Source organism: Oceanobacillus sp. FSL K6-0127 (assembly GCF_037983385.1).
GTDB lineage: Bacteria > Bacillota > Bacilli > Bacillales > Amphibacillaceae > Oceanobacillus > Oceanobacillus profundus.
Window position 1 is genome coordinate 57,672 of record NZ_CP150287.1, and the last position, 230,686, is coordinate 288,357.

At 39.3% G+C, this 230,686-nt stretch carries 222 protein-coding genes, 2 pseudogenes and 2 riboswitches (1 of these 226 running past the window's edge); of the genes and pseudogenes, 71 read left to right on the plus strand and 153 right to left on the minus strand.

Annotation, left to right across the window (positions count from 1 at the left end):
* Positions 1 to 65 precede the first annotated feature (65 nt).
* The 4 genes from MHH64_RS00275 to MHH64_RS00290 form a co-directional block, all read right to left on the minus strand.
* The gene (locus tag MHH64_RS00275) at positions 66 to 503 is read right to left on the minus strand and encodes a general stress protein (protein WP_095307671.1); all 438 of its coding nucleotides are present in this window, start codon (positions 501 to 503) and stop codon (positions 66 to 68) included.
* A gap of 124 nt (positions 504 to 627) precedes the next feature.
* The gene (locus MHH64_RS00280) at positions 628 to 1,686 is read right to left on the minus strand and encodes a MerR family transcriptional regulator (protein WP_303448402.1); all 1,059 of its coding nucleotides are present in this window, start codon (positions 1,684 to 1,686) and stop codon (positions 628 to 630) included.
* 262 nt (positions 1,687 to 1,948) lie between these two features.
* Entirely contained in the window at positions 1,949 to 3,409 is a 1,461-nt protein-coding gene (locus MHH64_RS00285; RefSeq protein WP_340002454.1) for an aldehyde dehydrogenase family protein, read from the minus strand.
* 15 nt (positions 3,410 to 3,424) lie between these two features.
* Entirely contained in the window at positions 3,425 to 4,285 is an 861-nt protein-coding gene (locus MHH64_RS00290) for a methyl-accepting chemotaxis protein (protein ID WP_118888459.1), read from the minus strand.
* A 285-nt stretch (positions 4,286 to 4,570) separates the two neighbouring features.
* Here MHH64_RS00290 and MHH64_RS00295 point away from each other — a divergent pair, with 285 nt between their 5' ends.
* Entirely contained in the window at positions 4,571 to 5,836 is a 1,266-nt protein-coding gene (locus tag MHH64_RS00295; protein WP_340002455.1) for a hypothetical protein, read from the plus strand.
* 74 nt (positions 5,837 to 5,910) lie between these two features.
* On the opposite strand, the gene MHH64_RS00300 is transcribed toward MHH64_RS00295, so the two are convergent.
* From MHH64_RS00300 to MHH64_RS00315, 4 genes are all read right to left on the minus strand, one after another.
* Positions 5,911 to 6,954, minus strand: coding sequence for a ribonucleotide-diphosphate reductase subunit beta (locus tag MHH64_RS00300; protein ID WP_118888457.1), 1,044 nt, complete (start codon positions 6,952 to 6,954; stop codon positions 5,911 to 5,913).
* The gene (locus tag MHH64_RS00305; RefSeq protein ID WP_262366377.1) at positions 6,935 to 7,369 is read right to left on the minus strand and encodes a flavodoxin; all 435 of its coding nucleotides are present in this window, start codon (positions 7,367 to 7,369) and stop codon (positions 6,935 to 6,937) included. The genes MHH64_RS00300 and MHH64_RS00305 overlap by 20 nt, the downstream gene beginning before the upstream one ends.
* A complete protein-coding gene (locus MHH64_RS00310) occupies positions 7,366 to 9,600 on the minus strand; it encodes a ribonucleoside-diphosphate reductase subunit alpha (RefSeq protein ID WP_095307662.1) in 2,235 nt (744 codons plus the stop codon). Before MHH64_RS00310 ends, MHH64_RS00305 begins: the two co-directional genes overlap by 4 nt.
* Positions 9,601 to 9,945: 345 nt before the next feature.
* On the minus strand, positions 9,946 to 10,851 hold the full coding sequence (locus MHH64_RS00315) for a LysR family transcriptional regulator (protein WP_340002456.1): 906 nt from the start codon (positions 10,849 to 10,851) through the stop codon (positions 9,946 to 9,948).
* Positions 10,852 to 11,002: 151 nt separating this feature from the next.
* Between MHH64_RS00315 and gdhA the strand changes: the two genes are divergently transcribed.
* The gene (gdhA, locus tag MHH64_RS00320; protein WP_095307659.1) at positions 11,003 to 12,391 is read left to right on the plus strand and encodes an NADP-specific glutamate dehydrogenase; all 1,389 of its coding nucleotides are present in this window, start codon (positions 11,003 to 11,005) and stop codon (positions 12,389 to 12,391) included.
* A 568-nt stretch (positions 12,392 to 12,959) separates the two neighbouring features.
* Here the strand turns inward: gdhA and MHH64_RS00325 are convergent.
* From MHH64_RS00325 to MHH64_RS00365, 9 genes are all read right to left on the minus strand, one after another.
* Positions 12,960 to 13,754 (minus strand): ABC transporter ATP-binding protein, encoded by a 795-nt coding sequence (locus MHH64_RS00325; protein WP_340002457.1) that lies wholly within the window; start codon positions 13,752 to 13,754, stop codon positions 12,960 to 12,962.
* The gene (locus MHH64_RS00330) at positions 13,747 to 14,727 is read right to left on the minus strand and encodes an ABC transporter permease (protein WP_340002458.1); all 981 of its coding nucleotides are present in this window, start codon (positions 14,725 to 14,727) and stop codon (positions 13,747 to 13,749) included. Before MHH64_RS00330 ends, MHH64_RS00325 begins: the two co-directional genes overlap by 8 nt.
* Before the next feature lie 127 nt (positions 14,728 to 14,854).
* Positions 14,855 to 15,844, minus strand: a complete 990-nt coding sequence (locus tag MHH64_RS00335; RefSeq protein ID WP_095307649.1) for an ABC transporter substrate-binding protein — start codon at positions 15,842 to 15,844, stop codon at positions 14,855 to 14,857.
* A gap of 486 nt (positions 15,845 to 16,330) precedes the next feature.
* Positions 16,331 to 16,579 (minus strand): hypothetical protein, encoded by a 249-nt coding sequence (locus MHH64_RS00340; RefSeq protein ID WP_340002459.1) that lies wholly within the window; start codon positions 16,577 to 16,579, stop codon positions 16,331 to 16,333.
* The gene (locus MHH64_RS00345; protein ID WP_340002460.1) at positions 16,515 to 16,694 is read right to left on the minus strand and encodes a hypothetical protein; all 180 of its coding nucleotides are present in this window, start codon (positions 16,692 to 16,694) and stop codon (positions 16,515 to 16,517) included. The genes MHH64_RS00340 and MHH64_RS00345 overlap by 65 nt, the downstream gene beginning before the upstream one ends.
* On the minus strand, positions 16,695 to 17,492 hold the full coding sequence (locus tag MHH64_RS00350; protein ID WP_340002461.1) for a hypothetical protein: 798 nt from the start codon (positions 17,490 to 17,492) through the stop codon (positions 16,695 to 16,697).
* Positions 17,485 to 18,018: an RNA polymerase sigma factor gene (locus MHH64_RS00355; protein WP_118888452.1), complete on the minus strand. Its 534-nt coding sequence runs from the start codon at positions 18,016 to 18,018 to the stop codon at positions 17,485 to 17,487. The genes MHH64_RS00350 and MHH64_RS00355 overlap by 8 nt, the downstream gene beginning before the upstream one ends.
* A gap of 130 nt (positions 18,019 to 18,148) precedes the next feature.
* Positions 18,149 to 18,670 (minus strand): hypothetical protein, encoded by a 522-nt coding sequence (locus MHH64_RS00360; protein WP_340002462.1) that lies wholly within the window; start codon positions 18,668 to 18,670, stop codon positions 18,149 to 18,151.
* A gap of 13 nt (positions 18,671 to 18,683) precedes the next feature.
* Complete coding sequence (locus MHH64_RS00365) at positions 18,684 to 19,853, minus strand: ParM/StbA family protein (RefSeq protein WP_095307643.1); 1,170 nt, start codon at positions 19,851 to 19,853, stop codon at positions 18,684 to 18,686.
* A gap of 502 nt (positions 19,854 to 20,355) precedes the next feature.
* Between MHH64_RS00365 and MHH64_RS00370 the strand changes: the two genes are divergently transcribed.
* A complete protein-coding gene (locus MHH64_RS00370) occupies positions 20,356 to 21,630 on the plus strand; it encodes a GGDEF domain-containing protein (protein WP_340002463.1) in 1,275 nt (424 codons plus the stop codon).
* 39 nt (positions 21,631 to 21,669) lie between these two features.
* On the opposite strand, the gene rlmN is transcribed toward MHH64_RS00370, so the two are convergent.
* From rlmN to gltB, 3 genes are all read right to left on the minus strand, one after another.
* Complete coding sequence (gene rlmN, locus MHH64_RS00375; RefSeq protein ID WP_095314144.1) at positions 21,670 to 22,737, minus strand: 23S rRNA (adenine(2503)-C(2))-methyltransferase RlmN; 1,068 nt, start codon at positions 22,735 to 22,737, stop codon at positions 21,670 to 21,672.
* Between the two features lie 309 nt (positions 22,738 to 23,046).
* Positions 23,047 to 24,531, minus strand: coding sequence for a glutamate synthase subunit beta (locus MHH64_RS00380; RefSeq protein ID WP_340002464.1), 1,485 nt, complete (start codon positions 24,529 to 24,531; stop codon positions 23,047 to 23,049).
* 46 nt (positions 24,532 to 24,577) lie between these two features.
* Entirely contained in the window at positions 24,578 to 29,182 is a 4,605-nt protein-coding gene (gltB, locus tag MHH64_RS00385; RefSeq protein ID WP_340003240.1) for a glutamate synthase large subunit, read from the minus strand.
* Positions 29,183 to 29,829: 647 nt separating this feature from the next.
* Between gltB and MHH64_RS00390 the strand changes: the two genes are divergently transcribed.
* Complete coding sequence (locus MHH64_RS00390) at positions 29,830 to 30,855, plus strand: SEC-C metal-binding domain-containing protein (protein ID WP_095314139.1); 1,026 nt, start codon at positions 29,830 to 29,832, stop codon at positions 30,853 to 30,855.
* A 216-nt stretch (positions 30,856 to 31,071) separates the two neighbouring features.
* Complete coding sequence (locus MHH64_RS00395; protein WP_340003241.1) at positions 31,072 to 32,094, plus strand: LLM class flavin-dependent oxidoreductase; 1,023 nt, start codon at positions 31,072 to 31,074, stop codon at positions 32,092 to 32,094.
* Positions 32,095 to 32,157: 63 nt separating this feature from the next.
* On the opposite strand, the gene MHH64_RS00400 is transcribed toward MHH64_RS00395, so the two are convergent.
* From MHH64_RS00400 to MHH64_RS00440, 9 genes are all read right to left on the minus strand, one after another.
* Positions 32,158 to 32,946 (minus strand): ion transporter, encoded by a 789-nt coding sequence (locus MHH64_RS00400; RefSeq protein ID WP_095314137.1) that lies wholly within the window; start codon positions 32,944 to 32,946, stop codon positions 32,158 to 32,160.
* A 31-nt stretch (positions 32,947 to 32,977) separates the two neighbouring features.
* Positions 32,978 to 33,616 (minus strand): pentapeptide repeat-containing protein, encoded by a 639-nt coding sequence (locus MHH64_RS00405; protein WP_095314135.1) that lies wholly within the window; start codon positions 33,614 to 33,616, stop codon positions 32,978 to 32,980.
* 266 nt (positions 33,617 to 33,882) lie between these two features.
* The gene (locus tag MHH64_RS00410; protein ID WP_095314133.1) at positions 33,883 to 34,266 is read right to left on the minus strand and encodes a Na+/H+ antiporter subunit G; all 384 of its coding nucleotides are present in this window, start codon (positions 34,264 to 34,266) and stop codon (positions 33,883 to 33,885) included.
* Entirely contained in the window at positions 34,244 to 34,528 is a 285-nt protein-coding gene (locus tag MHH64_RS00415) for a Na(+)/H(+) antiporter subunit F1 (RefSeq protein ID WP_095314131.1), read from the minus strand. The genes MHH64_RS00410 and MHH64_RS00415 overlap by 23 nt, the downstream gene beginning before the upstream one ends.
* Positions 34,528 to 35,010, minus strand: a complete 483-nt coding sequence (locus tag MHH64_RS00420) for a Na+/H+ antiporter subunit E (protein WP_095314129.1) — start codon at positions 35,008 to 35,010, stop codon at positions 34,528 to 34,530. The genes MHH64_RS00415 and MHH64_RS00420 overlap by 1 nt, the downstream gene beginning before the upstream one ends.
* Before the next feature lie 47 nt (positions 35,011 to 35,057).
* Entirely contained in the window at positions 35,058 to 36,536 is a 1,479-nt protein-coding gene (locus MHH64_RS00425) for a Na+/H+ antiporter subunit D (RefSeq protein ID WP_095314128.1), read from the minus strand.
* Positions 36,529 to 36,870 carry a Na(+)/H(+) antiporter subunit C gene (locus MHH64_RS00430; protein WP_095314126.1) on the minus strand — a complete coding sequence of 114 codons (342 nt, stop codon included), beginning with the start codon at positions 36,868 to 36,870 and terminating at the stop codon, positions 36,529 to 36,531. The genes MHH64_RS00425 and MHH64_RS00430 overlap by 8 nt, the downstream gene beginning before the upstream one ends.
* 3 nt (positions 36,871 to 36,873) lie before the next feature.
* Positions 36,874 to 37,296 carry a Na(+)/H(+) antiporter subunit B gene (locus MHH64_RS00435; protein ID WP_095314124.1) on the minus strand — a complete coding sequence of 141 codons (423 nt, stop codon included), beginning with the start codon at positions 37,294 to 37,296 and terminating at the stop codon, positions 36,874 to 36,876.
* Entirely contained in the window at positions 37,283 to 39,694 is a 2,412-nt protein-coding gene (locus tag MHH64_RS00440) for a Na+/H+ antiporter subunit A (RefSeq protein ID WP_340002465.1), read from the minus strand. Before MHH64_RS00440 ends, MHH64_RS00435 begins: the two co-directional genes overlap by 14 nt.
* A gap of 766 nt (positions 39,695 to 40,460) precedes the next feature.
* Here MHH64_RS00440 and MHH64_RS00445 point away from each other — a divergent pair.
* Positions 40,461 to 41,141, plus strand: a complete 681-nt coding sequence (locus MHH64_RS00445) for a histidine kinase (RefSeq protein WP_095314120.1) — start codon at positions 40,461 to 40,463, stop codon at positions 41,139 to 41,141.
* Positions 41,142 to 41,300: 159 nt separating this feature from the next.
* Here the strand turns inward: MHH64_RS00445 and MHH64_RS00450 are convergent, their stop codons facing one another.
* From MHH64_RS00450 to MHH64_RS00470, 5 genes are all read right to left on the minus strand, one after another.
* A complete protein-coding gene (locus MHH64_RS00450) occupies positions 41,301 to 42,092 on the minus strand; it encodes a carbon-nitrogen family hydrolase (RefSeq protein WP_303448438.1) in 792 nt (263 codons plus the stop codon).
* Positions 42,093 to 42,115: 23 nt separating this feature from the next.
* Complete coding sequence (locus tag MHH64_RS00455) at positions 42,116 to 42,715, minus strand: response regulator transcription factor (RefSeq protein WP_303448440.1); 600 nt, start codon at positions 42,713 to 42,715, stop codon at positions 42,116 to 42,118.
* Positions 42,712 to 43,848, minus strand: coding sequence for a sensor histidine kinase (locus MHH64_RS00460; protein WP_095314114.1), 1,137 nt, complete (start codon positions 43,846 to 43,848; stop codon positions 42,712 to 42,714). Before MHH64_RS00460 ends, MHH64_RS00455 begins: the two co-directional genes overlap by 4 nt.
* Positions 43,849 to 43,938: 90 nt before the next feature.
* Complete coding sequence (locus tag MHH64_RS00465; RefSeq protein ID WP_118888446.1) at positions 43,939 to 44,988, minus strand: fatty acid desaturase; 1,050 nt, start codon at positions 44,986 to 44,988, stop codon at positions 43,939 to 43,941.
* 474 nt (positions 44,989 to 45,462) lie between these two features.
* Positions 45,463 to 46,146, minus strand: a complete 684-nt coding sequence (locus MHH64_RS00470; RefSeq protein ID WP_095314108.1) for a phosphoribosylaminoimidazolesuccinocarboxamide synthase — start codon at positions 46,144 to 46,146, stop codon at positions 45,463 to 45,465.
* Between the two features lie 287 nt (positions 46,147 to 46,433).
* Here MHH64_RS00470 and MHH64_RS00475 point away from each other — a divergent pair, with 287 nt between their 5' ends.
* Entirely contained in the window at positions 46,434 to 47,066 is a 633-nt protein-coding gene (locus MHH64_RS00475) for a CoA pyrophosphatase (protein WP_303446896.1), read from the plus strand.
* 76 nt (positions 47,067 to 47,142) lie between these two features.
* Here MHH64_RS00475 and MHH64_RS00480 read toward each other — a convergent pair whose 3' ends face one another.
* From MHH64_RS00480 to MHH64_RS00500, 5 genes are all read right to left on the minus strand, one after another.
* Positions 47,143 to 47,715: a hypothetical protein gene (locus MHH64_RS00480; RefSeq protein WP_303446898.1), complete on the minus strand. Its 573-nt coding sequence runs from the start codon at positions 47,713 to 47,715 to the stop codon at positions 47,143 to 47,145.
* A gap of 41 nt (positions 47,716 to 47,756) precedes the next feature.
* The gene (locus MHH64_RS00485) at positions 47,757 to 48,668 is read right to left on the minus strand and encodes a phosphotransferase (protein ID WP_303446899.1); all 912 of its coding nucleotides are present in this window, start codon (positions 48,666 to 48,668) and stop codon (positions 47,757 to 47,759) included.
* A gap of 202 nt (positions 48,669 to 48,870) precedes the next feature.
* Positions 48,871 to 50,061: an MFS transporter gene (locus MHH64_RS00490; protein WP_340002466.1), complete on the minus strand. Its 1,191-nt coding sequence runs from the start codon at positions 50,059 to 50,061 to the stop codon at positions 48,871 to 48,873.
* Between the two features lie 30 nt (positions 50,062 to 50,091).
* Positions 50,092 to 51,138, minus strand: coding sequence for a winged helix-turn-helix domain-containing protein (locus MHH64_RS00495; RefSeq protein WP_340002467.1), 1,047 nt, complete (start codon positions 51,136 to 51,138; stop codon positions 50,092 to 50,094).
* A 328-nt stretch (positions 51,139 to 51,466) separates the two neighbouring features.
* A complete protein-coding gene (locus MHH64_RS00500; protein ID WP_340002468.1) occupies positions 51,467 to 53,395 on the minus strand; it encodes an ATP-dependent DNA helicase in 1,929 nt (642 codons plus the stop codon).
* Positions 53,396 to 53,658: 263 nt separating this feature from the next.
* Here MHH64_RS00500 and MHH64_RS00505 point away from each other — a divergent pair, with 263 nt between their 5' ends.
* Positions 53,659 to 54,888 (plus strand): MFS transporter, encoded by a 1,230-nt coding sequence (locus MHH64_RS00505; RefSeq protein ID WP_118888439.1) that lies wholly within the window; start codon positions 53,659 to 53,661, stop codon positions 54,886 to 54,888.
* A 142-nt stretch (positions 54,889 to 55,030) separates the two neighbouring features.
* Here the strand turns inward: MHH64_RS00505 and MHH64_RS00510 are convergent, their stop codons facing one another.
* The 3 genes from MHH64_RS00510 to MHH64_RS00520 all read right to left on the minus strand — a co-directional run bounded on the left by MHH64_RS00510 (position 55,031) and on the right by MHH64_RS00520 (position 57,822).
* Entirely contained in the window at positions 55,031 to 56,545 is a 1,515-nt protein-coding gene (locus MHH64_RS00510) for an acetyl-CoA hydrolase/transferase family protein (protein WP_340002469.1), read from the minus strand.
* Between the two features lie 131 nt (positions 56,546 to 56,676).
* Positions 56,677 to 57,321, minus strand: coding sequence for a LytTR family DNA-binding domain-containing protein (locus MHH64_RS00515; protein ID WP_095314091.1), 645 nt, complete (start codon positions 57,319 to 57,321; stop codon positions 56,677 to 56,679).
* Between the two features lie 21 nt (positions 57,322 to 57,342).
* Positions 57,343 to 57,822, minus strand: coding sequence for a PaaI family thioesterase (locus MHH64_RS00520; RefSeq protein ID WP_340002470.1), 480 nt, complete (start codon positions 57,820 to 57,822; stop codon positions 57,343 to 57,345).
* A gap of 164 nt (positions 57,823 to 57,986) precedes the next feature.
* Between MHH64_RS00520 and MHH64_RS00525 the strand changes: the two genes are divergently transcribed.
* On the plus strand, positions 57,987 to 59,048 hold the full coding sequence (locus tag MHH64_RS00525; RefSeq protein WP_303446905.1) for an NAD(P)/FAD-dependent oxidoreductase: 1,062 nt from the start codon (positions 57,987 to 57,989) through the stop codon (positions 59,046 to 59,048).
* A gap of 355 nt (positions 59,049 to 59,403) precedes the next feature.
* On the opposite strand, the gene MHH64_RS00530 is transcribed toward MHH64_RS00525, so the two are convergent.
* A complete protein-coding gene (locus MHH64_RS00530; protein WP_340003242.1) occupies positions 59,404 to 60,447 on the minus strand; it encodes a lactonase family protein in 1,044 nt (347 codons plus the stop codon).
* A 448-nt stretch (positions 60,448 to 60,895) separates the two neighbouring features.
* Between MHH64_RS00530 and MHH64_RS00535 the strand changes: the two genes are divergently transcribed.
* Together MHH64_RS00535 and MHH64_RS00540 are read left to right on the plus strand one after the other, a co-directional pair.
* Positions 60,896 to 61,147 carry a hypothetical protein gene (locus MHH64_RS00535; protein WP_340002471.1) on the plus strand — a complete coding sequence of 84 codons (252 nt, stop codon included), beginning with the start codon at positions 60,896 to 60,898 and terminating at the stop codon, positions 61,145 to 61,147.
* 104 nt (positions 61,148 to 61,251) lie between these two features.
* A complete protein-coding gene (locus MHH64_RS00540) occupies positions 61,252 to 61,728 on the plus strand; it encodes a GNAT family N-acetyltransferase (RefSeq protein WP_303446907.1) in 477 nt (158 codons plus the stop codon).
* Positions 61,729 to 61,861: 133 nt separating this feature from the next.
* On the opposite strand, the gene MHH64_RS00545 is transcribed toward MHH64_RS00540, so the two are convergent.
* The 3 genes from MHH64_RS00545 to MHH64_RS00555 all read right to left on the minus strand — a co-directional run bounded on the left by MHH64_RS00545 (position 61,862) and on the right by MHH64_RS00555 (position 65,500).
* Positions 61,862 to 62,728 carry a Cof-type HAD-IIB family hydrolase gene (locus tag MHH64_RS00545; protein WP_340002472.1) on the minus strand — a complete coding sequence of 289 codons (867 nt, stop codon included), beginning with the start codon at positions 62,726 to 62,728 and terminating at the stop codon, positions 61,862 to 61,864.
* 130 nt (positions 62,729 to 62,858) lie between these two features.
* Positions 62,859 to 64,247: an argininosuccinate lyase gene (argH, locus tag MHH64_RS00550; RefSeq protein ID WP_340002473.1), complete on the minus strand. Its 1,389-nt coding sequence runs from the start codon at positions 64,245 to 64,247 to the stop codon at positions 62,859 to 62,861.
* A complete protein-coding gene (locus MHH64_RS00555; protein WP_340002474.1) occupies positions 64,244 to 65,500 on the minus strand; it encodes an argininosuccinate synthase in 1,257 nt (418 codons plus the stop codon). Before MHH64_RS00555 ends, argH begins: the two co-directional genes overlap by 4 nt.
* A 323-nt stretch (positions 65,501 to 65,823) precedes the next feature.
* Here MHH64_RS00555 and MHH64_RS00560 point away from each other — a divergent pair, with 323 nt between their 5' ends.
* Positions 65,824 to 66,279: a GNAT family N-acetyltransferase gene (locus tag MHH64_RS00560; protein WP_340002475.1), complete on the plus strand. Its 456-nt coding sequence runs from the start codon at positions 65,824 to 65,826 to the stop codon at positions 66,277 to 66,279.
* Between the two features lie 183 nt (positions 66,280 to 66,462).
* Here the strand turns inward: MHH64_RS00560 and MHH64_RS00565 are convergent, their stop codons facing one another.
* The 8 genes from MHH64_RS00565 to MHH64_RS00600 form a co-directional block, all read right to left on the minus strand.
* A complete protein-coding gene (locus MHH64_RS00565; RefSeq protein ID WP_340002476.1) occupies positions 66,463 to 69,114 on the minus strand; it encodes a cation-translocating P-type ATPase in 2,652 nt (883 codons plus the stop codon).
* A gap of 249 nt (positions 69,115 to 69,363) precedes the next feature.
* A riboswitch (yybP-ykoY riboswitch) is annotated at positions 69,364 to 69,501 on the minus strand.
* Between the two features lie 56 nt (positions 69,502 to 69,557).
* Positions 69,558 to 70,211 carry an SDR family oxidoreductase gene (locus tag MHH64_RS00570; protein WP_118888426.1) on the minus strand — a complete coding sequence of 218 codons (654 nt, stop codon included), beginning with the start codon at positions 70,209 to 70,211 and terminating at the stop codon, positions 69,558 to 69,560.
* Positions 70,212 to 70,296: 85 nt separating this feature from the next.
* Positions 70,297 to 70,986, minus strand: a complete 690-nt coding sequence (locus MHH64_RS00575) for an LrgB family protein (protein ID WP_340002477.1) — start codon at positions 70,984 to 70,986, stop codon at positions 70,297 to 70,299.
* Positions 70,979 to 71,350 (minus strand): CidA/LrgA family protein, encoded by a 372-nt coding sequence (locus MHH64_RS00580; RefSeq protein ID WP_316246649.1) that lies wholly within the window; start codon positions 71,348 to 71,350, stop codon positions 70,979 to 70,981. Before MHH64_RS00580 ends, MHH64_RS00575 begins: the two co-directional genes overlap by 8 nt.
* A gap of 247 nt (positions 71,351 to 71,597) precedes the next feature.
* Complete coding sequence (locus MHH64_RS00585; protein WP_303446913.1) at positions 71,598 to 72,866, minus strand: cytosine deaminase; 1,269 nt, start codon at positions 72,864 to 72,866, stop codon at positions 71,598 to 71,600.
* Positions 72,856 to 74,133 carry a cytosine permease gene (gene codB / locus MHH64_RS00590; protein WP_340002478.1) on the minus strand — a complete coding sequence of 426 codons (1,278 nt, stop codon included), beginning with the start codon at positions 74,131 to 74,133 and terminating at the stop codon, positions 72,856 to 72,858. Before codB ends, MHH64_RS00585 begins: the two co-directional genes overlap by 11 nt.
* Positions 74,134 to 74,441: 308 nt before the next feature.
* The gene (locus MHH64_RS00595; RefSeq protein WP_340002479.1) at positions 74,442 to 74,888 is read right to left on the minus strand and encodes an SgcJ/EcaC family oxidoreductase; all 447 of its coding nucleotides are present in this window, start codon (positions 74,886 to 74,888) and stop codon (positions 74,442 to 74,444) included.
* Positions 74,889 to 74,994: 106 nt separating this feature from the next.
* Positions 74,995 to 75,552, minus strand: coding sequence for a TetR/AcrR family transcriptional regulator (locus MHH64_RS00600; protein WP_095314055.1), 558 nt, complete (start codon positions 75,550 to 75,552; stop codon positions 74,995 to 74,997).
* Between the two features lie 169 nt (positions 75,553 to 75,721).
* Here MHH64_RS00600 and MHH64_RS00605 point away from each other — a divergent pair, with 169 nt between their 5' ends.
* From MHH64_RS00605 to MHH64_RS00615, 3 genes are all read left to right on the plus strand, one after another.
* On the plus strand, positions 75,722 to 76,282 hold the full coding sequence (locus MHH64_RS00605) for an NAD(P)H-dependent oxidoreductase (protein WP_095314054.1): 561 nt from the start codon (positions 75,722 to 75,724) through the stop codon (positions 76,280 to 76,282).
* 104 nt (positions 76,283 to 76,386) lie between these two features.
* Positions 76,387 to 77,298 (plus strand): DsbA family protein, encoded by a 912-nt coding sequence (locus MHH64_RS00610; RefSeq protein ID WP_187393122.1) that lies wholly within the window; start codon positions 76,387 to 76,389, stop codon positions 77,296 to 77,298.
* A 16-nt stretch (positions 77,299 to 77,314) separates the two neighbouring features.
* On the plus strand, positions 77,315 to 77,620 hold the full coding sequence (locus MHH64_RS00615; protein WP_118888419.1) for a monooxygenase: 306 nt from the start codon (positions 77,315 to 77,317) through the stop codon (positions 77,618 to 77,620).
* Positions 77,621 to 77,768: 148 nt separating this feature from the next.
* On the opposite strand, the gene MHH64_RS00620 is transcribed toward MHH64_RS00615, so the two are convergent.
* The 27 genes from MHH64_RS00620 to MHH64_RS00750 all read right to left on the minus strand — a co-directional run bounded on the left by MHH64_RS00620 (position 77,769) and on the right by MHH64_RS00750 (position 103,971).
* Entirely contained in the window at positions 77,769 to 78,263 is a 495-nt protein-coding gene (locus MHH64_RS00620) for a LysM peptidoglycan-binding domain-containing protein (RefSeq protein ID WP_095314148.1), read from the minus strand.
* A gap of 320 nt (positions 78,264 to 78,583) precedes the next feature.
* Positions 78,584 to 79,060, minus strand: coding sequence for a thioesterase family protein (locus MHH64_RS00625; protein WP_340002481.1), 477 nt, complete (start codon positions 79,058 to 79,060; stop codon positions 78,584 to 78,586).
* Between the two features lie 35 nt (positions 79,061 to 79,095).
* Entirely contained in the window at positions 79,096 to 80,064 is a 969-nt protein-coding gene (locus MHH64_RS00630) for a 3-hydroxyacyl-CoA dehydrogenase NAD-binding domain-containing protein (protein WP_340002482.1), read from the minus strand.
* 4 nt (positions 80,065 to 80,068) lie between these two features.
* On the minus strand, positions 80,069 to 80,962 hold the full coding sequence (locus tag MHH64_RS00635; RefSeq protein WP_303446918.1) for a 3-keto-5-aminohexanoate cleavage protein: 894 nt from the start codon (positions 80,960 to 80,962) through the stop codon (positions 80,069 to 80,071).
* Complete coding sequence (locus MHH64_RS00640) at positions 80,959 to 81,510, minus strand: GbsR/MarR family transcriptional regulator (RefSeq protein ID WP_303446919.1); 552 nt, start codon at positions 81,508 to 81,510, stop codon at positions 80,959 to 80,961. Before MHH64_RS00640 ends, MHH64_RS00635 begins: the two co-directional genes overlap by 4 nt.
* 139 nt (positions 81,511 to 81,649) lie before the next feature.
* Entirely contained in the window at positions 81,650 to 83,326 is a 1,677-nt protein-coding gene (locus MHH64_RS00645; protein ID WP_340002483.1) for a CocE/NonD family hydrolase, read from the minus strand.
* 51 nt (positions 83,327 to 83,377) lie between these two features.
* Positions 83,378 to 84,040 (minus strand): ABC transporter permease, encoded by a 663-nt coding sequence (locus tag MHH64_RS00650; protein WP_340002484.1) that lies wholly within the window; start codon positions 84,038 to 84,040, stop codon positions 83,378 to 83,380.
* A 1-nt stretch (position 84,041) separates the two neighbouring features.
* Positions 84,042 to 84,974 (minus strand): osmoprotectant ABC transporter substrate-binding protein, encoded by a 933-nt coding sequence (locus MHH64_RS00655; protein WP_118888415.1) that lies wholly within the window; start codon positions 84,972 to 84,974, stop codon positions 84,042 to 84,044.
* A 14-nt stretch (positions 84,975 to 84,988) separates the two neighbouring features.
* Positions 84,989 to 85,633, minus strand: a complete 645-nt coding sequence (locus tag MHH64_RS00660; protein WP_303446923.1) for an ABC transporter permease — start codon at positions 85,631 to 85,633, stop codon at positions 84,989 to 84,991.
* Between the two features lie 13 nt (positions 85,634 to 85,646).
* Positions 85,647 to 86,801 carry a betaine/proline/choline family ABC transporter ATP-binding protein gene (locus tag MHH64_RS00665; protein WP_340002485.1) on the minus strand — a complete coding sequence of 385 codons (1,155 nt, stop codon included), beginning with the start codon at positions 86,799 to 86,801 and terminating at the stop codon, positions 85,647 to 85,649.
* A gap of 317 nt (positions 86,802 to 87,118) precedes the next feature.
* Complete coding sequence (gene pstB, locus MHH64_RS00670) at positions 87,119 to 87,955, minus strand: phosphate ABC transporter ATP-binding protein PstB (protein WP_303446924.1); 837 nt, start codon at positions 87,953 to 87,955, stop codon at positions 87,119 to 87,121.
* 55 nt (positions 87,956 to 88,010) lie between these two features.
* Complete coding sequence (pstA, locus tag MHH64_RS00675) at positions 88,011 to 88,895, minus strand: phosphate ABC transporter permease PstA (RefSeq protein WP_095314032.1); 885 nt, start codon at positions 88,893 to 88,895, stop codon at positions 88,011 to 88,013.
* A gap of 2 nt (positions 88,896 to 88,897) precedes the next feature.
* Positions 88,898 to 89,854, minus strand: coding sequence for a phosphate ABC transporter permease subunit PstC (gene pstC, locus MHH64_RS00680; protein WP_095314030.1), 957 nt, complete (start codon positions 89,852 to 89,854; stop codon positions 88,898 to 88,900).
* A 137-nt stretch (positions 89,855 to 89,991) separates the two neighbouring features.
* A complete protein-coding gene (locus MHH64_RS00685) occupies positions 89,992 to 90,981 on the minus strand; it encodes a PstS family phosphate ABC transporter substrate-binding protein (RefSeq protein WP_095314029.1) in 990 nt (329 codons plus the stop codon).
* A 285-nt stretch (positions 90,982 to 91,266) separates the two neighbouring features.
* On the minus strand, positions 91,267 to 91,413 hold the full coding sequence (locus tag MHH64_RS00690; RefSeq protein WP_340002486.1) for a hypothetical protein: 147 nt from the start codon (positions 91,411 to 91,413) through the stop codon (positions 91,267 to 91,269).
* A gap of 163 nt (positions 91,414 to 91,576) precedes the next feature.
* A complete protein-coding gene (locus MHH64_RS00695; protein ID WP_340002487.1) occupies positions 91,577 to 92,479 on the minus strand; it encodes a fumarylacetoacetate hydrolase family protein in 903 nt (300 codons plus the stop codon).
* Between the two features lie 21 nt (positions 92,480 to 92,500).
* Positions 92,501 to 93,706 carry a hydroxyacid-oxoacid transhydrogenase gene (locus tag MHH64_RS00700; RefSeq protein WP_303446928.1) on the minus strand — a complete coding sequence of 402 codons (1,206 nt, stop codon included), beginning with the start codon at positions 93,704 to 93,706 and terminating at the stop codon, positions 92,501 to 92,503.
* 18 nt (positions 93,707 to 93,724) lie between these two features.
* Positions 93,725 to 95,161, minus strand: a complete 1,437-nt coding sequence (locus MHH64_RS00705; RefSeq protein WP_340002488.1) for an aldehyde dehydrogenase family protein — start codon at positions 95,159 to 95,161, stop codon at positions 93,725 to 93,727.
* Between the two features lie 12 nt (positions 95,162 to 95,173).
* Complete coding sequence (locus MHH64_RS00710) at positions 95,174 to 96,436, minus strand: lactate racemase domain-containing protein (protein WP_340002489.1); 1,263 nt, start codon at positions 96,434 to 96,436, stop codon at positions 95,174 to 95,176.
* A 23-nt stretch (positions 96,437 to 96,459) separates the two neighbouring features.
* Positions 96,460 to 97,395, minus strand: a complete 936-nt coding sequence (locus tag MHH64_RS00715; protein ID WP_303446931.1) for a dihydrodipicolinate synthase family protein — start codon at positions 97,393 to 97,395, stop codon at positions 96,460 to 96,462.
* 26 nt (positions 97,396 to 97,421) lie between these two features.
* Positions 97,422 to 98,708, minus strand: coding sequence for a TRAP transporter large permease (locus MHH64_RS00720; protein WP_303446932.1), 1,287 nt, complete (start codon positions 98,706 to 98,708; stop codon positions 97,422 to 97,424).
* Positions 98,705 to 99,202 carry a TRAP transporter small permease gene (locus MHH64_RS00725; RefSeq protein WP_303446934.1) on the minus strand — a complete coding sequence of 166 codons (498 nt, stop codon included), beginning with the start codon at positions 99,200 to 99,202 and terminating at the stop codon, positions 98,705 to 98,707. Before MHH64_RS00725 ends, MHH64_RS00720 begins: the two co-directional genes overlap by 4 nt.
* Positions 99,203 to 99,307: 105 nt before the next feature.
* On the minus strand, positions 99,308 to 100,324 hold the full coding sequence (locus MHH64_RS00730) for a TRAP transporter substrate-binding protein (RefSeq protein ID WP_303446935.1): 1,017 nt from the start codon (positions 100,322 to 100,324) through the stop codon (positions 99,308 to 99,310).
* Positions 100,325 to 100,369: 45 nt separating this feature from the next.
* On the minus strand, positions 100,370 to 101,344 hold the full coding sequence (locus MHH64_RS00735; RefSeq protein WP_303446936.1) for a C-terminal binding protein: 975 nt from the start codon (positions 101,342 to 101,344) through the stop codon (positions 100,370 to 100,372).
* Between the two features lie 52 nt (positions 101,345 to 101,396).
* Positions 101,397 to 102,404 (minus strand): 4-hydroxy-2-oxovalerate aldolase, encoded by a 1,008-nt coding sequence (dmpG, locus tag MHH64_RS00740; RefSeq protein ID WP_303446937.1) that lies wholly within the window; start codon positions 102,402 to 102,404, stop codon positions 101,397 to 101,399.
* Positions 102,404 to 103,306, minus strand: a complete 903-nt coding sequence (locus MHH64_RS00745; protein ID WP_303446938.1) for an acetaldehyde dehydrogenase (acetylating) — start codon at positions 103,304 to 103,306, stop codon at positions 102,404 to 102,406. Before MHH64_RS00745 ends, dmpG begins: the two co-directional genes overlap by 1 nt.
* Positions 103,303 to 103,971 carry a GntR family transcriptional regulator gene (locus MHH64_RS00750; RefSeq protein WP_303446939.1) on the minus strand — a complete coding sequence of 223 codons (669 nt, stop codon included), beginning with the start codon at positions 103,969 to 103,971 and terminating at the stop codon, positions 103,303 to 103,305. Before MHH64_RS00750 ends, MHH64_RS00745 begins: the two co-directional genes overlap by 4 nt.
* A gap of 332 nt (positions 103,972 to 104,303) precedes the next feature.
* On the opposite strand from MHH64_RS00750, the gene MHH64_RS00755 reads away from it, so the two are divergent.
* The 3 genes from MHH64_RS00755 (at position 104,304) to MHH64_RS00765 (ending at position 107,335) form a co-directional block, all read left to right on the plus strand.
* Complete coding sequence (locus tag MHH64_RS00755; RefSeq protein ID WP_095310616.1) at positions 104,304 to 105,101, plus strand: N-acetylmuramoyl-L-alanine amidase; 798 nt, start codon at positions 104,304 to 104,306, stop codon at positions 105,099 to 105,101.
* 90 nt (positions 105,102 to 105,191) lie between these two features.
* Positions 105,192 to 105,311: riboswitch (SAM riboswitch) on the plus strand.
* 85 nt (positions 105,312 to 105,396) lie between these two features.
* Positions 105,397 to 106,497 (plus strand): iron-containing alcohol dehydrogenase family protein, encoded by a 1,101-nt coding sequence (locus tag MHH64_RS00760; protein WP_340002490.1) that lies wholly within the window; start codon positions 105,397 to 105,399, stop codon positions 106,495 to 106,497.
* A 25-nt stretch (positions 106,498 to 106,522) separates the two neighbouring features.
* Positions 106,523 to 107,335: a MetQ/NlpA family ABC transporter substrate-binding protein gene (locus tag MHH64_RS00765; protein ID WP_095310612.1), complete on the plus strand. Its 813-nt coding sequence runs from the start codon at positions 106,523 to 106,525 to the stop codon at positions 107,333 to 107,335.
* A 177-nt stretch (positions 107,336 to 107,512) separates the two neighbouring features.
* Here the strand turns inward: MHH64_RS00765 and MHH64_RS00770 are convergent, their stop codons facing one another.
* From MHH64_RS00770 to MHH64_RS00780, 3 genes are all read right to left on the minus strand, one after another.
* Positions 107,513 to 107,935, minus strand: coding sequence for a pyridoxamine 5'-phosphate oxidase family protein (locus MHH64_RS00770; protein WP_340002491.1), 423 nt, complete (start codon positions 107,933 to 107,935; stop codon positions 107,513 to 107,515).
* Between the two features lie 70 nt (positions 107,936 to 108,005).
* Entirely contained in the window at positions 108,006 to 110,282 is a 2,277-nt protein-coding gene (locus MHH64_RS00775) for an ATP-dependent DNA helicase (RefSeq protein ID WP_340002492.1), read from the minus strand.
* 149 nt (positions 110,283 to 110,431) lie between these two features.
* Positions 110,432 to 111,925 carry a peptide MFS transporter gene (locus tag MHH64_RS00780; RefSeq protein ID WP_095310608.1) on the minus strand — a complete coding sequence of 498 codons (1,494 nt, stop codon included), beginning with the start codon at positions 111,923 to 111,925 and terminating at the stop codon, positions 110,432 to 110,434.
* A gap of 266 nt (positions 111,926 to 112,191) precedes the next feature.
* Here MHH64_RS00780 and MHH64_RS00785 point away from each other — a divergent pair, with 266 nt between their 5' ends.
* The 3 genes from MHH64_RS00785 to MHH64_RS00795 all read left to right on the plus strand — a co-directional run bounded on the left by MHH64_RS00785 (position 112,192) and on the right by MHH64_RS00795 (position 114,415).
* Positions 112,192 to 112,845, plus strand: coding sequence for a lysoplasmalogenase (locus MHH64_RS00785; RefSeq protein WP_340002493.1), 654 nt, complete (start codon positions 112,192 to 112,194; stop codon positions 112,843 to 112,845).
* A 48-nt stretch (positions 112,846 to 112,893) separates the two neighbouring features.
* Positions 112,894 to 113,172, plus strand: coding sequence for a hypothetical protein (locus tag MHH64_RS00790; RefSeq protein ID WP_118888396.1), 279 nt, complete (start codon positions 112,894 to 112,896; stop codon positions 113,170 to 113,172).
* Positions 113,173 to 113,365: 193 nt separating this feature from the next.
* Positions 113,366 to 114,415: a 2,3-butanediol dehydrogenase gene (locus MHH64_RS00795; RefSeq protein ID WP_095310601.1), complete on the plus strand. Its 1,050-nt coding sequence runs from the start codon at positions 113,366 to 113,368 to the stop codon at positions 114,413 to 114,415.
* Positions 114,416 to 114,503: 88 nt separating this feature from the next.
* Here the strand turns inward: MHH64_RS00795 and MHH64_RS00800 are convergent, their stop codons facing one another.
* The 9 genes from MHH64_RS00800 to MHH64_RS00840 all read right to left on the minus strand — a co-directional run bounded on the left by MHH64_RS00800 (position 114,504) and on the right by MHH64_RS00840 (position 121,067).
* Complete coding sequence (locus MHH64_RS00800) at positions 114,504 to 114,872, minus strand: hypothetical protein (protein WP_251660068.1); 369 nt, start codon at positions 114,870 to 114,872, stop codon at positions 114,504 to 114,506.
* 25 nt (positions 114,873 to 114,897) lie between these two features.
* Positions 114,898 to 115,413 (minus strand): acyl-CoA thioesterase, encoded by a 516-nt coding sequence (locus MHH64_RS00805; protein WP_251660070.1) that lies wholly within the window; start codon positions 115,411 to 115,413, stop codon positions 114,898 to 114,900.
* A 194-nt stretch (positions 115,414 to 115,607) separates the two neighbouring features.
* Positions 115,608 to 116,492: a LysR family transcriptional regulator gene (locus tag MHH64_RS00810; RefSeq protein ID WP_168927268.1), complete on the minus strand. Its 885-nt coding sequence runs from the start codon at positions 116,490 to 116,492 to the stop codon at positions 115,608 to 115,610.
* A gap of 154 nt (positions 116,493 to 116,646) precedes the next feature.
* Positions 116,647 to 117,270: an NAD(P)H-dependent oxidoreductase gene (locus MHH64_RS00815; RefSeq protein ID WP_095310594.1), complete on the minus strand. Its 624-nt coding sequence runs from the start codon at positions 117,268 to 117,270 to the stop codon at positions 116,647 to 116,649.
* Between the two features lie 193 nt (positions 117,271 to 117,463).
* The gene (locus MHH64_RS00820) at positions 117,464 to 118,024 is read right to left on the minus strand and encodes an NADPH-dependent FMN reductase (RefSeq protein ID WP_095310592.1); all 561 of its coding nucleotides are present in this window, start codon (positions 118,022 to 118,024) and stop codon (positions 117,464 to 117,466) included.
* Between the two features lie 211 nt (positions 118,025 to 118,235).
* Entirely contained in the window at positions 118,236 to 118,802 is a 567-nt protein-coding gene (locus MHH64_RS00825) for an NADPH-dependent FMN reductase (protein ID WP_095310590.1), read from the minus strand.
* A 273-nt stretch (positions 118,803 to 119,075) separates the two neighbouring features.
* Entirely contained in the window at positions 119,076 to 120,158 is a 1,083-nt protein-coding gene (ytvI, locus tag MHH64_RS00830; protein WP_240033696.1) for a sporulation integral membrane protein YtvI, read from the minus strand.
* Positions 120,159 to 120,205: 47 nt separating this feature from the next.
* Positions 120,206 to 120,589, minus strand: coding sequence for an OsmC family protein (locus tag MHH64_RS00835; RefSeq protein WP_095310588.1), 384 nt, complete (start codon positions 120,587 to 120,589; stop codon positions 120,206 to 120,208).
* 151 nt (positions 120,590 to 120,740) lie between these two features.
* Positions 120,741 to 121,067 (minus strand): MGMT family protein, encoded by a 327-nt coding sequence (locus MHH64_RS00840; protein ID WP_340002494.1) that lies wholly within the window; start codon positions 121,065 to 121,067, stop codon positions 120,741 to 120,743.
* A gap of 259 nt (positions 121,068 to 121,326) precedes the next feature.
* Here MHH64_RS00840 and MHH64_RS00845 point away from each other — a divergent pair, with 259 nt between their 5' ends.
* On the plus strand, positions 121,327 to 121,518 hold the full coding sequence (locus MHH64_RS00845; RefSeq protein ID WP_095310584.1) for an H-type small acid-soluble spore protein: 192 nt from the start codon (positions 121,327 to 121,329) through the stop codon (positions 121,516 to 121,518).
* A gap of 43 nt (positions 121,519 to 121,561) precedes the next feature.
* Here the strand turns inward: MHH64_RS00845 and alr are convergent, their stop codons facing one another.
* Positions 121,562 to 122,698, minus strand: coding sequence for an alanine racemase (alr, locus tag MHH64_RS00850; protein ID WP_340002495.1), 1,137 nt, complete (start codon positions 122,696 to 122,698; stop codon positions 121,562 to 121,564).
* Positions 122,699 to 122,965: 267 nt separating this feature from the next.
* On the opposite strand from alr, the gene MHH64_RS00855 reads away from it, so the two are divergent.
* Positions 122,966 to 124,033 (plus strand): hypothetical protein, encoded by a 1,068-nt coding sequence (locus MHH64_RS00855; protein WP_095310580.1) that lies wholly within the window; start codon positions 122,966 to 122,968, stop codon positions 124,031 to 124,033.
* A gap of 98 nt (positions 124,034 to 124,131) precedes the next feature.
* Here the strand turns inward: MHH64_RS00855 and MHH64_RS00860 are convergent, their stop codons facing one another.
* The 5 genes from MHH64_RS00860 to MHH64_RS00880 all read right to left on the minus strand — a co-directional run bounded on the left by MHH64_RS00860 (position 124,132) and on the right by MHH64_RS00880 (position 129,167).
* The gene (locus tag MHH64_RS00860; protein WP_340003243.1) at positions 124,132 to 125,040 is read right to left on the minus strand and encodes a HAMP domain-containing sensor histidine kinase; all 909 of its coding nucleotides are present in this window, start codon (positions 125,038 to 125,040) and stop codon (positions 124,132 to 124,134) included.
* 19 nt (positions 125,041 to 125,059) lie between these two features.
* The gene (locus tag MHH64_RS00865; protein WP_095310576.1) at positions 125,060 to 125,731 is read right to left on the minus strand and encodes a response regulator transcription factor; all 672 of its coding nucleotides are present in this window, start codon (positions 125,729 to 125,731) and stop codon (positions 125,060 to 125,062) included.
* Positions 125,732 to 125,854: 123 nt separating this feature from the next.
* Entirely contained in the window at positions 125,855 to 126,634 is a 780-nt protein-coding gene (locus MHH64_RS00870; protein WP_095310574.1) for an ABC transporter permease, read from the minus strand.
* Entirely contained in the window at positions 126,627 to 127,544 is a 918-nt protein-coding gene (locus MHH64_RS00875; RefSeq protein ID WP_303446946.1) for an ATP-binding cassette domain-containing protein, read from the minus strand. The genes MHH64_RS00870 and MHH64_RS00875 overlap by 8 nt, the downstream gene beginning before the upstream one ends.
* A gap of 153 nt (positions 127,545 to 127,697) precedes the next feature.
* Positions 127,698 to 129,167, minus strand: coding sequence for a hypothetical protein (locus MHH64_RS00880; protein ID WP_340002496.1), 1,470 nt, complete (start codon positions 129,165 to 129,167; stop codon positions 127,698 to 127,700).
* 253 nt (positions 129,168 to 129,420) lie between these two features.
* Here MHH64_RS00880 and MHH64_RS00885 point away from each other — a divergent pair, with 253 nt between their 5' ends.
* Positions 129,421 to 129,831, plus strand: a complete 411-nt coding sequence (locus tag MHH64_RS00885) for a GNAT family N-acetyltransferase (protein ID WP_340002497.1) — start codon at positions 129,421 to 129,423, stop codon at positions 129,829 to 129,831.
* Between the two features lie 180 nt (positions 129,832 to 130,011).
* Here MHH64_RS00885 and MHH64_RS00890 read toward each other — a convergent pair whose 3' ends face one another.
* The 3 genes from MHH64_RS00890 to MHH64_RS00900 are packed head-to-tail and all read right to left on the minus strand — an operon-like array spanning position 130,012 to position 131,415.
* On the minus strand, positions 130,012 to 130,299 hold the full coding sequence (locus tag MHH64_RS00890) for a hypothetical protein (protein WP_095310567.1): 288 nt from the start codon (positions 130,297 to 130,299) through the stop codon (positions 130,012 to 130,014).
* Between the two features lie 31 nt (positions 130,300 to 130,330).
* On the minus strand, positions 130,331 to 130,741 hold the full coding sequence (locus tag MHH64_RS00895; RefSeq protein ID WP_095310565.1) for a Spx/MgsR family RNA polymerase-binding regulatory protein: 411 nt from the start codon (positions 130,739 to 130,741) through the stop codon (positions 130,331 to 130,333).
* 59 nt (positions 130,742 to 130,800) lie between these two features.
* A complete protein-coding gene (locus tag MHH64_RS00900) occupies positions 130,801 to 131,415 on the minus strand; it encodes a TetR/AcrR family transcriptional regulator (RefSeq protein WP_095310562.1) in 615 nt (204 codons plus the stop codon).
* Positions 131,416 to 131,834: 419 nt separating this feature from the next.
* On the opposite strand from MHH64_RS00900, the gene MHH64_RS00905 reads away from it, so the two are divergent.
* Genes MHH64_RS00905 through MHH64_RS00920 form a run of 4 tightly spaced genes read left to right on the plus strand, consistent with a single transcriptional unit; the run spans position 131,835 to position 135,621 of the window.
* The gene (locus tag MHH64_RS00905; protein WP_095310559.1) at positions 131,835 to 132,944 is read left to right on the plus strand and encodes an ABC transporter ATP-binding protein; all 1,110 of its coding nucleotides are present in this window, start codon (positions 131,835 to 131,837) and stop codon (positions 132,942 to 132,944) included.
* Positions 132,934 to 133,737, plus strand: a complete 804-nt coding sequence (locus MHH64_RS00910) for an ABC transporter permease (protein ID WP_340002498.1) — start codon at positions 132,934 to 132,936, stop codon at positions 133,735 to 133,737. Before MHH64_RS00905 ends, MHH64_RS00910 begins: the two co-directional genes overlap by 11 nt.
* 1 nt (position 133,738) lies before the next feature.
* A complete protein-coding gene (locus tag MHH64_RS00915) occupies positions 133,739 to 134,548 on the plus strand; it encodes an ABC transporter permease (protein WP_095310555.1) in 810 nt (269 codons plus the stop codon).
* On the plus strand, positions 134,545 to 135,621 hold the full coding sequence (locus MHH64_RS00920) for an ABC transporter substrate-binding protein (protein ID WP_340002499.1): 1,077 nt from the start codon (positions 134,545 to 134,547) through the stop codon (positions 135,619 to 135,621). Before MHH64_RS00915 ends, MHH64_RS00920 begins: the two co-directional genes overlap by 4 nt.
* Before the next feature lie 326 nt (positions 135,622 to 135,947).
* Here MHH64_RS00920 and htpG read toward each other — a convergent pair whose 3' ends face one another.
* The gene (gene htpG / locus MHH64_RS00925) at positions 135,948 to 137,825 is read right to left on the minus strand and encodes a molecular chaperone HtpG (RefSeq protein ID WP_340002500.1); all 1,878 of its coding nucleotides are present in this window, start codon (positions 137,823 to 137,825) and stop codon (positions 135,948 to 135,950) included.
* 153 nt (positions 137,826 to 137,978) lie between these two features.
* Between htpG and MHH64_RS00930 the strand changes: the two genes are divergently transcribed.
* Entirely contained in the window at positions 137,979 to 138,692 is a 714-nt protein-coding gene (locus MHH64_RS00930) for an NAD-dependent protein deacylase (protein WP_340002501.1), read from the plus strand.
* Positions 138,693 to 138,755: 63 nt separating this feature from the next.
* On the opposite strand, the gene MHH64_RS00935 is transcribed toward MHH64_RS00930, so the two are convergent.
* Positions 138,756 to 139,370: a YpjP family protein gene (locus MHH64_RS00935; RefSeq protein WP_340002502.1), complete on the minus strand. Its 615-nt coding sequence runs from the start codon at positions 139,368 to 139,370 to the stop codon at positions 138,756 to 138,758.
* Positions 139,371 to 139,534: 164 nt separating this feature from the next.
* Between MHH64_RS00935 and MHH64_RS00940 the strand changes: the two are divergent.
* The 5 genes and pseudogenes from MHH64_RS00940 to MHH64_RS00960 form a co-directional block, all read left to right on the plus strand.
* Positions 139,535 to 139,749, plus strand: a pseudogene (locus tag MHH64_RS00940) (GyrI-like domain-containing protein); the annotation flags it as partial.
* A 533-nt stretch (positions 139,750 to 140,282) separates the two neighbouring features.
* Positions 140,283 to 140,699, plus strand: a pseudogene (locus MHH64_RS00945) (VOC family protein); the annotation flags it as partial.
* A gap of 6 nt (positions 140,700 to 140,705) precedes the next feature.
* Positions 140,706 to 141,068, plus strand: coding sequence for a VOC family protein (locus MHH64_RS00950; protein ID WP_240033712.1), 363 nt, complete (start codon positions 140,706 to 140,708; stop codon positions 141,066 to 141,068).
* A 42-nt stretch (positions 141,069 to 141,110) separates the two neighbouring features.
* Positions 141,111 to 142,151, plus strand: coding sequence for a S66 peptidase family protein (locus tag MHH64_RS00955; RefSeq protein ID WP_340002503.1), 1,041 nt, complete (start codon positions 141,111 to 141,113; stop codon positions 142,149 to 142,151).
* Positions 142,152 to 142,163: 12 nt separating this feature from the next.
* Positions 142,164 to 142,607 (plus strand): VOC family protein, encoded by a 444-nt coding sequence (locus MHH64_RS00960; protein ID WP_340002504.1) that lies wholly within the window; start codon positions 142,164 to 142,166, stop codon positions 142,605 to 142,607.
* Between the two features lie 365 nt (positions 142,608 to 142,972).
* Here the strand turns inward: MHH64_RS00960 and MHH64_RS00965 are convergent, their stop codons facing one another.
* The 13 genes from MHH64_RS00965 to MHH64_RS01025 all read right to left on the minus strand — a co-directional run bounded on the left by MHH64_RS00965 (position 142,973) and on the right by MHH64_RS01025 (position 154,516).
* Positions 142,973 to 143,845 (minus strand): ABC transporter permease subunit, encoded by an 873-nt coding sequence (locus tag MHH64_RS00965; protein ID WP_095310528.1) that lies wholly within the window; start codon positions 143,843 to 143,845, stop codon positions 142,973 to 142,975.
* The gene (locus tag MHH64_RS00970; RefSeq protein ID WP_095310526.1) at positions 143,845 to 144,630 is read right to left on the minus strand and encodes a phosphate/phosphonate ABC transporter permease; all 786 of its coding nucleotides are present in this window, start codon (positions 144,628 to 144,630) and stop codon (positions 143,845 to 143,847) included. Before MHH64_RS00970 ends, MHH64_RS00965 begins: the two co-directional genes overlap by 1 nt.
* 13 nt (positions 144,631 to 144,643) lie before the next feature.
* Positions 144,644 to 145,408, minus strand: a complete 765-nt coding sequence (phnC, locus tag MHH64_RS00975; RefSeq protein WP_095310525.1) for a phosphonate ABC transporter ATP-binding protein — start codon at positions 145,406 to 145,408, stop codon at positions 144,644 to 144,646.
* An 84-nt stretch (positions 145,409 to 145,492) separates the two neighbouring features.
* On the minus strand, positions 145,493 to 146,533 hold the full coding sequence (locus tag MHH64_RS00980; protein ID WP_095310523.1) for a PhnD/SsuA/transferrin family substrate-binding protein: 1,041 nt from the start codon (positions 146,531 to 146,533) through the stop codon (positions 145,493 to 145,495).
* Between the two features lie 169 nt (positions 146,534 to 146,702).
* Positions 146,703 to 147,509, minus strand: coding sequence for a PHP domain-containing protein (locus MHH64_RS00985; protein WP_340002505.1), 807 nt, complete (start codon positions 147,507 to 147,509; stop codon positions 146,703 to 146,705).
* Positions 147,499 to 148,218 (minus strand): phosphonate C-P lyase system protein PhnL, encoded by a 720-nt coding sequence (phnL, locus tag MHH64_RS00990; RefSeq protein WP_340002506.1) that lies wholly within the window; start codon positions 148,216 to 148,218, stop codon positions 147,499 to 147,501. Before phnL ends, MHH64_RS00985 begins: the two co-directional genes overlap by 11 nt.
* 16 nt (positions 148,219 to 148,234) lie before the next feature.
* Positions 148,235 to 149,419, minus strand: coding sequence for a phosphonate metabolism protein PhnM (gene phnM, locus MHH64_RS00995; protein WP_095310518.1), 1,185 nt, complete (start codon positions 149,417 to 149,419; stop codon positions 148,235 to 148,237).
* Between the two features lie 57 nt (positions 149,420 to 149,476).
* Positions 149,477 to 150,313, minus strand: a complete 837-nt coding sequence (locus tag MHH64_RS01000; protein ID WP_251660090.1) for an ATP-binding cassette domain-containing protein — start codon at positions 150,311 to 150,313, stop codon at positions 149,477 to 149,479.
* Entirely contained in the window at positions 150,306 to 151,172 is an 867-nt protein-coding gene (locus MHH64_RS01005) for an alpha-D-ribose 1-methylphosphonate 5-phosphate C-P-lyase PhnJ (protein WP_095310514.1), read from the minus strand. The genes MHH64_RS01000 and MHH64_RS01005 overlap by 8 nt, the downstream gene beginning before the upstream one ends.
* Positions 151,162 to 152,277: a carbon-phosphorus lyase complex subunit PhnI gene (locus tag MHH64_RS01010; RefSeq protein ID WP_095310512.1), complete on the minus strand. Its 1,116-nt coding sequence runs from the start codon at positions 152,275 to 152,277 to the stop codon at positions 151,162 to 151,164. Before MHH64_RS01010 ends, MHH64_RS01005 begins: the two co-directional genes overlap by 11 nt.
* A complete protein-coding gene (gene phnH, locus MHH64_RS01015) occupies positions 152,278 to 152,877 on the minus strand; it encodes a phosphonate C-P lyase system protein PhnH (protein WP_303446963.1) in 600 nt (199 codons plus the stop codon).
* A gap of 337 nt (positions 152,878 to 153,214) precedes the next feature.
* Positions 153,215 to 153,637: a phosphonate C-P lyase system protein PhnG gene (gene phnG / locus MHH64_RS01020; RefSeq protein ID WP_303446964.1), complete on the minus strand. Its 423-nt coding sequence runs from the start codon at positions 153,635 to 153,637 to the stop codon at positions 153,215 to 153,217.
* Positions 153,638 to 153,772: 135 nt separating this feature from the next.
* On the minus strand, positions 153,773 to 154,516 hold the full coding sequence (locus MHH64_RS01025; RefSeq protein ID WP_303446966.1) for a GntR family transcriptional regulator: 744 nt from the start codon (positions 154,514 to 154,516) through the stop codon (positions 153,773 to 153,775).
* A gap of 154 nt (positions 154,517 to 154,670) precedes the next feature.
* Here MHH64_RS01025 and MHH64_RS01030 point away from each other — a divergent pair, with 154 nt between their 5' ends.
* Together MHH64_RS01030 and MHH64_RS01035 are read left to right on the plus strand one after the other, a co-directional pair.
* Positions 154,671 to 155,006 carry a L,D-transpeptidase gene (locus tag MHH64_RS01030; protein WP_118888370.1) on the plus strand — a complete coding sequence of 112 codons (336 nt, stop codon included), beginning with the start codon at positions 154,671 to 154,673 and terminating at the stop codon, positions 155,004 to 155,006.
* Between the two features lie 307 nt (positions 155,007 to 155,313).
* Complete coding sequence (locus MHH64_RS01035) at positions 155,314 to 155,511, plus strand: hypothetical protein (protein ID WP_095310504.1); 198 nt, start codon at positions 155,314 to 155,316, stop codon at positions 155,509 to 155,511.
* 311 nt (positions 155,512 to 155,822) lie between these two features.
* On the opposite strand, the gene MHH64_RS01040 is transcribed toward MHH64_RS01035, so the two are convergent.
* A complete protein-coding gene (locus tag MHH64_RS01040) occupies positions 155,823 to 156,872 on the minus strand; it encodes an NAD(P)/FAD-dependent oxidoreductase (protein ID WP_118888369.1) in 1,050 nt (349 codons plus the stop codon).
* Positions 156,873 to 157,115: 243 nt separating this feature from the next.
* On the opposite strand from MHH64_RS01040, the gene MHH64_RS01045 reads away from it, so the two are divergent.
* The 6 genes from MHH64_RS01045 (at position 157,116) to MHH64_RS01070 (ending at position 163,188) form a co-directional block, all read left to right on the plus strand.
* Positions 157,116 to 157,916 carry an ABC transporter ATP-binding protein gene (locus MHH64_RS01045; RefSeq protein WP_095310500.1) on the plus strand — a complete coding sequence of 267 codons (801 nt, stop codon included), beginning with the start codon at positions 157,116 to 157,118 and terminating at the stop codon, positions 157,914 to 157,916.
* Positions 157,913 to 158,821, plus strand: a complete 909-nt coding sequence (locus MHH64_RS01050; protein WP_303446968.1) for an iron-hydroxamate ABC transporter substrate-binding protein — start codon at positions 157,913 to 157,915, stop codon at positions 158,819 to 158,821. The genes MHH64_RS01045 and MHH64_RS01050 overlap by 4 nt, the downstream gene beginning before the upstream one ends.
* A gap of 25 nt (positions 158,822 to 158,846) precedes the next feature.
* Entirely contained in the window at positions 158,847 to 159,857 is a 1,011-nt protein-coding gene (locus MHH64_RS01055; protein ID WP_303446970.1) for an iron ABC transporter permease, read from the plus strand.
* On the plus strand, positions 159,854 to 160,861 hold the full coding sequence (locus MHH64_RS01060; RefSeq protein ID WP_118888366.1) for an iron ABC transporter permease: 1,008 nt from the start codon (positions 159,854 to 159,856) through the stop codon (positions 160,859 to 160,861). The genes MHH64_RS01055 and MHH64_RS01060 overlap by 4 nt, the downstream gene beginning before the upstream one ends.
* Positions 160,862 to 161,098: 237 nt before the next feature.
* Positions 161,099 to 162,292 carry an MFS transporter gene (locus tag MHH64_RS01065; protein WP_340002508.1) on the plus strand — a complete coding sequence of 398 codons (1,194 nt, stop codon included), beginning with the start codon at positions 161,099 to 161,101 and terminating at the stop codon, positions 162,290 to 162,292.
* Positions 162,293 to 162,468: 176 nt separating this feature from the next.
* The gene (locus MHH64_RS01070) at positions 162,469 to 163,188 is read left to right on the plus strand and encodes a YebC/PmpR family DNA-binding transcriptional regulator (protein ID WP_340002509.1); all 720 of its coding nucleotides are present in this window, start codon (positions 162,469 to 162,471) and stop codon (positions 163,186 to 163,188) included.
* 58 nt (positions 163,189 to 163,246) lie between these two features.
* On the opposite strand, the gene MHH64_RS01075 is transcribed toward MHH64_RS01070, so the two are convergent.
* From MHH64_RS01075 to MHH64_RS01085, 3 genes are all read right to left on the minus strand, one after another.
* Positions 163,247 to 163,534, minus strand: coding sequence for an RNA polymerase alpha subunit C-terminal domain-containing protein (locus MHH64_RS01075; RefSeq protein WP_095310489.1), 288 nt, complete (start codon positions 163,532 to 163,534; stop codon positions 163,247 to 163,249).
* A 76-nt stretch (positions 163,535 to 163,610) separates the two neighbouring features.
* Positions 163,611 to 164,327 (minus strand): AAA family ATPase, encoded by a 717-nt coding sequence (locus tag MHH64_RS01080; RefSeq protein WP_340002510.1) that lies wholly within the window; start codon positions 164,325 to 164,327, stop codon positions 163,611 to 163,613.
* A 25-nt stretch (positions 164,328 to 164,352) separates the two neighbouring features.
* Entirely contained in the window at positions 164,353 to 164,832 is a 480-nt protein-coding gene (locus MHH64_RS01085) for a GNAT family N-acetyltransferase (protein WP_118888362.1), read from the minus strand.
* Between the two features lie 199 nt (positions 164,833 to 165,031).
* Between MHH64_RS01085 and MHH64_RS01090 the strand changes: the two genes are divergently transcribed.
* From MHH64_RS01090 to MHH64_RS01110, 5 genes are all read left to right on the plus strand, one after another.
* Positions 165,032 to 165,256: a DUF1659 domain-containing protein gene (locus MHH64_RS01090; RefSeq protein ID WP_118888361.1), complete on the plus strand. Its 225-nt coding sequence runs from the start codon at positions 165,032 to 165,034 to the stop codon at positions 165,254 to 165,256.
* A gap of 36 nt (positions 165,257 to 165,292) precedes the next feature.
* A complete protein-coding gene (locus tag MHH64_RS01095) occupies positions 165,293 to 165,511 on the plus strand; it encodes a DUF2922 domain-containing protein (protein WP_118888360.1) in 219 nt (72 codons plus the stop codon).
* Between the two features lie 74 nt (positions 165,512 to 165,585).
* The gene (locus MHH64_RS01100) at positions 165,586 to 165,750 is read left to right on the plus strand and encodes a YvrJ family protein (protein WP_095310480.1); all 165 of its coding nucleotides are present in this window, start codon (positions 165,586 to 165,588) and stop codon (positions 165,748 to 165,750) included.
* 212 nt (positions 165,751 to 165,962) lie between these two features.
* Positions 165,963 to 167,315: a branched-chain amino acid transport system II carrier protein gene (brnQ, locus tag MHH64_RS01105; protein WP_095310478.1), complete on the plus strand. Its 1,353-nt coding sequence runs from the start codon at positions 165,963 to 165,965 to the stop codon at positions 167,313 to 167,315.
* A gap of 248 nt (positions 167,316 to 167,563) precedes the next feature.
* Entirely contained in the window at positions 167,564 to 168,208 is a 645-nt protein-coding gene (locus tag MHH64_RS01110; RefSeq protein ID WP_340002511.1) for a hypothetical protein, read from the plus strand.
* A 61-nt stretch (positions 168,209 to 168,269) separates the two neighbouring features.
* Here MHH64_RS01110 and MHH64_RS01115 read toward each other — a convergent pair whose 3' ends face one another.
* Both MHH64_RS01115 and ggt read right to left on the minus strand, forming a co-directional pair.
* The gene (locus MHH64_RS01115) at positions 168,270 to 169,880 is read right to left on the minus strand and encodes an L-lactate permease (RefSeq protein WP_340002512.1); all 1,611 of its coding nucleotides are present in this window, start codon (positions 169,878 to 169,880) and stop codon (positions 168,270 to 168,272) included.
* Positions 169,881 to 169,913: 33 nt separating this feature from the next.
* Complete coding sequence (gene ggt, locus MHH64_RS01120; protein WP_339315933.1) at positions 169,914 to 171,563, minus strand: gamma-glutamyltransferase; 1,650 nt, start codon at positions 171,561 to 171,563, stop codon at positions 169,914 to 169,916.
* Positions 171,564 to 172,083: 520 nt separating this feature from the next.
* Between ggt and MHH64_RS01125 the strand changes: the two genes are divergently transcribed.
* From MHH64_RS01125 to MHH64_RS01145, 5 genes are all read left to right on the plus strand, one after another.
* Positions 172,084 to 174,444, plus strand: coding sequence for a polyprenyl synthetase family protein (locus MHH64_RS01125; protein WP_340002513.1), 2,361 nt, complete (start codon positions 172,084 to 172,086; stop codon positions 174,442 to 174,444).
* Between the two features lie 105 nt (positions 174,445 to 174,549).
* Positions 174,550 to 175,401 carry a GNAT family N-acetyltransferase gene (locus MHH64_RS01130; protein ID WP_095310468.1) on the plus strand — a complete coding sequence of 284 codons (852 nt, stop codon included), beginning with the start codon at positions 174,550 to 174,552 and terminating at the stop codon, positions 175,399 to 175,401.
* Positions 175,402 to 175,467: 66 nt separating this feature from the next.
* Positions 175,468 to 176,067 carry a class I SAM-dependent methyltransferase gene (locus tag MHH64_RS01135; RefSeq protein WP_340002514.1) on the plus strand — a complete coding sequence of 200 codons (600 nt, stop codon included), beginning with the start codon at positions 175,468 to 175,470 and terminating at the stop codon, positions 176,065 to 176,067.
* Positions 176,068 to 176,073: 6 nt separating this feature from the next.
* Positions 176,074 to 176,613, plus strand: a complete 540-nt coding sequence (locus MHH64_RS01140; RefSeq protein ID WP_340002515.1) for a helicase — start codon at positions 176,074 to 176,076, stop codon at positions 176,611 to 176,613.
* A 220-nt stretch (positions 176,614 to 176,833) separates the two neighbouring features.
* Positions 176,834 to 177,046 carry a hypothetical protein gene (locus tag MHH64_RS01145; RefSeq protein WP_095310462.1) on the plus strand — a complete coding sequence of 71 codons (213 nt, stop codon included), beginning with the start codon at positions 176,834 to 176,836 and terminating at the stop codon, positions 177,044 to 177,046.
* A gap of 177 nt (positions 177,047 to 177,223) precedes the next feature.
* On the opposite strand, the gene MHH64_RS01150 is transcribed toward MHH64_RS01145, so the two are convergent.
* Entirely contained in the window at positions 177,224 to 177,958 is a 735-nt protein-coding gene (locus MHH64_RS01150) for a YqcI/YcgG family protein (protein ID WP_251660114.1), read from the minus strand.
* 181 nt (positions 177,959 to 178,139) lie between these two features.
* Here MHH64_RS01150 and MHH64_RS01155 point away from each other — a divergent pair, with 181 nt between their 5' ends.
* From MHH64_RS01155 to MHH64_RS01170, 4 genes are all read left to right on the plus strand, one after another.
* A complete protein-coding gene (locus MHH64_RS01155; RefSeq protein WP_251660115.1) occupies positions 178,140 to 178,835 on the plus strand; it encodes a response regulator transcription factor in 696 nt (231 codons plus the stop codon).
* Entirely contained in the window at positions 178,828 to 179,832 is a 1,005-nt protein-coding gene (locus MHH64_RS01160; RefSeq protein WP_118888353.1) for a sensor histidine kinase, read from the plus strand. The genes MHH64_RS01155 and MHH64_RS01160 overlap by 8 nt, the downstream gene beginning before the upstream one ends.
* 100 nt (positions 179,833 to 179,932) lie before the next feature.
* Positions 179,933 to 180,694: an ABC transporter ATP-binding protein gene (locus MHH64_RS01165; protein WP_095310454.1), complete on the plus strand. Its 762-nt coding sequence runs from the start codon at positions 179,933 to 179,935 to the stop codon at positions 180,692 to 180,694.
* Positions 180,684 to 182,636 carry an ABC transporter permease gene (locus tag MHH64_RS01170; RefSeq protein ID WP_340002516.1) on the plus strand — a complete coding sequence of 651 codons (1,953 nt, stop codon included), beginning with the start codon at positions 180,684 to 180,686 and terminating at the stop codon, positions 182,634 to 182,636. The genes MHH64_RS01165 and MHH64_RS01170 overlap by 11 nt, the downstream gene beginning before the upstream one ends.
* Positions 182,637 to 182,975: 339 nt before the next feature.
* On the opposite strand, the gene MHH64_RS01175 is transcribed toward MHH64_RS01170, so the two are convergent.
* Together MHH64_RS01175 and MHH64_RS01180 are read right to left on the minus strand one after the other, a co-directional pair.
* Positions 182,976 to 183,230 (minus strand): YesK family protein, encoded by a 255-nt coding sequence (locus MHH64_RS01175; protein ID WP_095310450.1) that lies wholly within the window; start codon positions 183,228 to 183,230, stop codon positions 182,976 to 182,978.
* A 38-nt stretch (positions 183,231 to 183,268) separates the two neighbouring features.
* On the minus strand, positions 183,269 to 183,814 hold the full coding sequence (locus MHH64_RS01180) for a hypothetical protein (protein ID WP_340003244.1): 546 nt from the start codon (positions 183,812 to 183,814) through the stop codon (positions 183,269 to 183,271).
* 228 nt (positions 183,815 to 184,042) lie between these two features.
* On the opposite strand from MHH64_RS01180, the gene MHH64_RS01185 reads away from it, so the two are divergent.
* The 6 genes from MHH64_RS01185 (at position 184,043) to MHH64_RS01210 (ending at position 190,171) form a co-directional block, all read left to right on the plus strand.
* Positions 184,043 to 184,852 (plus strand): YitT family protein, encoded by an 810-nt coding sequence (locus MHH64_RS01185; RefSeq protein WP_095310445.1) that lies wholly within the window; start codon positions 184,043 to 184,045, stop codon positions 184,850 to 184,852.
* Between the two features lie 420 nt (positions 184,853 to 185,272).
* Positions 185,273 to 187,024: a sensor histidine kinase gene (locus MHH64_RS01190; protein ID WP_251660119.1), complete on the plus strand. Its 1,752-nt coding sequence runs from the start codon at positions 185,273 to 185,275 to the stop codon at positions 187,022 to 187,024.
* Positions 187,012 to 187,743: a LytTR family DNA-binding domain-containing protein gene (locus tag MHH64_RS01195; RefSeq protein ID WP_340002517.1), complete on the plus strand. Its 732-nt coding sequence runs from the start codon at positions 187,012 to 187,014 to the stop codon at positions 187,741 to 187,743. Before MHH64_RS01190 ends, MHH64_RS01195 begins: the two co-directional genes overlap by 13 nt.
* A gap of 133 nt (positions 187,744 to 187,876) precedes the next feature.
* Positions 187,877 to 189,328, plus strand: a complete 1,452-nt coding sequence (locus MHH64_RS01200; protein WP_095310439.1) for a carbon starvation CstA family protein — start codon at positions 187,877 to 187,879, stop codon at positions 189,326 to 189,328.
* A gap of 121 nt (positions 189,329 to 189,449) precedes the next feature.
* Entirely contained in the window at positions 189,450 to 189,896 is a 447-nt protein-coding gene (locus MHH64_RS01205; RefSeq protein ID WP_095310437.1) for a hypothetical protein, read from the plus strand.
* Entirely contained in the window at positions 189,884 to 190,171 is a 288-nt protein-coding gene (locus tag MHH64_RS01210) for a YxcD family protein (RefSeq protein WP_095310420.1), read from the plus strand. The genes MHH64_RS01205 and MHH64_RS01210 overlap by 13 nt, the downstream gene beginning before the upstream one ends.
* Before the next feature lie 106 nt (positions 190,172 to 190,277).
* Here the strand turns inward: MHH64_RS01210 and MHH64_RS01215 are convergent, their stop codons facing one another.
* The gene (locus MHH64_RS01215; RefSeq protein WP_340002518.1) at positions 190,278 to 190,985 is read right to left on the minus strand and encodes an N-acetylmuramoyl-L-alanine amidase; all 708 of its coding nucleotides are present in this window, start codon (positions 190,983 to 190,985) and stop codon (positions 190,278 to 190,280) included.
* Positions 190,986 to 191,302: 317 nt separating this feature from the next.
* On the opposite strand from MHH64_RS01215, the gene MHH64_RS01220 reads away from it, so the two are divergent.
* From MHH64_RS01220 to MHH64_RS01230, 3 genes are all read left to right on the plus strand, one after another.
* Positions 191,303 to 192,703: a cytosine permease gene (locus tag MHH64_RS01220; RefSeq protein WP_095310418.1), complete on the plus strand. Its 1,401-nt coding sequence runs from the start codon at positions 191,303 to 191,305 to the stop codon at positions 192,701 to 192,703.
* A gap of 281 nt (positions 192,704 to 192,984) precedes the next feature.
* Positions 192,985 to 193,527 carry a PadR family transcriptional regulator gene (locus MHH64_RS01225; protein ID WP_340002519.1) on the plus strand — a complete coding sequence of 181 codons (543 nt, stop codon included), beginning with the start codon at positions 192,985 to 192,987 and terminating at the stop codon, positions 193,525 to 193,527.
* A gap of 14 nt (positions 193,528 to 193,541) precedes the next feature.
* A complete protein-coding gene (locus tag MHH64_RS01230; protein ID WP_340002520.1) occupies positions 193,542 to 194,036 on the plus strand; it encodes a DUF4188 domain-containing protein in 495 nt (164 codons plus the stop codon).
* A 49-nt stretch (positions 194,037 to 194,085) separates the two neighbouring features.
* Here the strand turns inward: MHH64_RS01230 and dacB are convergent, their stop codons facing one another.
* Entirely contained in the window at positions 194,086 to 195,621 is a 1,536-nt protein-coding gene (dacB, locus tag MHH64_RS01235) for a D-alanyl-D-alanine carboxypeptidase/D-alanyl-D-alanine-endopeptidase (RefSeq protein WP_340003245.1), read from the minus strand.
* A gap of 486 nt (positions 195,622 to 196,107) precedes the next feature.
* Between dacB and MHH64_RS01240 the strand changes: the two genes are divergently transcribed.
* Positions 196,108 to 196,764 (plus strand): TerC family protein, encoded by a 657-nt coding sequence (locus MHH64_RS01240; protein WP_095310410.1) that lies wholly within the window; start codon positions 196,108 to 196,110, stop codon positions 196,762 to 196,764.
* A 74-nt stretch (positions 196,765 to 196,838) separates the two neighbouring features.
* On the opposite strand, the gene hprK is transcribed toward MHH64_RS01240, so the two are convergent.
* The 6 genes from hprK to MHH64_RS01270 all read right to left on the minus strand — a co-directional run bounded on the left by hprK (position 196,839) and on the right by MHH64_RS01270 (position 201,696).
* Positions 196,839 to 197,762, minus strand: coding sequence for an HPr(Ser) kinase/phosphatase (hprK, locus tag MHH64_RS01245; protein WP_095310407.1), 924 nt, complete (start codon positions 197,760 to 197,762; stop codon positions 196,839 to 196,841).
* Positions 197,763 to 197,947: 185 nt separating this feature from the next.
* On the minus strand, positions 197,948 to 198,262 hold the full coding sequence (locus MHH64_RS01250; protein WP_095310405.1) for an SMR family transporter: 315 nt from the start codon (positions 198,260 to 198,262) through the stop codon (positions 197,948 to 197,950).
* Entirely contained in the window at positions 198,262 to 198,609 is a 348-nt protein-coding gene (locus tag MHH64_RS01255) for an SMR family transporter (protein ID WP_095310403.1), read from the minus strand. Before MHH64_RS01255 ends, MHH64_RS01250 begins: the two co-directional genes overlap by 1 nt.
* 72 nt (positions 198,610 to 198,681) lie before the next feature.
* On the minus strand, positions 198,682 to 199,260 hold the full coding sequence (locus MHH64_RS01260; protein WP_251660130.1) for a TetR family transcriptional regulator: 579 nt from the start codon (positions 199,258 to 199,260) through the stop codon (positions 198,682 to 198,684).
* A 587-nt stretch (positions 199,261 to 199,847) separates the two neighbouring features.
* Entirely contained in the window at positions 199,848 to 201,068 is a 1,221-nt protein-coding gene (locus MHH64_RS01265) for a CNNM domain-containing protein (protein WP_340002521.1), read from the minus strand.
* A gap of 403 nt (positions 201,069 to 201,471) precedes the next feature.
* Positions 201,472 to 201,696 (minus strand): hypothetical protein, encoded by a 225-nt coding sequence (locus MHH64_RS01270; RefSeq protein WP_340002522.1) that lies wholly within the window; start codon positions 201,694 to 201,696, stop codon positions 201,472 to 201,474.
* 279 nt (positions 201,697 to 201,975) lie between these two features.
* Between MHH64_RS01270 and MHH64_RS01275 the strand changes: the two genes are divergently transcribed.
* Complete coding sequence (locus MHH64_RS01275) at positions 201,976 to 202,746, plus strand: hypothetical protein (protein ID WP_340002523.1); 771 nt, start codon at positions 201,976 to 201,978, stop codon at positions 202,744 to 202,746.
* 801 nt (positions 202,747 to 203,547) lie between these two features.
* Here the strand turns inward: MHH64_RS01275 and MHH64_RS01280 are convergent.
* Positions 203,548 to 206,757 (minus strand): SNF2 helicase associated domain-containing protein, encoded by a 3,210-nt coding sequence (locus MHH64_RS01280; protein WP_340002524.1) that lies wholly within the window; start codon positions 206,755 to 206,757, stop codon positions 203,548 to 203,550.
* Between the two features lie 324 nt (positions 206,758 to 207,081).
* On the opposite strand from MHH64_RS01280, the gene ahpC reads away from it, so the two are divergent.
* Positions 207,082 to 207,651: an alkyl hydroperoxide reductase subunit C gene (gene ahpC, locus MHH64_RS01285; RefSeq protein WP_095310391.1), complete on the plus strand. Its 570-nt coding sequence runs from the start codon at positions 207,082 to 207,084 to the stop codon at positions 207,649 to 207,651.
* An 86-nt stretch (positions 207,652 to 207,737) separates the two neighbouring features.
* Positions 207,738 to 209,267: an alkyl hydroperoxide reductase subunit F gene (gene ahpF / locus MHH64_RS01290; RefSeq protein WP_303446997.1), complete on the plus strand. Its 1,530-nt coding sequence runs from the start codon at positions 207,738 to 207,740 to the stop codon at positions 209,265 to 209,267.
* A 214-nt stretch (positions 209,268 to 209,481) separates the two neighbouring features.
* Here ahpF and MHH64_RS01295 read toward each other — a convergent pair whose 3' ends face one another.
* Positions 209,482 to 210,279, minus strand: coding sequence for an HAD family hydrolase (locus MHH64_RS01295; RefSeq protein ID WP_340002525.1), 798 nt, complete (start codon positions 210,277 to 210,279; stop codon positions 209,482 to 209,484).
* A 132-nt stretch (positions 210,280 to 210,411) separates the two neighbouring features.
* Positions 210,412 to 211,746, minus strand: a complete 1,335-nt coding sequence (locus tag MHH64_RS01300; RefSeq protein WP_340002526.1) for a 6-phospho-beta-glucosidase — start codon at positions 211,744 to 211,746, stop codon at positions 210,412 to 210,414.
* Between the two features lie 220 nt (positions 211,747 to 211,966).
* Between MHH64_RS01300 and MHH64_RS01305 the strand changes: the two genes are divergently transcribed.
* On the plus strand, positions 211,967 to 212,692 hold the full coding sequence (locus tag MHH64_RS01305; RefSeq protein WP_340002527.1) for a MurR/RpiR family transcriptional regulator: 726 nt from the start codon (positions 211,967 to 211,969) through the stop codon (positions 212,690 to 212,692).
* Between the two features lie 50 nt (positions 212,693 to 212,742).
* On the opposite strand, the gene MHH64_RS01310 is transcribed toward MHH64_RS01305, so the two are convergent.
* The 8 genes from MHH64_RS01310 to MHH64_RS01345 form a co-directional block, all read right to left on the minus strand.
* Entirely contained in the window at positions 212,743 to 212,967 is a 225-nt protein-coding gene (locus MHH64_RS01310; RefSeq protein ID WP_095310383.1) for a hexameric tyrosine-coordinated heme protein, read from the minus strand.
* A 131-nt stretch (positions 212,968 to 213,098) separates the two neighbouring features.
* Positions 213,099 to 214,541, minus strand: a complete 1,443-nt coding sequence (locus MHH64_RS01315; RefSeq protein ID WP_340002528.1) for a 6-phospho-beta-glucosidase — start codon at positions 214,539 to 214,541, stop codon at positions 213,099 to 213,101.
* A gap of 161 nt (positions 214,542 to 214,702) precedes the next feature.
* On the minus strand, positions 214,703 to 216,133 hold the full coding sequence (locus MHH64_RS01320) for a 6-phospho-beta-glucosidase (protein ID WP_340002529.1): 1,431 nt from the start codon (positions 216,131 to 216,133) through the stop codon (positions 214,703 to 214,705).
* Between the two features lie 99 nt (positions 216,134 to 216,232).
* Complete coding sequence (locus tag MHH64_RS01325) at positions 216,233 to 218,152, minus strand: beta-glucoside-specific PTS transporter subunit IIABC (RefSeq protein ID WP_340003246.1); 1,920 nt, start codon at positions 218,150 to 218,152, stop codon at positions 216,233 to 216,235.
* Positions 218,153 to 218,377: 225 nt separating this feature from the next.
* Positions 218,378 to 219,235: a PRD domain-containing protein gene (locus MHH64_RS01330; protein ID WP_340002530.1), complete on the minus strand. Its 858-nt coding sequence runs from the start codon at positions 219,233 to 219,235 to the stop codon at positions 218,378 to 218,380.
* 357 nt (positions 219,236 to 219,592) lie between these two features.
* Entirely contained in the window at positions 219,593 to 219,748 is a 156-nt protein-coding gene (locus tag MHH64_RS01335; RefSeq protein ID WP_168927265.1) for a hypothetical protein, read from the minus strand.
* A gap of 121 nt (positions 219,749 to 219,869) precedes the next feature.
* Positions 219,870 to 220,619 carry a hypothetical protein gene (locus MHH64_RS01340; protein WP_340002531.1) on the minus strand — a complete coding sequence of 250 codons (750 nt, stop codon included), beginning with the start codon at positions 220,617 to 220,619 and terminating at the stop codon, positions 219,870 to 219,872.
* A gap of 107 nt (positions 220,620 to 220,726) precedes the next feature.
* Positions 220,727 to 221,233, minus strand: coding sequence for a type 1 glutamine amidotransferase domain-containing protein (locus tag MHH64_RS01345; protein WP_251660144.1), 507 nt, complete (start codon positions 221,231 to 221,233; stop codon positions 220,727 to 220,729).
* A gap of 250 nt (positions 221,234 to 221,483) precedes the next feature.
* On the opposite strand from MHH64_RS01345, the gene MHH64_RS01350 reads away from it, so the two are divergent.
* Positions 221,484 to 221,750 carry a hypothetical protein gene (locus MHH64_RS01350; protein ID WP_340002532.1) on the plus strand — a complete coding sequence of 89 codons (267 nt, stop codon included), beginning with the start codon at positions 221,484 to 221,486 and terminating at the stop codon, positions 221,748 to 221,750.
* Positions 221,751 to 222,223: 473 nt separating this feature from the next.
* Here MHH64_RS01350 and MHH64_RS01355 read toward each other — a convergent pair whose 3' ends face one another.
* The 8 genes from MHH64_RS01355 to dcd form a co-directional block, all read right to left on the minus strand.
* The gene (locus MHH64_RS01355; RefSeq protein WP_340002533.1) at positions 222,224 to 223,264 is read right to left on the minus strand and encodes an ABC transporter ATP-binding protein; all 1,041 of its coding nucleotides are present in this window, start codon (positions 223,262 to 223,264) and stop codon (positions 222,224 to 222,226) included.
* A complete protein-coding gene (locus MHH64_RS01360) occupies positions 223,261 to 224,943 on the minus strand; it encodes an iron ABC transporter permease (protein ID WP_340002534.1) in 1,683 nt (560 codons plus the stop codon). The genes MHH64_RS01355 and MHH64_RS01360 overlap by 4 nt, the downstream gene beginning before the upstream one ends.
* Before the next feature lie 76 nt (positions 224,944 to 225,019).
* On the minus strand, positions 225,020 to 226,048 hold the full coding sequence (locus MHH64_RS01365; RefSeq protein ID WP_340003247.1) for an ABC transporter substrate-binding protein: 1,029 nt from the start codon (positions 226,046 to 226,048) through the stop codon (positions 225,020 to 225,022).
* Positions 226,049 to 226,050: 2 nt separating this feature from the next.
* Positions 226,051 to 226,827 carry a 5'/3'-nucleotidase SurE gene (gene surE / locus MHH64_RS01370; RefSeq protein ID WP_240033711.1) on the minus strand — a complete coding sequence of 259 codons (777 nt, stop codon included), beginning with the start codon at positions 226,825 to 226,827 and terminating at the stop codon, positions 226,051 to 226,053.
* A 5-nt stretch (positions 226,828 to 226,832) separates the two neighbouring features.
* Positions 226,833 to 227,624 carry a sugar phosphate isomerase/epimerase family protein gene (locus tag MHH64_RS01375; RefSeq protein WP_340002535.1) on the minus strand — a complete coding sequence of 264 codons (792 nt, stop codon included), beginning with the start codon at positions 227,622 to 227,624 and terminating at the stop codon, positions 226,833 to 226,835.
* Entirely contained in the window at positions 227,621 to 228,448 is an 828-nt protein-coding gene (locus tag MHH64_RS01380) for a PHP domain-containing protein (protein WP_340002536.1), read from the minus strand. The genes MHH64_RS01375 and MHH64_RS01380 overlap by 4 nt, the downstream gene beginning before the upstream one ends.
* Before the next feature lie 661 nt (positions 228,449 to 229,109).
* Positions 229,110 to 230,291 (minus strand): GTP-binding protein, encoded by a 1,182-nt coding sequence (locus MHH64_RS01385; protein ID WP_340002537.1) that lies wholly within the window; start codon positions 230,289 to 230,291, stop codon positions 229,110 to 229,112.
* A 31-nt stretch (positions 230,292 to 230,322) separates the two neighbouring features.
* Positions 230,323 to 230,686, minus strand: partial view of a dCTP deaminase gene (gene dcd, locus MHH64_RS01390; RefSeq protein ID WP_095310363.1) — the 3' portion only. The gene runs 185 nt beyond the window's last position; 364 of the gene's 549 nt are visible here — the last part of the coding sequence; its start codon lies beyond the right edge, outside the window — the gene reads right to left on this strand; the stop codon is at positions 230,323 to 230,325.

Here is a 230,686-nt window from a genome sequence, read left to right on the forward strand (position 1 = left end):
AGGTATGTTATCAACTTGATACATACCTCTTTTTCACACTATGATTGTCCTTTAAGTGTCGATAATCACGCTTTAGGATGTAAAAACACAAGTATTTTCCCGTCTTTCACATCATTCGAATAGTGCTCTGCTTCATCATTCGAAACACCTAATTCCATTAAAGCATGTTTCAATCCACCTGCTCCAGAGGCGGCACCAGCAGCCGCACCTCCGAGTGTTGTTATAATCGGACCTGCAGCGATGACTGGGCCGATTCCGGGAATTGCCAGTGCGCTTAATCCGATAAAAAAACCAGTTATCCCGATGGCACCGCCGGCTGCTGCACCGGCAACGGCTCCATCCGTAGTGGAAGGATCGACTTCTTCAGCTGTTTCTTTCAGCTTTTTTGTATTTTTGGCCATCATCGATATTTCATCAATTGAGTAGCCTTTGCTTTTTAATTGTTCAACAGCTTTCACTGCTTGTTCTTCTGTATCGTATATTCCAACAATATGATTATTCATTAATATGCCCCCTTAAAAGAGTAAACTACTTATTCTTTACCCTTTCTAAATAATAATAGTCATAACCTATTGAATTGGGTTTAATTGGGATCATATTAATGGTGCATTATCACATTGAAATTACTTACGAACCAGCTTTATCAACTTTTTTTGCATAAATCATACTTAAAATATCGTTAAACATAACGGTTTCCACTTTATATTGATTTTCTTCTAACCATTTCACTAGTAACGATCGATCTGCATAATATTCATCCTCAATCGCTTCAATTGCCTCAGTATTCCCTTCCATACGAAGCGCATCCATGACCTCAGCTTGATGTGTCTCATCCAGAAACATTAAGTCCGCTATGCAAATTTGACCATTTGGCTTTAGCACACGTGTCATTTCTGATAAAGCTAACAGCTTTTCTGAATCAGGTAAGTGGTGTAGGGCGTAGCTTGAAACCACAGTATCGACTTGACTATCCAATAGAGGCAACGCTAGAAAATGTCCATGACGCACTTCAATCTCTGGATGCTTTTTATTACAAATTTCTAGCATTTTTTTCGATTGATCAATCCCAATGACATTGATTCCTTTTGCCAAAAATTTCGCTCCAAGGTTTCCAGTGCCAACCCCAATATCAGCACAGACCGCATGTTCATCCAGGTGAACTGTCCCTGCAATCCTCTCAAGTGCCTCATCATAGCCTTGATGCACATTGAATCCATGTCCCTCTTGTTTGATATGGTTGTCAAAGTCCTCCGCCCAGCTATCAAAACCCCATTTATCCTCCCAGCCCTTTCGAAGATGCTTCAACTTCTTCAAATGCTGTGCCAGGTCATAGAAATCACGATCAGTACATTCCACCATTCTATCAATTGTATCGATCATATCTTTAATTTCCAGCCATTGCTCAACAAGTGCCGAACGCTGAACATGCAAATATCCCTTGATCGTCATGTCTGGATCTTCCAGTACTTTTTTTATCCCCTTTACAGGTAGACCAATCTCTCGCAATGCTAAAATTGTACTTAATCGCGACACATCTGTATCAGAAAAATAACGATACTCATTTTCTGCATCTTTTTTTGGTGCAATTAACCCCTTTTCTTCATAGAAACGGATTGCCCGAGGGGTGGTGTTCAACTGTTTTGCCACTTCTTTAATTTGCATGAAGCTCTCTCCCTTCTTCATCATAGTAAACCCTCCCGTAACGGAAAGGTAAAGGGGAATTTCTAATTTCTTTTGTTAGTGGAAAGAAATATACGGCTAGTCGCTGGACACGGGAGCTGAACATGACTATCCGTGTAGCCAAGGTACTATCCAAAGCATTCAAACTCGATATTTTTCTGCATTGAAAAAAATTAGCCTGACAAGAAGATCAGGCTAATTCGAAAACGGTTCAATCCGTTCCAAGGCCATTTTATAAGCCTTTATTTTGTATTTTTTTAGTAATTGATTAACTATATGGGTATGAGCGTTTTTCATGCTGGATGGAAATCCATTTGAAAGTTGTAAATGCGTCGAGGCTCCATTCGCCATTCAGACGGCCAACTCCGGAGTTTTTCACACCACCAAAAGCTACGTTTGGTTCATCATTTATCGTGCCATCGTTAATGTGAATCATTCCTGTATCCATCAATTTAGCAAGTTCTGCACCGCGTTCAATGTCTTCTGTATGGATAGCGCCGCTTAAGCCATATGGACTTTGATTTGCATACTCGATAACTTCTTCATCACTTGAAACCCTTAGGATCGAAACTACCGGAGCAAAGAACTCTTCATTTGCAATCGCCATATCTGGTGTAACATTTGTAAATACAACCGGTTCTACGATATTTCCATTTACATTTCCTTTTATAACCGGTGTCGCACCTTCAGCGATCCCTTTTTGGATAAGATCAACTGTATTTTTTACTTGTCGTTCATTTATTAATGGTCCAATGATTGTACTTGGATCTTTAGGATCCCCACAAGTTAATGTTTTAACTTTAGCAATATACTTTTCTACAAATTCATCATAGCAGGATTCATGTACAATAAGTCTATTTGCTGACATACAAATTTGCCCTTGATGCGTGAATCGACTAAACACTGCAGCACTGACTGCCAGGTCAATGTCGGCGTCATCCAGAACAACAAGTGCACTGTTACCACCGAGTTCCAGATGCACTTCTTTCAGATTTCTTCCAGCAACTTCCCCAATATGCTTACCAGTAGCTGTAGAACCCGTGAAGGAAATAGCACGTGGCACCGGATGTTCAACAAAATTATCGCCGATTTCAGAGATTTCTGTAGTGACGACGTTCAATAACCCTTTAGGAAGGCCAGCCTCTTCAAACATTTTGGCAATCATGGTTCCCCCAGTAATCGGAGTGTGCTCATGCGGTTTTAATACTACACCGTTTCCAGTAGCGAGTGCTGGAGCAACGGATTTCATCGATAGAAAGAATGGGAAATTAAACGGGCTAATTACGCCAACAACACCAACTGGCACACGGTAAACTCGATTTTCTTTTCCATCAATAGGAGAAGGTAAAATCGAACCATTCATTCTCATCGGGAATGTGGACGCTTCTTTAAGCATGTTTTTAACCAGCCCAATTTCAAATTCAGCTTTTAATCTGGTTCCTCCAATTTCATCGATAATTACATCAACGAATGCTTCATGATTTGCTTCTAAATAAGCAACAGCCTTGTCAAAAACATCCCGCTGAGAAACAGGATTTGTTTTTGCCCACTCTTTCTGAACTTGCTGTGCAGCTGCGTAAGCATGATTCAGGTCATCGTTGCTTCCAGCTTTATATGTAGCAAGGATCTCCCCATTAAAAGGATTCTTATTTTCAATCTGGAGATTGCTGCTTCCTTCTCTCCATTCACCATTTATGTATTGACTTTTCAGTGATTTTAAATCAATCATTCTATTCAACTCCTATCAATATTTTAGCTGTAAATTCTCTTTGGCCAATTGAGCCAAGTCAGAGACATTTCTGTTGATTTCTTCCATCGTTGCCGTGAGTTCTTCGATTGCGGCTGATTGTGAATCAGATTCAAGATTTGTCTTCTGAATGTCCTCATCCAGACTGGAAATGATCTGTTCAATTTTTGTAGTGATGGTGTGAATCTCTTCTACCTGATTTTTGGATCCTGCTGCCATTTTTCTAATTTCGTCGGCAACTACAGAGAAACCTCTACCGTGTTCCCCTGCTCTAGCAGATTCTATAGCTGCATTTAACCCAAGCAGATTGCTTTGATCTGCAATTCCTTTTACTACATTTGATACGTCTTCAATAAGTTTGATACTGTCATTTACCTTATTAGATTTTTCTGAAATAACTCCCATATTTTCAGAAAGCTGGGATATGGATACTGCCATTTCTGTAATCGTGCTTGTTACATCTTCGACGACTGTAGAGAGACCATTTGCAACCTCAGACAGTTTATTGGCTTTTTCAGTGTTTTGACCAACACCGACTCCTCCAACAACTTGCCCATTTTCATCACGAAGCGGAACTGCCATTGAAACAAGGTTTACCCCCAAGATATGTGCCGGTACAATCATTGCTTGATTTTTGTTTTCTCGAATGGCCTTCGTTATAATATCCCCTTCCAACAATGGATCTCCAGGCGATACATTCAACGCAAATGTAGTAGCGGGGAAATTAACAATCAGTTTTTCAGTGTCATAAACACCTATTGTGATATCATCATTAATCAGTTGCTGAAAGTATGGGGCTGTACTAATAATTGCCTGCAATAAAGGATGTAGATTCTCATTTACATTTGTTTGCTTCATTAACCATTTCTCCTCTTCACATAATGGATAACATAGATCGGACAATATAATTCCGATTACTCTCAATAATTTATATCGGTAAGATTTTCCAGTTTTCAAGTGAAATGATAAAAAAATAAAATCAATCTATACACGTACCATTTTTTATTGTTACTGATTTATAACGCCTCTCGCTATTTTCATATCAGATTATTTAATCAAAATGCACAACAAACAAAGCTTGCATGATATAATAACTCCCGGAATGTTATACTATAGGCAAACACAAAAAGTGAGGTTTTACATGTGGACGTACGAATTCAAGAAATTGTTGATTTCACAGCAGATAAATTTAAGCTTGAAGCTTTTCATTTAAAAAGACATGCGATCTACCGCGAGAAGATCGACCAAAATGGCGAATCTTTTGTTTTAAATATGGAATGGTTTCCAAATGACGCCATTATTTCAGATGATGACTTAAATCCAGCTGGAACGATTAGCATCGATATCGATATTCACTCGAAATTAATACGCCGGCTGATTTTCGTTGAGGGTGAGAACAAGCTAGAAACTGATTTACCGAAAGCTGGTAATACAGAACTTGCAATTGAATGGATCGAGCAAGAAACTGGATTGGAGTTTGGCAGACAGTTTAAATTAGTGCAGGAGGAAGATAAAGAACTATTTTTCCAAGCAGCTGTGGATAATATTTCAGTATTTCCATCTGGATCGATTCAAGTAAGATTTAATGATGTGCATAAGCTAACGTTATTCTCAATTGACGGTCATTTCCCAAATGAGGATCAATTAAATTGGGAGCCGTTTGCATTAACACCGGAAAAAATTGAGCCTATTGCCAAAGCACAGACAAAGCTGTTAGAGATTCCATTAGAAGACGAAGAAAAGTGGAAGGCAGTATATGGAATAACAACCGTATTCGTAACAAATGATGGGAATAAAACGATTTCCTATGAACAAGTGGAAAGTTCTGAATCCTATACACAGCATGATCTTGTCTTACAATGGGAGAAAACAATCGAAGAGCCCTTAGCAAGAAAAGATATTGATCTTTCACAAGAAGTTACAGTAGAAGAGGCATTCGCTAGTAAAGATGCGCTAGTGGATATACCGCTGAATGATGACGAGCAAAAACAAGTAATCAAAACGGTACAAAACTTTATGCAACGCGAATATCCACAGGCCAGCGGTGATTGGAAGCTTGCTGCATTATGGCGTGAGAAAGCGTATATCATCGCAGAGTTACGACCAACCAAGCCAGATGCACGTGTCATTGACCGGAAAATCAAGCTTTTAATGAATGGTGCAGATTACAAAGCGCTCAACTATGTGGATAATCAAGCACTTGTGGATATGTTTAAACATTTCGAGCATGCAGACGAGCCTAAGTTTTCTGAAGAAGAGGCATTTGAAAAGCTTGCTAAGCATATTGATATCACGCCTGTCTACGTTTTTGATAAGACACAAAACCGCTACATTTTATGTGGTAAAGTAGACTGTGGATATGGTGTGGATAGTTTTAGTGGAGAAATAATTTTATTGGACGAGTTATAGACAGCAAAAATCCCCTTTAGTTTATAAAAGGGGATTTTTGTTTACTCAGAAAGCCTATGATAGCGCCTTCTTCCTTATAGATCATCAAATCCATTCAGATCACTTGTCTTCGTATATTGTCTTGATTTCTGTTCAAAGAAATCTGTTTTCGTCCCATCAAAGTTATCCACATATGCACGGATCCACTTCATTGGGTTATCAACATGTTGTGGATATATTTCACTTAATCCCATCAAACGCAGCATTTTGTTTGCACGATATTTAATATATCCTGCCATTTCCTCTAAATCAATACCTTCTACTTCTGCCAATACATAGTTTGACCATTCGATTTCTAAATCAACCGATTCACGGAAATGATCATAAACCCAGTCCGTAAATTCTGCCGTATTGTATTCAGGATTCTCTGCCAATGTCGCACGGAATAGTTCACCAATAAAACGGCCATGCTCCAGTTCATCACGATTAATGTAGCTAATCATCGTTGATGTACCCACCATTTTATTTTGACGTGCCAGATTGTAAAAGAATGCAAAACCAGAATAGAAGAACATGCCTTCTAATAAGGATGTGTAGACTAAAGTTTTTAAGATGTTTTCCACAGTTGGTTCTTCCACAAATTCATTGTACTGCTTCGTTAAGTTTTCATTTCGTTTAAGCAGAACTTCATCCACTCGTCCAAGCTGGAATGCTTTGTTTTGTTCATCTAATGAGACAACAGATGATAACACGTACGAATAGCTCTCATTATGCACTGCTTCCTGCTGTGCAATCACAGCCATGATAGATTGCACAGAAGGGTCTGTTGCATACAACGAAATTAAGAGTGCTGTTCTTGTTTGTGGTGCATCCAATGTGGATAACAATCCGATTATTTTTAAATAGGCGTCGCGCTCTTCCTCTGTTAATGTTGGGAATTGCTTCACATCACTGGACATATTCACTTCGTCCGCTTGCCAGTAATTACCCACAAGTCGCTTGTACATTTTGTACCAATGTGGATAAGCAATATCGTTCCAGTTTAAAATCCCACTTGATTTTCCACCGAATAATCCGGTCGATTTATTTGGATGCAATGGTTCCAATGTTTTAGCCTTTTCAAGCATAGCTCTTGGCATGATGCAACACTCCTTCCAACCATAATTCCACTTTTTCTTCTTGACTTCCCCTAGGGGACTGCTCAATTTTCAGAGCCGTCCATTTACTATCATAAAATCTCACTAACTTATCCACAGCTTTACAGAATAAGTCATCCCCACCAAATTGGGTATCACCTGTTCCAAAAACTGCAATATTATTTGGTTTATAGCCGATCTCAAGTATAAGGTCTTTCACTTCGTCTGGTGTACTCCCCATTTCCCAAGTAAACGTTCCAAGGAAAACAAAGTCATAGCTTTCCGGGTCAAATGGTGCATCGATTCCGATTCGATGCATGTCCACAGAAATACCTTCTCGCTTTAATTTGCTTTCCATCAATTCCGCTACTTCTTCTGTGTTTCCACTGTACGATAAATATGCGATGATAGCCCTCAACTTTGACACCACTCACATTCTTCGACATCATTCGACGTTGAACGAACATAATAAGTTGTTTTAAGTCCTTCACGCCATGCTTGTAAATGAAGATCTAATAAAATCGATGCACGGATGGTATTTGGCACATAGAAGTTAAATGAAATACTTTGATCAATATGCTTCTGTCTAACTGCATTTTGTTTAACAGACCAGCGCTGATCAACGATATATGCAGACCTGCGATAAATATTGTACGTGTTATGATCGAGTTCCGGTGCAGTGACAGGAATCTTAAAGTCTTTCTTCTCTTCGCTGTAGAACACATTGAAAATTGGATCGATACTTGCTGTAGAGCCTGCAATCATTGCCGTAGTCGAGTTAGGTGCTACTGCCATTAAATAACCATTACGCATGCCGTGCTCCCCAACTTCTTCCTGTAATGCTGTCCATTCGTCTGTCACATAGCCTTTCTGTTTAAAGTAAGCCCCAGTGCTCCACGTACTTCCTTCAAAGGCTGGGTAACTTCCTTTTTCCTTACTAAGCTCCATACTATTTTTAATTGTTAAGTAGGCAATTTTCTCATACAATTCATCTGCATAGCTTACAGCCTGATCAGATTCCCATGCAATATCTTCTTTTGCCAATAGATGATGCCATCCAAATGTACCTAACCCAATTGCACGATACTTTTTATTGGTAATTTCCGCTTGCATAATTGGTAATGTATTAATATCAATAACGTTATCCAGCATCCGAACTTGGATTTTAATCAAACGCTCTAAAACATTATCCGGTACAGCTTTCCCTAAGTTAATCGAGCTTAAGTTACAAACAACATAATCACCAGGCTGGTATTTCTTTACGATCGTGTTTTCTTTTTCCAGGTATTCTTCCACAAACTGTGTTGGTGACTGGTTTTGCGTAATTTCTGTACATAAGTTAGAGCAGTAAATCATTCCTTGATGGTTATTGGCATTTTGACGATTTACTTCATCACGGTAAAACATAAATGGTGTACCCGTCTCAAGCTGGGATACCATCACACGTTTCATAATATCAATAGCATTTACTGTTTTACGTGATAAGCTTTCATTTGCCACACACTCTAGATATTTTTCTCTCCATGTTCCATTCCCTTTTTCTTCATCATAAAAATCTTCTAAAGAATAGCCCATCACTTGGCGTACTTCATGTGGATCGAATAGATGCCACTCACCGCGCTGTTCAACCTGCTCCATGAAATAATCCGGCAAGCAAACTCCCGTGAAAATGTCATGGGCACGCATGCGGTCATCCCCATTATTCAGTTTCAAGTCAAGGAAAGACTCAATATCTTGATGCCAGACATCCAGATAAATAGCAATCGCACCTTTTCTTGTTCCGAGCTGGTCAACACTTACCGCCGTATTATTCAGCTGCTTAATCCATGGCACAACACCACTGGACATTCCTTTAAATCCTTTAATAGAGCTTCCTCTTGCACGGATTTTTCCCATATAAACACCAATTCCGCCGCCGTTTTTAGAAAGCTTCGCAATATCTGTGTTACTGTCATAAATTGACTGCAGGCTATCATCAACCGTATCAATAAAGCAGCTTGATAATTGGCCATGCGTTTTTCCAGCATTCGTTAAAGTTGGAGTCGCTACAGTCATATAAAGATTACTTAATGCCCAGTACGCTTCTTCTACAAGCTTCGTTCTGTGAGACGGATCTTCGTCCTGCATCAAATACATTGCGATAACCATCCAGCGTTCCTGCGGCAGCTCGTAAATGTTTTTATCATGATCGGTAGCCAAGTAACGTGTAGCGACCGTATATATGCCAAGATAGTTAAACAGGAAATCTCTATTGGGATCAATCATATTGCCGAAATGATCGATTTCAGCTTTCGTATATTTCGAAATAATATTCGGCGCATATGCTCCTTCGTCTGTTAACACCTGAATTAATTCGTAAAGAGATCCATAGCGTGCTTCTCTGTCATACTTACGATTTTCTCCAGCTTTACGGTAAAGTTCCTGTAAATAGATGCGTGCTGCAACATAAGTCCATTCTGGATTTGCCTCGTCTATATTTTCTAATGCAATTTTAATTAATCGGTCTGAAATTTTCTCAATTTCCATTTCTGGCTTTATTGTGCGTAATGCTTTCTCCATAAATTGATCAATTTCGACAGAGATCCCCTTTGTTGCTACCTGAACAATTTCTTCGATTGTGCTAGGAACTTGTTTCGTTTCTGTTACCATGTTAACTGCCTCCCTATATATAAAACTATGTAAATATCAATTATATCTCGCTCTCTTACTGGATGAGCAATGATGAATACACTAAAAAAACGAATCCACCCAAAAAATGAGGGCAGATTTTCTGATCTTATTTCCTTTACAAACTATCCTTCTATCGTTATGCTATATTAGTTGATAAAAAATCAACCACTCTTCCGATAGCCTCAGATTGTAATAGACTCCTTTTACAAGATCACGATTACCTTACCCATTATACAATATATAGTATTAAACATCGTTTTCACTATCCATATCTTGTATTCAACGATAGCATATAACAAAAATTTAAGCAACTTAATTCTACGTTTAAATTTGAAATTTCTCCAATCGCATATAGAAACTCTTTAAAAACTCATAGAATCGTTTTTCAGTAGGAAGCAACGAACGTTCTGCTGAAATCATGACTCCAACCGTACGAGAAACATTCGGATTTATAATTGGGACTTTTACCGTTCCATGTGGTAAATGGTCGATTAATGTAATTTCTGGAATAAGCGTTACACCCAGCCCAGCAGATACAAGCCCTTTTATTGCTTCGATATCCTCTCCTTCAAAGGACACTCGAGGCTGGAAGCCAAGCTGGTTACAAGCTTCAACAACAACATTTCTTAGTATAAATCCTTCACGAAACAAAACAAAGGAATCTTTACGTAATTGATTTAGCTTTATGCCAGGTTCGTTTGCAAGCGGATGGCGCACTGGCAATAAGGCAACCATGTTTTCAGAAAACAAAATGGTCCCCTTTAATTTCGGCTCATTTTGTGGAATTGGACCTAATAGCGCCATATTGATTTCACTTTTCTTAACCGCTTCAACCAATTCATAATAAGTACCCTGCTTCAATTTAAATTTCACATTCGGATGCTGGTCTCGAAAAGCGGAAATGGATGTTGGTAGCATATTGCTAGCTAAGCTGCTTGGAAAACCGATATGGACTGTCCCTCTTTCTGGATCCGTATATTCTTTAATAACCTGTTCTGCTTCATCAATCACATGGACTGCCTTTTCCATATGCTCCATAAATATTTTTCCTATTGGTGTTAGCCGTACATTTCGACCTTCTCGAATAAACAAATTGACTCCGAGTTCTTCCTCGAGTTTGAACAGCTGGCGACTAACAGCAGACTGCGCAATATGTAATGCATCTGCGGCTTCCGTAACATGTTCCCTTTTTGCGACTTCGATAAAATACTTAATTTGTTTTAGCTCCAAATTTACCGCCTCCCCCGTTATTATCTCACACTGGCATTGATTATATCTATTTTTTATATTGTTTCGATTAATTAATTTTTGTAAAATATATAGTATATTGTATTTTTTGTTGGCGTGCGAAGGAAAGAAATGAAGGAGGGCATGATGCCATATGACAAATTCTTATATACTAAACAAAAAAAATAACATTGATGAACAGGTACAACATTATTTAGATGAGGTATATGAAACTGTTGTTTCGCGCAACCCAAATGAGACGGAGTTTCATCAGGCTGTAGCTTTAATCTTCAAATCCCTTTCCCCTATTCTTGAAAAATATCCACATTATATGGAAAAAGGAATTCTCGAGCAACTGGTTGAACCAGAACGTGTTATTACATTCCGTGTACCTTGGATTGATGACAACGGAAAGGTAAATGTAAACCGTGGATTCCGCGTCCAATTCAATAGTGCGCTCGGACCTTATAAAGGCGGCTTACGTTTTCATCCATCTGTAAATGTAAGTATTGTTAAATTCTTAGGACTTGAGCAAATCATTAAAAATGCACTAACTGGACAGCCAATCGGCGGCGGTAAAGGTGGTGCTGACTTTGATCCAAAAGGAAAATCAGATAATGAAATCATGCGTTTTTGCCAAAGTTACATGAGCGAGCTTGCTAGACATATTGGTCCAGACACCGATATTCCTGCTGGAGATATCGGTGTAGGAGCAACCGAAATTGGCTATATGTTTGGTCAATACAAGAAAATCCGTGGTAATTTTGAAGCAGGTGTCCTGACCGGAAAAGGTTTAGGCTATGGTGGAAGCCTAGCCCGTAAAGAAGCAACTGGATACGGTGCAATCTATTTTGTTGAGGAAATGCTAAAAAGCAAGGGCTTGAGTATTCTTGGTAGTACAACCGTTGTATCCGGATCTGGTAATGTTGCAATTTATGCAATGGAAAAAGCAATTTCTCTCGGGGCAAAGGTTGTCGCTTGCAGTGATTCGGATGGATTTATTTACGATGAAAATGGAATTGATTTAGATACGATAAAAGAAATTAAAGAAGTGAAGAAGGCCAGAATTGAGACCTATCTTATTAAGCACCCATCTGCAGCTTATTTTTCTGGTTGTAATGGAATATGGGGGATCCCTTGCGATGTTGCTCTACCATGCGCGACACAAAATGAGCTTGATTCAGAGTCTGCAAAAAAACTAATCTCCCATGGAGTAAAAGCAGTTGCTGAAGGGGCAAACATGCCTTGTACACCTGAAGCAATTGATATGTTTTTAGAGAATGACGTTTTATTCGGTCCCGCTAAAGCGGCCAATGCTGGTGGTGTAGCAGTATCCGCTTTAGAAATGGCACAGAATAGCATGCGTATGTCATGGACATTTGAAGAAGTGGATGAAAAGCTGCAACAAATTATGAAAGGTACGTATGAAAGTTGTTTAGCAGCTTCTATAGAGTTTGAAGCAGAAGGCAACCTAGAAATCGGATCAAATATTGCAGGATTTAAACGTGTGGCCGATGCAATGGTCGCACAGGGCGTAATTTAAACTAAAAAAGCATGCAGCACTCTTTTTGAAAGTTGCATGCTTTTTTAGTTTATTTAGATTTAGTAAACTTTAGGGTAATGAGGATGACAGGAATTATTTTTCTGGTTTCAGCCCGGTTATCCAATTAATAAGAGTCTCAGTCGGCGGTCACTATATCGATGGGTATTGGTGACCGAATGGCGAGAATCCCTCTTCTTTCGAGCTGTCATGCTGATAATGAGTAACCCTAAAGCGAGGATCCTACTTTTTTCGGGCTCTCATACCTTTAATGAGTGACCTTAAAGCGAGGATCCCACTCTTTTCGGGCTCTCATACCTTTAATGAGTGACCTTAAAGCGAGGATCCCACTCTTTTCGGGCTTTCACACCTTTAATGAGTGACCCTAAAGCAGGGATTCTCTTCTTTTCGGGCTTCATATCACCAATAGCGACCTAATCAACTGATGTGTAAATCTTGGTAACGATAATTCAAATTTTTTGAAACCATATCCTGTCACAGAAATAAAAATACACACGACGTACTCCCATTGGAATTGTTCGTGTGTATTCATCAATGCTTTAAACATTATTCAGCCTAAAACAGCACGGTCATCTTCAAATTGTTCACCGCGGATCCGCTGGAATTCCTGTAATAGATCTTTAACAGTCAACCTTTCTTTATCTTCACCATTTGCTTCAAATATGATTTGCCCTTTATCCATCATAATAAGCCTATTCCCAAGATCTAATGCCTGCTGCATGTTATGGGTAACCATTAAGGTCGTTAATCCCGACTCCCTTACTACTTTTTCGGTAAGTGAGGTGATTAGTTCTGCTCGAGATGGATCGAGTGCTGCTGTGTGCTCATCAAGAAGCAGGATATTTGGATTTGTAAAAGTCGCCATCAATAAAGAAAGCGCCTGCCTCTCCCCACCTGACAGTAAACCAACCTTAGCAGATAGGCGATCCTCCAAGCCTAAATTTAATGTTTTCAAATAATCACGGAACATATCCTTCCGTTTCTTCGTTACACCAAACTTCAATCTTCTTTTCTTATCGCGTGAATAGGCCATTGCAAGGTTTTCCTCTATTGTCATGGATGGTGCAGTGCCTGCCATTGGATCCTGGAAAACCCGGCCAATAAAGGCAGACCGCTTATATTCTGGCAGATGGACAACTTGTTTCCCACCAATAATGACATCTCCTACATCTGGAAGGATATTACCTGAGACGACATTCATTAATGTCGATTTCCCTGCTCCATTACTGCCGATAACCGTTACAAAGTCTCCAGCAGCCATTTCGAGTTCAATGCCATTCAATGCTTTCTTTTCATCTAATGTTCCTTCATTAAAGGTAACAGATATATTCGTGACATTAAGCATGCGAATCTCCTCCTAGCTGCTTGCGTTTTTGAATGCGCCGTTTCTTTTCTCTCTGCACCTGGAGAACTTTTGGTGCTACTAATGCAATAATAACGATCGCGGCCGTAATGAACTTCATATCCCCTGTTTCGAGGAAATCAACGCGTAGTGCCAGCGTTACAATAATCCGGTAAATAATTGCGCCACCAATCACAGCGAGTGTCGCACGCGCAATTGTTTTTGTGCCAAATAGTGCTTCCCCGATAATAACAGATGCAAGCCCTATAACAATCATTCCAATTCCCATATTCACATCTGCAAAGCCACCAAGCTGCCCTATCAGAGCACCCGATAATGCAACAAGACCATTCGACAACCCAACACCAACAATAGTCAGATTGTCTGTATTTGCTGATAAGCTGCGAATCATTCGCTTATTGTCTCCAATGGCACGTAGCGCTAACCCTACTTCTGTTTTTAAGTAGAAGTCTGTAACCAGCTTAATAATAACCGTCACAACTGCCATTACGATTAAGATTGCCCATGTAGAAGGAAGTCGATCTAACCCAAAGACAACAAGGAGGCTATTCAACGCATTATCGATTCCTGTCACAGACCAGAACGAGCCAAGCTGCTTGAAGATGGTTGTTTCATGAAGCATGGATAAAGTAGGTTGACCTAAAATACGTAGATTGATAGAATATAAAGCCGTCATCATGAGAATTCCGGAAAGCAACGCATTTACCTTTCCTTTTGTATGCAGTAAGCCTGTAATACATCCTGCTAGAAAACCAGCAAGCAACGCGAATAAGGTTGCCAGAATAGGAGGAACTCCATTTACAATTGAGAGCGCTGCTACCGATGCACCCGTTACAAAGCTGCCATCTACTGTTAAATCTGGGAAATCCAATACACGGAAGGTTAAATAAACACCTAATGCCATAATGGCATAAATAACACCTGATTCAACAGCTCCAAACATGGATATAAACATAATTCTTTTCCTCCCGCTACTTTTGTGCCTGTTCATCCCCTGTACAAAATTTTAAATATGGGGCTTTCAATGATGAAGGGAGCCAGACAATAATCTGGCTCCAAAAAAGGTTACCTTTTGATTAGAATTATTCTATGAATTGCGCGGTATCATCCCAGTCACTATTCCACTCGACACCTTGCTCTTCAGCGCCTTGCTTATTAATAAACAATTGAATTTCAGGAGGATACTCCGCCGGAATATCACTCGGTGACTTCTCCCCAGTCAAAATTTCCGCAGCCATTTCTCCTGTACGATATCCGATTGTATGGTAATCAATTCCAAATGTAGCAAACCCACCTTTTGCTAAAGAATCAGGCTCGCCTACAATCAGCGGAATATCTTGGTCGTTCGCCACTCCTATAACACTCTCTAAAGCTGAAACGACTGTGTTATCCGTAATAATATAAAAAATGTCCGCTTCTCCTACAAGCGTATTTGCTGCTTGCTGTACTTCAGAAGAGTTCGCAACTGTTCGCTCAATAATTTCAAGTCCTGTACCTTCAGCCGCTTCTTTAACGGTTTCAACCTGTTTAACTGAATTTTGCTCACCAGCATTGTAAAGCATCCCTATCTTTGCGCCGTCGAAATAGGTGCTAATAAATTCAACCGTTGCATCAATTTGATCAGGATGCAAGTCAACAACGCCTGTAATATTTTCACCTGCTTCATCCATAGATGGCACGAGTCCAGCATCAACCGCATCCGTAACTGATGTAAAGAGAATTGGAATATCACTTGTTGCTTGTAGAGCTCCAAGTGCACTAGGTGTTGAATTAGCGAAGATCAAATCAACTCCATCTGCTACAAAACCATCTGAAATCGGTTTGACATTATTTTGGTCACTTTGCGCACTTTGAAAATCATACTCTACCTCAAGCCCAGCATCTTTCAAAGCTTCCTGAAACCCTTCATACGCTGCATCAAGCGATGGATGCTCGACGATTTGTGTCGCACCAATTGTATATGTATCTCCACCTTCAGAAGCCGTGTCATCTGAACCAGATGTATCGTCAGATCCACAAGCTGCTAATATAACCAACCCAATAATTGCAAGTAGCATCATTACCTTTTTCACGTTCGTTCCCCCCATTTGCCTTTATTATTTTCTAAATATTTAAACGTGATTATAGCACACTATTAACTAATTTGCGATAACTTTTTAAAACTTCTTAAAAGCCTTTCTTATCAGCTTTTAGTGGTAGATCTACAAAACTTAATTACCAGTGCTTTATAACCTTTTATTACCAAATACTTCCACTAAGTATGATTTTCTTATCAAATATATAAATAACTTGCAGTTTGACCCTTTGTTCTTATTTCTTTTATACTACAGGACTATTTTCTGTTTAGAGCACATGAAAATTGAGCCAGTTGTATCAAGTGTTTATCTTTATTTTCCCTTATAACCCTTTCTAATCTTCCCAATAATTAATACTTAAATTAAATTCCGCAGTGGTCTATTGAATATCATTAAGTATATAGCAAGCTCTTTGATTACATTAGGACTGCCAATTAGTACCTTTCCCTAGCCTCTTCATTGCTTTTTATATGATAATAACCTTTAACAGGTTGAAAAATTCTGTACCCTCTTCCATAAACAAATGAGCGACAACTCCAGTATCAGAGTCAGTATGAATATTTCAACCAACTCCTCCCTCAACTGCACATAATTATAGATTTCCCCATTAAACACCATCCGGTACCTGTCATCTCCAAAAAGAAAGGGCTGCTGGCCTCTCTCTAGATCAATAATGCTTAACCTGTGAAAACACAAGTGCAATATGATCAACACGATAAAAACCAGCTTCATCCGGGCCACGGTGATTAATTAATTGATTTGCTTGTTGACAACCTACTAAAAGCTCTTCAGAATATGGAACCTTCTCATTTAGCAATACACCTACAAATCCACCACCTCCCACCAATTATTCAACTACTTTAAAGCTTTCCAGCATGTAATGAAATCTTGCTCCATGCCCTTCCGCTGCTTCTAGGAAGTATACTTGCTTAATCACAAACACTTGCCCTTCATCTTCATCTGTAACATAATACCGGTGGATTGGCGTATCCCATTGATGTCCTGTTTTGCCTGCATCGTTTGTATACTCAAGCCCAACCCCTTGAACCATTTCTGCTTCGATTGGCTCTGTTACACGCTCTTCTTTTTGCAATTCCATCTCTTCGTCATTTTCAATCTCGGCTTTAATCGAAGCTACAACTTCTTCCGTTGACGTTCCATCAAAACGCATTATTTCCATATAAACATCTGGATATCTATCTTCTAATGGTTCTATCAATTCAATACGATCACTTTCTTCTCCCTCAACCATCTTATAACGCTCTTCATCAACGTAAATGATATAGCGTAATTCCTCATTGGTTTCAAGCTGGACATTTGTCTTTTCTTTTTGCCCTTCAAGTTCAATTTCTTCCTGCTTTTCCTCAACAAACAGTTCCTTTAAGTTTTGGAACATTGCTTGCCCATGATCTGTCAGTGCTCCGAATAACAGTAGCATTATTACTGCTGCTGTACTCAAGCCCACAATAACTAATCCTCTCCATTTCTTTTCAGGGTTGCTTCTTGCCCTGCGGCCGGATGCGGATGAGTTCTGAAATAACTCGTCACTGATTTTATTCCATGTTTCCTCTTTTAAATGGGTGGCGTCATTTGTCTGTTGTTGTAATAATAATTTAATTTTTTTGTTTAAGTTGTCTCTACTCATCTTGGGCACCCCCTATAACTGCCTTTAATTTTTGTCTAGCTTTGTACAGTCTAGACTTAACGGTGTTAATGTTTAATTGCAGCATGTCGGCTAATTCCTTCTCTGAGAAGCCATTGATATACTTTAAAACTAAAATCGTTCGATGGTGCTCATCCAGCTGCTCCATCGCAATTTCCAGCTGTTTATCATCCTCTAGTTCCGTTTTATCTTGATTCAAATGGTCTAATAATTGTTCCGAATCAATACTGATTGCTTCCTGCGATTTCTTTTTCATATATCTTCTTGATTCATTGACTAAAATTTGATAAAACCATGGCTTAAATGGCTTTTTACTATCATAGGAATCAATGTTTCGGAATACCTTGATAAACGTTTCCTGGACGATGTCTGACGCGTCACTCGCATTATTTGTTATGGCGTAGGCTGTTCGCAATGAATAATCAGCATAGATGTCATAGAGCTTCTTAAAGGCTTGTTGATTTCCCTTTTTTATTTTCTTGATGAGTCTTGCTTCCTGATCCCCCAACAGCGTAACCCCCTTCTTCAATCTGTCTTTACTATATATACCTTTTCTATAAACAAAAAGTTTTCAGGTATAAAAAAATATCGAATAAGATTTTCATCCTATCCGATATCATAATTACTGTTTTTTTCCATTATTTGTTCATACTCGCAAAGAAATCACCTAATGGGTCTTCATCCTCTTTCTCTTCCGGAATTACTTCTTCATGTATATCCAGACCGTCGAGATTCAGGTCATCCAAATCGATTTCCGCTTCAATGCTTCGCTTTGGCTTTTCAGTAGGGGCCTCTTGAACGAATGATGCTTCATCTAAGTTCGCAGCATTATGATTCAGTCCAGCTAACAATGTCGTTGCACGGAGTGGATCACTTAATAATTGATGAAGCAAACTGCCGATGAGCGCCTCTGAATGCTCGTGCTTGAGCCAACTTCTCTGCTCTTTTGTTAGTTGCTTCGGCAGGGGAATCGTGATTGTTTCCCTTTCCCTTTTAAAGGTTTCACCTACCCCCTCAAGCACAAAACCCGCAATCGTACTGGAAAAGTTTCTGCGCTCTTTTTCTTTCAAATGCTGTAATTGTTTTAATAGATAATCAGGTGTATCAGAGGGAACTCGAAATGTGATCGATTGTCCACGCTCTATACTATTTTTCGACATGATCTCACCCTATTTATTTTGCCTTTTCGGTCGTTTTTTCTTCCTTTGTATCTTTTTCTGCTTTACGACTAAAATCGGTGATTAACTTATAATACGCATTTGCCATCATCCAGATGCTTTCATTCTCATCCTCAAAGAATTCGATATTATAGCCATCTAGTTTATTATTTAATGCTTTAATGTAATCTTTCAATACGGCAGAACCGCCACCTACAAAATAGCAAATTTCAGATTGTGAATTTTTCGCCCAGACATTTCTTAAGAAGCGATATTCTTTTTTCGCCAAATCAAGCAGGATGTGATCGGTAATATCATGGACATTCGTTCTGCTACCTCTAACCATGATGTGGTGGCGATCATTCTTTCGAGTTATAATATCAACCACATCGCGACGGCTGTCCAATTCCACCCCATGCCGTGATCTGATTTCTTCACGAATTGCTTCTAGTGATTCAGATACACCGAGATTAAATCCTTGTGCCTTATCATCATCCACATTTCGATTTCGGATGACAGCAATATCTGTTGATAAGCCACCAATATCCTGAATTAAAATTTGCTTATCAATTAGTTCCTTGTTAATAACTTTTAAGTCATTGTCCATAATTAAATTGACATATGCCGCAAATCCTTCTGGATAGACTTTTACTTCCTCAAATTTAATGTTTACTTTTTTGCCTTGGTGCTTCGGTGTAACTAGAAATTCTACTTGGTGTACAGAGCCTAATAATTGGGAACGGTAGCCGACATCTTTCCCCTCTTTTACTTCTCTTAATGGAAGGCCTGTCCCTAATGTATACGTAGCATCAATTACATCATTTTTTTCTTTAAAGTCATTTGTAGACACTGCATCTAATGCCAATGCAGCAAAAAGCATGATCAACGTTTGATCTTCTTCCGATTTGCTGCTGCCTGGATCGAGCTCTTGAGAATTGTTCGTTTTCGTTGCAAGGTTCCCTACACGATATACAATATTATTTTCATCTAAAGCAGGGGAGTGTACACGGATATGGATATTATCCAATACCTCTTTCTCATCTAATTCTTCAATCCCAATTACAGGACGATCTTCTAGATCAGGTGCAATCACATTCGGAATGTATAATTCATTTTCTAATTTACCAAAGTTCCCTTTCAGTGCATCGTTTCCAACATCCACTGCTGCAATTCTTGATTTCACCATTTTTGTAAAACCCCTCTCTTATTTCCATACAGTTATAGAATACTCTTTTTTCATACTATAAACAACAAGACTATTTATGCATACTTTTTTGTATACTTGTTTACATTTTGCATTCGTTAATACATCAACGTGTAAACGTGTTTGCAAACATGTATACTTAATTGTAAACAAGTTTACTTTTAAAGTATACATGTTTACACTTTTGTAATCAAGGGGTGATTTTACATATTTAGGTATTACTATGATATTTTGGAATTTAAATTTAGACCCCTTCCCTCCCCCTAAACTTGTTTTTACAATGTAAATTTCCCTTTAATGTATTGTTTGATTCTGAAGTGAATAATTAACATTACAACTATTGGAAAAAATAACTAAAAAACCTAAGTTTTTTCACAATATTTTGCTAGCTTATGGTATGATAGTTTTAGTAGGATTATATACCTATTACTATTTTATCAGTTGTAAACATCTATGTTTCTTTCGTTGGAGGGTAGTACTACTAATGAACAGACTTAAAGGTTATATCATTACTATATTTATGATTTCGTTAGCTGTTTCTATTATATCTGGTCCAATCAACATAGATTTATCACGATATACCAAAATATTTCTCGTATATCTACTTTTCACCACTCTATATTCCCATTTAAAAACCGTTATTCGAACAGGAAATGTCAATGTTGATTACAGTATTTCTTACAGTTTCTCCTTTGTTTTAATAACCGGACCTTTAGGATTGTTTCTATTTGAAATTATGAATCGCTTTTATATTTATTTTTACCGAAAGCGAACAGGGACAGCGGATGAAGATGAATTCTTACATACCTTCTATAACATCGGAGGACCCGCCCTCCTTCACACGATTGGGTATTACTTATTCTACGAACTTTATCCATTTGTTGGGGGAATACCATTCGGCTTTTGGGGGTTATTTATTGCAATTGTAGCATTCACGGATTTTTTATCCTCCCTTTTATTGCTGTCTGTATTTAAGTTAACAGGGAATATAGGAACAAGACAGAATGCGATTAATTTTATCAAAGGAAGAAGTATTTTTGATACGCTAAAAATGGCTTTATCCAATGGATTATTGTTTATTTTCCTTGCAGAGCAACATTGGGAAGCAGTCATTGCTTTGTTTGTCCTCAACTATCTTGTTAGCCGATCGGCTGCAATTAAAAATCAAAGCATACAGCATAAAATTGAGCGAGATCGCTTTGAACAGATGGCTTATACTGACTTCTTGACAAAAACACATAACCGTAGCTACATGAATAAGATTATGAATGAATTGAACAAAACAGATGAAAATATTGCACTTATTGTCTCAGATATTGATACGTTTAAAAATATTAATGATACCTTTAATCACGCTGTCGGAGATTCTGTTATCCAACACTTCGCAAAAACATTAAAAAACAATCTTGATGAAGCAGATTATTTGTTCCGAAGCGGTGGTGAGGAATTTACGATTATCCTGAAAAATCGAGATTTTCCTTCTTGTGTTGCACTTTTAAAGCAGATAAATCATGAAGTGGAGACAAATCCAGTACATGCTGAATACAAAGGTGAGGATACAACAATCTATTATACAGCTTCATTTGGTATGTATTATTTCAAAACAAATGACAAGCTAAATATAAAGCAAGCATACATTCATGCTGATGATCTGCTGCTCGAATCCAAAAGACTAGGAAGAAACCAAGTCACGGTGATGGAGGATAAAGGAGTTTCTGCTGAACGAACTACTGAAGCTATGAAAGGTTATAAAATATAAACAGCGCCAAGCTAAACTGGCGCTGTTTATTTATATTATTTACATTGCTTTTGATTTTTTTATTTGTTTACTTCTTAATTGTCCACAAGCTGCATCAATGTCGGCACCATTTTCCCAACGGACACCACAATGGATCCCTCTTGCTTTCAGTGTTTCAAAAAATTGCTGGATTGAACTAGACTCACTTCGCTGGTATTCACTATGCTCGTCAACCGTATTGTACGGTATCAGATTTACATATGCTAGGTGTCGATGGTCTTTAATTAGATTAGCAAGCTGAATTGCTTCTTCTTTATGGTCATTGATGTCTTTAAGCATGATATATTCGTACGTGATTCTTCGATTTTTCTTTTCTAAATAATAGTCAACAGCCTTCATAAGCTTTTCAATCGGGAATGCCTTATTGATTTTCATTATTCGGGAACGAAGCTCGTTGTTTGGTGCATGTAAAGATAAGGCAAGGTTTACTTGGATGTCTGTATCTGCAAACTCATACATTTTGTGAGCAAGCCCACTAGTTGATACCGTAATATGTCTTGCTCCAATGTTCAGACCAGCATCATCATTAACAACATACAGGAAGTCCATCAAGTTCTTATAGTTATCGAGTGGCTCACCGATTCCCATTACAACGATATGACTCACACGATCCCCTTCACCTTTCGTGTCCAAATGCTTTTGCACGTTCATAATTTGTTCCACGATTTCTCCACTCGTTAAGTCACGACTTTTTGGAAGCAGTCCACTTGCACAGAATGTACAACCGATATTACAGCCTACTTGCGTCGTTACACAAACAGATAAACCATATGGGAAACGCATGAGAACCGTTTCGATTAAATTACCATCAGCTAGTTTAAACAAAAATTTGATGGTACCGTCCTTCGATTCTTGTCTGATTTCCTCACCAAGTGTATGCAGGACAAAGTTCTCTTCCAGCAATTCAATGGTGTCTTTGTTTACATTTCGCATCTCACTGAAGTTTGAAACGCGCTTTTTATACAACCAATTCCAAACTTGATCAGCGCGGAAACGTTTCTCGCCACGCTCAACAAGCCATTCCGTAAGTTGCTTATATGTTAGTCCATAAATGGATGTTTTACTCATTGTATACCCTCATTTCGCTTCATTGCTACTACTATAGTACATATTACTCTATCTCTCCTTTCGTAGCAAATGGTTTTTGTTGAAGGCACCTCTTGTTATTGCTCCATAGGCGCGTGTGCAAAAGGAGAATAAAAGGACTGCGAACTACAGGCGTAGCTCCCCGCAGCGGAACATATCGATTTAAAGGTTCCAATGCGCAACATCTCAGCTCGAAAACGATTTAAGCACACGTTTCGTACCAATTCACAGCACAATGCTATAAGCATTAAAAGACATGCTGCATAAGTACAGCATGTCTTTTAATGCCAATTATGGCAGTATCGTTTCACCCATTAGGTATCGGTCGCATTCTCTTGCGGCTGCTCTTCCTTCATTAATTGCCCATACAATAAGACTCTGACCACGTCGCATGTCACCGGCTGCAAATATACCTTCCACATTCGTTGTAAACTTGCCGTAGGTTGCTTTTACAGTCGTGCTTTTTGTTGTTTCTATCTTTAGCTGCTTAATTAAATCTTGATCAGGTCCTTTGAATCCGATGGCAATTAATACAAGGTCTGCTGGCCATACTTTTTCAGTCCCCGGAATTGCCTCACGAATCTTTTTACCGCGTTCGTAGCGTGTTTTTACGTTTATCGTGTGCACTTCTTTTACGTGACCATTTTCATCACCAACAAATCTCGTTGTTTGCACAGCATATGCCCTTGGGTCCTCACCTTGAAACGCTTCTGCTTCTGTATGTCCATACTCGACACGGTGAATTTTTGGGTATTGCGGCCATGGATTGGTCTCTTCCTCACGCAGCAAATTTTTCTTTTCGTAAATATCAAACTGTGTAAGGCTCCTGCAATTATGTCTGACAGAGGTTGCTAAGCAATCGGTTCCTGTATCTCCCCCACCAATCACAATAACATCCCTATCCGCTGCAGAAATATAATTACCATCTTCTAGATTGGAATCAAGCAAGCTTTCCACATTGGCATGTAAAAAGTCCATTGCAGGGTAAATCCCCTTTAAATCACTGCCTTCAACTGGCATATCACGATGCAGAGTAGCACCGCCGCACAAGATGGTTGCATCAAAATCAGCACTTAAATCATCAATTGTTACATCTTTTCCTACTTCTGTATTCGTAATAAATTCGATGCCCTCTTGCTCCAAAATTACCACACGTCTCATTACAATCTCATATGCAAGCTTCATTTCTGGAATTCCATAGGTTAGGAGCCCGCCAACACGCTTATCACGCTCAAATACGGTTACGGAATGTCCTGCTTTATTTAATTGATCTGCAGCTGCAAGCCCTGCTGGTCCAGAGCCAATAACGGCAACACGTTTTCCCGTCCGGGTTTTGGGAGGTTTAGGAACGACCCACCCCTCAGCAAATCCCTTTTCAATGATAGAACGTTCCACGCTTCGAATTGCCACAGCAGGTTCATTAATTCCAAGGACACATGCCCCCTCACATGGTGCCGGACATGCAATCCCTGTAAATTCGGGAAAATTATTCATCTGATGCTCACGGTCAAGCGCTTCTTTCCATTTCCCTTCGTAAACAAGCTGATTCCATTCTGGGATAAGATGGTAAACTGGACAACCTGATGTTACCCCGTTAATTTCCATCCCAGAATGGCAGGTAGGCACACCACAATCCATGCAACGCGCCCCCTGTTGCTGTACCACTTTGTCCGTCATCGGTATTGTATAATCATCCCAGTCCTGTATTCGCTCTCTGGGATTTCTTACCGAACGAGTTTCCCGTTCATATTCCATAAATCCGGTTACTTTCCCCATTTAATGCCCCCTCCTTTTTGAACACACACTTTTTAAACATTTTCATCTAGATGATTTCTAGTTTACGATTCTTCTTTTCTGCAACGTTACCTTTGCTTTCCTTAAAAGCTGTCATTTCTGCTTCAAATTTATCTAAGCCACTATCCAACAAGTAGTTAATTCGTTCCCTCATTTTCACATAAGCTTTCGGAATGATTCTGACAAATTGCTTCGAGTAATTTTCCCAATAAGCAAGTATTCTTGTAGCGTGAGCGCTGTCTGTGTAGCTAATATGCTTTTCGATTTGTTGATAAATAGCATCCAATTCCTCAGGATCATCAACCCTGCCGACATTTACCATGGCAGGATTCATCCGATCACGGAATGTATTATCTTCATCAAAGACATAAGCGACGCCACCAGACATTCCTGCCGCAAAGTTTCTTCCGGTTCCACCAAGGATAATAACTTTTCCACCTGTCATATATTCACAGCCATGATCACCAATACCTTCTACCACTATCGTTGCACCGCTGTTCCTTACCGCAAAACGCTCTCCGGCAATTCCACGGATATAAGCTTCTCCGCTTGATGCGCCGTAAAATGCAACATTTCCAATTATCGTATTTTTCTCTGGTCGGAAGGTTACAGACGGAGCTGTTTTGACAACTATCTTACCTCCAGATAAACCTTTACCAACAAAATCATTCGCATCACCAATAAGGTTAAGCGTCATTCCTTTCGGGATAAATGCACCAAAGCTTTGACCAGCGGACCCATTGAAATTCAATTTAATTGTATCCTCGGGCAAGCCCATTTCACCGTACCGTTTTGTTATTTCACTACCGAGGAGTGTTCCCGTAACCCGATTGATATTACGAATAGCAACGGTAAATTCAATTGGGTTCCCTTCCTCAATTGCTGTTTCGCAAATCGGAATAAGCTCTTGATAATCCAACGTCTTCTCAATACCATGATCCTGACTTTTGGTTGCATAATGGTCAATTTCAAATGGCAGCTCTGGACGATAAAGTAATGCCGATAAGTCTAAGTCCTTTGCTTTCCAATGATCTAGTTTGTTTGTCTCGAGCACATCCGATCTTCCAACCATTTCATTTATAGTTCGAAAACCAAGCTCTGCCATTAATTCTCTTGTTTCTTCAGCAATGAATCGCATAAAGTTTACAACATGTTCTGGGTCACCATTAAATTTCTTTCTTAATTCCGGATTTTGCGTTGCAATTCCTACCGGACATGTATCTAAATGACAGACTCGCATCATGACACAGCCTAATGCAACGAGTGGTGCTGTTGAAAATCCATATTCTTCTGCGCCTAATAAGGAAGCAACGACTACATCCCTGCCCGTCATCATTTTCCCGTCTGTCTCCACTGTAATCCGGTCACGCAATCCATTTAAAAGCAGCGTTTGATGTGTTTCAGCTAGACCAATTTCCCACGGCAGTCCGGTATGCTTTAAGCTTGTGCGCGGCGCGGCGCCAGTCCCACCATCATAACCACTGATCACAACATGATCCGCACGGCCTTTTGCAACACCTGCTGCAATTGTTCCGACACCAACTGCTGCAACGAGTTTTACACTAATACGAGCATTTGGATTAGCATTTTTCAAATTGAAAATCAGCTCAGCAAGGTCTTCAATCGAATAAATATCATGGTGTGGCGGAGGTGAGATTAGTTCAACACCCGGAGTGGAACCACGAACCTCTGCTACCCAAGGGTATACCTTCTCTCCAGGCAGCTGACCACCTTCACCTGGCTTTGCCCCTTGAGCAACTTTAATTTGAATCTCATCGGCATTGACTAAATAATTGCTCGTTACCCCAAAACGTCCGGAGGCAACTTGTTTTATTGCACTTCTCCTTAAATCTCCATTCTCATCAGGCAGAAAACGATTCGAATCTTCTCCACCTTCTCCGGTATTACTTCTGCCTCCAAGCCGGTTCATTGCGATTGCTAAGGCTTCATGCGACTCTTTACTAATTGAACCAAAGGACATCGCCCCTGTTTTAAAACGCTTCACAATCGCTTCAATTGGTTCCACTTCTTCGATTGGTACAGGTGTACGTTTTTTAAAACGTACCAAACCACGAAGGGATTGCAGATTATTCGAATCATCCGTGAGCATGCTTGAATATGTTTTAAATAGCTCATAGTTATTGCTGCGGACAGCATGCTGCAATGTTTGTATCGTCCTCGGATTATATTGGTGGTCTTCACCATTCTCACGGTACTGGAATTCATCTCCCGCTGGCAGGTTGTTATTTCCCCCACGGTTCGTTTGAAAAGCAATATCATGTCTTATTAGCGTTTCTTTTTCAATTATCTCTAGGCCAATCCCGCCAAGTCGAGAAGCAGTTCCTGTAAAAAACCTGTCAATTACATCATCACGAATACCGACCGCTTCAAATATTTGTGCACCCCGATAGCTTTGAATTGTTGAAATACCCATTTTCGATAAGATTTTAATTATCCCGTCTGTAACGGATGATACATATCTTTTATGTGCTTGTTTTTCCGTAACAGCTTCCAACTCACCTTTTTCGATTAATTCAGTAAAGGTGTTCAATGCTAGATACGGATTAATCCCTTCCGCCCCATATCCGATTAGCGCAGCAAAATGGTGCACTTCTCGGGGTTCACCAGACTCTACAAGCAGGCTTACTTGTGTACGAACTCCTTTACGAATTAAATGATGATGCAAACCGGATACAGCTAGTAATGCAGGAATCGCTGCTTTATCTTTTGAAACTCCCCGATCAGAGAGGATGAGTATTGTAACTCCTGCATCGATAGCCGCATCCGCTTTGTCAAATAACGCTTCTAGGGCTGATTCCATATTACCTTGGCCTTCTGCTGCATCAAAAAGACAGGACAATGTTATGGTCCGAAATGCCTTCAACTGCTGCTGTCGTATCTTCTCAAGCTCCTCATTTCGTAAAATAGGTGTGTTCAATCGAATATGCCGGCAATTTTCTGCTGTTGGCTGTACGAGATTCCCTTCCGCTCCAATCGTTGTTTCTGCCATCGTGATAATTTTTTCCCGAATCGCATCCAGTGGTGGGTTCGTAACTTGTGCAAAGAGCTGTTTAAAATAGTTATACAGAAGCTGTGGTTTTCTAGATAAGACAGCTAACGGAGAGTCATACCCCATAGAACCAATCGGATCTTTTCCTTCTGATACGAGAGGCTTCATTATTTTAGTTAGTTCTTCACGTGTATAGCCAAACGCCAATTGCTGCTTGAGTATTTCCTCCCCATGATACAGCGGAGCTTTCTGATGCCCATCTGGCAAATCCTCCAGTTTGATTTTGTTTTCTAACCAGCTCTTATATGGCTGTTCGGATGCGATTTGCATTTTAATCGTTTCATCAGGAATAATGACACCCTTTTCCAAGTCAACGAGCAGCATTTTCCCAGGTGTCAATCGATCTTTGTACAAAATATCGTCTGCAAAGATATCCAATGCCCCTACTTCAGAACCAAGGACAATCATGCCGTCCTTTGTTACATAGTACCTTGCAGGTCGGAGCCCATTACGATCGAGACATGCTCCGATTTGATTGCCATCTGTGAATACAAGTGCTGCTGGCCCATCCCAGGGTTCCATTAAGGTACTATGGTATTCATAGAAATCACGCTTTTCTTCGCGAATCATCGCATCATTCGACCATGGTTCTGGTACCATCATCATGGCGCTGTGTGCGAGTGATCTTCCTGATAGATGCAGAAACTCAAAAGTATTGTCAAAAATGGATGAATCACTGCCATCAACATCGAGTACCGGCAAGATTTTCTCTAGCTCTTCTTCGGTGAAATATTCAGACTGACAAAGCTTTTCACGAGCCTGCATCCAATTTACATTTCCGCGTAACGTATTAAATTCTCCATTGTGTATGGTGTATCGATTCGGGTGAGACCTTTTCCAGCTTGGAAAAGTGTTTGTACTAAAGCGTGAATGCACGAGTGCTAAAGCAGATTTAAACTCCGGATGATTCAAGTCAATATAAAAGGCATCCAATTGTTCTGGAATAAGCATTCCTTTATACACAATCGTACGTGTCGATAAACTGCAAACATAAACATCTTCGTATTTCGGTTCTTCTGCAACGACTTTCTCGATATATTTCCGGATAACATACAGTTTACGTTCGAAGGCCATTTGATCTTTTATAGCATCCGACTTTTGGATGAAAAATTGACGGACTGTGGGCATACTTTTCGCCGCGACAATACCGATGAAGGATTCATTTGTAGGAACAGGACGCCACCCTAAAAAGGTTTGCCCTTCTTCTTGCACAATACGTTCAATTATCTTTCTGCATATCATACGAAGTTGCCGGTCACGGGGTAAAAATACCATCCCTACCCCATAATCTCCTTCACGAGGAAGGTCGATGTTTTCCTTCGCGCACTGCTTTTGAAAAAAACGGTCAGGTATTTGTGTCATTATTCCTGCGCCATCTCCAGTACTTGTATCTGCAGACTGTCCTCCACGATGCTCTAAATTGCATAGAATATTAATCGCGTTTTGGACAATATTGTGGGTTTTCTTGCCATTAATATTCGCAATCATGCCTATACCACATGCCTCATGCTCGAAATCAGGTCGATATAGGCCCTGTTGTTTTGGGAATCCATTCCTTGTCATCACAACAGCTCTCCTCCCTCTTATTTGTCATACATCATAAAGAAACTGGCACTATAAACAGGTTCTTCATCTGTGTTCGATATTATATCACAAAAAATCTGTTAACATAAAATTCAGATTACATTTTTTGTTAATGTAAACGATTACATTTTGGTTTTTTGTAATTTTTTTTTGGTAAAAACCCATGCGTACCAAGGGTTTTGGAATTCAATCACTTTTTTTACATTTTCTTAGATAATTAATGCCATTTTGTTATGAATCATATTTTCTAAAGAGATTAATTAGGAATATATTCCTTTTTCTCGCGCTCGAAACACACCTATATTAACGTTAGAAAATTTTATCTTTTAATACGTTAACGTCATCAACAGCAAATGATGGTATAATAGCCTTGTTAGCGTTCCAGAATGTATCTGTTTGTTGATTCTGCATCAAAAGCAATACTATACACCGAATTCAAAGCAAGAAGAAAATATAAATTGCATCAAGATGAATAGGTTATTCTTCATTCTTGCAGATAGAAAAGTTTTAAGCTTTTCTATCTGCTTTCGCTTTTTATTAAATACCATTGATTCGTCTTTCGATGGAATTAAATTATAATAAGTGTGCGTACCTAAAAGAGATTACTATAAGAAGGGGTTGTTACTTTGAACAAGCCAAAAAGAAATGATCCATGTACATGTGGCAGTGGCAAAAAATACAAAAAATGCTGCGGATCTTCAAATGTTACTACAATAAGTCCTGAAGTTTACAATTCGGAATTAGAGAATTTCCATATAAAACTAATTTCCTTCGCCATGCAACAATACGAATCAGAACTAGAGGAGCTAACTCTACGATATCCTCAGCCATTCATTGGAGAAAATGAGGAACTATCCAAGATTTACATGGCAGGCCTAACGTTTTGGGCGATACCGAATCTTCCATTTTTGAAGAATGACCAAACGATTTTTGCAACATTTTATCAAAAACAGGAATCAAAAATGAGATACACAAATACAAAAAATACATTCGCAGCCTGGGCAAACACGGTTCCAAGTATATTCGACATTCTTACCATTGATAAAGAAGCACAGCAGGCTCATTTGCGTGATGTCTTAACAGATGAAAACTATATCATTCCGTTTACGGAAGAGGATGACTTTAAAGCAGGAAATCTAGCTATTGGCGTTACCGTTCCATATGTCGGTTATCACAACTTCCTGTTTACAATGGTGGAATTATTCGATAAAGACAGGGAGAAAATTATAGCGATGACCAAATCTTACGCTCGTATGGAAGGCGGTCTAGCAGAAAACTTCCCAGCCCTTTTAGCTGATATCCTAGTATATGAAGACCCTAAATTTGAGTGGCCAAATCCAGCACAGGAAAAGGTTGCAGAACTATTCGAAAAGCAGATGCAGGAAAAAGGAATGGATGAACAAATTATCTCAATTGGTGTTAAGCTCTGGAACATTTACTGCTCCAAGGAGAATCCAACATTTAAAAAACTCGGTTCCTACGCCGCGGCACTCGACTACTTTGTACAGGATAAGTTTCAGGAAGAGCCCGCTACCCAAAGTCGGCTCGCCAAGGAGTATGAGACAACTGCTACAACCGTTTCTTCCAATTATCGAAAGCTTACAAAAGTGTTGGATAGCGAATGGAAGCAGCTAATGAACAAAAGTGAATGACGAATCAACAATGGTGTACATAGCATGCAACTGCTAATACAAGATGAACCGCAGGATTGATTTAAGAACAAAACAGATATTTTACGATTCCCAACATCTGTTTTGTTCTTTTTGTTTTTCGCATTCGATAAATTATCCATAACAAGCTAATTATTGGACTATCCTCCTAAAAACACTTATCATTTCTTACTAATAACCATATATCTAGGAGGGAAAATTTTGACTGCGCATCCTACAAATACGTTTAATAATATTCCTTTGTCTGTACTTGATTTAGCACCAATAACAGAAGGAAGTGATGCTACTGCGTCCTTTAAAGAGAGTGTCGAACTTGCTCAGCATGTGGAAAAGTGGGGATTTAACCGCTTCTGGCTAGCAGAGCACCATAATATGCCGGGCATTGCTAGCTCAGCAACGTCCGTGCTCATCGGCCATATCGCTGGAAATACAAAGCATATTCGCGTAGGTGCAGGTGGTGTCATGCTTCCGAACCATGCAACCCTCGTCATCGCGGAGCAATTCGGCACGCTAGAATCTTTATTCCCCGGGCGAATCGATCTTGGACTAGGTCGTGCACCCGGAAGCGATCAAGCAACAGCTTACGCATTGCGCCGGACCTTGAATATGGGACCAGAGGACTTCCCAATGCAAGTGAACGAGCTGCAGGATTATTTTTCAGAAGAACCAGTATCACGTGTTCGAGCGGTTCCTGGACAAGGGCTCTCGATTCCAATTTGGTTGCTTGGTTCCAGTGATTTTAGTGCACGACTTGCTGCCCAAAAGGGATTGCCCTTCTCTTTTGCCAGTCATTTTGCACCAGCATATACCATCCCAGCTTTACAGCTGTATCGTGATCGTTTCCAACCTTCGGATGTGATGCAAAGGCCGTATGCAATGGTTGGTGTAAATGTCATTGCAGCTGAAACAGATGAAAAGGCTCAGTATCTAGCTAGTTCGCATCGTATGCAGTTTCTAAACCTGAGACGTGGTGAGCAAAAGAAACTGCAGCCGCCAATTGATAATATCGATGAAATTTGGTCACCAATGGAAAAAGCAGCGGTAGAAGAATCACTCGATCCTCGTACAACAATTGTCGGTAGTCCCGACACAGTAAAGAAAGGATTAATTGCTTTCCAAGAAGCAACTGGAGCTGATGAAATGATTATCAGCTCACAGATTTACCATCTAGAAGATCGCCTGCGCTCTTATGAAATTGTCGCTGAGCTAATGGATAAATAAACAACAAGCCTGCATCCTTTTTTATAGGATCAGGCTTGCTTTACATTGTAAGACCACAACCACTTACCCAGACTTCTTTTCCAGTAGCTTTTTAATATCCTGCAGCTCCTTTTGCATCTCGGCTAGCTTTTCATCAGTCGGTGAAGGTGTCTCCTCCCGGTTTGCCTCCTCAACGTTATTAACAACCACTCCAACGAAGAGGTTAATGATTACAAACGCACCAATGATAACAAAGGAGAAAAAGTATACCCATGCAAACGGCTCTGCTGTTAATAGCGGTCGCATGACACCACTTGACCAGGAATCAAGTGTTAACAGTTGAAAAAGCGTTAGCAACGTGTCATGCAGGGTTCCAAAATATTCTGGAGCAGTTGTTTGAAATAGCATTGTGCCAATAACAGCATAAATATAAAAGAAAATACCCAGCAATAGCAAGATCGTCCCCATTGATGGGATCGTAAGGAGCAGCGCATTTACCATCTTTCGAAGGGATGGAATAACCGAAATGGCTCTCAAAACACGCAATACGCGTAAAATCCTTAATACCGTAACATAATGTGCCCCAATTAATACATGTCCCCCTAGAATAATGACAAAATCAAATAGATTCCATGGCTCTCGAAAAAATGATCGAATGGAATTACTCCCAGTTAATCGAATGAGAATTTCTACCGTAAAAACCCAAAGCAATACTTGATCAGCTATGTATAAGATTGTTGCATAGTTTACTATAAAGTATGGATATGTCTCAAGACCAACTAATATCGCATTCAAAATAATTAATCCGATAATGCTATTTCGAAATAATCGATGCTTCGCAATAACTGCACATCGCTTTCTCACTTGATTCATGAAGGTTGTGTCCACCCTTCTTTTCCTAATGTTATACCTTTATTTCTAGTCCAATCACACGCGCAAAGGCTAATGCTTGTTCTTCTGTAACGATACATCCAGGCAAGCTATCCCATGTCACTTGAAGCCCTTCAAAGGTGCATGTACTTAGGTCAACTCCCTTTAACGATGTATTCGCAAAGTTTACTTCATCCAAATTACATTCCGTAAATGCCACACGCTGAAAATTGCATTCATAAAAATCAGCACTGTTTAACGAACTGCTTTGAAACGCTACCTGTTTCAAATTCGCAAAACCAAATGTACTCAGTTTTGTTAGACAAGAGACAAACAATACATTTTCCAACGAAGCGTCAGCAAAGTTACTCCCTATTAGCTTAGAATCCTTGAATTCTACTCGATGAATACTTCCTTCACTGAAGTCAGCGTTCGCTAAATCACAATGGTCAAAAACACAGTCTAGTAAATCTGCTTTACGAAAAGACAGCGCATCAAAGGTAACATTTTTAAAAATAACTTCGTCACATCGAATGCTTTCAATCCCTTCTCCATCAATGTGACAATCTTTAATGATACACCGGTTATAATATATTTCTTCATCATACTGAAATACCTTTTCCTGTAATGCTCCCGATAGCTTTGGACGTTGAATTTTGAAACGTTCACCCATACAAATCATTCTCCAATCTGTTTCTCTTCTTATGGACTAGTATACTATAATCACTATTCTTTTTTTACCAAATAGTGATTCACAAATGTTTTTTCAAGGTGCTGAATCAAAGGCTCTAACCAAATAAACCTCTAGATTATCCTAGAACGTGTTTTAAGCCACTTTATAGCCTATTTTCTAATAAAACAAAGAAAAGGCACCCGAAGCACACACAAGTGCATCAGACGCCTTATTTTAAATGATTTATGCATAAAGGTCTCGAACAGTTAACGCAAATGGGACTGATCCTTCTCTTCTTCTTTTTGCGAAATAACTTCCTTCAACTCATCTTCTATCGTAATGTCTGCCATTTCAACATGCGCTCGGTAAGCAGCTCTAATGATTAAGTGACCCGCTACCGGGGCTGTCAGGAATACAAAAAGAATCCCCAATAAAAGCCTGACACTTACAAACGCTTCAGCTATCGCAAAGTATAGAAATGCACCGAGTAATGTTAATAGCACAGCTAACGTTGAACTTTTTGTCCCAGCATGTGAACGTGTATAGACGTCAGGAAAACGAATAATTCCAACAGCACTTATGACAGCCATTATTGATCCCGCCAGCATTAATACAGCAGCAATAAATTCACTTATCTCGTTTACGTTCAATGATAACACCCCTCTCGATATATTTGGAGAAGGCAATCGTACTAATAAACGCTAAAATCGCTAAAATAAGAATTACCTCTAAAAAAGCCGTGGTCCCTAGCAATACGGATATAACCGCGATACTGGATACGAGCATTACTCCAATCATATCCAGAGCAACAACACGATCTGGCAGACTTGGACCGATGACGATTCGATAAGCACTTATCGCAATTGCGATTCCGTAAAGTGATAAAGCCGTGATAAGCATCACTTCAATCATTACCTCGTCACCTCCATAATCGCTTTCTCAAATTTACCTAAGGATGTAATCAGCATATCTTTCGATTCTTCCACATCCATTCCATGAATATAAAAAGTATCTCCTTCCGGGTTCACTTCCATTACGACCGACCCTGGTGTTAATGTCAATAATAGGGCGAGAGCAGTTACTTCCCATTCCCCTTTTAAGACTGTTTCGTATTTGAATATCCCGGGCTTAATTTTAATTTTTGGACTTAGAATATGTCTAATAACAAGTATTGTTGAATGGAATAATTCACGATTAAAAATTAGGATTAGCTTAACCAATGCAAAAAACCGAGTGAGGTAGAAGCGTTGTCCAAAGAAACGGTGCATCAGAAAAACGATAACAATCCCAACCAAATACCCTGTCACTAACGTTGTAAATTTCAATTCTGTTTCATCACTAATTAATGTCCAAAGCACTGCGATAAACACGTTTAATAAAAATTGGGCGGGCATTCTAAATCCACCTCCTCTTGTAGTATGAACGACTTCTTAGTAATTGGTTAATCATTTAAAACCGCATCAATATAAATTTGGGGATTCATCAATGTATTCGCTGCATCTTGCACATAAATTGCAAGTGGTTCAGCGGCCAATCCTAAAATAACGGTTCCCGCAGTCAGCAGAACACATGGGATAAGCCAGCCTTTTTTCATTGGAATTTCATCTTCCTCACTAATAATCGTCTCTCCCCAAAAGCAGTTTAAGAAGACGCGCAGCAAGGAATAGAGAACAAAAATACTGGATATAAACGCTAAAGCAAGCAAAATATACGATCCACTATTAACCGCACCTTGTCCTACTAGCACTTTTCCGATAAATCCACTTAACGGAGGAACTCCAGCAAGAGAAAGCATAACAATAAAGAAAATCCAACCGAATAGTGGATAATTGCGAATTAGACCACTCATATAATCAATTCGCGTTTCACCAGTTACAATAATCATCGTTCCTGCAAGCAAGAACAATAATGCTTTAACAATCATGTCATGCATTAAATAATAAATCGATCCTTCCAACGCCTCTGGAGTCGCTACTGCAAGTCCGACCAGAATAAAACCAACCGCAATGATAACGTTATATGCAACAATTTGCCGAATATCTTTATACGCTATCGCTCCAATACTACCACCAATCAAGGTTAATCCTGCCAAGATACCAATTAACAAATGGGTAATTTGTTGTTCATGATAAAACAATAAGGTAAACGTCCGAATCATGACATAAATACCTACTTTTGTAAGCAATGCTCCGAACAATGCCGAAACAGCAGTCGCCGGCACACTATATGATCCAGGTAGCCAGAAATAAAGCAAGAGCCCTGATTTCAAAGCAAATACCGTTAAAAAGACAATACTGATTACGGTTAAGAGAGGCGTTTGCCCACTCTCAGCAATTCTTTCGGACAAATGCGCCATATTGAGCGTTCCAAGCGTACCGTATAAATAAGCAATCGCAATTAAGAAGAACCAGGAAGATAGAATATTAATCACAAGGTATTTCATCGATTCTCTCAATTGTACCTTTCTACCTCCAAGGGCAATCAGCACATATGAAGCTAAAAGCATAACCTCGAAGCAGACATATAAGTTAAACAAATCGCCTGTTAAGAATGAACCGTTCACACCCGCAACTAAAAAGTTTACAAACGAATAGAAAAACATATTTTCATAAGACTTTTCCACTGACGAAAAAGCATATAGTAAGCAGATGGCTGTGACGATACTTGTGGTTAATACTAAGATAACGGAAAACGAATCAGCAACAAACAAGATTCCAAACGGTGGCTGCCAGCCTCCAAAATCAAGTCGCTGTACGCCATCTGTCTGAATCCAATTTAACAAATAAATAGATATCCCGATATTCGCAATCATGACAAAGAAACTAATCCACCGCTGCGCCTTTACATAAGGCCTTAGGAAGATCAAAAGAATACCCGCCAGGACAGGGATAGCCATTGGCATGACAAGCAAATTATTCATGTTTTATCCCTCGCATTTCATTCAATTTATCTGTCCCTGTCGCCTGGTAAGTACGGTAAGCTAAAACAAGTGACATTGCAGTTACTGCAAAGCTAATAACAATAGACGTTAGAATAAGCGCCTGTGGGAGCGCGTCAACATAGGCTTCACCATCTTCTCCTCCTAGGATTGGCACACCTCCGGTTTTTAAACCACCCATTGTCATAATCAATAAATGAGCTGCATGGGAAAGAACAGCAGTACCCAAAACAACCCGTATTAAACTTCTAGATAAAATCAAATAGGTAGCAACTGATACTAACACACCTGTTAGGATGGTTATTAATGTCTCCATAGATTACACATCCTCACTAATACTTAGAATAATCGTTACAACTACCCCTACTACGACAAGTGCTACCCCAGCCTCAAAAATAGTTACAGTTGTAAGTTCTGTTTCCCCAAAGAAAGGGAGATTAAAATAGGCAAAAGACTGTGATAAAAATGGCACGTCAAAAATCAAAGCACCAAACCCAGTTCCTACGGAAAGAAAGGCACCAAAAGCTGCAACCTTCTTAAAGTCAACAGGAATTGCTTTCTGAACCGTTTCGATATCGTACACAATAAAAAGCAATACGAGTGCCGAGGCGAGGACAAGTCCGCCGATAAATCCCCCACCAGGACTATTATGACCTGCTAAAAACAGGTACGTTGCCAATGTAAGGATAATGAAAACAACAATTTTAGCCACTGTTCGTAAAATGACATTATTGATCTTCAAAGTGTTCATCCTCCTTTTTGGCTTTTAATTTGATGAATGTGTATACACCAATCCCAGCTATGAGGAGAACAACAACTTCAAGCATTGTATCAAACGCACGGAAATCACCAAGAATTGCATTTACAATGTTTTTCCCGCCTGCTAATTCATAGGAGTTTTCAAAATAACCTGAGATTGTTTCAAATAATCTTCCATTTTGTACTGCAAGCGCGATAACGGTAAAGACAACACCAACTAAAATCGAAATCACGATATTTACATTTCTTGACCTGCGAGGCACATCCTCTTTCTGCCATTCAGGCAGGAAATAATAAGCAACAAGGAAAAGCACCGTCGTTACAGTCTCCACGATAAGCTGCGTTAATGCCAGATCCGGAGCCCGGAAAAGGACGAAGAAAGCAGCTACCCCAAAACCAAGAATACTATTGATCAAAATCGCAGTCAGTCTCGATTTAGCAAATAAAATCGAAATAGCAGCTATCATCATGACGATAGCGATAATTGCTTCAAATGTCGTAATCGGCGCATTACCAGAAATATCAAAGCTATACGCGCCAGTGTAAAGGATTGTTCCCCCAATTGCGACAATGAAGAAAAGGTAAATATATACTAGATAATCACGAAGATATCCAGTCATGTAGTTGTTTGTAATAGCTGTCGATCGTTCCTCCATCCAATCAAGGATAAAGCTATAGAACACGTTAAACGACCATTTTTCCGGAAACAGGCGATATACACCAGTCCAATACTTGCGGTAGATATAAAGCAATGCTCCGATGATAACTACCCCAACTGTCATCCATAACTCTGGACTCTCCCAGCCATGCCATGCGTATATAGGCACACCTAATTCTTCACCAGAAAGCGTCGGGAAGATACTAGCCATCGCTGGGTGCAGCAAATAATCTCCAAGCAGATTTGGAACAAAGAATAGCCCAACTACAAGCAGTGCCAAGATCCCAGGCGCAACCAGCATACCAATTGGAGGTTCATGTGCAGGATGTTCCAGCTTCTCTTCCTGGTACGGCCCAAGGAATGTTTGAAAAACGATAATCATCGAATAGACAAAAGTAAAGATACTCGCTACCCACGCAATTATCGGTATTAAAACACCCCATGTATCTAGTGAGAAAAAACCAGCTTCACTTATATTTAAAGCAGCAGTAAAAAACATTTCTTTACTTAGGAAGCCATTGAAAAGCGGTAACCCAGCCATCGAGAAACTTCCAATTGTAGCAAAAGTAAATGTAATCGGCATTAAGGTGATTAACCCACCAAGCCTACGGATATCACGTGTTCCCACTTCATGGTCGACAATCCCTACGACCATGAATAGCGCCCCTTTAAATGTTGAGTGATTCACTAAGTGAAACAGCGCTGCGAAAGTTGCTTGTGTATAGAAAGTCGATTCCACAGTATAGCCAAAATGCAGCGCTGCAGAACCCATCCCAAACATACTCATAATCATACCAAGCTGACTAATTGTTGAATATGCAAGCAATGCCTTAAGATCTGTTTGGCGAACCGCATTAAAGGAACCCCAAAACAGTGTGAAGATACCGACACCTGTTACAAGCCAGAACCAGCTCACCTCTCCACCAAATATCGGAGTAAAGCGTGCAACTAAATAAATCCCCGCCTTAACCATTGTCGCTGAGTGCAAATAAGCACTGACTGGCGTTGGAGCTTCCATTGCATCTGGAAGCCAAATATGGAATGGAAACTGCGCCGACTTTGTAAATGCTCCTAATAATACCAAAATCATTGCTGGAATAAACAAAGCGTGGTTGGAAAACTCACTTACAAGCCCAATCACCTCACGAATACTCCATGTGCCTGTCATTGAATAAATCATAATAAATCCTACAAGCATCGCAAATCCACCCGCGACGGTAATGAGCAAGGATTTTCTCGCACCATCCCTCGACCGCTTGCGTTGATACCAGAATGCAATGAGTAAGAAAGAAGAAATACTAGTCAGTTCCCAGAAAACATATAAAACCATCATATTATCGGAAAGCACAACCCCAAGCATCGCTCCCATGAAAAGCATAAGATACGTATAGAAATGTCCAAGAGACTCTTTGGACGATAAATAGAAGATGGAATACAATATCACAAGTGACCCTACACCTGTAATTAACAGAGCTAGAATCAAGCTTAGCCCATCTAAATACGCAGTAAAGTTAATACCATATGCAGGAATCCAATGAACAGTATTCTCAATTACGTTTCCATTGGCAATGGAAGGAATGTAACGGGCAAGATAAATAAATAAGACCACTGATACGATAATAGCAAACCAACCAATATGGAATTTGGGGATTTTTTTGTAAATTAAAGGAATTAGTGCAGCTGCAATAAAAGGAATAATTATTGCGATGTTCAACGTCAACAAATGATAACCTCCATTCAAAATTGTTCCGGTCCCCACTCCTTAAAAAAGTGAAATTTCATTCATAGGCGATTCCCTTTCCGCCGATGAATTAGGGATTTACGGGGTGTTTATCCCCTACCTCCACGTTTTGCTTTTTTATCACGTTAATGCGTGAAAAGTTTTGGGCATAGTGAACTGGAGTTTACAAATAACATACGTTATATTCTACATCTTCAATTAAATTAATACAGAATATTTAAATACAATGATAAGAGCTCCTATCCTTAGATGGATGAAAGCAATCGTGAATTGAATTTTCGCAAACTCGCTTAAATTTCAGTGGAATGATAAGAGTGAATAAACTAAAAAAATATATAATGCGTAGAATACTACAGAAAATTGTAGTAATAATATAAACGGGATTTAAAAGGGAACTGTGATTTCCTCTGTTTATTATACAGGAAAATAATATGCTACGCACTTTTTAAAGTTTATAGAGTGAACAAATTACCAGTTAACTCTGGAATTAATAATCCAAATCACGTATGCTATAAGTGATTCATACAATTTTTATATTTTTAGGGCTTCACGAATTGATTATTCCATGTTAGAATGATACAGTTTCAAAAATAAATACACGATAATTAGTGAGTTTTTCCACTTAAAATAATTTCAACGGTAATCCGGGTCTAGCCCTTAGAAATCCAGGATCTGCTAAGACTTATCTTGGTATAGTCAGAACGGGATTATTCGTTAAATGAATAGGTCAAGAGGTGAAGGTACCGTTATGAAAAAAATAAGAGGTCGGATGGACGAAAGCATTTTAGTTTGTGTTTATTATGGTCCTAATGGAGAAAGGTTAATTAAGCGGGGCCATAAGTTGGCTCAGATTATGGATTGCCCATTATATGTTTTGACTGTGGATGCATTGCCATATGACGAATTTGATGCCGATAAATCAGGTTACGTAGAACGATGGAAGGAACTTTGCGATGAGTTAGACGTAGAAGAATTCATGATTCGCGATGATGAAAGACGTCCATTCGTGAAAGTTATTGCAGAGGTCGCACACAATCAAAATATTACACAAATCATTATTGGGCAAAGCCCGCAAAATCGCTGGGAAGAAATCACAAAAGGTTCCATCATAAACGCATTACTTCGAGAAATGACCTTTATTGATATTCATATTGTTTCCATTGATCGTACGCTTAAAAGCATCGAAGACACTACCTATGAAAAAGGAGTGCGCGCATTCTTGCAAAAAGATGAAAATGAAACGTACAGATTGAGTTTTGCCAGGTCTAAATATAATTTATACGAAGGTATCTTCTACAAAGAAATTGGAACAGACTTTAATAATGGCGTTTTTAAATTTGTGAATAGCAAAGGAAAAACGTGTCAGGTTCACGTAACAGAGGATATTATTACAGGAGCAATGAAAGAACCACCAAATGTGAAGAAATAATAAACCGCATCTTTATCTGTTGCAAAAGATGAAGTATTCCTTTTGCAGAGGATACTTCATTCATTTATGCAATAAGGTGATTCAAATGCTTACCTATTATGAAAAGCTACGACATTTCAACTTGAATGGCGTAGCTTTTTTGTAATGTTTTCTCGATGTCTAGAGTTCGTACATTTCCGGAACTCTACTTGTGAAAATAGGTACATCGCTACGAAAGCTATTTACATTTTCTAAGGCAATTGATTCTACAATCGTCTCTTCTTTCTGTTCACTACCGAGTTTTAATGTATTACCCCAAGGATCGACTACCATCGAGTTACCTGAGAATTCCACACCATCATGTGTACCTACACAATTACATGAAACAACATAAAACTGATTTTCAATCGCTCGAGCAATCTGAAGCGCCTTCCAATGCTCTCCTCTGGCTTTTGGCCATTCTGCTACAATATAGAGAACTTCTGCTCCTTTAAGCGCAAGACTCCTTGCTAATTCCGGGAAGCGGAGATCATAGCAGATAATCAGCCCCATTTTCACTCCATCAAGCTCAAATAATTGAACCTTCTCTGTTCCCCCTGTTAAGTATGCTGGCTCATTCAGCATCGGCACAAGATGGATTTTATCATATTGATAGACAAGTTTTCCTGCTTTATTCACAACAAAGCTAGTATTATAGATGTCTCCGTTTTTCATATTCGGAATCGAACCGCCAATGATATGTACATCATTTGCTTTTGCTACATCTTTTAAAAAGGAAAGGCTCGGCTCCCCATCATGGTCTGATAATGTTTCTAGCTCATCTAAGGTATAAGATGTAGTCCACATTTCCGGTAGGACAATGATGTCTGGTTTTTCCGTTCGCACGGTCTCTTCTGCCCATTGCTTAATTTTTCTTCGATTTCCCTCTGGATCACCTGGAATAATTTTCATTTGATAGATTGCATGTTTCATTATCTTTGTCACTCCTCAAATTGTTATTTAAACCAGCCTTTTTCTTTTAATCTGGAAATGGCTTCAATACGATTGCTGACATTCAGTTTATCCATAATGGATGATACATAATTACGAACGGTACCATTTGTCAGATAAAGCTGACTCGCAATTTCCTTTGTCGTCTTCCCATCTGCAATGAGTTTCATTACTTGCTCCTCACGCTCTGTCAATGGATTTCCTTCCTCATAGGCCATGTCAATCAATTCCGGCGCATAAACCTTGCGCCCGGCCATAATCGCACGAATTGAATTTGCTAATTCCTCACTTGGGCTGTCTTTTAGCAAATAGCCACTAACATTTGCTTTACGGGCTCGTGCAAAATATCCAGAACGAGCAAAAGTAGTCAGAACAATTACCTTACAGGTATCATCTTTTAAAGATTCAGCGGCATCCAAGCCGGTCTTAACAGGCATTTCTATGTCCATTATACAAACATCTGGATTTAGTTTCTCTACTAATTCCAATACCTCTTCACCGTTTTTCACCTGTCCGACCACTTCCATATCTTCCTCCATATCAAGTAGAGCACCCAATGCTCCAAGTAACAATTGTTGATCTTCAGCAATCACGATTCGAATCACGACGATTCCCCCTGTTCCGTCTGTTGAATTACACGCGGGACCTGAATGATAAGGCTTGTTTCATTTTCTGAGTCAAACGTTAAGCCCCCATTAACAAATTCTAGTCGCTCCCTCATTCCGAGAATCCCATTCCCCTTAAACGTATATACCTCGTCTTGGATACCTACCCCATTATCCATAACACAGATGGACCATTTATCCGGTGTTTGCTTCAGAACTATTGTACACTTCGTTGCCTCACTATGTTTTACCACATTTGTTATAGCCTCTTTCAAACACATACTTAATACATTTTCGACAAGTAATGGAGCATCTATTACATCTGGATCCCCCACTACGTCACAGCTTATTTGGGCAGCGTCAAGAAGTTGACGTACACGAAGCATTTCATCTTTTAATTTGGTCCCCTTCATCCCGGAAACTAATTCACGAACTTCTTTCAAAGCTGTTCTTGCCGTTTGGTGAATATCCGTAAGCTCTCTTTTTGCTGATTCTGGGTTTACCCCGATTAGTTTTCCAGCGAGTTCACTCTTTAAACCGATTAGCGAAAGCTTTTGCCCTAATGTATCGTGCAAGTCTCGGCCAATGCGCTCTCGTTCTTCAAGTACAATTAATTGGGCAATTTTTTGGTTTGCATCCTCTAGCTGGTTTTCTAATTTTTCACGCTTATTTCGATTATACATATTAAAAGGAAGTAAAATAACTCCAATGACACAAATAATAATAAACGGCAATTGCGTAAAGAAAGTTTCGGTCTGTATGGAGAACCCAATACTTACAGCTACAATTGTCGTTACAAGGTGAACAATATACAACGAAATAAAACCAGCTTTATTTTGGATATTCCCAATAAAGAAGGCAAGAAATAATGAAAAATAGACATATCCGAAATATAGTGTGACTCCAACACTAATTATTATTTCAATACCTACTGATACATATACAGTCCAGCCTCGCTTTATAAACGCCAGCCGATATGTAACAAAAAATAATACAATCATCACAATACCAATAGCGATCTCAGCTGGCGAAGAGGAACGAAGAATAAAGTAAAACGGAAGCAGACAAAATGCAATCCATGCAAAAAGACTAAGACCAGTATTTTTCGGAAAAATATGATACCAATGCTGCATTTCAACCGCTCCTTTGTTCATTGCCTGTTTTGTCTTAGTATACCAAAAACCCTTCACATGTGATATATGAAGGGTTTTATACATGTTCTATTATTTCTGCAAGCTTGTTCTTCTAGCTTCCAATCGAAGTGACAATTTTGCATCGCGCTCAAGTTTCTTAAATTCTCTAAAAGAAACAAACGATCTGCTTCTCTGATCATAAAGTCGAAAGCGAAGCGATTGTAAGCTTGTAGCTAACGTAATCGTTGTTGCTTGGTGTAATGGTGGTGTTGATTCATGGGCCTTTTCCAAGTGGTAGTTTGGAACTCTTGGACTTAAATGATGCACATGATGATAACCAATACTTCCCGTCATCCATTCGATTACCTTTGGAAGTTTATAATAAGAGCTTCCATCAACCGCAGCTTTTACATAATCCCATTCGTCCTCATTTTCAAAATAAGAGTCCTCAAACTGATGCTGTACATAGAACAACCAGATTCCTGCAGCTCCAGCAATAAACAAAATTGGTAATTGCACAAGCAAAAATGCCTGCCAGCCAACAGCCCAAATTAGTAATGCGTAAATAATCGCAATGGAGACGTTAATCAAATACGTATTCCATCGTTCTTTACGCTTTGCACCTTTTCGATTAAAACGGTTTGAAATTAAGAAAAGATATACCGGTCCTAGCCCAAACATAATAATTGGATTACGGTAAAGCCTGTACGCTAATTTCCCCCAAAACGAAGCTTCAGCATACTCGGCCACTGTCATTACCCATACATCACCAGTTCCTCGTTTATCTAGATTACCACTTGTCGCATGGTGAATGGAGTGATCCCGTTTCCACTTTTCAAAAGCAAAATGGGTGATGATGCCTGTAATTGTACCAACAACCCGATTCGCTTTTCCGTTTTTGAAAAAGGACATATGTGTACAGTCATGGAAAATAATAAAGATTCGAACGACAAATCCTGCTGCAATAATCGAGATTGGCAAGGACAACCAAAACGATATGGATAGGCTCTGGTATGCCAGAAACCATAACAGGAAGAATGGAAGTATTGAATTAATTAGTTGAATGATGCTCGCTCTTGTATCTGACTTAGCAAAGATAGAAACGCTTTTTCGTAATTGTGCTTGTTTTTGTTTACTCATTTTTTTCCTCCTTAGAAAAGGATGTGTCTTTATACTATTTTAATGTGCATCTAGATCTTTCATAAGTCATAAACGTCATGGATTGGGATGACATTTGTCATGTTCAGGAACTTATTTTGATAGTTGAGGACTGTAGGAGAGCGGGTTAATTTGGCGCTAGATGAGCGCGGGATGGTGTTTGTTTTGGTGTCATAGGAGCGCGGAATGGTGCTTTATTTTTCTTTTTGGTGTCATAGGAGAGCTATATGGTGCTTTATTTTTGTTTTTGGTGTCATACGAGCGCGGGATGGTGCTTTATTTTTCTTTTTGGTGTCATACGAGCGCGGGATGGTGCTTTATTTTTCTTTTTGGTGTCATACGAGCGCGGAATGGTGCTTTATTTTTGTTTTTGGTGCGTTCTATTCTATGTAATGCTAAAAATCCTGCTCGTTTTCAGATAAAAAAAGAGCAGGATTTTTTTGACTATACATGTGATTAGTTGTTTAGCATCATTTTTTCTAAGGCTAGTGGTTCAATGTATTCTCCGTTTTTGTAAGCTCTCATGTTTCCACCGGAAATTTCGTCGATAAGTAAGATTTGATTATTAGCGTCTCTACCGAACTCCAGTTTTATATCATATAACTCAATAGCTTTCTTCGCTAATTCGTCTTTCACGACTTGAGAGATTTCCCGGGTCAATTCTTTCAATGTTTCATATTCTTCATTTGTTAAAATTCCAAGCATAGCCAGTCCATCCTTGGAAATTGGAGGATCCTGGCGCTCATCGTCCTTTAACGTCACTTCAACAAAACCATTCAGAGCTTGAGCTTCGTCTGCATATTTTCCATAACGGCGTAAAAAGCTGCCTACCGCACGATATCGGCAAATCACTTCAAGTCCTTCTCCGAATACCGTTGCCGGCACAACTGTCATCGTTGTGTTTTCCACATCTGCTGAAATATAATGTGTTGGAATGCCTTTTTCCTTTAATTTTTCAAAAAATAATTGTGTAAGTTTTAGTCCTGCCTTCCCAGCACCTTCAATTGATAGCCCTACTGTATTTGCTCCAGGGTCAAAAATGCCATCTTCACCTGTTACATCGTCTTTGAATTTTAGTAAGTAATTACCATTTTCTAGCTCGAATACATCCTTTGTTTTACCTGCGTATAACTGCTTCACTGCTGGGCACCTCACTCGATCATTTTTAGAAAACTTGGTATTCGCGGAGTCATTAAGCGAATTCCTTAATTGCACTTTTGCAAGTAGGGAATTTTTATACAATCCTACCTGGTAAATTGACTTTACATTCGTTATTTTATCATAAAATTAGGAATGTAACCTCTGAATCTTTAGAACAGATAGCTATACTTTTCTCTAAGGTTCTTCATATAATAGGGATATAGTTATTTTTAATTGACTATAGTAGACTTTGCTAATAGAGCTTTTGCCTTTATGGAGGTGATATTTTGGATTCAGCAACCGTCATAGCTAAATTAAAAGGAAGAACACCGAGCATTCTTGGTCATCATCAACTTCGCAAATCTGCCGTTTTACTTCCGCTTGTAGAGGTAGAAGGTGAGACTCATATTTTATTTGAAGTACGATCCATGCATATGCGCAGTCAGCCTGGAGATATTTGCTTTCCAGGTGGCAGAATCGATAAAACAGATTCAGATCCAAGACACTGTGCGATTCGAGAAACTACAGAGGAGCTCGGAATATCTGATGCATGTATTGATGACGTTATTCCACTTGATTATATTGTGAATGATTTGAGCAGAATTATTTATCCTTTTGTTGGGAGAATTTCAAATTTAGAACAGATTACCCCAAACCCTTCCGAGGTTGGCGAGGTTTTCACGGTTCCGCTCGCTTTCTTTTTGGAAAGCGAACCGAAGTGCTATAAAGTAAATCTGCAAGTCTCACCCGAGACAGATTTCCCGTATCATTTAATTGTTGGGGGCGAAGATTATAACTGGAGAGTCCGCCAAATTGACGAGCTTTTCTATGAATATAATGGAAAGGTCATTTGGGGACTTACAGCAAGAATACTCACGCACTTTATTCAATTAGTAAAAACTGAAGAAAAACCATCCTGATAGTCGGGATGGTAATCAGCTACGAAAGATATAAGCAAATTAGGGAGCAAATGCATGTTCCATTTGCTCCCCTCTGTTATTTATTATTATGAATTATCTCTTTGGCAAACGCGATTGCGTCCTCCTCCGTTTCGTCCTCTAGCAGAAAATATTGAATCGTATAACCATAGCCATTGAAATCCATTCCCATAATAACGACATCCAGTTCTTCATTTACTACCTGATACTGAACCTCATGTCCGTCAACCTCAATACTTTCAGCACCTGCAAGTTCTCCGACTCTGCCTTTAGATATTGTCATCTGTATGGCTGTATTATCTAAATACATGTCACCGTAAATTAATTGTTTCCGATCGTCTCCCCATGCTTTCTTCATTTCTTCATCCAATGGTTCATCCTTTGAAAAATAATAGATGACCTCCGCTTGCATCGGGTCACCTGTTTTAACTTCTCCTTCCTCCGTTTCCATTTCATAGCCAATTAGTAAAGAGCCAAACGGGAAGTCGGTTTGCGGAATATATGGATTTATCCCTAATACATCATTTATTTTTTCTTGTACAACATCTGTTTCAGAATCACTTGTCCCCTGGCTGCAGCTAATAAGCAGCACAAACAGAGACAAAGCAACAATGACACGGTATTTTTTCATACATAACCTCCTGTCCTGGGCAATTTCAACGTCCTTTACCCTTAACCAAGCCTATAAGCAGATTTATCTTCAAGCAATGCTAGCAAACTTGCAAACAGCTTTCGTTGTGAGTCTTTTTCCCAGTCCTCTTCTACTTCTGCCATCAGCCACATAACCTCATCTAAAAATACATGTTCTATTGCTCTTTCCCAATATCTTACCTCCAACGCTGACAGGCTTACATATTCTTTATATCCTTTCAGAAAAAGTTCCCATTGTTTTGGTGTAAACACTTGATCTGGTGCTGTTTCCATCTCATTATGAAAAAGCAGCAATGCCAAGGCTAAATCAAAAATCCTTGGAATGCACACAGCATTATCCGGGTCAATTAAATATGGATCTGGCGTATAAATTAAGTTATTGGCTTTATAATCGTGCGGTGTCATAACCATCGGAAGACTAGCACGCTGTAATTCCTCTTGTCGAGAAACGATGTGTGTGAGCCTTTCCTGCAGCAATTCAGCGTTCAGCTCAAAGTTGTTTTGCTTTGCATGTTTCTCGATATTTTCAACACTTTCAACAACTTCATCAATTGTAAAGTCATACACATCGTACTCTCCTAATTGAAATACGTTTTCTTCTGGAGATAGATGATGTATTTTTCCTAATAGCTTTCCAGCCTCGTAGACTTCATGATCTTTTCCAGCATAGACTGTTCCAGTGATGAAGGGATAAACGACAAATGTTTCATTTCCGATGGTTTGCGGGTTATCCATTTCCAACTGTACAGGTATGACAACGTTTATGCCTTCTTTATATAAATACGTTGTATAGCCCACTAAAGGTTGCGGTCGTTTTTGAGTTCGTTTCACAACAACATCGTCTATTCGGTACACTGGTGAAAATGGATAAATGCTTACTGGCTCGTTTTCCATGTAAATTCCAAACTTCTTTAAAATTTCTTTTCCTGTCATCATAAACGCCCCTTATGTTTTATTACGAAACTAGTTTCCTATCTTCAACTTTTTTATCAATAAAGTGAAACTTCACTCAGTAGGGGGTTCCCTTCCCCACTGAATGTTAGTTAAACAGAATCAAGAATTTACGGGTTGTTTATCCCCCGCTTTCACAAGTTTTTGGTTCCCTCATGCTTATAGGCGGGGGTATTACAGTCCGTTAATGCGTGATAAATCTGAAATACGGCAGTAATAGACCAAACAGAGAAATCGCGCATATGAGAGAACCAATCCCTAGATACAGCGATCTAATTCCCCAAATCTCGCTGAAAACGCCTCCTATTAATACGCCAATCGGCATCATCCCTCTAATGATTAACAGACGAACAGAGAAGACCTTTCCCATAAGATGATTTGGAATAATTTGCTGGCATATCGTGAGGTTATGTACATTAAAAATTGCCATCGCTATACCTGCAACGATTTCTGTTGTGATTGCCAAATAAATCGATGTTGTTATTCCTAAATTAATATAGGTCATACCCCCAATAACGAGTGCTCCCAGCATTAGGAAACGACGGTCACGAAACTTAATTTTCCCTACGAGCAGTGTACCGATAACATAACCAAGTGGAAAACCAGCCATAAAATATCCATACACTGCATAGCTTTCGTTTAATTCCCCGGTTATATAAGGAAGCGCAATGACCAGGGTTACCCCAACACCAAACTGGACAACTGCAAGGAAAACGCCTAGCCAAACAATAATTTTTTGCCTGAAAAAATATCCGACTCCTTCAGTAAATTGTTCCAGCCAGGTTTGTCTTGTCGTCTGTGGGCGACTCCCTTCACGAATACCTAGCAGCATACTTCCGCTTGCAGCTAGTAAAAGACAGACAAGCAGTAAGGTAATATGAATTCCGATGTACTCGATGACAATTCCAGCTAATACAGGAGCGAGTAACATCATTAAACGAACCATGCCATCAACATACGCATTTGCTGTTGACAGCTGCTCCTTGGCAACAAGAGTCGGAAGTATTGCTTGATTTGCCGGAACATACAAAGGTGTAATTAAACCAACGGCGAGCTGAACGGCGTATATATGCCAAGGTGCTAATGTACCTGTCATATAGCCTATGAGCGGGATTAGGAAAATAGCTGCCCTACTCCATAACGCAATAATCATGATCCATTTTCGGCTCCAGCGATCAATATAGGGACCGATAAATAATTGGAGTAGGAGGGATGGTAAAAAATAGAGCAGCCACATGCTTCCTAAAGCCATAGGGGACCCTGTCAATTCAAAGACGAGTAAAGAATTACAAAATGTTCCGAATGCGCCGCCTAATTCAGAGGATGCATTTCCTGCCCAAATACGTGTAAAGGATTTGTTTTTATATAAGTTCATAACTCACCAGTTTCTTTTAGAATTATCGGTCTATTCTTGGTGAAGGTATAGTGCTAATTCCTTTGTTAACGAATCAATTGCTTTTGTTTTGAGCGCATACTTGGTGTCCTTCATTTCAACTAATTGTGCTGCACGCAATATTTTAAGATGGTGATGTATGGTGGATTTGCCCATTCCCATTCTTTCTGTAATTTCTTGAAGTGTACGATTTCTTTCGAACAATAATTTAATTATCCGCAGTCTTGCTTCATCTCCAAGTGCTTTGTACTTTAGCAATAAAAAGTCATTTGGCAAATACCTGTCATCGGGTGAAATGCTTTCGTTTGCGACTGGATAGTAAAACACCTTCGTGTCTTCCAAATCGGCAACAATATTCCATGGCCGATACGTAACATGTGGAATTAAAAGCACATGGTGGACGCTCGGCTCTGGAAGATATGTGATTCCAGCAGTTGCCCATTCAACAAATTCCTCTGGATCCATTTTTACTTCCATTTTCTTTTTGGCTGCTACATCTGCTTGCAGGATTTTTTCCAGTTGCTCGGGGTCATTTTCAATAACTTGTTTATACCAGTCTGTCATAACCTCAACCAGATGCTTTTTCAATTGCATTTGTTCCATGTTACTAATAAAAGCAATGTATTCCGGAAAAAATGGATTTGCAGCAGTAAGTGACTGTAACGCTTCTATTGCTTCTTTCTCTCGACATGCAGCACGTTCTCTTAGCTCTTGATACGCATCTCCAACAAATGGCAGGCAAATAAATTTTAATCTCTTTTCTGAAAGCATTTCGATATAGGAGGTAAACTCTTGAAGTGTTGTGAAATCTTTTTGATGTAATAGCTGAAGTAATGCCTTCCATGTGTTATTTTTTTCAACATATTCGAGATGCTCACGTAACCGATGTGATAAAGATTCCCGCATTTCCTTCCAGTAGCTAATCGACTTTTCCAACGAATCAATAAGGGCTGTATTTGTAATAGCCGCTATGCCCAATGCACATTCCCAAAGTGACGAATATTTAATGTGAACGCTGTACGTTTCTCGTTTTTTCACAGTTGCACTAATAACGTCCATGCAATTCCTCCTTTTTAGACTTTTCTTTATTCTATACTTATAGAACTAATAATTCAACTATTTTAGAACAGAAATCGGTTTTAAGGTATGGAGGAATTGATGGCGGAACATGATGGTGCTTTATTTTTGCTTTTGGTGTCATAGTGCGGCGGGGTGGGTGCTTTATTTTTGTTTTTGGTGTCATGGCGCGGTGGGTGGGTGCTTTATTTTTGTTTTTGGTGTCATAGTGCGGCAGATAGGTGCTTTATTTTTGCTTTTGGTGTCATGGCACGATGGGAAAGCTAAAAAGAGAAGAGGCAGTTATCAATAACTGCCTCTTCTATATATCTTACCAATTCATCTCAACCGGTAAAATGTCATCTATTTTTTTCTGATATAATATTTTATCTTCTTCTGTCATCCATAATTGAATAACGCCGTGGTCGTCTGTTGTTCGTATCAAGCGGCCAATCCCTTGACGGAGACGAAGCAGCATATAAGGCAGATCAACCTCAATGATTGGGTCGCTGACATGCTTGCGTTTTGCTTGGAATACGGGATCCTTCGGCGGAAATGGCAAGGACGAAATAATCACTTGTGTTAATGCTTCTCCAGGGACATCGAGTCCTTCCCATAAATTATGGGTGCATAGGACCGCAGACGCTTCCTTTTGAAATTTCCTTACTGTCGCACTAATCTCATACTCTCCTTCATAGAGCATCCTAAAATCCCACTCTTGCGTGTCTGCCCACTTCCGAAATTGATTCATTTCTTTCTCAGAAGAAAACAGGACAAGTGTATGGCCATGGTTACCTTTTAACTGGGCTCCGATTTGTTCCCACTTCATCGTCTGTTCTTGTTCTATATGACCGTTTAGCTTCATATTTTCTTCATAATCAAATGGAGAAGCTACCGTAAACGAGTCAAAGTCACTAATTCCTAAGCTCTCTGCTAAATAGGTGAAATCTCCACCTTGTGAAAGTGTTGCCGACGAGAAGACGAATGGGATATTTTGTGAAAATACTTCCTTCTCCAAAACATCTTCTACTAAGCGCGGCATAACAACTAGACTTGTTGTCGTATCATTTTCTTCCAGCCAATAGATGCCTTGGTCGTCCTTCAATAAGTTCATTAAACCATAACTGAAGAACTCCAAGTATTCCTCAATAATCTTCGTATGGTATTCATCCATGGAAAATAATTCTGCATCAAAGACCAACTGTTCCAGTAATTGCTGAACCATTCCATTCAACCTCTTAGCCATGTCCACCATGGTGTCCGTTCGAGGAATGTCCTGACGGTTCGATCCTTCTACAGGTACAGCTGTCTCACCTAATAATTCAAACCATTCGTCATTTAATGCTAAAATATCTTCTACTAAAAGCAATGATTCTTCACGAACATCCTGACCCATATAACCTGTCAACACATTGGTCAAGTTTTCAAAGTTAAATCGATAGGTCAGCCCTTTTTGTGCGGCAACTTCTAAAAGATGCCCCTCATCGAATACAACAGAACTTGCTTCTGGGAGCAATGGTAATTGTCCTTCCCGCTTACGAGATTCCTTTGTCCACACATGCTCCATATAAAAATCATGCGAACAAATAATAATATCTTTGGCATGGCGGTAGTATTCTCGATTCAGTGTTTGGCCACTGCGGTGTCTCCAGTCACAGGTAGCACATTGCTGGAGCGGGTCCCAAGCGATCTTCTCCCATTTCTCATCAGAAACCCACGGGTATTCTTTACGATCACCATAGCGTTCAAACGATTTCATTACTGCACTCGTGTCAAAAACAAATTCCGGAATCTCGTCATGCACACTTAAGATATCCTCATCGTCTGTTATTTCAGCAAGCGGGTTTAACTTTTTAATACACACATAGTTTTCTCTCGCCTTTGCTAGTCGTACATCAACCTCAAGTCCGAGCGATTTTTCTAGCTTTTCAATATCTCCGCCCTTTTTCACGAGCTGTTCAATCAATGTTTCGTCTGCGCACGTTATAATCGCAGGCTTTCCTTTATAACGTGCATAGCAAATCGCATACAATAAATAGACAAGCGTTTTCCCTGTACCTACACCTGCTTCAGCAAATATCGTATGTTTATTTTTAAATGCCTGCTCAAGCTGGAAGGCCATATAAATTTGTTCATCACGTAATTCAAATCCTTGTTCTGGCAAAATATCATAAAATACATCACCAATATAATCTCCTAATCGATCAAAGAAATTATCATCTTTCGAAACCGTAAATGGAATGGAAGTATTTCTTGTCATCGTAAACCCCTCTACTAATTGTCATAAGTTTATATGATACCATATATCTATTAAAATTTCTGCAATTTTACAGGCATACTAGAGCTCATTCTGCTGTGAATCATTTGAATCTGTTTAAAGTACAGGATGTCTGTCAGGCAGTATGAACCTCTTTAACTATTTTTATTCAGGGCAAAAACCATTGCTATTTTTAGCATCAGTTGTACAATAGCAATAAGGTTAATCACATTGTTCGTTTTTCTATTATGAGAAAGAAGGGAAATATGTTGGAAAAGGCACTAAAGAAGAAGGTAAGCTCCACATTTAGTAACAAGCCAGTCTATTCAATTTTATTTATCATTGGAACATGTCATCTATTAAATGACTCGCTTCAGGCTGTTATCCCAGCGATGTTCCCTATTTTAGAACAATCATTAGGTCTGACATTTACACAGCTTGGACTCATTGCGTTTACATTAAATATGGTTTCGTCCGTGATGCAACCATTGGTCGGTATGTACACGGATAAGCATCCAATCCCATACGCTTTACCAATCGGGCTAACGAGTAGCATGTTTGGGATGCTGGGTTTAGCTTTGGCTCCTAACTTCTGGATGATCCTCATAAGCGTTGTCTTTATTGGTTTAGGGTCTGCCGTTTTCCATCCAGAAGGTTCACGTGTTGCCTATCTTGCTGCCGGGACAAAGCGAGGGCTCGCTCAATCAATTTATCAAGTAGGCGGAAATTCCGGGCAAGCATTGGCACCCGTCATTACAGCATTAGTGCTCGTTCCGTTAGGACAATTTGGAGCCATTTGGTTTACATTAATCGCTGCGCTCGCTGTCTTTTTTCTTATGCATATCGCAAAATGGTATGCTGCCAGGGTTAAAGAATTTTCCCGGTCGAAGGGAGCTCAAAAAGCAGTAAAACCGAATAAAAATATGTCCCGGGCAATTAAAAGTGCACTTATCGTGTTAATTTTTCTTGTTTTTTCCCGCTCGTGGTATCAGGCTGCTATTTCGAACTTCTATGCATTTTACGCAATTGACAACTACGACCTTACAATTGCTAAATCTCAAGTCTATATCTTTACGTTTCTAGCGATGGGGGCTGTTGGAACATTTTTAGGCGGACCACTGGCAGACCGATTTGGAAAGCGAACCGTCATCCTATTTTCACTAATCGCTTCTGCACCACTTGCATTATTGCTGCCACATGTTGGTCCAGTTCTTGCAATTATTTTACTTGCTGTCATTGGAGTTATTTTAATGTCCAGCTTCTCCGTTACCGTCGTCTATGCACAAGAGCTTGTTCCAGGGAAAATCGGCACGATGTCTGGTTTAATTGTTGGATTAGCATTTGGGATGGGGGCAATTGGCTCGGTTGCTCTCGGAACGCTAATTGACTTTATCGGGCTGACACCGACCATGATTATGATTTCCCTTCTTCCTTTATTAGGATTTCTAACATACTTGCTGCCAACAGATGAAAAGATTCGAGAATGGTATGCTTAAGTGAAAAATTGTTATGCGAATGAAATCAGGAAATGCAGCATATGTCGTATGCTGCATTTCGCTTTCCGCTAAAAAACACATGAGAAGTCTGCCCTCTTCCCATGTGTTTTTCTATACTATATTTAACCCCAATTGTTTCATCTTACTTTTGTTCAACTAGCTTTCGCATCGTACCTGATTCTTTAAAACTAGCATGCCATGAGAATGCTTTTTCCAGCACATGAGGGGTCTGCCCTCCACGCTCAAGTGCTTCCTTGTAGTAATCCCATAGCTGCTCGCGGTACATTGGATGTGCACAGTTTTCGATAATAAGTGGTACACGCTCCCTTGGAGCTAATCCACGTAAATCCGCATAACCTTGCTCCGTAACCACCACATCAACATCATGTTCGGTATGATCGACATGTGACACGAATGGAACAATGCTCGAAATGTCTCCGTCTTTTGCAATTGACTTTGTAACGAAAATCCCAAGCCGTGCATTTCGTGCAAAATCTCCAGAGCCGCCAATTCCATTCATCATTTTCGTACCACTAACGTGCGTTGAGTTCACATTACCGTAAATATCAAACTCTAATGCAGTATTAATTGAAATTAGCCCAAGTCTGCGAATAATCTCTGGCTGGTTGGAAATTTCCTGTGGTCGCAAAATTAATTTATCTCGGTATTTGTAAAACTCACCAAAAACCTGCTGCATCTTTTCCTCTGACAAGGTTAGGGAACATGCCGAAGCAAATGTGACTTTACCAGCATCGATTAAATCAAATACCGCATCCTGCAATACTTCCGAATAGACTACCAGATTTTCAAACTCTGAATCAAGCATACCATGTAATACCGCATTTGCAACCGAGCCAATTCCCGATTGAAGCGGCATAAGTGATTCCGTTAAGCGACCTGCTTGAATCTCGGATCGTAAAAATCCTAGGAGATGCTTTGCCATCATTTTTGTTTCCTCATCAGGCGGAACGATTGTTGATGGGGAATCTTCTTGATGGGTGAATACAATCCCCTTCACTTTATCGAAATCAAGTGGTATCCCAAGCGTCCCAATCCGCCCGTCGACCTTTGTTAATGGAATCGGATCCCGTTCACCTTGCTTGTTCGGGCTATAAATATCATGCAATCCCACTAACGCTTCTGGTTGTGCTGTATTCAGTTCAATTATGATGTTTTCCGCTGTCTCAGCAAACGAAAGTGAATTCCCAACAGAAGTAGTTGGAATGAGCATTCCATCTTCCGTAATCGAAATCCCTTCCAAGATAGCGTAATCTACACGATCAATAACATCCGCACGCAGCATTTCAGACGTATGTGATAAATGCTGGTCTACAAATAGATGCTCCCCTGTATTAATCGCCTTTCGCATCAAAGGTTCTGCTTGGAATGGCAATCTTTTTGCAACAATTCCTGCTTCTGCAAACATTTTATCAATGTTCGAACCGAGTGAAGCCCCTGTATACACATTTACTTTGAAAGCTTCACCTTTTTTCGCACGTTCCACCAATGCTGTCGGAACCGCTTTCGCATCACCAGCACGAGTAAACCCACTTAGCCCCAATGTCATTCCATCGTTTATCCATGATGCCGCTTCTTCTGCGGACACTAGCCGCTCGTGAAGCACTCGGGGATGTATGCGCTTTAATTTTCCTCCCATAAAAGCATCCCTCTTTTATTCAATGATTATATTTATTTTAACGTAATAATCAAACGTTTCGGAAAAACAAGAGGGAGATAGTTATTTTTTGATTAAAGTACTTAAATATGCGGATAAAACAGCAATAACTGTTAAAATCCTAACAACTTTCGAAAGTAGCTTGCATAGGATTGGCTTACAGGAATCTTTACATCATTGGTCATCGCCAGCAAAAATGTGGAATGCGTGTCAGGAAAAATTTCTTTGATATGATGAACATTCACAATGTATGACCTGTGACAGCGAATAAATGACTCAACGGGGAGCATATATTCAAATTGCTGCAAAGTATTGGAATGTATCCCAGAGTAGTGATCCGAAAAAACATGCGTTTTCCGGTCTTTTGCCTCTAAATAAATCACATCGGAAAACGATATCGGCTTCCATCCATCATCGTTTTTCACCGTAACAACCGATTTCCCTTCCGTCCACGCTGGATAGATTGCCAGTACACACCCCTCTAGTCTTTCTTCAAAATGAAATGGGACAGCCATTCCATGGTAAGGGACACCATAAACATTTCGGTTAATAAACTTAGAGACCTTTTGCTCCGAGATAATTGCTTTATGTGCAAGCGTCCCCTCTTTAATCGGGTCACCTGGTTGAATCTTTAAATCAATCCGTTTACTCGGAAGATAGTAAATATATTCCGTCGTGGTTGTAACTGCAATTGAAATTTCATCGGAGAAAAGCTCTCCAACAACGTCTAGGAGCGAATGTATGTTTAGCTTCTGCATAGTTGTCCTCCTATTTTTCTTTTAAGCTGTAGTGAATGATTTCGGCATCACTGCTGCTACGACAACTGCTTTTACACAAAGTGTTTCACCAGCAAATACCTCTGTATGTATCTTCCATTTCTTCGGGTGTACTTCTTCAATTGTACCAAATGCTTTTAACGGAACATCCTGAGGAGTCGGCTTTAGAAAATCTAGATTTAACGATGCTGTTACAAATCTTGGTGGTTCGACACCATCCCCCGGCTCATATCCATTTTTACGATGCATTGCTAAAGAAGCAGACCCAGTCCCGTGACAATCAACAAGTGATGCAAGTAAACCTCCATACACAAATCCAGGAATCGCTGTATGCTCCTTTTTCGGCGTATAAATCGTAACGGTTTGATCGCCTTGCCAACCTGTTCTTAAACGCAGACCCTCTTGGTTCAGCCGCCCACAGCCATAGCACCAAGCATAGTCTTGACCATATTCATCTTGAACTGCATATTGAATCTGTTCCATTCCGATTACCTCCCATTATTCTATTTACTCCCATTTTAGCGTATTTTCAGCATATATACACGAAAAATTATTCATTCGATTCAGATGATGACAGTTCACCTTAACTTTGGTAATCTATTAGGTGGACCGGCAGAAAGCGTTTCATTACTTAGGGGGTTATTCAAGTGAAAAGGTTAGTTATTTTAGGCGGCGGATATGGTGGTATTAAAATCCTCACTGGTTTATTAGATCAGTATTTACCGGAGGATTTGCAGATTACCGTTGTTGATCGGAACCCATTTCGCTCACTAAAAACAGAATTCTATACGATTGCAGCAGGAACAGTTGCAGATCAAGATGTTCGAGTTGAATTTCCAGATGACAAACGCGTTCACTACGTTTTTAATGAAGCCACAAAAATTGATACAGAAAATGAGCAGATTCTATTTGAGGATCCAGAAGATACAATCTCCTATGATTATTTAGTGATTGGGCTAGGCTGTGAAGATAATTACCATGGTATCCCAGGTGCCGAAGAGTTCACCAAAAGTGTTCAAACGTTTGCTAAAGCTCGTGAGACTGGGGTTGCAATTGGGAATTTAGGTGCTTATGGTAAGGTTACAATCGTTGGTGCGGGACTAAGTGGGATTGAAGTTGCTTCCGAAATCCGTGAAAGCAGACCTGATTTGAATATCCGTATCTTAGATCGCGGTTCAACGGTTTTAAAAGCGTTCGATTCCAAAATTCAACAATATGTGGAATCATGGTTTGTTTCAAATGATGTGGATGTCATACATAATTCAAATGTAGAGTATGTTGAGAAAGATGGGGTTTGTAACAATGGCGTATGTTTCTTAAACGACGTGACCATCTGGACCGCTGGTGTAAGACCAAATTATTTGGTACGTGAATTACCTTTTGAAAAAGATATTCAGGAAAAAATTATCGTTAATGACTTTTATCAAGTTCCGGCACAGCAGAATGTATATGTATTAGGTGACTGTGCAGCTTCTAATTTCTCTCCAAGTGCCCAGTTAGCCGGTCAGCAAGGTGAGCAGATCGCAGACATTCTCTTAGCTGTCTTGCGTGACAAAGCACCAAAGAAACCGAAGGAAATTAAGTTGAAAGGCACGCTCGGATCCCTAGGCAAATCCGATGGCTTCGGTAATATGATGCAGTTACCATTTACCGGATTCCTGCCACGCCTTGCGAAATCTGGTGTCCTTTGGTTAAGTAAACGTCATTAATCATTAATTGGAATCGGCATATACAGCTGGTTCCTTTTTTCATTTTAAAAATTTACATAAACTTCACTGCAGCTTCACAAGTATTTCATTATTCTATAGTATGATTTACCTATAGATACATAATGAATGATGGAGGTGCACCATGCGATTTCTTGCTAAGGTAAGTATCAGTCTCGTCGTTGTGCTGTTTTATTTCTTTTAAATGTATCTTGCCCCATAATCACCAGCATTTCCTGTCCTCGTATGTCTATAACTTTTCATGCAGGAATAAAACTGCATTACTTGCCTCCAATAAAGCTTCATTTTTAAAAAGGTCAGTCACATTTCTGCTGTGTCTGACCTTTTGTTGTATTTATTAACCTAAAAACTTCACACATACTACTTCCGGGACATCTACAACGGAATCGAGCTGGGTCAGCTTACCTGTCTTCTGATCACGAGCAAATAATACAAGGTTGCCTGACTTCTGGTTCGATGCAACGATGAATGACTCACTAGGATCAAGTACAAAATCACGTGGCCAATTCCCGCCAGTTGATGTGATTTCAATTAGTGTGAGCTCTTTTGTTTCTTCATCAACCTGAAATACAGCGATACTATTATGACCACGATTTCCAGTATAAACAAATTTTCCGTCTGATGTAATATGAATGGCACTTGCATCATTTGTTTCGTTAAAATCTGATGGAATAGCTTTTATTTTTTGTTTTTCAGTAAAGCTTCCCTGGTCTGCATCGTAATCAAGCACAATAACTTCAGAGCTGAGCTCTGTCATTAAGTATGCTGTCTTGCCATCTGGATGAAATGCAAGGTGACGCGGACCACTGCCTGGCTCTACATGAAGTGTCGCTACTTTTACAAGTGCTTGACCTTCTATTTTGTATGTCACAAGCTCATCCGTACCAAGATCTGCGACAATGACATACCTTCCATCAGGTGTTTGTGCTGTACAGTGGACATGTGGTTTTTCCTGGCGTTCGTGCGGACCATTCCCTTCATGCTGAACAGTACCTTTTAGCGCAAGCGCACTTGGACGATGTGCTTGGAATAAATCGACCGTTCCTTTATGATAGTTCCCAGTCACTAGCACACCATTCTGAATATCAAGGTGACACGGCGGCGCTCCCTCTTCCAGCTTCTCATTAACGTAATGCAATTCACCTGAGTCAGATACGATTTCATAAGCATGTACACCACCAAGCCCATCCTGTTGTGCAACAGAATAAAGCTGACGTTTATCTTCACTAATCGCCAAATAAGTCGGACTGCCGACCTTTGCCGCTACCTCCGCAGCTTCTAATTTGCCTGCCTCAGCATCTAGAACAAAACGATAAATCCCTTCACTGCTTTCACGCGTATATGTGCCAGCGAATCCGATATATTTTTGAGCCATATGTATCCATCCTTTCTAGTATTGGTGGTTCTATTATAGCATTAATGGGCTATGAGTTCTTTCTTGAGAAGCCGCAAAAGATGAGATAGTTCTCCATAAGTAAATGGTAAAATTTCGTTGTTAGCAGACCTTTGCGCTTGTACAATACCCCCATCTTATATGGTGCACAAAATTTCTAATCACCACTAGAATTGGAAGGTGTATTCTGAAAGGTTATGATAGAATATACATAAAGAAAACGGCGGGATGTCATTGTTAATGAATTATCTTTAAACCCTTTTAGACAAATCTTCTATATTGGCAAAGTAAAAACAACCCTAGGGGATTCCACATGACCGCAATAATAACCGTTGCATCAGAGCATATTATAGAAAATCGACTGCTGACAGTACAGCTAAAACGATTGAATCTATATAATTAATTATTTCGCTAATCGGTCAGGATATTTCAACTGGTGGTTTGTACTAAAACAAATGAAAAAGGTGAAAAAATGTTAGATAAAATCAAATCATTTCCTGAAAAGTCGGCATTTGTAATTGGTTTTTCTTTAATATTATTTAGTCCAATCTTGTTATTTTTGCTTTCATTATTAGCCTCAGTTGGAAAATGGATTGTGATTATACAAGCAATTATTTTGGGAATTGCTATCTTACTTATACTAAGTGCGGCCGATAAAAGATATGCACGTAAAGGCAATACAAAGTGAAGGGTGATTTGTTTATCCTTATAAATATAACAAATGCATTTCGTAGTTTAATCTTAACGTACGCAATTTGTATCTGATGAATAATTCATATGAGGAGAAATAAAATGGATATAACTAATTTCATAGAGCTAAAACACCTTTCAAATGAACACGTAAATCTACTGCATTCTTTTGAACTGCCTAAAGAGCAAAGTCAGTTTACTTCATTACCAATAAATTTCGCAAATGTATCAGAAGGTCAGTTTCGTATTGTTATCCTTTATCATACTGAACCGGTTGGCTTCTTTTTATTGCATGCAACTGAGCGAGTGAAGGATTATACAAATAATCAGCAGGCCATGCTGTTAACCTCCTTTTCAATAAACCACTCCCAGCAAGGAAAAGGCTACGCAAAACAAGCGATGAATCTACTCAAGAAATTCGTATCCGATGAATTTCCGAATTGTAATGAAATCGTTTTAGCTGTTAACCATAAAAATATAGCTGCCCAGCAATTATATAAAAAGGTGGGGTTTCAAGATACAGGCAAGAGAAAAGTCGGACCTATTGGTGAACAGTTTATAATGAATTTATTGCTGTAATACATATTATGAAACACATTTGTGTAAAGTCTTGTGAAGGTATTTCCAAATTAAAATGGGGCTCACTATAAGCACTAGGAAGCTGGGCCCAATTCTCGCTCTAGATTCGGCCCGCCTCCTTTTCAATACCAATTTAGGCATTTATTGTCCGCAACATTTCCTCAATAGCAAAAGCGACCCCATGATCATAATTTGCCTTTGTTGTATAGGAACAAAGTGCTTTAATTTCGTCTGATGCATTCCCCATCGCAACACCTCGGCCTGCAGTTCGGAGCATACTTTCGTCATTCCAGTTATCTCCCATCGCCATCACATCAACCATGTCAATTCCCATACTTTCTGCTAAATGCTTTAAGGCAATTCCTTTTTGGGCATCTTGATGGTTAAATTCCAAGTTAATATCACCAGAAGATGTGATTGCCATTCCTGCTACTCCGCTAAGCTGTGCGCGTGCAGATGCGAGCTTTTCTTTATCAAGCGAAAAAGCAAGAATCTTATAGATTTCTAAGTTTTCTATAGCAAATATTTCATCGTAATCAGCGATGAATTGGACTGGTTCAGCCTGAAAGCGCAGTTCTGCTTTTTCCCGAATTTCTGTCTCTGATGCATTGGGATTCGCTGATTTCATAATATCGACAAGCACTTCTAAGAAGTATTTCTTGCTTACCGAATAGATTCCATTGGTCGTGAAAAATTCCAAGTACATATCAGCTTCTCGACAAACTTCCAAAACCTGCTTTGCAACCGATTTATCCATCGGAACTGTTCGAATTAATTGTTTATCCTCTGTATAAGCGACTGCGCCATTTAAGCTAATAATGGGACACGTAATCCCAGCTTGCTTTAGTGGTGTATTGGCTGCATCATATGATCTTCCAGTTGCTACTACAAATCGAATACCATGGGCAACTGCTTTTTGAATTGCCGCTATATTTTCTTCACTTACAACGCCCTCTTCATCTAATAATGTACCATCTAAATCTGATGCAATAAGTTTCATTATGTATGCTCCTAACGTATTTGTTCAGTTTATATTTATTCTTCCCCCTTATTATACACATCTAATCGATATTTTTCAGACACTAGAAAAAGCACTTGAACAAATGGCTCAAGTGCTTTTTCAAAGATAACTATTCCTGCAGTGCCAGTTCCTCAATAACTGCTAGTGCCTGCTCAATTTGTACTTCTACACGTTTTCTAGCCGTACCGCCTGCAACATCACGTGCATTAACGACCGTTTCTGGCCTTAACACATCGAAAATATCCACATCTATTAACTCTGAGAACGATTTGAACTCATCAAGTGTTAAATCAAGTAAATACTTTCCGTTTTGAATGCAATTTAGCACCACCTGGCCAACAACCGCATGCGACTCTCTGAATGGCATTCCTTTTTCAACAAGATAATCCGCAAGGTCTGTTGCATTGGAAAAATCGTTCGTCACGGCTTGATACATATTTTCCTGCTTCACCTGCATTGTCTCAATCATTGGCGCAAATAGTGCGAGTGCGCCTTTTAATGTTTCAAATGTGTCGAACATGCCCTCTTTATCTTCTTGCATATCTTTGTTATAGGCTAATGGAAGGCCTTTAAGCGTTGTCAGCATGCCCATTAAATGACCGTACACACGCCCTGTTTTTCCACGAACAAGCTCTGCGACATCGGGATTCTTTTTCTGTGGCATCATGCTGCTTCCTGTTGTAAACGAATCATCCAGCTCGATGAAGTTGAACTCAGCACTCGACCACTGCACAAATTCTTCACATAAACGAGAAAGATGCATCGCAATTAACGAAGCGTTTGATAAGAATTCGACGACGAAATCCCGATCACTAACTGCGTCAAGACTGTTTTCACAAATACCATCAAAGCCAAGTCTTTCGGCGACGAATTGCCGATCAATCGGAAAGGTTGTCCCTGCCAAGGCACCAGCTCCAAGCGGGGATTTGTTTACCCGCTTTAAACTATCGGTTAGACGTTCCACATCACGCTGAAACATGAAAACATATGCCATCATATGATGTCCGAATAAGACGGGCTGCGCTCGCTGCAAGTGAGTATAGCCTGGCATAACGGTGTCTAAATTGGCTTTTGCCTGGCTAATCAAAGCCCTCTCGACATCAATAAGCAGCTGAATAATGGTTCCAATTGCATCGCGCAAGTACAAGCGCATATCTAATGCAACTTGATCATTTCTGCTTCTGCCAGTATGCAGCTTTCCACCTACTGTACCGACCTCTTCAATTAGGAGCTTTTCCACATTCATATGGATATCCTCATGCTCCTCAGTAAGCTCAGCTACTCCAGATTCAATTTTTTTCAGAACGATTTGCAACCCTTCTGCAATTTTATCAGCATCTCCTGCTGGGATAATCTTACAAGCCTTGAGCATCTCAACATGCGCAAGGCTTCCTTCAATATCATAGGCTGCTAGTTTTTGATCAAATCGGATGGATGCTGTATATTCATCCATTAATTGATTCGTTGGTTTGGTAAAACGTCCTCCCCATAATTTCACGATTTAACAGCTTCCTTTACTTCAAGTTTCACTTTTTCAATTGACTTCTTTTTCTTCGCTGTGCCATTAACAGAAGCATGCACCTGTGTTGGCAAGCCCCATAACTTAATAAATCCAAGAGCAGCATCATGGTCGAATGCGTCAGCTTTATTGTAGGTTGCCAGGTCAAAGTCATAGAGCGAATTGGCAGATTCACGTCCGACAACTTGCGCATGCCCTTTATACAGCTTCACTTTAACAGTACCTGATACATGCTCTTGCGTTTTTTCCACAAATGATTGAAGTGCTTCTGTTAGTGGTGAATACCACAAACCATAGTAGACCGTTTGTGCCAGCTTTTGTTCTATCATCGGCTTGAATTCAGCAACCTCTCTTGGTAAGGTTAGTGCTTCCAGCTCTTGATGGGCCGCAATTAATGTCATTGCTGCCGGCGCTTCATAAATTTCTCTTGATTTAATACCAACTAAACGATTCTCCACATGGTCAATTCGTCCAACACCGTGCTTTCCAGCAACTTCATTCAATTTTAAAATCAGCTGATCGAGTGAAAGTTCTTCTCCGTTCAATGCTATTGGCTTACCTTGCTGAAATGTAAGTTGGATAACCTCTGGCGTATCTGGTGCATCAACTGGGTCGGCTGTTAGATCAAACGCATCCTTTGGCGCCTCTTGCCATGGATTCTCTAAAATCCCACATTCATTACTACGTCCCCATAAGTTTTGATCAATACTATACGGACTATCTAAATTGATTGGAATCGGAATTCCATGTGCCTGAGCATACTCAATCTCTTCTTCTCTGGACATTGCCCATTCACGAACAGGTGCAACAATTTTAAGATTTGGGTTTAAAGCCGTAAAGGCAACATCGAAACGGACTTGATCATTTCCTTTTCCTGTACATCCATGTGCTACCGCTACAGCTCCTTCATCTTCTGCAATGTCAACAAGAATTTTAGCGATTAATGGACGAGATAGTGCAGAAATAAGTGGGTATTTCCCTTCATATAATAGATTTGCCTGTAATGCTGGTAATACATATTCATTCGCATAGAGCTCTTTTGCATCAATTACATACGATTTGATCGCACCAACGTCCAGCGCCTTCTTTTTAACAAACTCTAAATCTTTACCTTCACCAACATCGAGCGCCACCGCAATCACATCATAATTATATTTATCCTGTAACCATTTCACTGCAACGGAAGTATCAAGACCTCCGGAATATGCCAAGACGATTTTTTCCTTTGCCATTTTTGTTTCTCCTCTCGTTTGTGCTATTAATGAATTATTATGCATCATTTTGTATAATAATTCAATAGTTTTTTAATATTTTTTTGGTAAATATAATATTTCCCGGATCCGAAATAAAGTTTAACCGGTTGTAAAAAGGTTGCACTGTTTTACTACATTTGGATTTGCATTGTTCAAAAGGATCTTTTATCGTTACAATAAAATTAAGTATTATTCCATTATCAAGCCAATTGAAACAGGAAAGAGGGGGCTATTCGTAAATACTCGAAGTATGTAGTTTAGAATATAGACTGTCACTAATCTTATACAAGGAGAGGATTTTTATGGAGCTTAGAATTGATGATTTAACTGGATCTGAAGTGGCTGAATTGCTAAGCGAGCACATTCAGAGCATGAGAATACATTCCCCGCCAGAAAGTAAACATGCACTTGATCTTGAAGGATTGCGAAAACCAGAAATTACTTTCTGGAGTGCTTGGGAAGGAAATGAATTAGTTGGCTGCGGAGCACTTCAAGAACTTAATCGCCATCATGGAGAGATCAAGTCAATGCGAACATCTTCATCCCATCTAAGAAAAGGTGTAGCGAAGCGAATTCTTCAACGAATTATTGACGAAGCCAAGCAACGTGGTTATCGACGGTTAAGTCTGGAAACGGGATCAATGGATGCATTTGAACCAGCTAGGAGAATGTATGCAAACTTCGGGTTTCAATATTGCATGCCATTTTCGTATTATATTGAGGACCCAAATAGCGTATTTATGACAAAGGAATTATAAGTTTGTTTCAAAGGATGCATTCGTTAAAAAATAAAGCATTAATCATAAATCTTTCACAAAAGCGCAAAATGTGGAAGATCATAGATAGAAAATGATCAAACTTAATTTTAAAGCTACATATTTTCCTCCGCCGGATACAAACGACTAAAGCCATGCACCCCTAACAGGCACATGGCTATTTGATTACTTATCTTTTGAGAAACGATGAAATGAAATTTTTACGATTTCCATGAGCACAGCGGCTGCAAGAGCAAGAGCTGCCGCTACAAGTGCTTCATTCCAGCCAAAGCTTTGTGGAATGTTAAATACATCTCGGGCAAATGGAAGAGTTGTTATGCCATATAGAATAAACCCAAGGAAGACAGCCCCTATGACATATTTATTTTTAAAGAACCCCGCTCCAAATGCTGTTTGTGTATTCGATCTAGCTGCGAATGTCTGCAATGTACGTGATAAAATGAGTGTCGTAAACGCCATTGCGACTCCCATTTCATTTGAATGGCTTAATCCAATATAGAAGGAAATGATAACAGCGATACCAATCAACAGTCCTCTTGTTAGAACAGCTTGCAACGTATCCCGAGTAAAAATTCCCTCGTCTGTCCGACGTGGTTTTCTTTCCATCACGTCAGGTTCTGACTTTTCCATTCCTAATGCAATTGCTGGAAGCGAATCATTTACTAAATTAATATACAGAAGCTGCAACGCCGTAAATGGATTTGGCAGATTGAAAATAACGGCATAGAGAATGGCGATAATTGCGCCTAAATTACCAGCAAACAAGTATCCAATTGCCTTTTTAATATTATCAAACACGGTACGGCCAACACCAACTGCATTAACAATCGAGACAAAGTTATCATCCGTTAAAATCATCGCAGAAGAGTCCTTCGCTACATCCGTACCACTTCCCATTGCAATACCAATATCCGCCTGTTTTAGTGCCGGTGCATCGTTAACACCATCACCTGTCATGGCTGCGACTTTATCCTTCTTCTGCCATGCACGAACAATTCGAATTTTGTTTTCTGGGGAAACACGTGCATAGACTGCGATTTGCTCAAGCTTCCTATCTAACTCTTCATCCGATAAGGCATCCAACTCCTTACCAGTTAAAGCAATATCATCGTCCCCCATAAGTCCAATATCACGACCAATCGCTTGTGCAGTTGTTTTATGATCACCTGTAATCATAACTGTACGAATCCCTGCTTTTTTCGATTCTTCAATCGAACCATAGACAGCCTCTCTCGGCGGATCAATCATCGCAGTAAGGCCTATAAGCACAAGATCCTTCTCATCTTCCTCTGTAATATCTGTTTGTCCATCAGCTAGGCGTTTATAGCCGTATGCCAGCACACGCAATGCCTGATCTGAAAAACTTTCATTGGCCTGCTCAAATAATGCCAGTAATTCATCTGTTACCGGTTCTTCCTTTCCCTTGTATAGTACATGGCTGGCACGGTCAAACATGACATCCGGGCCGCCTTTTGTCAGCATTGTTGTTTCACCATCCATGCGATGCACTGTGGACATCAATTTACGATCCGAATCAAACGGCAATTCTGCTTCGCGCTTAAATTTTTCCCGAACTGCTTCATAGTCATTATTATTTTTATTGGAAAAATTAATAAGGGCAACCTCTGTCGGATCTCCAATCTCCCCGCCATCACTATTAATAAAGGAATCATTACAGAGCACTGCTGTATTCACAAGCATCCGCTCCGACTCATTCCAGTTTTCCGGATCCTCCGCGAGCTCGCTTCCCGACTCACCTGGAATAAAATAATCCGTTACGGTCATTTTATTTTGTGTCAATGTTCCAGTTTTGTCAGTACAGATGACACTAGTTGAACCGAGCGTTTCTACAGCAGGAAGTTTTCGGATAATCGCATGCTGTCTAGCCATTTTATTTGTTCCAACAGATAGTACAATCGTAACGATCGACGATAACGCTTCTGGGATGGCTGCTACTGCAATTGCTACGGAGAACATAAGCGCATTTAAAATTGCAGTACTTGTATCAACATCTGCCCCACCAAACCAAATTCTAAGGGCTTGTACAGCGAAAATTAAGATGGAAAGCAACAATATCCCAATACCGAGCTTTTTACTAAACGATTCAAGCTTCCGTTGTAATGGTGTTTGCTTTTCTTCAGCGGTAGAAATCATCTCCGCAATTTTTCCGATTTCCGTCTGCTCTCCTGTCCCAGTCACAACAAAGGTGCCACGACCATAGGCAACAAGCGAACTGCTGAACACCATATTGACTCGATCTCCAAGCGTCACCTCTTCCGTAATCGTATCGGTACTCTTTTCAACTGCTTCCGATTCACCCGTTAGCATCCCTTCATTTACCTTTAGTGAACCACTGGCAATAATTCGACCATCAGCAGGAACATAATCACCAGCTTCAAGTGTCACGATGTCTCCTTGAACAAGTTCCCTTGCTGGTATCGTTTGTGACTGACCATTACGGATTACCTTTGCCTCTGGGGCCGACATATCGCGTAAGGCATCTAGAGAGCTTTCCGCCTTCTTTGTCTGCACGACACTAATAACGGAATTAATAAGTAGAACGAGAAAAATAATCAGTGATTCTGCAATTTCTCCCAATACAACTTGAATTCCAGCGGCTACCAGGAGGACAATAACCATTGGATCTTTAAACGTTTCTAGAAAAAGCTTCCAAGTCGAAACCTTCTCCCTGTCTTTTAATTCATTGTAGCCATCTTGCTCGAGTTTTGCTTTTACAGCATCAGAAGTTAATCCATTTTCCGATGACTGTACAGCTTTTAAAACAGATTCGGTATCTTTACGGTAAAATTCCAACATGAACGAACTCCTTTTTGATGTTCAATTCGCTACGAATAGATTGTCTTCTGAAGCAAGACATTATTCATGAACATGATTTTTGTTAATTTTTTTATCTGATCTTTCTTTGAAACCTACAATTACCTAGTCCTTAGCAGGTGTACAAGCTCAGGGCGATTATACCTCTTCTGTTTCGTCAACCACCGGGATTAGAAACTCTTTTTATGATACAGGTAGATAGGTTATACATTCCCCTGTTTACCCAAAAAAAGCGAGACCTAACCCACGATTGGGCAAAGGTCTCGCTTAGCATGTTCTGCCAATAAAGCCGATGATGGAATCCATCATGTAATGACGACTTTATTTTGGAATCACTTGATTCCACCGCTACTCCCCTTTGACAGATGTCAAAGAAATATTCTATATTCATTTTAGCATACGCCTGCTAAAAATTTCAAATCATATTATAGTTGTTTAATCGCATCCGCAATTTCTGATTCCCCCGAAACTAAATCAAAGCTTTTCCGATACGTAGCTTCTTCCGTTAACGCAGCAATCAATACTTTGGCTACATCCTCTCTTGGGATACCGCCTCTTTCTAAGTTTTCCGCTACTGAAACCTTATCGACTGCAGGTTCATTTAATAAGTTGCCAGGTCTTACGATTGTATAGTTTAGAGAACTAGCCTCCAGCTCTTTGTCTGCATAATGCTTCGCAACCATATAAGGTTTAATTGGACTATCTGCCCAGCTCTCGCGATTATGCGCCTGGATGGCACTGACAAGAACAAACCGACTGACGCCTGCTCTTTCTGCTGCTTCCATCGATTTAACCGCTCCATCTAAGTCAATAAGCAATGTCTTATCCGGTCCAGTACTTCCTCCTGATCCTGCTGAGAAAATGATAGCCTCAGCACCTGATTCGATTACTGCTTGGGTCAGTGTATCTACACTATCTTCCAGATTAGCCAAAATAGCATCCACACCAGATGCTTCCAGTTCCTTTGCCTGCTCTTCTTTTCGAACCAACGCTGTTAACGTATGCTCTTCACTTTCTTGAAGTAAACGTACGAGATGTTTACCAATCTGACCATTTGCTCCAATTACTAAAACCTTCATTTGTACATCCCCTTTGACGATAGATTTTGGAAACCCACTTCATTATTTCAAAGCAAATCCAATTTATCAAAGATTCTGTTTGTGTTTATATCATCCACTCAACTAAAATCGGCGCAATAATCGATACAATTATGGCACTTAACACCATTGCAACCGTACTGGCAGATCCTCCTAATGGTCCGTCTTCCATCGCCCGAGCTGTACCAATTGCATGGGATGCACTCCCAATTCCTACTCCTCGTCCGATGACATGATCAATTTTAAAAGCCTTAAATATAAATGGGGCTATCAGCACACCACACATTCCAGCAAGCATAACAAAAACTGCCGCAAGAGGCATCGCACCTCCCAGGGAGTCGGCAATCACAATCGAAACAGGTGTAGTCACGGATTTGGACACTAATGAATAAATAATGAATTCTTCAACTCCAAGCCATTTCGCGAGCAAAACACCAGACATAATTCCAACAACAGCACCAACAAAGGTACCCATCAGGATTGGAAAAAATAGCCGTTTAAGAAGATCACGCTGCTGATACAGCGGATAAGCTAATGCAACTACTGCCGGGCCCAGCAGCTGATTAATCCATTCGCCCCCAATCATATACGTATCATAGTCAATATGAAAAATAAGTAACATCAAAACAATAACAATAGATCCTAGAAAAATCGGCAATGTAACTGGAAGCAAAATTCTGCGATGAAGCTTCCACATAAAAAGATATACGATTAATGTTCCTATAATAGCTAACAAGCCTATTACAATATTATTCATGATGCATTTCCTTCTTTCTAACAAACCACTGGCTTACAACACCAGATATTCCCATAACAAGTGCCGTGCTTATAAGTACAATGATGATTAATAAAATTCCTTCACCTGTAAAAAGCTGCAAATAGTTCACGATACCTACTGTTGCAGGGATGAAAAACAATGTTAAATGGCTAACAAATAATCGTGTGCCATCTTCAATCCAACTCACTTTTATACTCTTTGTGTAAAGCAATATAAATAACAGAATCATTCCAATCACACTGCCAGGGATTATCAAATGAAACGTTAATTGAATCCAGTTTCCGATTAAAAAGATTCCATATAATACAGCTATATGGGTGATAATTTTTCCTAATTTCAACAATCTCAGACACTCCTATATTTAAACAATGCATCCATTATAGCAAATTTATCGAGTAATTAGTGTAGAGTTTAACTGGACGAAGTATTCTGTCAAGGTCGACGGACGCACGGACCCTATTTGTGAACTTCAGTATTTTTTCTTTAATCTTCATCGTTTACCTTGTAAACTTCAGTATTTCCATACAGCTAATCCATTATCAACGCTCAATCTGGACAACCAACAAGCCAAAAGGCATAACCGCAAACGGTTATGCCTTATTAAAGTCTACGTATTCCGTTTTATCCAAAGTGACAGTCGTCTCACTTGGTTTTGTTTCAGCAATAATGGCTCCATTCCGAATAGAATATCTCACTTTCGCTTGCTTCCAAATTGCTTCATATTCATTTTCAGCATCAAGTACGATAAAGTTAGCTGGTTTTCCGGCTTCAATGCCATACCGATCATCAATGTGTAATGTTTTCGCACTGTTTGTTGTAATCATGTCGATCGAATTAACAATTTGTTCATATCCCATCAATTGAGCGACGTGAATCCCCATATGCAATACTTGCAGCATATTTCCGGTTCCTAGTGGATACCATGGATCAAAAATATCATCATGACCAAAGCTCACATTCATGCCAGCTTCCTGTAATTCTTTTACTCTTGTCAGCCCTCTGCGTTTCGGATACGTATCAAAGCGACCTTGTAAATGAATATTTACAAGAGGGTTCGATACAAAGTTAATCCCCGACATTTTTAAAATACGAAATAACTTGGATGCATAAGCATCATTATAAGATCCCATTGCCGTTGTATGGCTTGCCGTTACACGCGATCCAAGTCCTCGTTCATATGCTTCGGTTGCAACAACCTCTACAAAGCGTGACTGTTCATCATCAATTTCGTCGCAATGAATATCGACAAGCAGGTTATATTTTTCCGCAAGGTCAAAGGCAGTTTTCATGGAGGATACACCATATTCCCGGGTAAATTCATAATGCGGGATACCACCGACAACATCTGCTCCCATCTTTAATGCTTCCTCAAGCAATTCAACTCCCTTTGGAAACGACTGAATTCCTTCCTGTGGAAAAGCAACAAGCTGCAAATCTACATATGGCGCGACTTCTTCCTTCACTTCTAGCATTGCTTGTAAAGCTGTCAGGTCTGGATCAGTAACATCAACATGTGTGCGTACATGCTGAATCCCTTGTGCAATTTGCCATTTTAATGCCGTTTTTGATCTCACTTTTACATCCTCAATTGTTAATGTTTCCTTCCGCTCGGACCAGCGCTGTATCCCCTCAAATAACGTCCCACTTTGATTCCATGCTGGCTCACCAGCAGTGAGCGTTGTATCCAAGTGAATATGCGGTTCAATAAATGGAGGAAGCACAAGCGCCCCATTTACATCCAAAGCGTTTGGGTCATCTCCACCTTCTATACCAGGAGAAACTTGATTAATTTTCCCATCCACGACTTCAATATCCCATAAACCTTCTTTTCCTCTTAGCTTTGCATTTTTAATGTTCACGAATTAATTCTCCTTTTCTTCCTTGTTCTAACCCAGATTTCGCAGCTGCTTTTTCAGCAATAACCATTCCGATTAAATAGAGCACACCCGTTCCAATAATGCCGTTAACCGGCGGAATACCGGGAAGCAAATTAGCAATCGCAACCCCGCCAATCCACGATACGATTGCGATCCAATTGACTGCTTTGAATTTCATTGTTTCAAATGCCTGATACTTTCCTTTTCTTAGGATGAAAAAATCAAACAAAATGATTGCACCAATCGATGGCAAGGTTGAACCTAATATCGTTAAAAAGCCAACAAAGTTATTAAACAACCACATTGCAGCTGCTGTACCAAGCACACCATTAACAATAACAAGCTTCCCTTTAGCAATCTTTGTGATATTCGAAAATCCCAATCCAGATGCATATAACGCATTATCATTCGTTGTCCAGATGTTCAGCCCGAGCACGATAATAGCCGGAAGCATCAGCCCTTGCATAAACATTACTTCCGAAATATCAGCTAAACCAATCGCAAACATCCCAATTGCTCCAAACAAAAACATAAACGAGTTACCGATAAAGAATGCAACAACGGTAGTCGATACCGCTGTACGCTTTGTTTTAGAGAAACGGGCGAAATCTGGTGTAAGTGTTCCTGCACTAACGAAGGAACCGATACATATCGTCAATGCAGTCGCTAATCCCATCGCTTCTGCCGGTTGATAGCCCATTAGCGCCTCAATTCCCCCCGCAGCATTTGTTGCATTTAGCGCAGAATACCCACCAAGAAGTGCGATAGAAGGTACAGCGATAAAGCTTAAAACGGTTAAAGCTTTAATTCCAATGAAGGCTGTTGCCGTCATTAATAGACCTGAAACAACAATCAATACATACATGTTAATCCCAGTAGCTGCATGAACTGGCACAGCAAACATCGCAACACCGACACCGAACCAACCCACTTGTGTGATTCCCAACAAAAAGGATGATAAGTAGGAACCCTTTTCACCAAAAGCATATCTCGCAAGCAAATGTGTAGATAAACCTGTTTTCGCCGCAATAAAAGCAAGTGCCCCCGTATAGATTCCAAGCAATAAATTACCAGCTAAAACAATCCAAATAAACTCCGTGAATGTTAGTCCTGTTCCTAGTTGTCCACCTGAAAGCATACTTGCTGAGAAAAATGTTAACCCCATCATAAGCATGAACATTTTCCAGAAACCATTCCGATTTGCCTGTGGTACAGGCTGTAATGAAAACTCTTTATCTACCTTTTGCATGTTAATTCCTCCTCGAATTTTTCCTGGTACCGAGGAAGGTGCTTGAGAACACACACGAGTTGGAAAAAAGAAAGGCCTCCTGCCATTTCTGACAAGAAGCCTTTTTCATAAGTATAGCAAGAGGGTATACACGTACACCTCTTCCTCTATGCTTATTTTCCGCTATCCTTGTCAGCCTCTCTGGACTGAATTAAAGGTACCAGTATTTAGTTGGATTTATTATTACAGAAAAGCGGGGTTTTGTCAACAATCCTTTCGGGGTCTTTCACCCCCAGTTGGCCGACACTCCCTTTTCAATTTATCAAAAACTAAAGTAACTCCCTTAGCTCCTCCGTCATTTGGTCAACTAATTCAGGTCTTCCATGAAACACGGCAGGAGTATTTTGAAACAGTTCAATTCGCCAGTTACTATTCGTTTTCACTGCAACAAGCGTCTGATGGGCATTTACATCAGGTTCAATATCTGTTTTCCCCGGTGGGATCATCCCTGCAATCGCGTGTAGTATTGCTGCATCTTTTCCTAAAGGTCGGATGGATTTAATTTTTGTTACAAAAGGGGCAGTAGGATGATCTTCAAATATTGGTTTAACATGGGATAAGATTTCTGCTTTTCCAACTACCTTACTACCGTCAAACCCAATTTGTACTCCCTGTTCAGCAAACAGCCCAGCCATCTCCTCGGCGTCACGGTTATTCCACGCATCAATTAATTTTTGATAAATTTCTTGTATTTCATCATGAAATGAATCGTTCATATCCATATCTCCTTACTGTGCGCTTTTTTCATTAAACAGTTAACCAATAACCTTAACCCTTTATAAAAAGGAACGCAAAGCTCTAAATGCTTATAATTTGTCAGAACTAAAAATTAGCACCAGAAATAATAAAAGGAATTGCTAATTTAATAAATTCCTCTGGAGTCATACCTTTATCATCTCTTCTCCATTCTACAGAAGCTCCGTATATTCCCCAGCTTAATATAACAGCGGTAATTCTTAAAGCATCGTCCGCTTCTTTGTTGCGTTGATTTAACAGCATTTTGTAAAAAACAACTTCAAGCTGCTCCCTGATAATTCGAGCAATGGTGTCCTCGTAACCTCTATGACAACGATTGGATAATGACTTCTGGAAATTCGTAATCGCTAAGAAAATCTTAACAAGCGACTCTTCATTTAGCTCGTTATCTTGAAAGTAATCACAATCCAAATTCACTAACAATACTTCTGATAACACCTTTTCCAGTAAATCGTATATATCTTCAAAATGATAATAGAATGTGGCGCGATTTATCATCGCTTCAGCTGTAATATCCTTCACAGTGATGTCTTTAAATTCCTTCTTACCTGAAAGTTCCATAAAAGCATCCATTATTAATTTACGGGTACGTAAAATTCGGGGATCCGTTTTTGTATTCGTCATATTGATCTCCCTTCCACTTTTTAAACAAATTGTTCAATGTGTCGGATATCCAACACATACACCAAACTATTGGTGTTGCTAATTTTTATTATGGCTTAAAATTCAATTATAAAGCAACTATAATGCGTCGTTAAAAGGCGTTTCATAAAGATTTCTAGGAGGAGTTAACATGCTTAAAATTGGAATTATTACTGGAAGTACAAGAGATTCACGAGTAAATTTGCAGGTTGCAGAATGGGTGAAATCCATCGCAGACATGCGAACAGATGCAACATTTGAGATGGTTGATATTAAAGATTACAACCTGCCACAATTTAATGAGCCGATTCCGGCTATTATGTCACAGGATTACCAAGCACCAGAAGCGAAAGCATGGTCTGAGAAAATTAATGAGCTTGACGGATTTGTTTTTGTCACTCCTGAATACAACAAAGCGATTACTTCTGGATTAAAGGATGCTATCGATTATTTATATGTGGAGTGGAACAATAAAGCCGCTGGAATCGTAAGCTATGGTTCAACACTTGGAGTTACAGCAGCAAACAATCTAAGACTAATTTTAACAGTACCAAAAGTGGCAACGGTAGGAACACAGCCAGCATTAAGTCTTTTCACGGATTTTGAAGAAATGAGAACCTTTAAACCAGCACCGTTTCATGAAGAAACCGTTCAAACTATGTTGAATGAGGTCGTGGCTTGGTCTACTGGATTGAAAACAATTAGAAACTAATTTTTAAAAATGATGAAGAGTGCGGGAAAAGAGCATAGCTTCTTTTTCCTCGCTTATCCTACATGAATAGAAATGAGGGAAATAAATTGAATAACAATAAAAATATGATTTGTGACTTGGAAACAGGTGTATGTGGAGTAGCTGAAGATGAGGAAATGGAAGTTATTGATTTTAATAAGCCGAAAAAGTCAATTAACCTTTATTATGTAACAGATCCCATTTGCTCGCACTGCTGGGCAATTGAACCGGTTCTCCGTCGTTTTATCGAGCAATATGGTGATTATTTTAACGTTCATACGGTTATGGGTGGCTTACTGGAAAAATGGCATGATGGGCCAATCGATCCTGCAAACGGAATTTTTAAACCAGCCGATGTTGCAGGTCACTGGAGAGAAGTTGGTGAACATTCCAGAATGCCAATTGATGGGAGTCTAATGATTGATAATCCAGTTCAGTCCTCTTTCCCACCTTCACGAGTATTTAAGGTGATTCAAAAAAATCATAATGCGGAACTCGCATTTGAATATTTACGCCGTGCCCGAGAAGCACTTTTCGCATTCAACCAAAATATTTCAGATAAATCCGTTATGATTGAAACCGTAAATAAACTTGGTCTTGATGGGGAATACATTGTAAAGGAAGCTGAACAACCAATCGGACAACAATTATTGGATGAAGACTTCGATCTGACGAGAAGTTTAGGCGCTCGAGGGTTCCCTACAATTATCATGATCAATGAAGAAAACAAAGGTGTGAAAATTGTTGGAGGACGTCCATTTGAATACTATATTGATGGCTTAAAACAGATTCTAAATACAGAAGAACTGCAACCAAAACAACAACCATCGCTTTCTAGCTTGCTTGAAAAAGAAAAGCTTTTATTCTCCAAAGAAATTGAAGTCATGTACGATGTGGAGCAATCTGACCTTAACGCTTTTATTGAAAAAGAGCTTACGCCTGATCAATATCAAAAGCAGGAAATTCTAGGAGAGTACTACTTTACAACAACAAAGTAAACAAAGGAGAATAACCATGGCATATGTATTGCAAGTCGATTTTAACATGAATGGACCATTTGGGGAAGAAATGGCAGAAGCATTTTCAGATTTAGCAAAAAGCATCAATGAAGAAGCTGGCTTCCTATGGAAAATCTGGACAGAGCGACCCGAAGCAAATGAAGCAGGCGGAATTTATGTTTTTGAAACAAAGGAAACAGCTGAAAGCTATCTGAATATGCATACAAAACGTTTAGCCAGCTTTGGCATCACAAATGTTAATGCCAAAACTTTTGCAATCAATTCCAAGCTTACTGCGATTACGAAGGGGCCGGTAAGCTAAACCATAGACCTGAATAAAAATTCTTTCAAATCAATACACCACATGAAAAATCTCTAAGTTGAATTTCATGTGGTGTATTTTTTATAGTTTTTAAATTAAATTGTACAGCAAAGTATGCTTTCCGATAAAATATGATATTCGCGGTATTTTAATATGGCCACACTTTGACCTGCAGCTGCTGCACCCCAAATTCTAATGCCTCATCTAAGTCTTCTATATAAACATCTAGCTTACCATTCGTTATTGCACTGCCACGGTCCTGACATACATACGTTTCATCCAATTCTGGAATATGTATTTTTGTTCCAAACGGAAGAGCCTGAGGGCACGCAATTGTATTTCCCTCTTCAACCATTGCCCCAGATGCTGTTATACCATAAGCTGGGTCATCTGGTTCTTTTCCAGTAGACTCATAGCCAGCCGTGTAAGCTGTAACGGTAAAAGGAAGCCCATTCTCATCTGGTATGTTAATCGCTTGCCCTGGCTGAACATGTTCAGGGTCCGTGATAGCAGCGTTTGCAGCAACTAACGTATCAAAATCTACTTGATAGTTTTGGGCAATCCGATACAAATTATCCCCTGACTTTACTTTGTAAACTTTCTCGGCAGAAGCTGCTTGCGAAAATAATCCAACTCCAATCATAAAAACTAGCATCGATATAATATATTTGATGATAAAACACCTCCATTAATATATATACTAGCTACCCTATTTTTGAATTTCAAAACCTAAAATACAAATAAAACTTAAAAATAAATTAGATTCTGACAAATATCCCTGCACTGTTTTAGAGTAACTTCAAATCTACTTTTCTAGTTTTTATTACGCCAATACGCTTCAAAAGAATAATTTAATTTTTACAAGAGGACTGCTTTATAACAACTATAAAAGTGCCATGTTTACTTTCTAATGAATTAAAAATGGCTCCCCACCCAAATAGGAAGCCATTTTTTTTAATACGTTCATTTCTTTTTTCTAATTCCAATAACACGCCCAACTTCTTTTGGGTTTTCTGCAGGTTTATGTTTAGTTGCAAGTTCTTCTATATGGTTAAAAATTTCTTCCGGAAACGGTGATGCTTTCCCCTCTTCCTGGTTAATTCCCATTAGCAATTGTTCACTCGTTGCAGCCCGTTTTCCATTTTCACCATACAGTTCAAAGAAAAGATGGATTCGTTTGATATCATAATCAATCACATTTATAAAGACTTCAAACGATTCACCAAGCTTCATTTCATCTAGATAGCAAACGTGATTTTCCATTGTATAAATCGTATATTTGCTCTTCGCTAAGAAATCCCCGGTCATCCCAATAACGTTCATAAATTGATCGACACCCCGGCTGAATGCTCGAACATACTCCGCATCATTCATATGTCCATTATAGTCAATCCACGCCTCGGGTACTTTATCCTGAATCAATAATTTCGCTTTATTCAAGCGTCCTTACCTCCTTTTAATCGTTCGAATGCCACCTACAATTTTCCTGATAACATTGATCCTGGCCAGTATTTTTCCAATAGCTGTTGGAGCTCAATTAAAAATTCGTCCCTACGATCTTCCAATTCTTCCATTTCTACACCAGCCGTTTGGACTTCACATCCGGTAATGACTTTGTCAGCTAATTCCTCTGTTAATTCTGGTGCTTCTAATTTCGTCCATGGTAATTTCAATGCCGGTCCGAATTGTTCCAATAAGTGACGCATTCCTTCTTTTCCACCGCCCATATGCAGTGTCATGAACGGCCCCATTAATGCCCATCTAAGTCCTGGTCCATATATAATGGAGGCGTCTACTTCATCTGTACTCGCCACCCCATCATTCACAATGTGAAGAGACTCACGCCAAATTGCTTCCATTAAGCGGTCTGCAATGTGTCCTTCAATTTCCTTCCGAACAACAAGAGGCTTCATCTTTAAGGAATCATAGAAAGCTCTTGCCTTCTCGATTGTATTTACATCCGTCTTTTCTCCGCCAACAAGTTCAACAAGTGGCATTAGATAAACTGGGTTAAAGGGATGAGCGACAATGACACGCTCTGGATGGTTGTGACAATCCGCCTGTAAAATGCTTGGTAATATTCCAGATGTGCTGGAGGCGATGATTGCTTCCTTCTTCGCATACGTATCAATATCAGCAATGACTTTTCGTTTTAAATCCTCACGCTCTGGAACATTTTCCTGTACAAAGTCCGCATCTTTTAGTGCCTCTTCTAAATTCGAATGAAAGCTCAGCTTATCCGTTGAAGCATCTTTATGCAGTCCCATTTTCTCCATCCACGGCCATGCCCGCTCAACGGCAGCACGTGTTTTTTCTTCCGTCTTCGGATCTGGATCAAAAGCAGTTACATGGTAACCATTTGCTAAAAAGCGCGTAATCCACCCATTGCCAATTACGCCTGTACCGACAACCGTGATGTTTTGGATTGATCTATCATTTGTCATACAGCTAGGCTTCCTTTCCATATGGGTTCAGTAAATTGAGATGTTTTCGTGCTTCAGCTGGAGTCATCACATCGGAACCAAAGGACTGGACTATCTCAACAGCTTTATCAACAAGCTGTTCATTTGTTGCAAGCTGACCTTTCTTCAAATACAGGTTGTCTTCCAGACCTACACGAATATTCCCGCCTTGACGGATAGACTCTTCAACAATCGGCATTTGCATTCGGCCAATTCCAAAAGCTGCCCATTTCGCATTTTCTGGAATTCGACTTTTCATATATGCCATGGTTTCTGCATCTGCTGCCGCCCCCCACGGAATACCGAGACAGAACTGGAATATTGGATCTCCTTCAACTAAGCCTTCTTCAATTAATTGATTGGCAAAACGAACATGTCCTGTATCAAAACATTCTAATTCGGCTTTGACACCACTTTCTTTGACGAGTTTCGCCTGTTTCCTTAACCAATCAGTTGGACTGATGTATAACATATCACCAAAGTTAATACTGCCACAGTCAAGGGTGCACATTTCCGGCAAGAGTCTTCCTATCGGCTCATGACGTTCTTCAGGGGTTTGAATATCCGTTCCTTCTCCGCCTCTTGTAGGGTCTTCATCACTTGGGATCCAATCTCCACCTCCACCTGAGGTAAGGTTAATAATGACATCTGTCTCTGATGCACGAATTCGTTCGACAACTTCCTGAAATAGATTGACATCATGACTTAATTTTCCTGTTTTCGGATCACGCACATGTATATGCGCAATGGTAGCTCCTGCTTTCGCCGCTTTAATTGCCGAATCTGCAATCTCTTTTGGCGTTACTGGTACATGGGCACTTTTTGTAGTCGTATCTCCTGCTCCTGTTACCGCACACGATAATATTACTTTTTTATTCACGCTTCATTCCCCCGTTCTTTTTTTGGCACATGTTTAAAGATTTCTCCGCTTTCAAAGAACTCCGTTACACGGTGAATCCAATCATAGTAATCCATCCATTCCTTCATTTCTTTTAGAAGTTCATTCAGGGCCAGTTCATCTTCTTTCGTCAATCCTGAAGTTGCTTGTAATTGATTCATTTGTTTCATCATTCTTTGTTCAAAAGAACTGCTGCGTTGAATAGCCCTTTTCCATGTAGAGGTAAACAGAAGAATGAATGTTTGATAATAATCCTCTTCCACCCGAAATAAATCTTTCCGAACTCCTTTTTTAAAGACGCGTTCCGCAATATTTAAATCAATCATTTCCCGGACTACCTGACTCATCCGTGTTTTACTCATCCCTGTTTCTTCTGATAGCTCATCAAGTGTCATTGGTTCCCTGTTCATGTATATAATTCCAAGCACACGTCCAATACTTGTGGAAACACCGAATGCATTCATATTGTCCGTTATTTTTTCAATGAATTGTGTTTTTACATCATCAATCCGTTCGTCATCATTCCTCAATGTCCTCACCCTTTTATGGCTTATTTCCATTTTAAAAAATTGAAAACCTGGCATTCGCTTCGTCTTTGATAGAATGTCATCGTTGCATTTATGCTTAGGTAAGTTTTATACTTTCTTAACTGCCAAGAAAAGGATTGTATTACCTTGTCATTGGCAAGACCAATTTTGATGCTTTGTCTCCACCTTGATAAATATATTCCACTGCAGATTTCCCTTCAGTGTGTGTCTTTGTTGTTGTTCCGTTATTTAAGTTAATATCATATAGTGGCGCATTGCTTGCTGCTATATCCAGACGTATGCGATGGCCTTTTTTCAAGGTATACGCGGTGGAACCTATTTCAACTTCCAAACTAACTGGATGATACTCTTTTTCTACCTTTTTTCTATGAAATGAATCGATGATATTATACGAACGTCCTTGGCTATCAACTTCTGACAGCCTTAGGGATATATCCAAAAGCTCAGATGGAGAAGATGCCCAAATACTCGCTTTAATTGAACCTAGCAATGGAAGATCTTCCTCAAGCTCCATACTCGTATAGACAAGAACATCTTCTCGATCTTGTATATCGCTCATATCAAACATCCCGGACGCGTGTCCCGCAATAAGCGTCCCCCCACCACGAGTAGGAACTGGGTGATTCGGGTCTAGTTTTAAAGCACTTTTGGTTTCCGTAGTGTCAGGTTGATACGTTAGCTTTCCATCTCCATTTCGGCTTTGTGACATCCCTTGACTCTGCAGGTATACTTCCCTTGACTTTACACCAGTTTGAATCGGCCATTCCTCAAAGGTTTCCCAACGATCCTGTCCCATCAAATAAAGGTGGACAGGTTTCTCGAAAGGCATTGGCTTCTCCTTCAACCATTTATCAAACCATTTAATATGGATTTCTGTAGGATCTAATGATTTGTCAACGCCTATACTAGATGCTGCATGGTTAAAAAAACGCTCCCCACATCGACCTGTCATTTCTTCATGCGTCCACGGACCAATCCAGAGCATTTTTTTCCCCTTATAAGTTTGATAGGCTTCTAATGTTGGTGCCAATAATCCGTCAAACCAGCCGCCAATGAATAATGCTGGAATATCCACTTCACTTAGTTTTCCCTTTAGATTTACATGATCTTTAAATGTTTTGGCTAGTCTCCCCTGCATAAAATCAAAATAATACGAGCCCGGATCAAGGTCTTTGATTGGCTTCCATTCATCAGCAGGAGCATCAACTAACCACTCTGCCATATTCTCAAAATAATAATGAAATTTCCTCTTGTCAAAGTTCCCTTCCCTTTTCAGCTGATCCTCTAACATAGATCCTAAAACCCATGTTTCCAGTTTAGCTACTGGATGAGGTTCTCCTTCGCTTCCCAGAAAGCTTCCCATAAGATCTGCTCCCGTCATCACTGGAGCAATCGCCTTTAAGGAAGGTGGCCTTTCTACTGCTGCTGCAAACTGGGTATAGCCATGATAAGACATACCAAACAGTCCAACTTTTCCGTTTGAATATGGAAGCTTTGCCGCCCATTCTACTGCCTCATATCCATCACGTCTCTCATGTATGAATGGAAAAAAATCGCCTTCTGAGGCAAATCTCCCTCTTACGTCCTGAAGGATAACTACATAGCCTGCTTGCACCATCCGAGGCACTTCCAAATATTCGTCATAGTAACGTGGTGTTTCTTTATCATATGGCAACCGAATCATTAACACCGGATAGCTTTCTTCATCATCCGGATGATACACATCAGACCGAAGAACTGTTCCATCAGCTAATGAACACGGAACATTTTTTTCAACTCTAATTCCGATTTCTCCCAAGACAATCACCTCTAATGATAGATTAAGAAGCAAACTCTATTTTTTTACCTTTTATGCTGCGCTCGATTTTGAAGACTTTATTGGTTGAAGTTTCCGTTCAATCCAACCCATAATTAAATCAGCGATAATGGCCATCAATGCTGTAGGAATTGCACCAGCTAGAATAATAGCTGTTCCATCCGTTGCATTCGTTCCCGTGAGGATGATGGACCCTAAGCCTCCTGCTCCGACAAATGCACCAATTGCAGCAATTCCAATCCCAATAACAAGCGCTGTCCGTAACCCTGCCATAATGACACTAATTGCAAGAGGAAGCTCGACCATTCGTAATAGTTGAAACCGAGTCATCCCAGAAGCAAAGCCTGCTTCAATAACCGTTTTATCAACATCCTTCATCCCGACATAGGTGTTTTGCACAATCGGCAGTATTGAATACAGCATTACTGTAACAATTACCGTATTGGTGCCAAGTCCCATGACAATCATAATGACAGCCATCGCTCCTAAGGCAGGAATCGTTTGAATAATACTTCCAAGTGCCAGTACCCAGCTACTCAATTTCCCGTACTTTGCAATAAGGATACCTAAAGGAATCGAAATAATTGCGGCAAATAGAACACCATACGCTGCCATTAGAAAATGTCTGTAAAACTGCACCCATATATACCCACCATTTTGGGTCACATATTGCACCAATTGTTCCAATGTATTCATATTACTTCTCCCCTTTCTCCATATCCTCAAAGAAGTTATTGGCTTCTAGAAATTCCATGGCAACTTTTTGCGGACTCATTAGTTGAACATCCGCTTTATAATTTAATTCCTGCATCGTTTCTGTAGAAATTTGTCCATGCAAACGTTCTGTAATTGCTGCAATCTCTGGGTAATTCTCCAAAGTCTCATTATCAATTACGGCAGAAGCATCATATGGCGGGAAGAATCGCAGATCATCCTCAAGAACTTTTAAATCAAATTCCTTAATTCTCCCGTCTGAAGAATAAGCCAGCACAACATCCATATGACCAGTAGCTGCCGCCTGATACACAAGACCAATATTCATTGGGAAAACATGACCAAACGAAAAATAGGTTTCCTGAAACCCATCATATCCATCCCCTTTGCGATTGACCCATGCATTATCTACGCCAAAACGCAGGTCATCCGCGAAAGGTTCGAGATCAGAAATGGTTTCAATGTTATGTTCCTCGGCAAATTCTGTTGTCACAGCAACAGAATAGCTGTTTTCAAAACCATAAGGCGCTGCCCATGTTTCATTAAATTGGTCCTGGAATTCCTTTGTTACAATGTCCAGCGCTTTCTCTGGATCGGTAATCGGGTCCATGCCAAGTGCGCCAGATAGGTCTGTTCCCGTATAACGTGTACTTGTTATATCAAGGTCGCCTCTTAACATCCCTTGGTGTTGAACAATCGATGATCCAAGATGTGTCACAAGTTCGGTACTGGCATCTGTTTCCCGTTCAATCATAATCGATAACAGTTCAGCTAAAATTTGTGATTCAGATGTACCTAGGGCACCTATTTTTATCGTCTCTTTTGTCGTACTTGCAAGGCCTGGCAAGGAACAGCCTGCAAGCACCACAAGCAAAAGCAAAACCATACTTCCTTTAAGTAATGTTTTTTTCAACATGTTCACCTCCAAGCTTATACCGTTTCATACGAATCCTTCAGCCCCTCTGGCGTCATTCGATTTTCTAAATAGGCCAGCAAGCGATCTGCAATTAAAGCAAGAATAGTCGCTGGTACTGTACCTGCAATAATTAAGGAAGGCTGATAAAGGTTTAAGCCATCAAAGATAAAGTCGCCAAGACCGCCACCACCGATAAATGCTGCCAATGTTGCCCAACCGATCAAATAAACCGTTGATAGACGAACACCAGCCATAATTACTGGAAGTGCCATTGGAAATTCTACTTTTATAATCGATTGCAAAGCACTCATTCCCATGCCCTTCCCAGCTTCAACAACCCCAGGATTAACATCCCGAATACCGATGTACGTATTACGTAAAATTGGTAGTAACGAATAGAAAAACAATGCAATAATGGCAGGTAGTTTTCCAACACCTAAAATCGGTATAAAAAATGCAAGGATCGCAAGACTTGGAATGGTTTGCAGAATACCAACAAACGAAATAAATCGATCAGCGAAGTTTGGTGCTCTAGAAAGCAGGATCCCAAGGGGTATCGCAACTAACACTCCAAGTAAGATGGCTGCAACAGAAATATACAAATGTTCCCATGTTTTAATTATTAGTTCATTCCCATGTGTAGCAAAAAAATCCATCATCTACTCCAACCTCCTACTCTGCATGTGCTACGATTTCTTCAAATTCTGTTCCATCGCCCCAAATCGTGTCATAAACGAGGGTTGCAAGTGTTGCGCGTGTGACAATTCCCACTAAACGGTGACCTTCGTCCACAATAGGAACATACTGTGCTCCTCGTCTGAGTATCTTGTGAATTGCATCACGTAATAGACTGTCCTGAGATACAGAATAAATGTCCGTTTCCATTACTTCCTCCACAGTACTTGCCTTTTTGTAATTGTTGTTAATGGATTCAATATCTAAAAATCCACTTAAAACATTATCTGAATCCGTAATAAGGAGGGAATCAACTCGTTCATCTCGCATTTTTGTAATGGCGGCTTTTAAAGTGGTACCGATTTTTACGGTAATTGGAGTACTGTTCATAATTTGCCCGACCGTCGTAACATCAGGCCGACCTTGAATTAAACGATCTTTTCCAAGGAATTCTTCCACAAATTCATTTGCTGGATTTCTGAGAATCTCCTCTGGTGTATCAACCTGAACAACCTCTCCATCTTTCATAATGACAATCCGATCGCCAAGCTTTAATGCCTCATCCATATCATGTGTGACAAAAACAATGGTTTTATTTAATTCTCTTTGCAACTTTTTAAATTCTTCTTGTAAGGCATCCCTTGTAATCGGATCAAGCGCTCCAAACGGCTCATCCATTAATATCAATGGGGGATTCGCAGCAAGCGCACGTAATACACCAATTCGCTGTTGTTGCCCTCCACTTAATTCATGTGGATATTTATCAAGATATTCTTCAGGTAAATTTACTAGCTTGATTAGCTCACGTGCACGTTCATCTTTTTTCTCTTTTCTCCATTTGAGTAAAGTACCTACAAGCACAATATTTTCTCTAATTGTCATATGTGGCATCAATCCAATTTGCTGAATCACATACCCTATGGACCTACGCAGTTCGACAGGGTCTTGCTCCTTTATATTTTTACCATCAACCAAAATGGCCCCTTCCGTTACGTCAATTAAACGGTTTACCATTTTCATTGTTGTGGTTTTACCACAGCCGCTTGGACCGATAAAACAAACAAATTCGCCCTTTTCAATTGTTAAATTCAAATTGTTAACAGCTGGCTTACCATTACCATATCGCTTTGTAACATCATGAAACTCTAACATTTTTTAAAGCACCTCCGTGTTGAATACTATATAAGTATAGGGAAATAAAGAAATAATAGAAAACAGCATATAAGTCCATACAGAACGAAAAATCTATACAATTTTTATTTTACAAAGTTTATAAAGCGACTATCTTAATAATTCTCCGTATTTCTAGCTATTGCGTTTGTTTACTATTTTTTAAATATTTTGTTATCTTTAGATATAGCAGGATACAATCGAATTAAAGTAAAAAAAGCCTCCTATTGATGTTCAAATATACCTCGAACAATCAGGAGACTTTTCTATATTTAAAAAATAATTCAATCAAAAACAGCTTATCCAAATCTTCCAGATATATAGTCTTCCGTTCTGCTATCTGCCGGATTTGTGAAAATCGTATTTGTTTCGTCGAATTCAATAACCTCTCCATTAAGGAAGAATGCCGTTTTATCCGAAATACGTGCTGCTTGCTGCATATTATGGGTAACAATAATAATTGAGTATTCTTTTTTAAGCTCTTGTACCAATTCTTCAATTCGTAACGTTGACTTTGGATCAAGTGCTGACGTAGGCTCGTCCATTAAAATAACTTCTGGTTCGATTGCTAAACAACGCGCGATACATAAACGTTGCTGCTGACCACCTGATAGACCGTATGCATTTTCATTGAGACGATCCTTTACTTCGTCCCAAATATACGCTCCGCGCAGACTGCGCTCAACAATTTCATCCAACACTTTTTTATTACGAATCCCGTGAATTTTAGGTCCATAAACGATGTTTTCATAAATTGATTTCGGGAAAGGATTTGGCTTTTGGAATACCATTCCTACCTTTGTTCTCAAATCCTCTACTTTAAACGAACGTTCAAGGATATTTTTCCCTTTATACGTTATCTCTCCTGTCGTCCGTACACCTGGAACAAGCTCAACCATCCGGTTTAACGTTTTAATGTAGGTTGATTTCCCACAACCAGATGGTCCAATAATCGCTGTTACTTCCTTTTCACGGAAAGATAAATTAACATCTTTTAATGCGTGTGTATCGGTATACCAAAGGTTTAATTCCTTTGTATCATAAACCACTTTACCTTCGGACTCAGGCTCTTTAGAAGCAACTGCTTCTGGATTAATTTTAACCGGTCTTTTACTTTTCACTGATGATGGACTCATCATTTTCAACTCCTTTAAATCTAGGTTAAGCGTGTCATATCAAATAAAATAACCGTTAATATCGTTGTTGGAACTTATTTCGAATGAAAATAGCTACCGAATTTAATATGAACAATAATACCAATAGAACGATAATAGTTGCTGCAGCTAAATAGGCATATTCCTTAACCAATGAAGAATCAAGCGTCCAATAATAAATTTGCATTGGTAATGCTGTAAATGTATCAAACACACCTTCTGGGAATGGGAGAAGAAATGCCGGAATTCCTAATACAGTTAATGGTGCTGTTTCTCCAATTGCACGGGATAGTGACAAAATAGCACCAGTAAGGATACTTGGTATAGAAGCAGGCAATATGACATTTTTAATGGTTTGCCACTTTGTTGCTCCCATTCCATAAGATGCTTCTGCTAAATACTTCGGTACTGCACGAATTGCCTCCTGTGAAGAAACAATCAAAATTGGTAAAACCAGTAGGGATAACGTGAGACCACCAGCTAACACTGCATTTCCTAAGCCCATAGCTCTTGAAAAAATCGTTAATCCCAGTAGACCATACACAATAGACGGTACCCCAGCTAAGTTTGAAATATTCGTCTGAATAAAGGATTGAATCCTTCCTTTTTTTGCATAGAGCTCTAGATAAATTGCAGAGCCAACACCGATGATTAATGTAACTGGTATGACGACAATCATTAGCCATACTGTCCCAAGAATGGCACCCATAATTCCTGCACGATCAGCACTTGTTGATAGTCTTCCTGTGATAAAATCCCAATCCAACCAGGCTGCACCTTGTGTAATGACTCGTACGAGTAAAATAGCTAATACAGCAAGACCGAATAATGTCGCTAGTAAAAAGACTATTTTTAAAAGATTATTCTTCTGAATACGTGCATGCATTCTTTTTTCCATTTTCTTTGTATTTACTTGGTTCATTTTTAATATTCCTCCCTAAACTTACGAGAGACATATCTTGCAAGTAGATTCATGATAAGCGTAAAAACAAACAGCGTTAATGCAACAGCGTATAAGCTGTAATATATAGTCGTTCCAGCAGCCGCTTCACCACCAGAAACTTCAACAATATATGCAGTCATCGTCTGCATAGATTGAGTAATGTCAAAAGTAAAGTTTTTGGAGCTACCACTCGCAATGGTTACGATCATCGTTTCACCAATTGCACGTGATATTCCAAGCACAAAGGATGCAATAATTCCAGAAAATGCAGCCGGAATTACTACTTTAAATGTTGTTTCAAGTTTTGTAGCCCCCATGGCTAAAGAACCTTCACGCATCGCATTAGGGACAGAAGTCATTGCATCTTCTGATAAGGATGCAATCATTGGTATAATCATAATCCCCATCACAATTCCTGGACTAAGGATATTTGTTGCTCCTACTTCGGGAAAAATCGAACGAATGATTGGTGTTACAAAGGTAAACGCAAAAAAACCGTACACAATAGTTGGAATACCAGCAAGAACTTCTAGTAAAGGTTTTAATATTCTACGTACTTTATCTGATGCATACTCACTTAAATAAACAGCTGACATAATACCAATTGGACCAGCTACAAGCATCGCAATTAGTGATGAAATAATCGTCCCATTTATAAGTGGCAGCACACCGAATTCAGGATTTTGACTAAGTGGCTTGAGTACAGTTCCAGTGAAAAATTCCCAGATTGGAACAATTTTAAAAAACTCAATTGCCTCGGATAATAGAGTATAAATAATTCCAATAGTAGTTAGAATTGAAATGCTAGCTATAATAAATAAAATCGTTGGAATTAATTTTTCTGTTATATTAGAGATACTTCTCGAACTTCTTTTTTCTTCAATCATTTCTCTAACATTCACAGCGTTCTGTTTATGATTACCGCTGTTTGTCGGCATTACCTCGTGCACTCCTTCCAGCGCTTACGCTTATAGCTCACAATAAGATGAGAGCTTGATTCTGCCCTCATCTTATTTAGAGTCATATGTCAAATTTTGATATAGGTGTTTTGCTTAAAATAGTGCCTCTATCGCGTTTATTGTAGCGCTTCTAAAGCTTCTAATTGTGATTGGATCTCATCTTCTGGAAGTGGAGCGAATCCTGTTTCACCAGCAAAATCATTTGTGCTTTCCAATACATAACGTGCATAATCTGCTACTTGTGGTTTTTCTGCTGCCATGTTCGGATTTAAATATGTGAATACTGGACGTGTGTAATCAGCATATGGACCACTCTCACCGATTGTGTCAAGAGATGGTGTTACTGCACCTTCGCCAAAGTCGATTCCAACTGCTTGTAAGCTATCTTGGTTGCTAGCATAGTATCCAAATCCAAAGAATCCAATTGCATTTGTATCTTCAGAAACTAATGTAACTAGTGTTGAATAATCTTGTTGAAGATCAATGTCACCTACTAGATCTTGTTCCTCAAGAATGCTTTCATAAAAGAATTCATATGTTCCATGGTTTTCATTTGGTCCATACGTGTTAATTTTCTCATCTGGCCAATCTGAATTAATATCAGACCAGTTTGTATATTCTCCAAGGAAAATACCTTGTACTTCCTCAGCAGTTAATTCAGTTGCAAAATCATTATCTGGGTGTACAACAATTGTTAATCCGTCTAATGCAAGTTTCATTTCGAATGGTTCAAAACCAAGCTCTTCTGCTTTCGCTTGCTCTTCTTCTTTAATTAGACGGGAAGCATCGTTGAAATCTGTTCCGTTTTCTGCTAAAAACCTATCAAATCCAGCACCTGTACCGGCACGGCTAACTTCAACAGATACGCCTTGCTGTTCATTTACCATATATTCTTCAGCAATTCTTTGCATTAATGGATAAACTGTTCCAGAACCATCAATTACTACACTGCCTTCTAATTCAGCTGCATCATCAGATCCTTCTGTTTCTCCTGAAGAGTTATCTGTTTCTTCTGTGTTACCTTCATCTGTTTCTCCTCCACAAGCTACAAGCACAACTGCTAATGCTGCAACAAGTAGAAACATTAGGTACTTTTTGAACTTCATAGTAAAATTGTCCTCCCCTGAATGAATGCTTTATTTTTGTGAGGCTTTTTGCCCTCAGTTGCTAGTATAAGGTGTGAATGTTAAGGAAGTATGAGCCAAATGTAAAGGTTATGTAAATTTAAAGATATTGTCGTAAAGCATATTTGGAATAGACATAAGTTGAGTTCTAGCTTTGATAACCTACAGAATTCGATTATAGGTACTATTCCAATTGTAAATATCTTAATTATCATCTACATACTTGGTAAGCAAATGCGGATCCGATATAACTGATCCGCATTTGCTTTATTCTTTATCCGTCACATATTCATTTGGAGCTCCTCCACCTTTGGAGTTACTATTCTTATATGGGCTCTTACGTCCGTTACGATGCTCACCGGAATTATCATTTTCCTTGAATTGATTGTTGTGTTTCTTTCCGTGATTACTCATGACCCCACCTCCTCTTACCAAACTTTCTGTAGTTTTTGCTAGAATAGAGGATTTATGCGCTTCTCCCATAAAGAATTATTTCCTACTTAGAGCTTGTTATTAAGATAGAAAAAAGAATTGCTAAATGGTTGATCAACCATTTAGCAATTCTTTTTCTGCTTTCTTATATTAATTCATTTGAGAGTCTGCCTATTTTTTCAATCTCAATTACGATTTCATCACCTGTTTTTAACCATTCTCTTTCACTTTCTTCATACCCCATAATGACACCATCCGGAGTACCAGTTAAAATAACATCCCCTGGATAAAGTGTCATATGCTTTGAGAGATAGCTAATAATTTCATCACAAGGGAATATCATTTGTGCCGTATTTCCATCTTGTCTTCGTTCCTTATTCACGTATGTTCTAACAGATAGATCGTTTACATCAGCAACTTCATCTGCAGTTACCAGGTATGGGCCAATTGGACAGAATTGATCACCCGTTTTACCTAATAACCATTGGGGACTTTGAAATTGAAGATCGCGTGCCGAAAAGTCATTCGCAATTGTATAACCGTAGATATAAGGCAAAGCATCTTCTTTTGGGATATCCTTAGCCTCTTTAGCAATTACGATGGCTAACTCCCCTTCATAATCAAACTCTTTTGCATTTTTAGGAAGATTAATCTTAGCACGATGCCCGCAAAGCGCATTGTTAAATTTACTAAAAACAATAGGTTTTTCCGGTAATGCCATGTTTGATTCCTCTGCATGCATTTTATAGTTCAAACCAATACAAAGGATCTTTTGTGGGTCTGTAACACATGGGCCATATTCTAAATCACTATCCTCATCCAAAAACAAGTCGGAACGATCAGAGGAAAGAGCAACTGCAACAACTTGTTCCACATCGAAACGGGCTTTTACTCCACCCTCGATTAGTGCTCTTATTGATAAAGGGAATGTTGAATGCTCCAGTTGATCAGAGAGCACCTCTACCGCATATGCAATATCGAGTATACCCTTATCTGTAACAACGCCTAATTTCTGTTGAGAATCTTTTATGAACGTAATTGTTTTCATTCTATTTACCTCCACATTTTATCAATAAGCTTCTTTAAGCAATTCCATTAAACTGTCTTTTCGTGGTACTCTCGGACTATTACGTATTAACCGCTCAATTGGTAATGATTTTTCAGCTATTTCTTCTAAATTAGCTTCTTTAATTCCTATTTGAGAAAGTTTCGTAGGTAGTCCAATTTCTCCAGTTAGCTTTAGAACTGCATCCGCAGCAGCATAAGCAAGTTCTGTAGTTGTTTTATCATCATGAACTAAATTAAATATTTTTGCAATTTTCACCATTTTATCCTTTGATGTTGCTACATTGTATCGCATAACATAAGGCATCAGTAAACCCGTTACTTCTCCATGAGGTGAGTTAACTAAGCCACCGATCGGATAAGCAACTGCATGTGCTAGAGCATTTCCTGCATTCGAAAAAGCAAGCCCAGCTAGTAAACTACCAAGCATCATATTGCCCCTGGCTTCTAAATTACTTCCCTGTTGCACAGCAATTGTTAAGTTATTTACAATGAGTTCAATCGCCTTTTCTGCGAGTGCATCTGTGATAGGAAATGCCCCTTGGAATAAAATAGTTCCCTCTGCCTCAATATACTTAAAATCCTTTGCTGTATACGATTCAATAGCATGTGATAATGCATCAATTCCGGAACAAGCTGTTACATAAGGTGGCAAACCTACAGTCAATTCAGGATCCAGTAAAGCTACTGCTGGTCGCAAATAATTATCCGAAATCCCAACTTTTATATTATTTTCTGTATCATTGACTACTGCAACGGAGGTTACTTCCGACCCCGTACCAGCAGTAGTAGGAATTGCTATTAATGGTGCAACTGGTCCTGGGACATTTCCCTCTTCAAAATAATCCCTTGGATGTCCCCCATGTTCCATTAGTAAAGCAACAACTTTAGCTAAATCAATACTACTCCCACCACCAAGTCCGATAATGACATCTGTCTTAATTTGCGACTTTGCGAACTCAAAAGCTTCCATTACACTTGAAATCGGTGGTTCTGGTACAGCCTGATCATATACAACCACTTCATAGTTATGTAATGCAAGTTGTTCCTTAACTTTCTTGAGAATTCCAGCTTGAACAATTCCTTGATCTGTAATCAAAAAGACATTCTTTGCACGGAATCGCTTTAACAGTTTATCTAGATTGTGAATAGAGCCATTCCCAAAAACAATATTTTGGGTTGAAAAGTATTCCCAAACATTCCTAGTCATTTTACAACATCCTTTCTGTTACAAATGCATTGTAATTACTTTTTCCTCTGTCATCTCTTCAACTGCATAACGTGGGCCCTCTTTACCAACTCCACTGTCTTTAACTCCCCCATATGGTAGAATGTCTGCTCGGAATGTCGAAACATCGTTAATATTTACGCCACCAAACTCTAGTTCTTGAGCAGCTCTCATCGCCAAGTGAAGATTTGAAGTAAAGATACCTGCCTGTAATCCAAATTTTGATGCATTTACGCTTGCAAACAATTCATCCAGATCCTCATAAGTGACAATGCTAATAATCGGTGCAAATACTTCCTCACACATCACTTTCATATCTTCTTTAACATTCGTTAAGATAGTAGGCTTAAATAATGCATCTTCTCTTGTTCCACCAGTAACTATAATTGCTCCAGCATTCACAGCCTCTTGAACCCATTTTTCTGCCCGTTCAGCTTCCTCGATACTAATCATCGGTCCAATATTAGTCGTCTCTTCTTCTGGATTTCCTACGATAAATGATTCTGCTATTACTTTTGCCTGTTCTAGCACTTCTTCATAAATTGCTCGGTGAACATACACGCGTTGTACGGAAATACATGCTTGCCCTGAGTTTGAATAACCTCTTGATACACAAAGATCAACCGCACGTTGTAGATCAGCGACATCATGGTGAATGATGTTTGGTGAATTATTCCCTAACTCAAGGGTTACTTTACGAATACCAGATTCACGCTTAATCACTCGGCCCACAGAGGGACTACCAGTAAATGTGTACATTGCAATGCGCTCGTCCTTTAGAAGGACTGGCCCTGTTTCATGACCAAATCCATTGACTACATTCAAAAAGCCTTTCGGTAATCCCGCCTCAAGTAGTACTTCAGCCATTTTAATTGCAGAAACTGGCGTCTTTTCAGCCGGTTTCAAAACTACCGTATTCCCAGCAGCAATGGCAGGACCAATCTTGTGCGCAGTCAAATTAAATGGGAAATTGAAAGGAGTTATCGCACATATTACACCTACAGGTACACGTATCGAAAATGCCATTTTCGCCTCATTTCCTGGCTGCCCTTGGATTGGCAATCCTTGACCGGATAGTCGTTTTGCCTCCTCAGCAGAAGCAATAAATGTTTGGATGCCACGTTCAACCTCTGCTCTGGCATCGGTAATTGTTTTGCCAGCTTCGCTACATATGACGCTTGCAATTTCCTCTTTCCTTTCTTCAAATATCTGTGTAGCTCGCATTAAAATATCGTAACGATCCGTTGCCGATAGCTTCACTTCTTTAAAGGTCTCATATGCGTTTGTGATTGCGTTTTCAATTACTTTTTGACTCGATTTTGCTACCTTAGCATAGACTTCGTGTGTGTATTTGTTTTCTACAATAAATGTATCTTCCGATTGAAGCCATTCACCATTAATTAAATTACCGTAAATATTTTCTGTTTGTGTAGTCAATTAAACTCCTCCTCATTTTGATTCATTAAGTTCCTGAAAGTATCCGAATTCATTAAACTCCATAGGCGATGGTGTTCCGATAATCTCAATCGTAGCCATTCTCTCGAGTTCTGGAACAAGCGCTTCTGAAACATACAATTCCTCCAAATGTAATGTATTCGGAATCCGCATAAACCGAACCTTCTCTGGCTGTACATCCCAACCACATTTTATCGCTGTCTCAATAGCATCGCGATCACTGGGCAATACCATTGGAATACTTGCCCGCTTCAAAAAGCGACTTGTAATAACATTTTCGTTCATTTTTTGCAGGTCGATCTTATTAAATAATCGTGTAGTTGTTAAATCAGCCAAACCGATTCCAGTTGAATTTCCATGGGATTCTTCACTTAAATCGGAAACAATAATTTGCTGATAGGATGGTAATGCAGGCTCTTGCTCGCCATCAATTCGTACTCTACCAATTACATTCGTGTCCATTCCAGATCCACTGTAATTTTTCCCCATTTTATCAATAAATAAAATATCTAACCGATCGATTGGTAGTCTTGGAAATAGCTTCTTGGATAGTACGAGTAATTGAGACTCTCGTTCTGCAATTTTCTCTACCGGGATAACCTCAATTTCAGCTGTTTCTTCAAAAGCATTCTCTACAAGTCCAATTCCCATAAGAACCTTTCCACTTTTAAATATCTCTGCAGCAACATACGGCATATGCTCCCTCAAACCAATGACACCCCGTTCATGAATCGCTAAAGCCTGTTTATGATTCCCGAGACCGATCGAAGCCATCTTCATTAGTCCACTTTCAACCTTTGACGAAAAGTCTGTATGTGCTTTAATACGATTTATCAAAATGACACCATCAGAATGAAAAGCAATTTTATCCATATAAACCGGGACCCCGGCAGTAGTTTCCGCTAGCTTAACTACATCCATTGTCGCTCGAATCGGCGCATCACAATAGGATTCGGTTACACCAAGGCTCTTCAGCACCTCGATTTGCCCTTCTGCTTTCGCACCACCATGGCTACCCATCGCTGGCACAATAAAGGGCATTGCTCCCCGTTTTTTTACTTCCATTACTGTTGCCCGAATAATTCGAGCTATATTAGCTATCCCACGACTTCCCGCAGTGATAGCAATTTCCATTCCAGGTCGTATTTTCATATCGATTGTCCGCTTACTGAACTCTGCTGCTATCTTTTTTTCAATATTTGATACAGATGGACCGGTAAAATGCTGCTTTACTTTTACAATATTCGGTAGTTTCATTCAATCATCTCCATACAAATCTTTTACTCCACCTCGTTCGTAACCTGTAAAAAATCAGATAGATACGTAGTTGCTAGACGTTCTAATTCCTGCTTCTTCTCTTCATTTAATGGACGTAAAGGTGCTAAGACCTCTGTTGATATATCAATTCCACGCAATTTAATTGTTTCCTTGGCAACGTTCACAAATGGAGAATCCAATTTGTATAATGATAATAATGGCGTAAGCTTACGATGTAACTGAATCGCCTTCTCATAATTACCTGCTTTAAATGCCTGATAAATACCAACGGATAGCTCTGGTGCAAAGGATGCTGTTAAAGGAATAGATCCATCTCCTCCAGTACAAAGCGTATTTAATAACTGGTCATCATATCCCGAAAAAACGGCAAAATCAGGTCTTTCACTTTTCACCTTCAATATGATTTCTCTTGTGTGACCAATATCTTCCACAGTTTCCTTAATTCCAACAATATGTGGATATTCTTTTGCCAGATTGTAAACCAATTCCGGAGTTAAATCCTGACCCGTTAATGTTGGGAAGTTATACAATAGAATTGGTAAGTCAACAGCATCTGCAATTTGACAATAATGCTGATACAAACTTTCCTCACTTAATTTCCAATAATACGGATTTACAATCACTACACCGTCTGCACCAATCTCTTTAGCATGTAGACTTAGCGCTATTGTTTCTTCGGTACTCGCTGATCCAGTCCCGATTAAAACAGGTATCCGTCCATTTACATAGTTCACACCAAATCTTGCCATCTGCCTCCTTAGATTGATCGACATCTGACTAAACTCCCCACCAGAACCATTAAAGAAAAGACCATCCACTTTAGATTCAATTAGAAAATCGATCAAATTCCTCATTCCAGTTTCATCTATTTTCCCATTTTCATATAAAACAGATGGAATCGGTGGGATAATACCATGAAATTTTGTTTTCGCATGCATTGAAATCGCTCCCATTCATTTAATAGTTAAAGAAAAAATAAGCTTATTTGTGGAATAAATGTGATTAGTAACAAAGCAACTAAAAATGCAACAATAAAAGGTATTGCCCTTCTGCCAATTTCCATTATAGATAGATTGGTTAGACCACTTGCTACGAACAGATTCATACCAACTGGAGGAGTTACAAATCCAATTGCTAGTGCAACAATCATAATTACTCCAAAGTGTATCGGATCAAATCCAACTGCTGTGACCACAGGCAGAAAGATTGGCGTTAGAATTAAAATAGCTGCTAAGGTTTCCATAAACATACCGACAATTAACAATATAAGTATAATGATCAGTATAATTAGAGCTGATTTTTCCGTTAAGGATACCATGAATTCAGAAACAGATTGTGGCAAGCGCGCTAAAGTTAGCACTCTACCAAATACAGTCGCAGCCGATACAACAAATAATGCTGGGACGGTTACCTTCACCGACTCTATAATAATCGGTATGAAATTTTGCCGATGAATTGTCTTATAGATAAATATACTAACAATAAGTCCATATATAACAGCGACAACCGCTGCCTCTGTCGGCGTTACAATCCCACTATAAATACCACCTAAAATAATGACGGGAGTTAATAGAGCAAAGAATCCTCTAGAGAAAATTTTCAAAATACCATCTTTCGTAATTTCATTGTATACTTCATTAATTTTTTCCTTATCTTCACCTTTTCCACGGCAATAAAAATACGTATAGCCAATTAAACAAAGCGCGATAAGAATACCAGGAAGAATACCAGCGATAAATAAGTCACCAACAGATTGACCAGCAGACATTCCAAATACAATAAATGGTATACTCGGTGGGATGATAACACCAAGCCCACCCGCTGTAGCAATCATTGCTGTACTAAAGCCTTTATCATAACCAAGCTTGATTAAAATCGGTATAACCATTGCTCCGACTGCCGCCACAGTAGCTGGACCAGACCCTGAAATTGCCCCAAAAAACAAACAGGTTAAAATTGCCGCTGCGGGTACACCACCCGTTCTTTTTCCAACAAAGAAAATAAAGACGTTAAATAATCGCTCCGACATTCCGCCCTTTGCCATAATTGTTCCGGCAAATATAAACAGTGGAATTGCTAGTAACGGATAACTATCTAAAGCGGTTGCCATACTACGCACGATGTACTCAACGTTAATTGGAACATCTGTAAAAAAGGCAGTAAATACAGATGTAAGACCTAAAGAAACTCCAATTGGTATAGCAATTGCTAAAAATATTATTAGTACGATGAAGATTACACCTGCACTCATAATGTCGTTTCCTCCCTTTCCACTTCAATCCCTTTGAATCGCTTTATATTATTCTGGATTAATCGAACCATCGTGAAAGCAAAGCCTACTGGTACAGATAAATACACAATAGCTAAAGGAATGGAAAGACTTGGACTAGTTTGCATTGTGCCCAGGAAAGTATTAAATACATTGATCCCAGCAATTAGCACGACTATACTAAATGCAAAGAAGAATATATCACCGATTAATTCAAAAAAACGAGCCAACTTTTTCGGTAGATAGTTCAAAATAATATCTACCCTTAAATGCGAATTATTTTTCACCGCGTAGCTCACACCAATAAAGGTAAACCATATGAAAATGTAACGACTGAGCTCTTCTGGCCATGCTAGTGAATTGTTCATTACATATCTCATAAAAACTTGAAGACCCATAATAAATACAAAACTTAGCATCGACAGCCCTAATAAAAGCTCTTCCATATGTTTATTAAGCCAAGATATGTACCTCATTATTATTCACCTCTCCTAATGAATCGTTACCCAAGGCAACACTCTTCATGAAAATAGCAGATTGATGAGCGTTACCTTAAGTAACATCCTTTCTAATATGTTTCTCTATTGCTGTACAGATTCAAGCAATGTATTTAACAATTCTTCATCAACTTCTTGACTTATCTGATCTAGCACGTTCGATACAGATTCTTGAAAAGTTGCTAATTGATCTGGTGTAATTTCAACAAATTCAACACCAGCATCTGTCATAATTTCTTTATATTCAGCTTCCTTCTCATCAATAAATTCATTTCCTACAACAACCGCCTCAGCTATTACCTCTTCAACAAGAATTTGCAGATCTTCTGGCAAATCATCAAAATACTGTTGATTCATAATGATTTGAATCGCTTGCAGGATATGATTCGTTTCTGTTAAGTAATCCTGCTGCTCATAGAACCGTTGGGAAATAATCAATTCAAACGGATTTTCCTGACCATCCACTGTCCCTTGCTGTAATGCTGTATATACTTCATTAAATGGAAGTGGCGTAGGATTTGCACCTAACGTTTGCCATGTTGCCATATGGTATGGGTTCTCCATTGTTCGTAAACGTACACCATCTAGATCATTAGGCGATTCTACTTTTACACTCTTTGTTGTTAGTTGACGAAATCCTTGATCATGTAGTCCTAACAATTTAAATCCTTTTTCTTCTTGGCTTTGTGCGAGCAGTTCAAAGAAGGGACTATCTACGTGCATCGCAGCTCTAGCAGTTTCTTTATCTGGAAAGAGAAACGGAATATCGAACACCGCAACATCATCTACAAAATTTACTGCAGGAGCTGTTGAATGAAGTGACATGGTTACATCACCAAGTTGAACTCCTTCAATTAATTCACGATCCGCCCCCAGCTGTGCACTTGGGTATATTTCAACTTTAATTCTACCTTCACTTCTTTCTTCGATTTCCGATTTGAAATATTTAAATATCTCATTAAATGATGTTGTTTCTGCTGTAGAATGTGCAGCAATAATTGTATACGTTTCCTTTTCATTCGTTGTAGCGCTCGTACTTGAGCATCCAAGTAATACGAGTGCTAAGAAAACAACGAACAACACATATCGTATTTTCTTCATTCGCTATACCCCTTTTGATTTAGGATCTTAAATAAATACTATTTTTTAAGATAGTACTGCTGATTCATTAACAATATTTTGCGGTATGCCACCAGTTAAAATTTCGTAAGCGGTTTCACAAACACGCATATGGAGCCGTTCCTTTGCTTCTACACTATTAAATGCTGCGTGCGGTGTAATTACTACATTATCAAGCTTTAAAATCTCATCCTCTAATTTTACTGGTTCTTTTTCAAGTACATCCAGACAAGCTCCTCTTATAGAACCATTTTTTATCGCCTCTACCAATGCATCTTGATCAACAATAGGTCCTCTTGCTGTATTTAAAATAACAGCAGTGTTTTTCATTCTTTCCAACCTTTCCTGATTGATCAAATGGAATGTGCCATCGTTCAGTGGAACATGGATCGATACATAATCAGCCTGCTCAATAAGTCCATCTAATTCAATTTTTTCGATGCCGAATTTCTTAACTACGTCATCTGGAATAAATGGATCATACGTGACAATATTCATACCAAAAGCTTTAGCAAATTTAGCTGTCTCCTGAGCAATATTCCCAAAACCGACTAAGCCAAGGGTTAATGATGAGAGGCGCTTCGAATTAAATCCTTCATTCGGATTCCATTTTCCTTCTCGAACTGATCTATCTAATAAACCAATTCTTCTTTCAAAATGTAAAAGCATCGCGATTGTATGTGTTGCAACTTCTGGAATAGAATAATCCGGAATGTTGCAAACAGGAATACCTTTATTAGAAGCGGCTTTGACATCGATGTTATCAAAACCAATTCCATATCTAACAAGTACTTTACAGTTTGTTAACTCATTAATAACCCTTTCTGTTATTGGAGCATAAACGCTTAGTACGGCGTCTGCATCCTTGCATTTTTCAATAACACTTTCTTCTGTCAAGCAATCTTCAATTCGGAACTCAACGTCTCTTTCTTTAAAAAACTGCTCTTCAATTCGATAATGATCTCCCTCCAGGGAGTTTCCATCCGCTAAAATAACTAACATGATACCACCTAACCTTCCTAATTTTACGTATCTACTAGATTTTCATTTCCTACTATTTCGCCTTTGCTAATTCCTGTGCTACTCCAATAATCCAATCTTCCTGTCCACCAACTGCTTCCATTTCAGCAAGTTTGGTTAAAATATCACGCGCATCTACGCCATACTCTTTTCCAGCTCTTTCTGCAAATAAGAGAAAGCTAGAATAGACACCTGTATACCCAAGGGTTAAGCTTAATCGATCAATTTGAACTGGTCTCTTCATCATGGGTTTCATTACATTTTCAGCTGCATCCATTGCCTTATATAAATCTACATGGTGCGGAATATCTAACTTATTCATAACGGCTACAAGCTGCTCTAGAGAAGCATTACCGGCTCCAGCCCCCATTCCTGCTAAACTAGCATCAATGCGGTCTGCACCTTCCTCTATCGCAACAATAGAATTGGCTACGCCCAAAGAAAGATTGTTATGTGCATGAAATCCAACTTGTGTATTAAGGTTTTCTTTGAACAAGGCCACCCTTCTTCTCGTATCATCCATTGTTAAAGCCCCAGCAGAATCCACAACGTAAACGGTGCTTGCCCCATAGGACTCCATCTTTTTAGCTTCTTCTAATAACAATTCTGGAGCTGCACGATGAGACATCATCAAAAAACCTACCGTATCCATTCCTAAATCAATTCCTGCTTTTATATGCTGCTCAGAAACATCAGCTTCGGTACAATGTGTTGCAACGCGGACAACGGATGCCCCCCATTCACGTGCATGCTTTAAATGTTCAATAGTCCCTATGCCAGGAATAAGCAAAACACCCACTTTTGCATTTTTAGCGTACTTTACTGCTGTTGTAATAATGTCTTTTTCCGTTTCTTTCGAGAAGCCATACTGGATCGAACTTCCCCCGAGCCCATCACCATGTGTTGCCTCAATAATATCCACACCAGAATCATCTATTAATTTTGTTAACTCAGCAATTTGTTCTACCGAATATTGATGCGAAATCGCATGCATACCATCACGTAATGTAACATCATTGAATCGAATTGTTTTTTTGCTCATCACTGTGCCACTCCTTTCGAAACCATTGCAGCTGCAATGACCTCAGCCGTTTTAACAGCTGCGGAAGTAATAATATCTAAATTACCAGCGTATTTCGGAAGGTAGTCACCATTTCCCTCTACCTCAACAGAAACAGTTACAATATTATCCTTAATTACCGGATCTGCTTTAAAACGATATCCTTCCACATAGCTTTGCACGACTTTCAACATGTCATCTAATTTTTGTAAAATATTTTGATGTATCTCATCAGAGTATTCCGATATTTTTACGTGAATTGTATTCCGCATTAGAATTGGTGGTTCTGCAGGGTTCAAAATAATAAGTGCTTTCCCTTCTTTGGCACCACCAACTTCCTGTAGAGCCTTTGCAGTTGTTACTGTAAATTCATCAATATTTTGACGTGTTCCTGGTCCAGCACTTTTGCTAGAGATGGAAGCAACAATTTCTGCATACTCCACGTCGACCACGTCTGAAATTGCTTTGACCATTGGTACAGTTGCTTGTCCCCCACACGTAACCATATTAACGTTATCTAACGCTTCCACACTTTGCTCATCCAAGCTTACAGCAGGTACAATAAACGGTCCCACAGCAGCGGGGGTTAGATCAATTGCCTTTTTCCCTAATTTCTTTAATATCGGTGCATTATGTGTATGGGCCTTAGCAGAGGTTGCCTCAAATACAATATCTGCTAAGTCTGCTTGCTCCACAAAGCCATCAATCCCATTATAAATCGGAACAAGTCCATGCTCTTTCGCAAGTGCTAACCCTTTTGAATTCGGGTCAATTCCAATCATTGTTGTAGGTTCAAGCTTGTCACTGCGTAATAATTTATACATAAGATCTGTTCCTATATTTCCTGAGCCAATAATTGCACATTTGAGTTTTTGTTGAGTCATCCTATCTTTCCTCCTAAATTCAATTCCATAACTGCTTGACAATAATGATCCGAAGCGCTCTTCAAATGCCGGGCTAACAGTTCTTGAGCTTTCTCTACTTCCCCTATGGTTAGCGCATCAACCACGACAAGATGCTCTTCAATAATTTCCTGCTGTCTTGACTCAAGAATTGTAGACGTAACCTCGATTAACGTTTGTATCATGCCATTTAAGGAATGCCATAATTGAATAAGTGACTGATTACTTGTCATACCTACTAGTAACGCATGAAACTCCATGTCTGCATCAACATTCCTAATTTGACTATCGAAAGAATCCTGCATTTGCTGGATGTAGAGATAAAGTAGATGTTTATCTTTTTCTAGAGCTTCTGGAGATATTTGTGTTAGGGCATGCTTTTCTAATAAAATACGACTATCATATAAATTCCTAATATCCTCAATATCAAACTTCCCTACTACTGTCCTACCATTTGAAAGTCTCTTAACCAACCGCTCAGCTTCTAATTTTGAAAGAGCTTCACGTATAGGTCCCCTGCTCACATTTAATTCGCTTGATAATTGGGATTCCTTTAAGTGTTCACCTTCCTTATATCGATTTAACATAATTTCTTTACGCAAATAAGCAAGTACTTGTTCACTTACATGCATTTTCCCTATATTCATTACTACATGCAGGCCTCCTAACAAATAAATAAATTGAATATTCTGTAATGTAGACAGTTTACAATTATTAATTCATATTGTATTCGCTTACTTTTATTATGTCAATAATTATTTGAATATATTTTTTATTCTGCTCATTAGTTTATCCAATAAATTAAATCAAATATTACCTCCCCAAATCTACATTCACATCGATTGTAGTTTTGAAAAGAAGTACCATAAGCAAACGAGAAAAAGACGGAGGTGACAAAAATGGATTTTAACTAAGACAGTGTTGTTTGTCCAATTCGATTTTTCTTATCAACCATACGTTATATTAGGAGGAGATTTTAATGAAACTTTATTTAGACCCAGGTCATGGCGGAACAGATTCCGGTGCTACTGGAAATGGAATACAAGAAAAAGATGTTGTTCTTGATATCGCGTTGCGAATACGCGATCTGCTAATTGGAAACTACAGTAATGTTAGTGTTCAAATGAGTCGTACTGGAAACACAACAAAAAGTCTCGCCCAACGAACAAATGAAGCAAATGCATGGGGTGCTGATTATTTTCTATCTATTCATTGTAATGCATTTAACGGCTCTGCTGATGGCTATGAGGATTTCATTCATAGCAGCCTTTCAGATAGTTCACAGACTGCTAGATATCGAGACATTCTACATGCAGAAATAATTAAAGTTAACGGATTACGAAATCGTGGTAAAAAGAAAGCTAATTTCCATGTATTACGTGAGTCGTCCATGCCAGCAATGCTAACGGAAAATGGTTTTATCGACCATAGTGGAAATGCAGCTTTAATGAAACAGAACGCATGGAAGCAGCGAGTAGCAGAAGGGCATGTCAACGGACTAGCGAGAGCATTTAACCTGCAAGAAAAAAACGGAGGTCCTGGTACCGGCCAACTGTATAAGGTTATTGCTGGTTCCTTTAAATCAAAAGCAAATGCAGATGATCGTGTATCTTTCCTAAATTCTAAAGGCATTCAAGCTTTTGTAGAACAGGTTACGATTTCAGGTGAAACTTGGTATCGCGTTCAGGCTGGTGCATTTACAAACAGGACAAATGCAGAGAATCATTTACAGGTTGTCCGCAACACTGGAATCGATGCATTTATTATCATCCAGTAAATATATAACAGATTTAGTATGAATAAATGAAATCAATTGACTTTTCAACCAATAGATTATAAGATATATGAAATAACAAATTCATAAACACTCTTATGAAGAGCGGCGGAGGGACTGGCCCGATGAAGCCCGGCAACCATTCCAGTTAAATTCAACTGAGAATAGGTGCTAATTCCTGCAAAATACAATATGTATTTTGGAAAATAAGAGGATGGTTACTTGTCAAGTATATCCATGCCTCTCTTTTTTAGAGAGGCATTTTTATTTTCCCGAAATACGATAAGGAGACGCTCAGATGACAACAGCAATTGTGAAAGGCGCACCAGGACATTATCGAATCGGAGAAGGCATTTTAAAAGAGTTACGTGTACTTCTTTCAGAGTTAGGCGTGAAGAAAATACATATTCTTAGCGGCAGGAAGGCATGGAATGCTGCCTTTCCTTATATACCAGAGGAGCTTGATCGTTCAAACATCACGTTTGTGGAAGGACATTGTACGCTTGAGGCTGTCGAACAATTCGCAACTTCATTTCAACATGATGGGGTTGATGCAGTAATCGGTATTGGCGGGGGGACAGCACTCGATCTCACTAAAGCCTCAGCTGTAAAAGCCGGGATTAAATCCGTACTTATCCCAACAATCGCAGCTACCTGTGCAGCTTGGACACCATTAAGTGTATTTTATCAAGCTGATGGTACCCATTCACACTATACCGAGTTCCCAGTAGCAAATACACTCGTGCTGATTGAGCCAGCTATTATTGCTGGTGCGCCACCTGAATACTTGAAGGCCGGTATTGGTGACACACTCGCTAAATATTATGAAGCAGATGCTTTAGTTCGATCCTTTTACAAGGATAAGGATTTACCTGTTTGGCTTCAGATTTCTCAATTCTCCGCAGCTTTGTGCAGAGATATCTTACTAAAGGATGGAAAAGAAGCACTAGAATCGGTATCCAATAAAAAGGTATCGGATGCACTCATACGCGTTATTGAAACAATTATTATGACTGGTGGCATGGTCGGCGGATTCGGGGAAAAGGCCGGAAGAATTGCTGGTGCACATTCCGTCCATAATGGATTAACAGAGGCTAAAAGCATCAAGCAATTTTTACATGGAGAAATCGTGTCCTATGGTATCTTAGTTCAATTGGCTCTAGAAGAAAAGGATGAAGAGCTAAAAAGACTATTAGCAGTATATGATGATTGGGGGCTTCCAGCATCATTAAATCATTTATCCATTGACGCTCGAGACGAGGAACTATTGCAACGTATTATTAAGAAAACATTACTGCCTCAAGAATCGATTCATTTAATGGCGGAAGAAATTACAGAAGATACATTAATAAATGCCATTCTCAAAGTAGAGAGGCTAGCAGTTCCAACAACTAATTAATCAACTTTAGAAAGAGGGATACATAATGAAAAAATTACTATTCACAGGATTACTTGCATGCATGTTGGCAGTACTTGCCGCATGTGGTGGCGGCTCAGATGAAGCAGAAGGATTATTGGAAGACGGTAAATTAAAAGTCGGTGTAACATCAGGACCACATGAACAAATCTTAGAAAAGGTTGCAGAGCTTGCTGAAGAGGATGGCCTAACAATTGAATTAGTTTCTTTCAGCGATTATGTCATGCCAAATGTTAGTTTATCTGAAGGCGAGCTTGATTTAAACAGCTTCCAAACCGAGCCATTTTTTGACCATATGAATGAAGAACGCGGATTAGATTTAATTAAAGTTGCAGATACGGTTACATTCCCGATGGGGATTTACTCAGAAGGTGTAACAGATGTAGCAGATCTCGAGGACGGCGCCCGTATCGGTCTTCCAAGTGACCCGACAAACAGTGGACGTGCATTACTATTGTTTGAACAAGCAGGTTTAATTAAAATAGAAGAAGGTCTTGGCGTAAATGCAACGGTAAATGACATTGCTGAGAACCCAAACAATTATGAATTCATCGAGCTTGATCCAGCGCAAATCCCGCGCCAGTTAGGTGAAGTTGATGCAGCTGCCATTAATTCAAACTTTGCCATGGATGCAGGTCTCGTACCTGGTGAAGACTCAATCTTTATTGAACAGGATTCTACATTTGTAAACTTAATCGCGGTTCGTGAAGAAAACAAGGATGACGAAGCTGTACAACAGTTTATCGATATTTACCAATCCGATGAAGTAAAACAATTTGTTGAGGAAACCTTCCAAGGCTCAGTTGTTCCTGGATGGTAGGAGGAACAAAACGGAAGTGCCCAGTTAGCGACGTACAGAGGTGAGAGAAGTCCAGCTACAGCTTTAGCGCTGGAGCTGGACGTGACTGTTCGTGCAGCTAAGTTATTACCCATAGTATTAACATTTAAAAGTTACCAGGCTAACTAAAAAGGCTGACAATAATGTTGTCAGCCTTTTTTATATGTCCATCTCTTTAGGAGATTCTCCCTTTTTATTCATTAACCGAATTCCAATCGGATCGATTTCCAAAATAGCGTAGTTAGGATCATCCGGTCCCTCAAAATATAGTTTCATATCATCATTCCAAAATTTCTTTTTCAGGTCATCCGTATCGTTTAAGGATACCTTCCCTTGATATTCTACATATTCATCACCAAATCCATCGCCTTCATAACCAATTAAAATATGTGTAAATGGATTTTTCTCAATTTCTTCTGTTTTATCGGCATCTTTATGCGTCGGTGTGTAAAGCTTCAAACCATCATGAAAAAATGTCATATACCTAGAGTGTGGTTTATCGTTCTTCACCGTTGCCATCGTGCCTGTATGACTTTCATTAAGGATTTTTTCTACATTTGCTTTAATCTCTGATTGACTCACAAGTATACACTCCTTTTTATCGTCTGCTATAAGTAGTGTTCCTTTTCTGGCCAATATTAAACATCCTGCATTACCGTTCAATTCTAAAATGTTGCCATTCAAATGGAAAGAGGGCTTGATACTTCCTTTGTAGAAATCGATCATCGATTAAAGCGATTGTTCCTTGGTCTGATTCAGATCGGATTAATCTGCCCCCCGCCTGAAGCACTTTATTCATTCCAGGAAAGACATAGGCATAATCATAGCCATTTCGACCAATCGAGTTGAAATAGTCCTTGATAATATCTCTTTCCAATCCAATTTGCGGCAGTCCAACACCAACAATAATGACACCTTGAAGCCGTTCTCCCTTTAAATCTACCCCCTCAGAGAAAATGCCGCCCAGTACCGCAAAGCCAATAAGCTTTTCTTCCGTATCCGGCATAAAAGCTGCCAAAAATTCCTCCCTATCCGTTTCAGACATGCCTACCGTTTGGACAATCGTCTTTACATGTGGTGCAAACTGTTGAAATGCATCATGTACAGCTTCCATGTAATGATAGGATGGAAAGAAAACAAGGAAATTTCCAGACTGCTTCGTAATAAGATTCTCCACAAACTGAACAATTGGTGTCATTGTACGCTCGCGATCGCGATACCTTGTCGACATTGGCAGAATAATTACCTCAGCTTTTTCACGATCAAATGGAGACGGAATTGCTGTTACGTAATCTTTTTCAGTTCCTCCCAACAAGGTTTTATAATAATCCGCAGGTGTTAGCGTAGCTGAAAAGAAAATCTTTGAGCGGTAGCCTTTTCCCATCTTGTTAATGAGATAAGATGGGTCGAGGCAGAATAGCTTCAATCGGACATCGCTTTTCAGAATCTCCATATAGGTTACAAATCGCTCATCATAAAGCTTCGCTATTTTAACAAAGGATTGTGTCGCGAAATAAGTATCCAGCAAAAGTGAATCTGTATCCATATGCTGCACTAATTCAGTCTCTGCATGCATGGAAAAGGTTTCAGTAAGCGCAACAAGCTCGTCATCTAGATCTTTGCTGATTAAATTCTCTTGCTTCTTTAAGGATAATAGATAATTATTAATTGCTTTAGCTGATTTCGCTAAGCTTTCATTACGTTTTTTAAATGTACGACTGAGTTGCAGAAATGCTGATTTATACAAGTCAGCAGAATACATTTCTCTCGCTCGATCAACTAAATTATGTGCTTCATCAACCAATAAGACGGTCTCTTTCTTCTGCTCCTCAAAAAGACGTTTCAATGACACTTTGGGATCAAAGATATAATTGTAATCGCAAATAACAGCATCCGCTATATATGCAAGCTCTAATGAAAATTCAAAAGGACAAACACGATGTTTTCTTGCATACGTTTCAATTACTTGGCGACTCATCAATGTTTCATTCGCGTATATGTCTAAAACCGCTTCATTAATTCGATCGTAAAACCCCTCCGCAAAAATACAATGCTCCTTCGAGCACTTTACTTCCTCCTGAAAACAAATTTTATCCTTCGCAGTAATGGTTACAACCTTTAGGTCCGACCCCTTTTCCTCCAGCAAACGAAATGCTTCCTCTGCAGCAGTTCTCGTAATTGTTTTTGCAGTAAGATAAAACATCCGCTGCAGGTGCCCTTCCCCAATCGCTTTCACAGCAGGGAATATTGTTGAGACCGTTTTGCCAATACCTGTTGATGCTGAAGCAAATATATCTTTCTTATCGAAAATTGTTTTATAGACAGAAGCCGCGAGCTTACGCTGTCCATCTCGATAACTTTCAAATGGAAACAAAAGCTCCCTTGCATAAACATCGCGTCGTTCTACATGCTGAAGCTTCATCTTGGCGTATACTGCATACTGACCGACAATGTTGTTTACATACGTTTTCAGCTCCTGAAAATTCATTTCCCGCTTGAATTTAACCTGCTGCTCCGTATTTACTTGAACATATGTTAACTGAATCGTTATCTCTGCTAAATCGTGGTCTTTGGCATAGATAAAAGCATAAAAGATCGCCTGTGCCCAATGTACTGGATATGTATCTTCTGAAATCCACTCCACCGGATTTCGTGTTGACTTAATTTCATCAACCGTAACCTGTCCATTCTCATTAAAAAGCAAACCATCACAACGTCCATCCACTACAAAAGTTAAGTCTTCATATGGAATCTCCGTTATGACATACACTTCCTTTTGATCTGTTTCTTTATACGTCTTTTGGATTTTCTGATGTGCCTTTGTTCCGTCTGTCAGCGTCGTAGCCGTTCGAAACCCGGATTCAATACTGCCACTTCGCAACACATATTCCACAAGCGTTCTTATTGAAATTTTGAACCTATACGTCATGTAATCACCTTTTACAATTCATTAACTCTATTCTATCAATTAATCGAGTCAAGCGGAAACTGAAATTAACTCTGCACATAAAAAAGAAGCTGAATCAAACATGCTTTTTAGCGCTTGATTCAGCTTCCCATTTATCTTAATCATTAAAATTAGTTAATTCCTCGCATGAACCGTTTCAGCTTCGGTGCTATTAATAGCAATACGATACCAAGTAATATCGCAATTCCTCCGATTACACCAAAGTAGATAACTTCCGTATCTACGGAATAAAAACGAACGACCTGGGCGTTAATAGCCTGTGCCGAGGCATTGGATAGATTCCATAAACTCATCATTTGGGCAGCAAATGCCGCTGGCGCCAATTTCGTGGACGCTGATAAACCAACTGGTGATAAACAGAGTTCACCTAGCACAACTAGGAAGAAGCTAAGAACGAGCCAAAGCGGGCTAACTAAGCTTTCTGTTCCGTTAAATACCGCAGGGAAAATCATGACGATAAATGAAAGCCCAGCAAAAATTAATCCAAAGGAGAACTTTTGCGGTGTACTTGGTTGACGATCCCCAAGCTTTACCCAGAGCCAAGCAAACACTGGTGCAAGCATCACAATGAATAATGGATTTAGAGATTGGAACCAAGAGGATTGTATTTCAATGCCAGCAAACGACAACTGTGTCCGTTCGTTTGCATAAGTCGCTAAAATATTCGATCCCTGTTCTTGAATCGCCCAAAACATCATTGCTGCCACAAATAACGGAATATATGCTAGTAAACGCGAGCGTTCGTCCGCTGTTGTTTTCGGACTACGATACATCGTAATAAAATACACTGTAGGGATAATCACCCCAAGAATACTAATCGAGAATATAACCCGCTCAATCGTTAACCAACCACCTGTTACACCAGCCCATCCGATTATAGCTAATACAATAACAGCGAGAGTGATAATTTTCGTAGTCTTTCTTTTCTCTTCTCCGCTAAGTGGATTTGGAACTTGAAGTCCAGCAAGACCAAAGTATTTTTTCCGTGATAATAGGTAAACAACCAAGCCAGCAAACATCCCAACGGCCGCTATTGCAAAGCCAAGATGGAAGTTATATGTTTGTCCAATTGTTCCGACAATAAACGGTGCAATAAAACCACCCATATTAATACCCATGTAATAGATACTGAAACCAGAGTCACGTCGTGGATCTTTTTTGCTGTAAAGTTCGCCAACCATACCACCAACGTTCGGCTTTAGCAATCCTGTACCAATAACGATAAACAGCATGGACACAAGTAATGCTGTAAAGCCACCTGGTAAAGCAAGGATAATATGACCAAGCATAATTAGAACACCACCGTAAAATACGGTACGGTTCATCCCAAGAATCCGGTCAGCAATCCATCCACCGATTATACCAGACATATATACGAGCGAGCCGTAAATCGCCATTATCGAGTTGGCAGTAGTTTGATCTATTCCTAATCCGCCGTCTGTAACCTCATAGTACATATAAAATAAGAGTATGGCACGCATTCCATAATAAGAAAAACGTTCCCAGAACTCCGTGAAAAATAATGTCGATAAACCTTTCGGATGTCCAAAGAAACCTTTTTGTGGAACGGTTTTTAGTATGGCATCCTTATCTCTTGAATCCATCGTATGTTAATCCTCCTCTAAGTTGAAAAATGAATTCTGTTATAAAACATACCCGACAATTTTAAGGCAAATTCAACATACTGTAAAGGTCAAGTTTGCTTTTTCCATAAATTTGTAAGCGAATTATCGCCAATCATCCAACAATTGATAGCGCTATCTAATTATTTTTCCAATTGTAATGTAATTTATGTAAATTAGAAGAATAAAAAGGATTTCTCCCTTGTTCATCGAATCTCTTAGTAAGACACATCCAAGGAGTGAACAGAATGATTCTATACCAATTACCATTACTAATACTCACAATGAGTCTTGTTTATCTATTTATCGTACCGACAGGACCATTATTATTTAGCTTGTTTTTTAAACTGGTTCCAATGTTTATGATTTTGATTTATGCTCTTCAGCTTTTACCTCGAAAAAAAACTCGAACACATCTACTGCTTATTACCGGCCTTGCTTTTTGTATCATAGGCGATGCGACACTGCACTGGTTTCTATTTGGATTGACCGCATTTTTCATTGGGCATCTATTTTATATGGCTGGTTTCTTTACGCAATGGAAATATTCAAAGATGCGTTTGACTATGATTATCCCAATTGCCGGATTTGCATGTTTTATCGGATTCCGGTTAGTTGAGGCATTAAGTCAAGAAGGGAATGCAGGATTAATTTTTCCTGTGATTGCTTATATTTTCATTATTTCACTAATGACTTTTTCCGCCGTGATGACGGGTAATGGATGGGCAATCGCTGGTAGTGTGCTGTTCGTTATTTCTGACTCTATCCTTGCATGGAATATGTTTATTGCACCAGTCCCTTCTAGTAATGTACTGGTAATGTTGCCTTATTATGGCGGTCAATTTTTAATTGCACATAGCATAAGCAGCATAGTTGCAGGCGGGAATCGAATTGTTTGGTAAATAGGGATAAATTCTACAAGCTAGCATAGCAGAAAAGGAGCGATAGGATTGGAATTTACTTTCATTAGCATCATATTGATTATTTTCATTTATTTGACTGCTAAAATAAATAAGCTTGAACAAAATATGAAACAGTTGAAAACTTCGTTAGAACAGGTTATGAAAGAGGTCGAAATCCCAGAACATCCGATAAATGGTAGACTATATGAATTAATTCAGGATGGAAAAGAGATTAAAGCCATTAAAGAAGCGAGAGCATCTTTAGGACTTTCACTAATAGAAGGAAAAGAGTATATCGAGAATCTAAAGAATAACATGAATAGTTAACATTACCTATATGCAGTTTCAAGAAATAGTATATGACATCCCCATGCACCAAGCATATTAATAGTTTCCCAAAACTCCGAGTGATATAATTGACTTATGTAAAAAGTTTTATTTATCAACTAGTTTTTGGGTTCAAACGAAGTACTAGGTATTTTGATTTACAGAAAACTTTTATCATCAGGAGGTAATAACAGTGAAAGCAGCAGTTTGGCATGGAGAAAAGGATATCCGAATTGAAGAGGTGGAAGTAAAACCTTTAGAAGACACTCAAGTAAAGGTTCGAGTAGCTTGGGCTGGTATTTGTGGTAGTGATTTACATGAATATGAAGAAGGTCCAGTATTTGTACCAGTAAACGAAAAGGACCCTTTAACAGGTGAAATTGCTCCATTAACAATGGGACATGAATTCGCTGGAGTGATAGAAGAAGTAGGAACAAACGTAACAAAATTTAAAGTGGGCGACAAAGTAGCAATTAACCCAACGATAACATATGGAAATAAACCTGAAGATATGGATGCATATGATGGATTCAGCTTTATCGGCTTGCATGGTGATGGTGGATTTACGAAATACGCGAATGTTCCAGAATCGAATGTTTATCTTCTGCCAAACACATTAACTTTACAGGACGGCGCATTGGTAGAACCTACCGCTGTTGCTGTACAAGCTGTAAAAGAAGGTGGACTGCAATTCGGAGATACAGTTGCTATATTCGGAGCAGGTCCAATTGGACTTTTAACAGCCATTGCAGCTAAAGCAGCAGGAGCAAGCAAGATTATTGTTCTAGATTTATCCCAAACAAGACTTGAAAAAGCAATGGAACTAGGTGCAACCCATATCATTAATTCTGGTGAACAAGATGCTGTTCAAGCGATTCGAGAATTAGTTCCAGATGGTGTTGATGTATCCTTTGAAGTTGCGGGAGTTGCCCCGACATTCAAACAGGCGATCGACGCTACACGGGCACGAGGAACAATGGTAATCGTATCTATTTTCGCTAGACCAATTGAGTGGAATCCAATTCACCTTACGAACACAGGTGTAAAAATTACGTCATCTATTGCTTATACACCGACTTCTTTCCAACAGACAGTGGATTTGATGGGAACTGGTCAATTGAAACCTCAAGGCATTGTTACCGATCAAATACAGTTGGATGATATTGTTGAAAAAGGATTTGAAGCATTATCAAACGATAAATCACAAGCCAAAATATTAGTAGAACTAAGTGGAGAGAAATAAACCCAACTGGTTTAATAGCGATATTAACAGTTCAGGTTTAATAACCCGAAAATCCCTAAGCTGGTTGCTTAGGGATTTTTATAACCTCTTATACTACTTGTGGCCCTACTAAAAATCGAGGGTTTTCACCGATTACCAGCTTACATAAATTTGCATAGCCAATTCGCTTATTGGAAGCTAGTAAATACTGCAATTCGATGATTGTAGTATCTGCTTTAAGTTTTTCTATTTCCTGTTCAAACACACTAAATGCATAGGTATTATGAATGCTTGGTTTACATTCATCTGGATTTTCATCCATAATTAAACAACCCAAATATTGATAATTAAACTGTAATTGGCGCGTAAGCTGGATCACATTTAAGAACCGTTGGAATAATTCTGGCTTTGTATGTCCCAATTCGTCAATTGCCTCTTTTGCTGAAATCAATTCTTTTAAATTCGTTGTTATTAACACCCTATCCGCTCCTTTCTATTATCGCTTAATTCCAAGGCTTATTGATCGATAAATGAGCAACGATATCTTTATTTTGCTGCCTCTTTAACTTTCGAATCTTTGCACGTTCCTCACCAGTGCTGTAGAGGAACTTTTCTTCTTCTGTTTCCGCGACAATTGCAGGAACTTCAATCGGTTTTTTATTCTCATCCAACGCAACAAATGTCAAAAAAGCCGTGGTAGCAATTCTTCGTTCACCAGTTAGCATATCTTCAGCAATTACTTTGCAAAATATTTCCATCGAGCTTTTCCCTGTATACGTTACGAATGACTCAATACAAACTTTATCACTTTGACGTATTGGTTCTATAAAATTCACCGAATCGGTTGAGGCCGTAACACATTCCTTAACTCTTGCATGGCTACAAGCTGAAAGTGTTGCACAGGCATCAAGCTTTTTCATAAGAACTCCACCGAATAATGTATGATAATTATTTAAATCATTAATTAGAACCTGGTCATTCTGAATAATGCGTGTTTCTCCCATTTTTCTTGCTTTCATAAACTAATCACCTTACTACTTTTTATTGCTACAGCAAACTGTTTATCTGATGTAGATACATTGTTATGTACAGGTTCTATTGTATAACGCCCCGATAACCAAAGTACAATGCTGAAATCCGATGCTATTCATAACAAAAGTGTTTGTAAACGCTTTAGATAAACAAATAAAAAAGACTCACCTAAAAGGAGGTCTTATGTATTGTTCAGATTCACTTTTGCAAATCGGATAAATTCAAGTTTGACAGGTGATAATGCTTGATTCTTTTTCCAAATCATTGCTAAGTGCCACTTAATTGTCGGATGGGACAGTTTTATTTCTTTTACGTCACGTTTTAAGCCTTTAATCGTACTTTCTGGTAATAAGGTTATTCCAAGATTTGAAGCTACCATTTCCTCTATAAAGTCCATCTGTGAGGTCTCCGAAATAATTCTCGGTTCAAAGCCAGACTTTCTGCAAGCCGAATATATATGATCATGCAGTGCAAAATCTTTATTAAACATAATAAAATCTTCTTCTTTTAATTCAGCAATTGCGACCTCTTGCCGATTTACAAGCTCATGGTCGGCGGGTACGATGAGCTTTAAATCTTCCTCTCCCAACGAATAGCAATCAAAAAAGTTGTGGCGGGTAGGCAGGAAGACAACGCCAAAATCCAAGTGATCATTCATCACTTTTTCTTCTATTCGCTTTGATCCATCCTCTATTAATTGAAACGTAATATCTGGATATTCTTTATGAAAAGATGCGATTAATTTAGAGAAGAAAACGGAATCGATAATCGAGGGCAAGCCAATACGAATATGGCCTTTTTTTAGGAACGAAAGGCTTTCCAACTCAAGTCGTAACGCTTGGAACTGCTTTTCCATCACTTGAGCGTGCTCATAGAGAATTTTTCCAGCATCTGTTAGAGATAGTTTTTTTCGTGAACGAATGAAAAGCGAGGCTTCCAGTTCATCTTCTAACGATTTTATAATTCTGCTAATTGCAGGCTGTGTCATATATAATTTTTCTGCGGCATGCGTAAAACTGCCAGCACGCGTGACTTCAATAAAATACTGTAAATGTTTCATTTCCACTTTTCTTTCCCACCCCTCTTCTGCCTTCTTATTCTACTATGCCATACTACACATCTCAACTGAACAGCATTACATTTTGCATAACGAAATGTGAAGCCTTCTATTATTGTTCGAAAAAGAAAAAGGCTGCCATAAATGACAACCCTCCTTTCAATTATCTAATTTTCTTAAATGCCTTGCTCCAAGCGATTACTTGGTCAAGCATCGCGTTTGCATTGTCTGCATGGTAATCCGCAGGTTTGAATTCGCTCATGTTTTCAAAGTCAGTCATTAGCGAGAATGTTACTGCAGTACGTACGTCTGCAACTTGCAGCTCACCAAGGATTAGACGAAGGTTTTCATGTGCACGCGCCCCACCTAAGCTACCGTATCCAACGAAACCTGCTACTTTATTGTTTACTTCTGGGTTTAAATAATCTAATGCATTTTTCAATGCCCCACCAATTGCATGGTTGTATTCTGGTGCTACGAAAATGTAACCATCAAATGCAGCGATTTTTTCAGACCAAGCTTTAACCGCAGCTTCTGCTTCTGCCTGTCTTTCTGCTGGAAGTTCTTCACCAAGGAATGGCAATTTATATGCTCCTAAGTCTACAATTTCATATGTGACATCGTCGGCATTTCGTTTTGTTGCAAAGTCGTACATCCAGTTAGCAACTGATTCCCCATTACGGCCTTGGCGCACACTGCCTTGCACAATAGCGATTTTCAATTTCTCTTTTGGTACTGGTGCTGCTGCTTGCTTTGATCTACCGAATAATTTATCAAAAAATCCCATTGTATGTTCACAACCTTTCCTGTCCGTTATCTAAGTTTAAATTGACCCTTTAAAAAGAAGAGGCAGTAACCCAAGCCTAGCACTATGTAAACATAGTTATTCAGGGGTAGCTGCCCATTATTAGTCCAATGATACCCAATACCTTTTCTCTATTTATAAGGTATCTTTTTTACTTCTTAAAATTTACTTTTTATTAATTGCGAACTGTTTTTAAAGCACTGCTCCAAGCGATTACTTGATCAAGCATTCCGTTTGCATTATCTGCATGGAAGTCAGCAGGTTTGAATACGCTCATGTTTTCAAAGTCAGTCATTAGTGAGAACGTTACTGCAGTACGCACATCTGCAACTTGTAGTTCACCAAGGATTAGACGAAGGTTTTCGTGTGCACGTGTACCGCCTAAGCTACCATATCCAACGAAACCAGCTGCTTTGTTGTTCACTTCTGGGTTTAAGAAATCCAATGCATTTTTCAATGCGCCACCAATTGCATGGTTGTACTCTGGAGTTACAAAAATATAACCATCGAATGAAGCAATTTTTTCGGACCATGCTTTAATTGCAGTTTCTGCTTCTGCCTGTCTTTCTGCTGGAAGTTCTTCACCAAGGAATGGCAATTTATATTCAGCTAAGTCTACGATTTCATAAGTTACATCGTCATTACGTTTTGTTGCAAAATCATGCATCCACTTTGCAACTGCATCTCCGTTACGTCCTTGACGTACACTACCTTGAATAATACCTATTTTTAACATTCTATTTCCCCCTAAATGTTTTACATTCTTCAATTAATTTTAATTCAACATACTTGAATTACTTATACTATACCATCGTTTTTTACTTATTGCAACACATTTAATTCTTTTTTATTATATAGTTATAAAAAGTAACCGTAAAATTATTTGCTTACCTTATTTATAAAAAGAAAAAACAGGCACTGCAGCTTTGCAGGAACCTGTTTGATTATTAGAATGGGTATGCGGATTCTTCAGATGCTTTCATTTGCACTGCTGTCCGAAGAAAAAAGACAACATCATCTGCCAATCGGTTAAGCCTAAAAACAATTTCATCATCTATAATTGCTTGTTTATGATAATGCTTTTCTTCAATAAATACATATTTCGGGATAACCATTGCTTGCATATAATTCAAGATTGGCTTCAACTGCTGTTCAGCCACTAAATAATGTTTTGCTGATCCAGCTGTCGATACGAGACCGACAACTTTTTCCCGAAATGCATCCATTGGAAGCAAATCAAACAGGTTTTTTAATGTACCTGGAATAGATGCTTGGAATGTTGGTGTCCCGATAATATAGCCATCCGCTTCCATTATTTTTTCTAATACTAACTTTGTATCCCCTGTATAATCACGATAATCCCTTCCATCGCTAAATACGAGGTTATATTGCTTCAAATCAATAAGTTCAATTTCGATATCCTCATACTGTTCGTTTATCCGGTTTAATATATTTTCAACAGCAATTCGCGTTTTGGAGCCAACGATTGACCCAGAAATCCCCAAAACCTTCATTGTGATCCCCCTTTCCCAAAAATCATCTATATCACATATAATCAGACTATCCCTTCATCATGAAGCGATCAGCTGTTTTTAGTTCTCGTATGTTATGAATACAACTCACGTCCTATTATACCGACTTGCTTTTTCGAAATACAATTTGATGCTTAGGAAATAAACATTCGCATGTTCCTTCATTCTTATTATAATGTAATTATTTACTTCTGTGCCGCTTCTCCACCATTTGCATATAAAAAGGCTGTTACTTAATCGTAACAGCCTTGCCAATCAAATTATTTCTTCATCTTTTTTGCTTAAGCCTAAATCAAACAAGCCTGATTCTTTTGCAGAAAGAATCGCTATATAAACGAACGGCCCGAGGATTAGCCCCATCACACCGAAAAACACAAAACCAAAATACATAGAAAGCACAGTCGGGAGTGCCGCAAGTCCTATAGAATCACCTAATACTTTCGGCTCGATGATACGCCTTAAAATGGTTATGATAAGAGCAAGCAATATAAGTTGGATTCCTGCTCCAACATTTCCGAGCATCATGGCCAAAAGTCCCCATGGAATCAGCACAAGCGCTGGTCCAACATATAATGGAATAATATCGACTAGCCAAATGATGACAGACATTATTAATGCGGCACCGGGTGAAATAAACAAAAGACTTGCATACGTAATGACGAAAACACCAATACTTAGGATAAATTGGGCTTTCCAGTAACCAAGGAAAACCTTTCCTAGTCGTTGGTTAACGAAACGCAGCTTTTCCGATGTATCTCGATTGAATAAATTGTAAAATAACCGTTTTAATCGAGGCAAGTCCAAGCTGAATAAGAATAGCGTCATCAAATAAATCAATGACACAAAGATAAGATTTGGGACAGATTGAATCCACGAGCCGAGAATTGTTAATAAATAGGATGTAACATCCAAAGCTGTTTCCACTACACTATTGGATTGGTTCTCAAGCTCCCGAATAACAACATGAGCGATTGGTATATCTTCAATTAGCTCATTAAAACGGATAATGACATCATTGATAAACCGCTGTACCTGAAATGCATAGGTAGGAATTTGCAATGTAAAATTATAAATTGTTTCCACCACACGGGTTAATGTGATATAGACCAGCAAACTGGAGATAGCAATAAACAGGGTAAAGGTAATGGTAACTGGGAGAACCCTTTTCCTTACTTTCATCTTCAGCTTCAGCCATCTTACAAAAGGCTCAAACATGAGTGCAGTCAATAATGCTAATAATACTGGTAAAAATGCTGAGAAATATATGTAAACGAAAATGATGACCGCAATGACAGCGGCCAGCTTTAGAATCTTTTTAACAAGGGATTTCGTTATCAATAAAAAACTGCCTCCTTCTTTCCCTCCAGACTTAATCGAACAATTAGTTATTCCTTTATTTCAAAGGTCTCGATAACGTTAATACTCCCTTTTACGGATTGAACCATCGAACAGTTTTTTGAACTTAGCTCTAACGCTTTTTCCACCTTTTTTTCAGGAAGATCCTTACCGAAAATGGTAAAGTGCAATTTAATTTCTTCGACACGATTTGCTATATCTGGATTTCGTTTCACATCCGCAGTAATGGCAATATTATCAAAAGCAATGCGCATTTTCGTAAGCACTTGCTTCAAAACCCCGCCACTGCAACCAGCTATGGAGGATACTAGTAATGCGTATGGTCTAAACCCAAACTCATCCTTGCCCGATATTGTTAATTTTCCAAAATCAAATTCAGATTCGAAACCATTTTCATGCATGCTAAACTCCATCTCGACCATCCTTTTCCTAAAATTTATTGTAATACGTTTAGATCACTTATCTATCATGATAATATTAGTACCTATCTTTTAGTAACAGTAAGACTTATCTATAGTATAACTTTAATTTTTAAAATTGAATATGTATTTGTTCCCGAATTTTCTATAACATATCTATCTCGGTACTCACATGAAATTGATATCGTTCCAAATCCACCTCTCCCTTACAGCTGACCTCAACACCTTCTACTTCCAGCTGCGATTTCTGCTCCAATGCTCCAAATTTATCTTGAATAGCGATTTGCCCCTTCGCGTTGATGACACGATGCCAAGGAAGGCGATGCTTTCTACTCATTGAATGTAAAATTCGCACAACCTGACGGGCAGCCCGTGGACTTCCTGCTGCTTTAGCAATCTGTCCGTAAGTCATGACCCTTCCTTCTGGTATTTGGTTGATAATTGCAATTACGTTTGCAGTAAATGGTTTCATCTTACACCTTTCCTAAGTCAAAAGTTTATGGGAAACAAGCATTCCAGCATCTTTTCTTTTCTAAATAGTAACAACTTTAGATTGGAATGTCTATAACAGTTCTGTCATGCACCAGGTCTAAAAATTGCCTCGTATAACCATCTCAAAACCAACAGAAAATAACACTGTTAGAAGCTGGTTCTTCTTAAGCTTTTAGGCAAAGGCCTTAGCAATTAGGAAAGATATAAACTTTGCAACTTGCCAAGCAAAGGAGGATATCATGAATAGACAACGTGCATTGGAAATTTTGGAGTCGATTGAAATGGTCAACGTGAACTTCCGAGGTATTCCGGTATATATTCAATCATTGGATGCTAATCAGGAGACAGCCACTGTTTTTCCGCTCGATAATATGAATCATGAACAATCCGTAGAATTGGCAGGCCTTGATGAGATACAATTAGGTAAATGACCTTTATCACTACGAAGGATGCCTTCTGGAGCATCCTTCGTAATTAATTGGCAGCACCTTTTACATATACCCTTGGAACACGCTTTCCGATTAAGCAAACCGTTTCGTAATGAATCGTTTGCATATGCTCTGCTACTTCATCGAGTGAAATATAACCATCCTCAGGATCGCCAAAAATCGTAACAGTATCTGCTTTGCTAATCTGTTCAACAGCAGTGACATCAATCATCGTTTGATCCATACATATTCTACCAACAATCGGTACTCGCAATTCTTTAACCATCATTTCCCCCTTATTTGAAAGTTGCCTGGAAAGTCCATCCGCATAGCCGATTGGTAATGTCGCAATTACAGATGTAGCATCTGGTGTGTAGGTGCATCCATAGCTAATCGAATGACCGGATTGTACCTCTTTTATCATGGCAGGCTTTGTTTTTAAGCTCATCGCCTGCTTTAAATGAATTGTTGCTCGCAAATGCCCACTCGGATAAAGTCCATACAAGCTAATACCGACACGTACCATATCCAAATGCATCTCAGGATACGCAATCGTTGCAGCACTATTACAACAATGCTTTAACGGAATTTCGATTTGATGTTGGTTCAGGTAGTCAACCAATGATGTAAAATTTTTATATTGCTGATACGTATAAGCAGAATCTGGGTTATCAGCGTCGGCAAAGTGTGTAAATATCCCCTCTAGTATAACTTTAGAGTCGTTAAAAGACTTACAAATTTGAAGCGCCTCGTTTTGATCACGAACCCCAATGCGATTCATGCCACTATCTATTTTCAAATGCACCTTCGCTTGTTTATTCCATACATTTGCAGCGCGTTCCATTTCCTTGATTGATTCATCCGAGAAAACGGTAAGGGTAATGTCGTGCTTCACCGCCTCTTCTACTGCGTGTGGAGCAGTATAACCCAGCACAAGAATCGGGACATCAATTCCCGCTTCCCGCAAGTGGAGCGCTTCATCTAAAAGCGCAACGCCTAAGTAGTCGGCACCAGCTTCCGTCGCAGCTGTCGCAACCTGCACCGCTCCATGTCCATAACCGTCCGCCTTAACGACTGCCATAAACTTGCTAGTTCCAATATGTCTTCTGAAGGATTGTACATTCGCCTCAATCGCGTCCAAAGATATTTCTGTCCATGTATCACGATAACTTTTATGTATCATAAAGATACCTTCTTTCTCATTTTCATCTATAAATTACATTGCATGTGACAATAGATTCATTTTACCATTGAAAAAGGTGAATTCACAAAAAATTATGCTATACTAATTATATTTCTCCCTGAAACTTATAGAAAGAAGATCACTAAAAGCTATGTCATAGAGATTTCACGTATCACAGTTAGACTGATCTGGATTTCTAAGTACTTCTTCTATTTTGAAAAGGGATACAAGGACAACATGGATAGGAAATAGATGGGAGAGAATAGTATGAAGAAAATTTTGCAGCTCGGCAGTGCTTTCATAGGCGTCATTGTTGGTGCTGGCTTTGCTTCTGGGCAGGAGATTTTACAGTACTTCACGAGCTTTGGTCTCCTTGGTATTATTGGGGCCGTGATTGCAAGTGCGTTATTCGCCTACCTGGGCATGGTTTTAATGCAAATTGGCAGCCGAATGCAGACGACCTCTCATCGGGATGCTATTTACAAAATTAGCGGACGTTATCTTGGAGTTGTCATTGACTACATCATTATATTCACACTGTTCGGTGTAGGAGTCGTTATGATTGCAGGTGCTGGTTCAAATTTAAATCAGCAATTTGAATTCCCATATTTTGTCGGGACAAGCCTGATGACTATTCTCGTGCTTATTGCAGGAATGGCAAAGGTAAATCGATTCGTAGCGATTATTGGCAGTATTACACCGTTTCTAATTCTAATCGTCATTATCCTGTCGATCTATAGTGTACTATCAATGGATAATACATTTACCAATCTTAATTCGATTGCAATGGAGCAACCGACGACACTACCAAACTGGTTTATCTCCGCAATTAACTACGTTTCGTTTAATATCGCGGTTGGCGCTTCGATGTCGCTTGTAATGGGCGGGGCCCAGCGTAATGAAAAAACGGCAGCTCTTGGAGGACTTGTTGGCGGATTAGGAATCGGGGTTCTTATTATTTTAAGCCACCTTGCGATTTTCTCAAAAATTGACCTTGTACAAGGTTATGAAATGCCAATGCTGCAGCTTGCTAATCAAGTATCTCCAGCATTAGGCTTTTTCATGGCAATTGTTTTGTTCGGTATGATCTTTAATACAGCAGCAAGCATGTTCTTCTCATTCGGCGCACGGTTTGTCGAAATAGGAACGCCGAAATTTAAAGCTTTCCTTGTTGTCACTCTAGTAATTGCCTATTTATTAAGCTTTTTTGGATTTACAGATCTTGTCAGCTACTTCTATCCACTTATCGGCTATCTTGGCTTATTTCTAATAGGAGCACTGATTATTGCGTCTGTTCGGATTCATAAGCTCGAAAAGGAAACCGAAAGACAATAACAAACATAAAAAGGTGAGGCAATTTAATCAAAGCTGTCTCGCCTTTTTTACTAGCCTTTTCTAATTTAGCTCCCATTGCAGCATGTTAACTAAAAACATCAAAGCTGACTTCTATTCATAGGCAGTCTAATATTAATGATGAACCACTCTCCATGCAACGCCGCATCCATTTTTCCATCCATTTTTTCAACCAGATTTTTAGAGAGGTATAGCCCTAATCCACTGGCTTCCGCATTCGTTCTGCTTGCAACTTCTGTATAAAAACGCATAAATACTTTTTCTACCGCCACTTTACTATCTGGTTTAATATCATTTTTAATGCTGAACATGATATCGCCCCCTTGTTTCTCGTAGCTGATTACTGCTTTGCTTTTGGCATAACGAATTATATTTTGAACGACATTTTGGATAACTCGTACTAACATGAACTCGTCGGCAATAATTTGGTAGTTGTGCTGTTGTGCCGAAAAATCGATTTCTATTTGTTTTTGCTCCAATTGTTCATAAAAGGATAAGACAACTTCCTCCACCAAATTAGATAATGTTATGGAAGAAAACACTATTTCCTTTTGATTGGTTTCAATACGGGCCAAGTCATAGAAATGATCAGTCATTTCCATTAAACGCTCAACAGACTGTTTAATAATTGATATATAATGCAGCCGCTTCGCTTCATCCGTCGTCTCTTGCAATAACTGGACATAGCCGTTAATCGATGTTAGCGGAGTCCTGAGGTCATGGGAAAGCCCAGCGATGGTCAGCTTGACACTCTCTTCCATTTGCTTTGCTTGTTGATTTTTTTTCTCAAAAGCATCGATCATCTGATTCAGCGCCTCAATCAAGTCAAGCAATACCTCATCACGAAAATCAATTGAAAGCCTTCCGCCAAAACTTGAACGATTCGGAAGCTCTTTAACCTCCCGCTTCAACTTTCGAAGTTCTCGCTTTAAAAAGTAAACATAAAGAAGGAGCACAAATGCAAAGAAGGCAAAAACCCATCCCCACATCACATTCACGCTCCTTTCGTTAATCAAATTTGAAGCCAATACCCCATACTGTTTGAATATAGTTTGTATCAGCTTGGTTTAATTTATTTCGTAAATTACTTATATGCATATTAATCGTTTTATCACTATTAAAAAACGGTTCATTCCAAATACTTTCATATATATTGGCACGACTGAATACTTTTTTCGGATTCTCCAGGAATAAGAGCAGAATCGCGTATTCGCGTCCCGTTAAATGGACCAGCTGATCATTGACTTTCACTTCGCGAGTATCTAAATTCACTCGAATATCCTGATACAGGATTTCTTTCATTTCGTTGGATACAGCCTTTGCAGCATGGCGTAATTGAATATGAATACGTAGGAGCAGCTCCTTCACATCAAAAGGTTTTGTAATGTAATCATCCGCACCATTCGTCAAAATATCCAATTTCGAAGCTTGGTCATTCTTAGCCGAAATCACAATCACCGGTATCATGCTATCCTTCCGAAGATCCTGCAGAAAAACTTCTCCATCCATCCCAGGCAGCATTAAATCTAACAAGATAACATCTAGTTGACTTTGTTCCAGTAATAATTTCCCTTCTGTGCCTGAATATGCACTTAAGGTTTTAAAGCCTTGCAGTGTCAATGCCTCTTTAATCAGCGAATGAATTGCATGATCATCCTCAATAATTAATATTGTTGCCATCCTATCGACCTACTTTATTATGCATTACGGGCTCTGACACGCCACTTCTAAGCACAAGCAAGAAAAAAACGTGGAGGACGAATAACAGCCCTTAGCCTCCTGGTTCTATCTCGTGATATAGTTTCACTTTATGTCAGTTCGTTTAAACAGAAGGATTCCTAATCCTGATGATAACACAATGGTAATAATACTCACTACAATCATCCTTGGGATCTCGGCGATATCTGCCGGGCTCACAAAATAAAAGTAGAATAAAAATGTCTCTGTAAACCAGAATGTGACATGACCAAAGTTTTCTGTGTGCTGAAAAATTTCTGGGAGAAATCCAGTGGCAATCGTGTAAAGAAAACTCCACACAATCGAGATGCTACTATTTTTTGTTAGAAAGCTGATCAGGACATAAATCGATACATTCGCCAAAATTAATAGATAAAGCACACTAAAGGATTGAATGGCATAACGAATATAATTCGTAATTCCATCAACCTCACCAAAGCCAAATACAACTGTATAGCTAGCTATTCCAAGCATTGTCATTCCAAGTACACCAACAAAGGCAAAAATTGCTGCTGCGAGGAATTTTGATACATAATAATGTACGCGACTTCGTCCTAAGGACAGTGTATTACGAATCGTTCCATTCTGAAATTCTTCCCCGATAAATAAGCTAATAAACACAATTAGCACCAATAAAATCGTAAATCCATTCTTTTTCATCATTAGGATTCCTGTCGCTCCATTAATGACTGTATCAATCACCTGAACGAGCTCTGTCCCATGGTGAACGGTTAGCTGGCTATTTATTACTTGTATAATAGGAAGAATAAATAAGATAGCTAAGGCGATCCATAATTTTTTGCTCCGACGCATTTTTATTTTTTCAGCTGTTAAAAGATTAAACATTCTTTGTTCCTCCAGTTAATTGCAAGAAATAATCTTCTAGTTTTTGTCTTGTTGTTCCAATTCTGGAAACTCTCACATTCTCTAAAACCAATGCACGATTGATTGCAGCAGCCTCGTCCAAGCGCTCATAAATATGAATTTCGATTCCATTGATCACTTCATAGTCTTGGATTCCCATTTCATCAAGTACAACGACTGCTTTTTCCACTTCTGTTGTTTCTACTTCAATGTATTGCCGTGCAACCCGTGCTAGATCTTCCTTGGATAGTTCATTTATAATTTTCCCCTCATGTAAAATACCGTAATGTGTAGCAATTTGGGAAAGCTCATCCAGCAAATGACTCGAAAGCAATACTGTAATTCCACGTTCTGTCACCAATCGTTGAATCATATCTCGCATTTCGACAATACCAGATGGGTCTAAGCCATTTGTCGGTTCGTCCAAGATTAAGAATTCGGGATTAGTTATTAATGTCGACGCAATTGCTAAACGTTGCCTCATCCCTAGCGAAAAGTGCTTTGTTTTCTTTTTCCCTGTATGCTCCAAGTTCATTAGACGAAGTAAATCAGCAATCTCTCGTTCACCGACGCCACCATTTGCCGCTTGCACCTGCAGATTCTCTCGAGCTGACAAATCAGGGTATAGTGCTGGCATTTCAATCGATTGCCCCATCTTCCTTCTCGCATGCTGTAATCCTTTCGTACTCGTTTCACCAAACAGCTCGATGTCTCCACCGTCAATCGCAATTAATCCCATCACAGCACGCATGAAAGTGGATTTCCCTGCACCATTTTCACCGATTAATCCATAGATCATTCCACGTTTGATTTTAATCGATACATTATCAAGGACCTTGTGTTTACCATATATTTTTGAGATATTTGCCGCTTTAAGAATAATTTCTGCCACACATAATCTTCCTTTCCATGTTGATACATTTAGAATAAGCTGCAAGTATAAAGAATAAGTCCAGAAAAGTATAAAGAAAGTGTAAAGAATAATTTTCTAAAGGTTTACAAAAACAGGGGCTGTATATGCAATGGCATATACCAGCCCCTGTTTCTATTTGCTCTTCTCTTTCTGCTTCTGGCTTTCGTACAGCAAAAAGTTCGAGTGGATTTGGTCACAATCCGTTAGCTGACTAAGAATATAGCTATACGTCTCCTCTATTTTCTCCGATAAATAATTAGTACGTTCGAATAAAACACTCCGAAAATCGCCCATTTGCCTGACAACCTTTTCCGTTAATGCCTCCTGACTTTCCATCCGTTTCTCTATTTGCTTCGTCGACTCGCCTTGCGCAGATAGCTGCTCTGACAGCTGTTCTTGATAGTCGGTTTGTTTATCCACTTTCAATGCCAGCTTCCCATTTGCCTTCGCAATTTTTTTCACCAAATCTTCCTGACTTTCCATGCGCTCCTCTATCTTTTTATTCGACTCATCTTGAGCAGATAATTGTTCTGACAACTGCTGTTGAAAATCAGTTTGCTTATCTACTTTTAAGGTTAGCTGCCCATTTGCCTTTGCAAGCTTTTTAGTCAATGCTTCCTGATTTCCCATTAGCTCCTCTACCTTTTTGTTCGACTCGACTTGAGCGGATAGTTGTTCTGCCAATTGTTCTTGGATATCGGTTTGTTTATCTACTTTTAAGGTTAGCTGTTCATTTGACTCCGCAACCTTTTCGGTCATTGTTTTCTGATTTTCCAGTTGCTTCTCTATTTGCTTCATTGACGTTCCATGAGCAGATAATTGTTTGGACAGCTGAGCTTGGTAATTGGATTGTTTATCTGCTTTCAATGATAGCTCTTCATTTGCCTTTTTCGTCCACGCCTCTTGATTTACGATGCGCTTCTCTATCTGCTTTGTCAACTCGCCTTGAGCAGATAGTTGTTCAGTTAATTGATTTTGAAAATTGGATTGTTTATCAATTTTCGATGATAGTTGTTCATTTGCCCTGGCAATTTTTTCGGACAATGCTTGCTGTTTTTTCAAACCGCTATCCATCCTCTTAGTCGACTCATCTTGAACAGATAGCTGCTTTGACAATTGATCTTGGAAATTAGCTTGATTATCGATTTTCGATGATAGTTGTTCATTTGCCTTGGCAACCGTTTCAAGCTGATTAGCAATTTCTTCATAGGAGGAATTAATCTGGTTCCATTGTTCTCTTACTTCTTGTTCGGATAATTGATCTGCTTCGATTAGTTCGCGTAGTTTCATATTGTCTTTTTCCAACTGCTTCAAATAGCTTACAACCTGTTTTTCCATCTGTTCATGATGCGCATTAAAATGCCGTAACTCCTGTAGTTGCGCTTCTATTTGCGTCCATTTATTTTCACTCTCATCATACTGCTGTTCATACATTGTTTTAATTCCAAGAAGTGTACGAGCAAGCTTCCCGTTGATTCGTTGCTGCTCCTTTACCATTTCCGATACATGATTTTGTACGAAAAGTGTTTGGTTTTGTCCTTGGAGTTTGTCACGGCCTTTATACATGTTCTTATGGTTTCTATCATTAATGTATAGTCCCATTCATTTACACCCCTTATTTATTCCTGTATTAGTCTATGCACAAATGCCCTGTTAGGAACTAGTAAGTTAAAAGCGTAGTGATGAGCCGATCAAACCAACAACTAGTGGTGCAGGGAATAGGAAACGGAACAATTTCATCCTTCGATGATTGCTAATCGCCCGCTAAAAGAGATAAAATCAAGTTATAAGGAACCACAGTAGGTGGAATTCTTGCCATACCACTAATATTCTCATTACGACTTTGGAGGTTATCATGAAAATCTACATTACAAAAATAGAGAAGGAAAATGCATGGGAGATAAGACATAAAGTCATGTGGCCAGATAAGCCCTTTGACTTCATTCAATTAGATGATGATGATACAGGTATCCATTTAGGTCTTTTTAAGAACAACAAACTTACTTCTGTGATTTCACTTTTTATAAAAAATGGAGAATGCCAATTTCGTAAATTTGCTACAATTCAACGGGAACAAGGTAATGGACACGGAAGTGCATTGTTATCCTACGTTCTCGAGGAGGCAAAGCATTTCGGAATTAAGAAGATTTGGTGTAATGCAAGAAAGGATAAGGTAGCTTTTTATAAAAAATTTGGATTACAAGAAACGGAAAACCATTTCTTAAAAGAAGGTAAAGCTTACGTAATAATGGAAGAATATGTTTAAGTAAAAAAACAACTATTCATCTTTTAGAACAGCTGTTTTTTTGTGTATTAGATTTTTAAAGGTAGGTATTTATTGAGTTGCTTGTAATTATGGAAGCAGGTAGATGTATACTTCTACTTACCAAGAACGCTTGCGGTTAACTTACTTAAAAAGAGGTGATGTTCAAAGGTGGTATATGTATTATAATGTTTTTCGAAATTCCTTGAATGCTTCGACAAAAGCTTTCGGAGAGGATTTGACGATATAAGGATATACTCCATTAATGGTATGCAAATAGAGCAACCCTCCATCATCGCCTATAAATCGATAGGAAATATCCAGCACATCATGTATCTTAAATTCCCTGTACTGTGTGACAACCCTGTCATCATACAAATACATCGTGCGTGTTTGTTCCGTATCTTTTTGTTCTAAACTATTCACTTCACGTATTACCTTACAATAGGTCTGTTTTGCAATCAAACTCACAAAAGCCACCCCTGCCCTTCATATGGAAATGTTACCCTTTTGCTAACTGAAGATGGTCCATTCTCCATTGCAACCACTGGTATTCACGGGTTTTTCTTGGTAGAAACTGACGTATATCATCCTCATGGTAGCCAACCTGTAATCGCTTATCATCCACCATGATCGGACTTCTTAATAATCGAGGGTGCTTCTGAATAAGCTCTAATAGTTCTTGTAATGGTAAAGATTCAATATCCAGATTTAAATCCTTATAAACCTTTGATCGTGTGGAAATAATTTCATCCGTGCCTTCAACTGTCATCCGTAAAATGCTTTGCAATTCATGAACAGTGAGCGGATCCTTTATCACATTTCTTTCCTTGTAATGAATCCCTTGCCTTGAAAACCATTGCTTTGCTTTCCTTGTCGACGAACATGCAGCTCCATAAATTGTAACTGTCATTTATCATACCCCATTTTCTGTAGTTTTCAGTACATGTATTCCTCGTTGTGTACGGTAAATTACTTGTATAAACCCTTTTTAAGCAAATTCATTTCAATAATGAAGTTCTCCAGGGCTTCTTCCTTGGACATATTCCGCGAATACTTTTCCACTAAATTGCGGAATGTGACCGACGTAATGATCTGAATAATATGATAGAACTCATCTTCACCAGATATATTCAAACATTCTTTATTGATGAGTGGCGTTATTTCCTTCAATCTGTTGGTATCGATTTGCTTTTCATCAAAAATCCTTGTGAATACATCCTCAATTTCATGTGTCACATTCAGTAGAGCATTCTTTAAAAAATTGTAGCCATCCTCTGTCTTCTTTTCCTCAAGCATGAGCTGGAATAGCTCTTTGAATGCTTCAAAAATATCCCCATTATACTTATTCAACGAAGCAATAAATTTATCCTGCCTTTTATTCCACTGCTCCTCCAATAAAAAATAATATGCATCCTCTTTATTCTCGAAGTATTGATAAAAACTTCCCCGCGGAATCTCTGCAGCTTTTACAATGTTTGAAATGGAGGCTTGAGACAATGGAACTCTTGAAAACTCTGCTTCGGCTGCTCTGATTAATTTGTTCCGCTTCATCTCCGGTAGATTAAAAAATGTAAGTTTAGGCATTTCCTTCCTCCATACTTCTCCCTTGTGACATCATGTCATGTTGTTCAATTTTTATTTTAAATGACACAATGTCATATGTCAATAATTTTCATGACAACGTGTCACTTTTATTTATAAATTTGTCCATTTTATGACGTTGGATTCTATCACTTAACATCCTCGTGATAGAGACGTTTTATTCAATGAAAAAAAGTAATTTCTTTTTTTTACTTTTCATGTATAATTATCTCGAATCTGAGAAAAAGTGAACAAAAACGTAAAGGCAGAAGCGCCGTTGAACCTACTGGATTCACGATAAGGCAATAAACCTTTAGACTTCTATACCCTGTTCACCTAAACGCTAATCTTGTCGATTAACAAACGTTTCAAATTCCATCAAATCAACTGCATCATGTCATTTTTATATAAAGGAGATTGCTATGACGAATTCTGCTATTATTCAATTTCATAATGTTACAAAGCAATATGACCAGGATCCCCCTGTATTGGATCGAGTAAGCTTTGAGATAGAAAGAGGGAAATTTTATACATTGCTTGGTCCCTCTGGCTGCGGTAAAACAACAATACTTCGCTTGATTGCTGGTTTTACAGAAGCAACTTCAGGTGATATTTATTTTAACGGGAAAAAGATTAACCATATTCCAGCTAACAAACGTCAAGTAAATACCGTGTTTCAGGATTACGCCCTTTTTCCTCATTTAAATGTTTTTGAAAATGTCGCTTTTGGACTGCGTATTAAAAAAATGAAAAAATCGGAAATTGCAGCCAAAGTAAAAGAAGCTTTAAGCTTCGTGAACCTTTCCGGTTATGAGGACCGGGAAATTAAAGAGATGTCTGGCGGTCAGCGCCAACGTGTTGCAATCGCCCGGGCTATTGTCAATGAACCAGAGGTTATTCTGCTTGATGAGCCGTTGTCTGCACTCGACTTAAAGCTTCGTTATCAAATGCAGTACGAATTGCGTGAGCTGCAGCGCCGCCTTGGGATTACGTTTATTTTTGTCACACATGACCAGGAAGAAGCGCTTGCCATGTCTGATGAAATCTTTGTTATTAATAAAGGAAGAATTCAGCAAAGTGGTACACCTAACGATATTTATGATGAACCAATCAATCGATTTGTTGCCGACTTTATTGGAGAGTCCAATATCGTAAAAGCAACCATGATTGAAGACTTCCTTGTCTCATTCGGTGGCGGGAATTTCGAATGTGTTGACCAAGGAATGAACCCTAATGAGCCGGTTGAAGTCGTGATTCGTCCAGAGGATTTACAGATTACATCGTTTGAAGATGGCATGCTGCAAATCGAGGTACACTCACAACTTTTCCGCGGGGTGCATTATGAAATCACCGGACTTGACCAAGAAGGCAATGAATGGCTTGTCCAATCAACGAAAAAGGCAACAGTTGGGGATAAAATCGGGCTTCAATTTGAGCCAGAGGCTATTCACGTCATGCGCTTTAACGAAACGGAAGAAGACTTTGACCGCCGTTTAGATTCGTATTCGGAGGGGGAAGCTGATGGAAAATAAAGGCACGCGCAATTTGTATATGATCCCGTATGCACTCTGGATCATTTTGTTTGTTATTGCACCAATTTTTCTTGTTTTGTATTATTCCTTTTTTGATATTGAAGGTAATTTTTCACTAGTGAATTATAAAAATTTCTTTACCCCTGTTTATTTACAGATGACGTTAAGCTCGTTTTGGTATGCGTTTCTTATTACGGCTATCTCCTTATTGGTAGCTTATCCGACAGCATATTTACTTACGCGAACAAAGCATAAACAGCTTTGGTTATTATTAATCATAGTCCCGTCATGGATTAACCTATTGTTAAAAGCCTATGCATTTATTGGGATATTCGGAGCCTATGGTGCAGCCAATAATTTTCTGGAATGGGTTGGTATTGGCTCAAGACAGCTATTGTTTACCGATTTCAGTTTTGTATTTGTTTCAGTATATATTTTCATTCCATTTATGATTTTGCCGATTTTTAATGCATTGGATAACTTAAATCCGAGTTTGCTATATGCAGCAAAGGATTTAGGGGCTTCTGGATGGACAACATTCCGTAGAGTAATCTTCCCGTTAACGATTGACGGGGTGAAGTCAGGCATCCAAGTTGTATTCATTCCGGCTCTATCCCTATTTATGCTGACACGATTGATTGCAGGAAACCGTGTGATCACTCTAGGCACAGCAATCGAACAGCACTTTCTGGTTACACAGGATTGGGGAATGGGTTCAACCATTGCCGTATTTTTAATCCTCATTATGTTCCTTTTTATGGGCTTAACAGGATTTAGAAAGCGAGGTGTGTAATATGGAGAGAAAATCATCCTTTGCCTCGAATATCTTTTTGGTTATTATCTTTTTCATCCTATATGCACCGATCTTCTATTTGATTTTTTATTCGTTCAATAGTGGCGGTACAATGAGTGGGTTTGAAGGCTTTACATTGGATTGGTATAAAGAATTGCTTCATGATACGAGGCTGCTTATTATTGTTTTAAATACATTAGTAATCGCATTATTATCTGCATTGATTTCCACTGTGATTGGGGTTTTGGGAGCAATTGGCATTCACGCATATAAAAGACGACAAACGAAAAATACGTTGCTTGCATTGAATAATATTTTGGTTGTCAGCCCTGATGTTATTATCGGTGCTTCCTTCCTTATTTTATTTACGATGGCAGGAATTCAGCTAGGCTTTTACTCCGTGCTGCTGTCCCATATTGCATTCAGCATTCCGATTGTTGTACTGCTCGTTCTGCCTAAACTTATGGAAATGAGTCCAACACTAATTGATGCTGCACGTGATCTCGGGGCAAGTCAATGGAATGTGTTAACGAAGGTGATTCTGCCGTATATTGCACCGGGCATCTTTGCCGGATTCTTTATGGCATTAACGTATTCATTGGATGACTTTGCAGTTACATTTTTCGTAACAGGAAATGGGTTCACAACGCTTTCTGTTGAGATTTACTCGTTAGCACGAAGAGGGATTTCCTTGAACATCAATGCGCTTTCAACGATTTTATTTGTTGTAACCATTGTGCTTGTTGTTGTGTATTACTACTTAACACAACGTAGTGGCAGTGGTGCGAAAGGAGTTGACTTTAGAAGATGAAAAATCTTTTCAGAGCATTCCTTGTTATTGTAATTGTTTCTATCGTCCTGATCGTGATGATTAATCGTTTAAATGCTTCCCAAGGATTTTCTGGTGGCAATACGTTGACTGTGTACAACTGGGGTGATTATATTGATGAAGAATTGATTAGTCGCTTTCAGGAGGAAACAGGAATCACGATTATTTATGAAACATTTGATTCCAATGAAGCGATGATGACGAAAATCCAGCAAGGCGGAACATCCTATGATGTTGCTGTCCCTTCGGAATATATGGTTGAAAAAATGGTCGAGGAAGATCTGCTGCTCGAGCTTGATCATTCGCTGTTGCCGAACATGCAGCATTTAGATGAACGATTTTTGGATTTAGCATTTGACCCTGGAAATCGTTATTCTCTCCCTTACTTCTGGGGAACAGTTGGAATTGTTTTTAATCCAACATTACTACCAGCAGGAACAGAGATCACCAGCTGGAATGATTTATGGAATCCGGAATTCGATAATCAAATTTTGCTGATTGATGGTGCCCGGGAAATCATGGGTATGGGGCTAAACAGCCTAGGCTATTCATTGAACGATACCGAACCTGCGCATTTGCAGGAAGCATTAGACAAACTAAAAGAACTTACGCCAAATGTAAAAGCAATTGTTGGTGATGAAAACAAGCTACTCATGCAAAACGAGGAGGCAGCTATTGCTGTCGGCTGGTCTGGTGATGCAGCTGATATTATGTGGGAAAACGAGGATATTGATTACGTCGTTCCCGAGGAAGGCTCGAACCTCTGGTTTGATAATTTCGTAATTCCGAAGACAGCCCGTAACGTCGAAGCAGCGCATCAATTTATTAACTTTATGATGGACCCGGAAGTAGCGGCGCAAAACACAGAATATGTCAGCTACTCTACGCCGAATAAAGAGGCATTGAATTACATGCCGGAAGATATGGTGGAGGATGAACGATTCTATCCAGCACCAGATTTAACAGAACGTCTCGAGGTTTATGAGAATCTAGGACAGCAGAATCTAGCTTATTATAATGAATTGTTTTTGCAGTTTAAAATGTATCGGAAGTAGATTTAATTAGATGACGCCAGGGGATAGTCCTTGGCGTTTTTTTTGTTTGGTGCGTTAGTGGCGCGGGATGGTGTCTTAGTTTTGAATTTGGTGCTTTAGTGGTGCGGGATGGTGTCTTAATTTGGCGGTTGGTGCTTTAACGGAGCGGGATGGTGTCTTAGTTTTGAATTTGGTGCTTTAGAGGCGCGGGATGGTGTCTTAATTTGGCGGTTTGGTGCTTTAGAGGCGCGGGATGGTGTCTTAGCTTCGAGTTTCGTGCGGACGAGTTTCATTTCTTAGCAAATATACAAACAAGGCCCCTGCATCATGCAGGGACCTTGTTTGTATCACACCATTACTTTACAAATATCATTCGTAAATTCAACTGGGTCGTTAATTGGCAGTCCTTCGATGAGGAGTGCTTGATTGTAAAGGAGGTTTGTATATAAATTCAATTTTTCTTTATCTTGGTCCTGTGCTTTTTTCAGCGCTTGGAAAATATCATGATTTACATTGATCTCTAGCACTTTTTCAGCCTTGATGTTTTGGTCATCTGGCATTGCATTAATTATTTTTTCCATTTCAATCGAGATTTCCCCATCTGCTGTTAATACGACAGGATGTGATTTTAATCGTTTTGATGCGCGCACTTCTTTTACTTTGCCCGATAAAATTTCTTTCATCGATGCGAACAGATCTTTATTTTCTTCCTGTGCTTCTTCAGTTGCATCCTTTTGATCATCCTCAATACCTAAATCACCACTAGATACAGACTTGAATTCTTTCTCTTTATAGTTCATTAGCATGCGGATGGCAAATTCATCGATTTCATCGGTAAAGAATAATATTTCATAGCCTTTATCTGCCACAAGTTCAGTTTGTGGAAGCTTTTCAATCCGCTCATTGGATTCGCCAGTTGCATAGTAAATATATTTTTGTTCCTCTGGCATGCGTGAAACGTACTCTTCTAATGTGACGAGCTTCTTCTCTTTTGAAGAATAGAACAATAATAGATCCTGTAACAAGTCTTTATTCTGACCAAAGTCACTATATACACCATATTTCAGCTGTTGACCGAATGATTTATAGAACTTCTCATATTTCTCGCGATCATCTCGTAAAATACTTTGTAATTGTGTTTTGATTTTTTTATTCATGTTTTTCGCGATCAGCTTCAGCTGGCGATCATGCTGGAGCATCTCTCTGGAAATGTTCAATGATAGATCTTCGGAGTCTACCATTCCCTTCACAAAGCTAAAATAGTCTGGGAGCAGATCAGCGCATTTATCCATGATCAATACGCCATTGGAATAGAGCTCAAGTCCTTTTTCAAATTCCCTCGTATAATAGTTATGTGGTGCGTTTTCTGGAATGTACAGAATCGCATTATAACGAATCGTTCCATCGACATTAATGTGAATATGCTTTAATGGTTTGTCATAGCCGTAATGCTTTTCATTGTAAAAATTCTCATAGTCTTCGTCAGTGAGTTCACTTTTGTTCTTTTTCCAAATTGGAACCATCGTATTGATTGTTTGTTCGTGGGTTACATCTTCATACTCGTCCTCTGATCCTTCTTTTAACTTACTTTCTGTGATATCCATTTTGATTGGATAGCGGATAAAGTCGGAGTACTTTTTGATGATTTGTTTCAAGCGATATTCTTCTAGAAACTCATCATAGTTCTCTTCTTCTCCATTCTCTTTAATTTCTAAAATGATTTCGGTACCAACCTGTGCTTTTTCTGCAGGGGTAATGGTGTAGCCATCAGGACCTGTTGATTCCCATTTAAATGCCTCATCACTTTCAATGGACTTACTGATCACCGTTACTTTATCAGCTACCATAAATGCCGCATAGAAACCAACACCAAACTGACCGATAATATCATGGCCATCTTTGATTTCATTTTCTGTTTTAAATGTATGGGAACCACTTTTTGCAATGACACCAAGGTTGTCCTCTAGCTCTTCCTTCGTCATCCCAATCCCTGTATCTGTAATTTTTAATGTACGTGTATCTTTATTTGGATCTACTTTTATGTAGTAGCTATCTTTATTAAACGAAAGTGAATCGTCTGTCAGTGCTTTGTAATAGATTTTGTCAATGGCGTCACTCGCATTGGAAATAAGTTCTCTTAAGAAGACCTCACGCTGTGAATAAATGGAGTTGATAACCATATCTAATAGTTTCTTCGATTCTGCTTTAAATGCTACCTTGCTCATACTATTCATCTCCTTTTTTCAGTCAGTTTTTTAGCACTCTATGACATGGAGTGCTAATCCCTAATCATTTAATAACACATCCCTTTTTTGATGTCAATTATAATAGCTGTTGTATAATGGAACTATCTAGAATGAACCGAAGGGGGTAATTTCATGTTGAAAGAATGGTTGCGTGATGCAAGCTATTCTGTTGTCTTCACGGGTGCCGGGATGTCAACAGAAAGCGGACTGCCAGACTTCCGCTCAGCAAACCAAGGACTTTGGCAGAAAAAGGATCCTAGTAAAATTGCTAGTACGGATGCGTTAAATAATAATGTACATGAATTTATTGCATTTTATCGTGAACGCGTACTTGGTGTGAAGGAGTATCATCCACATAAAGGCCATCTGATTCTAGCGGATTGGGAAAAGCGCGGCGTTATCCAATCGATTATCACCCAAAATGTCGATGGTTTTCATCAACTTGCAGGCAGTAAACGGGTTGCTGAGCTTCACGGTACATTGCAAAAACTGCACTGCCAATCCTGCGGGAAAGTATACGACAGTAAAGAATATATTAAAAAGGAATATCACTGTTCCTGTGGCGGAATTCTTCGCCCTTCTATCGTCTTGTTTGGTGAAACATTACCATCAGATGCTTTTCAAATGGCTTTAGAAGAAGCGGAACGGGCAGATCTATTTATTGTGCTAGGTTCCTCGTTAAGCGTTACACCCGCGAATCAATTTCCCCTTATTGCAAAGGAAAGCGGAGCTAAATTGGTGATTGTGAATCAGGAGAGAACCGAGCTTGATTATGCTGCAGATGAAGTTATTCGTGATTGGAAGATTGGGGAGTTGTTAGTGGAGTTCGATGGGGGAGCTCGATAAAAAAATATAAGCTGCTTTTTCATTGTTAGATTGTCTCTAACAATGAGAAAGCAGCTCACGAATCTATGCCATCCACCTCGGTGGTGTATTTTTATCCCAATAGATTTCGCCAATATCGTGATGCTCCTTAAATCCATCGCTGCTGACATGATAATGGAAATTGAAATAATGTCCTTCTAGCGGACGGTTATCCCGGCGCACATGGAACTTTGCAATATCTTGCCCTCTTTTTTCATCATATACATTAAAAATTCGTTCTCCATAGCCTTCAGCGGGGTTTTCTGTAATTGCAAAATAGGCGTAATTATCTGCTCCAGATTCGTCTAAAATAGAAGCTAAAACTGCTTCGATGTTTGGTAAAATGATGTCTGTGAACTCCGTCTCTACCTGGCTTGCAATTCTAGAGCCGAATTTGATAAGCGCTTGTTCCTTGGCCTGCTCAGTTAACTCTTTCACGGCTTGTTCTTTCGGATTCGCCTCTATAGGCAAGGGTAACGTATAATCAATTTCTTCTCGTAATTCCGTTACGGGACCAGAATGGTTGTTTATATCTGCTCCAGAGGAAAATGCGTCTTCATTTTCATCCGCATCAATCTCTAAAAGAGCTGTCGGACTGTACATTCCTAATGTGAAGATGGTTACGAAGACAACTGCTAATTTTCTCATCCAAAATTTCATCGATTTTCACCTTCTTATGTAACTTCCTATGTTAATTTTAACACGTTATTTGGACAAGTCTATCGTATTTTTTATTTTTACTAAAATTTTACACAATTACTTTTACATTTATGTACCTGCTACTATTAGAATGGAAGTACCCTGCCAAATCGGGCACATAATGCCGGGTAGAACTATTCACTACTTGCTATTCTATCCTTAAAGGAATTGGTCCCTCCCCTGACACGTTACAAAATGTCTGGGACGAATCTATTCCGAATGGTTCCCTTCTGCAAATTATGAACAAGCGGAAGGTCCTAGAATTTTATGGAATGAACATAATGATGTCTCGTCGCCGAATTTTAAAAGCGAGATATGGATACCCATTTCGCCAAAATAATTGGGATAGGAGAAAGCTGAATGTATGTTCAGCCTTTTTTTATGTATAGAGCCCTTCAACTTAGCTGCTACTAATCCGATCCAGGTGCGAAGAGCAGCACCTCTAATAGTGAACTTCAGCTTTTCTCCCTTAAACATCAGCAAATTTAACTCGAATATCAGCATTCCCCTTACCAACTTCAGCATTATTAACCATTCCATACAATCCCATCATGATAGGAAGGCAATATTATGATATCAATTATCTTTTTTAAAAAATAAGACACACTAATCAGCAAAGGAGGGATTCAGATGTCTGGAAGGCCAAAATCAAAAAATAAAAGCAAGGAAGAGTTAAATGCATTAAAAAAAGAGAATAAGACTGGTGTTAAATTGCATGGACCGAATCGTCCGTCACCATAATAGATGGTCAAGAGGAGCTGCTGCACGCAGCTTCTTTTACTTTTTTCGGTTCCTATTAAAGGTTTCTACTACCTGAATAGCGAATATCTTATGAAAGAGTTTCAACGGAACCAACTAAAAGGGGGGCTCAACTTGAATAGCAGTCTAATAAGGGTAGGAACTATCTATATTCCTGTTATGAATATAGAGCATGCATCAAAATGGTATGTGGACAAGCTTGATGCACAAGTTCGTTTTCAAGATGCAGAAAAGGCAATTATCGATCTTGCTAACCAAAGTTTTTTCTTGGTAAAGTCTGCAGAAGGCCAACGTGCCAATTTTATTAACACAGCCAATACGGAACACTTTTCCCTTACATTTGAAGTGGATGGAATTGATGCACTGATGGAATTACATAAAACACTTCGAGAACGTGACGTTTATGCTGAGGAAGTGGTGGATCGAGGGCATGTGGGCAGAAACTTCGTATTTCATGACTTAGACGGAAATAAATTTGACGTCTGGAGTGAGCTGAGTCCGGTATTTAAAGAAAAATACGGAATTCAACAAGAGAACGTGCCCTTGCGTTTGATTGAACGTATCGACACGATTTGCTTGCCTGTCAGCAATGTAGCCAAAGCAAGCACATGGTATCAAGATGTCCTTGGATTCCGGGAAGTTTTTAGCGACAACAGCTATCGTATTTTAAAAATTGGAGATAGTAATGTTCCATTAACCATTGAGGAAAATAGAACGAGTAAAGCTCTACAGGCAAATCAAGTATACCCTATCTTTTACACGCAACATATCAAACAGGTATTTGATCATTTAACAGACAAAAATGTAAACGTAACTGCTATCCAAGATGATGGCGTGAATCAATTTTTTAACCTATATGACCCTGATGGCAATCTATTACAGATGTGTTATTGGGAATAACAAAATTACGTTATCTTTAATCTGATGGAGGGGATGGATGAGATGAGAACATTATTGAAAAAACCAAATAAATTACAGCCCGGAGACAAAGTTGCAACGGTCAGTCCTTCTTGGGGAGGTGCTGGTGATGAACCAATACGATGGCGCTATGAGCAAGGTGTCCAACGATTAAAGGATGTATTTGGTCTAGAAGTTGTCGCTATGCCAAACAGCTTGAAAGGGTCGGACTATCTCTACGCACATCCAGAGGCTCGAGCCGAGGATTTGATGACAGCATTTGCCGATAAAAGCATTAAAGGAATTATCGCTAACATTGGTGGCGAAGAAAGTATCCGATTGCTACCCTATATCGATTTCGAGATCATCCGTGAAAACCCGAAGATATTTATGGGTTATTCAGATGTTACGATAGCTCATTTATTTTGTCATAAAGCGGGAATTTCCTCATTTTACGGTCCAGCTATCTTAACCGATTTCGCTGAAAATATCGAGATGCACCCTTACACCGTAAAAAGCATTCAGCAAACGCTTTTCTCGAATGAAAAAATTGGAGAAATTAAACCTGCTATGGAATGGACAAGTGAATTTTTAGAGTGGGATATCGCAAACAAAGACACTCAGAGGAAGATGCAGCCAAATTCGGCTTATGAAGTGCTGCAGGGAACTGGTGTCGTACAAGGCAGGTTGATTGGCGGTTGTATGGATGTTCTTGAATTTGCAAAAAGTACAGCGCTCTGGCCAGAGGAAAGCTATTGGGATGACAGTATTCTTTTCTTTGAAACCTCAGAGGAAAAACCAAAGCCAGATCTGATTAAATATTGGCTGCGAAATTACGCTGCACAAGGTATTTTACAAAAAACAAATGGTATCCTTTTTGCCAAGCCTTATGATGAAATATATTACACTGAATACAAAGAAGCGATACGCACAGTTATGCAGGAATATGGATTAGCGGACTTGCCAATTCTTTATAACATGAACTTCGGCCACACCGAACCAAAGTTTATTCTTCCATATGGGGCTCAGACTGAAATAGATTGCGATGAGGCTAGCTTCTCGATTATTGAAAAAGCTGTAGAATAAGGAGATGATTGAATGAATCGTTTAAATTTAATCACATTAGGTGTAAAGGACATGGTAGAATCGTTAGCGTTTTATCGGGATGGACTGGGATTTGACGTTGTTGTCTATGGCAAGGAATCCGATCCAGATGTTATTTTTTTCAATAATGGCGGAACAAAAATATCCTTGTTCCAGATTGATCGGTTAGCAAAAGATATTGATGAAGAGAATCCACCGCAAGTTAGTATCGGTTTTGGCGGAATTACGCTGGCATATAACGGGAAATCGAAAGAAGAAGTCGATGAGGTTTTTGCAGTTGCTGAAAAAGCTGGCGCTAAAATTGTAAAAGCACCTGAGATTGTGTTCTGGGGCGGATATAGCGGCTATTTCCAAGATCCGAATGGATTTTATTGGGAAGTTGCTTATGGCGAGAGCTGGCAATTTGATGAGAATGATATGTTGATTGTGAAGGAATAACAGTATTTACTCAAACGAAAGAAAAGCACCGCAAATGTGGCGCTTTTCTTTTTGAAGTAAATCATTTCCACTTTGTTCAACTTAAAGAAAAATCGTTACCGCAGAATAAACCAGCAATAAACTCATCGCTGCTCGAAAGATCTTGTCATGCTTTATAAAAACTTTTTTGAAGATCGAACCAAACCCCGACCACAAAAGCAGTGCGCCCCACCCTAGAACGATGGCCACAGTTAAATAAAATGCGATCGGTTTAATAGAATCACGAAATGGCAGAATAAAAGCACTCATCACGTTTAAAAAGAACAAAATACTTTTTATATTAATAATCTGACATATGCTGATTAAAAAGGGGGTTCATACAAAACTCAATTCTTTGCGGCCGCTGGGAAATAACGATTTTTCAATTGTGTTGAAACTATTTCTAAAATAATTGCGATAATGAGGATTGCGTACGTGATAAATCCAACCTCGCGCAAGTCAAAATAGAAACCCGATGCCATAAAGAGCTCAAATCCAATACCGCCAGCTCCTGCCGCGGCGCCCATTGCGACAGCGACACCGAAATTAATTTCGAATCGTAAAAATGTCCAGGATAGTAAATACGTAAAGGTAGACGGGAGCACGCCGTGTGTTACCATATGCCACCAATTAGAGCCGGTTGCTCGCATTGCTTCTAAAATACCCCGATCGACCTCTTCAAATGATTCGGAGAAAGCCTTCACCAAATAAGCGATTGAGTGAAATAGCATACCAAGTACAGCAGCTTCACTGCCAAGACCCGCGGCAATTGCAAAAATGAGAACCCATAATACAGTTGGAACAGCACGAATAAATGCTACAACAACACGTACCGATTTTGAAATCCATGGCTTGGATAGGTTTTCAGCTGCTAAAAAGGCTAGAAACAAAGCAATAATTGCTCCAATTACCGTTGCTAAAACACCCAACCCAACCGTAATGCCAATTTGATGGAAAGCCTCTCCCCAGCTGAAATGACTTAAAGTTGGCTCTAAGAACATCGTCTTTAAATTATATGCTGTTTCGGTAATAGCGCGTTCTAACTGCAACCCTGTGTAGTCAAAGAAAAAGAAAGCCATAATCGTTAAGACAGCTAACATTGCAATGGTCCACTTTGTTACGAGCTCAACCTTATTTCCAGCTTTAATATTAATTCGACCAGTCCGCGTCCGTTTTATGTAGGTTTGCTTTGGCTGTGCTCCTCCTCTTAGCATTTCCATTATAAGATCACCTTCCGTATCCGGTTTGAAATCAGTTCTATAATGATGACGGCAATGACAATTGTAAAAGTTACAAGTGCTACAGCGTTATAGTTTAGAGACTTGTAATATAAATCAAACGTATACCCGATTCCTGTACCTGTTAAAATCCCGACTAATGTAGCGCTTCGGATATTCGTTTCAATCATAAATAAAATCCAGCTTAGCATTTGTGGTAAGCTTTGTGGAATAACCGCCTTATTTACAATATGTGCATACGTCGCTCCCGTAGCCTGCAATGCTTCTACAGCACTTTGGCTAGCTTCATCAATTGATTCAATAAATGCCCTTGTTAAAAATCCAAGCGTACCAACAAATAAAGCCAAAAACCCAGTCAAGGAATTTTGTCCAAATGAAATTAGTAAAATGAGTGACCATGCAACAACCGGTATATTCCGTGAAAAAGAGGCAATCAACCGAGCAAGCACACTGAAGACATTGTTTACTTTTGTTGTTTTTGATCCCATTAAACCTAGGAACAACGAAATAATTGCCGCAAGTGTTGTTGCTGCTATCGACATAAAAATCGTTTCATTGAGCTTACCTAAGATCGCAGGCAGTCTTTCCCATGTTTCTTGTGTGATCCAGAGATTTGCGAAGATCCAGCTTAACGCTTTTGGTAATGTTGCAACGCTGTCGATAAAGTTGAATTCTGTAATAACTGCTGATAAATAGGTTATACCAATAATGATAATTAAGGATACTGTTGTGATCCATCTGCTTTTTCGCATCGCTTTTTCATTCACGCTTAATTGCTCCTTATACCGTAATTAATTCTCGTCGTTCCGTACCGTAGATATGATTAATTTGTTCCTCACGCAGAAGAGCACTTTTTCCATCAAACACAATTTCGCCTTTTCTCAGCCCAATAATTCGATCCGAATAGTCTTGGGCAACCTCTACTTGGTGTAGATTTACTAGACAGGTGATGCCTAAGTCATTTGTGATTGACTTTAAGTGATCCATAATAACCTTGGAGGAATTGGGGTCCAAAGAGGCAATTGGCTCATCGCAGAGAATAAGCTTTGGATCTTGGATCAGTGCACGGCAAATGCCAACGCGCTGCTGCTGCCCACCACTTAATTGGTCACAGCGCTTATACGCATGCTCTTCAATTCCAAGCTTCTGAAGCAAGAAAAAGGCCTGTTCCTTCTCCTCTTCACTAAATCGTCCTAACACGCCTTGTAAGGTTGTTTTGTAGCCAAACCTACCATGAAGGACATTCTCAATTACGGTTAAACGTGGCACTAGATTATAGTGCTGAAATACCATCCCGATGTCAGTACGCAATTTCCGCAAGTCTTTTTTCTTTAGTGATCCGACATCTAGGTTATTGAAAATTACCTTCCCCTCATTGATTTCAACCATCCGATTGATGCAACGTAATAGTGTAGATTTCCCCGCACCAGATGGACCAATAACCGAAACAAACTCACCAGTTTCCACAGTAAAATTAACATTTTTTAATACTTTGGTTTCTAAGTTATACGATTTCCCAAGTCCTTCTACTTGTAGTAATGACATGTTTTTCCGCTCCTTTGTCACCTATTTAGTAAAATAGAGTATGCATTCAACCTTATGCACACTCTATCTCCATGTGTAATCTACTTATTCTGAAAGCTCACGAATTGGGTCAAACCAGGAATCTTCAACAGGAATAAATCGTTCCTCACCTGATTTAAAGAATAATCCAGACTCACCAGAATCTTCCGGTACAAAGATTTGTTCGTTATTTGCAATTTCATCTGAAGAAAATAGTTCTTGCAATGTATCAAAATCCTCTTGTCCTAATACATCCATATTTGCGGCAAATGGTGCATTCAATACTGGTGTTACGCTCATTAAAACAAATTCTTTACCAGCAACTGTATTGAATGGTTCTGCAGCATCGTCTTTCACACGATAAACAGCTCCAGGTGTGTTTGCTTCCCCTTCAACAAGCTCTACATAGTTTTCTACGCATGTATCACAGAACGCTGCTACTTCAGCAGAGTTATTTAAAAGATTAACTGCCGAACCTTGGTGCGACCCACCAAATAATACTTGAGAGAATAATGGACCACCTTCCATTAGATCCTCCCCAGTTAAATCTGCATATTCTTCTTGCTCACTGAAATGTTCAATGATTCCAGAGGATGGTACGACAAACCCGGAAGTTGAACTGTTTGACACAAAAGAGAAAGGTTTATCAGCAATTGTATCTAGTGAAAACTCACCGTCTACTTTAAAATTATCTTGCTCATCCACGTTTACTGCTAACCAGCTATAGTAAATCGCATCGTCTAATGTACCAGATTCACCAGATGGAACGACTAAAGGTTCTACCGCATCATTTCCATTTTTAGCCTCAATGTATCCAACTGCACCCATAAACGCAACATCTGCATTATTGTTAACAAGTGTTTCAATTGCAATCGCATAATCGGTTGTTAGATGGTGTTCTACTTCCTTATCTGTTGCTTCTTCGATCACTCGTCCAATTTCATCACGCGAAGATTTCATATCATTACCAGATTCATTCGGATACCAAACAATATCAATGACATCATCTACTTCTCCATCCTCACCTGAAGCTGTTCCGCCAGAACAAGCCGCAAGCATTACAAGTACTAAAGCGAGCATTCCTACTAAATACCAGTTCTTCTTCATGAATGAGTTCTCCTTCACCTTTTAAATTTAGATGTGCAGCATAACATTCACGCATAAGGATTGTTAACGTTTCATTCAACCCCTACCTGCACAGCTACTATTAAAACATAATTTTTTCAAAAAAATAGGCTATTTACATTGTTTTAACAGTATCTTAAGATAATTCAAACTAACTAAATAATAGGTTTATCGGGCTCGTTATATTTCCTATCTGAACACTCTTTCCAAATGAACCATGATAGTCTGTTCCACCAGTCATTATCAGCTGATATTGATTCGCTAATGATTCAACTTTTAACACGTCCTGTTCATCGTGATCTATATGATTACGTTCAATGCCACCTAATCCAACCTCTATAAGTTCTGGTATCAGTTCATAGGAATCCAATTGCCCTGGATGTGCTACAACCGCAATCCCGCCATCCTCGACCACTGCACGAACAGCATCAAAAGCGTCGACATATTCGATATCGCCTGCTGCTGGCCCGTCTCCTTTAAAAAGCCTCTTGTAGAGCGATTGATAGGCATCGGATGAATAAGAAGCACTTGTTAGCTGCTGCATCACATGCTGCTTATAGATTGTTTCACTTGGCTTTGCGGCTTTGCTTATCGTATCTAAATCGAGTCTAAACCCGACCTTCTTGATCTGCTCGATTTGCCAAAGCGTGTGTGCATGACGACGTTTTAAAAGCGAATCACAGAGCTGTTTAATATGACGTGCTTCTGGCTGATAGTTATATCCCAGAATATGCACTTTAAGATCTCGCTTAAAGTCGTAAGCTGAAATCTCGATTCCAGGAATAACCTCAATTCCATAATGCTCTCCTAAGCGTTGTGCTTCAAGCAATCCCGCTGTCGTATCATGATCCACAAAGCTAAGATGTGTTACACCATTCAACTGTGCTTCACGCATCACCATTTCAATCGAATCGGATCCATCGGAATATGTGCTATGGACATGTAAATCAACCTTCATTCGTAACACCAGCTTCGGCAAGAAGCTTACCTGCCCGCATATCGTAGACCTTATCGCAGAGTCCCTCCATAAATTCAATATCATGGAATATCCCTACGAGCGTCGTGCCATTTGCTTTTAATTTTTCAATAATTTCACGTACCTTTAGCTTCGATTGCTGGTCCAAGCTTGCAGTCGGCTCATCGAGCAATAAAAGTCGTGGTTTTTTCACCGTTGCCATTGCTATATTTAATCGCAGTTTTTCTCCGCCTGAAAAGGTGTTCGGGTACGTATCCCAAAGTTTTGGATCCAATTCAAAATGGATTAACGCCTTTTCCGCTTCAATCTGTGCAACTGATTCCGTTTCTCCCATCTCAAGGAGCGCCTTTTCCACAAGCTGTCTTGATGTCGTTCGTGGCATCACATTTAAAAATTGCGACACATAGCCGATCTCATATTTCCTTAAATAAAGCATTTGTCGTTCTGTCGCTTGGCATAAATCAATCCTTCCAAACCGTGCAGAATCATACATCATTTCGCCTGCATCTGGTAAATAGGAACGATAAATGCTTTTTAAAATAGTCGATTTTCCGCTGCCACTTTTACCAACAATCCCAATAAATTCACCTTTCTCTATAGAAAAATTAACCTGTTCTACTGCTTGCATTGTTTTATTTAAATGATGAATTGTGAACCTCTTGCCAAAATCATTCACGTCAAGCATTGTCATGTTAGCTACCCTCCTTTTAGTTCAATCGGTAGTTCGTCGTCGTGATAACTGCTCCGTTTACCATTGTCATGGTCAGCATCGGATAGCCATCATCCATTCGCTCAATAATTAAGAGATCCGCTTTTTTACCAGGTTTAATGGAGCCAAGCTCATCATCCATCCGTACCGCTCTAGCTGGATTAATCGTGACCATCCGGAACATTTCATGTAAATCATAATGATGCTTTTCGTGTAATTCGAAGATTGCATGGAGTAATGCAGCTGGATAATAATCACTGCAAAGAATGTCAATACAGCCATGCTTGATTGCTTCTGCTGCTGATAAATTTCCAGAATGCGAGCCGCCTAACAGCACATTTGGAGCCCCAGCAACAGTCTGCAATCCCATTTCCTTAGCCTTTTTAGCGACCTCCAATGTAATCGGAAATTCACTAATCGTCGTTCCAAAGGATTTTACTAAATCAATCTTAGCAACATCATCATCGTCGTGGGAGGCAACGGCAATACCTTTCGCTAAAGCTATCTCCGCAACTTCTTTTATTTTTTCAATCGTCATAAAAGTACTGTTTTGGCGTTCTGCGATGATGGTTTGCACATCGGAATCAGAGATATCGCGATAGCCTTTTAACGTTTCCCTGTACACTTCTAAATCTCTGTACTGTCCTTGACCTGGCGTATGATCCATAAACGATAATAAATGCACCTTGTCATTTTCAATATTTTCAACAAGACGATCCACTTCATCAATATTATCGATTTCAAAGCGTGCGTGCAGACGGTGGCGAATCAAGCGCAATTCATTATGTGTCGCATCAATCGCATCGACTAGACGCTGAACATTTTTCGGGTAGCGCATCGGTTTATGGGTAAAAACATCCTCGCGATAAAAGGATAGCGAATGAAACATCGTTGTAATTCCATGGCTAATTAGGATTTTCTCTGCTTCACGCAAGCTAATATTGACATCCATCATGCTTGTTGGTCTTGGTGAGACAATTCCTTCAATATAATCGGAATGGATGTCGATAAAGCCCGGGGAAATGTAGCCTCCGTTTGCATCAATCCACTTGGCATTCGGATATTCAGATAGCTTTTCTTCTGGGGTAATTTCCTGAATGATTTCACCGCTCACAACCACTGCATATCCTTCTAAAATTTCATTTTCTGTTACAATTTTTCCATTATGAATGATAAGAACCATCAACGTTCCTCCCTATAAATAAGAGTTCAAAAGGATACCGGACTTTTTGAACAGCTTCTAAAGTAATGAGTAAACCAATTGCTGAGTATATGCATGCTGCGGATCCTCTAAGATTTGATCTGTCAGACCTTCCTCAATAATGGAACCATTCAGCATCACAATCGTACGATCCGCCAGCATGCGGATAACCGCTAAATCATGGGAAACAACGATCATGCTAATTCCAAGCTCACGCTGAATTTTCTTAATAAGATCGAGCACATTTGCTTGCACAGATAGATCAAGACCAGTGGTTACTTCATCTAAAAATAAAATTGGCGGGTTATTTGACAGCGCCTTGGCAATTTGCACGCGCTGCTGCATGCCACCCGAGAAATTCCTCGGCTCTTCCTTCATTCGAAACAGCGGAATATGTACATTTTGCAGTAAGCTTTTACTAGTTTCCTCCATCTCGGATACATTCCGTTTCCCAGCTGCAATGAGTTTTTCCGCTATATTTCCAACCGAGGAAAAATTCATTTTTAATCCATGCACGGGATTTTGATAAACCATGCCATACTGATGATTGCGAATGTAACGCTTCTGCTGGGACGACAGTTCAAATACATTCCGTTCGGCTGAACCTGGTCCACCATCAATGTATGCTGCTCCAGATGTGACCTCCGCATCAAAATACAAGCACTGCATCATCGTCGATTTGCCACTGCCGCTTTCCCCGACAATTCCAAGGATTTCCCCGGCAAATAAATCAAATGAAATATCATGACAAGCATAGACAGTCCCGCAATTTGGACAGTAATTTTTTTCTAAGTTCTGTCTTTCCTTACATCTGCTGCATCCATCGCCAAACTGCTTTTGTAAGTTTCTCACCTTCAATAGAGGCTCTTCATGCATGGCTTGTCTCCACCTCGACTTCCTCTTTCTTATTTAACCGTTCAATGCAATAGCTCGTATCATTGCATTGATAGATCGTTTCGTTTGTAGCCGGATCAACCAACTCATCTAAAAAGACATCCTCCGCACCGCATAAATGACAGCTCTTTCCGGTAAAGGTTTCTACTGCAAATGGATAGTCATCAAAAGCAAGCGACTCCACATCCGTATAAGGTGGGATTGCATAAATTTTCTTCTCTCTCCCTGCACCAAGTAAAATCAATGCTTCCGACTGATGCATTTTCGGATTATCGTATCTTGGAATCGGACTCGGCGCCATCACATAGCGGTTATTCACGTACACAGGATGGTCTGCACCTGTAGCCGTTCTCCCGTACTTCATAATTTGTTCAAATAGCATAAGCCATGCACCACTATAATCATTTTCCGAATGGAGGATTTTTGTTTTGTATGCACTTTTTTCGACACGCCTCAATGGTTCTGGTTCTGGAACCTGCAAGACCAGAATTTGCTCAGGAGTGAGCGGCACTTCCGGAATCCGGTGTCGGGACTGAATTATACTTGCCTCCTGCGTTCTTTCCACAAGCTCCACTCCAGTCGTCGATTGCACTAACTTCTTGATGCTGACAGCATTCACGGATTCATCTGCACCTTGGTCAATCACTTTTAATACGTCATTTTTTCCAATAATTGATAAGGTGATTTGCAGTCCTCCAGTTCCCCAGCCACGTGCAATCGGCATTTCTCTCGAAGCAAATGGCACTTGATACCCTGGTATCGCAATAGCCTTTAAAATCGATCGGCGAATTTCCTTTTTCGAGCCTTCATCAAAAAATGCAAAATGGGATTTAGTTTTCATCTGTATGTCCCCCTTTCTTGACGTTACGGATACTATCCAATTTCGATTGGAATGTAACATAATGCGGCAATTTTAAATGCGATATAAATCCTGTCGCTTCCACCGAATCAATATGTAATAAAACAAATTCTTCATCGTGTGTCGGAAAACTGGATTCTGGATGCTCCAGGCATTGATCTAAAATACTCATCGCTATTGCCTTTGTTTCATTTTGGCCGTAGCAAATACCGTAGCCTATTTCAAATTCCAGTTCCTGCTCATTCGCGTCGTTCTTTTTTGTAACCGGAACAAACGACTCGACCTCGGTTACTTGGATTTCACCGATGTAGAATGCATCCTCTTCATCCTGCTCACCTTCATTTGGATGTGCAACATAGATCGGCAAGCTGCCAACACGCACTTCTCCAACAGTTGGATGGACTTGCCCATATCCTCGCAGCGAAGCATAGCCCAATGCTGTCACTGCACCTGTCTGTCCTCTCGTTAACACTTGCAAACGAGCACTTCGTGAAGCCGGAAACGCTATGCTTTGCTTCGTAATATCGACTGGATCTGTATTATCTCTTTCGTAGTTTTCAAATAAGCCCTCTTCCCGCAAGTAATCTACTACTTTCGGAAAAAATTCTAACTCATCGGATGCTTTTACTGCTTCTGATGCTTTTTGATAGTTGGATAGCCACGCTTCATTTTCTGCAGGGTCTTCCTCCAGTAGCTCAAAGTCTAGTAAACGATGCGTGTAATCCTTTGTCGCGCCAAGGATCTGCCCACCAGGAATATCTTTAAAACTAGCAGAGATCCGTCGTTCCACAAGCATTGTTTCGGATTCAACTGCTTGACTGTAATAGAGTCTAGGTAATGTCGAGCGATGTGCTCGCATTAAAAAGACAGCTTCTTCCATGCTTCCCTCTGCTTGTTTAATAGCAAGTGCTGCCAAATACGGGGAATACAAACTGCTCTCTGACATAATTTGGTCAATCAGACTTTTCATTGTAGCCATGATTGTCTCAATTTCGATGATTTCCTGATTCTTCAACCGTTCAAATGTTAGACGCTCGATGGAAGCATCAATCGCCTTCGTTCCACCCTTTACTGCAACATAACCCATCTATTCCACCTCCATCATGTCGACCTTCGTTGTCCGAGGTATGCAGACAACCTGTAAATCTTCATCTGTCAACATCAAATCAATTCCTAATGGATATTCCGCCACACAGACATTTCTCGCCTGCCACACAGCTGGTGTGAGCGCTGTTTGCAGCTTCGTTTGATCTTTTATTCCAGGGCCTGTTAACATAAGCTCGCCTTCATGTACGTCGCTAAATGCGCTTTCGATGATCCAAGTAGCCGATGCATGTGGATCAATTAAGCTCCCTTTCTTACATTGCGTCATCGCATTGGTAATTGCTGTCTCTGGTGTTCCTTTTAGCACGATGACAAAGTCTGCTTTATCGATTGTTGTATGGGTTGCTAATGTATATTCCGAAATTTTTTCGGGTAAGTTTTGTCCGTTGTCCATAAGTACATGAAATGTCACCTCTCGATCGAGAAGGGTCATAATTGTAAGTAACGTTGCATCAAGCATTTGCAGATTGTAATCATTGCGGCCTGCCAACGTTTGAAGCGATGCAATTTTTCCTGGACGTGACATATTATCCAATATTTTTTTGTAGACAAACTGCAAATCGTGCACGTGATCAATAGCCATCGTATCTCTCCTGTCTGACTTTAATGAAAAGGAAATAAAAGCTTTGATAATTGTATTTAAGTAATTGGATATCTCTAGTATTCAAATTTGTGAGTGACCAAATTTATTCGATTTTCTCCCGTTTGGACGGTCATCAACTTTATGAGTGACCAAACCCATTCAATTTTCTCCCGTTCGGGCGATCATACGCTTCATGAGTGACCGAACCCATTCAATTTTCTCCCGTTCGGATGCTCATACGCTTTATAAGTGACCGAATCTTTTCGATTTCTCCCCATTCAGGCTCTCAGTATCCTCATGTGATGTTTAAGCTCTAAAAATATGTATAGACATTCTCTTAAACATCCATCGTCTGGAAGTCTACCTTTGTTTCAAATAGCTTCGCCTGGCCTTTTACTCGTTTTTGAATAATCTGCCTTTCTGCTTCTGCCAGTTCTGCTTCCCATGCAACTGTTTCTGGGAGGTTCGCTTTGTATGCCGCGTCAATTATCGCTAGGTTTCTAGCAAGCTCGTTTTTCATCCCAACAACTATACCAATCCCAATGCAGTTTTTGATTTCTGCTTTTGATTCGGTTACTAGGACCTCTCCCATATAAAACAGGGAATTCTTTGCTGACTCTCGCATTTTAACCATTGTCAGCCCTTGCTGTGGAGCAATAATTTCACGATAGTCATAAATAGCTATAATAGATTCTGCAAGTTTTTTTGCTAATGCAGGATCACCTTGAATAAGAATTTCTGTTCTTCTACGTCTTTTCATATTCGGTACGACCTCCTTTACAAATCAAGCTTAACTTGTCGCCAAGTTGTTGTGTATTAAGAGAATGTATTGTTTTTGTAAATATTTTTAACATAAAAAACAGGTAAGGAATCCATTATTAGATTCATTACCTGTTTAATCCATTGTTATATCATACTGAAATTTATCACTTCGATATAAAATCTTTGTATATTCTAATACTTTTTCAGATTTTCCATCGATACAATTGCTTTCGACGACAATGAGTGGAACCATGCTTTTGCAGGCTAGCAATTCTTGCTCAAAGACAGTCGGAAAAGTTGTGCTAAGCAATGATTTATTACTTGAGAACTCCTCGTATCCAAGCTGTCGATAATAAGCAAACATGGATTCAATTGCCGGTCCATCTTTCCCGATAACTGGGAAGTTCGTTTCACTGACAAAGGAGTTATGTATCGCAACTGGTTCGCCGTTTATATAACGTAATCTACCAATTTTAAAAATCGTATCTCCCTCCACCGCCTGTAAAATCCGATAGATTTTTGCATCAAAGGGGATTTCTTCGCAATAAACATTCTTGGTTGTTAGATCATAGCCTAGTTGCTTCATTTTATCCGTAAAGCTGATTTTACCTGTTAAATGCAAATCAATATGCTTTGATTCTTCTTTTAAATAGCGCCCTTTCCCTTGCTTAGAATAGACAATTCCTTGCTCTTCTAATTTCATCAATGCATTTCGTACTGTCATTCTTGGAACTCGGTACTTTTCTACAAGCACATATTCCGAAGGCAGCTTGGTCCCAGGTTTTAATGTCTGATTGGCGATCTGCCGCATGATATCATCTACGATTACGTTTTCTTTCTCGGTTGAAATAGTTTCATCCCCTTCCATTTTCCACATTACATATTCACGTTTTTTATATAAATTTGTAGCTTCATTATATCATTTAGAAGTCCTTAAGATTCATAAAAATCCATGGAAAGATAACGTTTATGAACACAAGTAGGCTTAATCCCATATACTTAAAGTAAATTAAAAGCAGGAGTTGATATTGTTGGTAAAATGGATTGATATATCGGTGGATAACCGGCAACTCAAGTTGTACGATGCTAGTATGTTGTTGAAGACATATCCAATTGCGGTTGGCAAAATTTTAACACCGACACCGACTGGAAATTACATCATCGTTAATAAAGAAGTTAACCCAGGTGGACCCTTCGGTGTATTATGGATGGGTTTATCCAAGCCGCATTATGGAATCCACGGTACAAATGACCCTTCTTCTATAGGAAAAGCTGTATCACATGGTTGTGTTCGAATGTATAACGAGGATGTGACAGAGCTTTCATCCATGGTGTCCATCGGAACAAATGTATATATCCATCCATAATCCAACAACACAGTATTTCACCGTTATAAAGAACACATCTCTTGTGATATTGAAAGAATGAACAAGAAGAAATTGATCTCCCTACCTAATTTCCAGTGTATACTTCTGCAAATAAATCACTTTAAGTCTTCTTACTCATATAATCTGTTCACCTCCCCAACAAAGGAATGACCATTTATATAAATGTAGTTAATAAGCATTACCAATAGTTTGATTTATTTAAATATTTTAACACTGGATTAATAATACATAAATATTTTTCATCTATACTGTAGTAGAATCAAATTTTTCTGAAGAGGTGATGACGTTGAAATTGAAAAAATTAACTTTCGTAACGATGTCAGCGATGCTTTCCACAGCTTTATTATTTGGATGTGCATCAGAGGATGAGGAAAATCCTGAAGAACCTGCAAGTGGAGAGCCTACAACTGAAGAGCCAGCTGAGCAAGATGATTCAGGTGAGCCAGATGCAGAAGAGGGAGAAGAAGAAGAAGGACAAGAATAAAACGTATCGACTGTTTGACATTGTCGATATAAACTGTAGACGAATTATACATCTCTGAAGTTTCTAGACGTTAGGATTTGAATGCGAAGAGCCGTTACTACTGTAACGGCTCTTATATGTGTTCAACTGTCTTCTATATCCTATTTGGTGTACGTAGATCTGTCTCGCTCTACAGCTGACTTCTATGTACAAAACATATAAAACCGATTCTTCAAATGGAAAGAATCGGTTTTATATTGCACATTACGTTAGACATTTGTATATTTACAAACACTGATATTAATGAAATATAAAGGATTGCTCATTTTCTATCAATGCACCATGCTCTGAATAATTTCACGATTACGCTGTTTGAAAAGCTCATTGTGTGAAGAAACCATACCAAACTTTTCTGCACCTGGCTGAATATATTGCTTTGCCTTATTAACAGCATTTGCAGCATCCTGGAATGCACCTGCAATGAGATGTAATTTCCCTTCATGATGCAAAATATCTCCAGCAGCATAGAGTCCTGGAATGGAGCTTTCACTGCTCGCATTTCCAGCAATGTAGTAACCTTCTGCTATTTCAATATCAATTGGACTGTTCTCAAGAAGAGATGTGTCTCGCTCATAACCATGATTTATAATGACTTCATCTATTGGCAATGAAACAATTTCTTTCGTTTCATGGTTTGTTAGCTCAACATGCTCAATTAAATCCTTATTCGCACGTGCGATTAGCTTTGTAATCGAACAATTAAAGTAGCAAACTGCTGAACCATTTAATAACCTGCTTGCCTGTGCCTCGTGACCAGAAAGGACATCCTTTCGATACGTAAGAAACACATTCTTCGCAATGCTTTGCAGCTCATTGGCCCAATCAATTGCTGTATTTCCTCCACCAGAAATAATTACCGTTTTATCTTTGAAGCGTTGAAGTGATTTCACCGTGTAATTCAGATTCGAAACCTCGAATCGCTCGGCGCCTTCAATATCGAGTCGCTGCGGATTCAAGATTCCACCACCGACAGCTACGATTACCGTTTTCGAATAATGTATTTGCCCAGAAGCTGCTTGTAAGACGAACATGCCTTCATCATTTTTATTGATGGATTCAATCTTCTCATTCATTACTACGGTTGGATGAAAGGTTAAACCTTGCTCAATGATTTGATCAATAAATTTTGCTGCAGGGGTCGGTGTTAACCCGCCAATATCCCAAATCATTTTCTCAGGATATACATGAACTTTCCCGCCAAGAACTGGCTGATATTCAATAATCTTAGTCTTCATTTCCCTTAAACCACTATAAAAAGCTGAATATAGCCCAGCTGGCCCTCCCCCAATTACCGTCACATCAAATAATTCATCCTGTTTCACTTTCTTTCACTCCTTAAAAAAGCTTCCACTGATTATCATTCTCAATTGAAAACGCATTTTTGTCAAGAGCAAATCGATAAAACTTCTTATTAAATGTAAAAAAACACATCTGAATCTCCTTCATGAATGATTGTAAAAATAATGTATTGACAAAAGAAACGATGCAAATTATAGTTTAGGAGACTAGCTCGATAATGAGAATCATTATCACTATCCGAAGCTACCTGAAAAGAGGGACCTAACATGTTTCGTCTACAGACTGAAAATATAAATATTGGTTATGGAGAACACTTAATTGTGAAGGATCTTAGTGTTGAAATTCCAGATAAAAAAATCACAACCATCATCGGATCGAATGGCTGTGGAAAGTCTACATTGTTAAAAGCGATTACACGAATTATTGCACACGAATCTGGAACCGTCATTTTGGATGGTGAAGATATTTCGAAACAAGATACAAAAAAACTAGCAAAAAAAATGGCCATCCTCCCACAAACTCCTGAAAGCACAAACGGCTTAACGGTTGGAGAGCTTGTTTCCTATGGACGCTTCCCCTATCAAAGTGGGTTTGGGCGCTTAAAGAAACGCGACTATGAAGTGATTGAATGGGCACTCGAAGTTACAGGAACGTTAGAGTACCGCTTTCGTCCGGTAGACGCGTTATCTGGTGGACAGAGACAACGCGTCTGGATTGCGATGGCGCTTGCTCAGGAAACAGAGATTATTTTTTTGGATGAACCAACAACTTACTTGGATATGGCACATCAGCTTGAAGTGTTAGAGCTTCTGCAAAGCCTTAACCAGGAGCAAGAAAGAACAATCGTAATGGTACTTCACGACCTGAACCAGGCTGCTCGCTTTGCTGATTATATTATCGCATTAAAGGACGGACAAATCGTACAATCTGGCAATTGTGAAACGGTTATTACACATGATGTATTGAAAAAAGTATTCCAAATTGATGCGGAAATTGGCAAAGACCCTCGCACAGGAAAACCGATGTGCATCACATACAACTTAATGAAAGAGGAGAAACAACGATGAAAAAGTTAATTATTCCATTCGCATTCCTGCTTGTACTACTGATGGCATGTAGTAATGAAGGGGCAGAAACAGATAATACTACAGATAACAATTCAGATACAATCACCTATGAATCAGAAAATGGACCAGTTGAAGTTCCAGCTGACCCACAGCGTGTCGTCGTTCTTTCATCCTTCGCGGGAAATGTCATGGCTTTGGATGTAAACCTTGTTGGGGTTGATGCTTGGGCTAAAATGAACCCTCAGTGGGAAGAAGATTTAGCTGAAGTAGAAGAGGTTAGTGATGAGAGCCTGGAAACGATCCTTGAGTTGGAACCTGACTTAATCATTGGTCTTACTGGAATCAACAATGTCGATAAGTTAAACGAAATTGCTCCAACCGTATTGTTCACATATGGAGCTGTTGATTACTTAACACAGCATTTGGAAATTGGTAAACTGTTAAATAAAGAAGAGGAAGCTAAAAATTGGATTAATGATTTCAAACAACGTGCTGAGGAAGCAGGCGAAGAAATTCGCGCAGAAATTGGCGAAGATGCAACAGTTTCTGTTATTGAAAACTTCGATAAACAGCTTTATGTCTACGGCGACAACTGGGGCCGCGGAACAGAAATTCTTTATCAGGAAATGGATTTGAAAATGCCTGAAAAAGTTGCCGAAGAAGCACAGGAGGCCGGCTATTATGCGATGTCTTTAGAAGTACTTCCTGAATATGCTGGTGACTATATGATTTTCAGCCGATTTGATGAAACAGACAATTCCTTTATGGAATCAGACATTTATCAAAACATCCCTGCAGTAGCCAATGACAATGTTTTTGAAGTAAATGGACATGAATTTTATTTCAATGACCCATTAACATTAGAATTGCAGCTTGCTTTTTTCAAAGAAGCTTTCCTTAACTAACTATACAGAGAAAAGATGAGTATTTATGAAAAAGGAAACGAAAACGTCGATACCCTTTTATTACAAAATGATAGTAGTCCTGCTGCTCTTTGTTGGGACATTTATTGTATCCATTGTTTATGGAGCTGCCGATATTCAAGTAAAAGATGTGTGGCTGTCACTTGCTTCCAATGCGGAGGGAAGTGACATTTCCATTATCCGGGAAATTCGCTTGCCACGAGAAGTTGCCGCTGTTTTTGTCGGTGCAGCCCTATCCATAGCTGGAGCAATTATGCAGGGCATGACGCGAAATCCACTAGCTGACCCTGGCTTGCTTGGATTAACAGCAGGTGCAAACGCTGCACTTGCTGTTGCAATTGTACTGCTGCCATCTCTCAATTATTACGGAATTATGTTTACATGCTTCCTTGGAGCTGCAATCGGCGCTGCAATGGTGTTTGGAATAAGCGCTATTAAGCGTGGAGGATTTTCTCCTTTCAAAATTATTCTTGCTGGAGCAGCAGTATCTGCTTTTCTTCAAGCTGTATCGGAAGGAATTGGGATCTATTTTAACGTATCCAAAGAGGTATCCATGTGGACTGCTGGAGGGCTTATCGGCACAACATGGGCACAGCTGCAAATCATTATCCCATTTCTTATTGTAAGCATGCTTATTGCATTCGGGTTTTCTAGACAATTAACCATTCTAAGTCTCAATGAGGAAGTTGCTGTCGGTCTTGGACAAAAGACAACGCAAATTAAGGCCGTTCTGTTTGTCATCATTATTCTGCTAGTAGGTGCAGCAGTCGCATTAGTTGGAAATATGGCATTCGTCGGTTTAATGGTTCCCCATATCGTCCGAGCAATTGTTGGTACAGATTATCGCTACATCTTACCAATGTCAGCTTTTGTTGGGGCAATTCTAATGCTCCTTGCTGACACACTCGCTCGTACTGTCAATGCTCCGTGGGAAACACCGATTGTCGCTATTATTTCGGTTTTGGGTCTCCCCTTCTTCCTGCTCATTATCCGTAAAGGGGGGAGAGCATTCACATGATACATCCAAAGTTAATCAAAAAACAACGAATCGTTCTAGGGTTATTAGTATTTTTTACCCTACTCACGATTATCATCAGCATGGGAATTGGAGATGCTGCATTATCCTATGATCGAATTATTCCAACCTTGTTTGGTGCTGGTTCATTTAAGGAGTCCTTTGTTTTATTTTCTATTCGCTTGCCGCGGATTATTGTTACAATTCTTGCCGGGATGGCGCTTGCTCTCTCTGGTGCAATTCTCCAAGGGCTAACGCGTAATGACTTAGCTGATCCAGGAATTATCGGCATTAACTCTGGCGCCGGAGTAGCAGTAGCGATTTTCTTTTTATTTTATCCAGTTCAATCTGGCACATTTGTTTACATGCTTCCGGTCGTTGCCTTTATTGGGGCGTTTCTTACTGCTCTGCTTATTTATGTTTTTTCTTATGAGAAAAAACGACCGCTCGACCCGACACGCATGATTATTATTGGTGTTGGTTTTTCACTGGCGTTATCCGGTATCATGATTGTTCTCATCTCATCCCAGGAACGTGCAAAGGTTAGTTTTATCGCGAAATGGCTCGCAGGGAATATTTGGGGAACGGACTGGCCATTCATTTTAGCAATATTACCATGGCTAATCATCTTCATCCCCTATGCCCTGTATAAGGCAAATCGCTTAAACATTCTTGCACTGAACGAACCGGTCGCAATTGGTGTTGGTGTTGCCGTAAAAAAAGAACGCATCCTTTTACTTTTCACTGCAGTAGCACTGGCAGCTTCAGCCGTCTCCGTTTCAGGTGGAATTGCATTTGTCGGGCTAATGGCACCACATATTGCAAAATCGCTAGTCGGACCGCGCAATCAGCTATTTATTCCGGTAGCGATATTATTAGGAGGCTGGTTGCTGTTAATTGCAGATACCATCGGAAGAAACCTTGTCTCCCCTGACGGCATTCCAGCAGGTATTGTTGTTGCGCTTATTGGTGCACCATATTTTATGTATCTGTTATTACGCAAATAGCAAGTTTTGCTGACAGTCTTTGTTTAAAGACTGTCAGTTTTTTTGTTTGGCTTGGGAGGTCGAGATTTCGCGGATAAGAGCTTATTTGGAGTGCAATTATAGAGAAGCCGTTCAATACTAATTACAGCTATCCAGGAATTTCTTCCCCTATACGTATCATCCAATTTATGATATATTATTTAGTTATTCTAGATAACTATTTTTATGTACGGTGATATGATGAAAGGAGAAACAACATTGAAACAATCTAGACCAAAACTATGGACGAAGGACTTTACAATCACTTCTGTCGTTAACTTTTTCTTAACGCTTGTCTTTTATTTACTCGTCGTAACGATCGGGATTTATGCCGTAGATGCGTATCATGCTTCGACAAGCACGGCTGGGCTTATTACGGGCATGTTTATTATCGGCTCCTTAATTGGAAGATTATTTACTGGACGCTATATTGACTCTATTGGGAGTAAACGGACATTGATGATCGGACTTATCTTATGTATTGTCGCCACGTCCTTTTATTTCTTGAATTTGGGTATTAGCTTTCTATTAATTACGCGCCTTATACATGGAATTGTGGCAGGGATGGCTAGTACGGCAGCTGGAACTATAATTGCGGAAACCATCCCAACATCACGAAAAGCAGAAGGTATCGGCTATTTTAGTATGAGTGCAACATTGGCAACTGCCATTGGCCCGTTTATTGGCTTGCTCATGGTTCAACAAACAACCTTTCCGATCATTTTTGCTTTCTGTCTTGTACTAGGTATCATCAATATAGTTATTGCCTTATTCATGCAGGTAAATGAAGCACAGGAGGTGCACACACCAAGGGAAACAAAAGGCTTTAAAATCTCAAGCTTTGTTGCGCCAAAGGCATTGCCAATTGCTTGCATCACGCTCTTGATTGCTTTTTGCTATTCCAGTGTGCTCTCGTATATTAACTTTTACGCTATTGATATCAATCTTGTGGAAGCAGCTAGCTTCTTCTTCCTCGTTTATTCAATTGCTGTTTTAATATCACGCCCAATAACAGGGCGTTTAATGGATTTAAAAGGCGCAAATATTGTTATGTATCCTGCCCTTATCATTTTTGCTGGCGGGATGCTGCTTTTAAGTGTCGCTGCAAGCGGATTTACTCTATTGGTGGCAGGTGCACTAATTGGTCTTGGCTTTGGTAATTTGCAATCTGGTTCGCAGGCGATTGCCGTTAAATTAACTCCGCCACATCATATGGGGCTTGCAACATCAACCTTTTTTATTTTTCTGGACGCAGGACTTGGATTTGGTCCGTACTTGCTTGGTTTCATCATTCCATATACCGGCTACAGATCGCTGTATATCATCCTTGGCATCGTGATTCTTGCTATCATGGTTCTATATTATTTTCTGCATGGAAAAAAGGACCGATTAACCATGGAGAGCCACGCATAGCTTTTATGCAAATACTTATTTGTTAGACAACACAGTTAGTCACCGATCTCTTAGATAGCTGTCAATATTGCACCTATGCAGTTAAAAAACTTTTCTTATCTTGCAAAAAAAAGCTGGAAATCTAGCTTCTAAAGTTTTATAGTTTTATTTAGAGGTATAGAAAGTGAGTGGTCCAAATGGGACGTAAATGGAACAATATTAAGGAAAAGAAAGCATCAAAGGATAAGAATACAAGCCGGATCTATGCAAAATTCGGCAGGGAAATCTATGTTGCAGCCAAGCAGGGCGAACCAGATCCTGAATCCAATCAAGCTTTAAAAGTAGTGCTCGAGCGAGCAAAAACATATAGCGTACCAAGGCATATTATCGATCGCGCCATTGAAAAGGCAAAAGGCGGTTCGGAAGAGAACTACGACGAAAATCGTTATGAAGGCTTCGGGCCGAACGGATCAATGGTCATCGTTGATACGCTAACCAACAATGTTAACCGCACCGCGTCCGAAGTACGTGCTGCGTTTGGTAAAAATGGCGGAAATATGGGTGTAAGCGGATCTGTTGCTTATATGTTTGATCATGCAGCTGTCTTCGGTGTGGAAGGAAAAACAGAGGATGACGTGCTTGAACTATTGATGGAAGCAGATGTTGACGTCCGTGATATCGCTGAAGAAGATGGATCTGTGATTGTTTACACGGAGCCAGATCAGTTCCATGCAGCACAGGAAGCATTTAAATCTATTGGCATTACCGAATTCACGATTGCAGAGCTAACGATGCTCGCTCAAAATGATGTAGAGCTTTCTGCAGCAGATTTTGAGCAATTTGAGCAGATGATTGATGCGTTAGAGGATTTAGAGGACGTGCAAAACGTTTATCATAATGTGGATTTAGGTGAATAAATTGTAAGAGGCGAGCCTATTTATAGGATTGCCTCTTTTTTTCCATGGACTAATATCATTACTTACTTTTAAATGATAAACCTTCCATTTCCAAAGCCGCTCTCAACTTTGGCAAGGAAGCTGGCCCCATCCCATGAAGCTTTAAAATCTCTTTCTCCGTAAAATTTGATAGCTGTTGTACGGTTGTTATTCCTTCATGTTCTAATGCGCGTCGTGCAGGCGATGAAAGCAATGATAAAAATCCTGCTTTGGGCTTTCGTTCCTGTTCACAAACCGGGCATGTTGGGCAGTCACTGCTTTTATAATATGTATGCCCATTTGGACAAGTTCTCTCTGTAGTTGCCATTTCCGTTTTCTCCTCCTCTCTAATTTCCTTCTTCATTATACTGATTAATCTCATCAAGCATTTATTCCTATATCAATCAGGAATCACGAAAAATCTCCCGCAAAAGCTTTTTTCGATGTTGTAAAAAATAGCTTGTTATTTGGTAATGTTCGGTCATCTCATAATCAATCTCTTGAATTTTCTCATCATCAAAACTTAAGATAACAGCATTTGGATACCCTAAAAGAATCGGAGAATGTGTAGCAATAATAAACTGGCTATCACCAGCCACTTCTAAATCATGGAGAATTCGTAAAAGTGAGAGCTGGCGCTGAGGCGATAAAGCAGCCTCTGGCTCATCCAATAAATAGATAGCATTCCCCTTAAACCGATTTAGAAAAAGCGAAAAAAACGACCCTCCATGCGATTGATGATGCAAGGATCGCCCGCCATATGCACCTTGGGCACCTACAGAATCAATATGTGTAGCAAAATTATAAAAAGACTCAGCCCGCAAAAAGAAGCCGTTTGTGGCTTTCGGCATCCAAGAAAGGCGAATATAGTCCCCTAGTGCCGATTCAGAAGCAGGTACATCATAATAATTATTCCTGCCACCACCCGCCGTATTAAAGCCGGCCTTATCAGCAATCGCCTCTAGCAACGTGGATTTCCCTGTCCCATTCTCTCCAACAAAAAAGGTTACCTTGTTCGTTAAATCCAATTGACCGAGATTTTTAATAGCTGGAATCGAAAACGGATAGGTATGAAAAGGTGGGATACGATCACCTTGAAGTTCAATTCGTTTTAAAAACATGTTATCACCTGTAACCTTATTATTTTTACGATAATTCCTTTATATACCAAACTTCCATTGCATTATGTTCCGAGCCTTCCAGTGCTTTTTCAAGCTTCTGAAAGCCTAATTTGCTGTATAGGGCATTAGCTGCTTCAAGTTCCTTCAATGTTTCTAAGTAACAGTATGTATAGTGCTCTTTTGCGTAGTCGATTGCTACCCTCATTAGCTCCTTCGACAGACCCCTCCCTTGAGCAATAGGAGCGATGTACAGCTTTTGCAACTCGCAAATCTCCTTTTTCTGTCCAAATGGTGCAATACCCACACCGCCTATGACTTCATCCAGTTCATTCACCGCAACCCAATACTTAGCATGTGCTTGTTCTTTGTAAAATTGCGCCAGACTGCTCAGCTGGGGGTCAAAATAGGCTGTTCCTGGGATATCTAAGTTAAATGACTCCAATGAACGTTTAATAATTTGCTCCATTTTCTGATTATCCTTTTCTTCCATTTCACGAATCCGCATAGTTTTTTATTCTCCCTATTTTTTATCTCTTAGTGTAAACACGAGGATTTTTAATTCATTTTAACACAGAAGCTTCCACGTTATTACCCATTCTCTTTTTGAAAGCAGTAATCCCTCTTTTATACTTTTATAAAAAAATAAAAGCTCACCCCCTAATCTCATTTTCCTTCGATTGTAGTTGTGAATGGAGGTGAGAAACATGGCAATTGCAAATCTAACAAAGTCTTCCCTGCAGCTTGTGCTTCAAGATGGGATTGATTCTGAGTCCGGATCACCTATCTTTAAGAACAAAAGCTTTAACAATGTCAAAACAAGTGCAACAGCAGAGCAATTACTTACTGTTGCAACAGCTTTTGTAAGCTTGCAGGAGCGCCCATTGTACACGATTAACCGTCGTGATACAACAGACATTCGTGAAGGGTAAGTTGTGAAAAAATCTATTCAGAAAGGAGTGTAGATCATGCGCCGATTAGAGCTGAAATTTACCAATCAGGACGGAAAAATTGTTACGTACACATTGGATAAGCCAGTTGAACCAGTTGATCCTGCTGCTATTAATGCAGCAATGGATACAATCATCGAACAAAATGCCTTCACATCGAGCGGCGGCGATTTAGTTGCTAAGCATAGTGCACGTATTTCAGAAAGCACGGTCGAAGAAATCGACTTAGGGCAATAATCTTGTGAATATGACCAGTGGCAAATCACTGGTCATATTCCTATTTCAAAAGCTCATAAAAGGAGGAAATAATTATGGACGCGTGGATAGCTTTTCTGACCGAAGTTGGATTCCCGGTTGCCGTTACGTTTTATTTACTGCACCGAATCGAGGGAAAGCTGAATCAGCTGATAGCATCGATTCATGCACTGCCAGAGAAAATGGACGAACGAAAAGCCTATTACAAAGATCGAGCATAATAGACGTACTCTCAGCGTACCTTGTTCAATTTAAAAGGCACGCTGAGAACTATTTATGGATGCGGAAAGGCGATTGGCAGCATAGCAATAAAGGCAGATAACTAAAGGAAACGATCTTAAAACGTGTGAACATTCCGTTCCTTTTATTGCTATAGCGAATCAATAAAAATGGTGTTAAAATAAATGTTATTCATCTAGAAGGGACATCAAGTATGCAACAAAAAATATCATTTTCTACCTATTCTATCATCGGCACGATGCTGTTTGGAATGTTCTTTGGTGCAGGGAATTTAATTTTCCCAATCCAGATGGGCCAGCTTGCTGGCACGAATTTCTGGCCGGCATTAATTGGATTTCTTATAACCGCAATCGGTCTTCCATTTATAGGGATTTTAGCATTTGGTTTATCCGGGAGCAACGGATTACGACAGTTAACCAGTCGAGTCCATCCACTATTTGGTGTTGTCTTCTCCGTGGCACTTTACTTAACCATTGGGCCATTTTTTGCTATTCCAAGAACAGCGACGGTACCTTTTGTGGTTGGTTTTGAGCCATATATAAATCCAGCACATGGCAGTTTATATCTAGGGCTCTTTAGCTTTTTATTTTTTGCGATTGTCTATTATTTCTCGTTGAATCCAGCAAAAATTATCGACTATATCGGAAAATATTTAACTCCTGCATTTTTAGTGTTTTTATTCATCTTAATCTCCATTGCTATCGTCAAACCAATGGGACCATTCGCTATGCCAATTGGCGACTATAGCGGTTTAGCTTTTATAACAGGATTTAAAGAGGGCTATAACACGATGGATGCTCTTGCATCACTTGCGTTTGGTATTGTTGTCATTCACGCAATTAAGGGACGAGGTATCACCAATCCAAAGGAAATTGCAAAGGTCACATGGAAATCAGGTCTTTTTGCCATGGCATTAATGATGCTGATTTATGGACTTATTACGTATATGGGGGCTTCGAGCGTATCGGCCATCGGTACATATGATAATGGCGGTTTAATCTTTGCCGCAGTGGCTCAGCATTATTTCGGATCATTCGGGACCATTCTATTGGCTATTATTATCGTACTAGCTTGTTTAAAAACGAGCATTGGACTTATTACTGCCTGCAGCGAGTTTTTTAATCAACTATATCCAAAAATCAGTTATAAATTATTCGTTCTGGTACTATGTCTAATGTCATTTTTCATTGCCAACTTTGGTCTAACGAATATTATTCAATATGCGGTGCCTGTATTAATGCTGCTGTATCCTTTAGCGATTGTTCTGATTATCTTAACCCTTTGTTCTTCACTATTCGGCCATAAGCAACGTGTTTACGCAACTGCATTGTTCCTTACTTTTTGCGTTAGTCTTTTGGACGGCTACAGCACGTTAGTCGATAGTTTGCCAAGCGCGTCTTTCAATTTGTTCGAATCCATTAAAATGTTCTATATGGATTATTTACCACTTTACGATATTGGGCTTGGCTGGATTTTACCAGCTATAGTTGGTGCCCTTATTGGGCTTCTATGGCCAACAAACTCTAAAGAAACTGCTGTTCATTAATGCTAATTGGATACCAGTTTAGAAGACTACTAAGCTGGTATCCACCTCCTATTCTAAGGAAAAAACTCATTTACATATAACTTAGCCTATAATACTGTTGTGAACTGATCTACCGTTTTAAAAAATCAGAAATTCGTCCTTCACTATCTGGCTATTTTCTTCCATACATTTTATAAATCAAATTGATTTTTTCCTGCAAATCGTATTTACTTAAATTAACGATATCGAATGGAGGAATGTTTTCAATTATGGGGTTACTACTCAACTATCAATGGGAAATCTTTATTGCATTAGAAATTATATCCGTGTTATCGCTTCTCATCTTTGGTGTTGTCCGCTATTTTTTCAACAAACAAAAACGTAGCCTGCTCTTTCTCCTACTGTTTATCATTCTATTAATTTTAGAAGCTCTCTTAGGTTTGATGATATACCAAGAAACTGGAGAGATTTCTACCTTTTTAATTATCATTACTGTGTTTGTTCTCTATGCATGTACATTTGGAATCTTTGATTTTATGAAGCTTGATCGCTGGATGCGACAAAAAATTGGCAATTGGCGAGGGGTACAGCTGCTCACAGAAAAAGATATTCGTATCATGGACAGACAAAAGGACCCGAAATATATTGCTAAAAAATATCGCCGGAGTTCTACTGTTCACTTAATCATATTTGCCAGTCTTCAATCAGCATTTTGGATTTATGGAACAGGGGGAACTAGTGAATTACTAGACTATCTGAAAGACTTATCTTGGATTGGAACAGAGAATGTTGCCGAGACACCGTATGCAAATGATACGATTTATAGGATTTCGATGATTTGGGGACTTATTTTTATTATCGATTTTATTTGGTCATGGTCGTATACCATTTTTCCAGCTAGCAAGAAGAATTGAGATCTCTTTAAAACTTAAAATCATCGATGAAGCCTCCCTGCTTCACCGATGATTTCTCTGTTTATCCTCCTAGAAAATGCAAGAATACACTCACAGCAGATACGCCTACACCTGCAAACAGTGCGAAGATAAGCGTAATCTTATATACTTCAGATTCTCTTCCTTGCGCGTTCGCAGTACTTGTTCCTAATACAATATTGGCTGGTGCAATGACATTACCAATTGCTCCACCTGTTGACTGACCAGCGATAACGAGTGGCAGGGATAACCCTTCCATCGAATTTACAACAGATCCATGTAATGGCGAGAACAGCACATTGGATGACGTATTCGATGATGTCATAAATGCACCAATTATCCCAATGACATTTGCTAATCCTGCATAAACAGCTGGTGGTGATATATCCGCAATTCCCAGGGCAAGTACGTTTGTCTGTCCTGAATTTTCCATAATCATGGTCATCGTTAAAAATCCAGTTATTGCTAGTGATGCCCCCAGAGCGTTATCCTTTAAGCCAGAAAATACATTCTTGGTCGTGTTTTTATGATGTAATCCCAAATGCTTGTACCAGAAGTAGGCAAAGATAACCGACACAAGTAAATAGAATCCTGGATGTGTAAGTGGAGCGATAGGAGAATACGCTTCTTCAGCCTCCATTTCAAAACCATACCCGGTTTCTACTGCCGAAAAGGGCGGTCCAAATTGAAATTGATCGAAAAAGCTTTGAATTGGTCCGATTCCAAGAAACACAATACTAACTACTGACAGTACATAATATGGCATAAATGCTTGGTGTAATGAGATATCCGGCTTCTCTTCCGATTTTGAATCCGTTTCTTCAAGAATGTCTGTTAACTCTTCCGTCTCTGATTTTTCTCTGTATTTCTTTCGTTTGGAAAGCATGAATAAAGCACCAAACGCTAAAATTGCTGGGATAAACGTACTCAGCTCCGCGTTAAAGATTAACATAGCAAGTTGTCCTCCACCATGAATAAGTGAAATAATTACGACAGCTAGAAAACCTTCTTTTACGCCTTTCCATTTAGCGAATAACCAACAAATCATGAATCCACCGATTATATTCGGTATCCATAATAGGATTCCGGAATATAGAAGTGTTAATGTCGTATCTTCAATCTGTACGGCATTAATTGTGGCAATCCAGCCTACACCGAGTGTTCCAAACATATTCGCCCATGAGTGTCCAATTAACGGGATGACAATAGCGGCAACAGGTTTAACACCTAACCCTACTAAAAGCGGTGCTACAACTGCTATCGGGACACCGAACCCCGCTACACCTTGAAGAAATGAAGCAAACACCCAACCAAACGCTAATACAAGAAACAAGTAATTTTGACTATGGTTTTGTACCTCTTCCCGAATGACTTTAAACGAGCCGGATTCATCCGTAACATGGTAGAGCAATAAAGCAAACCATACAACGAGAAGGATAAAGAATGCTTCCCAAAGCCCTTTGCCAAATCCAACTGCTAAATTATCCAATGGTGCTTCAAACATAAAGTAGCCTAGTAATGTCGCTACACCCATTGCGACCCACCCAGAGGTGCCGCCTGACCACTTAAAGACAACTAACATTAGCAAAAGCAGAACTAATGGTGTGATAGCTAATAGCCAATGCATTAAATCAACTGGTAAATTATTTTCCATCATTTATTCCTCCAACACAATTGTTTATCAAGCTTACCAGCACAGGGCAATTCCATCCCCACGCGGGTCCGCTCCAGCACTATATACTCCTCTTTCATGATCTATAATAATTCCTTGTGCATGGCCCATTGTCTGGGAATAATCCTCTACGATTTCAACTGTATGCCCACGTCTACGTAAGTCATTAATGATTTCATCTGGAACTCTTCCTTCCAGCTTGAGCGTGGAACTATCTTCACCCCATGTTCTGCCATACAACCAGCGTGGTGCTTCAATTGCCTGCTGCATGTTATACCCAAAATCGATAACTTTTGTAAGCATGGCACATTGGGTTTGGGGCTGCCCTTCTCCCCCCATCGCTCCAAACAGCATAAATGGCTTGCCGTCCTTCAATGCCATCCCGGGAATGATCGTATGGAACGTACGCTTATTCGGCTCTAACGTATTGGGATGATTTTCATCCAAACTGAAATGGGATCCCCGATTCTGTAAAAAGAAGCCACACCCTTCTGGCATAAATCCGGAGCCAAATTCGTGGAAAATGCTTTGGATAAGAGAAATACTGTTTCCTTCTTTATCAACGACGCTAAGATAAGCTGTATCACGTCCGTCGTCAACCTCTGGAAGCTCTTCTAATTCTTCTTCTCGATATACGTCATCCCACGAAAAATGGTCATAAACCTCTGATGAAAAAGATTTAGATAGGAGCTCATCATAAGGAAGATCAATCGTTTCCAGATCCGTAACCCATTTATCCCGAAAACGAAATTTTAGCTTAGCGGTTTCAGCTAGAAGGTGATAATATTCTGGAGTACCATCTTGAATCGAGGTCATATCGTTTTTCTCTAACATATTTAACATCATTAATACAGCAATACCCTGTGTATTCGGTTTTACTTGATAGATTTCAAATCCTCTATAACTTGTCGATAATGGACGTTCCCATTCGAGGCTATGCTCTTTGAAATCTTCTTTTACTAGAAGGCCACCATGTTTCTCCATTGAAGCAATTATCTTATCGGTAATTTCTCCATTATAAAAGGCATCTCTTCCCGATTGAGCAATTTGGTTGAAGGACCAAGCTAAATCAGGCTGAACAAGCAGTTCTCCTGCTAGAATAGGACGATCATTTTTAAAAAATACCTGTTTTGTAGTAGCATGGTCGCTTAATAATTCAGCTTTTTCCTGAATAAAGTTACTTACTTTATCCGTGATTGGAAAGCCGCTTTCAGCATAATGAACCGCATCCTCAAACAAAACTTCCCACTTTAGCCTTCCATATTGCTGATGTAGTTCCCACCAAGCATCGACAGTTCCTGGAATGGTGTTCGCAGCTAAGGGGCCGCGCTCTGGAATCTCCCGGAGCTCTTTTTGTTTGTAAGCCTCTCGATTTACATAGCTGCCGGATTTACCGCTGCCGTGCATGGACTTTACTTCTTTTTCATCCTGATCCCAGATTAGTGCGAATAAATCGCCTCCTAAGCCTGCCATATGCGGAATAACGACACAAAGTACAGCATTAACAGCAATTGCTGCCTCTACAGCATGACCACCTTGATCTAGGATTCTTTTCCCAGTTTGTGTAGCTAGATAGTGGGGTGATGTTACGGCTCCGTTCATCCCCTCAGCTACTGGCCTTCCAGTCTCCAAAAACGAGTAATTTTTCCCTTTCTGAAGTCCCAAAAAAATACCTCCCGTATAATTAATTTGCTTTCCCTGTACCTTTTCCCCCAATCGCTTTACCTAAAAACGTTAAATTTAAGGACTTTAGTTTTATTTAGCAGTTATTTGGGAGTACTTTAGTGGAGGCGGGATCGCTTCCCTAGAGAGTGTGATCGTGTTATATTGACGATACCTAAATTAAAAACTCTCCATACAAGGATGAATCTTTTTTCACAACTAGCACGTATTTAAACCGTGTTATCGTTAAGAGCACATGACAAACCACTTCAGATTGTCAAAAATTGCAATCCCAAAACAAAAAGTCAATGGTTATATGATTAGCGTTTCAATTTATATTAGCTCTATTTTGTTATTATTAATTAGGATTCACTACCAAATAGAGTGCATCTTTCTAATATAGGGAGCTGTTGATTTTTCCAATATAGGAATTTCATCATAGGGATCGTAAACCAGCGTAGAATAATTTAGTATGGATTAAATTTTATATAGAAAAAATCAGGAATTCGAGGTAAGTAAACATATGAATGAAAAAACAATCATCAACGCGGACAACGCTTATCATAAAGCAGAGCAAAGCGCCGAAGCGTACTTTAAATCCTTATCTGGACAGCATGCTGACCAATCGTATGTCCAGGCATTAATAAAGGACTTGGAATTATGGAAACCACAGCATGTTCAACGTCGCTCTTTCATTTCAACTTTAACAAATAAAAAACAGCTCGATGATTACAAATTTATCCAATCATTGAAGTTGACTGGTAAATTGGATCCGTATTTGAAACGAAGCATTTCCTATATCTTCATGCGGGACATGGGGCATGCACTAGATTATCCGGCTACACAAAGACGGATCGGCCGTATTGTCGGGCGTTTAAAAGAGCAGCTTACCAGGAAGCAAGCAGGTCAAGAAGACATGTTTAGTATGGCAAGATTGTACCGCATGGCTGAGAAAAATGGGATTGAATCAACATTTATTTGGGTAACGGAAAAGCTAAACATGGTTACTGAAAATATACCAGCGGGCATGGATGCCGAAGAAGCACAGCGTAAATTAATTAAGATAATTGCTGGATTAGTAATGCAGGCAATAGAGGAAATGGGAGATGACATTGATCCCGAAGAAAAGTCCGCCAAGCTCGAGCAAGCAATTCGACTAGGTTATGCCTACGGTCTCACCTATCCATTTATTGATGATTTACTCGATTCCAATGTATTGTCTGCTGAAGAGAAAAATCGCTATTCAGAGATGATCCGAATCACACTCGTTACAGGGGTTGTCCCCCCGTTAGGTAAATGGACTGGAGAAAACGGGAAGCATATGCGTTTTATACATTCTGAACTGAAAGCCGCGTTTGAGTTGATTCACGAAAGCCTGCCTGCCGAGGACTGGGAGGCTTTTCTCGAACAGGCATATGTTTTTTATCAATCACAGGAGGTAGAACGTGTAAAGGATTTAAGAAATGAAACGTATACAAATGAAGAACTATACATTCCCGTTATTTTAAAGTCGTCGGCATCACGGCTCATCGTTCGTTCGATTATTGATGCTTCTGAGGATGAGGGGATTGATCAGCGGACATTTTACTATGGGATATACAACCAGCTTGCAGATGATTTTACTGATATGGCAGATGACCGGCAAGGCGGGAGAGTAACACCGTACACCTATTACCTTGAGCATTATGAGAAGCGCAAGGATCTGATTAATCCGTTTGAGCTTTATTGGACTGTTATCGCCAACTTCATTCACAACGTGTACGATTCCGATCCGCAGGCGCGTGAAGTAATCCTATCCCGGGCAATCAATAGTTTGAAGCGATTTAAAGCGAAAAAAGGAGAGCAAAAATATGAGCAAGTGATGGGGCTCCTTTTCTCCGGAATTCCCGCGTTACAAGAAACCGTCGATGATCTCGTGCAGCACGCAACAGACGTGGATTTTTTTGATAAATTAATTCGTGATCGTATGATTCGCAACCTAAGACAGGATCGCGAGGAAAGGGACGTTTTTGTCACTCAGGCAAAAAAGGTAAGAGAGGATTTAAATGCAACCCTGCCGATTTCTCAGTCAGAAGAAAATGTTCTCCTTGACGAGTCAATCATGGAAGCAGCAAATTATAGCCTAGGCAGCACCGGAAAACGGCTTCGCCCGATTATTACGTGGTTCATGGGCGTGGAGGAATATGGCTTGGATAAGAAAGCAATCCAACCACTGCTAAAATCACTGGAATATATGCATACAGCCTCCTTGATTTATGATGATCTGCCAGCTCAAGATAACGCAGATTTTCGTAGAGGAAACCCGACCTTACACCGAACATATACAACAGCTACCGCAGAGTTATCTGGTCTTTATTTAACACAACAAGCAGTGGCAGAGCAGGCATCTCTTCAAAGTTTTGATGCCAAATCCGTCCTCCAGCTCATTCACTATTCGGCAAATGTGACGGTTGACATGTGCCGGGGACAGGCGATGGATTTGCAGACAAAGGGAGAGCATTTAACACTCGAGCAATTGAATGAGATGTGCTTTTATAAAACCGGGCTAGGATTTGAGGCTGCTCTTATGATGCCTGCAATTCTAGCAGGTGCAAATGAATCTGAAAAGCATGCATTGAAACAATTCGCACGTCATGCAGGAATTGCCTTCCAGATTAAGGACGACTTGCTCGATGTGGAGGGCGATCCATCCGAACTTGGTAAATCACCATTTAGAGATGAAAAAAATAACAATTCCACGTTCGTCTCCGTTCTCGGGATAGAGGCAGCGAAAAAAGAAATGTGGGAGCATTATTGTTTAGCAATGGAGACCTTGCAAGTATTAAAGCATAATAATCCGTTTTTAAAACATGTGTTGAATTATTTTGTGCACCGTGGGTATTGAAAGCACGAAATAGATTCTGTTACCTAGCGCGAACGTTGAAAATGACTAGCAAATTCAAGGAGGTTTGTTAGTCATTTTTTTAACCAAATAACTCGGAGGTGCCAAATGAATTATAAAAGATGTTCAGAAGTAGATAAACCATTGATTCATCAAGCATTTTTAAGTGGTTACGCAGACTATGCCATTCCAATGAATATAACACTTGAACCGTTCTTTGAAAGATTCTTTGGATCTGAGGGAAATACGTTAGAAGACTCCTTTATTGCCTTTCAAAATAATGAACCTGTTGGATTAATACTTGGCGGTATCAGAACTTTTGATAGGTTCAAAAACTTACGTTGTGGTACCCTATGTGTAACACCAGAATATCGTGGAGAAGGTGTGAGTCAAGCATTATTCCACTTGTTTGTTCAGAATGGAATCAATCAGCAATGTGACCGATTAAGTTTAGAAGTACTATCAGATAACGACCGTGCTATCCGCTTTTATGAGAAACAAGGATATAAAAAGTACCATACAATCAGCTATTTCAGTAAATCAGTGGATGATAATCAATTGAAACATACGATAGTGGAACATATAACGATTAAAGAGGTTGATCTATCCGTAGCAGAAGGGGTGAGAAAGGCTATTTTATCGACCCATATTAACTGGCAAAATGAAGCGGATTATTTTATGCAGGATTATACTGCTCACTGTTTTACTGCTTACCTTGCCGATCAGATAATAGGAACTTTGGTCATTACAGAGACAGGTAAAATTTATTTTTTATATGTAAGTGAAGATGAAAGGGAAAAAGGAATTGCCCGTAATCTTTTAGCACATGCAATAAACGAACGAAACCTGAAAAAGCTGACGATCAGTATGCCTAACAATATTGATATGGCTGAATTTCTTAGAAAGCTAGGGTTTATGAAGGCAAATATAGAACAGTATGAAATGTATAAGATGGTTTAAATTAATTTATACCGTTTCTATAATAATGAATACTAACATTAATTTTTAATAATAAGGGAGCAGCCTATGGAAAATAACATTTTTGAACAGCTGGCAAAAAAATATGATACAGAAGAAAGAATGGAATTAGCTAACGTGATCGTGAAGGAAGTAAAAGCCGAAATACAAAATAGCAAATCAAAATCTTTACTTGACTATGGAAGCGGCACTGGCCTAATCGGCTTAGAATTATCGGATTTAGTAGATTCTGCTTTGTTAGTGGATTCATCTGAGCAAATGCTGAAGGTTGCACAGTCTAAAATCACACACAGAGGAATTACCAATGCCAACGTACTTTACTCCGATTTCACAAAAGAAATTCCTGAACTGAAGGCAGATATTATTTTAATGTCATTGGTACTTCTTCATATTCCGGATACGAAGAAAATTTTACAAGCATTGTTCCATATTTTAAATGATGGTGGAAAGTTAGTTATTATTGATTTTGATAAAAATGATAAAATCAGTCACCCGAAAGTTCATAATGGTTTTTCACATGCGGAGCTAAAGGAGATATTAGCTGAAGTTGGATTTAAATCAAGTGATGTGAAAACCTTCTATCACGGAAAGCAGATTTTTATGAAGCAAGATGCTTCCATGTTTATTTCGAGTAGTATGAAGGAGTGAACGCAAATGCAAATATACCCCGACTGCCCCGTCATTACTAGGACAATAGAGGTTGGCGGGCTAACGAAATCACAGCTTATTCAAAAATTGCAACAACATTCTATCATGATGAATGAGTATGGAGAAAAACTATTATTGAATAATAAGGTCACTACATCAGAAACAAAATACTGCTTAAAGATCGTTGAACTAACGGTTAGGGACCTTGGCTTTCCCGATGGGGCTACAATGCCACAGATTTTTAAACAAGCAGGCGAACTTGGCTTGGAGTTATGTCCACTTGAACTGGGACCTCACCTAAGACTAAAGCATCTAGATCAAACTGAAGGTAATTCAGAAAATCTCTCACCCCAGCATCAAGCTCCTTCTGGCTCCATCACAATAGCATCCGAAGTAATAAGTGAAGACGATGATTTTCCTAAAGGCTTTTACCTCAGAAAAATTAACGGCGTGTTGTGGCTACGCGGGTATATTGCGGATCAACTGCACGTTTGGAATCCGGATGTTCACTTTGTCTTTTGCCAAACACAAAAAGCTGGCACTTAAATTTAACTGGTCTTTAATTCTGTTTCAAGAAAAGCCTCCTTATGGGGAATGAAACATTTATGCTAATTGAATTAACGAAAATACTTAGTGTCAAATTTCAGGGGGTATTGAATATTCAAAAGCATTTTTTTGAGTAGGTGGCTTAAAAAGGGCTTCAACTAGTACAAGAGTTTAAACTGCTAGAACAAATTGATTTTATTTATCAAAATGGGGTGATGTAGTGGGATTTTATTATTTTATCATTCTTTCTATAGGCGTTTGCCTTATTTCAGGAGCTGCTTTACAAGCATTTAAGCATCTTTCACTCTCAAATAAATGGGTGATATTTTTAGGCTCTACTGGTGTTCTATTAATTGGTTTATCAGTCTTTTTATTTACACCAGGCAGCTCTGATATTATTGCTGATATCCTGAGATTGACTAACTATCCGTGATGAGGATAGTTGAGGTGAAACAGAAATGATACTTAAACAAAATATATTATTTATATAAGGAGATGATTCCTTGGTTAGTGCATTGGAAGCAATGCTTTCAGCCCTTCAAAAAAGGGTCGAAAGCATTTTTTGTTCATAGCAATTTATTTATACGCGCTGAAATCTCATGAGATCATTTTAGGCTTGTGATTTATGATGGAATGGACATTTTCCTTGGATTGGTTCTATATCATCTCCAATAAAAAACTGCTTCCATTCGTTATGAGTCAGGTCGCCAAAGTGCCCGATATCAGGGTGTTTAGGCAGATCATCCCAAGCTTCTACACGATCACGAACTTTTTCACGAGACATCATACCGGCTTTTTCGGTTCCTTCCAATCCTTCAAAAATTTTGCGAGGCTGAAATCCAAGCACCATTGCGTTTCCGAGATCTCGTGTTTTCCTCTTCTTATATGCTGGCGCATTTCCAAATGCAAAAATGGGCTCACCATTAAAATGAAAATCCCATAAATGATGGTCTGGATCACGAGGAGCCTGTGCTGGCCATTCCACTTCATCTGCTTCATGCAAATATTGCAGAATCTCCCAAAATTGCTTGCGGTAATCCTCTAGATTGCCCTCTTGCTCAAAAGGCTCAACAAATACAAAAAGTCCGTGCCTTTTATAGTTCGGTGATTGAAACAGCTGTAGAAAGTTTTCAATTGCAGACGGTAAATTACTCCAGTCGTTTTGGCTTATAAAAGCATAGCGGAGCTCGCCCTTCAATTCGGCTCTCATCCCAAAAAAACAAGGAAATGTTTTATCTGTGACCGTGTTATGAAAAGTTACATATTCTTGATGGAGCCAACTCGGCAGGTCTGTTCTGTTATAAAAATCCTCTTTTGTTAATAACACTTTTTCCTTTGTAGTCATTGTTCGCCTCCACTGATATATTCATATTTCCCTTATACCCCTTTTACCCTTCTTGTCTTTTCTAAAAACGATTTTCGCCAAATACTAGTTCTTGAAAACATATATTCCAAAACCCTAGCAGCCCCCTCCTTTTTTAAGGTACAATTATAATAGAATGCAATATAGAAATGTGGTGGCTTCCTTGTTTAAAATTATGCTTGTTGAAGACGATGCTTCCTTATTTAATGAAATAAAAGAACGCTTATCCCAATGGTCGTATGGCGTGTACGGTGTTCAAGATTTCAATCATGTGATTCAGGAATTCACAGAAGTGAAGCCTGATCTAGTCATTATTGATATCCAATTGCCGAAATTCGATGGGTTTCATTGGTGTCGCATGATTCGCTCACATTCCAATGTCCCGATTATCTTCCTGTCCTCACGTGACCATCCGACAGACATGGTGATGTCCATGCAGCTTGGTGCAGATGACTTTGTTCAAAAGCCGTTTCATTTCGATGTGCTCATCGCTAAGATTCAAGCAATTCTTCGGCGTGTGTACAATTACAATAATGAACAAACGGAATTGCGAACATGGTGCGGCGCAACAGTTGATTATACGAAAAATACCGTCAGCAACCATCTAGGAAGCCTTGAATTAACGAAAAATGAAATGTATATTTTGAACGTTTTAATCGAGCAAAAAAATCAAATTGTTAGCCGCGAAGAACTCATTAAACGTTTATGGGATGATGAGCGTTTTGTCAGTGATAACACATTAACCGTTAATGTGAATCGGCTACGTAAACGCTTGGGAGAACTAGGGTTGGGGAGTTTTATTGAAACAAAGGTTGGACAGGGCTATATCGCGATAGAAGAGGCGTATCCGCATGATTAGAAAATATATGATTGAAAGACGCAGCTGGATCATCCTCTTTCTAGCCTTGCAAGCCCTCTTCCTGCTAATTGCTTACCTTGACGCATCCATCCCCTTTCAATCGATTTTGTACATTGTTTTTTTGAGCTGCATTATTTTCATTCTCTTTTTGATGGTTCGTTTTCAAAAAGAGACAACCTTTTATAAGGAATTAGAAGCGTTGGGCGATGACTTTGATTTAATAAGTTTAAAAGATGCGAGAACACCGTTTGAAAAAATAACAAATACACAACTAACCGATCAAGCCCAGTACTACAAAAAATCGTTATCGGATCTTCTTATCAGTGTGGAGCAGGAAAAAGATGATCTCTTAGGCTGGATTCATGAAGTGAAAACGCCCTTAACGACCATGCAATTAATGATGGATCGCATGGAAGATGAACGGTTAAAGGCACAATTAAATAATGAATGGTTACGAATCCATCTCTTGCTCGATCAGCAGCTCCATCAGCGACGCATCCCTTTTATTAAAAACGATCTATATATCGAGGTCACTGCCTTAGAGGCGCTCCTTTACAAAGAAATAAAGGATTTAAAATCATGGTGTATGCAAAAAGGAATCGGGTTTGATATTTCTTTACAGAATCCAGAGGTTCTAACCGATGCAAAATGGCTTTCGTTTATGGTCAGACAGCTGTTAACGAATGCTGTCAAGTACAGCGAGAACTCGGACATCCTCATTTCAAGCTATCTAGAAGCAGGCCAAATTAAGTTAGTGATTCAAGATGCAGGACGGGGAATCGACCCGAGAGACCTCCCGCGTATTTTTGACAAAGGCTTTACATCAACGACAAGTCACCAGGACAATGCTGCAACTGGTATGGGACTTTATTTGACCAAAAAGGCAGCTGCATCTTTAGCAATCGAGATTGATGTACAATCAACTCTTGGAGAAGGCACGACCTTCACCTTAACCTTTCCAAAAAAGAATACATTTGTACAACTCACAAGCATGTGACAAAATTGTCATATGCTTCTTCTTTTTGTTCGGTAAATCGAAGGAAAAGGCTATAGGAATCGATTAAGCTAATACTAACGAATAAATCGGGAGTGAGAACATGCATATATTACAAGCAACTAAAATCCATAAAAGCTATGGAAATAAGTTTAATAAACAAGAAGTGTTAAAAGGCATCGATATGACCGTGGAAAAGGGTGAATTCGTTAGTATTATGGGGGCATCCGGTTCGGGAAAAACGACCTTGCTCAATGTATTATCTTCCATCGACGAAGTCAGTCAAGGGTCGATTAAAATAGAGAACACTGATTTTACACGCATGCGTGAAAAACAATTAGCCGAATTTCGGAAGCAGCATTTAGGGTTTATTTTTCAGGAGTATAATTTACTCGATACGTTGACCGTTAAGGAAAATATTCTATTGCCATTATCTATTAAGAAGACACCTAAAAAAGAGGCAGATCAAAAATTCCGTGCACTCGCTGCAGAACTTGGGATTGCCGATTTAAAAGATAAGTATCCAAATGAAATCTCTGGTGGACAAAAACAGCGTACATCGGCAGCTCGTGCATTCATTCATGAGCCGAGCATCATATTCGCAGATGAACCAACAGGAGCTCTCGATTCCAAAGCAGCTTCTGATTTATTAAATAAATTAAGTGACTTGAACGAAAAGCTGCGATCAACGATTATTATGGTAACGCATGATCCGGTTGCTGCAAGCTATTCTTCCAGAGTGATTTTTATCAAGGATGGTCAAATTTATACCCAATTAAATAAGGGAGAGGAAACAAGACAAACCTTTTTCAAAGATATTATGAAAACACAAGGCGTATTAGGCGGGGTTCATCATGAGCATTAATCATCTCATCTACCGTAACCTGAAAAAGAATTTGAAGAATTATTATCTCTACGTCTTTGCCTTAATCTTTAGTGTCGCGCTTTATTTCGCATTTGTTACCTTACAGTTTGACCCGGCAATGGATGCAGCAGAAGGGTCGATAAAAGGAGCTGCCGGAATTCGAACAGCATCCATCGTTCTTGTTGGTATTGTTACGATCTTTTTGTTATATGCAAATACAATCTTTATTAAACGGCGCAGCAAAGAAATTGGATTATTTCAATTGATTGGGATGACAAAAGGTAAAATCTTCCAAATACTTACACTTGAAAATCTCATCTTATACTTCGGGTCACTTGTCATCGGAACTTTTATCGGTTTTGCAGCTTCGAAATTTATTATGATGATTTTGTTGAACGTTATTGGTATCGAACAGGTAGCCACCTTACGTTTTTCGACGGAGGCCATGATCCAAACATTACTTGTTTTTACAGCGATTTATTTTTGCATTATGATTATGAACTTACTATTTATTAAAAGACAGAGCATCCTATCCTTATTCCGTGTTCGCTCATCGACTGAAGCAAGGGCTAAGAAAATGTCCATCCTTCAAATGATTATCGGCGTTATCGGAATTGGACTTATTATTACCGGCTACTTTGTCTCAACAAAACTATTTGGTGGCGACTTTGTCACATTTCCCCAATTAGTTATAGCAATGGTGAGCATTCTGGCTTCTGTCATTATTGGGACGTATTTATTTTATAAAGGGAGCGTTAGCTTTATCTTTCATCTCATTCGAAAAAGCAAGGGCGGCTATTTAAATCTGAATGATGTCTTATCCCTTTCATCGATTATGTTCCGTATGAAGTCGAATGCATTGCTATTAACCATCATCACCACTGTATCAGCGCTTGCGATTGGATTATTATGTCTCAGTTATATTTCCTATTATTCAGCAGAAAAATTAGCGGAACAAAATGTACCGGCGCATTTTTCGATTGCAACTACAGAAGAGGCAGAGACATTTAAAGCTTTACTAAACAAGGAAGATATTGCGTATGAAGAAACAAATATAGATGTTGTTCAAGTTGATTTGGATGTTTCACAAATCATGGAGACGGATTTCAGTGAGTCAGAAATGGTAGCCAATCCAGATAAAATGCTATTACCTGTAGTAAGTGAAGAGGCGGTAGAAGGTATAGATGTGTCTTCCCAAGAGCTCATCCTTACTGGATATAGCGGAGTTCTCGAACAGTTTATTTCATTGAAAGAATCTGGTGAAGTAGCGTTCGTCACCCCAAACGGAGAGATTAAGCAAAACTTTCTAGGCTTACGTGAAGGGACCATCCTTCCCTATAATTTCACTGGTGGCGGATTACCAACCGCTATTGTTGACAGCACCATATTCGAAAAGTTAGTGCAGGACATGGATCCAGAGATTCAAAATCAGCCGCCAATCTATATTGGAATCAATATCGAAGACCAATCAGATTTAGCACAGGCAGATGAAATCTTCCAATCACTCGAATTACAGGATGAGGGTTCGAATCTTTCCCAGCTTGCGTCATTACAAAATCAAAAAAGTACAATGGGGCTCGTTATGTTTATCGTTGGATTTCTAGGCTTAGCCTTTCTTATTACGTCTGGCTGTATTTTATACTTCAAACAGATGGATGAGAGTGAAGAAGAAAAGGCTAATTATACAATTTTAAGGAAACTAGGATTTACACAAGGTGATTTATTACGTGGTATATGGCGAAAACAGCTTTTTAACTTTGGTATCCCATTAGTAATTGGATTGTGCCATAGCTATTTCGCAGTCAAATCTGGTTGGTTCCTTTTCGGTACAGAATTGTGGACACCAATGATTATCGTCATGATCATTTACACAGCATTGTATTCTATTTTTGGCATATTGTCCGTGTTGTATTATAAAAGAGTCATTAGAGAATCACTCTAGAGGGACAGCATTGCTACCCTTGTTCCTTGTCCCTACTAGGCCAACCTAAAAAATATATAAAAGTGGGTGTACTATGGAAGAATTCTTTTTCATCGTTGCAATGCTCTCATTTGCTGGTGCTATAATCATACTCATCACAAGCATTTTAAATAATGGTATAAAGGGTATTTTTAGTACAGGTCGAAAATCATCTAAATGGATGACCATCCTATTTAGTCTGTATATGATATGTTTTATTACTTACCTCTCTATTTCTAAATAATACGAATGGCAGTGAACCTCTTTACAGGCTTCACTGCTTTTCAATTACAAATTGTACGATGATTAATAATACGACCATTATTTGCTTAGAAGATATCGAAACCCGATCATTAGGAAAACAATAATCGAAGCTAAATAAAGAGACACACTGATAAAGCCTAGCCCCATCCCTTCCCATCCTCCAAACATCAAGCTGATCACAACGAGTACGACACTTAAAATATTGATTATAATCGGAACTAGCAGTTTTTTCGCTTTAAAAAGGAATGCAATGACCAAAATGACAATTATGAAAACAAGTGTCAATATAATGAAACCACGAAAACCTTCCATCTCTTCCCCCTCCTATGCGGACAAAAGCAACACACGACTTACTTCCATACCTTTGCATACTTCCTCTGATACTTTACATCATCCTCTTGATTGATTAGCTCAAGCGCCTTCTCTTTTATCATCTCATCCTGTACGTGTTCATACAAATTCCGCATCGCCTGAATAATATCGAAGCGAACTAATGTATAGTTTTTCTCCCCCTCACACATCGTAAACCGCTCCATAAAGTGATTCATGACGAGCGCTTTCTGTTCTTCGCCAGCTAAGCCTACTTTCCAGATTGCTTGCAAACTGTGTCGTGCTGTAACTGTTTTTGGGTCCTTCGTCATCTGCCATAGCTTCGAAAAATCGGTTAATATCCGCTTTTCTGGATCACTTATAGCAAGCCCTGCTAAAAGCTGCGCATATCTCGAACGTGTATGATTATCGGATGAAGTTAGTCCTGCTACCAGTTCATCCCACACTTCATAAGCCCAATCTACCTCAACCTCTGTAGCGGCAAGAAGTTGCATAAATGCTTCATATTGAACTTGCTTATCTTCATTATTTAAATTGGTAAAATACGTTTGAATCGTGCTGTGCATTTGAATCCTCCATTTCAAAAACAATCTCCTTAACTCAAATCTTACCACACTCCAAGAGTGCCTTCTAGAATCGGTTTAAAGAATAAATTCATGATTTCGTAACAAAAAGCGAAAACTAAGTTAAAAAAGTGCTGACAACGGGTGTGTTTTCAGATAAGATGTTGTGGTGGTTTAAAACGGTCGTCCATCACCAAGAATTCACATCATATATTTAGGAGGTTCCAATAAATGAAGAAAAATATAATGGTAATCGCTGGGTCCCTGCTTGTGGCAATAGCCTTTAACTTTTTCCTAGTTCCATTTGAAATTTTGAGCAGCGGCGTTAGTGGAATTGCTATTTTACTTGGATTGCTCACCCCATTTGATACAGGAGTATTTAATCTTGTTTTGAATATCCCAATTCTTATTCTTGGCTACTATAAGCTCGGTAAGGAAATTACAATAAATACGCTCGTTTGTGTTGTAACACTATCCATCTTCTTATATGTATTACCCGTCATAAGTCTGACAGACAATATTTTACTATCTGCCATTTTCGGAGGTGTGCTTGGCGGTATTGGGATTGGTGTCGTTATGAAATTCTCCGCAACGTCCGGAGGATTCGATATTATCGCAATGATTATTTCACGCACCAGTAATTTCAGTGTAGGATTACTGCTTACTGGAATGAATGGCGTTATTGTGCTTTTTTCTGGCATGATTTTCAATTGGAACATTGCATTATATACACTGCTTTCGATTTATTTAACCGGTAGAATGATTGATAAAATTCACACGAGTCATATTAAATTAACAATGCAGATTGTCACAACAAAGGGCGAGGCGATACGCAAGGAATTACTGAAATCCATTTACCGAGGCATTACGATTACGGATGGGTATGGTGGCTACACCAATGAATCAAAGCAAATTTTGATGATGGTTGTTACCCGCTATGAAACATTAAAAATTAAAGAGATTGTTCGATCTCATGATGAAAAGGCCTTTATTAATGTGTTTGAAACTGTTGAGATTGATGGTGAGTTTGCGAGGAATTGATCAGGTCTTTGGAGATGCAAGGTTAAACAAATCGCCCACTGAGTGAGACGAACCGTTGTACTAGCATCATCATATCGCATAAAATAACGAAATGCTCATCCGAAAGCAAAGGGTTCAGTTTTATAAGGCGGTTTCTTTGCTGATTTCTTCCGGAGCCTTCATGCACTGCTGACAGTAGATTAGAAATCTTGGCATTCACCATGCTTTTAGGTGAATGCCTTTTTATGTTGCCTTCCCGATTCCCTTAAAATTATAGGCTTTTAACCATATGGGAAGTGAGAGCATGCGCACCTAAGAAAAATTGGAATGCAACCCCAAAATGTATCTTATTCCCCAATTTTCAAACATATCCGAACCTGTTATACTTATTGAAAACCCTTACCTATTCACTTGATTTCAATTGTAAAAAGGAGGCTTTCGATGTTCGAATTATTGGTGACATTGGTAGAACGCGTGGGAATTATTGTAACAATCGCCTTTATTTTAACGAGATTTCACTTTTTCCGGAACATGTTTTATCAAGATCAGCTTAATCGGAAGCAGCAGCTTACCGCCATTATTTTCTTTGGATCCTTTGGGATTATTGGTACATATACAGGATTGAGCTTAAGCACAGAAAGCCTCCAATTTAACCGCTGGGCAACCGATTTGACGACCGAAGAAGCACTTGCCAACTCAAGAGTGATCGGCATTGTGATTGCCGGCCTGCTCGGTGGTCCTAAGGTCGGTATTGGCGCAGGGCTTATTGCTGGTCTGCATCGATTTACATTAGGTGGTTTCACAGCCATTGCTTGTGGAATAGCTACCATCATTGCAGGCATTCTAGCAAGTCTGTTTCATAAGAAAAACAAGCGTATAAAGCTGCGTAGTGCCTTCTTAATTGGGGCATTAGCAGAGACAATCCAAATGCTTATCATTGTCCTCGTCGCACGTCCTGTGGAGCAAGCGTGGGCTTTAGTAAATATCATCGGTGTTCCGATGATTGTAGCGAATGGAATGGGCACGGTCCTTGTTCTTTTAGTAATCAAAAGTGTCCTCCGTGAAGAAGAAAAGGCAAGCGCCATGCAAGCCCAAAAAACATTACGAATTGCCGATATGACGCTTGCACATCTGCAAAGCGGGCTCCATATTAATTCCGCGGATGCAGTGTGCCGTATTATTCATAACGAACTAAAAACAAGTGCCGTTTCCATAACGAATAAAACCGAAATACTTGCACATGTTGGTCTTGGACATGATCATCATCAAAAAGAAAAGCCAATCCAGACGCAGATTACACTCGATGCCATTAAGCGCGGTGAAATTCTTATTGCCAACCCAGATTCGATTCATTGCTCGGTAGAAGGCTGTCCTCTTGGAGCAGCCGTTATCGCACCCTTAAAGCAGCGCGGTGAAACAATTGGCACATTAAAATTTTACTTCCAGTCTGAAAATGATCTGACGAATGTGAATATCGAACTTATCAAAGGCCTGAGTTCGATGATGAGTCACCAGCTTGAAGTGGCACACGCAGACAGGGCATATCAGCTAGCAAAAGATGCCGAAATAAAAGCGTTGCAAGCACAAATCAGCCCGCATTTTCTATTCAATACATTAAACACGATTGTTTCATTGATTCGCCTTAACCCAGCTAAAGCACGGAAAATGCTTGTTTCGTTATCGCATTTCCTCCGGCAAAATTTATCCGCTACAACACAGGAAGTAACTACACTGGAGCAAGAATTGAAGCACGTGAAAGCCTATTTAGCATTAAATAAAGAGCGGTTTTACGATAAATTAAATGTGAACTATACGATCGAAAAGGATATCCTTTCGCACCATATTCCACCGCTCACGCTTCAGCCAATCGTTGAGAATGCGATCACCCATGGATTTAAAGATAAGGAAAGTAATTGTAACCTGGAAATCGTGATGAAGAAGCAACGAGAAGTTATTTATATTAGCATCGAGGATAATGGAAAAGGAATGAGTAAAGCGGCAGCAGCCAAGATACATCAAGCACCAATTGATTCTGAAACTGGAAGCGGCCTAGCACTTTATAATGTTAATCGAAGGCTGAGTATGATGTTTGGACAGCATGCATCACTTCATGTAACAAGCAGTATCGAGAGCGGTACGAAAATTCATTTCACTCTACCGTATGAGGAGGTTAGGAAACAGTGGATCAGTTAATCCGAGCACTCGTCGTTGATGATGAGCCTCACAACCGAAAGGAATTAAAGCATTTATTAGGTAACTTTCCCCACCTTCAAGTTATCGAAGAAGCGGAATCACGGGAAACAGCTATTATGAAGACGATTCAGCATCAGCCAGATGTCGTCTTTCTTGATGTGGAAATGCCAAAAATGAGTGGAATGGAAACAGCAAAAGCAATCAAGGAACTTAAAAAAGCACCATTGGTTGTCTTTGCTACCGCATATCCACAGTTTGCTGCCGAGGCGTTTCGCTATAATGCGGTGGATTATTTGCTTAAGCCTTATGATGAAGAGCAATTACAGGAGACAATCGAACGGATTGAAAAAAAACTCGGAGCAACAATTGAAGCAGATACAGGAAAACAGGCCGGAAAACTTGCTGTAGAAGCAGACGGAGATATCTTTTATGTTGAACCCGAGGATATTTTATATATGTCGAGAAGCGATAAACGAACCAAGCTCGTTACCAAGAGCGGCGAATTTGAAACAAAGATTGCCCTTAAAGACTTAGAAACTAGACTTCTAACGTATGGTTTCTTTCGAATTCATAAAAGCTTCTTAGTCAATTTAGAGTATATCACACGACTTACCCCATGGTTTAACGGTGCATACCACTTACAATTAGAAGGAAGTGACGATACGTTATCTGTAAGTAGAAATTATGTAAAAGCATTACGTAGTCGACTGGAAATCTAACAACTTGCATCTTAATCCAGTCAGCTGACATGATAATTCGAAATGATTACCTTTTACGCCCAATTCTCCCCTACTGTCCTTTGATTCTTTTATACTATTATGAAACCGGATTCAAAAAAGGAGGAGACGCAGGTTGTATACATTTCTTGCAGGTATTGCACTATTAATTATTGGTTATTTTACGTATGGGAAATTTATTGAAAAGCTCTTCGGTGTTAAAGATGAGCGTCCAACACCTGCCTATGTAAACAGTGATGGTGTGGACTATATTCCGATGAGCACACCAAAGAATTCACTCATACAGCTACTGAATATCGCTGGGACAGGCCCCGTATTTGGTCCAATTATGGGTGCACTTTATGGACCAGCAGCATTTATTTGGATTGTTGTCGGGTGTATTTTTGCAGGGGCAGTTCATGATTATTTGACAGGAATGATTTCTATCCGAAATCGTGGCGCTCATTTGCCAGAGCTTGCCAGTAAGTTTCTTGGAAAGGTTATGAAGCATGTCGTAAATGGCTTTGCTGTTCTGCTTTTATTATTAGTTGGTACGGTATTTGTTTCCACACCAGCCAGCTTGCTTCACCTGCTCACAGATGGAAGTGTGGCATTATGGATCTTTATCGTAGCTATTTTTGCTTATTATATTATCGCTACACTACTTCCGGTAGATAAAGTAATTGGACGCTTATACCCGTATTTTGGTGCCTTGCTGTTAATTAGTGCACTTGGTGTAGGGATAGGTTTAGTTGCTACAAATGCACCAATTCCAGAGCTTTCCTTCCAGAATTTCCATCCTGAAGGGGCAGCTATTTTCCCACTGCTATTTTTCACTATTTCTTGTGGTGCGCTGTCTGGATTCCATGCGACACAAACACCAATTATTTCCCGTACAACCAAAAGGGAAAAAGAAGGCCGCAAAATTTTCTATGGCATGATGATTGCAGAAGGAATCATCGCAATGATTTGGGCTGCTGCGGCAATGAGTATGTTCAATGGCTATAACGGATTGAATGAAATCTTAGCAGCTGGTGGCCCCGGAGCAATTGTTAGTGAGTCATCAACTATTCTTCTAGGTGCAATCGGTGGAACGCTTGCTGTACTTGGTGTCGTTGTTCTACCAATCACTTCCGGAGATACTGCATTCCGAAGTGCACGGATGATTATCGCAGATTACTTAAACATCGCACAGAAAAAGTTTTCAAGTCGCCTGTGGATTGCCGTACCACTTTTCGTCGTTTCCGCTGTCTTAACACAGATTGACTTTAACTTATTGTGGCGATATTTCAACTGGGCAAACCAATCAACAGCCGTCATTGCACTTTTTGTAGGAGCGATGTATCTATATATAGCACGGAAAAACTACTTTGTGGCATTAATCCCTGGAACATTCATGCTCGTGATGGTAATTACCTATATTTTATCACAGCCAATAGGATTTAATTTACCAATGAACATTTCATGGGCTGGCGGATTTACCGGAGCAGCAATCATTGTCCTATTGTTCTTTATGGCCGCTAAGAAAGCAAGAGCAAGTAATATCCCACTGGAAATTGATGTTTCGGACTGGAAGCGAGCTTCTTAGGAAGAAGCCTACACCTGATAAAGGCGTTCAGATAACTTATCTGGATGCCTTTTAAAATCGTGCAATACAATAAATTATAGTATAATAGACTATGATACAATTTATGAAGGAGATTAAAGAAATGAAGAAGATTTTAACAGCTTTGATTACCGCAACACTTCTATTTTCACCAATTGGAAATATTATTTTTCAAGATCACACCATTACGGTTGAAGCAAAATCCTATAAATCTGGAAAGAAAGGCTTCAATTTCAATTCAAACAAAAGCAACACAAACAACAATAACTCTCTTTTTCAAAACAATAAGAACAACAATAGTAAATCAACAACGAATACAAATAAAAGCGGTGGATTGATGTCAGGCGGTCTTATGAAAGGGCTCATGCTAGGAGGTCTTGCTGGGCTGCTATTTGGTGGTTTATTAGGAAACTTAGGCATGCTCGGTTCTTTAGTAGGACTAGCTGTAAACATTCTAGCAATTGTTATTCTCTTTGCGATTGTCCGTAAAATTTTCACCTTCTTCACGAAGAAGAAAAAGGATGAGGATGCAAATCCATGGAGAAGCTAATTCTTTCAGAGCAGGATATTATTAATGCCATTTGTGTGTATACCGCTCGCAAAAAGCAAGTTGAGCCAGATGAAGTGGAAGTAGAGCTGATGTATGACGATGATACTGGCTTCTCTGCTGAAGCATTCGCCGGCGGTCGTAAGCAAGTTTTGGTTACAGGAAATATTATCGAAGCGTTACGACTATGGCTTGATGAATTTTTAAATGAGGACCCATTTGCTGGCATTAAGCTCGAATTAGATGATGAAGCTGGGATTATTGCAAGAATTCGATAGAATGAAAGACGATGGAGTAATATCCATCGTCTTTTTCGATTGGTAGAACATCTACCTCGGAGCTTGGTAGTATTATTAAGTTTGCTGACCGAACCTGATCCAAATCCTAATATCCTATTCTACCCCAATCAAATAGTGAACCAGGATCATTTTTTCGATCTGGAGCATATTCATCGTGACCGATAACATGCTCCCTATCCCTTTTGACCTCTGGGTATCGTTCATGAATGGTATGTAGTAAGCTTTTTAGCGACTCATATTGTGCATCTGTATATCCGATAAAAGAATTGTCAAGCGCATCGTATGTATCTTCTGTAATAAAGGTGGACATTTCTTCCTTCGTTCCAATAGCCAGCAGCTCAATTCCAATCGAATAGGCATTCAATTTATTTTCATACGCTGGAAAACGCGACAAGCTCCCTGAACCTGCATGATAAGCAATACGATCCTCTTGTACAAACTTGTAAATTACTCCTTCCCGATCTATCACATAATGCGCGGAAACACCATAATCCATAAAAATCTTATGGATATCATCCACCTGATATGGAGTGTGCGGCTTTTCTGTAACGTTACTACTAAAATGGAGCATCACATGGCTAATTAGTGTTGAACGCGTTTCCGAGTTTTCTAGCGGAAGCAGGTAATCTTTTATTTCTAATTCACCATAAGATATATCCGCCATGTCAGCATCCATTTCCTCGTCTTTCGCTACAGCCTTCTCCCTTTTTTCCCACAGGTAAAAAACAGATAAGATGAGAAGCAAGATTGCCCCAGTGACTACGACAATAACTTTTAAATTTGTATGAATCATCTCCGTCTAACGCTCTCCTTTAGTAGTTATTTAAACTCAGAAAATAATTATGAATAGTCTCTTTTTCCCACATACTAATATAGCACATTTTAACTAATTTCCGTTTATCGACACATTCCTTTTGAATAAGCAAGTTTTTTTATATAAAAGAACGTATTTTAATGTGATTTTTCTGTTCCAACCCATGATACGTTCGGAAATTTTGCTTTTCCACTCAAAAAATGTTATAATTTTATTTAGGTGCTTTTTTGTAAATGGCCTTCATTCTACGAATACACATTGTGAATAAATTCACAAAAAGATAGGAGATGATATGTATGAGATCTGTTAACACTACAGATCACAAAGTCGAGGATAATAATAGTGATGACTACTCATTAGACCGGGTACCTCGTGAGAAAAGAAATATGGGATGGTTAAGTATTACGAATATTACATTTGGAATTGCAACCGCAATCTTCTACTTCCAAATGGGAAGTGTCATGGCACTGCAATTTGGTGCAGTTAACGCAATTATATCAGCAATTTACGCAATCATTGTCGCTGGAATTTTGGGAACGTTTATCGCTTATTTATCTGCTAAATCAGGAATGAACGTGAATTTATTATCCAGAGGTGGTGGGTTTGGCTATATTGGCGCCTCTTTGACCTCATTTATTTACGCCACTAATTTTATTATGTACTGCGCGCTAGAAGGCATGATTTTAGTCGCTGCAGTCCACTATTTTATGCCTGCTGTCCCAGAGTGGGTATTAATCGTAGTCTTTGGTTCCATTGTTATCCCCTTAAACTGGTTTGGAATCAAGCAATTAGATAAGCTACAAAAATGGTCACTGCCAATCTTCTTTATTTTTCTTGCAGCAGCAATTGTAATGGCTACACGTACACCTTCCTTGTACGAAGGAACCTTCTGGTCTTATATGCCTGAGGGCGTTCAAGTTGGTGGAACAGCATTATTACTATGTATCGGTATGCAACACGGTATTATGGGACTAACCCCATTACTAGCGTCCGACTATGCACGTTTCTTAAAACCAAAAGATATGAAACTCGGAATATTTGCCATCGGATTTATCCCTCAGATTTTCTGTTTTGGAGTAATGGGCGGACTTGGAATCTGGTTTGGTGTTCGTCTAGGTGAACCTAACCCAGGTGTTTATATCGTATTGCTACTCGGAATTTGGGGTGCTTTATTCACGATTCTTACACAAGTACGAATTAACATTACGAACATATATAGTGGATCCTTGTCGCTTTCGAATTTCTTTGAAAACATTTTCAAATTTACGCCAGGTCGCCGTTTCTGGGTTGTTGTAACCGGGGTTGCTTCTATGGTGTTAATGCTTGTAGGCATTGTGAATCACTTAGAAGTAGTAATGACCTTCCAAGGGGTATTCCTCTTAACTTGGGCTGCTATTTTAGTTACAGATGCCGTTGTTGTGAAGCGCATCTTGAAAATTGGACCAGGCTATTACGAGGCAAGACAAGAGAACTTGCATAAATGGAATCCAGTAGGTGTGTGGTCATTAGTCATTGCTAGTGGATTAGGAACAATTGCTGCCTTAGGATTCTTAGGTACATTCCTGCAAAGCACTGCTGCATTCTTTGCTGCAATTCTTGCCGCCATCCTTACTGTAGTAATTGCAATTGCTACAAAAGGGCGCTACTACATTAAACAAGAGAATACTAATGTCGATCGACAAGATTATATCGCGTAACTTATTAAACCCTTCATTGCATACGCAGTGAAGGGTTTTTTATGACTTTGTTGCCTATCACATTTTTCGTAGCAGTGTCCAAATAGTTCTTGTCGTACCATTGTCGAAGTCCAGCACTTTTGATATAAACTTCAGCATTTAAATCCAACCGGGCAGATAGCACATATTGTATGAGGGGCCCTTCTTCACAAGTTAATTTTCAGAAAATTAACTTGTGCTTTTCTTCCGTTTATTATATCATATATCTAAAAGATATATATCACTTAGATAGGATGAATCCATTGAAAAAATACAATCACACAACGTACACCATTCTTGGCATACTAACAACCGAGTGTAGATCCGGTTATTCCATCAAACAGTTCATTGATCGAAGCCTGCGTCATTTCTGGAAAATCAGTTATGGACAGATTTATCCGACATTAAAAATCATTGTCGAGGAGGGGTTAGCAACCGTTCAAACCGCTACACAGGAGGGTAAACCCGATCGAAACGAATATTTTCTAACCGAGAAAGGGAAACATGTCTTAACCGATTGGCTGGAAAAGCCAATCGAAGAGGTCCCCGTGGAACGAAATGAAGTCTTGCTGAAGTTATTTTTTGGACGCCATCAATTGAAGGAACATACATTACATCTGCTGGAAAATTACCAGAATCAATTAGAAGAACGTTATCTGCTTTATAAAAGTATTGAAGAAAACATTTCTACTACTGGTCAAGGACACCAGGATGCACAGTATTGGTTGTTCACCTTAGACTACGGAAAACGAATCACACGTGCTTCAATTGACTGGTGTGAATCTACTATTAACAAAATTTCATAGAGGGAGGTTTTACGATGGCTCAACATATTTACGAAGGTAGTTATACAACAGAAAATGGAGATACCATTGTTGTTTTCTTAATCGGTATGCGAATTAATAAGCGACTCGCTGTAAAAAAGTGGCTTCCCGTATTTAATGCTATGCCAGGAATGATAAAGGAGCTCTATACAAACAAAGAGAAACTTGGTTTTTTATCAATGGAAAGCTACTTCGGTCTCCGAACGACAGTAATGATTCAATACTGGCGTTCAACTGAAGATTTACTTGCGTATGCAAAAGGAGAAAAACACCTGAAGGCATGGAAAAATTTCAACAAGAAGGTTAGAAACAACGAAGCGGTCGGGATTTATCATGAAACCTATGAAGTAAAAGTAGCGAATTATGAATCCATTTACCGAAACATGCCAGTCTATGGACTTGGCAAGGCCATGAAGCATATTCCGATTACCCCGGAACACCTTTCTGCCAAGCAACGGTTGAACATAGATCTAAAAGCAACTAATGGATAAAAGTAGGAAGGCTGTTCCGCTCATGATGAGTGGAACAGCCTTTTATAAGTTATTCCTGAAATTCATGTCCAGCAAGCATTGTTGCAATCTCATTTTCGATCGCTTGTATATTTCCACTTGAACCTAAATAGTTGTTTATAAGGATGGAGAAAATCAGTTCCTCACCGTCCAGACTTGTGACATAACCAGATAAGGTAGAAACACCCGTTATTGAGCCAGTTTTTGCAGTAACGTTTCCTTTCGCAGGTTCTGTCGTCATTCGATTGCGCAATGTCCCGCCAACGAGCCTTTCCGTCACCCCAGCAACTGGAAGGGATTGCTGAAATGCCGGGAACCAGTCTTTATTCTGTGCCTCGAACAGAAGCTGTGTTAAATCATTGGATGGGATGAGATTTTTATGCGACATTCCGGAACCATCACGGAGTAGGATTGTATCTTGATTCACGCCAAGCTCCATTACAACATCCTCTATCACCTCAAGTCCCTTATCCCAGCTGCCCTCACTATGAACAACTTTGCCCATTTCCTTCGTTAAAACTTCGCCATGTCCATTGTTACTTAATTTCATAAATGGAATGAGCAATTCAGAAAGCGGCATGGAATCCTTGGAGACGAGAACCTGTGCATGCTCAGGAGCCGATTCGAATGCTTCCTCAGATCTACCTACAAATTTGATTCCTTGTTCTTCTAACGCTTTTCGGAACACGGATAAAGCATACCCCGCCGGCTCCCATACCGATGCCCATGAACGTGATAACGTTCCACCTACAGGCATGTCCCCTTCCACAATAATTCGATTTGATCCATGTTCACGTTCAATCGAAATTTTCTTTGTTTCTCCTGCTGGAACCATCTTTGTCCGATTCACGATCTTTACATAATCTGTTTCTGGACTAACATTCACGAGTGCCTTCCCTTCCGATTTCTTGGCAGGAGTAACTTCGACAATCACTGTACCCGCATCGTAATCTTCATTCGGGGAAAGTGTTAAAGCAGAGACTTGTGCGCCCGTGTAAAAAGGTTCATCCGACCAATTTAGGTCTTGTGAAAGCCGAACATCATCATACCACGTGTCATCAGCAATTAGTCTCCCCTTAATATTACGAATCCCCTGTGCTTTTAGATCCTTAGCAAATTGATCAAGATCAGCTTTTAATAGCGTCGGGTCTCCTTTCCCTTTCAAATACAGATTCCCAAGTAGAACTTCTCCCCGTTGCCTGCCATCGGTTAGCACTTCGGTCCGGAATCGATAATCTGCTCCAAGCGTTTCCAATGCCGCTGCTGCAGTAAGTAGCTTCATGTTGGATGCCGGATGGAGGCGGATATCTCCATTCTCGGCAAATAAGATTTCCCCAGTCGCAGCATGTCTCACCGTGACTCCCGTAACCCCCCCATCCAGACGTTCATTCGCTAGAATTACTTCCATCTTTTCTGCTATAGACATATCTTCTGAAAATGCCATTTCTGTTCGCTCATCGGATGCTTGTATAAACAGAGGCTCGTCCTGATTTACCAATGGAATAATAGCAACAATAGCAATCAAAAGGAAAAGCAATGATCTTTTTACAATGGTTTTTGACTTCATCAATTCACCCACACCCTTTATTTTAGAATATTTTAATTATACAGTAAAAAGATCTATAGAATAGCTTTCTTTTACAAAAAGGCGACTTAATCCCTGGAAAAGTAATAAAACAGGTCTACAAGCCTAGTCCGCCTTACAACTAGTATCTCTTAGAATAGCATTATAAATAACAGTTCTTTAAGTGCTTTTTTTCTCATAAAGATAATGATGAGGTGGTGTGAGCATGCCGGTCGGAGAGTTTCTTTGGATTTTGATGAATTAGCTGCGGTGGGCGGCTTATTTTGAGCTTTGGTGCGTTAGCGGCGCGGGAGGGTGGCTTATTTTAGATTTTGGTGCGTTAACGGTGCGGGAGGGTGTTTTATTTTGGACTTTGGTGCGTTAACGGCGTGGGATGGTGGCTTATTTTGGATTTTGGTGCGTTAGCGGCACGGGATGGCGTGCTATTTCTAAGCTTCTGGACAAGCCGACGCAGAGGGGGAATCATATTTGGAGCTACTGGAACCAATGTTAAAAATTTTGATCATTAATATTTTACTGAGCGGTGATAATGCGATCGTTATTGCGATGGCAAGCAGGAATCTGCCAGAGCATTTACAAAAAAGAGCTATTAGATGGGGGACATTCGGTGCAATTGCATTACGTATATTATTTGTCTTTTTAATGATCAACCTACTGCAATTACCCTTTATTCAGTTAATTGGCGGCATTATGCTTTTAATCGTGGCCTACAAATTATTAGTAGACAAGCATGAAAACGATAATGTAAAAAGTGGTGAATCATTAAGAGAGGCTGTAACAATCATAATCTTTGCAGACGTTATTATGAGCTTGGATAATGTACTAGCTGTTGCTGCGGTTGCCGATAGTGACTTAATCCTTGTTATAGCAGGTATTATCCTCAGTATCCCGATAATTCTAACCGCAAGTGAATTTATCCTAAAGCTGATACAAAAATATCCGGTTATCATTTATCTGGGTGCCGCACTCTTAGCCTGGACAGCAGGCGAAATGATGTTAAAGGAAGAACGTGTTATCCATTTCTTTGAACTGCATGGTCTGTCAGAACTTCTCCTCTTAATCGCGATTACGATACTCACACTGATAATCGGTGGACTTAGGCGAAAACAGAATTTAATCACGTAGATAAAAAACACAGGAACCAATCCATGGATCCTGTGTTTTTGCACTGCTCAAAGCTTTCAATAATATAATATTTCTTAACGATTATTCCCATTATCGTTTTCAATCCGGTTCATAAAATCCTCTGCAGCACTGTAGCCTTGCTGCTTTAAATACCAATTATTTGCCGCTGCTTCGATTAATCCAGCGACATCACGTCCTGGCTGCAGCTGAATTTGAATATGCGGAATTGGCACACCCATATAATCGGTAAATCTTGTTTCCAATTCGAGCTCATTATTTAGCGCATTTTCTTTCCATCTCGTTAGCTCGATATCTAAAGCAATCCTTGTTTCTTCTTGAAAAGATTTTCTTCCGTACACACGAACAACATTTAATAAACCTACACTTCTTAACGCCAGGAATTCTTTGTTATTCTCATCATGCGTACCCAGGATTGTCTTATGGCTTAGCTTTTTCAAAACAACAATATCATCTGCAACCAGGCGATGACCTCTACCAATAAGTGTATGTGCTGTTTCGCTTTTTCCAACACCGGATTCCCCGCGGAGTAAAATTCCAATCCCAAATACATTTAGGCAAACACCATGCAAGGCCATTTCTGGAGCCAAGGACTTGGTCAAGTATGCATCCATTTTGGCAATGAAATCTGTCGTAGATTCCTTTGTCCGCAATAATGGAATCTTTTCTTTCGTGCAATACTGTTTTAAATAAGTAAGCCCACCCTGTCCAGCAGTAACAATAAAACATGGAGGATGGTAGTTAACCACATTCCCGATCCGCAATTGCCGCTCTGAATCACTTAGCTGGTGTAAATATGTAATCTCCTTCTGGCCGAGGATTTGAACACGTTCCATTGGAAAAAAATCGAAATAACCGATAAATTCCAGACCTGGACGGTGGGTCCGTAACCTTGTAATTGACCGATTCAATTCATTTTCTCCAGCCAGTACCTCCAATGAAAACTCACGCACTAATTGCTCAACCATAATTGATTTCATTCGCTTACACCTCCATCTTCAAAAGTATTCTTTCTTAATTATACTGTAAAATGGAAATAGCTGCGAAAGAATATACTTCATTAAATGTGTATTTATGAAATTGATTTGATGGAGCAGCTTTTGAAGCAGGTGATGGCCCCCCTTAATGAATAAAGAGAGGCACATAGCTAGTAGTTTCATTCCGATTATGACAAAGCTTTTAAGCCGGTAACACCAATTACAATAGCAAGTAAGCTTATAATTCGTGGTATGCTTTTCGACTCTCCAAAAAACAGCATATTTAATAAAACAGCTCCAGCAGTTCCAATTCCTATAAAAACAGAGTAGGCAACACTCACAAGTAAATACTCAAATGATGCATATAACAGGATAAAGCTCATTCCTAATCCACCTAAATAAATAAAGCCATTTCGGAACCGCTTCTTTTCACTATATAATCGTAAGCCCAACACACCAATCATCTCAAATACAGATGCTCCAGCTATCAATAACCAGCCCATTAGTTAACTTCCCCTTTCTCTTCTGTAGTTGACGGGTTATCAAACAATTTCAATCCAATAACACCCACAACAAGTAATGTCATAAAAGCAATTTTTCCGATGCTGAGACTTCCACCAAATAAATAAACATCCATCAGCGCAGTTCCTACTGTTCCAGCAGCAGCGAAAATCGCATATACAGTTCCGGTTGGAAGTCCTTCACACGCTTTGGATAAGAAGTGCAAATCTAATAAAATAGCTGAGATTATAAGCATCCAATGCCACCATTCTGAAGCTGTATTAAAGCCATAAATCCAAATTAATTCAAACAAGCTTGTTAGCACGACATAAATCCATGCTTTATTCATCGTAAAACCCCCAACATATAATGAATGACTGTCAGTCATTATCAGCCGTAAAGACCTCTGAATTTGAGGTCTTCATTGTTTTTTGTACAGTGCATGCTTCATAAATTCTAATACTTCTCGTTTCTTCTTAACAGCTTCTTCTTTACTTAGCTGATCATATAAATAAACTTGCTCTGCTGCAGATTCTATTAAACCAATTACTAGCTTTACACTTGGCTCAATAGATAAATCCTCTCGCAGGAATTTTTTTGCCTTTGCCTGTTTAAAAAAAGCACCCATCCACTCGTAGTATGGTTGATAAATCTTTTCCCACTGCTGTAAATACTCACTAGAAGCGAGACCCGCATATACCATGGCGAATATGGAACGATAGGACTTCGTAATATCAAAAACAACATCAACAACCTGTTCAAGCTGTTTATCAAATGGATGTGTTTCATTTACACGCTCCTTCATTTCCTCCATCATTTTTTCTACCATAACTTCCGCTATTGCAGGCATAACCGAAAGCTTTGAGGAAAAGTATAAATAAAACGTCCCTTGCGCAATTCCCGCACCTTTTACAATATCGGATACTTTTGTTTTCTCAATCCCCTTTTCCTGAAAGACATCAATTGCAGCATGTATAATCTTTTCTTTTTTATTATCCACGTAAAAACCTCCTTACATGAAATACTACAAAACACAAACTGACTGACTATCAGTCATTTTATCTCATATACATATATTTGTCAAAGCTGCAGAAATTAAAGGCTTTCCACAGTTCAATTTCAATTCATACTGTTGTTTGATTTACTGCATTTAGAATAGCCGTTTAAGATGGTAAAGTTAGGAACTAAAGCGCAAGTGCCCGGTTAGTGACGTGCAGACTGCGCCCCGAACTGTGGGGGGAGGCGACTTGTCGGACATTCCTACGAAAGACATAAAGGAAACGCGCCCCTTCAAGTGCGACGTTAGACTTTAGCTAAGGTTTAGTCGGCTATCCTTTACCTATAGCCGATACCCGATTTCACCTGCGACTAAGCCTCATGAAAATTCTTGACGCACCCCTTTAAAATACACATTTAGCTGTTCGGGACAGTCTTGCATTGCTATTGGAATTTCATCCTGTATCACGCTCTTTATTCTATCTCGTTCGACAAACAAGATAGAATAACCCCCTTCATCTGACCTAATCTAACTGATAGCATCCCATCACCCCACCAACAAACTTACATAAAGCTACCTATACAAATTCATTATTTAATAATTTGAACATACTTAATCGCTCTGTTTTCAATTTCCAAAATTTTAAACGTAAGATTTTCTCTTTCAATTACGTCGCCTTCAATCGGAAAATCGTTGAATTCCTTCAGTAAATAGCCGGCAAGTACATCCTCTTCCTCCGGTATGTCTGTTTCAAAAATGACATTTAATCGATACAATGGAATTTTACCATCACAGATAATTTCTGTTTCCGTTAATTTTTCTACAAGTGCATTGTTTTCCAAATCCATTTCATCTTCAATTTCCAAACCGATCATTGCTTCAATAATATCCTCGTGTGTTAAAATCCCTTCGGTACCACCGTATTCATCCAGCACAATTGCGATATGCTTTTTTTCTTTTGTCATTTTGCGAAAAACCCACTCAATCGAGTGGAATTCATAAACAACCAGTGGCTCTAAATCACTATAATGCTGCAAGGACATCTCAGGTTCTGTCGACCATGATAACAGGTATTTCGAATGAAAAACACCAACTATCGTATCAATATCCCCTTCATAAACAGGATACCTTGTATAGGGGTTCTCGATTGCAACATCTCTTACCTCGTCATAGGTTGCCGTATTCGGTAATGCCACAATTTCCATTCTTGGTGTACTCAGTACATCTTTTACATTTAAATTATAAAAATCAAGAACCCCTTTTATTCGGTGGGATTCGTCCCGCTGAAACATTCCCTCAGAGTCGGCAATATCAACCATTGCTCGTAATTCCTCTTTTGAGAAGGAGGCATCATTGACTTTTCCTTTTGATAGTACCCTCGTAATAAATCCTGTCATTGCATTAAGTACAATTGTTACTGGCTTTAAGACGAATATAACAACCTGAATGATTGGAAACACCATGCTGGAGATACGATCTGGAAAGGCTGCAGCAATGGACTTTGGAAGCACCTCTGAAAATATAATAATGGTAACCGTCAATATTGCTGTAGCAATTGCCACATCGAAGCCATATTGAATAGCAAGCGTCGTTACCAGCGTTGGCAAAACGATATTCGCAATATTATTTCCAATTAAAATCGATGTAATAAACTCACTCGGCTTAGAAACCAAATGTAAAAGCTTCTCTGCCTTTGTATCCCCGTTTGCAGCCCTTGTTTGCAGCTTCATTTTATTGGTTGCTGTAAGCGCTGTTTCACTTCCCGAAAAGAAAAATGAGACAAATAATAAAAAGATGATCGCAATGATCACTAGTTAATTCCTCCTTGTATCAGTCGAATGCCATTTTGCATAAGCCTTTAATAAATAATAGGTAATTTTATCGTATCCGATTTACAACAAAATATAAAGGATAATGATGTTGGGCTGGATGACTTCCTCTTGTTTAGGAAAACTATTTGAACAGGTATGTATTATAACCTTTAAAATTATTTCTCAAATCTATCGTAAAATTAAAAAACGATAAAAAAGAGCTGATCACTTAACGAAACCACCAAATTCGTTTATACATCCCCTCCACTCTCTTTTGCTGATAATTCCCATCTGATTCATGTGATTCTATCCCCAAGCACAAAACGGAAGACACGCTAGTATAAGAGATTATACTTCAGATGGATACATCAGAACCTTCAATCACTTGCTTGATGCTCAAGTATTATTTGCTCTGTTCCAATCTGATCAAATAAACGAATGCTCTGCCAAGTAAAACAGGAGCTACATAAAGGTGCAGTTCATCAAGTAGCTTCGCTTTCATACCATGTTGCGCAATATTAGCGGTTCCAACACTAACATTTTTCCCTATTGCAGCTTTTTTGCCTTGCTGTACAGCTGCGATAAAATCATCTAATGACATCGAAATATCAAGAATTACTTTTCTCATCAAATAAGCACCTTTCCTCATAATTCAGTCTTTCTTAAATGCTTTTTGTAATTATCCACTTCCTTCGCTCGAAACCTCAATTATATATGCTGTTAATGCTTGAATTTTGTTTCTATTGATCGATTTGTAGCCACTCTTCTCATGGGCTCAAACAATACGTGAAACAATTTTCTCATAATTCTTAAAAATAATTGTTGTAATTCCCTACTTTTATATATACAATTAAATTATAGCATGACAAAATCTTCCAACGGAATTATAAAAAGAGGGAAAATACCGGTGAATCAGAAATTATTAAAACCTTTTGTTATTCTTATTTGTCTTTGCGTAGCAATACCTCCTTTCAGCTTAGTAAGTGCTGAGTCTCGAAATGAAGAACTTAATGAAGACGAGGAAATCGCAATTGACGACGAATTATCTGAAGATGAAGAAATCGAACTAGATGAAGGGCTGTATGATGGTGAGGAAGTAGTTCTTGACGAATTTATTGACCCAATTGTATTGTATTACGAGGATTTTGAAAGTGAAGAAGAATTAGATGCAAAAGTAACGGAACTTCTTAATGATGAGTCAGTATCAGGAGTTCAGGTTATATCTAAAGCAGAAGACAGTATGATAGGCCCACGAGCTGTTCGATTACCAGGAAAATGGTATACACACGGTGCAGGAAGAATAAAATACTATAAATTGAGTGATTCATATGGGCCTATAATCAATAGCGTTGCTGGTGATCCAGGAGTAACGATGAAACTTAGTTATAATAAGAAGCATTCGGCTACTTATTCTGGTGACTTCGGCTTAAATTCAACGATTGTTTCTTTGACCGTTGGCTTTAACGTTACATCTTCTTATTCTGTTTCTTACTCTGGGTCTTATAAAGTACCTACTAATGCTAACAATAGAACAGTAAAAAGAGCTACAGTTAGTTCGAAATTGATATATCAAAGACGTTCCTATACCGTTGTAAGTCCAAAGTATCCAAAAGGAAAAACGGGAACAGCTAAAAAGCCTATCGGCGTTTATTACCAAAAGAAATTAACTTATAAATAATAATTTAAAGACTGCCTGTATGGCAGTTTTTATTTTGGATAAAAATAAAGGTGTTCTCTCCCCTACTCTATTTTATTTTCTAATTGTCCGCAATATTACTTAGGATATTTACAATTAAGAGTTATTTGTCTAATTTAGAGTCTATTGATTTTTGAATTTCGGATTTTTGTTCTTCTGATAATCATCGAAATGATTTGATTAGTTCTGATTCTTGATTGTCTTTAGGCATATAACTACCTTCACTAATTAAACTTGATTCTACTAAAAGCATTCCAAGCCCATAAATTGCTATCGTTACTACGATTGAAGTAAATCCTATTGCCCCTACCCTTTCAACCTCACTGTATACTTCTCTTTTCCCAAGTAAAATTATTATTGTTGCAAATAAAGAAAATAATTTTGAACTGTCTGCTATAAATATTACATGCTTACTTAGTTTTTTATTTTTATGTTGAACAGTCTAATTAGTGTTTCGTATATTGTACTGCAAATCGATCCACATTGATTATTATTGCTTAAATAGACTTGAATTAGTGATGATATTGCCAGCTTTTGATTATTTATACTAAAATGGATAGTAAGGATAAAACCTTTAATATCAAGGGTTTTAGCTACTTTCACTCTATTTGTTTCCTATCAAATCTTCTCAAAAGGAACGTATGATATCCACTTGACCGGACAAGGCGACAATGTTCAGTCACCATATCCTACTCAATTATCTTGAAAAACCAATTACATTTAAGACAAAATTACTTGTCTTTATTAAATAGTACTTAAGCAAAGCACTGAACACATCCAAACTCACAACATCAAAATCTCCCGAATATCTTCCTCTGTAAGAGATGTCACAGACTTATTTTGTGGATCAATCATTTCTTCAATGAGACTCCTTTTTTGCTCCTGCAGCTCATTCATTTTTTCCTCAACCGTACCTTTTGCGACGAGCTTGATAACCTGCACCTCATGCTCCTGTCCAATCCGATGTGCACGGTCTGCAGCTTGCTCTTCCACAGCTGGATTCCACCATAAATCGTAGAGGATAACGGTATCTGCACCTGTTAGATTAAGCCCTGTCCCACCTGCTTTTAAGGAAATCAGGAATAGATTACGTTCTCCTTGGTTAAATCGATTCACACGTTCTATTCGTTCTGCAGATGGTGTCTGACCATCAAGGTAAAAGTAGTCTACACCCTGTTTCGTAAGCTCTCGTCCGATAAGCGCAAGCATTTTCGTAAACTGGGAAAAAATAAGTACCCTTCTGCCTGCAAGCCTGGACTCCTCTAACAACTGTTTTAGCTTTTCAAATTTAGCTGATTTCCCTTCATAACCTTCAACAAATAAATCGGGGTGGCAGCAAATCTGGCGCAGTCGCGTTAAGCCCGCTAAAATACGAATCCGGTTCTTTCGTATCGTGTCTTTATCCAAATGCTTCAATGTTTCGTGACGCAGTTTTGCTAGATAAGCACCATATAGCTTCTTCTGCTCCGGCAACAATTCTACTGTTTCGATCCATTCCACTTTCTCCGGCAGCTCTGTGAGCACATCCTCTTTTACCCGACGGAGGAGAAACGGACGTATTCGGCGGGCAATTTGTTTTCGATTCAGGTTGCTGTATTCCTTTAGACTACGGAATAATTCTGGAAAAACAACATGGAAAATTGACCACAGTTCTTCTAATGCATTTTCGATTGGTGTGCCAGTTAGTGCAAAACGATAATCCGCCTGCAGTTTCTTCACCGCTCTAGCAGTTTGGGTCATCGGGTTCTTAAATGCTTGAGCCTCATCGAAAAACACCGTATGAAAGGTTTGACTCTTAAACCACTGGACCTCACTCCGTAATAGCGGGTAAGAAGCAATGACAACATCACTATCCATCACCCAATTTTTTATTTTCTGACGTTCTTCCTTCGTTCCATCAAGAATTGTCGCTTGGATGTTTGGCGTAAATTTTTCTATTTCATTCAGCCAGTTATACGTTAACGATGCAGGACACAAAATTAAAACAGGGACATTTTTCTTCCGAATAACAGCAAGCTCTGACTGAATAAACGTAATGCTTTGCAATGTTTTCCCAAGTCCCATATCATCTGCAAGAATCCCGCCAAATCCGAAGCTTGCCAATGTCTTCATCCATTGAAAACCGATTCGTTGATAATCTCGTAGCACATGCTGCACATTTTCCGGTACCGGAAATTTATCTAAAACCGGATTTTCAATCTGCTGTAAAAATGTTCGGAATGACGCTTCAAGTGAAAACACGGTATCTGCTGTAGTATCAAGCAAGCGGAGTCCTTGGATAATCGGAAATTGGATACCTTTTTCCAAATCTTCCTCTTCTTGTATTGGTACAGCATGTAAGAAACGCTGAATCTCTTTAAACTCTCTCGTTTCAAGCGATAAAAGCGCCCCATCTCGCAAGCGATAATATTTTCGCTTTTCTTCCAAAGCAACTAAAATCTCCCTAATATCCTTCTCAGGAAATCCTTCCATCTCAAACTTAAATTCCAGCCAGTTGACCCGGTCCTTTTTAGCCTTCACTTTTATCCTTGGGGGAACCGGTGCCTTCATCACTCGAAGTCGAATAGCCGTTGTGGCGTACACGTTTACAAGCTTTTGCAGCTTTGGAAGAATATAATGTAAAAATTCATATTCGAGCTCTTCGTTATGGAGGAAGTAACCACCGTCTGTCGTAGCAAACTGACCTGCTTCCATCAGCTCCAAAATCTCATTTTCCTTTTCTACATCCCGAACAACAAACGAGCCGTCACGGAGTCCATCTTTATCTAATGGATTGAGCACATTATTTTCATACTGGAACTCGAGACTAGCAAGCAAACGATTTTTCAATCTGTCTAAATATAACTTTGCCGTTAATGGTGTTTTTACTAAGTGATTGCTAATATCTCCAGACAAATGGACCGTTCCGATTTTCTTCAATCCTGGTGCTACCTTTTCGACAATAAAACCTGCTTGATGCTCTGGGATAGGGATTTGATTTGTTCCAGCTGTATCCAGCATACGCTTTAAGTTTGTGAGTGATTGATAAGCATCTCTTCCTAACGGTGTCAATTTGCCAGATACAAATACATTCCGATAGGCGTGGAGCAATGTTAAACGTTCCATTCCTTTCACGGTTAATGTATAGTCTTGCTGGTCTGCTGGTGCAAAATCAAACTGCAATGGCAGCATAGCTTTTGAAAGATGGATTCCCTTAAAGCTTTTTCCTTGAACCATAATCGTCACATCTGATATATCTTGCAGCAACGTTACTAACCGTACCCATGCAGAAGGCGGAAGAGGTAAGACATCCTTACCAATCGGCTTATTCTCATAATTCCAGGTTCTATCTGACTCTTCCTTTTCATCACGAATCACTTGGTAAAGCTCCTGCAAAACGGCGTCCATGTCAGGCATAAAGCAATGCATTTCCGGGTCAAACGTGAACATTTGCGATAGAGTAAACGGCTGTCCTTTTCTTATCCGCTGCAAAAAAGCTCGAATATCACGTACCGTTGATGAGCCAACCCGAACTTCCATGCCAAACAGCTGCTGATCTTCATTCAAGTTGATAAGCTTGCACGTGAAATGGAGCGGAAGGACTTCCCGATTTTCAAAATGCCGTTGGTGTGCGCTTGAACGGATGGAATGGTTATCAAAAATTTTCACAAGGTCATCTGCCAGCGCTTGATTTTCTCGACTTTCGAATGCCTTTCCTGGCGCAGTTCCTTTTCGCTGTTCATGTTGAATAGCAAGCAAAACAGCTGCAACATGCTGACAATCCTTCGTATACGATGCTAAAGACGGACAGCTGCATGTGGCTTTCAATGTTTGATGATCCGCTTGTTCAACCGTCACATAAAAATCTTCTGCCCCCGTAACAATTGCTTCGCACCTCTCATGCGTATAGGTTTTCAACGTAACTTTATTCGATCGATAAAAAGAGTCTCCCTTTTTATAGGAGACCATTCCGCACATATCTTCAATTATTTGGTTGGTTACTTTCTTATTCACCCGTCTCGCCCGTTTCTATTCATTGTTATTTTGATTGTAACACAAGTACACAGTAGGAATGTAATAAAGTAATAAAAATGAAGTTATTACAACAGCTCTTTTTATAGCAAACTCACATAATGATCTATGCTATAATTACAGTACTTCTTTGCATTTGTGAATAATTTCGCAAATAACTTGGATAACGATTGACAAAGTGTTTTTTCTATACAATAATAAGTGCTGCATAAGAATTATTATAGTTATCCGACAACACCAATATTTGTCGTTATAAAATGGAGCTATGTGATTCTAAGTATTTTTAAAAACAGGAGGAACATATACATGTCTCTAATCGGAAAAGAAATACAGCCATTTAAAGCATCAGCATACAATAGCGGTAACGGAGAATTTATCGAAATTACCGATGAAAATATGAAAGGCGGGTGGAGTGTTGTTTGCTTCTATCCAGCGGACTTTACTTTCGTTTGCCCAACAGAGCTTGAAGACCTGCAAAACCACTACGCAGAATTGAAAAAATTAGGTGTTGAAGTATATTCTGTATCAACTGACACACATTTCACACATAAAGCATGGCACGATCATTCAGATGCAATCAGCAAACTTGAATACATTATGATCGGTGACCCTTCACAAAAAATCTCCCGCGGCTTTGATGTACTAGATGAAGAAGCAGGTCTTGCACAACGTGGTACATTCATCATTGATCCAGATGGTGTTGTACAAGCAGCAGAAATTAACGCTGACGGTATCGGCCGTGACGCCAGCACACTTGTTGGAAAAATTAAAGCAGCACAATACGTACGTAACAATCCTGGTGAAGTTTGCCCAGCTAAATGGGAAGAGGGTTCTGAAACACTTAAACCAAGCCTTGATCTTGTAGGAAAAATATAATAGGTAGTTTAAAAATCTGGTGAAAAGGACAGTCTTTCGGTCCTTTTCATCCTCTTTTTGAACATTTAATATAAGGAGTAGAGTCAATGTTACTAGATGCGGATATTAAAGCACAATTAGCGCAGTACCTTCAAATGATGGAGGGCGACGTACTTCTCAAAGTTAGCACTGGATCGGATGATATCTCCCGTGACATGCTGACGTTGGTAGAAGAGTTAGCTGCAATGTCATCGAAAATTAAAATTGAACACACCTTGTTAGAAAGAACACCGAGCTTTAGTGTCAACCGTATTGGTGAAGATACCGGTATCACGTTTGCTGGTATCCCGCTCGGACATGAGTTCACTTCCTTAGTGCTCGCACTACTTCAAGTAAGTGGAAGAGCTCCAAAAATTGATGAAAAAGCGATCGAACAAATCAAAAATATAAATAATGATTATCACTTTGAATCTTACATTAGCCTGACCTGTCAAAATTGTCCAGAAGTTGTCCAAGCATTGAACGTGATGAGTGTATTAAACCCACGCATCTCCCATACAATGATTGATGGTGCAGCTAATAAAGAAGAAGTTGAAGCGAAAAACATCATGGCAGTACCTACTGTGTACTTAAACGGGGAAGAATTTGGCGGTGGCCGGATGACTGTGGAAGAAATCCTTGCTAAGCTAGGAAGCGGTCCAGACGCATCAGAATTCGCTGATAAAGACCCATATGATGTACTTGTTGTCGGTGGTGGACCAGGTGGAGCAAGTGCAGCAATTTATGCAGCACGTAAAGGTATCCGAACGGGTATTGTTGCAGAGCGCTTCGGTGGCCAGATTTTGGACACAGCAAGCATCGAAAACTTCATCAGTGTAAACCGTACTGAAGGGCCTAGACTCGCTGCAAACCTGGAAGAGCATGTTAAAGATTACAATATCGATGTCATGAACTTACAGCGTGCAGCACGTTTAGAAAAGAAAGACATGATTGAAATCGAGCTGGCAAACGGCGCTGTTCTGAAGAGTAAATCCGTTATCCTTGCAACAGGAGCTCGCTGGCGTAATATTGGCGTTCCTGGCGAAGCTGAATTCAAGAATAAAGGGGTAGCATACTGCCCGCACTGTGATGGTCCACTATTTGAAGGAAAAGATGTAGCTGTTATCGGTGGCGGTAACTCCGGTGTGGAAGCAGCCATTGACCTTGCTGGAATCGTGAATCACGTGACAGTGCTTGAATATGCATCAGAACTAAAAGCTGATTCAGTGCTTCAAGATCGCCTCCATAGCCTGCCAAATGTCACGGTGGTTAAAAATGCGCAAACAAAAGAAATTACTGGAACAGACAACGTAAACGGTATTACATATGTTGAACGTGAGACAGGTGAAGAAAGGCATATTGAACTATCCGGTGTATTCGTTCAAATCGGGCTTGTACCTAACACAGACTGGTTGGGCGACGCCGTTGAACGTAATAAATTTGGTGAAATCGTAATTGATGCTCGCGGCGCTACAAACGTCCCAGGCGTATTTGCTGCTGGTGATTGTACAACAGAACCATTTAAGCAAATTATTATTTCCATGGGATCAGCTGCAACAGCATCGTTAAGTGCTTTTGATTATCTTGTTAGAAATTAATTTGGATTTGTGTTTGTATGCTGGAACGCACGCATCCTAACCAAATAACTACCTAATAAAAGTCACTTTGCTACTTGATAGCAAAGTGACTTTTTCTTATAAGATCACTCAAAACTTACATCAGGTCAACACCATATTTCATTTGATCATTAAGAAACGTTCCACCCATATCTACAGCTATTAGCTTGATCGCCATATCCGTTAACGCACTCCCTTATTGTAAAGCTAACAGTTGAATGATTGTTTTCATGACAGCGTCTTCTTCATTCGAGCGAGTTATAAAATTAGAACCGTCTTTTAATTCCTGGACTGCGTTTCGAACAGCAAAACTAAACGTTGCGCGTTTCATAAGCTCTAAATCATTGTAACCATCGCCGAAAGCCATTGTTTCATCTGGATCTACACCAAGTATTTGCTGTAAATGCTCTACGGTAGTCCCTTTATGAACATTAGCATTCGCAATATCGATCCAGGCTGCTTCAGAAGCAACAATATATGCCGATTCAAAAAACGGAGAAAGTTTCTCCCTCGTCTCAAAACAATTCAGCGCTGGATCATGAATCGTTATTTTAACAAAGTCATCCTTTATTTCAGTAAAATCAGCAACCTGCCTAACCTGAGCATACGAACCTCTGACAATTGCAGCTTCTTCCAGTGGGATGTTCTGCTTGACTACTGCACCGTCTCTTGTACATGCAATAACTGTATGTTCTAGGCTTATTTCCTCAAGCAAGCGAATAATTTCCAGACCCAATTTATTGCTTAGCAGTGATTCATAGACAAATTCTCCGTTATGCTTGATTCGAGTTGCACTATCCCCTAGAATCCATAAATCCTTTGCATCATCACCAAATAATTCTTCTACACGTTCACATTGTTTACCAGTAACGGGAGCGAAAACAACACCTTTTTCTTGCATCATTTTTCTTACATCCTGATATAGCTCCCTGTTAAAATCGCCGCTATTATTCAAGAACGTCCCATCCATATCTGTTAATACTAATTTAATCATATGACTTCCCTCCTTGACTATTAATCCGAATAGATAACAGTTTAACGTGACAAAGCAATACAGATTTCAGCTGAAATCTGTATTGCTAGAACCCTTGTCAATGCTGGCACTTACTCAGGTGCCAACACCAGCTTATTGTACTACTCTCTCTTTTTGAAAAAATTGAGGAAGGTGTTCTTTATGCGCCTCCATCATTTCGTCTACAATTTGTTTCGCAATTGCGTCACTTGGTGTTAATGGGTTAATCGCTAAAGCAAGTACTGCTTTATTATAATCGCCTTCTACAGCTGCTTCTGCCGCAATACGTTCAAATGACTTAATTTGCTGGACAAGACCTCGGGCAGCAATGGGTAGATCTCCTATCGCTAATGGAATTGGACCATCCTTTGTAATAACACAGCTGATTTCAACTGCTGATTCATCTGGAATACTAGCAATTGCACCACGATTCATCGTATTTACTGGTTGAATGTCACGCTTGTCGTTATAAATAGATGTAATCAAGCGAACGGCTGCATCCGAATAATACGCTCCACCACGTTCTTCTAATTGAGGTGGTTTGATATTAAGGTTTTCATCTTTATACAGCTCGAACAATTCTTGCTCCAACTGTTGAACAACCTCAGCACGAGTACCCTCTTCGCTAGAGCTTTCCATCGCTTTATCGAGCATCTCCTTCGATTTGTAGTAGTACATATGGTATGGACATGTCAACGCATCCAACGATTGAATAAACTCAGGCTCCCATCCCATTCCACCTATATTCTTAACGAAGCTGCTATTTTCTGGATCAGACAATTTTTTGATAACTTCTTCCTTTACACTTTCTCCATCCACATAGACATCTAACCCATAAACCATGTGATTTAGCCCGGCAAAGTCAATTCGGATTCGCGAATGATCGACATCTAATAATTTGGCAACGCCCATTTCCATTCCGATCGGCACATTACACAATCCAACAACCTTTTTGATGTTCGAGTAGCGCAACACGGCTTCTGTTACCATACCTGCAGGATTCGTAAAGTTGATTAACCATGCATCTGGACATAACACTTCCATATCCTTACAAATATCCAGAATAACAGGGATCGTACGTAACCCTTTAAACAAACCACCAGGTCCATTCGTCTCCTGTCCAAGCACACCATATTTCAATGGAATGCTTTCATCTTTTGCACGAGCATCTAGTAATCCTACACGAAATTGCGTTGTTACAAAATCAGCATCCTTTAACGCTGCTCTTCGATCTAGTGTTAGATGAACATCAATTGGAAGACCTGCTTTTTCAATCATCCTTTTCGCTAAGTTTCCTACGATTTCTAACTTTTCCTTTCCTGCTTCAATATCAACTAACCATAACTCTTTAACCGGGAATTCATCATATCGTTTGATAAATCCTTCTACTAATTCTGGGGTATAACTCGATCCCCCACCAATCGTTGCAATTTTAATACCTTTTGTCATACACTTTGCACCTCCAGGTAATGTAGCAATCCAATATAAGTACTTATATATCAATTGTAGCTACATTTCCTAGAGCCGTATATAAACTCTGAGCATCTAGTTCGGATTGACGTCAGAAGTCATTTGTTTCATAAATGTAACGACATGTAACTTATTACATGTTAAGATGAAAGTGTATAGTCTTTAACAAATTATCTCTTAAAAAGGAGAATCCCCTCAAATGTTTACACAGGACATAATTGCTTCATTTAATGAGTTAGAAACTTCTTTATACAATTATATTAGTCAAAACGCTGATAAGGTCGCATATATGCGAATCCGCGAGCTGGCAGACGAGACCCATGTATCCACAGCTACGATTTTACGTTTTTGCAGAAAGATAAATTGTGAGGGTTTCTCAGAATTTAAAGTAAAGCTTAAAATGCATTTAGAAGGAAATAAAAAGACAGTACTAAAAGGCTCCCAGCATTCTGTTATGGAGTTTTTTGAGCGAACGTTAAAAGGGGATATAGAGGAGAATATAAGGGAAGCTGCAAATCTAGTTGTCCAAGCAGATAGTGTTATTTTCATTGGAATTGGAAGCTCCGGTATTCTTGCTGAGTATGGAGCAAGATATTTCTCAAGCCTAGGCAAATTTTCAATGTATATTAAAGATCCTCACTTTCCCATTCACTCCAAGTTACGTTATAACAGTGTAACAATTGCATTATCTGTCTCAGGAGAAAATAGTTTCACTGTTACACATTTGAACCAGCTTAAACAAGAAGATAGCAAGATTATTAGTATTACAAATCATAAGCACTCAACCATTGCAAAAATATCAGATATAAATATCCCCTACTATGTAACCGAGGAATGGTATGAAGGTGCCAACATAACGACGCAAGTGCCTGTAATTTATATTCTAGAATCAATGGCCCGTGAAATGTATAAATTAAATAGATAAGGACTCTGCCAACACGAAATTTGCTGGCAGAATCCCGCTATTCTTTTTGTTTACTTCCAATAGTTATTTGCAGCTGCCACCGTTTGAAAATGAATCGCAATAACCTCCGACACCATGATGAGGCTATCCGCATCCCTCGCATACTTTTTCCGCAACTTTTTTCTAACTTCTGCTGAAGGCTGTGTATACACAACACCCTCCCTCGCTAATTTTATCGCCAACTCATATCCTTTTTGCGGTGTTGGCGTTTTTAAGCTTTTTAGCCAGTCACTCATTCGTAATCCTCCCTTAGGTTTATACCATAATCTATAAAAGGGAGGGCGGATATATTCGAGAAATTGGCGGGTTTTTTAAACAAAATGAAAAAAGGACAGGTTTCCCCATCCCTTGTCTTACAAATCACTTATTATGCCTCACCATTTGATGCAATCACACTTTTATACCAATCAAAGCTTTTCTTTTTCGTACGCTTTAATGTTCCATTTCCTCCATTGTCTCGGTCAACATAGATATAGCCGTAACGCTTTTTCATTTCCCCAGTGGATGCACTAACGATATCAATTGGACCCCAGCTTGTATAGCCAATGATATCGACTCCATCCTCTATTGCTTGACCCATTTCAGCAATATGCTGTTTCAAATAATCAATTCGGTAGTCATCGTTGATTATACCGTCAGCATTTATTTCATCATTTGCACCGAGACCATTTTCTACAACGAATAGTGGCTTTTGATAACGATCATATAATTGGTTTGCTGTAATGCGGAACCCTTTTGGATCAATTGTCCAGCCCCATTCGGATGTTTCTAAATATGGGTTTGTAACAGAGCCAAATACGTTTCCACTTGTTTTATCCTTTAAAATCTCCGGATCGGTACTAGTCGTTCTGCTGGCATAATAACTGAATCCAATATAATCAACTGTATGATTCTTCAACAGTTCTGCGTCTTCGTCTTCCATTTCTATTGTTAGATTGTTGTCTTTAAAGAAGCGTTTCGCATAGCCTGGATATTCTCCTCGTGACTGAACATCAATGAAGAAGAATGATTCACGGTCCTTTTCCATCGCCTTGTAAATGTCATCCGGATTACATGTATACGGATACGTCTGTCCAGCAGCTAGCATACAGCCAATTTTTGCATCTGGGATAATCTCATGGCATGCTTTTACAGCACGTGCACTTGCAATGAGCTGATGGTGTGCTGCCTGATATTTAATTTGTGTTTCATTTTCCCCTTCTTTAAAGACAAGTCCAGCACCAACAAACGGCATATGCAACAGCATATTAATCTCATTGAATGTCATCCAGTATTTTACTTTGTCCTTATATCTCGTGAAGATTGTTTTTGCATATGTTTCAAAAAAGCCTACAAGCTCTCTGCTTTTCCAGCTGCCATATGCTTCAACTAAGTGAACTGGCACATCAAAGTGGGCCATTGTAACGACCGGTTCAATTTTATGTTTTAATAACTCATCGAATAAATCATCATAAAATTGCAATCCAGCCTCATTTGGTGTTTCATCATTACCGTTCGGAAAAATACGTGCCCAGGAAATGGATACACGCAATGCTTTAAAGCCCATTTCGGCAAAAAATGCAATATCCTCTTTATAATGATGGTAGAAGTCAATAGCCTTATGTGATGGATAAAATTCATTTTCATCTGGTGTGAATGAATCTATCTTTCCGATTGCAATCTGCCAGCGTTTTTCTCCGGTTGGCATTAAATCTACTGTCGTTAGACCTTTCCCGCCTTCTAAATACGCACCCTCTACTTGATTGGCAGCTAAAGCGCCACCCCATAAGAATCCTTCTGGAAATATTGACATGTTAAGTCTCCTTTTCATATCTATTATTTTAGAAAACTTGGCATTCGCAAGCCTTTGGGCGAATGACTTAGTTGCACTTATGCAGACAAGAAGTTTTATACTTTCTTATCTACCAAAAGGAAAGGCATCCGAAGATACGCTTTCCCTTTTAAATTTAGTTCAATTAACTTCGCGTAAACCTATAGATTCTCACCATTTGAATCAATAACATCTTTATACCAGTAAAATGATTTTTTACGTTTACGTTCTAATGTTCCAGTGCCATCATCATGCTTGTCTACATAGATAAATCCGTAACGCTTGGACATTTCACCGGTTGAAGCACTGACTAAATCAATGCATCCCCAGCTGGTGTAACCCATTAGCTCTACACCATCTTCAATTGCTTCGCCCATTTGTTTCATATGTTCACGAAGGTAGTCGATTCGGTAATCGTCCTGAATGGATCCATCTTCTTCCACTTTGTCATAAGCTCCTAATCCATTTTCTACAATAAATAGAGGCACTTCATATCTGCCATACAGCTTATTTAAGGAAATACGCAAACCTACTGGGTCAATCTCCCAGCCCCAGTCACTCGCTTGCAGGAATGGGTTTTTAATTCCTTGCATAATATTTCCTTGAATGCCCTCTTCATTCGATTTATCTTTCTTCTCTGTGCGAGACATATAGTAGCTAAAGCCGATATAGTCTACCGTACCTTCTTTCAGAATATCTAGGTCGCCATCTTCCATTTCTAATTCAATGTTATGCTCTTTGAAATATCGGTTGATAAATGCTGGATATTCTCCTCTTACTTGAACATCTGCACAGAAGTAGTTAAATAATTCCTCTTCCTCTAGAGCATGCATTACATTTTCAGGTTTGCTATCGAAAGCATATACCGGAGCATAAATAATCATGCAGCCAATTTGTGCCTCTGGCATTATTTCACGACATAATTTGACCGCCTTTGCACTTGCAACAAATTGGTGATGGAATGCTTGGAATGTAGGTTGATATTTATCCGCTTCTTTTTGGATTGCGAAACCAAGCCCCATTATCGGCATCATTAAACCGCTATTAATCTCGTTAAATGTCATCCAGTATTTTACTTTTCCTTTATAACGGTTGAAAATCGCTTCTACATATCTTTCAAAAAATGTAATAACTTCACGATTTCTCCAGCCACCATATTCTTTTACTAAGTGTACAGGCATTTCATAATGTGAAATCGTTACGACCGGTTCAATCCCATGTTTAATTAATTCATCAAATACACGGTCATAAAACGCCAATCCTTCCTCATTTGGCTCAAGCTCGTCCCCATTCGGGAAAATTCTTGTCCACGCAATGGACGTACGGAAAACTTTAAAGCCCATTTCGGCAAATAATGCAATGTCCTCTTTATAACGATTATAGAAGTCAATTGCGTCATGGTTTGGATAATATTTATTCGGGTCAATTTCAAAATCAAATCCTGGATTACCTAAAATCTCTAAACGCTCTTTTCCACCTGGAAGTACGTCCGCTATATTTAACCCTTTATTCCCTTTATGGAAACCACCTTCAAATTGATTGGCAGCTGTTGCGCCACCCCATAAAAATCCTTCCGGAAATTGTTTTGCCATTCTTTATTCCTCCTATTAACCATTAGTTGTTAAGCAGTAATTGATCTTTATATAAAGGGATAGGCTTCACTTATCATGAAACGCCTCCTATTGCATGGATTATTTTACTTTCAGCTCGATTAATATATCCTGAGCTTTCACTTCTTGTTCGTTAATCGTTGATATCTCAAATTGATCTTGGTTTGTAACAACCACTGGTGTCGTCAATGGATATCCCGCTTCTTTAATTGCTTGTCCATCAAATTCAATTAATAATTGTCCTTTTTCGACGTGGCTGCCTTGCTCCGTATGGGCTGTAAAATGTTTTCCATCTAATTGGACCGTATCCATCCCAACATGAATTAAAATCTCTGCCCCATCATCCGATGTAATACCAATTGCATGGTTTGTAGGAAATAGTACAGAAATCGTACCAGATACTGGCGCAACTACTTTACCTTCAGCAGGCTCTATTGCGACACCTTGTCCTAATGCTCCTGAAGCAAAAGCTGTATCATCAATATCTGCTAATTTTTTAACTGTTCCGTTGAAAGGACTACCAATTACTTGATCTTTTCCGTTTTGAGCACCCTTCACTGCTACTGGTTGAGTAGATCCTGCTCCAGTATCCTCATTTTTGTTAATACCGCCAAAGAAATAAGTTAAAACAAAGGCCAAAACAGATCCGACCACTAAAGCAATAATAGCGCCGAAAAATGCCCCATTTAATCCTTCTTCAGGATGAATAAAACTTGGAACCTGGAATACACCAAGACCAGCCATTACATACCCTTTCGTTCCAAAAATCCCTAGTAAGGCACCACCAATTGCTGAGGAAATTAATGTGAAAATAAATGGTCTTTTTAGCGGTAAAGTGATCCCATACATACCAGGCTCTGTTACACCGAATAATGCTGAAATTAAAGCTGGTGCACTAAGTGATTTTGTTTTTTCGTTTTTTGTTTTTATCCAAATAGCAAGAATAGCAGCAGCTAATGCAAAGGAATGAACAAATATTAAAGCTAAGATTGGATCTATACCTCCAACCGCAAAGTTATTGATAGCAATTGGAACAAGTCCCCAATGAAGTCCAAACATAACAAACACTAACCACAATCCACCAAGGAATGCCCCTGCAATAACTGGACTTAAATCATAAACCCAAATTGTTGCTTGACCTAATAACTGGCTCGCCCAAGTTGCAATCGGACCGACAACAATAAAGGTTAAGGGAGTAATAATTAACATCGTCAGCATTGGAACAACAAATGTTTTTATTACATCTGGAATAATTTTAGTTAAGCTTCTTTCTAACTTTGCTGCAAAAAACGCTGCAACAATGATTGGAATAACGGACATCGAATATGTCATCAGAATAACCGGAATCCCTAAGAACTCAATATAAACAGGTGATTCAAACATCGTTCCCGCAAATAAGGTGTACAGCGGTTCATTTGCTCCAGGTATTCCCTCAAGTGCAGGATATACCAAAGCCATGGCTATTACGGCTCCTAAGAACGGTGTTCCACCAAACTTCTTCATAGCCGTGTAACCTAAGAGAATTGGCAGGAAGTAGAACAGACCGTCGCCAATGGCGTTTAGGATTTGATAGGTTCCACCTTCTATATCAAGCCAGCCAATTGCAACAAATAAAGCAGTAAAACCTTTCGTCATACCCGCTGCGACTAATACACTGAGTATTGGAGTAAAGATCCCGGAAATCATATCAATAAAACGGTTGAATAAACTCCCTTTTTCTTCTCCACCTTCAGCATCAACTGGCTGTGCAGCTTGGAAGCCACCTTCCGACACTACTGCTTTATATACATCTGGAACATGATTCCCAATTACTACCTGGTATTGACCACCACTTTTTCTCGTGGTAACAACACCCTCCATATTATTTAATACCTCTGTATTCGCTTTACTTTCATCTTTCAATTTAAAACGAAGACGTGTAATACAATGAACAACACTATTAACGTTTTCTGCCCCACCGACATTTTCGATAATGTCTTTTGCCAATTGTTCATACTTCATCATGGTTCACCTTCCCTTTACGTAATTCATTTAGTGAAATAAAAAACCTGAACCAATTTGAATAGCACACATCATATGTGTTCTTCAAATCAGTCCAGGTTATGCCCAAAATAGGTAACATTCCTAAATTTATATATTGTTTTTATTGTTAATTAATTAACGCTTTTAATTTAACACGACTTTAATACTAAGTCAATAGTTTTAAAAAGCGTTTTCATAAGAAGATTAGTTTTCTTCTGATTTTGTCTGACGATAGGTTACCCGATGGATATGAATGGTTAAATAGACCTTCTCATCATTGGAAATTTCCCAATTATAATGATTCGCAATGTATGCTGCTATTCTTTCTGTACATCCAAATGCTTTTGCATACTTTTGTTGTACCTGTTCATATAGAAAATTGTCATACATTTCATCTTGTTTTTCTTTTCGAATAAAGCGAATCGCAAAGAAACGGAGATGGGTTAAGAATCGGTCATAATTAATCGATTCTTCATCTAATTCAATTTTGAAGTAGTATTTTACGATTGTTAAAATCGTATTAACCATTTCTGTAACTTGAACTGCAGCCCCCATGCTTTCACCAGAAAGCTGACTATTAACAAGATGGAGTGCGATAGACGCAGCTTCATCCTCCTCAAGCCTCACACCTGTTTCCTCTTCGACAATTTCAAGTGCTTTTAAAGCAATCTGAAACTCTTGCTTATAGTATCTGCGAATTTCCCAGAGTAGGGGATTTTTCAAATCAATCCCATTTTTATGCCTAGTAATCGCAAAGCTCAAGTGATCGGTTAGTGCTATATACAAATAGTCGTCCAATTTATACGTTAGGTGGGATTTGGCTAATTCGAGAATTTTATAAGAAAGATCCAAATAAACTTCGGAAACATCTTCCATTAATTCAGCTAATTTATTAGCAACTCCTGCGTCCTCCAGAATAAAGGTTTTTTCAATTTTAGCAGCATCAACAGCATCTCCTGGCTTTTTCTTAAAAGCAAGACCTCTGCCCATTACAACTACCTCTTGTTCTGCTTCATCTGTAGCTAATAAAACATTATTGTTTAAAATCTGTTTAATTTCCATTTGCCTTCCCACCTGAATAAAGTATTTATGAAAAATATCAGGAAATAAAAAACCTGAATTAGTTAAAATTGCAGCGTAATTCCCCCACAAATTTAATTAATTCAGGTTTTGCCTGCCGAACAGTAACAATCCTTATTTAATTCTATTATATATGATTGCGGTTTCAATTGCAATATACCCACTTGAAAAGTTTGTGACTAATTACTTAATAAGTTAAATTCAATAGGCTTTTTATGCTATTTCATGGTGAAAACAAATAATAGAATCGCGCTTAACTAAATCTAAATACATATTTTCTTGTCGACGTTCTCACAATATAAACACCCCTCTTTCATAGAAAGGAATAACATACTCCCACTACTTTATAATCTGAGCAAGAAAGGATTGCACCGATTCAGGCAATAGACGAAAGAATAATCCTCGGTATTTAATATCCGCTAGACCAGCAACAGCAATCATGCATGCTGCAAGTAGAATTAAAGGTGATTTTCTCTTTTTAGAAGTGTTGTTCATTGCTTCTCCTCCGTTAGTACATTTGTTTCTAGTTTACTATAAAAAGATGTATGATGAGCGTTAGATTTTTACCCAAAAATATCTGAGAATCTTCTTTTAAATCATTCCAGAAAGGCTCTCATCAATCGAAAAAGAACTGTATCCCAATATATACCGACAGCGGCTCTTTCCTGCCATTCGTATGCCACTCTTGATACGCTTTAAAAACTTGTTTCACATCATGATTAGCTTGTTCTTCCACTAAATACTTTACAGCCAAAAAACTGCGCCAATAATCAAACATAATACTCGTCAAACTACCTTGATAGCTAGCCTCTCCAAACGCATCAATAGAGTGATGTCCATATGTATCCTTAAACATCTCTACCAGTTCTGACTCTACATTTGTTATCTCGTTGAACGCTTCTTCATCTAAAATTAACTTCTTTGATAAATATTCGCACATGCCTTCTTCAAACCAAATGCTATCTTCTCGGTCATCATCGAACTCATCAACAAATAAATCGGAGTGATGCATTAATTCGTGTCCAACTATCGCAAAAATATGTTCTTCAGAAAGATTCTCGTAGAATGCCTTGATACGCGGATGTTCACGCCCTTCTAACTGTTGAACAAATAAATTCCTCCAATATCTTACATCTGGAGAAATATAAATGATATCCTTATTCGTAAAAGCAGGAATCGGAATTTCTGAGAAAGTGGTTGTTGCTAATTCACCCGTTGTCCATACAATCGCCTTTGGTAAATCGTTTAATGCGTAGTTTTGCTCCAACTCCTGCTGGTACGTGACCAATTTGTTTTGGAACCTTTCGATGGTATCCTGGTATTTTTCATAATCTCTTTTCGACTCAAAGGCGTAGATTTGTTTCATTTTGGTCTCTCCCTAACCTAAAAAATTCATATATCACATAGTACTTCCGCTTCTGCCCGTATAAAAGGATCCCTCCCAATACTAGAAGAGATCCCCTCGAAACAATCTTATAATTTATTTAAAATTTCTTTAATAAATGCCGGTTCATCCTTAGGTGTACGAGAAGTGATAATATTTCCATCAACCACTACCTCTTGATCTAAAAAGTTAGCTCCAGCATTTTTCACATCATCACGGATGCCAATGTAAGAAGTTGAATTTACTCCATTCAGGATATCCGCGCTAATCATTACTTGGGGACCATGACAAATACCAGCAATCACTTTTCCCTGTTCATGTGCTTGTTTAACAAATCCCACCACTTCGTCACTCACACGAAGCGCTTCTGGAGCTGATCCACCAGGAATAATAACCACATCATAATCGTCAGCCTTCACTTCACTTATGGAAAGCTCGGAAGTATACGCTGCCGTACCTTTCTTCCCTTTAAGCTCCGTACCCTTTTCAAGTCCTACAACAACCGTTTTGTGACCCGCTTCATTCATTGCATCATACGGATTCTTCATTTCTGAATCTTCATAACCATCCGCAAGTAGAAAACATACATTTGCCATCTTTTATCCACTCCTCCGCAATTAAATTCAAGCTAATACTATATGATTTAGTAAGAAAATTCAATCAAAATGATACAATGACTTCTTTTATGATAAGAAATAAATCCGAATTTGGTCTTAGATTACCCACATAATTGATTGGAAAGTCGATTACTCGGCTATATACGTAAAACCTTGTATACTAGTAGTTAGGAATATAACAATAATTCAGAATCCGTATACACCCCTAAAAGGAAAGGTGAAGAGTATCATGTTTGACGTAAAGGTTACAAAAGAAGAAGACAAAATCGTAATTAAATGGCAGCTACAAAAGATTAAAATTCCTATTTCAGAGATTATGGATGTAACGAATGATGAATCTTATGCTGGTGAAGACAAAACAGCTAATAGGATTGGATATCCATACGGAACAACAGATCGAATCCACATTAAGACAATTAAGTCCAATTACATCATTTATACAAGTATTGGTTCCGTGAAGGAAAAGATATTAGCTTTTATAGAAAAACAACACTAGAATTTACTACCTCAGAAACAGTAAATTCTTCTTAGATAAAAGCCAGGAAACCAACATTGCTAATATAACGGAATATGGTTATAATATTGTATATACAACATATATTAAAACAACTGTAAGTGCTGGAACACCTACGGTTGAATATACAAATAGCTGCTACTCAAAAGAGGAACTGGCTCAGATGAGTAGAAAAAAATAGACCATCCCCCAAGGTTGGAGACTCAAGGGAGGTCTATTTTTCTCTGTCTATTGTCAGCAGTGCAATTAAGGCACCAAAGGAAATCATCAAAGAAATCGCCTCGTAAACTGACATAAGCTTCACCCCCTTTCAATAAAAATGAGGGTGAGCCGAACTGTTGTACAAGTTAGCTTATAGCACATAAATTTTATAATGTTAGAACAAATCACAAAAGGAGAGTTCTAAATTTCCCTCTCCTTTAAATGCATAAGAGAAACCGTGCTTCCATACCCCTTTACATCCTTGGAACAATCCCTACCCCCTCCCCAATTTCAAACTGCTCATGAAGTGGCAAGTCAACAACAATCTCTTGTCCACTGACATCAACTACATATTGATACTCCTTTCCTTGGAACTGCTTCGTAACAACTGTCCCTCTAATCTGGCTTTCATCCGATGTAGAAAGACGAATTTGTTCCGGACGCAGTGCATATAGGTTCTGCTCCTTTAGATATTCTGAAATACCGTAATCCTCCCATGTTACAGAGACATTCTTATGCATAAATGTCGAGCCATCCCAAGTTCCTTCGAACAGATTAGCTTTCCCAACAAATTTAGCTACAAATGGGGTTTTCGGTTGATTATAGATTTGTTCTGGTGTACCAATTTGCTCAATCTTACCAGCGTTCATCACTACAATTCGATCCGCCATCGCAAGCGCTTCTCCTTGATCATGTGTCACATAAAGTATCGAAGCTTTCGTTAGTCGATGCAGCTTTTGAATCTCATGACGCATCTCAATCCGTAATTCCGCATCAAGGTTGCTGAGTGGTTCATCCATCAACAACAGCTGTGGCTCCGGTGCAATCGCTCGCGCAAGTGATACACGCTGTTTTTGTCCACCGGAAAGTTCACCAGGCATTCGGCTGCCGAACTGCTCTAAGCCAACAATTTTCAACACTTCATCAATTCGCTCTTCCGCCTTTTTCTTTTCCTTAAATGCAGGTCCAACAAAACGGTGGTATTTCATGGCAAACTGTACATGCTCTCGAACATTCAAATGGGGCCAAAGAGCAAATGACTGAAAAACCATGCTGACATTTCTGCGCTCTGGCGGGATAACCTTCTTAGCTGTGGCTGCCTTCTTGTTATCGATTTGAATTGTACCATCTGTTGGAGATTCAAATCCCGCGAGCAGTCGGAGCAAGGTTGTTTTCCCACATCCAGATGGTCCTAAAATAGCAAGAAACTCGCCATCCTTTACGGTTAAATTTACATCTTTGAGCGCTTGAAAGCTGCCGAATTTTTTATTAATATGAATGATTGACGTAGTCATTTCCCTTTTTCCACCTTTCTTTTCCGAAGTGCCCCACTAGCAAATAACAGAAAATAACCGACGATGATTAAGCCGACAATTAAGCTCGAAAAGGCTGTTGAATATAGTGTATACCCCGACTGCTGGAAGCTTAAGATCGCAACACCAATTGTCTCTGCATTTGAGGAATACAATAAGGAAGATACGGTAAGCTCTGTTAACGCGCTTAAAAATACGAGCATTGCACCACTTAAGACGCCTGGTGCGATTAATGGAATCATAATTCGCTTCCACTTTCCAAATCCATTCGTACCATTAATCCGCGCTGCCTCTTCAACCTCCTTATCAACCTGCTGAAAAGCGGTAATACCACTGCGCACCTGTAAAATTAAAAATCGTGTTACATAGGCGATATATAAAATGGCAGTCGATCCATAAATACCGGGATTCCAACCAGGAATGGGCTCCATCCATGCAAAAATCATTGCCAACGCAAGCACCATTCCAGGCAAAGCATACGGAATCGTAATTGCATATTCCTGAAGCCTCATCGTTACGTTTGGTTTCCGAACACGGTAATAGCTAAAGATCGTACCGACAATAATCCCAATCACGGTCGTTACACCAGCCAGTTTAAGGCTCGTGAAAATTGATTCGACCGTAGAGTTCCTGGATAAAATATAAGCGTAATTTTTCAAAGAGAAGTTTTCCGGTACAAAATCAAGTCCATAGGCATTCAAAAATGATGTCATAACCATTGAGATGAAAGGAAAAATACTGGTCATAGCAAAAAACAGCCAAATCAAAATCTCCGCTATTAGCTTTTTCTTTCCTAAATGATAGCGTGGGCTATAATCCAGTTTAGTTGTCTCAATCGGTTTTGACTTCCGCAACAATATCCATTGGAGACTGATTCCAATAATCGCAATCACTCCAAGGATGACAGACAGTACAGCGGCTTCGTTAAAGGCAGAAGGTCCAAAGCCAATGACTTTCTGATAAATATATGTCGAAAGCACTGAAATATTGGCTGGTGTTCCTAAAAAGGCAGGGATTCCGAAGTTATCTAACCCTCCGAGAAATGCGATAAACGACCCACCAACAACCCCTGGCAATGCCATTGGAAAGACAATTTTGGAAAAAGCTGTCCATCTTGATGCACCAGAGATACGTGCTGCCAGTTCCATTTCACGTGGAATTTTTCGAAAGACGTTAACCGTGAATAAATAGACGAGCGGAAAATGGCTAATCCCCATAACAAAGATAATGCCAGACATACTATAGAGATTCCACGATGGAAGCTGATCCAGCATTTTCGTCAATAACCCAGCAGGGCCGAAAAATTGCACCCATGCCAGGGAAGTTATGTAAGATGGGATAATAAATGGCAAAAAGATAAACAGCTGTACAATCCCTTTCATGCGTATATCGGTATAGGCTACCATCCAGGCAAAAGCTGTACCTAAGATGAGTGAAATAATCGTTGATCCGACCACCACAATTAACGTGTTTTGTAATACCTGCCACGTCCGACCATCTGTTAGAATCGCATGATAATAATCGAATTTAATTCCTTCATCACTCAGAAAGCTCATAATGATGAGTCGGATAATCGGGATAATAAAAAAGATGATGATTAATCCAATTGCCAATACTTTATAAAGCTTTCTATTGAAAAAGCCAGAGGAAATAGCGTTCATGCGCTTTCCCTCCTGATTGAATCCATTCTTTTTTTGACTGTTCACTGTAATCACCCTATAGCCCTTGCGTTAGATTCTAGTTTGAAAATAATTCGTCAAATTTCCCTTTATCAGCTTCACGGTTCTGATATAGTTCATCTGTTGGCGCGCTAAGTGTTTTAATTTCATCCAAGGATTTTAAGCCATCCGGTGCTTCTACTCCCTCACGGATTGGTGTATATCCAATCTCAGCCTGCAATGCTTGTCCTTCCTCAGAAAGTACGAAGTCAACAAACGCTTTTGCTAGTTCTGCTTCTTCTGTATCTGCCGTAATACCAATTGGCTCCGTGATTACAGGTACACCTTCTTCAGGGTAAATCAACTCTACTGGTGAACCATCACTTGCAGCACGAGCTACTAAATAATCCACAATCATGCCGTAATTCTTTTGACCGGATGCTACGTTTTCAATAACAGCGCCATTTCCTTCTGTAATCATTGGATTATTTGCTTTTATTCCTTCATAAAAATCCCAGCCAAAGCCGTCACTACGGGTAAAAATCCCAAGATTGTACGCTGCAGCTCCTGAGTACAATGGGCTTGGCATGACAACTTGATCACTACCCTCATCTGAAACAAGTGCATCCCATGATGTTGGTGCTTCTGTCACTTCATCCGTATTGATGACAATACCAGTTGCCATCATCTTTGTTCCTGTATACGTTCCGTCAGCATCCACGAACTCTTCTGGAATTGCTTCTGCTTCAGGAGAATTATATTCCATTAACATATCTGCTTCCTTTAATCCTTCAAATGTTACCGAATCTGCAAGCAAAAGGACATCTGCTACAACAGATCCTGCTTGGCTTTCCGCATTCAATTTACTGATAACCTCTTCTGTACCAGAGCGGAAAATATTGACGTCGACATCTGGATATTTTTCATTAAACGCATCTACTAGCTGCTCCGCATCAACATCAGGCTGTGATGTGTAAAACTCCAGCTCACCACTTAACTCACTTTCACCTTCTTCACTTGAAGCATCTGCTTCCTCCTCGGAACTGTTACCACAAGCTGCCAAAATACATAAAAGTCCAGCACACAATAAGAATAATAGTTTTTTCATCATTAGTTCTCCTCCTGAACATAATTAAAGTTGGTAAACCAGCGACTGATTTGATCGATTTTTCTTTTCTGTGTATGCTTGAGGTCAATGGGAGAGACAGTTATATACCCTTCCTTCAGCAACTGATAATCCGTTCCCTCATTCACCTTCAAATTTTGATAGTTGTCCTTTAACCAGTAAAAATCCTGACCTTGAGGGTCGTTCAAGGCTGTATAGTGATAACGCGAAATGGTTAGATCCATTGGGACAACGGCAACTCCTTTGCAAAGCTCCTTCGACGTATACGGCAAATTAACGTTCAGCATGACATTTTTTGCGATTTTATTTTGCAGAATCACCTCCACAACGCGATATAGCATCTGTTTTACAATTCCAAACTTAATGTTTTCCTTTTTAAATGTATCTAAAGAAACCGCAACAGATGGGACTTGGTATAGCATCGCCTCTTGTGCTGCAGCAATCGTTCCCGAGTAATACATATCCCTTCCAACATTGGGACCAAGGTTAATTCCCGTAAAGACGATATCAGGCTTTTCCTTTAACAGCACTTCCATCGCAAGCTTTACACAATCCGCCGGTGAACCATTAACCGCATAAGCTTCGGCAGTAGGTGCAAAATCAATTTTCTTTAATTTCAATGGTTGTCCTAGTGTAATTTTATGACTGTAGGCACTTTTTTCCGTGTCTGGGCAGACAATGACTACCTCGCCAAAGTGAGAGAGGACATCAGCCAACGCTTCAACTCCCGGCTCAAAAATACCGTCGTCATTCGTAATCATAATTTTCAAATGCTTATCTTCCTTTCCTTCCATTCTTTATGTAAAAAGTTCAGATGCTTCTTTAAAAAAGATAAGGAGCGATCTGTATCCATTCCTTCGAGTACGATAGGTAAGTCTTTCTCGCCTAGGCATAATAGAATCTCCTCTAGATTAATCTCACCTTCTCCTAGCGGAACGTGGTATCGATCCCTTTTGGAGTCACTTACATGAATACTGTTTACACGCTGCTGCTCTTCTAAATAAACCTCGTTGTTTTCTTCAAGCGGCGTATGCGCGATATCTAAGGTCACCTGAAGACCCGGCCCAACCTGCTCTAAGAAATGATTCATTGCCTTTGGCTCTGTTAAAATCTCCTTCGCGATAGGTTCCATCATTTCCTGCGATAACACGACTTCTCTTACTGCCGCATATTCTAAAAGCCGCTTTGTGTTGGTGACAAGTGCGCGCATATGCTCCTCAACTAAGTAATTTTTAACCGTTAACCTTCCAGGATGAAAAGTCATATGCAATGCGCCTAGTGCTGCTGCCAAATCAATCGATTTCTTTAATTCAACAATGGACTGTTCCTGAATTCCTTTATTAATCGAACAAATATTTAAATCCCAGCTCGATGCATGCAACGTTAATTCGATATTTTCCATTTCAGCATGAATTCGAATTTCAGCAGGATTTGCTTGATGATAATAAATATGCTCTGCCCACAGTTCTACTCCATATAAGCCATATTCCTTTGCGATCGTAATAACTTCATTCGGATGATAGTCCCAGCATAATGATGAAGCGATAAATAGTTTCATCGTTTTGCACCAACCTTTTCCAGCCAATGCTTTTGGGAATGCTTATCTAACTGCACACTACCAATCGCATACGCATTTCGCGTATGCCTCCCATGACTATCAGACCCGCCAGAAATCAGCAGCTGATTTTTAAGTGCAAATTCCTTCCAATAGGAAACGTCTGTCTCACGATGCTTGGAATGATAGACCTCAATTCCATCAATCCCATACGATAAAACCTTTACTTCATCTATAGGAAACCGGTAGGCACCTGGATGCGCAAGGTAAGCTTCCCCGCCACAGGCTTGAATTAATTCAATTGCATCTTTTGCAGAAAACGCCCCCCGCTCAACGAATGCCGGCTTCCCTTTCACTAATAGGCCGTGATAGGCCTCGTGGGTCGTAGTAAAGTAATCTTTCTCACAAAGCGCACTGGCAATATGCGTGCGTACAATAATATCTTGTGGTGCATACCTTTCTACATCTTGAAACGTAATGCTATAGCCTAATTCGTTCAAACGAGCAACGATTTTCTTTGCCCAGTTTTTCCGCTCTGCTTTACGCCAGCTAATATGCTGGAGCATTTCCGGATGCTCTGGATCAAATAAATATCCAAGAATATGTAATTCACCTGCTTCTCCATCCGTGTTCAGCTCAATTCCAGGAATCAATTCAATTCCAGCTGCCTCTGCTAATGGCAGGGCTTCCTTATACGCTCCGATTTCATCATGGTCGGTAATGGAAAGTACTTGAATGTTTGCCTCTTTCGCTAGATGCACAATCTCTTCCGGTGTTTGGACACCATCTGAAAATGTCGAGTGAACATGCAATTCCGTTTTACGCATCAAATCCTCCTCTTTTGAACCTAGCTTCATTATAAGGAACGAATATTAAGGAAGATTAAAGGTGAAATGAAGAAATGGTGTGACTTGTGTAAATTCACTTTACAATGGAGGTTTTTGGTAGGGTTTAACAATTTTTTTGATAAATAAGTTGTGGCAAGGGATACAACAATAGACAGAATAATTCACTCAATAAATTGTAAATTATACGTTAAGATTTTACATTTTCTTAATAACAGCAGGAGATTTCACTGAGATCATGCTCGTCATTTAGAAGTCATTATGAATGTATTATAATCAGCTTTTATATTGAGTTAGTGCCTTCCTAGAAAGTGAGGTGTATATAAATTAAGTTGAGGCTGGGACATAACTAAAGTACTTAATGTTAAAGACGAATGATGTACAAACTTAGCATAAGAAATATACGTAGACTCCTGCGGGAGGAAAGGCATAGGTGAGACACCGAAGTGCGATAGCACAGAGAGGCTCACCAGCCGCCACTGGATGCGCGAATTATATTTCCGGATCGAGTTATTTGCATCAATCATGTTCGGTTTTCACTTCATAAAAATACTTTTGTCCCAGCCTCAACAGGGGAAGTGTAGTCTTCTAAGAAATGTTATTTCGGGTATTTGCTAACACACCATCTTCTTGGTGAATTTAATTAATAGCTGCTAAATGATGGTAACGGATCATAAAACATATTCCAATCCAAATTCATTTCGACATCTGACAGTAAACATTGATCTAGACTTTTGATTATTCCTTCTTTATCCATCTCTTTCCCTATAAATACTAGTTCAGTCATTCTGTCTCCATAGTTGTCGTCCCAGTACTTAGCTAAATCTGGATCTTCCTCTAAAATAGCCGATTGTTCTTGCTTTGGATACGTAGCTATCCACTTTCCTGCTTCTTGAATTGCAATGGATGGCCCAGCCTGTGATAATAAACCAGAAACATCATTTCTAGACGCCAACCAAAAGAAACCTTTCGATCGAATAACTCCAGTTGGCCAATTTTCTAACCATGTACCCCAACGCTCAGGATGAAACGGTTTTTTTCTTCGATAGACAAAGGAGCTAATCCCATATTCCTCCGTCTCAGGGATATGCTCTTCATTTAGTTCCTTTATCCACCCTGCACCCTGACTTGCTTTTTCGAAGTCAAATAATCGTGTATTCAGTACAGTCTCTAAAGCAACTTTTCCGTATTCAGTAGCAATAATTTGAGCATCTGGATTCAATTGTTTTAAAACAGCTTTTAATTCTTCTCTGCTTTCCGCATCCACTAAGTCGACCTTATTTAATAGGATTATGTTAGCAAATTCAATTTGATCAATTAATAGATCAATAACGTCCCGCTCGTCGTTCTCATCTGCCTCTTGATTACGGTCAAGTAAGCTTTCTCCAGATCGATAATCCTCCCAAAAATAACTTGCATCCACTACGGTAACCATCGTATCTAATTCACAACGTTCCGCAAGATTTATCCCAAGGTCTTCGTCTTCATAGGTGAAGCTTTGCGCGACTGGTATTGGCTCTGATATTCCGGATGATTCGATAACTATATAGTCGATGTCCAGTTTGGCCAGTTTATCTACCTCTTTCACTAAATCTTCCCGAAGCGTGCAGCAAATACATCCATTCTGCAATTCTACTAATTTTTCTTCTGTACGACTAAATCCTCCTTTTTTGACCATGTCGGCATCAATGTTCACTTCACTCATATCGTTTACAATAACGGCTATTTTCCTACCTTCTTTATTGTGTAATAAATAATTTAGCAGTGTTGTTTTTCCTGATCCTAAATAGCCACTTAACACTGTAACTTGTACTTTCTTTGACAATGCTTTCCCTCCTGGATTCCTTAATCTACAATTAATTGGAGCAGTTCTCCTCATCCATATAAATACAGCTGGCAGTTGTACTAGATTGTTTTGTATATTTGCCCTGATACGGTTTTGTTGGTTGATCCGTTTCTGCAAAAACCAATTGACATATTCTTCTTCCTTCTATTAATTCAATCGGAAAACGATTCGAGTTAAATAGCTCAAGCGTGATCCGCCCTTCGAATCCAGGATCTACCCACCCGGCATTTTGTACAAAAAGTCCCATTCTCCCAACAGAACTCCTCCCTTCTACAAAGCCAGTAACATGATTTGATAATTTAATCCACTCTTTTGTCGTTGCAAGCATAAAGGTGTGAGGAGGAATGATTATCGCTTCTTGGGCTCCTATATAA

What these genes read in the sequence shown, in the direction of transcription:
- MHH64_RS00275 (WP_095307671.1), bottom strand. Translation starts at nt 503, where the DNA reads ATGAATAATCATATTGTTGGAATATACGATACAGAAGAACAAGCAGTG.
- MHH64_RS00280 (WP_303448402.1), bottom strand. Translation starts at nt 1,686, where the DNA reads ATGATGAAGAAGGGAGAGAGCTTCATGCAAATTAAAGAAGTGGCAAAA.
- MHH64_RS00285 (WP_340002454.1), bottom strand. Translation starts at nt 3,409, where the DNA reads ATGATTGATTTAAAATCACTGAAAAGTCAATACATAAATGGTGAATGG.
- MHH64_RS00290 (WP_118888459.1), bottom strand. Translation starts at nt 4,285, where the DNA reads ATGAAGCAAACAAATGTAAATGAGAATCTACATCCTTTATTGCAGGCA.
- MHH64_RS00300 (WP_118888457.1), bottom strand. Translation starts at nt 6,954, where the DNA reads ATGCCAAGAGCTATGCTTGAAAAGGCTAAAACATTGGAACCATTGCAT.
- MHH64_RS00310 (WP_095307662.1), bottom strand. Translation starts at nt 9,600, where the DNA reads ATGGTAACAGAAACGAAACAAGTTCCTAGCACAATCGAAGAAATTGTT.
- gdhA (WP_095307659.1), top strand. Translation starts at nt 11,003, where the DNA reads ATGACAAATTCTTATATACTAAACAAAAAAAATAACATTGATGAACAG.
- MHH64_RS00325 (WP_340002457.1), bottom strand. Translation starts at nt 13,754, where the DNA reads ATGCTTAATGTCACGAATATATCTGTTACCTTTAATGAAGGAACATTA.
- MHH64_RS00330 (WP_340002458.1), bottom strand. Translation starts at nt 14,727, where the DNA reads ATGTTTATATCCATGTTTGGAGCTGTTGAATCAGGTGTTATTTATGCC.
- MHH64_RS00340 (WP_340002459.1), bottom strand. Translation starts at nt 16,579, where the DNA reads ATGAAGCTGGTTTTTATCGTGTTGATCATATTGCACTTGTGTTTTCAC.
- MHH64_RS00350 (WP_340002461.1), bottom strand. Translation starts at nt 17,492, where the DNA reads ATGAGTAGAGACAACTTAAACAAAAAAATTAAATTATTATTACAACAA.
- MHH64_RS00360 (WP_340002462.1), bottom strand. Translation starts at nt 18,670, where the DNA reads ATGTCGAAAAATAGTATAGAGCGTGGACAATCGATCACATTTCGAGTT.
- MHH64_RS00365 (WP_095307643.1), bottom strand. Translation starts at nt 19,853, where the DNA reads ATGGTGAAATCAAGAATTGCAGCAGTGGATGTTGGAAACGATGCACTG.
- MHH64_RS00370 (WP_340002463.1), top strand. Translation starts at nt 20,356, where the DNA reads ATGAACAGACTTAAAGGTTATATCATTACTATATTTATGATTTCGTTA.
- rlmN (WP_095314144.1), bottom strand. Translation starts at nt 22,737, where the DNA reads ATGAGTAAAACATCCATTTATGGACTAACATATAAGCAACTTACGGAA.
- MHH64_RS00380 (WP_340002464.1), bottom strand. Translation starts at nt 24,531, where the DNA reads ATGGGGAAAGTAACCGGATTTATGGAATATGAACGGGAAACTCGTTCG.
- gltB (WP_340003240.1), bottom strand. Translation starts at nt 29,182, where the DNA reads ATGACAAGGAATGGATTCCCAAAACAACAGGGCCTATATCGACCTGAT.
- MHH64_RS00400 (WP_095314137.1), bottom strand. Translation starts at nt 32,946, where the DNA reads ATGAATCAAGTGAGAAAGCGATGTGCAGTTATTGCGAAGCATCGATTA.
- MHH64_RS00405 (WP_095314135.1), bottom strand. Translation starts at nt 33,616, where the DNA reads ATGGGTGAACGTTTCAAAATTCAACGTCCAAAGCTATCGGGAGCATTA.
- MHH64_RS00415 (WP_095314131.1), bottom strand. Translation starts at nt 34,528, where the DNA reads ATGATTGAAGTGATGCTTATCACGGCTTTATCACTTTACGGAATCGCA.
- MHH64_RS00420 (WP_095314129.1), bottom strand. Translation starts at nt 35,010, where the DNA reads ATGCCCGCCCAATTTTTATTAAACGTGTTTATCGCAGTGCTTTGGACA.
- MHH64_RS00425 (WP_095314128.1), bottom strand. Translation starts at nt 36,536, where the DNA reads ATGAATAATTTGCTTGTCATGCCAATGGCTATCCCTGTCCTGGCGGGT.
- MHH64_RS00430 (WP_095314126.1), bottom strand. Translation starts at nt 36,870, where the DNA reads ATGGAGACATTAATAACCATCCTAACAGGTGTGTTAGTATCAGTTGCT.
- MHH64_RS00445 (WP_095314120.1), top strand. Translation starts at nt 40,461, where the DNA reads ATGAAAAAAATAAGAGGTCGGATGGACGAAAGCATTTTAGTTTGTGTT.
- MHH64_RS00450 (WP_303448438.1), bottom strand. Translation starts at nt 42,092, where the DNA reads ATGAAACATGCAATCTATCAAATGAAAATTATTCCAGGTGATCCAGAG.
- MHH64_RS00460 (WP_095314114.1), bottom strand. Translation starts at nt 43,848, where the DNA reads ATGCAGCATTGGTATCATATTTTTCCGAAAAATACTGGTCTTAGTCTT.
- MHH64_RS00465 (WP_118888446.1), bottom strand. Translation starts at nt 44,988, where the DNA reads ATGAGTAAACAAAAACAAGCACAATTACGAAAAAGCGTTTCTATCTTT.
- MHH64_RS00480 (WP_303446898.1), bottom strand. Translation starts at nt 47,715, where the DNA reads ATGAAAAAATACCGTGTCATTGTTGCTTTGTCTCTGTTTGTGCTGCTT.
- MHH64_RS00485 (WP_303446899.1), bottom strand. Translation starts at nt 48,668, where the DNA reads ATGACAGGAAAAGAAATTTTAAAGAAGTTTGGAATTTACATGGAAAAC.
- MHH64_RS00490 (WP_340002466.1), bottom strand. Translation starts at nt 50,061, where the DNA reads ATGAACTTATATAAAAACAAATCCTTTACACGTATTTGGGCAGGAAAT.
- MHH64_RS00495 (WP_340002467.1), bottom strand. Translation starts at nt 51,138, where the DNA reads ATGGACGTTATTAGTGCAACTGTGAAAAAACGAGAAACGTACAGCGTT.
- MHH64_RS00500 (WP_340002468.1), bottom strand. Translation starts at nt 53,395, where the DNA reads ATGACAAGAAATACTTCCATTCCATTTACGGTTTCGAAAGATGATAAT.
- MHH64_RS00505 (WP_118888439.1), top strand. Translation starts at nt 53,659, where the DNA reads ATGTTGGAAAAGGCACTAAAGAAGAAGGTAAGCTCCACATTTAGTAAC.
- MHH64_RS00510 (WP_340002469.1), bottom strand. Translation starts at nt 56,545, where the DNA reads ATGGGAGGAAAATTAAAGCGCATACATCCCCGAGTGCTTCACGAGCGG.
- MHH64_RS00515 (WP_095314091.1), bottom strand. Translation starts at nt 57,321, where the DNA reads ATGCAGAAGCTAAACATACATTCGCTCCTAGACGTTGTTGGAGAGCTT.
- MHH64_RS00520 (WP_340002470.1), bottom strand. Translation starts at nt 57,822, where the DNA reads ATGGAACAGATTCAATATGCAGTTCAAGATGAATATGGTCAAGACTAT.
- MHH64_RS00540 (WP_303446907.1), top strand. Translation starts at nt 61,252, where the DNA reads ATGGATATAACTAATTTCATAGAGCTAAAACACCTTTCAAATGAACAC.
- MHH64_RS00545 (WP_340002472.1), bottom strand. Translation starts at nt 62,728, where the DNA reads ATGAAACTTATTGCATCAGATTTAGATGGTACATTATTAGATGAAGAG.
- MHH64_RS00555 (WP_340002474.1), bottom strand. Translation starts at nt 65,500, where the DNA reads ATGGCAAAGGAAAAAATCGTCTTGGCATATTCCGGAGGTCTTGATACT.
- MHH64_RS00560 (WP_340002475.1), top strand. Translation starts at nt 65,824, where the DNA reads ATGGAGCTTAGAATTGATGATTTAACTGGATCTGAAGTGGCTGAATTG.
- MHH64_RS00565 (WP_340002476.1), bottom strand. Translation starts at nt 69,114, where the DNA reads ATGTTGGAATTTTACCGTAAAGATACCGAATCTGTTTTAAAAGCTGTA.
- MHH64_RS00570 (WP_118888426.1), bottom strand. Translation starts at nt 70,211, where the DNA reads ATGAAGGTTTTAGTAATTGGAGCAAATGGTCAGATTGGTAAACATCTC.
- MHH64_RS00575 (WP_340002477.1), bottom strand. Translation starts at nt 70,986, where the DNA reads ATGAATAATATTGTAATAGGCTTGTTAGCTATTATAGGAACATTAATC.
- codB (WP_340002478.1), bottom strand. Translation starts at nt 74,133, where the DNA reads ATGCAAAAGGTAGATAAAGAGTTTTCATTACAGCCTGTACCACAGGCA.
- MHH64_RS00595 (WP_340002479.1), bottom strand. Translation starts at nt 74,888, where the DNA reads ATGAACGATTCATTTCATGATGAAATACAAGAAATTTATCAAAAATTA.
- MHH64_RS00600 (WP_095314055.1), bottom strand. Translation starts at nt 75,552, where the DNA reads ATGACGAATACAAAAACGGATCCCCGAATTTTACGTACCCGTAAATTA.
- MHH64_RS00605 (WP_095314054.1), top strand. Translation starts at nt 75,722, where the DNA reads ATGCTTAAAATTGGAATTATTACTGGAAGTACAAGAGATTCACGAGTA.
- MHH64_RS00610 (WP_187393122.1), top strand. Translation starts at nt 76,387, where the DNA reads ATGATTTGTGACTTGGAAACAGGTGTATGTGGAGTAGCTGAAGATGAG.
- MHH64_RS00615 (WP_118888419.1), top strand. Translation starts at nt 77,315, where the DNA reads ATGGCATATGTATTGCAAGTCGATTTTAACATGAATGGACCATTTGGG.
- MHH64_RS00620 (WP_095314148.1), bottom strand. Translation starts at nt 78,263, where the DNA reads ATGATTGGAGTTGGATTATTTTCGCAAGCAGCTTCTGCCGAGAAAGTT.
- MHH64_RS00630 (WP_340002482.1), bottom strand. Translation starts at nt 80,064, where the DNA reads ATGACAAATGATAGATCAATCCAAAACATCACGGTTGTCGGTACAGGC.
- MHH64_RS00650 (WP_340002484.1), bottom strand. Translation starts at nt 84,040, where the DNA reads ATGAATACATTGGAACAATTGGTGCAATATGTGACCCAAAATGGTGGG.
- MHH64_RS00655 (WP_118888415.1), bottom strand. Translation starts at nt 84,974, where the DNA reads ATGTTGAAAAAAACATTACTTAAAGGAAGTATGGTTTTGCTTTTGCTT.
- MHH64_RS00660 (WP_303446923.1), bottom strand. Translation starts at nt 85,633, where the DNA reads ATGATGGATTTTTTTGCTACACATGGGAATGAACTAATAATTAAAACA.
- MHH64_RS00665 (WP_340002485.1), bottom strand. Translation starts at nt 86,801, where the DNA reads ATGTTAGAGTTTCATGATGTTACAAAGCGATATGGTAATGGTAAGCCA.
- pstB (WP_303446924.1), bottom strand. Translation starts at nt 87,955, where the DNA reads ATGAGTCCATCATCAGTGAAAAGTAAAAGACCGGTTAAAATTAATCCA.
- pstA (WP_095314032.1), bottom strand. Translation starts at nt 88,895, where the DNA reads ATGAACCAAGTAAATACAAAGAAAATGGAAAAAAGAATGCATGCACGT.
- pstC (WP_095314030.1), bottom strand. Translation starts at nt 89,854, where the DNA reads ATGCCGACAAACAGCGGTAATCATAAACAGAACGCTGTGAATGTTAGA.
- MHH64_RS00685 (WP_095314029.1), bottom strand. Translation starts at nt 90,981, where the DNA reads ATGAAGTTCAAAAAGTACCTAATGTTTCTACTTGTTGCAGCATTAGCA.
- MHH64_RS00690 (WP_340002486.1), bottom strand. Translation starts at nt 91,413, where the DNA reads ATGAGTAATCACGGAAAGAAACACAACAATCAATTCAAGGAAAATGAT.
- MHH64_RS00695 (WP_340002487.1), bottom strand. Translation starts at nt 92,479, where the DNA reads ATGAAAACAATTACGTTCATAAAAGATTCTCAACAGAAATTAGGCGTT.
- MHH64_RS00700 (WP_303446928.1), bottom strand. Translation starts at nt 93,706, where the DNA reads ATGACTAGGAATGTTTGGGAATACTTTTCAACCCAAAATATTGTTTTT.
- MHH64_RS00710 (WP_340002489.1), bottom strand. Translation starts at nt 96,436, where the DNA reads ATGAAACTACCGAATATTGTAAAAGTAAAGCAGCATTTTACCGGTCCA.
- MHH64_RS00715 (WP_303446931.1), bottom strand. Translation starts at nt 97,395, where the DNA reads ATGCATGCGAAAACAAAATTTCATGGTATTATCCCACCGATTCCATCT.
- MHH64_RS00720 (WP_303446932.1), bottom strand. Translation starts at nt 98,708, where the DNA reads ATGAGTGCAGGTGTAATCTTCATCGTACTAATAATATTTTTAGCAATT.
- MHH64_RS00725 (WP_303446934.1), bottom strand. Translation starts at nt 99,202, where the DNA reads ATGAGGTACATATCTTGGCTTAATAAACATATGGAAGAGCTTTTATTA.
- MHH64_RS00730 (WP_303446935.1), bottom strand. Translation starts at nt 100,324, where the DNA reads ATGAAGAAAATACGATATGTGTTGTTCGTTGTTTTCTTAGCACTCGTA.
- MHH64_RS00735 (WP_303446936.1), bottom strand. Translation starts at nt 101,344, where the DNA reads ATGTTAGTTATTTTAGCGGATGGAAACTCCCTGGAGGGAGATCATTAT.
- dmpG (WP_303446937.1), bottom strand. Translation starts at nt 102,404, where the DNA reads ATGAGCAAAAAAACAATTCGATTCAATGATGTTACATTACGTGATGGT.
- MHH64_RS00745 (WP_303446938.1), bottom strand. Translation starts at nt 103,306, where the DNA reads ATGACTCAACAAAAACTCAAATGTGCAATTATTGGCTCAGGAAATATA.
- MHH64_RS00750 (WP_303446939.1), bottom strand. Translation starts at nt 103,971, where the DNA reads ATGAATATAGGGAAAATGCATGTAAGTGAACAAGTACTTGCTTATTTG.
- MHH64_RS00755 (WP_095310616.1), top strand. Translation starts at nt 104,304, where the DNA reads ATGAAACTTTATTTAGACCCAGGTCATGGCGGAACAGATTCCGGTGCT.
- MHH64_RS00760 (WP_340002490.1), top strand. Translation starts at nt 105,397, where the DNA reads ATGACAACAGCAATTGTGAAAGGCGCACCAGGACATTATCGAATCGGA.
- MHH64_RS00765 (WP_095310612.1), top strand. Translation starts at nt 106,523, where the DNA reads ATGAAAAAATTACTATTCACAGGATTACTTGCATGCATGTTGGCAGTA.
- MHH64_RS00775 (WP_340002492.1), bottom strand. Translation starts at nt 110,282, where the DNA reads ATGACGTATAGGTTCAAAATTTCAATAAGAACGCTTGTGGAATATGTG.
- MHH64_RS00780 (WP_095310608.1), bottom strand. Translation starts at nt 111,925, where the DNA reads ATGGATTCAAGAGATAAGGATGCCATACTAAAAACCGTTCCACAAAAA.
- MHH64_RS00785 (WP_340002493.1), top strand. Translation starts at nt 112,192, where the DNA reads ATGATTCTATACCAATTACCATTACTAATACTCACAATGAGTCTTGTT.
- MHH64_RS00805 (WP_251660070.1), bottom strand. Translation starts at nt 115,413, where the DNA reads ATGAAAGCAAGAAAAATGGGAGAAACACGCATTATTCAGAATGACCAG.
- MHH64_RS00815 (WP_095310594.1), bottom strand. Translation starts at nt 117,270, where the DNA reads ATGGGATTTTTTGATAAATTATTCGGTAGATCAAAGCAAGCAGCAGCA.
- MHH64_RS00820 (WP_095310592.1), bottom strand. Translation starts at nt 118,024, where the DNA reads ATGTTAAAAATAGGTATTATTCAAGGTAGTGTACGTCAAGGACGTAAC.
- MHH64_RS00825 (WP_095310590.1), bottom strand. Translation starts at nt 118,802, where the DNA reads ATGAAGGTTTTGGGGATTTCTGGGTCAATCGTTGGCTCCAAAACGCGA.
- MHH64_RS00835 (WP_095310588.1), bottom strand. Translation starts at nt 120,589, where the DNA reads ATGGAGTTTAGCATGCATGAAAATGGTTTCGAATCTGAATTTGATTTT.
- MHH64_RS00840 (WP_340002494.1), bottom strand. Translation starts at nt 121,067, where the DNA reads ATGAAACCATTTACTGCAAACGTAATTGCAATTATCAACCAAATACCA.
- MHH64_RS00845 (WP_095310584.1), top strand. Translation starts at nt 121,327, where the DNA reads ATGAATAGACAACGTGCATTGGAAATTTTGGAGTCGATTGAAATGGTC.
- alr (WP_340002495.1), bottom strand. Translation starts at nt 122,698, where the DNA reads ATGATACATAAAAGTTATCGTGATACATGGACAGAAATATCTTTGGAC.
- MHH64_RS00855 (WP_095310580.1), top strand. Translation starts at nt 122,966, where the DNA reads ATGAAGAAAATTTTGCAGCTCGGCAGTGCTTTCATAGGCGTCATTGTT.
- MHH64_RS00860 (WP_340003243.1), bottom strand. Translation starts at nt 125,040, where the DNA reads ATGTGGGGATGGGTTTTTGCCTTCTTTGCATTTGTGCTCCTTCTTTAT.
- MHH64_RS00865 (WP_095310576.1), bottom strand. Translation starts at nt 125,731, where the DNA reads ATGGCAACAATATTAATTATTGAGGATGATCATGCAATTCATTCGCTG.
- MHH64_RS00870 (WP_095310574.1), bottom strand. Translation starts at nt 126,634, where the DNA reads ATGTTTAATCTTTTAACAGCTGAAAAAATAAAAATGCGTCGGAGCAAA.
- MHH64_RS00880 (WP_340002496.1), bottom strand. Translation starts at nt 129,167, where the DNA reads ATGGGACTATACATTAATGATAGAAACCATAAGAACATGTATAAAGGC.
- MHH64_RS00885 (WP_340002497.1), top strand. Translation starts at nt 129,421, where the DNA reads ATGAAAATCTACATTACAAAAATAGAGAAGGAAAATGCATGGGAGATA.
- MHH64_RS00895 (WP_095310565.1), bottom strand. Translation starts at nt 130,741, where the DNA reads ATGACAGTTACAATTTATGGAGCTGCATGTTCGTCGACAAGGAAAGCA.
- MHH64_RS00900 (WP_095310562.1), bottom strand. Translation starts at nt 131,415, where the DNA reads ATGCCTAAACTTACATTTTTTAATCTACCGGAGATGAAGCGGAACAAA.
- MHH64_RS00905 (WP_095310559.1), top strand. Translation starts at nt 131,835, where the DNA reads ATGACGAATTCTGCTATTATTCAATTTCATAATGTTACAAAGCAATAT.
- MHH64_RS00910 (WP_340002498.1), top strand. Translation starts at nt 132,934, where the DNA reads ATGGAAAATAAAGGCACGCGCAATTTGTATATGATCCCGTATGCACTC.
- MHH64_RS00915 (WP_095310555.1), top strand. Translation starts at nt 133,739, where the DNA reads ATGGAGAGAAAATCATCCTTTGCCTCGAATATCTTTTTGGTTATTATC.
- MHH64_RS00920 (WP_340002499.1), top strand. Translation starts at nt 134,545, where the DNA reads ATGAAAAATCTTTTCAGAGCATTCCTTGTTATTGTAATTGTTTCTATC.
- htpG (WP_340002500.1), bottom strand. Translation starts at nt 137,825, where the DNA reads ATGAGCAAGGTAGCATTTAAAGCAGAATCGAAGAAACTATTAGATATG.
- MHH64_RS00930 (WP_340002501.1), top strand. Translation starts at nt 137,979, where the DNA reads ATGTTGAAAGAATGGTTGCGTGATGCAAGCTATTCTGTTGTCTTCACG.
- MHH64_RS00935 (WP_340002502.1), bottom strand. Translation starts at nt 139,370, where the DNA reads ATGAAATTTTGGATGAGAAAATTAGCAGTTGTCTTCGTAACCATCTTC.
- MHH64_RS00955 (WP_340002503.1), top strand. Translation starts at nt 141,111, where the DNA reads ATGAGAACATTATTGAAAAAACCAAATAAATTACAGCCCGGAGACAAA.
- MHH64_RS00960 (WP_340002504.1), top strand. Translation starts at nt 142,164, where the DNA reads ATGAATCGTTTAAATTTAATCACATTAGGTGTAAAGGACATGGTAGAA.
- MHH64_RS00965 (WP_095310528.1), bottom strand. Translation starts at nt 143,845, where the DNA reads ATGGAAATGCTAAGAGGAGGAGCACAGCCAAAGCAAACCTACATAAAA.
- phnC (WP_095310525.1), bottom strand. Translation starts at nt 145,408, where the DNA reads ATGTCATTACTACAAGTAGAAGGACTTGGGAAATCGTATAACTTAGAA.
- MHH64_RS00980 (WP_095310523.1), bottom strand. Translation starts at nt 146,533, where the DNA reads ATGAAGAAGAACTGGTATTTAGTAGGAATGCTCGCTTTAGTACTTGTA.
- MHH64_RS00985 (WP_340002505.1), bottom strand. Translation starts at nt 147,509, where the DNA reads ATGAAGGTTGATTTACATGTCCATAGCACATATTCCGATGGATCCGAT.
- phnL (WP_340002506.1), bottom strand. Translation starts at nt 148,218, where the DNA reads ATGACAATGCTTGACGTGAATGATTTTGGCAAGAGGTTCACAATTCAT.
- phnM (WP_095310518.1), bottom strand. Translation starts at nt 149,419, where the DNA reads ATGGTTCTTATCATTCATAATGGAAAAATTGTAACAGAAAATGAAATT.
- MHH64_RS01000 (WP_251660090.1), bottom strand. Translation starts at nt 150,313, where the DNA reads ATGCATGAAGAGCCTCTATTGAAGGTGAGAAACTTACAAAAGCAGTTT.
- MHH64_RS01005 (WP_095310514.1), bottom strand. Translation starts at nt 151,172, where the DNA reads ATGAAAACTAAATCCCATTTTGCATTTTTTGATGAAGGCTCGAAAAAG.
- MHH64_RS01010 (WP_095310512.1), bottom strand. Translation starts at nt 152,277, where the DNA reads ATGGGTTATGTTGCAGTAAAGGGTGGAACGAAGGCGATTGATGCTTCC.
- phnH (WP_303446963.1), bottom strand. Translation starts at nt 152,877, where the DNA reads ATGGCTATTGATCACGTGCACGATTTGCAGTTTGTCTACAAAAAAATA.
- phnG (WP_303446964.1), bottom strand. Translation starts at nt 153,637, where the DNA reads ATGAAAAGACGTAGAAGAACAGAAATTCTTATTCAAGGTGATCCTGCA.
- MHH64_RS01025 (WP_303446966.1), bottom strand. Translation starts at nt 154,516, where the DNA reads ATGTGGAAAATGGAAGGGGATGAAACTATTTCAACCGAGAAAGAAAAC.
- MHH64_RS01045 (WP_095310500.1), top strand. Translation starts at nt 157,116, where the DNA reads ATGTTTCGTCTACAGACTGAAAATATAAATATTGGTTATGGAGAACAC.
- MHH64_RS01050 (WP_303446968.1), top strand. Translation starts at nt 157,913, where the DNA reads ATGAAAAAGTTAATTATTCCATTCGCATTCCTGCTTGTACTACTGATG.
- MHH64_RS01055 (WP_303446970.1), top strand. Translation starts at nt 158,847, where the DNA reads ATGAAAAAGGAAACGAAAACGTCGATACCCTTTTATTACAAAATGATA.
- MHH64_RS01060 (WP_118888366.1), top strand. Translation starts at nt 159,854, where the DNA reads ATGATACATCCAAAGTTAATCAAAAAACAACGAATCGTTCTAGGGTTA.
- MHH64_RS01070 (WP_340002509.1), top strand. Translation starts at nt 162,469, where the DNA reads ATGGGACGTAAATGGAACAATATTAAGGAAAAGAAAGCATCAAAGGAT.
- MHH64_RS01075 (WP_095310489.1), bottom strand. Translation starts at nt 163,534, where the DNA reads ATGGCAACTACAGAGAGAACTTGTCCAAATGGGCATACATATTATAAA.
- MHH64_RS01080 (WP_340002510.1), bottom strand. Translation starts at nt 164,327, where the DNA reads ATGTTTTTAAAACGAATTGAACTTCAAGGTGATCGTATCCCACCTTTT.
- MHH64_RS01085 (WP_118888362.1), bottom strand. Translation starts at nt 164,832, where the DNA reads ATGCGGATTCGTGAAATGGAAGAAAAGGATAATCAGAAAATGGAGCAA.
- MHH64_RS01090 (WP_118888361.1), top strand. Translation starts at nt 165,032, where the DNA reads ATGGCAATTGCAAATCTAACAAAGTCTTCCCTGCAGCTTGTGCTTCAA.
- MHH64_RS01095 (WP_118888360.1), top strand. Translation starts at nt 165,293, where the DNA reads ATGCGCCGATTAGAGCTGAAATTTACCAATCAGGACGGAAAAATTGTT.
- MHH64_RS01100 (WP_095310480.1), top strand. Translation starts at nt 165,586, where the DNA reads ATGGACGCGTGGATAGCTTTTCTGACCGAAGTTGGATTCCCGGTTGCC.
- brnQ (WP_095310478.1), top strand. Translation starts at nt 165,963, where the DNA reads ATGCAACAAAAAATATCATTTTCTACCTATTCTATCATCGGCACGATG.
- MHH64_RS01110 (WP_340002511.1), top strand. Translation starts at nt 167,564, where the DNA reads ATGGGGTTACTACTCAACTATCAATGGGAAATCTTTATTGCATTAGAA.
- MHH64_RS01115 (WP_340002512.1), bottom strand. Translation starts at nt 169,880, where the DNA reads ATGGAAAATAATTTACCAGTTGATTTAATGCATTGGCTATTAGCTATC.
- MHH64_RS01125 (WP_340002513.1), top strand. Translation starts at nt 172,084, where the DNA reads ATGAATGAAAAAACAATCATCAACGCGGACAACGCTTATCATAAAGCA.
- MHH64_RS01130 (WP_095310468.1), top strand. Translation starts at nt 174,550, where the DNA reads ATGAATTATAAAAGATGTTCAGAAGTAGATAAACCATTGATTCATCAA.
- MHH64_RS01135 (WP_340002514.1), top strand. Translation starts at nt 175,468, where the DNA reads ATGGAAAATAACATTTTTGAACAGCTGGCAAAAAAATATGATACAGAA.
- MHH64_RS01140 (WP_340002515.1), top strand. Translation starts at nt 176,074, where the DNA reads ATGCAAATATACCCCGACTGCCCCGTCATTACTAGGACAATAGAGGTT.
- MHH64_RS01150 (WP_251660114.1), bottom strand. Translation starts at nt 177,958, where the DNA reads ATGACTACAAAGGAAAAAGTGTTATTAACAAAAGAGGATTTTTATAAC.
- MHH64_RS01160 (WP_118888353.1), top strand. Translation starts at nt 178,828, where the DNA reads ATGATTAGAAAATATATGATTGAAAGACGCAGCTGGATCATCCTCTTT.
- MHH64_RS01165 (WP_095310454.1), top strand. Translation starts at nt 179,933, where the DNA reads ATGCATATATTACAAGCAACTAAAATCCATAAAAGCTATGGAAATAAG.
- MHH64_RS01170 (WP_340002516.1), top strand. Translation starts at nt 180,684, where the DNA reads ATGAGCATTAATCATCTCATCTACCGTAACCTGAAAAAGAATTTGAAG.
- MHH64_RS01175 (WP_095310450.1), bottom strand. Translation starts at nt 183,230, where the DNA reads ATGGAAGGTTTTCGTGGTTTCATTATATTGACACTTGTTTTCATAATT.
- MHH64_RS01180 (WP_340003244.1), bottom strand. Translation starts at nt 183,814, where the DNA reads ATGCACAGCACGATTCAAACGTATTTTACCAATTTAAATAATGAAGAT.
- MHH64_RS01185 (WP_095310445.1), top strand. Translation starts at nt 184,043, where the DNA reads ATGAAGAAAAATATAATGGTAATCGCTGGGTCCCTGCTTGTGGCAATA.
- MHH64_RS01190 (WP_251660119.1), top strand. Translation starts at nt 185,273, where the DNA reads ATGTTCGAATTATTGGTGACATTGGTAGAACGCGTGGGAATTATTGTA.
- MHH64_RS01205 (WP_095310437.1), top strand. Translation starts at nt 189,450, where the DNA reads ATGAAGAAGATTTTAACAGCTTTGATTACCGCAACACTTCTATTTTCA.
- MHH64_RS01210 (WP_095310420.1), top strand. Translation starts at nt 189,884, where the DNA reads ATGGAGAAGCTAATTCTTTCAGAGCAGGATATTATTAATGCCATTTGT.
- MHH64_RS01215 (WP_340002518.1), bottom strand. Translation starts at nt 190,985, where the DNA reads ATGATTCATACAAATTTAAAAGTTATTGTCGTAGTCACTGGGGCAATC.
- MHH64_RS01220 (WP_095310418.1), top strand. Translation starts at nt 191,303, where the DNA reads ATGAGATCTGTTAACACTACAGATCACAAAGTCGAGGATAATAATAGT.
- MHH64_RS01230 (WP_340002520.1), top strand. Translation starts at nt 193,542, where the DNA reads ATGGCTCAACATATTTACGAAGGTAGTTATACAACAGAAAATGGAGAT.
- dacB (WP_340003245.1), bottom strand. Translation starts at nt 195,621, where the DNA reads ATGAAGTCAAAAACCATTGTAAAAAGATCATTGCTTTTCCTTTTGATT.
- hprK (WP_095310407.1), bottom strand. Translation starts at nt 197,762, where the DNA reads ATGAAATCAATTATGGTTGAGCAATTAGTGCGTGAGTTTTCATTGGAG.
- MHH64_RS01250 (WP_095310405.1), bottom strand. Translation starts at nt 198,262, where the DNA reads ATGGGCTGGTTATTGATAGCTGGAGCATCTGTATTTGAGATGATTGGT.
- MHH64_RS01255 (WP_095310403.1), bottom strand. Translation starts at nt 198,609, where the DNA reads ATGAATAAAGCATGGATTTATGTCGTGCTAACAAGCTTGTTTGAATTA.
- MHH64_RS01270 (WP_340002522.1), bottom strand. Translation starts at nt 201,696, where the DNA reads ATGAGAAAAGTAATTCTTGATATTTCGATGTCATTAGATGATTTTATC.
- ahpC (WP_095310391.1), top strand. Translation starts at nt 207,082, where the DNA reads ATGTCTCTAATCGGAAAAGAAATACAGCCATTTAAAGCATCAGCATAC.
- ahpF (WP_303446997.1), top strand. Translation starts at nt 207,738, where the DNA reads ATGTTACTAGATGCGGATATTAAAGCACAATTAGCGCAGTACCTTCAA.
- MHH64_RS01295 (WP_340002525.1), bottom strand. Translation starts at nt 210,279, where the DNA reads ATGATTAAATTAGTATTAACAGATATGGATGGGACGTTCTTGAATAAT.
- MHH64_RS01300 (WP_340002526.1), bottom strand. Translation starts at nt 211,746, where the DNA reads ATGACAAAAGGTATTAAAATTGCAACGATTGGTGGGGGATCGAGTTAT.
- MHH64_RS01305 (WP_340002527.1), top strand. Translation starts at nt 211,967, where the DNA reads ATGTTTACACAGGACATAATTGCTTCATTTAATGAGTTAGAAACTTCT.
- MHH64_RS01310 (WP_095310383.1), bottom strand. Translation starts at nt 212,967, where the DNA reads ATGAGTGACTGGCTAAAAAGCTTAAAAACGCCAACACCGCAAAAAGGA.
- MHH64_RS01315 (WP_340002528.1), bottom strand. Translation starts at nt 214,541, where the DNA reads ATGAAAAGGAGACTTAACATGTCAATATTTCCAGAAGGATTCTTATGG.
- MHH64_RS01320 (WP_340002529.1), bottom strand. Translation starts at nt 216,133, where the DNA reads ATGGCAAAACAATTTCCGGAAGGATTTTTATGGGGTGGCGCAACAGCT.
- MHH64_RS01325 (WP_340003246.1), bottom strand. Translation starts at nt 218,152, where the DNA reads ATGAAGTATGAACAATTGGCAAAAGACATTATCGAAAATGTCGGTGGG.
- MHH64_RS01330 (WP_340002530.1), bottom strand. Translation starts at nt 219,235, where the DNA reads ATGGAAATTAAACAGATTTTAAACAATAATGTTTTATTAGCTACAGAT.
- MHH64_RS01335 (WP_168927265.1), bottom strand. Translation starts at nt 219,748, where the DNA reads ATGAACAACACTTCTAAAAAGAGAAAATCACCTTTAATTCTACTTGCA.
- MHH64_RS01340 (WP_340002531.1), bottom strand. Translation starts at nt 220,619, where the DNA reads ATGAAACAAATCTACGCCTTTGAGTCGAAAAGAGATTATGAAAAATAC.
- MHH64_RS01345 (WP_251660144.1), bottom strand. Translation starts at nt 221,233, where the DNA reads ATGGCAAATGTATGTTTTCTACTTGCGGATGGTTATGAAGATTCAGAA.
- MHH64_RS01350 (WP_340002532.1), top strand. Translation starts at nt 221,484, where the DNA reads ATGTTTGACGTAAAGGTTACAAAAGAAGAAGACAAAATCGTAATTAAA.
- MHH64_RS01355 (WP_340002533.1), bottom strand. Translation starts at nt 223,264, where the DNA reads ATGACTACGTCAATCATTCATATTAATAAAAAATTCGGCAGCTTTCAA.
- MHH64_RS01360 (WP_340002534.1), bottom strand. Translation starts at nt 224,943, where the DNA reads ATGAACGCTATTTCCTCTGGCTTTTTCAATAGAAAGCTTTATAAAGTA.
- MHH64_RS01365 (WP_340003247.1), bottom strand. Translation starts at nt 226,048, where the DNA reads ATGAAAAAACTATTATTCTTATTGTGTGCTGGACTTTTATGTATTTTG.
- surE (WP_240033711.1), bottom strand. Translation starts at nt 226,827, where the DNA reads ATGATTACGAATGACGACGGTATTTTTGAGCCGGGAGTTGAAGCGTTG.
- MHH64_RS01375 (WP_340002535.1), bottom strand. Translation starts at nt 227,624, where the DNA reads ATGAAACTATTTATCGCTTCATCATTATGCTGGGACTATCATCCGAAT.
- MHH64_RS01380 (WP_340002536.1), bottom strand. Translation starts at nt 228,448, where the DNA reads ATGCGTAAAACGGAATTGCATGTTCACTCGACATTTTCAGATGGTGTC.